222 protein-coding genes and 6 tRNA genes (2 of these 228 cut by a window edge) are annotated in these 228,073 nt (G+C 62.7%); 123 read left to right on the top strand and 105 right to left on the bottom strand.

Translation table 11 applies throughout. The features are described 5' to 3' along the window. From P7228_RS13610 to P7228_RS13595, 4 genes are all read right to left on the bottom strand, one after another. Positions 1-916: the 5' portion of an acyl-CoA dehydrogenase C-terminal domain-containing protein gene (locus P7228_RS13610; RefSeq protein WP_278015773.1), read on the bottom strand. Its footprint begins 890 nt before the window's first position; only the first 916 of its 1,806 coding nucleotides appear in the window; it begins with the start codon at positions 914-916; its stop codon lies off the left edge, out of view. Positions 917-962: 46 nt separating this feature from the next. Next, on the bottom strand, positions 963-1,418 hold the full coding sequence (locus P7228_RS13605) for a MerR family transcriptional regulator (RefSeq protein ID WP_278015772.1): 456 nt from the start codon (positions 1,416-1,418) through the stop codon (positions 963-965). A gap of 31 nt (positions 1,419-1,449) precedes the next feature. Further along, positions 1,450-1,827 (bottom strand): phosphoribosyl-AMP cyclohydrolase, encoded by a 378-nt coding sequence (gene hisI / locus P7228_RS13600; protein ID WP_278017775.1) that lies wholly within the window; start codon positions 1,825-1,827, stop codon positions 1,450-1,452. 340 nt (positions 1,828-2,167) lie between these two features. Next, the gene (locus P7228_RS13595; RefSeq protein ID WP_278015771.1) at positions 2,168-2,962 is read right to left on the bottom strand and encodes a ComF family protein; all 795 of its coding nucleotides are present in this window, start codon (positions 2,960-2,962) and stop codon (positions 2,168-2,170) included. 53 nt (positions 2,963-3,015) lie between these two features. Here P7228_RS13595 and P7228_RS13590 point away from each other — a divergent pair, with 53 nt between their 5' ends. Then, on the top strand, positions 3,016-3,765 hold the full coding sequence (locus P7228_RS13590; protein WP_278015770.1) for a methyltransferase domain-containing protein: 750 nt from the start codon (positions 3,016-3,018) through the stop codon (positions 3,763-3,765). Here the strand turns inward: P7228_RS13590 and ppdK are convergent. From ppdK to P7228_RS13575, 3 genes are read right to left on the bottom strand one after another with little or no spacing between them, the layout of a single operon-like run. Next, entirely contained in the window at positions 3,762-6,428 is a 2,667-nt protein-coding gene (gene ppdK / locus P7228_RS13585) for a pyruvate, phosphate dikinase (protein ID WP_278015769.1), read from the bottom strand. The genes P7228_RS13590 and ppdK overlap by 4 nt on opposite strands. A 59-nt stretch (positions 6,429-6,487) precedes the next feature. Further along, complete coding sequence (gene glyS, locus P7228_RS13580) at positions 6,488-8,797, bottom strand: glycine--tRNA ligase subunit beta (protein WP_278015768.1); 2,310 nt, start codon at positions 8,795-8,797, stop codon at positions 6,488-6,490. Beyond that, positions 8,794-9,708: a glycine--tRNA ligase subunit alpha gene (locus P7228_RS13575; RefSeq protein WP_278015767.1), complete on the bottom strand. Its 915-nt coding sequence runs from the start codon at positions 9,706-9,708 to the stop codon at positions 8,794-8,796. Before P7228_RS13575 ends, glyS begins: the two co-directional genes overlap by 4 nt. 290 nt (positions 9,709-9,998) lie before the next feature. On the opposite strand from P7228_RS13575, the gene P7228_RS13570 reads away from it, so the two are divergent. The 8 genes from P7228_RS13570 to P7228_RS13535 all read left to right on the top strand — a co-directional run bounded on the left by P7228_RS13570 (position 9,999) and on the right by P7228_RS13535 (position 15,470). Then, complete coding sequence (locus P7228_RS13570; RefSeq protein WP_278015766.1) at positions 9,999-10,193, top strand: helix-turn-helix transcriptional regulator; 195 nt, start codon at positions 9,999-10,001, stop codon at positions 10,191-10,193. Continuing rightward, positions 10,180-10,608 (top strand): hypothetical protein, encoded by a 429-nt coding sequence (locus P7228_RS13565; protein WP_278015765.1) that lies wholly within the window; start codon positions 10,180-10,182, stop codon positions 10,606-10,608. The genes P7228_RS13570 and P7228_RS13565 overlap by 14 nt, the downstream gene beginning before the upstream one ends. Positions 10,609-10,656: 48 nt before the next feature. After that, positions 10,657-11,571, top strand: coding sequence for a TraB/GumN family protein (locus P7228_RS13560; RefSeq protein ID WP_278015764.1), 915 nt, complete (start codon positions 10,657-10,659; stop codon positions 11,569-11,571). Further along, on the top strand, positions 11,568-12,446 hold the full coding sequence (locus P7228_RS13555; RefSeq protein WP_278015763.1) for a TraB/GumN family protein: 879 nt from the start codon (positions 11,568-11,570) through the stop codon (positions 12,444-12,446). Before P7228_RS13560 ends, P7228_RS13555 begins: the two co-directional genes overlap by 4 nt. 130 nt (positions 12,447-12,576) lie before the next feature. Then, positions 12,577-13,263: a 50S ribosomal protein L25/general stress protein Ctc gene (locus P7228_RS13550; RefSeq protein ID WP_278015762.1), complete on the top strand. Its 687-nt coding sequence runs from the start codon at positions 12,577-12,579 to the stop codon at positions 13,261-13,263. Positions 13,264-13,354: 91 nt separating this feature from the next. After that, positions 13,355-13,924, top strand: a complete 570-nt coding sequence (gene pth, locus P7228_RS13545; RefSeq protein WP_278015761.1) for an aminoacyl-tRNA hydrolase — start codon at positions 13,355-13,357, stop codon at positions 13,922-13,924. A gap of 5 nt (positions 13,925-13,929) precedes the next feature. Next, on the top strand, positions 13,930-14,436 hold the full coding sequence (locus P7228_RS13540) for an AAA family ATPase (RefSeq protein WP_278015760.1): 507 nt from the start codon (positions 13,930-13,932) through the stop codon (positions 14,434-14,436). 32 nt (positions 14,437-14,468) lie between these two features. Then, positions 14,469-15,470 carry an SDR family oxidoreductase gene (locus P7228_RS13535; RefSeq protein ID WP_278015759.1) on the top strand — a complete coding sequence of 334 codons (1,002 nt, stop codon included), beginning with the start codon at positions 14,469-14,471 and terminating at the stop codon, positions 15,468-15,470. On the opposite strand, the gene P7228_RS13530 is transcribed toward P7228_RS13535, so the two are convergent. After that, complete coding sequence (locus P7228_RS13530) at positions 15,471-17,822, bottom strand: zinc-dependent metalloprotease (protein ID WP_278015758.1); 2,352 nt, start codon at positions 17,820-17,822, stop codon at positions 15,471-15,473. 126 nt (positions 17,823-17,948) lie between these two features. Between P7228_RS13530 and ychF the strand changes: the two genes are divergently transcribed. Beyond that, positions 17,949-19,049 carry a redox-regulated ATPase YchF gene (ychF, locus tag P7228_RS13525; protein WP_278015757.1) on the top strand — a complete coding sequence of 367 codons (1,101 nt, stop codon included), beginning with the start codon at positions 17,949-17,951 and terminating at the stop codon, positions 19,047-19,049. A 61-nt stretch (positions 19,050-19,110) separates the two neighbouring features. Further along, the gene (locus P7228_RS13520; RefSeq protein WP_278015756.1) at positions 19,111-19,923 is read left to right on the top strand and encodes a DUF1206 domain-containing protein; all 813 of its coding nucleotides are present in this window, start codon (positions 19,111-19,113) and stop codon (positions 19,921-19,923) included. Here the strand turns inward: P7228_RS13520 and P7228_RS13515 are convergent, their stop codons facing one another. The 3 genes from P7228_RS13515 to mutL all read right to left on the bottom strand — a co-directional run bounded on the left by P7228_RS13515 (position 19,924) and on the right by mutL (position 22,797). Continuing rightward, positions 19,924-20,379 (bottom strand): hypothetical protein, encoded by a 456-nt coding sequence (locus P7228_RS13515; protein ID WP_278015755.1) that lies wholly within the window; start codon positions 20,377-20,379, stop codon positions 19,924-19,926. Positions 20,380-20,488: 109 nt separating this feature from the next. After that, positions 20,489-20,971, bottom strand: a complete 483-nt coding sequence (locus P7228_RS13510; protein WP_278015754.1) for a hypothetical protein — start codon at positions 20,969-20,971, stop codon at positions 20,489-20,491. Further along, positions 20,971-22,797 carry a DNA mismatch repair endonuclease MutL gene (gene mutL / locus P7228_RS13505; RefSeq protein WP_278015753.1) on the bottom strand — a complete coding sequence of 609 codons (1,827 nt, stop codon included), beginning with the start codon at positions 22,795-22,797 and terminating at the stop codon, positions 20,971-20,973. Before mutL ends, P7228_RS13510 begins: the two co-directional genes overlap by 1 nt. A gap of 184 nt (positions 22,798-22,981) precedes the next feature. On the opposite strand from mutL, the gene P7228_RS13500 reads away from it, so the two are divergent. From P7228_RS13500 to P7228_RS13455, 10 genes are all read left to right on the top strand, one after another. Then, positions 22,982-24,025, top strand: a complete 1,044-nt coding sequence (locus P7228_RS13500; protein WP_278015752.1) for a rod shape-determining protein — start codon at positions 22,982-22,984, stop codon at positions 24,023-24,025. Between the two features lie 13 nt (positions 24,026-24,038). Further along, positions 24,039-24,944, top strand: coding sequence for a rod shape-determining protein MreC (gene mreC / locus P7228_RS13495; protein WP_278015751.1), 906 nt, complete (start codon positions 24,039-24,041; stop codon positions 24,942-24,944). 8 nt (positions 24,945-24,952) lie between these two features. After that, positions 24,953-25,498, top strand: a complete 546-nt coding sequence (gene mreD / locus P7228_RS13490; RefSeq protein WP_347402844.1) for a rod shape-determining protein MreD — start codon at positions 24,953-24,955, stop codon at positions 25,496-25,498. Beyond that, the gene (mrdA, locus tag P7228_RS13485) at positions 25,498-27,630 is read left to right on the top strand and encodes a penicillin-binding protein 2 (protein ID WP_278015750.1); all 2,133 of its coding nucleotides are present in this window, start codon (positions 25,498-25,500) and stop codon (positions 27,628-27,630) included. The genes mreD and mrdA overlap by 1 nt, the downstream gene beginning before the upstream one ends. After that, on the top strand, positions 27,627-28,745 hold the full coding sequence (rodA, locus tag P7228_RS13480; RefSeq protein ID WP_278015749.1) for a rod shape-determining protein RodA: 1,119 nt from the start codon (positions 27,627-27,629) through the stop codon (positions 28,743-28,745). The genes mrdA and rodA overlap by 4 nt, the downstream gene beginning before the upstream one ends. Before the next feature lie 124 nt (positions 28,746-28,869). Further along, positions 28,870-28,945, top strand: a tRNA-Lys gene (locus P7228_RS13475). Positions 28,946-29,006: 61 nt separating this feature from the next. Then, positions 29,007-30,257 carry a 3,4-dihydroxy-2-butanone-4-phosphate synthase gene (gene ribB, locus P7228_RS13470; protein ID WP_278015748.1) on the top strand — a complete coding sequence of 417 codons (1,251 nt, stop codon included), beginning with the start codon at positions 29,007-29,009 and terminating at the stop codon, positions 30,255-30,257. 4 nt (positions 30,258-30,261) lie between these two features. Next, positions 30,262-30,684, top strand: a complete 423-nt coding sequence (ribH, locus tag P7228_RS13465) for a 6,7-dimethyl-8-ribityllumazine synthase (RefSeq protein WP_278015747.1) — start codon at positions 30,262-30,264, stop codon at positions 30,682-30,684. 149 nt (positions 30,685-30,833) lie between these two features. Then, positions 30,834-30,986, top strand: coding sequence for a hypothetical protein (locus P7228_RS13460; RefSeq protein WP_278015746.1), 153 nt, complete (start codon positions 30,834-30,836; stop codon positions 30,984-30,986). A gap of 393 nt (positions 30,987-31,379) precedes the next feature. Next, positions 31,380-31,610, top strand: coding sequence for a hypothetical protein (locus tag P7228_RS13455; protein WP_347402843.1), 231 nt, complete (start codon positions 31,380-31,382; stop codon positions 31,608-31,610). A gap of 9 nt (positions 31,611-31,619) precedes the next feature. Here the strand turns inward: P7228_RS13455 and eno are convergent, their stop codons facing one another. Beyond that, on the bottom strand, positions 31,620-32,903 hold the full coding sequence (gene eno / locus P7228_RS13450) for a phosphopyruvate hydratase (protein WP_278015745.1): 1,284 nt from the start codon (positions 32,901-32,903) through the stop codon (positions 31,620-31,622). Positions 32,904-33,077: 174 nt separating this feature from the next. Between eno and P7228_RS13445 the strand changes: the two genes are divergently transcribed. The 6 genes from P7228_RS13445 to P7228_RS13420 all read left to right on the top strand — a co-directional run bounded on the left by P7228_RS13445 (position 33,078) and on the right by P7228_RS13420 (position 35,782). Next, entirely contained in the window at positions 33,078-33,650 is a 573-nt protein-coding gene (locus tag P7228_RS13445) for a hypothetical protein (RefSeq protein ID WP_278015744.1), read from the top strand. A gap of 23 nt (positions 33,651-33,673) precedes the next feature. After that, positions 33,674-34,096 (top strand): phage holin family protein, encoded by a 423-nt coding sequence (locus P7228_RS13440; protein WP_278015743.1) that lies wholly within the window; start codon positions 33,674-33,676, stop codon positions 34,094-34,096. Then, a complete protein-coding gene (locus P7228_RS13435; RefSeq protein ID WP_278015742.1) occupies positions 34,096-34,425 on the top strand; it encodes a hypothetical protein in 330 nt (109 codons plus the stop codon). The genes P7228_RS13440 and P7228_RS13435 overlap by 1 nt, the downstream gene beginning before the upstream one ends. Before the next feature lie 33 nt (positions 34,426-34,458). Continuing rightward, positions 34,459-34,938, top strand: coding sequence for a hypothetical protein (locus tag P7228_RS13430; protein ID WP_278015741.1), 480 nt, complete (start codon positions 34,459-34,461; stop codon positions 34,936-34,938). A 104-nt stretch (positions 34,939-35,042) separates the two neighbouring features. Continuing rightward, positions 35,043-35,273, top strand: coding sequence for a DUF4170 domain-containing protein (locus P7228_RS13425; protein ID WP_278015740.1), 231 nt, complete (start codon positions 35,043-35,045; stop codon positions 35,271-35,273). Between the two features lie 8 nt (positions 35,274-35,281). Further along, positions 35,282-35,782, top strand: a complete 501-nt coding sequence (locus P7228_RS13420; protein WP_278015739.1) for a GNAT family N-acetyltransferase — start codon at positions 35,282-35,284, stop codon at positions 35,780-35,782. 18 nt (positions 35,783-35,800) lie between these two features. Here P7228_RS13420 and greA read toward each other — a convergent pair whose 3' ends face one another. The 4 genes from greA to carA all read right to left on the bottom strand — a co-directional run bounded on the left by greA (position 35,801) and on the right by carA (position 41,277). Continuing rightward, entirely contained in the window at positions 35,801-36,277 is a 477-nt protein-coding gene (greA, locus tag P7228_RS13415) for a transcription elongation factor GreA (RefSeq protein ID WP_278015738.1), read from the bottom strand. A gap of 117 nt (positions 36,278-36,394) precedes the next feature. Next, positions 36,395-39,718: a carbamoyl-phosphate synthase large subunit gene (gene carB, locus P7228_RS13410; RefSeq protein WP_278015737.1), complete on the bottom strand. Its 3,324-nt coding sequence runs from the start codon at positions 39,716-39,718 to the stop codon at positions 36,395-36,397. Next, complete coding sequence (locus P7228_RS13405) at positions 39,719-40,102, bottom strand: hypothetical protein (RefSeq protein WP_278015736.1); 384 nt, start codon at positions 40,100-40,102, stop codon at positions 39,719-39,721. Next, positions 40,099-41,277 (bottom strand): glutamine-hydrolyzing carbamoyl-phosphate synthase small subunit, encoded by a 1,179-nt coding sequence (carA, locus tag P7228_RS13400; RefSeq protein ID WP_278015735.1) that lies wholly within the window; start codon positions 41,275-41,277, stop codon positions 40,099-40,101. Before carA ends, P7228_RS13405 begins: the two co-directional genes overlap by 4 nt. A gap of 176 nt (positions 41,278-41,453) precedes the next feature. On the opposite strand from carA, the gene P7228_RS13395 reads away from it, so the two are divergent. From P7228_RS13395 to P7228_RS13335, 13 genes are all read left to right on the top strand, one after another. After that, positions 41,454-41,903: a GatB/YqeY domain-containing protein gene (locus tag P7228_RS13395; RefSeq protein WP_278015734.1), complete on the top strand. Its 450-nt coding sequence runs from the start codon at positions 41,454-41,456 to the stop codon at positions 41,901-41,903. A gap of 13 nt (positions 41,904-41,916) precedes the next feature. Beyond that, positions 41,917-42,657 (top strand): hypothetical protein, encoded by a 741-nt coding sequence (locus P7228_RS13390; RefSeq protein WP_278015733.1) that lies wholly within the window; start codon positions 41,917-41,919, stop codon positions 42,655-42,657. Between the two features lie 44 nt (positions 42,658-42,701). Next, positions 42,702-44,585 (top strand): DNA primase, encoded by a 1,884-nt coding sequence (gene dnaG / locus P7228_RS13385; protein WP_278015732.1) that lies wholly within the window; start codon positions 42,702-42,704, stop codon positions 44,583-44,585. Positions 44,586-44,593: 8 nt separating this feature from the next. Then, positions 44,594-46,636, top strand: coding sequence for an RNA polymerase sigma factor RpoD (rpoD, locus tag P7228_RS13380; RefSeq protein ID WP_278015731.1), 2,043 nt, complete (start codon positions 44,594-44,596; stop codon positions 46,634-46,636). Positions 46,637-46,709: 73 nt separating this feature from the next. Next, positions 46,710-47,174, top strand: a complete 465-nt coding sequence (rpiB, locus tag P7228_RS13375; RefSeq protein ID WP_278015730.1) for a ribose 5-phosphate isomerase B — start codon at positions 46,710-46,712, stop codon at positions 47,172-47,174. A 35-nt stretch (positions 47,175-47,209) separates the two neighbouring features. Next, complete coding sequence (gene glyA / locus P7228_RS13370) at positions 47,210-48,487, top strand: serine hydroxymethyltransferase (RefSeq protein WP_430732515.1); 1,278 nt, start codon at positions 47,210-47,212, stop codon at positions 48,485-48,487. 12 nt (positions 48,488-48,499) lie between these two features. Further along, positions 48,500-48,733 carry a hypothetical protein gene (locus P7228_RS13365; RefSeq protein ID WP_278015728.1) on the top strand — a complete coding sequence of 78 codons (234 nt, stop codon included), beginning with the start codon at positions 48,500-48,502 and terminating at the stop codon, positions 48,731-48,733. Next, on the top strand, positions 48,734-49,195 hold the full coding sequence (gene nrdR / locus P7228_RS13360) for a transcriptional regulator NrdR (RefSeq protein WP_278015727.1): 462 nt from the start codon (positions 48,734-48,736) through the stop codon (positions 49,193-49,195). Continuing rightward, complete coding sequence (locus tag P7228_RS13355) at positions 49,188-49,904, top strand: RNA methyltransferase (RefSeq protein WP_278015726.1); 717 nt, start codon at positions 49,188-49,190, stop codon at positions 49,902-49,904. Before nrdR ends, P7228_RS13355 begins: the two co-directional genes overlap by 8 nt. Before the next feature lie 77 nt (positions 49,905-49,981). Then, positions 49,982-50,329 carry a hypothetical protein gene (locus tag P7228_RS13350; RefSeq protein WP_278015725.1) on the top strand — a complete coding sequence of 116 codons (348 nt, stop codon included), beginning with the start codon at positions 49,982-49,984 and terminating at the stop codon, positions 50,327-50,329. Positions 50,330-50,454: 125 nt separating this feature from the next. Further along, a complete protein-coding gene (locus tag P7228_RS13345; protein WP_278015724.1) occupies positions 50,455-50,751 on the top strand; it encodes a hypothetical protein in 297 nt (98 codons plus the stop codon). 195 nt (positions 50,752-50,946) lie between these two features. Further along, positions 50,947-51,561 carry a 30S ribosomal protein S4 gene (rpsD, locus tag P7228_RS13340; protein WP_278015723.1) on the top strand — a complete coding sequence of 205 codons (615 nt, stop codon included), beginning with the start codon at positions 50,947-50,949 and terminating at the stop codon, positions 51,559-51,561. Positions 51,562-51,639: 78 nt separating this feature from the next. Beyond that, the gene (locus P7228_RS13335) at positions 51,640-52,296 is read left to right on the top strand and encodes an NAD(P)H-dependent oxidoreductase (RefSeq protein WP_278015722.1); all 657 of its coding nucleotides are present in this window, start codon (positions 51,640-51,642) and stop codon (positions 52,294-52,296) included. A gap of 2 nt (positions 52,297-52,298) precedes the next feature. Here the strand turns inward: P7228_RS13335 and P7228_RS13330 are convergent, their stop codons facing one another. From P7228_RS13330 to P7228_RS13285, 10 genes are all read right to left on the bottom strand, one after another. Further along, positions 52,299-52,571 carry a chorismate mutase gene (locus P7228_RS13330; RefSeq protein WP_278015721.1) on the bottom strand — a complete coding sequence of 91 codons (273 nt, stop codon included), beginning with the start codon at positions 52,569-52,571 and terminating at the stop codon, positions 52,299-52,301. Positions 52,572-52,600: 29 nt separating this feature from the next. Continuing rightward, positions 52,601-53,734, bottom strand: a complete 1,134-nt coding sequence (gene tgt, locus P7228_RS13325; protein ID WP_278015720.1) for a tRNA guanosine(34) transglycosylase Tgt — start codon at positions 53,732-53,734, stop codon at positions 52,601-52,603. A gap of 103 nt (positions 53,735-53,837) precedes the next feature. Beyond that, positions 53,838-54,380 (bottom strand): outer membrane beta-barrel protein, encoded by a 543-nt coding sequence (locus P7228_RS13320; protein ID WP_278015719.1) that lies wholly within the window; start codon positions 54,378-54,380, stop codon positions 53,838-53,840. Between the two features lie 110 nt (positions 54,381-54,490). Beyond that, positions 54,491-55,255, bottom strand: a complete 765-nt coding sequence (locus P7228_RS13315) for an ABC transporter permease (protein WP_278015718.1) — start codon at positions 55,253-55,255, stop codon at positions 54,491-54,493. Then, the gene (locus tag P7228_RS13310; protein WP_278015717.1) at positions 55,252-56,196 is read right to left on the bottom strand and encodes an ABC transporter ATP-binding protein; all 945 of its coding nucleotides are present in this window, start codon (positions 56,194-56,196) and stop codon (positions 55,252-55,254) included. Before P7228_RS13310 ends, P7228_RS13315 begins: the two co-directional genes overlap by 4 nt. A 9-nt stretch (positions 56,197-56,205) precedes the next feature. After that, positions 56,206-57,234 carry a tRNA preQ1(34) S-adenosylmethionine ribosyltransferase-isomerase QueA gene (queA, locus tag P7228_RS13305; RefSeq protein WP_278015716.1) on the bottom strand — a complete coding sequence of 343 codons (1,029 nt, stop codon included), beginning with the start codon at positions 57,232-57,234 and terminating at the stop codon, positions 56,206-56,208. A 43-nt stretch (positions 57,235-57,277) separates the two neighbouring features. Further along, a complete protein-coding gene (locus P7228_RS13300) occupies positions 57,278-57,985 on the bottom strand; it encodes a peptidylprolyl isomerase (RefSeq protein WP_278015715.1) in 708 nt (235 codons plus the stop codon). A 102-nt stretch (positions 57,986-58,087) separates the two neighbouring features. Beyond that, the gene (gene coaD, locus P7228_RS13295; RefSeq protein WP_278015714.1) at positions 58,088-58,603 is read right to left on the bottom strand and encodes a pantetheine-phosphate adenylyltransferase; all 516 of its coding nucleotides are present in this window, start codon (positions 58,601-58,603) and stop codon (positions 58,088-58,090) included. After that, the gene (locus P7228_RS13290) at positions 58,600-59,517 is read right to left on the bottom strand and encodes a polyprenyl synthetase family protein (protein ID WP_278015713.1); all 918 of its coding nucleotides are present in this window, start codon (positions 59,515-59,517) and stop codon (positions 58,600-58,602) included. The genes coaD and P7228_RS13290 overlap by 4 nt, the downstream gene beginning before the upstream one ends. Further along, a complete protein-coding gene (locus P7228_RS13285) occupies positions 59,510-59,776 on the bottom strand; it encodes an exodeoxyribonuclease VII small subunit (RefSeq protein ID WP_278015712.1) in 267 nt (88 codons plus the stop codon). Before P7228_RS13285 ends, P7228_RS13290 begins: the two co-directional genes overlap by 8 nt. Before the next feature lie 67 nt (positions 59,777-59,843). On the opposite strand from P7228_RS13285, the gene P7228_RS13280 reads away from it, so the two are divergent. Genes P7228_RS13280 through P7228_RS13265 form a run of 4 tightly spaced genes read left to right on the top strand, consistent with a single transcriptional unit; the run spans position 59,844 to position 63,544 of the window. Further along, the gene (locus P7228_RS13280) at positions 59,844-60,245 is read left to right on the top strand and encodes a DUF2177 family protein (RefSeq protein WP_278015711.1); all 402 of its coding nucleotides are present in this window, start codon (positions 59,844-59,846) and stop codon (positions 60,243-60,245) included. Between the two features lie 4 nt (positions 60,246-60,249). Then, a complete protein-coding gene (locus tag P7228_RS13275) occupies positions 60,250-60,930 on the top strand; it encodes a hypothetical protein (protein ID WP_278015710.1) in 681 nt (226 codons plus the stop codon). Between the two features lie 10 nt (positions 60,931-60,940). Continuing rightward, positions 60,941-63,199, top strand: a complete 2,259-nt coding sequence (purL, locus tag P7228_RS13270; protein ID WP_278015709.1) for a phosphoribosylformylglycinamidine synthase subunit PurL — start codon at positions 60,941-60,943, stop codon at positions 63,197-63,199. A gap of 12 nt (positions 63,200-63,211) precedes the next feature. Next, on the top strand, positions 63,212-63,544 hold the full coding sequence (locus P7228_RS13265) for a DUF6122 family protein (protein ID WP_278015708.1): 333 nt from the start codon (positions 63,212-63,214) through the stop codon (positions 63,542-63,544). Here P7228_RS13265 and P7228_RS13260 read toward each other — a convergent pair. Further along, positions 63,541-64,149, bottom strand: coding sequence for a hypothetical protein (locus tag P7228_RS13260; protein ID WP_278015707.1), 609 nt, complete (start codon positions 64,147-64,149; stop codon positions 63,541-63,543). The genes P7228_RS13265 and P7228_RS13260 overlap by 4 nt on opposite strands. Before the next feature lie 52 nt (positions 64,150-64,201). On the opposite strand from P7228_RS13260, the gene P7228_RS13255 reads away from it, so the two are divergent. Continuing rightward, a complete protein-coding gene (locus tag P7228_RS13255) occupies positions 64,202-64,744 on the top strand; it encodes a TetR/AcrR family transcriptional regulator (RefSeq protein WP_278015706.1) in 543 nt (180 codons plus the stop codon). Then, a complete protein-coding gene (locus P7228_RS13250) occupies positions 64,741-65,148 on the top strand; it encodes a DUF3052 family protein (protein ID WP_278017773.1) in 408 nt (135 codons plus the stop codon). The genes P7228_RS13255 and P7228_RS13250 overlap by 4 nt, the downstream gene beginning before the upstream one ends. A gap of 6 nt (positions 65,149-65,154) precedes the next feature. Here P7228_RS13250 and P7228_RS13245 read toward each other — a convergent pair whose 3' ends face one another. Beyond that, positions 65,155-65,949 (bottom strand): Coq4 family protein, encoded by a 795-nt coding sequence (locus P7228_RS13245; RefSeq protein WP_278015705.1) that lies wholly within the window; start codon positions 65,947-65,949, stop codon positions 65,155-65,157. 110 nt (positions 65,950-66,059) lie between these two features. Here P7228_RS13245 and P7228_RS13240 point away from each other — a divergent pair, with 110 nt between their 5' ends. Together P7228_RS13240 and P7228_RS13235 are read left to right on the top strand one after the other, a co-directional pair. Next, positions 66,060-66,731: a nitroreductase family protein gene (locus P7228_RS13240; protein WP_278015704.1), complete on the top strand. Its 672-nt coding sequence runs from the start codon at positions 66,060-66,062 to the stop codon at positions 66,729-66,731. A gap of 25 nt (positions 66,732-66,756) precedes the next feature. Then, on the top strand, positions 66,757-67,353 hold the full coding sequence (locus P7228_RS13235; RefSeq protein WP_278015703.1) for a ferric reductase-like transmembrane domain-containing protein: 597 nt from the start codon (positions 66,757-66,759) through the stop codon (positions 67,351-67,353). Here the strand turns inward: P7228_RS13235 and serB are convergent. Continuing rightward, positions 67,350-68,234 (bottom strand): phosphoserine phosphatase SerB, encoded by an 885-nt coding sequence (gene serB, locus P7228_RS13230; protein WP_278015702.1) that lies wholly within the window; start codon positions 68,232-68,234, stop codon positions 67,350-67,352. The two genes, P7228_RS13235 and serB, sit on opposite strands and share 4 nt — an antisense overlap. On the opposite strand from serB, the gene miaA reads away from it, so the two are divergent. The 6 genes from miaA (at position 68,227) to P7228_RS13200 (ending at position 74,217) form a co-directional block, all read left to right on the top strand. Continuing rightward, the gene (gene miaA / locus P7228_RS13225; RefSeq protein WP_278015701.1) at positions 68,227-69,174 is read left to right on the top strand and encodes a tRNA (adenosine(37)-N6)-dimethylallyltransferase MiaA; all 948 of its coding nucleotides are present in this window, start codon (positions 68,227-68,229) and stop codon (positions 69,172-69,174) included. The genes serB and miaA overlap by 8 nt on opposite strands. 130 nt (positions 69,175-69,304) lie before the next feature. Continuing rightward, a complete protein-coding gene (ilvB, locus tag P7228_RS13220; protein WP_278015700.1) occupies positions 69,305-71,050 on the top strand; it encodes a biosynthetic-type acetolactate synthase large subunit in 1,746 nt (581 codons plus the stop codon). Between the two features lie 10 nt (positions 71,051-71,060). Further along, on the top strand, positions 71,061-71,576 hold the full coding sequence (gene ilvN / locus P7228_RS13215) for an acetolactate synthase small subunit (RefSeq protein ID WP_278015699.1): 516 nt from the start codon (positions 71,061-71,063) through the stop codon (positions 71,574-71,576). An 18-nt stretch (positions 71,577-71,594) separates the two neighbouring features. Then, positions 71,595-72,614 (top strand): ketol-acid reductoisomerase, encoded by a 1,020-nt coding sequence (gene ilvC / locus P7228_RS13210; protein ID WP_278015698.1) that lies wholly within the window; start codon positions 71,595-71,597, stop codon positions 72,612-72,614. A 41-nt stretch (positions 72,615-72,655) separates the two neighbouring features. Then, positions 72,656-73,027: a hypothetical protein gene (locus tag P7228_RS13205; protein WP_278015697.1), complete on the top strand. Its 372-nt coding sequence runs from the start codon at positions 72,656-72,658 to the stop codon at positions 73,025-73,027. A 41-nt stretch (positions 73,028-73,068) separates the two neighbouring features. After that, positions 73,069-74,217, top strand: coding sequence for an alpha-hydroxy acid oxidase (locus P7228_RS13200; protein WP_278015696.1), 1,149 nt, complete (start codon positions 73,069-73,071; stop codon positions 74,215-74,217). Here P7228_RS13200 and P7228_RS13195 read toward each other — a convergent pair. Then, on the bottom strand, positions 74,214-75,335 hold the full coding sequence (locus P7228_RS13195) for an epoxide hydrolase family protein (RefSeq protein WP_278015695.1): 1,122 nt from the start codon (positions 75,333-75,335) through the stop codon (positions 74,214-74,216). The genes P7228_RS13200 and P7228_RS13195 overlap by 4 nt on opposite strands. Then, the gene (locus P7228_RS13190) at positions 75,332-75,763 is read right to left on the bottom strand and encodes a PaaI family thioesterase (RefSeq protein ID WP_278015694.1); all 432 of its coding nucleotides are present in this window, start codon (positions 75,761-75,763) and stop codon (positions 75,332-75,334) included. The genes P7228_RS13195 and P7228_RS13190 overlap by 4 nt, the downstream gene beginning before the upstream one ends. A gap of 243 nt (positions 75,764-76,006) precedes the next feature. Here P7228_RS13190 and leuA point away from each other — a divergent pair, with 243 nt between their 5' ends. After that, a complete protein-coding gene (gene leuA, locus P7228_RS13185; RefSeq protein ID WP_278017772.1) occupies positions 76,007-77,674 on the top strand; it encodes a 2-isopropylmalate synthase in 1,668 nt (555 codons plus the stop codon). Here the strand turns inward: leuA and P7228_RS13180 are convergent. Together P7228_RS13180 and P7228_RS13175 are read right to left on the bottom strand one after the other, a co-directional pair. Then, complete coding sequence (locus P7228_RS13180) at positions 77,671-79,311, bottom strand: vWA domain-containing protein (protein ID WP_278015693.1); 1,641 nt, start codon at positions 79,309-79,311, stop codon at positions 77,671-77,673. The two genes, leuA and P7228_RS13180, sit on opposite strands and share 4 nt — an antisense overlap. A gap of 177 nt (positions 79,312-79,488) precedes the next feature. After that, a complete protein-coding gene (locus P7228_RS13175) occupies positions 79,489-81,498 on the bottom strand; it encodes a S9 family peptidase (protein WP_278015692.1) in 2,010 nt (669 codons plus the stop codon). A 239-nt stretch (positions 81,499-81,737) separates the two neighbouring features. On the opposite strand from P7228_RS13175, the gene P7228_RS13170 reads away from it, so the two are divergent. Together P7228_RS13170 and P7228_RS13165 are read left to right on the top strand one after the other, a co-directional pair. Then, positions 81,738-82,784 carry an amidohydrolase family protein gene (locus P7228_RS13170; RefSeq protein WP_278015691.1) on the top strand — a complete coding sequence of 349 codons (1,047 nt, stop codon included), beginning with the start codon at positions 81,738-81,740 and terminating at the stop codon, positions 82,782-82,784. A 106-nt stretch (positions 82,785-82,890) separates the two neighbouring features. Further along, entirely contained in the window at positions 82,891-83,877 is a 987-nt protein-coding gene (locus P7228_RS13165; RefSeq protein ID WP_278015690.1) for an NAD(P)H-dependent flavin oxidoreductase, read from the top strand. Here the strand turns inward: P7228_RS13165 and P7228_RS13160 are convergent. The 3 genes from P7228_RS13160 to P7228_RS13150 all read right to left on the bottom strand — a co-directional run bounded on the left by P7228_RS13160 (position 83,858) and on the right by P7228_RS13150 (position 85,777). Then, on the bottom strand, positions 83,858-84,343 hold the full coding sequence (locus P7228_RS13160; protein WP_278015689.1) for an AHH domain-containing protein: 486 nt from the start codon (positions 84,341-84,343) through the stop codon (positions 83,858-83,860). The two genes, P7228_RS13165 and P7228_RS13160, sit on opposite strands and share 20 nt — an antisense overlap. Positions 84,344-84,407: 64 nt before the next feature. Beyond that, a complete protein-coding gene (locus P7228_RS13155; RefSeq protein ID WP_278015688.1) occupies positions 84,408-85,214 on the bottom strand; it encodes a hypothetical protein in 807 nt (268 codons plus the stop codon). Between the two features lie 134 nt (positions 85,215-85,348). Continuing rightward, on the bottom strand, positions 85,349-85,777 hold the full coding sequence (locus P7228_RS13150; protein ID WP_278015687.1) for a flavodoxin family protein: 429 nt from the start codon (positions 85,775-85,777) through the stop codon (positions 85,349-85,351). A 140-nt stretch (positions 85,778-85,917) separates the two neighbouring features. On the opposite strand from P7228_RS13150, the gene recJ reads away from it, so the two are divergent. The 10 genes from recJ (at position 85,918) to phoB (ending at position 96,723) form a co-directional block, all read left to right on the top strand. Beyond that, a complete protein-coding gene (gene recJ / locus P7228_RS13145) occupies positions 85,918-87,705 on the top strand; it encodes a single-stranded-DNA-specific exonuclease RecJ (protein WP_278015686.1) in 1,788 nt (595 codons plus the stop codon). A 60-nt stretch (positions 87,706-87,765) separates the two neighbouring features. Next, positions 87,766-87,840 (top strand) — tRNA-Glu (locus P7228_RS13140). A 112-nt stretch (positions 87,841-87,952) separates the two neighbouring features. Continuing rightward, positions 87,953-89,170, top strand: a complete 1,218-nt coding sequence (locus tag P7228_RS13135) for a sensor histidine kinase (RefSeq protein ID WP_278015685.1) — start codon at positions 87,953-87,955, stop codon at positions 89,168-89,170. Positions 89,171-89,311: 141 nt separating this feature from the next. Next, positions 89,312-90,688 carry an OprO/OprP family phosphate-selective porin gene (locus P7228_RS13130; RefSeq protein WP_278015684.1) on the top strand — a complete coding sequence of 459 codons (1,377 nt, stop codon included), beginning with the start codon at positions 89,312-89,314 and terminating at the stop codon, positions 90,686-90,688. Positions 90,689-90,817: 129 nt separating this feature from the next. Beyond that, on the top strand, positions 90,818-91,867 hold the full coding sequence (locus P7228_RS13125) for a substrate-binding domain-containing protein (protein ID WP_278015683.1): 1,050 nt from the start codon (positions 90,818-90,820) through the stop codon (positions 91,865-91,867). A 16-nt stretch (positions 91,868-91,883) separates the two neighbouring features. After that, positions 91,884-93,269 carry a phosphate ABC transporter permease subunit PstC gene (gene pstC, locus P7228_RS13120; RefSeq protein WP_278015682.1) on the top strand — a complete coding sequence of 462 codons (1,386 nt, stop codon included), beginning with the start codon at positions 91,884-91,886 and terminating at the stop codon, positions 93,267-93,269. Beyond that, the gene (gene pstA / locus P7228_RS13115; protein WP_278015681.1) at positions 93,262-94,512 is read left to right on the top strand and encodes a phosphate ABC transporter permease PstA; all 1,251 of its coding nucleotides are present in this window, start codon (positions 93,262-93,264) and stop codon (positions 94,510-94,512) included. Before pstC ends, pstA begins: the two co-directional genes overlap by 8 nt. Positions 94,513-94,550: 38 nt before the next feature. Then, complete coding sequence (pstB, locus tag P7228_RS13110) at positions 94,551-95,297, top strand: phosphate ABC transporter ATP-binding protein PstB (protein ID WP_278017771.1); 747 nt, start codon at positions 94,551-94,553, stop codon at positions 95,295-95,297. After that, positions 95,297-95,965 carry a phosphate signaling complex protein PhoU gene (phoU, locus tag P7228_RS13105; RefSeq protein WP_278015680.1) on the top strand — a complete coding sequence of 223 codons (669 nt, stop codon included), beginning with the start codon at positions 95,297-95,299 and terminating at the stop codon, positions 95,963-95,965. Before pstB ends, phoU begins: the two co-directional genes overlap by 1 nt. 68 nt (positions 95,966-96,033) lie before the next feature. Continuing rightward, complete coding sequence (gene phoB, locus P7228_RS13100) at positions 96,034-96,723, top strand: phosphate regulon transcriptional regulator PhoB (protein ID WP_278017770.1); 690 nt, start codon at positions 96,034-96,036, stop codon at positions 96,721-96,723. Positions 96,724-96,736: 13 nt separating this feature from the next. On the opposite strand, the gene P7228_RS13095 is transcribed toward phoB, so the two are convergent. The 4 genes from P7228_RS13095 to P7228_RS13080 are packed head-to-tail and all read right to left on the bottom strand — an operon-like array spanning position 96,737 to position 103,677. Then, a complete protein-coding gene (locus P7228_RS13095; RefSeq protein WP_278015679.1) occupies positions 96,737-97,468 on the bottom strand; it encodes an extensin-like domain-containing protein in 732 nt (243 codons plus the stop codon). 8 nt (positions 97,469-97,476) lie between these two features. Next, positions 97,477-100,983, bottom strand: a complete 3,507-nt coding sequence (locus P7228_RS13090; protein ID WP_278015678.1) for an error-prone DNA polymerase — start codon at positions 100,981-100,983, stop codon at positions 97,477-97,479. Position 100,984: 1 nt separating this feature from the next. After that, positions 100,985-102,436: a UdgX family uracil-DNA binding protein gene (locus P7228_RS13085; protein ID WP_278015677.1), complete on the bottom strand. Its 1,452-nt coding sequence runs from the start codon at positions 102,434-102,436 to the stop codon at positions 100,985-100,987. Then, positions 102,433-103,677, bottom strand: a complete 1,245-nt coding sequence (locus P7228_RS13080; RefSeq protein ID WP_278015676.1) for a putative DNA modification/repair radical SAM protein — start codon at positions 103,675-103,677, stop codon at positions 102,433-102,435. The genes P7228_RS13085 and P7228_RS13080 overlap by 4 nt, the downstream gene beginning before the upstream one ends. A gap of 255 nt (positions 103,678-103,932) precedes the next feature. Between P7228_RS13080 and P7228_RS13075 the strand changes: the two genes are divergently transcribed. Next, positions 103,933-104,658: a carbonic anhydrase gene (locus tag P7228_RS13075; protein WP_278015675.1), complete on the top strand. Its 726-nt coding sequence runs from the start codon at positions 103,933-103,935 to the stop codon at positions 104,656-104,658. Between the two features lie 50 nt (positions 104,659-104,708). Here P7228_RS13075 and P7228_RS13070 read toward each other — a convergent pair whose 3' ends face one another. The 3 genes from P7228_RS13070 to P7228_RS13060 form a co-directional block, all read right to left on the bottom strand. After that, positions 104,709-105,041 (bottom strand): PilZ domain-containing protein, encoded by a 333-nt coding sequence (locus P7228_RS13070; protein WP_278015674.1) that lies wholly within the window; start codon positions 105,039-105,041, stop codon positions 104,709-104,711. A gap of 73 nt (positions 105,042-105,114) precedes the next feature. Continuing rightward, positions 105,115-106,650: a DUF6504 family protein gene (locus tag P7228_RS13065; RefSeq protein ID WP_278015673.1), complete on the bottom strand. Its 1,536-nt coding sequence runs from the start codon at positions 106,648-106,650 to the stop codon at positions 105,115-105,117. Next, positions 106,601-107,395, bottom strand: coding sequence for a recA-like protein (locus tag P7228_RS13060; protein ID WP_278015672.1), 795 nt, complete (start codon positions 107,393-107,395; stop codon positions 106,601-106,603). The genes P7228_RS13065 and P7228_RS13060 overlap by 50 nt, the downstream gene beginning before the upstream one ends. A gap of 143 nt (positions 107,396-107,538) precedes the next feature. Between P7228_RS13060 and P7228_RS13055 the strand changes: the two genes are divergently transcribed. After that, a complete protein-coding gene (locus P7228_RS13055; protein WP_278015671.1) occupies positions 107,539-108,021 on the top strand; it encodes a pyridoxamine 5'-phosphate oxidase family protein in 483 nt (160 codons plus the stop codon). An 80-nt stretch (positions 108,022-108,101) separates the two neighbouring features. Here the strand turns inward: P7228_RS13055 and P7228_RS13050 are convergent, their stop codons facing one another. Continuing rightward, positions 108,102-109,679, bottom strand: a complete 1,578-nt coding sequence (locus P7228_RS13050) for an amino acid permease (protein WP_278015670.1) — start codon at positions 109,677-109,679, stop codon at positions 108,102-108,104. 117 nt (positions 109,680-109,796) lie between these two features. Beyond that, positions 109,797-111,197: a sodium-dependent transporter gene (locus tag P7228_RS13045; protein ID WP_278015669.1), complete on the bottom strand. Its 1,401-nt coding sequence runs from the start codon at positions 111,195-111,197 to the stop codon at positions 109,797-109,799. 128 nt (positions 111,198-111,325) lie between these two features. Here P7228_RS13045 and panB point away from each other — a divergent pair, with 128 nt between their 5' ends. Together panB and P7228_RS13035 are read left to right on the top strand one after the other, a co-directional pair. Beyond that, positions 111,326-112,198: a 3-methyl-2-oxobutanoate hydroxymethyltransferase gene (gene panB, locus P7228_RS13040; protein ID WP_278015668.1), complete on the top strand. Its 873-nt coding sequence runs from the start codon at positions 111,326-111,328 to the stop codon at positions 112,196-112,198. A gap of 8 nt (positions 112,199-112,206) precedes the next feature. Then, positions 112,207-113,280 (top strand): DUF475 domain-containing protein, encoded by a 1,074-nt coding sequence (locus P7228_RS13035; RefSeq protein ID WP_278015667.1) that lies wholly within the window; start codon positions 112,207-112,209, stop codon positions 113,278-113,280. On the opposite strand, the gene P7228_RS13030 is transcribed toward P7228_RS13035, so the two are convergent. The 7 genes from P7228_RS13030 to P7228_RS13000 all read right to left on the bottom strand — a co-directional run bounded on the left by P7228_RS13030 (position 113,252) and on the right by P7228_RS13000 (position 122,792). Then, positions 113,252-114,217, bottom strand: a complete 966-nt coding sequence (locus tag P7228_RS13030; protein WP_278015666.1) for a bile acid:sodium symporter family protein — start codon at positions 114,215-114,217, stop codon at positions 113,252-113,254. The two genes, P7228_RS13035 and P7228_RS13030, sit on opposite strands and share 29 nt — an antisense overlap. A gap of 43 nt (positions 114,218-114,260) precedes the next feature. After that, positions 114,261-116,036 (bottom strand): tetratricopeptide repeat protein, encoded by a 1,776-nt coding sequence (locus P7228_RS13025; protein WP_278015665.1) that lies wholly within the window; start codon positions 116,034-116,036, stop codon positions 114,261-114,263. Between the two features lie 25 nt (positions 116,037-116,061). Continuing rightward, a complete protein-coding gene (gene prsR, locus P7228_RS13020) occupies positions 116,062-117,426 on the bottom strand; it encodes a PEP-CTERM-box response regulator transcription factor (protein WP_278015664.1) in 1,365 nt (454 codons plus the stop codon). Beyond that, complete coding sequence (prsK, locus tag P7228_RS13015) at positions 117,426-119,546, bottom strand: XrtA/PEP-CTERM system histidine kinase PrsK (protein ID WP_278015663.1); 2,121 nt, start codon at positions 119,544-119,546, stop codon at positions 117,426-117,428. Before prsK ends, prsR begins: the two co-directional genes overlap by 1 nt. Beyond that, on the bottom strand, positions 119,543-120,928 hold the full coding sequence (locus P7228_RS13010) for a TIGR03013 family XrtA/PEP-CTERM system glycosyltransferase (RefSeq protein ID WP_278015662.1): 1,386 nt from the start codon (positions 120,926-120,928) through the stop codon (positions 119,543-119,545). Before P7228_RS13010 ends, prsK begins: the two co-directional genes overlap by 4 nt. A 124-nt stretch (positions 120,929-121,052) precedes the next feature. Further along, on the bottom strand, positions 121,053-121,337 hold the full coding sequence (locus P7228_RS13005) for a hypothetical protein (protein ID WP_278015661.1): 285 nt from the start codon (positions 121,335-121,337) through the stop codon (positions 121,053-121,055). Between the two features lie 66 nt (positions 121,338-121,403). Further along, positions 121,404-122,792, bottom strand: a complete 1,389-nt coding sequence (locus tag P7228_RS13000; protein ID WP_278015660.1) for a helix-turn-helix domain-containing protein — start codon at positions 122,790-122,792, stop codon at positions 121,404-121,406. A 171-nt stretch (positions 122,793-122,963) separates the two neighbouring features. On the opposite strand from P7228_RS13000, the gene P7228_RS12995 reads away from it, so the two are divergent. Then, positions 122,964-124,562 (top strand): isocitrate lyase, encoded by a 1,599-nt coding sequence (locus P7228_RS12995; RefSeq protein ID WP_278015659.1) that lies wholly within the window; start codon positions 122,964-122,966, stop codon positions 124,560-124,562. A gap of 13 nt (positions 124,563-124,575) precedes the next feature. Further along, positions 124,576-124,740 (top strand): hypothetical protein, encoded by a 165-nt coding sequence (locus P7228_RS12990; RefSeq protein WP_278015658.1) that lies wholly within the window; start codon positions 124,576-124,578, stop codon positions 124,738-124,740. 109 nt (positions 124,741-124,849) lie between these two features. Here P7228_RS12990 and P7228_RS12985 read toward each other — a convergent pair whose 3' ends face one another. The 3 genes from P7228_RS12985 to P7228_RS12975 form a co-directional block, all read right to left on the bottom strand. Continuing rightward, the gene (locus tag P7228_RS12985) at positions 124,850-126,190 is read right to left on the bottom strand and encodes an amidohydrolase (protein WP_278015657.1); all 1,341 of its coding nucleotides are present in this window, start codon (positions 126,188-126,190) and stop codon (positions 124,850-124,852) included. A 173-nt stretch (positions 126,191-126,363) separates the two neighbouring features. Then, positions 126,364-128,154 (bottom strand): SLC13 family permease, encoded by a 1,791-nt coding sequence (locus P7228_RS12980; protein WP_347402842.1) that lies wholly within the window; start codon positions 128,152-128,154, stop codon positions 126,364-126,366. A gap of 71 nt (positions 128,155-128,225) precedes the next feature. After that, on the bottom strand, positions 128,226-128,795 hold the full coding sequence (locus P7228_RS12975) for a helix-turn-helix domain-containing protein (protein WP_278015655.1): 570 nt from the start codon (positions 128,793-128,795) through the stop codon (positions 128,226-128,228). Positions 128,796-128,966: 171 nt separating this feature from the next. Here P7228_RS12975 and P7228_RS12970 point away from each other — a divergent pair, with 171 nt between their 5' ends. Continuing rightward, positions 128,967-130,067: an acyltransferase family protein gene (locus tag P7228_RS12970; protein WP_278015654.1), complete on the top strand. Its 1,101-nt coding sequence runs from the start codon at positions 128,967-128,969 to the stop codon at positions 130,065-130,067. Here the strand turns inward: P7228_RS12970 and P7228_RS12965 are convergent. The 4 genes from P7228_RS12965 to efp form a co-directional block, all read right to left on the bottom strand. After that, a tRNA-Leu gene (locus P7228_RS12965) sits at positions 130,030-130,114 on the bottom strand. The genes P7228_RS12970 and P7228_RS12965 overlap by 38 nt on opposite strands. Before the next feature lie 43 nt (positions 130,115-130,157). Beyond that, a complete protein-coding gene (locus P7228_RS12960; RefSeq protein ID WP_278015653.1) occupies positions 130,158-130,979 on the bottom strand; it encodes an inositol monophosphatase family protein in 822 nt (273 codons plus the stop codon). Positions 130,980-130,995: 16 nt separating this feature from the next. Beyond that, on the bottom strand, positions 130,996-131,346 hold the full coding sequence (locus P7228_RS12955) for a hypothetical protein (RefSeq protein WP_278015652.1): 351 nt from the start codon (positions 131,344-131,346) through the stop codon (positions 130,996-130,998). A 21-nt stretch (positions 131,347-131,367) separates the two neighbouring features. Beyond that, a complete protein-coding gene (gene efp, locus P7228_RS12950) occupies positions 131,368-131,931 on the bottom strand; it encodes an elongation factor P (protein WP_278015651.1) in 564 nt (187 codons plus the stop codon). A gap of 203 nt (positions 131,932-132,134) precedes the next feature. Here efp and P7228_RS12945 point away from each other — a divergent pair, with 203 nt between their 5' ends. Then, positions 132,135-132,425, top strand: coding sequence for an elongation factor P (locus P7228_RS12945; protein WP_278015650.1), 291 nt, complete (start codon positions 132,135-132,137; stop codon positions 132,423-132,425). A 6-nt stretch (positions 132,426-132,431) separates the two neighbouring features. On the opposite strand, the gene P7228_RS12940 is transcribed toward P7228_RS12945, so the two are convergent. Genes P7228_RS12940 through thiE form a run of 3 tightly spaced genes read right to left on the bottom strand, consistent with a single transcriptional unit; the run spans position 132,432 to position 135,007 of the window. Beyond that, positions 132,432-133,121 (bottom strand): M23 family metallopeptidase, encoded by a 690-nt coding sequence (locus P7228_RS12940; protein WP_278015649.1) that lies wholly within the window; start codon positions 133,119-133,121, stop codon positions 132,432-132,434. A 17-nt stretch (positions 133,122-133,138) separates the two neighbouring features. Further along, positions 133,139-134,323: a L,D-transpeptidase family protein gene (locus tag P7228_RS12935; RefSeq protein ID WP_278015648.1), complete on the bottom strand. Its 1,185-nt coding sequence runs from the start codon at positions 134,321-134,323 to the stop codon at positions 133,139-133,141. A gap of 48 nt (positions 134,324-134,371) precedes the next feature. Continuing rightward, complete coding sequence (gene thiE / locus P7228_RS12930; protein ID WP_278015647.1) at positions 134,372-135,007, bottom strand: thiamine phosphate synthase; 636 nt, start codon at positions 135,005-135,007, stop codon at positions 134,372-134,374. Between the two features lie 37 nt (positions 135,008-135,044). On the opposite strand from thiE, the gene P7228_RS12925 reads away from it, so the two are divergent. Further along, the gene (locus P7228_RS12925) at positions 135,045-135,467 is read left to right on the top strand and encodes a hypothetical protein (RefSeq protein WP_278015646.1); all 423 of its coding nucleotides are present in this window, start codon (positions 135,045-135,047) and stop codon (positions 135,465-135,467) included. A 133-nt stretch (positions 135,468-135,600) separates the two neighbouring features. After that, a complete protein-coding gene (locus P7228_RS12920) occupies positions 135,601-135,951 on the top strand; it encodes a hypothetical protein (protein ID WP_278015645.1) in 351 nt (116 codons plus the stop codon). Between the two features lie 3 nt (positions 135,952-135,954). Here the strand turns inward: P7228_RS12920 and P7228_RS12915 are convergent, their stop codons facing one another. Then, a complete protein-coding gene (locus tag P7228_RS12915; RefSeq protein WP_278015644.1) occupies positions 135,955-136,845 on the bottom strand; it encodes a fructose bisphosphate aldolase in 891 nt (296 codons plus the stop codon). Between the two features lie 142 nt (positions 136,846-136,987). On the opposite strand from P7228_RS12915, the gene P7228_RS12910 reads away from it, so the two are divergent. Then, entirely contained in the window at positions 136,988-137,743 is a 756-nt protein-coding gene (locus P7228_RS12910; RefSeq protein ID WP_278015643.1) for a flavodoxin family protein, read from the top strand. Between the two features lie 3 nt (positions 137,744-137,746). Here P7228_RS12910 and P7228_RS12905 read toward each other — a convergent pair whose 3' ends face one another. From P7228_RS12905 to tkt, 4 genes are read right to left on the bottom strand one after another with little or no spacing between them, the layout of a single operon-like run. Continuing rightward, on the bottom strand, positions 137,747-138,175 hold the full coding sequence (locus tag P7228_RS12905; RefSeq protein ID WP_278015642.1) for a nuclear transport factor 2 family protein: 429 nt from the start codon (positions 138,173-138,175) through the stop codon (positions 137,747-137,749). A gap of 2 nt (positions 138,176-138,177) precedes the next feature. Next, complete coding sequence (locus tag P7228_RS12900; protein ID WP_278015641.1) at positions 138,178-139,377, bottom strand: phosphoglycerate kinase; 1,200 nt, start codon at positions 139,375-139,377, stop codon at positions 138,178-138,180. Positions 139,378-139,387: 10 nt separating this feature from the next. Beyond that, positions 139,388-140,395 (bottom strand): type I glyceraldehyde-3-phosphate dehydrogenase, encoded by a 1,008-nt coding sequence (gene gap, locus P7228_RS12895; protein ID WP_278015640.1) that lies wholly within the window; start codon positions 140,393-140,395, stop codon positions 139,388-139,390. Positions 140,396-140,410: 15 nt separating this feature from the next. Further along, positions 140,411-142,390, bottom strand: a complete 1,980-nt coding sequence (tkt, locus tag P7228_RS12890; protein WP_278015639.1) for a transketolase — start codon at positions 142,388-142,390, stop codon at positions 140,411-140,413. Between the two features lie 247 nt (positions 142,391-142,637). Between tkt and P7228_RS12885 the strand changes: the two genes are divergently transcribed. The 4 genes from P7228_RS12885 (at position 142,638) to P7228_RS12870 (ending at position 144,337) form a co-directional block, all read left to right on the top strand. Further along, on the top strand, positions 142,638-142,817 hold the full coding sequence (locus P7228_RS12885) for a hypothetical protein (RefSeq protein WP_278015638.1): 180 nt from the start codon (positions 142,638-142,640) through the stop codon (positions 142,815-142,817). Further along, positions 142,814-143,263, top strand: coding sequence for a cell division protein ZapA (locus tag P7228_RS12880; RefSeq protein WP_278015637.1), 450 nt, complete (start codon positions 142,814-142,816; stop codon positions 143,261-143,263). Before P7228_RS12885 ends, P7228_RS12880 begins: the two co-directional genes overlap by 4 nt. A gap of 238 nt (positions 143,264-143,501) precedes the next feature. Next, positions 143,502-144,113, top strand: a complete 612-nt coding sequence (locus P7228_RS12875) for a 5-formyltetrahydrofolate cyclo-ligase (protein ID WP_347402841.1) — start codon at positions 143,502-143,504, stop codon at positions 144,111-144,113. Beyond that, the gene (locus P7228_RS12870; protein ID WP_278015636.1) at positions 144,113-144,337 is read left to right on the top strand and encodes a DUF2842 domain-containing protein; all 225 of its coding nucleotides are present in this window, start codon (positions 144,113-144,115) and stop codon (positions 144,335-144,337) included. The genes P7228_RS12875 and P7228_RS12870 overlap by 1 nt, the downstream gene beginning before the upstream one ends. Here P7228_RS12870 and P7228_RS12865 read toward each other — a convergent pair. Then, a complete protein-coding gene (locus P7228_RS12865) occupies positions 144,334-144,864 on the bottom strand; it encodes an SRPBCC family protein (RefSeq protein ID WP_278015635.1) in 531 nt (176 codons plus the stop codon). The two genes, P7228_RS12870 and P7228_RS12865, sit on opposite strands and share 4 nt — an antisense overlap. After that, positions 144,857-145,189: an ArsR/SmtB family transcription factor gene (locus tag P7228_RS12860; RefSeq protein WP_278015634.1), complete on the bottom strand. Its 333-nt coding sequence runs from the start codon at positions 145,187-145,189 to the stop codon at positions 144,857-144,859. The genes P7228_RS12865 and P7228_RS12860 overlap by 8 nt, the downstream gene beginning before the upstream one ends. A gap of 148 nt (positions 145,190-145,337) precedes the next feature. Here P7228_RS12860 and P7228_RS12855 point away from each other — a divergent pair, with 148 nt between their 5' ends. Continuing rightward, on the top strand, positions 145,338-146,402 hold the full coding sequence (locus tag P7228_RS12855; protein ID WP_278015633.1) for an MBL fold metallo-hydrolase: 1,065 nt from the start codon (positions 145,338-145,340) through the stop codon (positions 146,400-146,402). 27 nt (positions 146,403-146,429) lie between these two features. Here the strand turns inward: P7228_RS12855 and P7228_RS12850 are convergent. From P7228_RS12850 to P7228_RS12830, 5 genes are all read right to left on the bottom strand, one after another. Further along, positions 146,430-146,506, bottom strand: a tRNA-Asp gene (locus P7228_RS12850). 75 nt (positions 146,507-146,581) lie between these two features. Continuing rightward, on the bottom strand, positions 146,582-147,865 hold the full coding sequence (locus tag P7228_RS12845) for a dihydrolipoamide acetyltransferase family protein (RefSeq protein WP_278015632.1): 1,284 nt from the start codon (positions 147,863-147,865) through the stop codon (positions 146,582-146,584). A 5-nt stretch (positions 147,866-147,870) separates the two neighbouring features. Further along, positions 147,871-148,935, bottom strand: coding sequence for an alpha-ketoacid dehydrogenase subunit beta (locus P7228_RS12840; protein WP_278015631.1), 1,065 nt, complete (start codon positions 148,933-148,935; stop codon positions 147,871-147,873). Then, on the bottom strand, positions 148,932-150,236 hold the full coding sequence (locus P7228_RS12835; protein ID WP_278015630.1) for a 3-methyl-2-oxobutanoate dehydrogenase (2-methylpropanoyl-transferring) subunit alpha: 1,305 nt from the start codon (positions 150,234-150,236) through the stop codon (positions 148,932-148,934). Before P7228_RS12835 ends, P7228_RS12840 begins: the two co-directional genes overlap by 4 nt. Positions 150,237-150,344: 108 nt before the next feature. Next, positions 150,345-151,313, bottom strand: a complete 969-nt coding sequence (locus P7228_RS12830) for a thymidylate synthase (protein WP_278015629.1) — start codon at positions 151,311-151,313, stop codon at positions 150,345-150,347. A gap of 114 nt (positions 151,314-151,427) precedes the next feature. On the opposite strand from P7228_RS12830, the gene P7228_RS12825 reads away from it, so the two are divergent. From P7228_RS12825 to P7228_RS12815, 3 genes are all read left to right on the top strand, one after another. Next, positions 151,428-151,504: transfer RNA gene (locus tag P7228_RS12825), tRNA-Pro, on the top strand. Positions 151,505-151,628: 124 nt separating this feature from the next. Then, positions 151,629-152,624 carry an integrase gene (locus tag P7228_RS12820; RefSeq protein ID WP_278015628.1) on the top strand — a complete coding sequence of 332 codons (996 nt, stop codon included), beginning with the start codon at positions 151,629-151,631 and terminating at the stop codon, positions 152,622-152,624. A 231-nt stretch (positions 152,625-152,855) separates the two neighbouring features. Next, positions 152,856-154,919 (top strand): bifunctional DNA primase/polymerase, encoded by a 2,064-nt coding sequence (locus P7228_RS12815; protein ID WP_278015627.1) that lies wholly within the window; start codon positions 152,856-152,858, stop codon positions 154,917-154,919. 124 nt (positions 154,920-155,043) lie between these two features. Here P7228_RS12815 and P7228_RS12810 read toward each other — a convergent pair whose 3' ends face one another. Then, a complete protein-coding gene (locus tag P7228_RS12810) occupies positions 155,044-155,604 on the bottom strand; it encodes a hypothetical protein (protein ID WP_278015626.1) in 561 nt (186 codons plus the stop codon). A 292-nt stretch (positions 155,605-155,896) separates the two neighbouring features. On the opposite strand from P7228_RS12810, the gene P7228_RS12805 reads away from it, so the two are divergent. From P7228_RS12805 to P7228_RS12775, 7 genes are all read left to right on the top strand, one after another. Next, positions 155,897-158,410, top strand: coding sequence for a hypothetical protein (locus P7228_RS12805; RefSeq protein ID WP_278015625.1), 2,514 nt, complete (start codon positions 155,897-155,899; stop codon positions 158,408-158,410). Further along, on the top strand, positions 158,407-159,411 hold the full coding sequence (locus tag P7228_RS12800) for a hypothetical protein (RefSeq protein ID WP_278015624.1): 1,005 nt from the start codon (positions 158,407-158,409) through the stop codon (positions 159,409-159,411). The genes P7228_RS12805 and P7228_RS12800 overlap by 4 nt, the downstream gene beginning before the upstream one ends. Before the next feature lie 351 nt (positions 159,412-159,762). Next, positions 159,763-159,885: an Entericidin EcnA/B family protein gene (locus tag P7228_RS12795; protein WP_278015623.1), complete on the top strand. Its 123-nt coding sequence runs from the start codon at positions 159,763-159,765 to the stop codon at positions 159,883-159,885. 46 nt (positions 159,886-159,931) lie between these two features. Continuing rightward, positions 159,932-160,690, top strand: a complete 759-nt coding sequence (locus tag P7228_RS12790) for an SDR family NAD(P)-dependent oxidoreductase (RefSeq protein WP_278015622.1) — start codon at positions 159,932-159,934, stop codon at positions 160,688-160,690. A gap of 114 nt (positions 160,691-160,804) precedes the next feature. Next, positions 160,805-160,984 carry a YqaE/Pmp3 family membrane protein gene (locus P7228_RS12785; protein WP_430732475.1) on the top strand — a complete coding sequence of 60 codons (180 nt, stop codon included), beginning with the start codon at positions 160,805-160,807 and terminating at the stop codon, positions 160,982-160,984. A 47-nt stretch (positions 160,985-161,031) separates the two neighbouring features. After that, complete coding sequence (locus P7228_RS12780) at positions 161,032-161,523, top strand: low molecular weight protein-tyrosine-phosphatase (protein WP_278015621.1); 492 nt, start codon at positions 161,032-161,034, stop codon at positions 161,521-161,523. Positions 161,524-161,538: 15 nt separating this feature from the next. Next, positions 161,539-162,168 (top strand): LysE family translocator, encoded by a 630-nt coding sequence (locus P7228_RS12775; protein WP_278015620.1) that lies wholly within the window; start codon positions 161,539-161,541, stop codon positions 162,166-162,168. A 6-nt stretch (positions 162,169-162,174) separates the two neighbouring features. Here P7228_RS12775 and recG read toward each other — a convergent pair whose 3' ends face one another. Further along, a complete protein-coding gene (gene recG / locus P7228_RS12770; RefSeq protein ID WP_278015619.1) occupies positions 162,175-164,235 on the bottom strand; it encodes an ATP-dependent DNA helicase RecG in 2,061 nt (686 codons plus the stop codon). Positions 164,236-164,410: 175 nt separating this feature from the next. Between recG and P7228_RS12765 the strand changes: the two genes are divergently transcribed. From P7228_RS12765 to mfd, 3 genes are all read left to right on the top strand, one after another. Continuing rightward, positions 164,411-164,839, top strand: a complete 429-nt coding sequence (locus P7228_RS12765) for a hypothetical protein (protein WP_278015618.1) — start codon at positions 164,411-164,413, stop codon at positions 164,837-164,839. A 77-nt stretch (positions 164,840-164,916) separates the two neighbouring features. Beyond that, positions 164,917-165,195 carry an FAD assembly factor SdhE gene (locus P7228_RS12760; RefSeq protein WP_278015617.1) on the top strand — a complete coding sequence of 93 codons (279 nt, stop codon included), beginning with the start codon at positions 164,917-164,919 and terminating at the stop codon, positions 165,193-165,195. 51 nt (positions 165,196-165,246) lie between these two features. Beyond that, complete coding sequence (gene mfd / locus P7228_RS12755; protein ID WP_278015616.1) at positions 165,247-168,738, top strand: transcription-repair coupling factor; 3,492 nt, start codon at positions 165,247-165,249, stop codon at positions 168,736-168,738. A 6-nt stretch (positions 168,739-168,744) separates the two neighbouring features. Here mfd and P7228_RS12750 read toward each other — a convergent pair whose 3' ends face one another. Continuing rightward, positions 168,745-169,548: an EAL domain-containing protein gene (locus tag P7228_RS12750; RefSeq protein WP_278015615.1), complete on the bottom strand. Its 804-nt coding sequence runs from the start codon at positions 169,546-169,548 to the stop codon at positions 168,745-168,747. Between the two features lie 127 nt (positions 169,549-169,675). On the opposite strand from P7228_RS12750, the gene P7228_RS12745 reads away from it, so the two are divergent. From P7228_RS12745 to P7228_RS12735, 3 genes are all read left to right on the top strand, one after another. After that, entirely contained in the window at positions 169,676-170,464 is a 789-nt protein-coding gene (locus tag P7228_RS12745) for an NAD kinase (protein WP_278015614.1), read from the top strand. A gap of 76 nt (positions 170,465-170,540) precedes the next feature. After that, positions 170,541-170,615 (top strand) — tRNA-Asn (locus tag P7228_RS12740). A gap of 140 nt (positions 170,616-170,755) precedes the next feature. After that, positions 170,756-170,908 carry a hypothetical protein gene (locus P7228_RS12735; protein WP_278015613.1) on the top strand — a complete coding sequence of 51 codons (153 nt, stop codon included), beginning with the start codon at positions 170,756-170,758 and terminating at the stop codon, positions 170,906-170,908. A 4-nt stretch (positions 170,909-170,912) separates the two neighbouring features. On the opposite strand, the gene P7228_RS12730 is transcribed toward P7228_RS12735, so the two are convergent. After that, complete coding sequence (locus P7228_RS12730) at positions 170,913-171,653, bottom strand: sulfite exporter TauE/SafE family protein (protein ID WP_278015612.1); 741 nt, start codon at positions 171,651-171,653, stop codon at positions 170,913-170,915. A 70-nt stretch (positions 171,654-171,723) separates the two neighbouring features. Between P7228_RS12730 and P7228_RS12725 the strand changes: the two genes are divergently transcribed. After that, positions 171,724-172,344 carry a GNAT family N-acetyltransferase gene (locus tag P7228_RS12725; protein ID WP_278015611.1) on the top strand — a complete coding sequence of 207 codons (621 nt, stop codon included), beginning with the start codon at positions 171,724-171,726 and terminating at the stop codon, positions 172,342-172,344. Positions 172,345-172,369: 25 nt separating this feature from the next. Here P7228_RS12725 and secA read toward each other — a convergent pair whose 3' ends face one another. From secA to P7228_RS12710, 3 genes are all read right to left on the bottom strand, one after another. Next, positions 172,370-175,114, bottom strand: a complete 2,745-nt coding sequence (gene secA / locus P7228_RS12720) for a preprotein translocase subunit SecA (RefSeq protein ID WP_278015610.1) — start codon at positions 175,112-175,114, stop codon at positions 172,370-172,372. An 89-nt stretch (positions 175,115-175,203) separates the two neighbouring features. Next, positions 175,204-175,479 carry a hypothetical protein gene (locus P7228_RS12715; RefSeq protein WP_278015609.1) on the bottom strand — a complete coding sequence of 92 codons (276 nt, stop codon included), beginning with the start codon at positions 175,477-175,479 and terminating at the stop codon, positions 175,204-175,206. A gap of 58 nt (positions 175,480-175,537) precedes the next feature. Continuing rightward, the gene (locus tag P7228_RS12710) at positions 175,538-176,263 is read right to left on the bottom strand and encodes an energy transducer TonB (protein ID WP_278015608.1); all 726 of its coding nucleotides are present in this window, start codon (positions 176,261-176,263) and stop codon (positions 175,538-175,540) included. A gap of 85 nt (positions 176,264-176,348) precedes the next feature. On the opposite strand from P7228_RS12710, the gene argJ reads away from it, so the two are divergent. Next, positions 176,349-177,575, top strand: a complete 1,227-nt coding sequence (gene argJ, locus P7228_RS12705; RefSeq protein WP_278015607.1) for a bifunctional glutamate N-acetyltransferase/amino-acid acetyltransferase ArgJ — start codon at positions 176,349-176,351, stop codon at positions 177,573-177,575. A 29-nt stretch (positions 177,576-177,604) separates the two neighbouring features. Then, a complete protein-coding gene (locus P7228_RS12700; protein ID WP_278017767.1) occupies positions 177,605-178,375 on the top strand; it encodes an inositol monophosphatase family protein in 771 nt (256 codons plus the stop codon). Here the strand turns inward: P7228_RS12700 and trxA are convergent. From trxA to P7228_RS12655, 9 genes are all read right to left on the bottom strand, one after another. Next, a complete protein-coding gene (trxA, locus tag P7228_RS12695; RefSeq protein WP_278015606.1) occupies positions 178,372-178,692 on the bottom strand; it encodes a thioredoxin in 321 nt (106 codons plus the stop codon). The genes P7228_RS12700 and trxA overlap by 4 nt on opposite strands. A gap of 80 nt (positions 178,693-178,772) precedes the next feature. Further along, a complete protein-coding gene (gene addA, locus P7228_RS12690) occupies positions 178,773-182,219 on the bottom strand; it encodes a double-strand break repair helicase AddA (protein ID WP_278015605.1) in 3,447 nt (1,148 codons plus the stop codon). Continuing rightward, on the bottom strand, positions 182,216-185,242 hold the full coding sequence (locus tag P7228_RS12685) for a PD-(D/E)XK nuclease family protein (protein ID WP_278015604.1): 3,027 nt from the start codon (positions 185,240-185,242) through the stop codon (positions 182,216-182,218). Before P7228_RS12685 ends, addA begins: the two co-directional genes overlap by 4 nt. Further along, positions 185,235-185,951 carry a nucleotidyltransferase family protein gene (locus P7228_RS12680; protein ID WP_278015603.1) on the bottom strand — a complete coding sequence of 239 codons (717 nt, stop codon included), beginning with the start codon at positions 185,949-185,951 and terminating at the stop codon, positions 185,235-185,237. Before P7228_RS12680 ends, P7228_RS12685 begins: the two co-directional genes overlap by 8 nt. Further along, entirely contained in the window at positions 185,948-186,934 is a 987-nt protein-coding gene (locus P7228_RS12675) for an aminoglycoside phosphotransferase family protein (protein WP_278015602.1), read from the bottom strand. The genes P7228_RS12680 and P7228_RS12675 overlap by 4 nt, the downstream gene beginning before the upstream one ends. Beyond that, positions 186,931-187,374, bottom strand: coding sequence for a tRNA (adenosine(37)-N6)-threonylcarbamoyltransferase complex ATPase subunit type 1 TsaE (gene tsaE / locus P7228_RS12670; RefSeq protein ID WP_278015601.1), 444 nt, complete (start codon positions 187,372-187,374; stop codon positions 186,931-186,933). The genes P7228_RS12675 and tsaE overlap by 4 nt, the downstream gene beginning before the upstream one ends. Beyond that, on the bottom strand, positions 187,371-189,710 hold the full coding sequence (locus tag P7228_RS12665) for a sensor histidine kinase (RefSeq protein WP_278015600.1): 2,340 nt from the start codon (positions 189,708-189,710) through the stop codon (positions 187,371-187,373). The genes tsaE and P7228_RS12665 overlap by 4 nt, the downstream gene beginning before the upstream one ends. Positions 189,711-189,811: 101 nt before the next feature. Then, positions 189,812-191,224 carry an adenosylhomocysteinase gene (gene ahcY, locus P7228_RS12660; RefSeq protein WP_278015599.1) on the bottom strand — a complete coding sequence of 471 codons (1,413 nt, stop codon included), beginning with the start codon at positions 191,222-191,224 and terminating at the stop codon, positions 189,812-189,814. A 233-nt stretch (positions 191,225-191,457) separates the two neighbouring features. Then, on the bottom strand, positions 191,458-191,919 hold the full coding sequence (locus P7228_RS12655) for an S-adenosyl-L-homocysteine hydrolase (protein WP_278015598.1): 462 nt from the start codon (positions 191,917-191,919) through the stop codon (positions 191,458-191,460). Positions 191,920-192,096: 177 nt separating this feature from the next. Here P7228_RS12655 and P7228_RS12650 point away from each other — a divergent pair, with 177 nt between their 5' ends. Continuing rightward, on the top strand, positions 192,097-192,576 hold the full coding sequence (locus P7228_RS12650) for a peroxiredoxin (protein ID WP_278015597.1): 480 nt from the start codon (positions 192,097-192,099) through the stop codon (positions 192,574-192,576). Between the two features lie 165 nt (positions 192,577-192,741). Here P7228_RS12650 and recN read toward each other — a convergent pair whose 3' ends face one another. The 4 genes from recN to P7228_RS12630 all read right to left on the bottom strand — a co-directional run bounded on the left by recN (position 192,742) and on the right by P7228_RS12630 (position 196,991). Beyond that, a complete protein-coding gene (gene recN / locus P7228_RS12645) occupies positions 192,742-194,406 on the bottom strand; it encodes a DNA repair protein RecN (protein WP_278015596.1) in 1,665 nt (554 codons plus the stop codon). 89 nt (positions 194,407-194,495) lie between these two features. Then, positions 194,496-195,689: a Na+/H+ antiporter NhaA gene (nhaA, locus tag P7228_RS12640; protein ID WP_278015595.1), complete on the bottom strand. Its 1,194-nt coding sequence runs from the start codon at positions 195,687-195,689 to the stop codon at positions 194,496-194,498. A 99-nt stretch (positions 195,690-195,788) separates the two neighbouring features. Next, positions 195,789-195,962 carry an HP1242/YdcH family protein gene (locus P7228_RS12635; protein ID WP_278015594.1) on the bottom strand — a complete coding sequence of 58 codons (174 nt, stop codon included), beginning with the start codon at positions 195,960-195,962 and terminating at the stop codon, positions 195,789-195,791. A 225-nt stretch (positions 195,963-196,187) separates the two neighbouring features. After that, positions 196,188-196,991 carry an outer membrane protein assembly factor BamD gene (locus P7228_RS12630; RefSeq protein ID WP_430732474.1) on the bottom strand — a complete coding sequence of 268 codons (804 nt, stop codon included), beginning with the start codon at positions 196,989-196,991 and terminating at the stop codon, positions 196,188-196,190. Between the two features lie 180 nt (positions 196,992-197,171). Here P7228_RS12630 and P7228_RS12625 point away from each other — a divergent pair, with 180 nt between their 5' ends. From P7228_RS12625 to P7228_RS12590, 8 genes are all read left to right on the top strand, one after another. Beyond that, the gene (locus P7228_RS12625) at positions 197,172-197,345 is read left to right on the top strand and encodes a Flp family type IVb pilin (RefSeq protein WP_278015593.1); all 174 of its coding nucleotides are present in this window, start codon (positions 197,172-197,174) and stop codon (positions 197,343-197,345) included. Positions 197,346-197,584: 239 nt separating this feature from the next. After that, complete coding sequence (locus P7228_RS12620) at positions 197,585-198,427, top strand: hypothetical protein (protein WP_278015592.1); 843 nt, start codon at positions 197,585-197,587, stop codon at positions 198,425-198,427. A 433-nt stretch (positions 198,428-198,860) separates the two neighbouring features. Next, complete coding sequence (locus P7228_RS12615; protein WP_278015591.1) at positions 198,861-199,082, top strand: sigma factor-like helix-turn-helix DNA-binding protein; 222 nt, start codon at positions 198,861-198,863, stop codon at positions 199,080-199,082. After that, positions 199,079-199,258 (top strand): hypothetical protein, encoded by a 180-nt coding sequence (locus P7228_RS12610; RefSeq protein ID WP_278015590.1) that lies wholly within the window; start codon positions 199,079-199,081, stop codon positions 199,256-199,258. The genes P7228_RS12615 and P7228_RS12610 overlap by 4 nt, the downstream gene beginning before the upstream one ends. A gap of 3 nt (positions 199,259-199,261) precedes the next feature. Further along, on the top strand, positions 199,262-199,444 hold the full coding sequence (locus tag P7228_RS12605; protein ID WP_278015589.1) for a helix-turn-helix domain-containing protein: 183 nt from the start codon (positions 199,262-199,264) through the stop codon (positions 199,442-199,444). Positions 199,445-199,447: 3 nt separating this feature from the next. After that, positions 199,448-199,624: a hypothetical protein gene (locus P7228_RS12600; RefSeq protein ID WP_278015588.1), complete on the top strand. Its 177-nt coding sequence runs from the start codon at positions 199,448-199,450 to the stop codon at positions 199,622-199,624. Then, a complete protein-coding gene (locus P7228_RS12595) occupies positions 199,617-199,811 on the top strand; it encodes a hypothetical protein (RefSeq protein ID WP_278015587.1) in 195 nt (64 codons plus the stop codon). Before P7228_RS12600 ends, P7228_RS12595 begins: the two co-directional genes overlap by 8 nt. 2 nt (positions 199,812-199,813) lie before the next feature. Further along, positions 199,814-200,860, top strand: coding sequence for a CHAT domain-containing protein (locus P7228_RS12590; RefSeq protein ID WP_278015586.1), 1,047 nt, complete (start codon positions 199,814-199,816; stop codon positions 200,858-200,860). Between the two features lie 173 nt (positions 200,861-201,033). Here the strand turns inward: P7228_RS12590 and lepA are convergent, their stop codons facing one another. The 3 genes from lepA to P7228_RS12575 all read right to left on the bottom strand — a co-directional run bounded on the left by lepA (position 201,034) and on the right by P7228_RS12575 (position 207,337). Then, positions 201,034-202,851, bottom strand: coding sequence for a translation elongation factor 4 (gene lepA, locus P7228_RS12585; RefSeq protein WP_278015585.1), 1,818 nt, complete (start codon positions 202,849-202,851; stop codon positions 201,034-201,036). 61 nt (positions 202,852-202,912) lie between these two features. Beyond that, entirely contained in the window at positions 202,913-205,051 is a 2,139-nt protein-coding gene (locus tag P7228_RS12580) for a sensor domain-containing protein (RefSeq protein ID WP_278015584.1), read from the bottom strand. Between the two features lie 174 nt (positions 205,052-205,225). Then, positions 205,226-207,337, bottom strand: coding sequence for a putative bifunctional diguanylate cyclase/phosphodiesterase (locus P7228_RS12575; protein ID WP_278015583.1), 2,112 nt, complete (start codon positions 207,335-207,337; stop codon positions 205,226-205,228). A gap of 358 nt (positions 207,338-207,695) precedes the next feature. Between P7228_RS12575 and P7228_RS12570 the strand changes: the two genes are divergently transcribed. From P7228_RS12570 to P7228_RS12550, 5 genes are all read left to right on the top strand, one after another. Next, positions 207,696-209,390: an alpha/beta fold hydrolase gene (locus P7228_RS12570; RefSeq protein WP_278015582.1), complete on the top strand. Its 1,695-nt coding sequence runs from the start codon at positions 207,696-207,698 to the stop codon at positions 209,388-209,390. Between the two features lie 38 nt (positions 209,391-209,428). Then, the gene (locus tag P7228_RS12565) at positions 209,429-210,313 is read left to right on the top strand and encodes an alpha/beta fold hydrolase (protein WP_278015581.1); all 885 of its coding nucleotides are present in this window, start codon (positions 209,429-209,431) and stop codon (positions 210,311-210,313) included. A 33-nt stretch (positions 210,314-210,346) separates the two neighbouring features. Next, entirely contained in the window at positions 210,347-211,666 is a 1,320-nt protein-coding gene (locus P7228_RS12560; RefSeq protein WP_278015580.1) for an FAD-dependent oxidoreductase, read from the top strand. Between the two features lie 109 nt (positions 211,667-211,775). Beyond that, positions 211,776-213,527, top strand: coding sequence for an N-acyl-D-amino-acid deacylase family protein (locus tag P7228_RS12555; RefSeq protein WP_278015579.1), 1,752 nt, complete (start codon positions 211,776-211,778; stop codon positions 213,525-213,527). Between the two features lie 4 nt (positions 213,528-213,531). Next, positions 213,532-214,296 carry a crotonase/enoyl-CoA hydratase family protein gene (locus P7228_RS12550; RefSeq protein ID WP_278015578.1) on the top strand — a complete coding sequence of 255 codons (765 nt, stop codon included), beginning with the start codon at positions 213,532-213,534 and terminating at the stop codon, positions 214,294-214,296. On the opposite strand, the gene P7228_RS12545 is transcribed toward P7228_RS12550, so the two are convergent. From P7228_RS12545 to P7228_RS12520, 6 genes are all read right to left on the bottom strand, one after another. Next, positions 214,293-215,375, bottom strand: a complete 1,083-nt coding sequence (locus P7228_RS12545; RefSeq protein ID WP_278015577.1) for a DUF2855 family protein — start codon at positions 215,373-215,375, stop codon at positions 214,293-214,295. The genes P7228_RS12550 and P7228_RS12545 overlap by 4 nt on opposite strands. Before the next feature lie 30 nt (positions 215,376-215,405). Then, positions 215,406-216,035: a glutathione S-transferase family protein gene (locus P7228_RS12540; protein ID WP_278015576.1), complete on the bottom strand. Its 630-nt coding sequence runs from the start codon at positions 216,033-216,035 to the stop codon at positions 215,406-215,408. 4 nt (positions 216,036-216,039) lie between these two features. Further along, positions 216,040-217,167 carry a DNA polymerase III subunit beta gene (gene dnaN, locus P7228_RS12535; protein ID WP_278015575.1) on the bottom strand — a complete coding sequence of 376 codons (1,128 nt, stop codon included), beginning with the start codon at positions 217,165-217,167 and terminating at the stop codon, positions 216,040-216,042. 173 nt (positions 217,168-217,340) lie between these two features. Beyond that, the gene (gene fabG / locus P7228_RS12530) at positions 217,341-218,102 is read right to left on the bottom strand and encodes a 3-oxoacyl-[acyl-carrier-protein] reductase (protein WP_278015574.1); all 762 of its coding nucleotides are present in this window, start codon (positions 218,100-218,102) and stop codon (positions 217,341-217,343) included. Continuing rightward, entirely contained in the window at positions 218,102-219,040 is a 939-nt protein-coding gene (fabD, locus tag P7228_RS12525; RefSeq protein WP_278015573.1) for an ACP S-malonyltransferase, read from the bottom strand. The genes fabG and fabD overlap by 1 nt, the downstream gene beginning before the upstream one ends. A gap of 39 nt (positions 219,041-219,079) precedes the next feature. Continuing rightward, on the bottom strand, positions 219,080-219,910 hold the full coding sequence (locus P7228_RS12520; RefSeq protein WP_278015572.1) for an LD-carboxypeptidase: 831 nt from the start codon (positions 219,908-219,910) through the stop codon (positions 219,080-219,082). A gap of 53 nt (positions 219,911-219,963) precedes the next feature. Between P7228_RS12520 and P7228_RS12515 the strand changes: the two genes are divergently transcribed. Both P7228_RS12515 and P7228_RS12510 read left to right on the top strand, forming a co-directional pair. Continuing rightward, entirely contained in the window at positions 219,964-221,400 is a 1,437-nt protein-coding gene (locus P7228_RS12515) for a glutamate ligase domain-containing protein (protein WP_278015571.1), read from the top strand. A gap of 10 nt (positions 221,401-221,410) precedes the next feature. After that, on the top strand, positions 221,411-222,937 hold the full coding sequence (locus P7228_RS12510) for a class I adenylate-forming enzyme family protein (RefSeq protein WP_278015570.1): 1,527 nt from the start codon (positions 221,411-221,413) through the stop codon (positions 222,935-222,937). Here P7228_RS12510 and P7228_RS12505 read toward each other — a convergent pair. Further along, positions 222,934-223,587 carry a glutathione S-transferase family protein gene (locus P7228_RS12505; protein ID WP_278015569.1) on the bottom strand — a complete coding sequence of 218 codons (654 nt, stop codon included), beginning with the start codon at positions 223,585-223,587 and terminating at the stop codon, positions 222,934-222,936. The genes P7228_RS12510 and P7228_RS12505 overlap by 4 nt on opposite strands. Next, positions 223,588-224,544 (bottom strand): DUF808 domain-containing protein, encoded by a 957-nt coding sequence (locus tag P7228_RS12500; protein ID WP_278015568.1) that lies wholly within the window; start codon positions 224,542-224,544, stop codon positions 223,588-223,590. Positions 224,545-224,760: 216 nt separating this feature from the next. Here P7228_RS12500 and rpsF point away from each other — a divergent pair, with 216 nt between their 5' ends. From rpsF to P7228_RS12475, 5 genes are all read left to right on the top strand, one after another. Beyond that, positions 224,761-225,126: a 30S ribosomal protein S6 gene (gene rpsF / locus P7228_RS12495; RefSeq protein WP_278015567.1), complete on the top strand. Its 366-nt coding sequence runs from the start codon at positions 224,761-224,763 to the stop codon at positions 225,124-225,126. Beyond that, entirely contained in the window at positions 225,126-225,350 is a 225-nt protein-coding gene (rpsR, locus tag P7228_RS12490; RefSeq protein ID WP_278015566.1) for a 30S ribosomal protein S18, read from the top strand. The genes rpsF and rpsR overlap by 1 nt, the downstream gene beginning before the upstream one ends. Before the next feature lie 13 nt (positions 225,351-225,363). Beyond that, positions 225,364-226,002, top strand: a complete 639-nt coding sequence (gene rplI / locus P7228_RS12485; RefSeq protein WP_278015565.1) for a 50S ribosomal protein L9 — start codon at positions 225,364-225,366, stop codon at positions 226,000-226,002. A gap of 121 nt (positions 226,003-226,123) precedes the next feature. Further along, positions 226,124-227,563 (top strand): AMP nucleosidase, encoded by a 1,440-nt coding sequence (locus P7228_RS12480; RefSeq protein WP_278015564.1) that lies wholly within the window; start codon positions 226,124-226,126, stop codon positions 227,561-227,563. Continuing rightward, positions 227,560-228,073: the 5' portion of an SDR family NAD(P)-dependent oxidoreductase gene (locus tag P7228_RS12475; protein ID WP_278015563.1), read on the top strand. Its footprint extends 257 nt past the window's final position; only the first 514 of its 771 coding nucleotides appear in the window; it begins with the start codon at positions 227,560-227,562; the stop codon falls past the right edge of the window. Before P7228_RS12480 ends, P7228_RS12475 begins: the two co-directional genes overlap by 4 nt.

Here is a 228,073-nt window from a genome sequence, read left to right as displayed (position 1 = left end):
GGGCATAGCCCTGCATACCGGTGCCGAGCCGCGCCTCGTTCATCATGATGAACATGGCGGCCAGACCCTTGTTCTCTTCGCCGACCATCCATCCGGTCGCCCCGTCGTAATTGAGGACGCAAGTCGAGTTGCCGTGGATGCCCATCTTGTGCTCGATCGAACCGCACGAGACACCATTGCGCTCGCCCAGCGACCCGTCCTCGTTGACGAGGAACTTCGGCACGACGAACAACGAGATCCCCTTCGAGCTTTCCGGAGCACCCGGAGTCTTTGCCAAAACGAGGTGGATGATGTTCTCGGCCATGTCGTGTTCGCCGGCCGAGATGAAGATCTTGGTGCCAGTGATCAGATAGCTGCCGTCCGCCTGCGGATCGGCCTTGGTTCGGATCATGCCCAGGTCGGTGCCGCAATGCGGCTCGGTCAGGTTCATCGTGCCGGTCCACTGGCCGGAGACCATCTTGGGTAGGTACATTTCCTTCTGTTCGGGCGTACCCTTAGCCTTCAGCGCCTCGATCGCGCCGTTGGTCAGCCCCGGATACATTCCAAACGACTGGTTGGCCGAGGACATCATCTCCTTGAGCGCGAAGCCAATCACCTGGGGCAGGCCCTGACCACCCAGTTCCTCTGGCTGGGTCAGCGTGCCCCACCCAGCTTCACGATACTGGTTGAAGGCTTCCTTGAATCCGGTCGGGGTGGTCACCGAGCCATCCTCGTGCCGCGTACAACCTTCCTGGTCACCGATCTGGTTGAGCGGTGCGATCACTTCTGACGTGAACTTTCCGCCTTCCTCGAGAATCGAATTGATCAGGTCCTCGCTGGCGTTCTCGAAACCCGGGAGGTTTCCGTAGCTTTCGAGGTCCAGCATTTCGTTGATGATGAAACGAAAATCGCGATTGGGGGCTTTGTAGATGGGCATCTGCGTGTCCTTGCGTGAGAAATATTCGGCTTGAGATTGTGGGCGCTCAGTCGAGCTCGACCTGTTCGACCAGCTTGATGAACTCGGTAAGTTCCTTGATCGAGGAGTCGATATCGGCCCGCTGGCGTTTGAGCTTGGCCACGTGGTTCTTGCACTTTTCGACCGTCACACGGCGCTGTTCGACCCGGCCGTCATCCAGATCGTAGAGATCGATCATCTCGCGGATTTCATTGAGGCTGAAACCGACGTTCTTGGCGCGCATGATCCAGGCGAGCCGGGCGCGATCGCGCTTGGAATATACCCGGGTCAAACCGACGCGGGCTGGCGAAATCAATCCCTCGTCCTCGTAGAATCGAAGCGCGCGCGCCGTACAGTCGAATTCCGAGGTCAGATCGGAAATCGTGTATTGCTCGCGTTCGTGCTTGTCGGGGCGATCGAGATGCGCGCCGTCGTGCCTGCGTTGCGGGTCGCCAACGGAATCATTTGCGGGTGCTGTAGCCATGCACCCTATCTATCTTCCCTTTACGTTAGCGTCAAGTCTTGACCCTAACGAGAGCCTCCCCTTCAAGCCGCCGATAGAAACAGGAACGGGCGCCGGTGTGGCAAGCCGGACCAGCGGGATCGCAGCGCAGAATCAGGGCGTCCTGGTCGCAGTCGACCAGGATCTCGCGCACCCTTAGGATGTTCCCGGAGGTTTCGCCCTTCTTCCACAAGGACTGGCGTGAACGGGACCAGAAATGAGCCGCCCCCGAGGCACGGGTTGCGGCAAGCGCGTCTTCATTCATGAAGGCAACCATCAGAATTTCCGAGTTTTTCGCGTCCACCGCAATGGCGGTGAGTAAGCCGCGGTCGTCAAACTTGGGCAGGAATACAGTACCGGCTTCGCGGTCGTCCGCGGGGTCAGGCGGAATACTCACATTTGATCCTTCGGTGAAGTGGGGCAGGCTTGCGATGATTTGTTGCAGGATAACCACAGATCAGAGCGAAAATCCATTTCGAGGCAAGATGACACTTTGATGAATCCGATTTGGATGAGAGGTTTCGACTTACGGACCTTACGGTACGTCCACCGAACATGCGGTGCCAATAGAGCGCCAGGTTCAGGGGGTGGCCGGAAGCTATGCGACAGGGGGTGTCGCGGCAACCGGTTTGAACGATGAGGGATAGGACCCTGGCGGCTTCAATGGGGGATAGTCGCCTGAGCTCTGAAAGAGCGGGTTCGCGATAATTCGTCACGTGGCGCCCGGGGCTTTATGCCTCGGGCGTTTCGTTTTGGGCACCCTGTGTGCGGTGCTCCACATTATCGAGCACCCGTGCGAAGCAGGCGATTCGGACGCTGCTGGCGCCGGCTGCCAGCAAGGCCGAAACGCATGCATCCGAGGTCGAGCCACTGGTCAGTACATCATCGACCAGGATCACATCGCGTCCCTTGAGGATGGCGTTGCGGCGTGAACTGACCCGGATGGCCCCCTTGAGCGCGCGGGCGCGCGCCTTCTTGCCGAGACCTCCGAGCGACGGTGTCTGCTTGTGACGCTCGAGCAGGTCGACCACCAGCCTTCCCTTGCCCAAGCGCTCCAGTTCACGAGCGAGAACGGCAGCCTGGTTGAATCCACGCGACCACAATCTCCAGCGGTGGAGCGGCACCGGGACCAGCAGGGGTATACGATTGCCCTCGCCCTGCTCCGGCAGTCGCGCCGCAATCAGCCGAGCCAGCATCGGTGCGAGGCCAAGCTTCCCGCCGTGCTTGAACGACAGGATCAGCTTGCGCGACGCATCGTTGTACAGCGTTCCCGCACTGATCCCGGCATGTTTCGGCGGGCTTGTCAGGCACGGCGCGCACAGCAGATCATCGCCTAGGATAGCGTTATCGAACGGTCGATCACATGTCCGACATGCAGGAGGGGAAGGAACCGCCAGCCCGCTCCAGCACGCAGTGCAAAGTCCTCCGTGCCTGCCGATGGCCTCACCGCAAAGCGGACACCGCGGCGGATAGACCAGGTCGATGAGCGGAGCGAAGCCTTCATCAATTTTCGACCTGATATCCATATTTTACGTCCAGCACATCTTGCGCGGTGAATGCAAGCGGTGCACGATGAGTCATGGCCGGACAGGGGGTTCCGAACATCTTTTCTGCCAGACGGCGGGCGGCACGGATCAGTCGTGCCGAAGCGCTTGCGCGTGGAGAAGGCCCCGCTTGCTGGTTGCTCCAGCATCTGGAAAGCGAGGCGCTCGATCGCGTCGATTTCATGCGGCTCGAACCGTCACGCGCGCTCCTCATCGGGCTCGATACGAGGGAGCTGACGAGCGAGCTGGGCAGGCGCGGCTGCGAGGTGACTTCGATTGTGGCGCGCAACGAAGAGGCGCCCGTCGAAGGCGGGCCGTATGACCTCATCGTTTCGCTCGCTGGCCTCGACACCGTAAACGACCTGCCCGGAGCATTGGTCCATCTCCGCGCCGCACTGTCGGAAGGCGGCCTGTTGTTGGCTCCCATGATCGGAGCGGGAAGCCTGCCACTGCTGCGACAGGTCCTGCTGGCTGCGGATGGCGATCGGCCGGCAGCGCGGATCCACCCGCAGGTCGATAATCGCGCGGCGACGTCCCTGCTCGAACGCGCGGGTTTCTCCCGCCAGGTCGTCGACACCCATCGGCTGTCGGTTCGCTATGGCGATCTCGACCGCCTGATCGCCGATTTGCGCGACCAAGGCCTGACCAACGTGCTGGCCGATCCCCCTCCCCCGCTAACCCGCAGCGGGTGGGAGCGCGCCCGCGCCAAGTTCGCCGAGCTGACCGATCGCGAGGGCCGCGCGACCGAGACCTTCGAAATTCTCACCCTGACGGGCTGGCGCTAGCTTCCCAGCGAAGCCTGCGCCGCAGCAAGCCGCGCAATCGGAACGCGGTAGGGCGAGGCGCTGACGTAATCGAGCCCGACCTTCTCGCAGAAGTCGATCGAGGCCGGATCGCCGCCATGCTCGCCGCAAATGCCGAGTTTGATGTCGGGCCGAGTCGCCCTGCCCCGCTCGGCCGCCAGTTCGACCAGCTGGCCGACGCCATCGATATCGAGGCTGACGAAGGGGTCGCGCGGGAAAATGCCCTTGTCGACATAGGGCGCAAGGAACCGCGCGCTGTCGTCGCGGGATACGCCCAGCGTCGTCTGCGTCAGGTCGTTGGTGCCGAAGGAGAAGAACGCGCCTTCCTCGGCAATTTCGCCCGCCATCAGCGCGGCGCGCGGCAGCTCGATCATGGTGCCGACGAGATATTCGACCGACGCGCCCTGTTCCTCGAAAACCTGCTTTGCGACGCGATCGACCAAAGCCTTGAGCAGTTCGAGTTCGCGCTTGGTCGCAACCAGCGGGATCATGATCTCGGGCACCGGCGCTTCGCCGCTTTCACGGGCAACCTCGCAGGCGGCTTCGAAGATCGCGCGCGCCTGCATCTCGTAGATCTCGGGGAAAGTGATACCGAGGCGGCAGCCGCGATGGCCGAGCATCGGGTTGAATTCGTGCAATTCGCCTGCGCGGCGCTTGAGGTGGTCGATCCCCACGCCGGTCGCATTGGCGAGTTCCTCGAACTCGGCATGGCCATGCGGCAGGAACTCGTGCAGCGGAGGATCGAGCAGGCGGATCGTGCACGGCAGCCCGACCATGACCTCGAATATCTCGCGGAAGTCCTTGCGCTGCTCGGGCAGCAGCTTCTCGAGCGCAACCCGCCGCCCGCGTTCGTCATCGGCGAGGATCATCTCGCGCACCGCGCTGATGCGTCCGGCATCGAAGAACATGTGCTCGGTCCGGCACAGGCCGATACCTTCGGCTCCGAACTGGCGAGCCATCCGGCAATCGTGCGGCGTTTCGGCATTGGTCCGCACGCGCATGCGGCGGTGCTTGTCGGCCCACTCCATCAGCCGCGCGAAATCGCCGGCCAGCTCTGGTTCGATCGTCGGGACTTCGCCCGCCATGACCTGGCCATTGCCGCCATCGAGCGTGATCGTGTCGCCTTCCTTGAGTTCGCGATTGCCGATCAGCAGCGTCTTGGCCTGGCGGTCGATCGAGACCTGCGACGCGCCCGAAACGCAGGGTCGCCCCATGCCGCGTGCAACCACGGCCGCATGCGACGTCATGCCGCCACGTGCGGTAAGGATGCCCTGCGCGGCGTGCATGCCGTGAATGTCTTCGGGCGAGGTTTCGACGCGGACGAGGATCACCTTCTCGCCGCGCTGCGCCCAGTTCTCGGCAGTGTCGGCGTCGAGCACGATCTTGCCACTCGCGGCACCGGGCGAAGCAGGCAATCCGCTGGTCAGTACATCGCGCTTGGCCTCTGGATCGAGTGTCGGGTGAAGCAGCTGGTCAAGCGCCATCGGGTCGACCCGGCGGATCGCGGTTTTCTCGTCGATCAGCCCTTCGCCAACCATGTCCACCGCAAGCTTGAGCGCGGCCTTGGCCGTGCGCTTGCCGCTGCGGGTCTGGAGCATCCAGAGCTTGCCCTGCTGCACCGTGAACTCGATGTCCTGCATGTCCTTGTAGTGCTTTTCGAGCAGGTCGAAGACATGGGCGAGCTCGGCATAGGGCTCGGGCATCGCCTCTTCCATCGAGAGCGGCTTGGCGTTGGCGGCCTCGCGCGCGGCCTTGGTCAGATATTGCGGCGTGCGGATCCCCGCCACCACGTCTTCGCCCTGCGCGTTGATCAGGTATTCGCCGTAATAGGCTTTCTCGCCGGTCGCCGGATCGCGGGTGAAGGCAACGCCGGTGGCCGAAGTGTCGCCCATATTGCCGAACACCATCGCCTGGACGTTGACGGCGGTGCCCCAGTCGGCCGGAATGTCGTTGAGCCGGCGATAGACCTTGGCCCGGTCCGAATCCCAGCTGTCGAACACCGCCTTGATCGCACCCCACAGCTGCTCGTGGACGTCTTGCGGGAACGGATGGCCGAGTTCTTCTTCCGCCAGCGACTTGTATTCCGCGACCAGCGTCTTCCAATCGTCCGCCGTCATCTCGGTATCGGCGTAATAGTCGTTGTCTTCCTTGGTGATCTCGAGCGCTTCCTCGAACAGCCCGTGATCAAGCCCGAGCACCACGTCGGAATACATCTGGATGAAGCGGCGGTAGCTGTCCCAGGCGAAGCGTTCATCGCCCGAAGCGCTGGCGAGGCCCTGCACTGTCTCGTCATTGAGGCCTAGGTTGAGGACGGTGTCCATCATCCCCGGCATGGAGACGCGCGCACCCGAACGGACCGACACCAGCAGCGGATCGGAAGCATCGCCGAACTTCTTGCCGACGGTCGCCTCGATATGTTTCAGCGCCTCGGCAACCTGCCCTCGCAAATCATCGGAGAAATCCGCGCCCTCCTGCAGGTAGCGCACGCATTCCTCGGTCGTGATGGTGAAGCCGGGCGGCACCGGCAGGCCGATCCGCGCCATCTCGGCAAGGTTCGCGCCCTTCCCCCCGGTTACGGTCTTGTCCGCCTGCCGCGGGTCCGAATGATCAGCCGCACCGCCGAAAGTGTAGACCGTCTTGTTCATGCCAATCCCTGTTAGTCTGAACCGATGGAACACATGGAACACGGTTCAAATGTCAAAAATCAGCCCTCGATACGGCTGAAATCCGCGACGTTGTGCACTGCAGCACGGAACCGTGCAAGCAGGTCGAGGCGATATGCGCGTTTGTTTTCTTGGCTATCATTTACCGTGACTTCGTCGAAGAAGCTGTCGATCGGTGCGCGCAGCGATGCGAGGGCAGCCATGGCGGCTGCGAAATCCTCGGCCTCGATGGCCTTGGCCGCTTTGGGCTCGGCCGCATCGAGCGCGTCGATCAGCGCCTTTTCGGCCGGTTCGGGCGAGTAGGAAAGCTCTGCTGCATGGCGTTCGGACATCTTGGCGTCGATCACTGCCTTCATGTCGGGATCGTCGACCAGCGCCAGCGGGTCTTCCTCGCCGGTCCGGGCGATCTCGCCTTCTATGCCGTGCCAGTCTTCCTTCTTGAGGATATTGGCGGCGCGCTTGTAGCCGGCGAGAAGGTTGGCGCCGTCTTCGGTGTCCATAAAGGACTGGAGCGCATGGACGCGGGCGAGCAGGCGGACGAGGTCGTCCTCGCCGCCCAGTGCGAACACCGCGTCGATCAGATCGTGGCGAACGCCCGCTTCGCGCTGCTGGACCTTGAGACGGTCAGCGAAGAAGTCGAGGAGTTCAACCGCCTTGGCGTAGGCAGATTTTACACTGGTCGAAACCTCGTCCCAAAATTCAGAATTAGCTTCATCGGGTGCTTGTTCAATGAGCTCTGCCGGATTTTCTGAGTCAAAGACATCCCGCAATTGAAGCCCTGTTCGAGCGAACCTCGCATCCCAATCGTTGATTGCTTCGGCATCACCTTCGCCGATCCGCCACACAAGCAGACTTTCGAGATTCAATCTCAGGCCGAGCTCGTTGATTGTTCTCAATACTGCAAGCGCGGCTCTCCGAAGAGCGAATGGATCTTTCGACCCAGTAGGCTTCTCGCCAATGCGGAAAAAGCCAACAAGCGTATCCAGCTTATCCGCCAGGCTCACCGCCATAGTCACCGGCGCGGTGGGCACTTCATCGCCCTGCCCGACAGGCTTGTAGTGATCGCGAATCGCGTCGCTGACTTCCTGCGGCAAGCCTTCCTTCTCGGCGTAATATCCGCCCATCAGGCCCTGCAACTCGGGGAACTCGCCGACCATCTCGGTGACGAGGTCTGCCTTGGCGAGCCGCGCGGCCTGTTCGGTCTGGTCCGCATCGGCACCCTTGACGATGCCTTCCTCGACCAGCCAGCGCGCCAGCTTTGCGACACGCTCGACCTTGTCGGCGACCGTGCCCAGCTTCTCGTGGAAGGTGATCCGCTCGAGCTTCTTCGCATGCTCGGCAAGTGTGGTCTTCTGATCGAGTTCCCAGAAGAATCGCGCATCGGAGAGCCGTGCCGCGAGCACCTTGCGATTGCCATCGACAACCACCGCCGGATCGGCGGCGGCAATATTGGATGTGCAGACGAAGGCGTTTGCAAGCTTGCCACCCCCGTCTTGGCAGACGAAATACTTCTGGTTCACGCGTGCGGTAAGCTGGATCACCTCGGGCGGAACATCGAGATATTCTTCGTCGAAACGACCGAGCAGCGGAACCGGCCATTCGGTCAGGCCCGCGTTCTCGATCACGAGACCCTCGTCTTCGACCAGCGTCAGCCCGGCAGCCTCGGCCGCCTGCTTGGCGCCCTCACGAACCGTGTTCTGCCGCTCTTCATGGTCGACGATGACATGGCAGGCGCGCAGCTTCTCGGCGTAGTCGGCGGCTGAACCGATGGTGATTTCGCCGGGGCAATGGAAGCGGTGGCCGAGCGTCGCGTAGCCGCTCGCAATGCCGTCGACCTCGCATTCGACGAGTTCCTCACCGATGATCGCGACGATACCCGATAGCGGGCGCACCCAGCGCAGGCTCTCGGTCGACAGCGAGGCCGCACCCCAGCGCATCGACTTGGGCCAGGCAAAGTCGCGAATGACTGCCGCAATGGCGTCGGCCAGCAGGTCCTTGGTCGCCCTGCCCGGTTTCTCGATCACGGCGAACCAGGTGTTGCGGCCCTTGACGTCGCGCAGTTCGAGCTGGTCGCGGGTTACGCCGTTCTTCCGACAGAAACCGTCGATCGCCTGGTCGGGCGCGCCTTCGGGCGGACCCTTGGCTTCTTCGCTGACCGCCTCGGTTGCTTCCGGAAGGTCGCGCGCAATGAGCGCAAGGCGGCGCGGCGTCGACCACACGGTGATCTCACCCACGGCAACGCCGGCAGCCTCCATCTCGCGGCGGAACAGCTTTTCCAGTTCGGCCCGCGCACCCGCCTGCATGCGGGCGGGGATTTCTTCGCTGCGCAGTTCGAGGAGGAAGTCGCTCACAGGCTCCACTCCGGATATTTGGCCTGCCATTCGGGCGTCATCTTCTCGGCATATTTCTCGCAGGAGGAGCGCGCGAGGTCGCGCACGCGGCCCATGTAGCTGGCGCGTTCCTGCACGCTGATCACGCCGCGCGCCTGCAGCAGGTTGAACAGATGGCTCGCCTCAACCGCCTGCTCGTAAGCGGCGATCGGAACGTCAGCGCCGAGCGCGTTCTTGCACTCCGCCTCTGCCTTGTTGAACAGGTCGAACAGCGCGTCGGTATCGGCGACTTCGAAGTTCCACTTCGACATCTGCTTCTCGTTCTCGAGGAAGACGTCGCCATAGTTCACCCCGGCGGAATTGAACGCCAGGTCGTAGACGCTGTCGACACCCTGGATATACATGGCGAGGCGCTCGAGCCCGTAGGTCAGCTCGCCTGCGACCGGCTTGCAGTCGAACCCGCCCATCTGTTGGAAATAGGTGAACTGGGTCACTTCCATCCCGTCGCACCAGACCTCCCAGCCCAGCCCCCAGGCGCCGAGCGTCGGGCTTTCCCAGTCGTCCTCGACGAAACGGATATCGTGCTTGAGCGGGTCGATCCCGATCGCAGCGAGGCTCTGCAGGTAGAGTTCCTGCAGGTTCGCCGGGCTCGGCTTCATGATCACCTGGTACTGATAGTAATGCTGCAGCCGGTTGGGATTCTCGCCATAGCGCCCATCGGTCGGCCGGCGGCTCGGCTGCACGAAGGCCGCATTCCACGGCTCCGGTCCCAGCGCGCGCAGTGTCGTCGCGGTGTGGAACGTCCCTGCCCCCATCCGCATGTCATAGGGCTGCAGGATCACGCAGCCCTGCGCGCTCCAGAAGTCGTGGAGCGTCAATATCATGTCCTGGAAGGACGCCTTGGGATCGCGCTCTTGCGGTTCGAAACTCATGGGCGCGCCCATGGAGCATGCCCTGTGACGCGTCAACGCCGCAGTTCCGCGCACCTGCCGATGTCGTAAGATTGCGACATTATGTCAGGTAGTGTTGACATAGTCAGCGAATCGCGACATATAGTCAGGCATACCTGACACTACGTCAGCGTAACATGACAGGAAATTGCCCATGACCTACGATCAATCGCCCTTGCTTGTAAGAAGGCTAACCGATGCCACGCTGCTCTTCGCCGGATTTGGCCTGGGATCCATTGTCGCGAAGATCACCCTGCTGATCGGTTGACCTGATGAACAATCGCCTAAAGGTCTTGCGTGCTGAACGCGATTGGAGCCAGGCCGAACTGGCCGGACGGCTTGAGGTTTCACGACAAGCCGTGAATGCAATCGAAACCGGCAAACACGACCCCTCACTCCCGCTGGCGTTCAGGATCGCCCGGCTCTTCAACCTGCCGATCGAGGAGATTTTCGATGACGGCCTCTAAAGACGCGATGCCCAACGGGGAGAAGCTCCTCCAGACGCGTCGTCGCAAGTTCTGGCGTTACATGAGTATCAGTCTCGTCGTTTTCGGTGCTGCCGGATTTCTGAGCGGATATCTGACGGATGCCTTTCAGGCCGGCGAAGTTCCGCTCTGGCTACCGCTGGCCGTCATTGCCGTGACCATTGTTGCGCTTATCTACTCAACCCGAGACTATCTGCGCCGCATCGACGAACTCGACCTGATGGACAATCTATGGGCGCATCTGATCGGTTTCTATGGCGGGCTGATTTCCTTCGGTGCCTGGTACCTATTGGCCGAACTCGGTGTGACAACACAGCCGAATGCCGAAGCAATAATCATTGCCGCACTTGCCGTCATGCTTGCGACCTATGGCCTGAGAAAGCTTGGCTGGCGTTGAAGGTGCCCTTAATTCTTCATTCAAACTCGGACCCCAAGGAGCTGCATCATGAGAAAAACCCCGTCCAAGCGATCGGCGGCCCTTGCCGCAGCACTGATCTTCTCCTCCACATCGGCTCTGGCTGAAGATGCCGCCGCGACCGTCGAAACTATCGAAACGGCACCGACTGGCCCTGCCCTCTGGAAAGCTGCGGACGAAGACACGACGATCTACCTGTTCGGCACCGTCCACGCGCTTCCTGAAGACGTGAAATGGTTCGACGGCGAGATTGCCGAAGCGTTGGCGTCATCCGAGGCCGTCGTCACGGAGATCGAGATGGACGAGGCGATGGCCGCCTCGATGCAGCAGCTCGTCATGTCGAAAGGTATCCTGCCCGAAGACGTTACGCTTCGCTCTTTGCTCGATGAGGAGCAGAAGGCCGCTTTCGAGACCGCAATGGGCAAGATCGGAATCCCGGTTGCCGGGTTTGACCGGTTCGAACCCTGGTACGCCGGCATGATGATGTCCATGTTGCCGCTGATGCAGCAGGGCTATTCGCCCGACAGCGGTGTCGAGGCAGTCATTCTGCGCGAAGCTGGCGAACGCGAAAAGGGATCGCTGGAAACGATCGAATTCCAGATCGGCCTGTTCGATGGATTGCCGCAGGACGCCCAGATCGACTTCCTCATCGAAGCTTCGAATAATGTCGACAAGATCAAGGATCAGCTCGACGCGATGGTGGCAGAATGGGTCGAAGGCGATGCGGTCGAACTGGCCAAGCTGATGAATGAAGGCTTCACCGACGAAGCCCTGACCGAAGCCCTGCTTTACAGCCGGAATCGCAACTGGGCCGAATGGATCGATACGCGGCTCGACACGCCGGGAACGGTCTTCATGGCCGTGGGTGCAGGTCACCTTGCTGGCGAGCAGAGCGTGCAGGATGCCCTCGCCGCTCGCGGGATCGAGGTCGAGCGCGTCAGGTGAAACGCCACTTCGCCGCACTGATGGCAGCCTGCCTCCTGTTGGCGGGCTGCCAGGACAAAGCCAGCCATCCAAACGGCGGCGCCTCGCCCTTGCTGTTTGAAGTCGCGAGCGCCGACGGGGCCGTCGAAGGCTGGTTGTTCGGCACGATCCATTCGCTGCCCGACGATACCGAGTGGCGAACGCCCTTGCTCGATCAGACGATCGAGCGGGCCGACAGCCTGATAGTCGAAATCGCCGCGCTGGATGACAGCGCGGCGCTTTTCGCAACTTATCGCAAGCTGGCGATGACACCGAACCAGCCCGATATTGCGACCAAGGTACCTCCGAGCAAAATCCCAGCGCTCTACGACCTCATGGATAAGGCCGGCTATTCGCCGCGCGACTTTCATGCGCTTGAGACCTGGGCGGTCGCGCTCAGCCTGGCGCAAGTCTATGAAACGGGCGATCCCGAGAACGGCGCCGACCTGGCGATGATCAAGGCCTTTTCGGGTCGGCCGATCGAAGAATTCGAGGGGGCAGAGAGACAACTCGCGATCTTCGACACCTTGCCGGAGCGCGAGCAGTCGGACTTGCTGGTGGCGGTTATCGATGAGGCAGATCAGCGCAGTGGCGAGCCGGAGAAGTTGCAAAGAGCCTGGCTCCACGGAGACATGGTTGCACTCGAGGCGGCGACCCGCGAAGGGATGATGGCTGATCCCGAACTTCGCGAGGCGCTCCTTGCCAAGCGTAACCGCGAGTGGTCGGCCCAGCTCGACACAATCCTGGAGCGTTCCGAGCGCCCCTTGGTCGCCGTGGGAGCAGGGCATCTGGTTGGCAAGGATGGCCTCCCCACCCTGCTCGAACGGCGCGGCTACAAGGTCACCCGGATCCAGTAAGGCGCGAGAACCACGTTTAAGTTGATTTCCATCCGCGATGCCCCTAAAGGCGCGCCCTTCGGCGTCATGGTCATCCCTGGAGGCGTGGCGGACCGAATGACAAACCAAAGCAATTCGAAAGGTATGTGACATGAGCGACGCTCTGACCCTGCCGGCCGAGGCGCGCGAACGGGCAGGCAAGGGAGTCTCCCGTCAATTGCGTCGCGAAGGCCGCGTCCCCGCCGTTATTTACGGCGGCAAGGAAGAACCCACGATGATCCACGTCGAGTCGAAGGAACTGGTCCGCCAGCTTGGCACCGGTCACTTCATGAACTCGATCGTCGAGATCGAACTTGGCGGTAAGAAAATCCGCACCCTCCCGAAGGACGTGTCGCTCCACCCGGTCACCGACCGCCCCGAGCACGTCGATTTCCTGCGCATGACCAAGGGCGGGAAGATCGAGGTCTCGGTCCCCGTTGTGTTCCTCAACGAAGAAGCATCGCCCGGTCTCAAGAAAGGCGGCGTGCTCAACGTCGTTCGTCACGAGCTCGAACTTGTCTGCGAAAACGACAAGATCCCCGGCGAGATCGAGATCGACGTCACCGGCAAGGATGTCGGCGATTCGATCCACATCAGCGAAGTCACCCTGCCCGAAGGCAGCGTGAGCGCGATTACCGATCGCGACTTCACTATCGCCACGCTGGTCGCTCCGTCGGCGCTCAAGAAGGCCGAAGGCGCTGAAGCCGCTGAAGGCGAAGAAGTCGACGCCGATGAAGTCGAAGCCACCGAACAGGACGGCGACGAAGGCGAAGAAGCTGCAGAGGGCGGCGAAGAGTAATCTTCCCTTCTTTAACGCAATCACCAAGGCGCCGGGCTTCGCGAGAGGCCCGGCGTTTTGCATTTCGGGTGGCTGCCGCTAGAGGGCGCGCATGCAGCTTTGGGTAGGCCTCGGAAATCCTGGACCGCAATATGCGATGAACCGACACAACGTCGGCTTCATGGCTTGCGACGTTATTGCCGAAATGCATGGTTTCGCTCCGACGCAGAAGAAGTTCCAAGGCTGGACCCAGGAAGGCCGCATCGGATCGGAGAGAATCCTGCTGCTCAAGCCGGCGACCTTCATGAACAAGTCGGGTCAATCGATTGGCGAGGCCATGCGCTACTACAAGCTGGAACCGCAGGACGTGACCGTATTCTACGACGAACTCGATCTCGACCCTTTTCGCGTCAAGGTGAAGCGCGGCGGCGGGGCTGCCGGGCACAACGGTATCCGCTCGACAATCCAGCATATCGGCGAGGATTTCCGCCGGGTCCGTATTGGTATCGGGCACCCGGGACACAAGGATCGGGTGACAGGATATGTGCTCGGCAATTATGGCAAGAGCGAACAGGGCGATCTGGTACAGATGCTGGGGGCGATAGGTGCTGAGGCAGAATGGCTGGCGAAAGGCGACGACCCCCGTTTCATGAGCGACATAGCCCTGCGCCTGCAGGATTGAGAGCGATGCTGCGCGTCCTGGTCGTCGGCCCATGCGGAGCGGGCAAGTCTACGCTTGCTCGCGATCTCGCGGAGAAGCTCGACCTGCCTCTCATCCATATGGACCAGCTCAACTGGAAGCCTGGATGGGTTGAATCCAGCAAAGCAGAAGTCAGGGAGCGGTTGGGCAAAGTCGTCGCGAAAGAGCGCTGGGTGATCGACGGGACCTACGGCGGCACGCTCGACATCCGTACACCGCGCGCAGACACAATCGTCTATCTCGATTACCCGATAACCCTGTGCCTGCTACGCGTTCTGAAACGCATCGTCACGGGATGGGGCGAAACCCGGTTCGACATGACCGACGGATGCCCCGAGCGGCTCGACCTCTCTTTCCTTTGGTATGTCGCCCGCTGGAACGCCGGCCCTCGCATTCGCCTGCACGATCGCCTTGAAGGGCATTGGGACAAGGTTGTCCAACTCCGGTCCCCGTCAGAGGCGACAGCCTGGTTGGACTCGATACCCGCCGAATAGGCGCTATGATGCGCGGCGAGAGGAGACCCGCAGTGCCCGATGTAACCCGCCGTTCGCTCATGACAGGGATCGCAGCCACGGGCGCCCTGGCCGCGACCACTTCGCTTGCACAAGGTGACGCACTCGAGTTCATGCCCGATCTTTCGGGCAAGAGCATTCTCATCACGGGCTGTTCCTCCGGATTCGGCCGGCTCGGCGCAGAACACTATGCCAGGCTGGGGGCGAAGGTGTTTGCCACGATGCGCAACACGCCGCGCCCCGAGGCCGAAGAATTGATCGCGGTCGCCAGGAATGACGATCTCGACATCGAGGTGCTGCGACTCGACGTGAACGAGCCGTCCGAGATCGAAGATGCGGTGACTTATGTCGACCGCGCCCTCGGCGGCGGCGCGATCGATGTCCTGATCAACAATGCGGGCATCGGGATCACTTCGCCCGTCGAAATCCAGGACATGGAAGCCACGCGGTTGATATTCGAAACGAACGTGTTCGGGCCGCACCGCCTGGCGCGCGCGTTCCTGCCGGGCATGCGCGAGCGCGGATCGGGCCAGATCATCCAGATATCGAGCCAGCTGGGCCGGGTCATCGTCCCGTATTCGGGCCATTATTCGGCGACCAAGTTTGCGCTGGAATCGATGAGCGAGCAGCTCGCCTACGAACTCGTACCGCACAATATCGATGTCACGATCATCGAACCGGGCGGCTACCCGACGAAGGTTTGGGTCAATCGAAACATGTACTCCGCCGCGCTCAAGGCCCGCACACCGGATCATCATGCGGCAGGTTATCCGGCGCAATTCGATCGGATGGGCCACGAAGACGGATCGGGTCGCAGCGCCGATCCCATGGATGTGCCGCGCGCTATCGCCAAACTGATCGCCATGCCACAGGGCACCCGCCCACTGCGCCAAGCCGTCAGCGGCGGGTCCATCCCCCAACTTGCGATCAATGAGGTCTGCGCCGAAACCCAGGTGGGATGGCTCGGTCGTTCACCCGCACTCGGTCCCCTCATGCGCGCGGTGCACAAGGTCTGATCAGATCGGCATTCCCGGCGGGACGTCGGGCAACAGCTTCTTGTCCTTGACCGCTTCGGAGAGCTTCTCGCTGTCGCTGAGCAGCGCGCCCAGACCACGGCGCCAGTCGGCTTCTTCGCCCGTGCCGCTCGCCTTGCCCAAATCGTCTGCCCAGCGCGCGAGTTGCCCGTCGATCTGCAGCGCGATCGAACGCGAAAGCTGGCCTTCGCGCGCAGTCCTGGCGAGATCGAGTGCAATGACGGTTGCGATCCGGCGGCCGGTGGCTCCGCGCCGCGCCGAAGCATCGGCATGCTCCACCAGGCGGGTGACGACCGCATGCGCCGACGGCGTGCCGGCATCGCCCGAGGATTGCATCTCGAGGCGGTTGAGCCGCTGCGGATCGAGCAGGCTGTCGAGGACGTGCACCGCCCCGATCTCCGTCGCGCGCAGCGTATCGAACACGGGTCCGCCGGCTGTCGGCATGACCTCGATCATGGTCGAATAGTCGTAATCGGTCGAAGGACCATACGAGAGCAGCGGCTGAAGCCGCGCGGGAACTTCAAGCGCCTCGACCGACATGGCTGAAATCAGGGCGTCAAGCGCGGCTCGCTGGTCCGTCCCTGCAACCTTTTCGACTGCCGCTTGGTCGCCTGCCAACGCATGTGGTGCCACCACCCCGCCCAGCGCTTTGGCCGCACTCTCGACCTGGTAGCGGTGGAGCAGCCAGATCGGCACGAACGCTCGCCGCAGGCTCGCCAGATCCTGTCCTTCGGGGACAGCGTTGGCATCGAAACGCGCCAGCGCCGCCTGTCGAACCGCCATCACCCGACCGAGTTCGGCCACCGGATCGGCGAAATCATCCCACAGCGATCCGTGAGGGTTGGCGCTGTCGCTCCCGCGCGCATCGCTATCGCCCACGAAGCGCAAACCGCGCGCCTGAGCTTCCTGCACCATTGCCCGCGCCTCCGCATCGCTGCGGGCAGCGTAGAGATATTTGATCGCGAACTTGTCCCACTCGCCCACGCCCACGCCATAGGCGTCGGCAATGGTCAGCTTGCCGTCGACCAGTTCGATCCGCGGTGCCGGATAATCCATCACCGAATAGCGACCTTGCGAACTCGCCGCGAAATTGTGTGCGAGGCCGAGCGTGTGGCCGACCTCGTGCGCGCCCAATTGGCGGATGCGCGCCAGTGCCACGGCAACCGGGTCATCGGGCAGGCCGCTGTCGGTCAGGCCCGCTCCCATCAGCGCCTGGAATATCAGGATATCCTGTCGCACCCGCAGCGAACCGAGCATGACGCTGCCCTTGAGGATTTCGCCGGTGCGCGGATCGACGATGCTGGGGCCATAGGACCACCCGCGCGTGGCCCGATTGACCCAGTTGACGACATTGTACCGGATATCGAGCGGGTCGATCTCGGGCGGGAGCACATCGACCCGGAAGGCATCGATGAACCCGGCGTCCTCGAAGGCTTCGGCCCACCAGCCCACGCCGTCGATCAGCGCCTGCCGGACGGGTTCGGGCGCCGCGCCATCGACGTAATAGACGATCGGTTCCTTCACCGGCGACCGCTCAGCTGCGGGATCGACCTTCTCCAGGCGATGCCGCTCGGCCAGCTTGACCAGCATCGACCGTCCAAGCGGCGCCGAGAAATCGTATTTGTAGGTCGAGAACGCGAAGTTGTAGGGGTCAGCGCGAGGAGCAATCGGCTCATCGGGCAAAGCGATCAGCGAATGCCGCACCCACAGCGAAACATCCCCGCCAGATGGCGAGACGTTGCGCAGTTCGGGGGTCGGCTTCTTCGACGAGAAGCTCAACAACGCCGAGAATTCAACATTCTCGGGAAATGCCTTCACCTTAGCAGGGTCCGCGAGCGAGAACTTCTCGTTCAGCGCATAGCCTTCGCCCAATTGCGGAGCGAAGCCGAAATGATCCATCGCCAGAAACGGGGCGAAGTCGAAGGACACGCCCTTCCCGCCTGCCGACTGCTCGATGTCGCCGACCCACAAGGTTGCATTGGTGAAGCTGTTCGCAACCGAGGCCTGCTGTGCAGCCGACCCTGCAGGAGCAATGAAAGTGGTGTTCTCCAGCTCGGCGAGGACCTTCTTACCCATGCGGCGAAAGCGGATGATGCCGGTCCGCAACGGCGCGCCGCGATCCACACCCGTAGCTGCGGAACCGACGCCGGTTTCGATCTGCGCGACGTAAAGGTATCGCGCCATGATCCCGTCCGGGCCGGCCGCGGGCAGAGTGAGCATGATCTTGCCATCTTCCTGGCTCGCGGCGACTTCGATCAGCGCGTCCTCCGCAACTGCCGGAACGCTCAACGCCACCGCCAACGCCACCGCGCCTGCCAGTAATACCGAACGCATACTTCCTCCCCATGAAGCTTTCGGCTCCTGCTTAGCATGCGCAGGCTCGCTGTCGAGCGGCACGCTTCCCCTCGCGCCCGCAACTCGCTAAGGGGGCTGCCAACCACCCTACTTCCGGAGTTTTCGATGGGTTTCCGTTGCGGGATCGTCGGCTTGCCCAATGTCGGCAAGTCCACCCTTTTCAATGCTTTGACAGAGACGCAGGCTGCACAGGCCGCGAACTATCCCTTTTGCACGATCGAACCGAACGTCGGCCAGGTTTCCGTCCCTGACGAACGGCTCGACAAGATCGCCGCAATTGCCGGTTCGGCCAAGATCGTTCCGACGCAGCTTGCCTTCGTCGACATCGCCGGACTGGTGAAAGGCGCGAGCAAGGGCGAAGGCCTCGGCAACCAGTTCCTCGGCAACATCCGCGAAGTGGACGCGATCGTCCATGTCCTGCGCTGTTTCGAGGATGACGACATCCAGCACGTCGCCAACAAGGTCGATCCGATCGCCGATGCCGAAGTAGTCGAGACCGAGCTGATGCTCGCTGATCTGGAAAGCCTCGAAAAGCGTGTGCCCGCCGCTGCCAAGCGCGCGACCGGCGGCGACAAGGAAGCCAAAGCCATGGCCAGCGTCCTGGGACAGGCGCTGGAGCTTCTGCGCGACGGCAAGCCGGCTCGCCTCACAGAACCCAAGGATGACGAAGAAGCCCGGCTATTTGCGCAAGCTCAGCTGCTCACTGCCAAGCCGGTCCTCTATGTCTGCAATGTCGCCGAAGAGGATGCTGCCAAGGGCAATGCGCTGTCGGACGAAGTGTTCGCCAAGGCAGAGCGCGAAGGGGCGCAGGCCGTGGTAGTTTCTGCCGCGATTGAAAGCGAACTTGTCGCCATGCCGGAAGAGGACCGCAAGGAGTACCTGGCAGAACTCGGGCTCGAGGAAAGCGGGCTTAGCCGCGTAATCCGCGCAGGCTACAAGCTGCTCGGCCTCAACACCTTCTTCACCGCTGGCCCCAAGGAAGCCCGCGCCTGGACCTTCCCTGCGGGCGCCAAGGCTCCGCAGGCTGCCGGCGAAATCCACACCGATTTCGAACGGGGCTTCATCCGCGCCGAAACGATCGCCTACGACGACTACATCGCCCTGGGCGGCGAGAACGGAGCGAAGGAAGCGGGCAAGCTACGCCAGGAGGGCAAGGAGTACCTGGTTCAGGACGGCGACGTGATGCTGTTCAAGTTCAACGTGTAGGCATATTTCTCGGACCTTTTCCGGGACTTCGACCGTTGCCACCCCAAACCAAGCAGTGGGGATGACGATGGTCGACAAGTCGGAAAAGTTCAGCTTGCTCGTTCGCGTGGGCTATTTCAGCCGTGCGATCATGTATTCGGTGCTCGGCCTGATCGCGCTCACGAGCGCCGGAAAGGTCAGCGAAGGCACCGACGGCATCTTCAAGGCAATCGAGGATTTCCCGCTCGGTGAGGCTATCCTGTGGCTGATGGTCGTGGGCCTGTTCGCCTACGCCCTGTTCCGCTTCGCTTCGACCTTCTTCGACATCGAGAACCACGGTAGCGATACCGTCGGCTGGGGCACGCGGATCGGCCACGCGGGCAGCGCCATCGGCCATCTCGCACTCGCTTGGTCGGCCTACCAGTTTGCCGGCCAGAACAGCGAAGGGGCCGGTTCGGGCGGCGGCGCGCAGGAAGCGGCCGCTGGCGTTCTCTCGATACAATTTGGCGGGGTGGTACTGGCCATCCTTGGCCTCGCGTTTTTCCTCGCAGCATTCAACCAGGCCAAGAAAAGCTACACCGCCAGCTTCATGAACCGCATTGCGGCAGGCGCGCCTTCGCATACCAAGCTGCTCGGCCAGATCGGTTTCGCAGCCCGTACTGTCGTTTTCCTGGTCATCGGATGGTCGCTGATCAACGCCGGCATCCTGTCAGGCGGCAGCGATCAGGTGAAGACCCTCGGTGACGCCGTGGCGTCGCTCGCCGGCGAAGGTGTGGTATTCCAGCTCGTGGCCGCCGGGCTGCTGACGTTCGGATTGTTCAGCCTGATCCTCGCTCGTTACCGGATCATTCCGGACATGGGCGCCGAAGGAAAAATTCCTGCCTTCAGGGCCTGATCAGCTCGGCGCAGAGCCGCATTGGACCAGTCCTGCGGAATCGTAGATCGTTGAGCCGTCCCTTGCCCTGACCGAAAGCTGGGCATCGAATTCGCGCCCATTGCCCTCGCGAGGGCGTTCGGTTTCCGGATCGAGGTTCAAGCTGAAAGCATAGTCCTCCCCGGCAAACTTCAATTCGGGCGGGTCGAGCTGCTGCTCTTCGTTGATCGCCGCAAGCCTGACGATCTCGCCGCCGATCTTGATGAACCCCGCGTCCAACATGGCAATGGCGATCGCGCCGCTGCCGCCACCAGCAGGCGCGAATGCGCAGCTGGCCCCGAACAGGTCGTTCGCCTCGATGTCTTGGTAGAGGATCCGCTCAGGCGCGATCTCGACCTCTTCCGGTTCGATGACAGTCTCCTCGGTGCCGCCGCACCCGGCGAGCGCCAAGGTTACCAATGCTATCGTCCAACGCATCTGCGCCTCCCGGATGGCTTCGCGGCATTGTGCAGCGCAAATTTGGCCCAAGTGGGGCAACTGCGGAGGAAGTGGCCCCGCTAGGCTAGGGTTCGGCCGAAACTCCGGATCACGCTCCGCACTGCGCCATGCCCTCCGACAGATAGACTTCGCGGTCGGAGGCATCGCGAACGGTCAAGGTCGCCGGGTAATTGATGGTCTCATAGCCCGACTGCTTGCCCGCTTCCTGGTCGATTTCGAGTTCGAAGCTGCGCTCGAGCCCATCGTGTTTTGAGCGTGTGCCATAGGGTTGTTCGGCACTTCCTGCATCGGGCGCAAACTTCTCGATCCGGCCATCGATCTTGAGGTAGCCGCCTTCCTGCATCGCAAGCACAACGGCGCCGAGCCCGCCACCCTCGGGCGAAAATGCACAACTCGCTCCGAACAGCTCGTATTTCTCGATATCGGGATAGCCGATGACCTGAAGTTCGATCGGCACCGCGGGGCCGCGCGCATCTTCGTTCATCTGCTCGATATCGATTTCCGGCTCCTCCGCCGGCTCGGAACAGGCGGTGACAATCGCCACCAGCGCGGCAACGGCAGCAGGACGCATCAATGTCTCCCGAACAGTTTCTCGACGTCTTCCATCGAGAGTTTGACCCACGTCGGTCGCCCATGATTGCACTGTCCCGACCGGGGCGTGCGCTCCATTTCGCGTAGCAGTGCGTTCATTTCCTCGACCCGCAGCACCCGCCCTGCCCTCACAGAACCGTGGCAGGCCATGGTCGCAAGCACGTGTTCGAGTTTCTCGCCGAGCAGCAGTGCCTCGCCATGCTTGGCGATATCGTCGGCCAGATCGCGCAACAGCGATGCCGGATTGGCCTTGCCCAGCGCATGCGGCACAGCGCGCACCAGCATTGCCGATGGACCGAACCGTTCGATTGCCAGCCCGAATTGCGCGAGGCCTTTCGCCGCATCTTCGAGACGATCGCAATCGACCTCGTCCATTTCGACTACGTCGGGAACGAGCAGGGCTTGCGACCTCGCCGCGGCCTCGCCCGCCCCTGCCGCCCGGAGCCGTTCGAGCACAAGCCGTTCATGCGCCGCATGTTGGTCGACGAGCACCAATCCGTCGGCTGCTTCGGCGACGATATAGGTGTTGGCGACCTGTCCGCGCGCGACACCCAGCGGGTAGTCCGCGGCCTCGGCCTCGATTGGAGACGCCTCTTCGGCGCGGCCCATCGGAGCGGCATCCGGCGCTGTCAGGACGTCGGCTTCGACGCCACGCCACACCGCCCGCGCTTCGGCAACTTGGTCGCGAGGCCCGCCCCAATCGCGCCCTTCGAAGATGGAGCGCAATACCGGTGAGGGCTCGTTACGCATCGGCTCTTGCTGCCAGCGCGCCATCGCCCCGCGATCGGGGCCTTGGGCGCTGCGCCGGTCCCCAGTCGCCAGCGCCTGTCGCAAGCCAGAGACGATGAAGCCGCGGACGCCGCTGGCGTCACGAAAGCGTACTTCCGTCTTCGCCGGATGGACGTTCACATCGACGTCTTCCGGGGCTACCTCGAGAAACAGCGCCAGCACGGCGTGACGGTCGCGCGCCAGCATATCGGCATAGGCCCCGCGAACCGCACCGACGAGCAGCCGGTCCTTCACCGGGCGGCCATTGACGAACAGATACTGGTGATCGGCGACGCCGCGATTGTACGTCGGCAGGCCGGCAATTCCGGTCAGCCGCATGGCACCGCTTACGCCTGGACGTTCGCACTCGATCGCGACGGCATTATCCTTGAGCTCGCGCGCAACGATCCCCGCGACCCGATCGGCCAGTGGTTCCTCCGGTCGCGTCGCGATTATTCGCCGGTCGCCGTGTTCGAGAGTGAAGGCGATCTCCGGCCGGGCCATCGCCAGCCTGCGCACCACATCGAGGCAGGCGGCGTACTCGCTGCGCGCCGTGCGCAGGAACTTGCGCCGCGCGGGCAGCTTGGCAAACAGGTTCTCGACCCTGACCCGCGTTCCCGGCGGGAGAGCGACGGGCCCTTCCTCGACCAGTTCGCCATGATCGACCACCCTTCTCCACCCGCTGTCGGCCTCGCGCACTCGGCTCTCGATCGTGAAGCGCGCGACACTCGCTATCGATGGCAAGGCTTCACCGCGAAAACCGAGCGTGGCAACCTGTTCGATGGCTTCATCAGGAAGTTTCGAGGTGGCATGGCGTTCGAGCGCCAGGCCCATTTCCTCGGGCGTCATGCCGCAGCCATCATCGGTCACCTCGATCCGTCCGAGGCCCCCATCGAGCAGCTTGACCGCGATTCGCCGGGCACCTGCATCGATTGCGTTTTCGATGAGCTCCTTAAGCGCCGCTGCGGGTCGTTCGACCACCTCGCCAGCGGCGATACGGTTGACGAGACTGTCGGGAAGGCGGCGAATTTGCGGCATTCGCGCCATCCTAGCGATGGGGCGCAGCAAATTCGAGGCCAGCGGTGGAAAATCCCTGGGGCCGTCAACAATTATTTTGGCGTTTTGACGCACCTTTGGTTAGAGAGACGGCTCTTCCTGAAAAGGGATTCCGATCGCCGGGTACGCACCCGGCCACCTGAAAATTCACGGGCGTGCACATACAATGGGCTTCTTTTCCAATCTTCTGAAATTCGGTTCACAGAATATGGCCATCGACCTGGGGACGGCCAACACGCTGGTCTATGTGCAGGACCAGGGCATCATCCTCAACGAGCCGTCGGTGGTCGCGATTGAAACCATCAATGGTATCAAGCGGGTCAAGGCCGTTGGCGACGATGCCAAGATGATGATGGGCAAGACCCCGGACAGCATCGAAGCCATCCGTCCACTGCGCGACGGTGTGATCGCCGACATCGAAATTGCGGAAGAAATGATCAAGCACTTCATCCGCAAGGTGCATGGCCGACGCAGCCTGCTGCGGTTTCCCGAGATTGTGATCTGTGTGCCTTCTGGTTCAACCTCGGTCGAACGACGCGCGATCCGTGACGCGGCGTCGAATGCCGGGGCTTCGGAAGTCCATCTCATTCTCGAGCCGATGGCAGCAGCGATCGGCGCCGATATGCCGGTGACCGAACCGGTCGGCAGCATGGTGGTCGACATTGGTGGCGGCACCACCGAGGTCGCCGTGCTTTCGCTGCGTGGCCTCGCCTACACCACTTCGGTTCGAACAGGCGGGGACAAGATGGACGAAGCGATCGTCTCCTACGTCCGACGACACCACAACCTGCTGATCGGTGAAGCTACGGCCGAGCGGATCAAGAAGGATTACGGCGTTGCGGTTGCTCCCGAAGACGGGATCGGCGAGCAGATCACGCTCAAGGGTCGTGACCTCGTCAACGGCGTTCCGAAAGAGATCACGATCAACCAGGCGCACATCGCCGAGGCCTTGAACGAACCCATCGGCGCAATCGTCGAGGGCGTCCGGATTGCACTCGAGAACACGGCGCCCGAACTGGCTGCCGACATCGTCGATCAGGGTATCGTCCTTACCGGCGGCGGCGCGCTGATTCAGCGCCTCGACGAGCATCTGCGTGAAGAGACCGGCCTGCCGGTCAGCATTGCCGAAGATCCGTTGTCCTGCGTCGCGATCGGCACGGGCCGCGCGATGGAAGATCCGATCTATCGCGGCGTCCTGATGACGGCCTGAGGGAGTTCGCAAGGTGGCGCCCCCTTCATCGAGGCGCTCAGGCCATTCACGTAGAGCGCAGTACACCGTCTTCACCGGATATGTCATCGCTGCCATCGGCGCGGTGATTGGCGGCGTTCTGCTCGCGATTTCGCTGTGGAACCCCGGCGCGTTTCGCGGCTTGCGCGGAACTGCTGGCGATACAATCGAACCGGCAGGACAGGCCACCGCAGTCGCGCGCGATGGAGCGGGTGGTTTCTTCGAGAATATCGCGGCCTATTACCGGGCAGGCAGCAAGAACGCGGCGCTCAAGCAGGAGCTGGAGCTGGCCCGCATTCGCCTCGCCGAAGCCGACGCAGTCGAGCAGGAAAATCTGCGGTTGAAGCGCCTTCTGGCTCTGCGCGACAGCGAAGTTGAGCCCATCGTCACGACACGGCTGGTCGGCTCGACCTCGTCGAGCGCGCGCCGATTTGCCTATCTCGGCGCCGGTCGCTCGAGCGGGGTTCGGGTCGGCATGCCGGTGCGCAGCCCCAAGGGCGTGGTCGGGCGGATCCTCGAGGTCGGGCAAAGCAGTTCGCGGGTGCTGCTGCTTACCGATAGCGAGAGCGTGCTCCCCGTTCGCAGGGCCAAGGATGACACGGTCGCCTTTGCCGAAGGACGAGGCGACGGGCTGCTCCGCATCAGGCTGATCAATCTCGGCCTCAACCCGATCGAGAAGGGTGACCTGTTCGTCACCTCGGGCGCCGGGGGATATTACCGCCCAGGGGTCGCGGTAGCGATCGTCCATGAGGTGACGGCCGACGGCGGCGTTGCCCGCCTCGTGGCGGACCCCGCCTCGGCCGATTTCGTTTCGGTCGAGCCGATCTGGCAGCCCGAAGCGGTGGTCGGCTCGAACACTCCGATCGAGCAGGAACTCGGCGAAGAGGAAGAGGCCGAGTGATCCAGCGGATGAATCCGAGATCGCGGTCCGATCAGTACGGTCGGCGCATCAACCGTGAGCAGGTCCCCCTGCTCGTCTACACCATCCCCACCCTGTCGATCATGCTCGGCTCGATCCTGCCGACACTTCCGATTGCAGGACTGATGCCCATCCTCCCGCCGCTCGGCTTCATGGTCTTCCTCGGCTGGCGCCTCGTTCGCCCCGGCCTGTTACCCCTGTGGGCCGGACTTCCTTTCGGTGCCTTCGACGACCTCTTCAGCGGGCAGCCGTTCGGAAGCGGTATCTTGCTGTGGTCGATCGCCATGATCGCGATCGAGCTGTTCGAAGCGCGCTATCCCTGGCGCGGATTTTGGCAGGACTGGTTCACCGCCAGTTTGGTGGCTGCGGTCTATCTGATGCTGATGCTCGTTTTCTCCGGTACTTCTCCCAGCACGCACCACCTCGTCGCCGCGGGCCCGCAATTCTTGCTGTCGCTGCTGCTTTACCCCATTATCGCGCGCATGGTTGCTTGGCTCGACAGGTTGCGGCTGCTGAGATTGCGAAGGGTCGGATAATGGCGCTCAGCCAGAGGCGGCCCCTGGTCACCGCTTCGACATTGAAGCATGCCTTCGACCGCCGCAGTTTCCTGATCGGCGCGGGAATGGGCACCATCGGGGCCCTGCTGGCCGTTCGCATGGGCTATCTCGCGATTATCGAGAGCGAGAAATATCGAACCGAATCAGAGAGTAATCGTGTCAACCTGACACTTATTCCGCCGCGTCGCGGCTGGATCCTCGACCGCAACGGCGCGCCGCTTGCCTCGAACCGGGCCGACTTCCGCGTCGACGTGATTCCGGAACGGCTGAAGAATTCCGACGAGACGATCGAGCAACTGGGACAATTGCTCGAGCTCAATCCCAACCGCGTGGCAGACATCAAGCGCGAGGTGAAGGACGCGCGCGGATTTCAGCCGGTCGAGATCGCCAGCGGCCTCGCCTATGAGCAGTTTGCCGCCATCAGCGTACGCCTGCCCGACATGCAGGGCGTGGTTCCCCAGCGCGGATTCTCTCGCTTCTATCCCACAGGGCCTGCGGTCGGCCATTTGATCGGCTTCGTCGGACCTGCCTCGGCCGAGGAGTACGAAGCGGATCGCAATCCGCTGCTCATCACGCCGGGCTACAAGATCGGCAAAGATGGGCTCGAAAAGCAGTTCGAACAGACTTTGCGCGGGGTGCCGGGGGCGCGGCGGGTGGAGGTAACTGCGTCGGGACGGATCGTCCGCGATCTGGAAACGCGCGAGGACGTTCAGGGCAACCCGATCCGCCTGACCATCGACGGCCCGCTCCAGGACTATGCCGCAAGGCGACTGGGCCTCGAATCCGGCTCCGTGGTCGTGATGGACTGCGCGAGCGGCGACCTGCTCTGCATGGCGTCAATGCCCAGCTTCGATCCCAACAGCTTTTCCGACGGCATCGGCAGCGTCGAATATGCCATGCTGCGCGAGGACGAGCGGGTGCCGCTGCGCAATAAAGTGCTCAAGGGGCTCTATCCGCCCGGCTCGACTGTCAAGCCGATGGTGTCGATGGCGTTTCTCAAGGAAGGGCTCGACCCTGACGAAACGGTGTTTTGCGGTGGCGGTCTCCGCGTCGGCAATCGCGTCTTCCGCTGCTGGAAACGCGGCGGCCATGGCACGGTCAATATGGCCAAGGGCATCTACCAGAGCTGCGACGTCTATTACTACCATTTCGCCCAGCGGATCGGGATGGACCCGATCGCGGCAATGGCCCGGCGCTGCGGCATGGGGCAGGAATTTCCCCTGCCCGTTACCAGCCAGTTTTACGGCACGGTTCCCGATCCCGCGTGGAAGCTCAAGAAATACGACCGCGAATGGCAGGCCTTCGACACGGTCAATGCCACGATCGGCCAGGGCTACATGCTGGCGAGTCCGCTGCAGCTTGCCGTGATGGCATCGCGTCTGGCTACCGGCGCGCACGTCATGCCGCGCCTCACGCTCGATACTCAGCCCAAGGGTTTCAACGAGATCGACTTCCCGGCCGAGCATGTGGAATATGTCCGCCAGGCGATGAGCGATGTCGTCAATGGTCCGGGCACCGCCGGGAGAGGCCGTCTCCCCTTCGAGGATGTGCTGATGGCGGGCAAGACCGGAACAGCGCAGGTTGTCGGCCTGAACCTGTCGGACGGCAAGAGCGGCCCCTGGAAATACCGCGACCACGGTCTGTTCATCTTCTTCGCCCCCTTCGACAAACCCAAATACGCAGGCGCGGTGGTGATCGAGCACGGGGGCGGATCAGGCGCCGCCTACCCGATCGCCCGCGACGTGATGACCTTCCTGTTCGATCCGCTGAAGGGCATGGAAGCCCTTCACGCGCTCGAGAAGCAATGGGGCGGGACTGCGCAACAGCGGCTCGACGCCAAATATCGTGCCTATGCCCATGCAGCCGGGGAAATCGTCAGCGCACCCCCTCGCCGCGACGAGGAGATATTCGACCAGGTCGAGGCAGAGGCGCGGATCGCGGCTGCGCAATCGGAAAAGATTGCCGGCGACGTCATCGCTCCGCGTCCGGAGGCCGTTCCATCGGGTTCCCCCGGCGCGGCGCCAACTGGGTCAACTCCAGTGGTCGAGGCACCACCGGTCGATCCGCCTAGCCCCATCCCCTCTCCGACCAGCAGCGCGAGCCCGCGATGAACACAATCGTCCCGGCCCCCATCGCTCGCCAACCGTGGCAGATGCTGATCCCGCTGTTCATCCTCGTCGGGTTCGGCGCGCTGGTGCTCTATTCCGCCGCAGGAGGTTCTTGGCAGCCCTTCGCAGCCTCGCACCTGATAAGGTTCGGCGTGTTTCTCCTCATGGCGGCCATCATCACTTCGTTGCCGCGCGAACTGGTCACATTCCTGACCTACCCCGCCTATGTCGTGGTCCTGCTGCTGCTGATAGCGGTGGAGGCGATCGGCGCAATGGGCGGCGGCAGCCAGCGCTGGCTTAACCTAGGCCCGATCGTCCTGCAGCCGTCCGAGCTGATGAAGCCGGTAGTCGTGCTGGTCTTGGCGCGGTTCTACCACCAGCTTCCGGTCGGCCTCATCGCGACCTGGCGCGCGCTCGTACCGGCCGGCCTCCTCATCGGAGTTCCGATGGCGCTGGTGCTGCTGCAGCCGGATCTCGGTACAGCCCTGGCGATCGGCTTTGGCGGTGCAGTAGTGATGCTGCTCGCCGGGCTGCCACTGAAGTGGTTTGCCATCGGCGGCGCGGCGGGCGTCGTGATCGCCCCGCTCGCCTTCTTCTTCGGGCTGAAGGAGTACCAGCAGCGAAGAGTGACGACCTTCATGGATCCCGAGAGCGACCCGCTGGGCGCTGGTTATCACATAACCCAATCGAAGATCGCGATCGGTTCGGGCGGTATTACCGGCAAGGGCTTCAACGAGGGTTCGCAGAGCCATCTGCAATATCTCCCCGAGCCGCACACCGACTTCGTTTTCGCGACGATGGCGGAGGAATGGGGCCTCTTGGGGGGGATCGTCGTGCTGGTAATCTTCGCCATGATCCTCAGTTGGGGAATGAAGGTCGCGCGCCAATCGCACGATCGGTTCGCCCGCCTGCTCGCCGCAGGCATGACGGCGACGATCTTCTTCTACGTCTCGATCAACCTGCTGATGGTGATGGGCATGGCCCCGGTGGTCGGTATTCCGCTGCCCTTCATGAGCCATGGTGGCTCGTCGATGATGACCAACATGATCTGTATCGGTGTATTGATGATGGTGAACCGCTGGAACCGCGAAGCGCCGCGGAGAGGCTTTACCGGTTAGGTTTTTGGGCGAGCTCCGCGAATGGGGCTTTTCATCGCCGCGAGGCTCGCTATATGCAGCGCCTCCGCCGATTCGGACGCTCCTTTTGCGGAACGAAATCGGGCCGATGTGATCTTCGGCGAGTGGACGCATAGCTCAGTTGGTAGAGCAGCTGACTCTTAATCAGCGGGTCCTAGGTTCGAGCCCTAGTGCGTCCACCATCACATCCTGATGTTCCATAATGATCTTGGATATCACATCCCAATGTGATATCGCGCTCACATGAGCACATCCACCATCGATAAAGTCCGCGAACTCGTCACATCGGGCGAGATCACGCGCGCCGGTCTTGCGCGAGCAGCCGGGCTCCACGCCAACACCTTGCGCGAATGCGGCGAACCGGGCTGGAACCCGACGGCAGACACCCTCGCCAAGCTCGAGAACTTCCTCCTGCACAATGACGATCGCCCTGTGCTCGTCGGGATCGAGGAGATCATCGACGAGGCGCGCAATGGGCGCATGTACATCCTGGTCGATGACGAGGATCGCGAGAACGAAGGCGACCTTATCATCCCGGCCCAGATGGCGACCCCCAACGCGATCAACTTCATGGCGACGTATGGCCGCGGCCTGATCTGCCTCGCCCTCAGCCGCCAGCGTGTCGAGAAGCTGGGTCTCGAGCCCATGAGCCGAAACCACACCGAGGCGATGCAGACCGCCTTCACCATCTCGATCGAGGCAAAGGAAGGTGTCACCACCGGGATTTCTGCTGCCGACCGAGCTCGCACCGTTTCAGTGGCGATCGATGCCACCAAGGGCCCTGATGACATTGTTACTCCGGGGCATGTCTTTCCCCTTGCCGCGCGTGACGGCGGGGTACTGGTTCGCGCTGGCCATACCGAGGCCGCGGTCGATATTTCGCGGCTGGCCGGGCTCAACGCTTCGGGCGTGATCTGCGAGATCATGAACGATGACGGGACGATGGCCCGGCTCGACGATCTGGTGGCATTCGCCCGCAAGCACGACCTGAAGATCGGGACCATCCGCGATCTCATCGAGTATCGCCGCCGCAACGACCATCTGGTCGAGCGGATCGATGAACGCACCTTCGATTCCGACTACGGTGGGCAGTGGCGTCTGCTGACCTATCGCAACAAGATCGACAGCAGCGAGGCGTTCGTGTTGCAGAAGGGGCATGTAGTTCCCGGCGAGCCCACCCTCACCCGGGTCCACCCGATCTCGCTGTTCGACGATGTGCTGGGGAAGCCAGGTCCGCGCAAGCGCACGCTGCAGCGGGCGATGGAGGCGATCGGCGATCACGGCGCTGGCGTCATCGTCATCATCACCAACCGTCGTGCCTCGGGCAGCGGCTACAGCGAGGAGGACGAGATCCGCAACGTCGGGATCGGGTCGCAGATCCTCGCCGATCTCAAGATTCACGACATGATCCTGCTCAGCAACTCGCAACCCAATGTTGTGGCGATCGAGGCCTATGGCCTCAACATCGTCGACCACCACCCAATTCCGGAGTGACCTGATGGCCCGTTTTCTTATCGTCGAAGCGCGATTCTATGCGCATCTGAACGACATGCTCGTTGCCGGGGCACGCCAGGCACTCGAACAGGCCGGACATGATGTCGAGGTGCTAACGGTTCCAGGCGCGCTCGAGGTGCCGGGCGCCATCGCGCTCGCGGCCGAAAGCGGACAGTACGACGGCTTCGTCGCGATCGGCGTGGTCATCCGTGGTGAGACCTATCACTTCGAGATCGTCGCCGGAGAAAGTGCTCGCGCCATCATGGCGCTGACGATCGACGGCATGGCAATCGGCAATGGTATCCTGACGGTCGAGAACGAAGAACAGGCGCTGGTGCGCGCCGACCCTGCGCAAAAGGACAAGGGCGGAGAAGCCGCCAAGGCCGCTATGGCACTGCTGGCCCTGCAGGAGCGGTTCGAGGGATAACCGCCGGCTGCGCCGCGGACTTGTAGTCCCGGATCGCTCCAGAATCGATCAATCTCACCTGTTTGGTTGCGCCTCCATACGGTAATACCCCTAGGCGTCGGTCGTGGACCGGGAAGACCCCGCGGCGGCGAAACAGGAAAGAAAAGAAAATGACGTTTGGGACAGGGGAAGGTGGCGCCATCGTTGCGCCCATCATCGCTGCACTTGAAAGCCATCTAGCACAGCTGGACGAACTGGGCGCGCATATCGCTGCGGCCTATCTCGATGCCGCAATCCAGCACCTGCGAGTCACCGATGTCTGACCAGCATGTGCGGTCAATACAGGCCGGATTACGTAGTCCTGCGTAAAGCCACCCGAACGTTCCTTCCCTATATCCATGCCTAGGTTTGCAGAGGCAATTTGGGCAGCAGGGGGTACGCTTGGGCGGCGACGACGCGATGTGAATGGGCGGAATGCAGGTCGCATCCAATGCCCTGAACACGCGCCTTGCCACGATTGCCGACCAGCTGACCGACCTCGCGGGCGAGATGCGATCGGCGGCAGGAGAGGGTGAACGGCGAGAATGGCTCGCGCCAGCCACCCTACGGTCGAACGACAACCTCCTGAATCTTGCTGTCTTCATTTACGACCAGCGGCGGCGGCGCTGCGCTGTGATCGGGGGCCGGAGCTTTTCGGCGAGCCAGCCTGGGACATCTTGCTCGATCTCTACATCGCCCATGCGCGAGGCAAGAATGTATCGGTTTCGAGCGCCTGCATCGGCTCCGCAGCCCCGCCCACGACAGGGTTGCGGTGGCTGGGCATCCTGCAGGACGAGGGGCTGGTGCTGCGCGAAGCTGATCCGCGCGATCATCGCCGCGTCAACGTCCGCCTGTCGGACGAGGGAATTGCACGGATGGAGACCTACCTGCGCGACCTGCGCGCCTGACTGCCCCGCTCAGGAAAGTCGGCCGAAGGCGTTGTCGCCCGCGTAGACTGCACTGCTGCCAAGTTCTTCCTCGATCCGGATCAGCTGGTTGTATTTCGCCAGCCTGTCAGAGCGCGCCAACGAGCCGGTCTTGATCTGGCCGCAGTTGGTAGCAACCGCGAGATCGGCAATGGTCGCATCCTCGGTTTCACCCGAGCGGTGGCTCATCACCGAAGTGTATCCGGCGCGGTGTGCCATTTCGACTGCTGCGAGTGTTTCCGTGAGCGTCCCGATCTGGTTGACCTTGACCAGCAGCGAGTTAGCCAGACCCTTGCCTATGCCCATTGCAAGCCGATCAGGGTTGGTCACGAACAGGTCATCACCTACCAGTTGCACCTTGCCGCCGACCTTGTCGGTCAGCGCCTTCCAGCCCTCGAAATCGTCTTCGGCCATCCCGTCTTCGATCGAGCGGATCGGGTAGGAAGCGCACAGATCGGCGAGATAGTCTGCCATCTCTGCCGGGCTGAGAGAGGTGCCTTCGCCCGCCATATCATAGCGGCCATCAGCGTAGAATTCCGTCGAAGCGCAATCGAGCGCCAGGGCAACATCGCCGCCGGGCTGGAAACCGGCCTGTTCGATCGATGCCATGATGAAGTCGAGCGCAGCGCGGGTCGACGCGAGATCGGGTGCGAACCCACCTTCGTCGCCAACCGCTGTCGACAAGCCTTTCGCCGACAGGCCCTTCTTCAGCGTGTGGAAGATCTCCGCGCCCCAGCGCACGGCTTCGGCCAGGCTTTCGGCACCAACCGGCATGATCATGAATTCCTGGATGTCGATCGGATTGTCGGCATGCTCGCCGCCATTGATAATGTTCATCATCGGCACGGGCAGTCGGTGCGCTGCAACGCCGCCGAGATAGGAGTAGAGCGGCAGCCCGCGCGCATTGGCAGCTGCCTTGGCGACCGCGAGGCTGGTGCCGAGGATCGCATTGGCGCCGATCCGCCCCTTGTTGGGCGTCCCGTCGAGCTCGATCATGGCGAGGTCGATGTCGCGCTGGTCCTCCGCATCGAGGCCGAGAATGCGGTCTGCAATCTCGGTATTCACCGCATCCACCGCCTTGAGCACGCCCTTGCCCAGATAACGGGTCTTGTCGCCGTCGCGCAGTTCCACCGCCTCGTGTGCCCCGGTCGATGCACCCGAGGGAACCGCCGCGCGGCCGAAGCTGCCATCTTCTAGCAAGACGTCGACTTCGACCGTCGGGTTGCCCCGGCTATCGAGGATTTCGCGGCCATGGATATCGATAATCGCGGTCATTCGTCTGCTCCGGCTTCAATGCGGTGTTGTAATGTGGTAAGACACCACCATATCAGGTATCCGGCGCCCTGTATGCGTCGGAACATTCGGGCGCAAGTTGCGTTGCAACATAGAAGGCGCGATACCCCCATCGCGCCATTGGAATACGTAGCCACGGAGGGCGAAAGAGACATCATGGCAGACGCCACCACCACCACGAAAACGGCGACCACCAAGAAGACCGCCGCGAAGAAATCCACCCCCAAGAAATCGGAACCTACAGTGGTCGACAACAAGACTGAGGCCAAGAGCCGTTTCAATGCCGCACTCGAGGAAGCCAAGGCCGGCGCCGCAGCGCTGAAGGCTGAAGCCGGCGAGCGCGCGGGCGCCTATCGCGAGCAGGCCAAGACTCGCGGCACCGATCTTGTCGCCGACGCCAAGACCTATGGCGCGGATGCCAAGCTTCGCGCTGGCGAACTCGCGACCGAAGGCAAGGCGCGCGTCAGCGATGGCCTATCGTCGCTCGGCAAGGTTGTGGCCGACACCGCAACCGACATCGATGGACGGTTCGGCGAGCAGTATGGCGATTACGCGCGCAAGGCATCGCGCAGCCTGCAGGAAGCTTCGGCAAAACTCGACAACAAAAGCGTCGAGGAGCTGGGCGAGGACGCTCGCGAGTTCGTTCGCAAGAGCCCGGGTGTTGCCGTGGGTATTGCGGCTGTGGCAGGGTTCCTTCTGGCTCGCCTGTTTCGGGGCAGCCGCGACTGAGCAAAGCCTGAAAGGGGCGCGTAATGCGGGACGATGACCTGCCGGACAGCCGGCAGGACAACGTCGAGGATGAACTCGACGTTGCGATCAGGGGCGGAGATGAGCCCGATGTGTCCGGCAGTTCGCTGACCGAGGACATTGTCGCGCTCATCGACGACGGCAAGACCTATGCCGAGGCGGAATATGCCTTCCAGAAGTCTCGCGCCGCCTTTGCTGCCGAACGTGGCAAGTCAGCAGCGGTCCTCGTCTTCTTTGCGTTCTCCTTTGTTCACCTTGCACTGGTCGCGCTGGTGGTCGGTATGGTCATCGCGCTGGCACCCAGCCTGACGGCGTGGGGTGCCACAGCCCTGGTCGTAGTGGTGCTGCTGATCGCGGCGGCGATCCTGCTGATGATGATGCGCAAGCACACACGGGCGATCGGCGATGCCTTTGCGGATGATCGGTGATGGCAGACCTTAAGCGCCAGATGCAGGAAGATCGGGCACTGCGTGATGCAGCGCGGGCCCTGCTCGACGCGGATGTTGCGCATCTGCGCAACGGCCTGGCCAGCAAGAGCATCGGTGAACGGGTCCTTGATAATATCGGCGAAGGCGCCAAGGACGTGTTCGAAAGCGCCGCCGACGCCGCTGACAACCACAAGGGGGCCTTGGCCGCGCTCATCGGTGCCATCGTACTCTGGTTTGCCCGCAACCCCATCATGTCGCTCTTCTTCGATGACGAGGAGGACGACCAAGCGCGGCCAAGGGAACGAGAGCAGGACCAAGCCCGTTCGTAAGATACGCCCCCACCAAGATTTCCGGAGTTTCCAATGACCAGTGACGCGAAAAGAGAGCAATTGCGCGAGAAGATCGAAGCGGGCGAGCGCCGCAACGAGGAGCGCAGCCTGGCCGATGCGGCGAGGGAAGCTGCCGACTCCGCGACGAACTTCGTCAAGCAGCATCCCCTGGCAACGCTCGGTGGGGCAGTCGTAGTAGGCCTCGCGATCGGGGCGATGACGAAGCCCGGACGCAGGTTGACCAAGCGTGGCGGAGTGTTGGCGGGCCTGATTGCCGACGCTGCAATCGCCTACGGCATCAGCATGATCGACAAGGCCGGAGACGTCGCCCGTGACGGGCAGGATCGGCTCGAGGATTTGGGCGATGTGTTGTCAGACAAGGCACGCAGCGCACGGCGCGACGCCAATTATCTCGCCGGTTCGGCCTCTGACCGCACGCGCTCGCTGGCACGTGGTGCGTCGCGCAAAGCGAGCCGGGCCGTCCGCGACCTCAAGGGTCGCGTTTCCCCCTAAAGCTTGTCTAACATGGCACCATTGCGGCGTGACGGGTTTGCCTGTCGCGCCGCTTCGTTTATGGGGCGCGGCGAAAACTCCTCCCCGGATAGAAAGCAACGATCATGGAAGAAACAGAAACCAAGCAGAAGCTCCATCTCGTCATGGGCGGCCGGATCAAGGATCCGCGCTCGATGGAGTTCGCCGATCCCGAGAGCATTCATGTCGTCGGCGTATTCAGCGACTACGAGGCCGCGGTTGAAGCTTGGCGCGCCAATGCGCAGCGGACGGTCGACGACGCAGAAATGCGCTACGTGGTGGTTCACATCCATCGGCTGCTGACGCCCGACGCTTGAGACGCGTCGTGGCTTACAGCATTCGGCCATACAAGGACGTCGATGCCGAAGACCTGGCAGAAGTGATCCATGCCGCCATCGAGGTCGTAGGCGCGCACAAATATTCCGCCGAGCAGGTGGCAGCGTGGGCTGCCCGACATCCAGGGCCCGAGCGCTATCGCGAGCGGGTTGGGTCAGGCGATGTAATATTCGTAGCGGCAGGCCCGGACGATCGTCCCGTCGCCTATGCGCTGATCGAACTGGATAAAGATGGCAGGGCCCACCTCGACCATCTTTACTGCCATCCAGATCATACACGGAGAGGATTGGCAGTCGAGCTGCTGGCTACTGCGGAGGAACACGCCCGGGCGAGCGGTGCGACGCTGATCTACACCGAGGCAAGCGAACTGGCCCGCGCTGCCTTTGAACGAGCGGGGTACGCGGTGACCCACCGCCGCGATTTCGAGATCGCGCACGACGGCAGTCCTGTGGCCATTCACAATTACGCGATGGAGAAGGCGCTCGATTGAGCGCCCTCCCAGCCTCGATCAGATGAACTCGATCTTGTCGACGAGATAGAACTTGTCGCCCGAGGGGACGGTCACCTCGATCTCGTCACCGACTTCCTTGCCGATCAACGCCCGCGCAATCGGCGAGTTGTAGGAGATGCGGCCCTTGCCGGCGTCCGCTTCGGTTTGGCCGACAATCTGGTACTTCACCGGCTTGTCGTCCTCGTCGAGCAGCGTGACGGTCGCGCCAAAGATCACCTTGTCGCCCGACAGCGTGGTCGGGTCGATAATCTGAGCCCGGCTCACCTTGTCCTCGATCTCGGCGATCTGCGCCTCGACCTGGCCCTGGCGTTCCTTGGCAGCGTGATATTCGGCATTCTCCGAAAGGTCGCCATGCGCCCGAGCTTCCTCGATCGCGTCGACAATCTTCGGACGTTCCGCACGCAGCACCTTGAGATCGGCAGTCAGCCGCTCATAGCCCTCGGCGAGCATCGGAACCTTTTCCATCGTAGCCATCCCGTCTTCATTCCTTCAGCGCGCCCTCCCCCTCCAATCAGGGTCATTTCGACCGAAGCCGCTTCTGCCGAGGCGGCCTTAGTGCGTCGAAATGTGGGAAAGAACGCTAGGTTTGGTTCAGCTATAATAGTCCTGCATCGACCGGACTTCAAGCTGGCTTGCATTTACTGCACGAATTGCGTTGGCCGCAGCCACAGATGCGGCAGCTGTCGTGTAGTAGGGAACCTTGGCCTCAAGCGCCGATGCACGGATCGATTTGGAGTCGAGCAGCGACTGCCAGCCCTCCGTCGTGTTGAAGATCAGCGCGATCTCGCCGTCGATGATCCGGTCCACGATGTGGGGCTGGCCCTCGGCCACCTTGTTGACCCGCTCCACCTCAAGACCCTGCTCGCTGAGGAAGGACTGCGTGCCGCCCGTAGCGACGATGGTGAAGCCCTGCTCGATCAGTGTTCGCACCGCCGGGACGATATAGCCCTTGTCGGTGTTCTTGACCGACACAAACACTGTCCCCTCGGTGGGCAATTTCATCCCCGCGGCAAGCTGCGACTTGAGGAAGGCAGCCTCGAAGGACCGGTCGATCCCCATCACTTCGCCCGTCGATTTCATCTCTGGGCTGAGGATCGGGTCGCTCCCGGGGAAGCGACTGAAGGGGAAGACGGCTTCCTTGACCGCCATATAGGGCAGGTCACGCTTGAACGGCTCGAAGCTCGACAGCGGCTCGCCCGCCATCACGCGCGCGGCAATCTTGGCCACCGGCTGGCCGATGGCTTTGGCCACGAACGGCACGGTCCGGCTCGCGCGCGGATTGACCTCAATCAGGTAGACCTCGCCATCCTTGACCGCGAACTGCACGTTCATCAGCCCGACGACGTTGAGCGCCTTGGCCAGCGCCTCTGCCTGGCGCTCCATTTCCTCGATGATGTCCTGCGGCAACGAGTACGGCGGCAAGGTGCAGGCACTGTCGCCCGAGTGCACGCCGGCTTCCTCGATATGCTGCATCACACCAGCAATGCGCACTTCCTGCCCGTCGCACAGCGCATCGACGTCGCATTCGATCGCGTCGCGCAGATACTGGTCGACCAGCACCGGGCTGTCGCCCGAGACGTTGACCGCCGTCTTGATGTAGTCGTCGAGCTGGGCGACGCTGTCGACGATTTCCATCGCCCGCCCGCCAAGCACGTAGCTCGGCCGCAGCAGCACCGGATAGCCGATCCGCGCAGCGACCGCCGCTGCCTCGTCGCGGCTGTAGGCGATGCCGTTTTCGGGCTGCTTGAGCTTGAGCTTGTTGACCAGCTTGGCAAACCGCTCGCGATCTTCGGCGAGGTCGATCGCATCGGGCGAAGTGCCCAGGATCGGGATGCCATTATCCTCCAGCGCCTGCGCCAGCTTGAGCGGTGTTTGCCCGCCGAACTGGACGATCACGCCGACCAGCTCTCCCTTCGACTGCTCGACCCGCAGGATCTCAAGCACGTCCTCGGCGGTCAGCGGTTCGAAATAGAGGCGATCCGATGTGTCGTAATCGGTCGAAACCGTTTCCGGATTGCAGTTGATCATGATCGTCTCGAAACCCGCTTCGTCGAGCGCGAAGCAGGCATGGACGCAGCAATAGTCGAACTCGATCCCCTGCCCGATCCGGTTCGGGCCGCCGCCGAGGATCACGATCTTGCGCCGGTCGCTTGGGTCGGCCTCGCACTCGGGTTCACCGAAGCTCGGTGCCTCGTAGGTCGAATACATGTAGGGCGTGATCGCCTCGAACTCGGCGGCGCAGCTGTCGATCCGCTTGAACACCGGATGGACGCCGAGCTTTTCGCGCAGGTCGCGCACTTCCTGCTCGCTGGTGGCACCCGCCATGGCGCGCAAGGCATCGTGCAACAGGCCCGAGCGCCGCGCCTGTGTCTCGGCCAGACCGCCCGCGACACCCACCGAACGCACCGCCAGGGTCGCCAGACGCTTGTCCGAAAAACCCATCGCCTTCAAGCGCCGCATTTCCTGAGCATCCCGAGGCAAGCCATTGTGACCAATCATCTTTTCTTCGTAGATGATCGCTTCGATCTGGCGCAGGAACCACGGATCGTAGCCGGTGATCGGCTGGATTTCCTCGACCGTCAGCCCCTCGCGGAACGCCTGCGCGACCTTGAGCAGCCGGTCGGGCGTACGCTGCGAAAGCGCTGCGGTGATGACGTCCTTCGAAACGCCTTCCAGCTCGGGCACGCGGTTGAAGCCGTCGAGCCCGGTCTCCAGCCCACGGAGCGCCTTCTGCACGCTTTCCTGGAAGTTGCGGCCGATCGCCATCACCTCGCCGACCGATTTCATCGCGGTGGCGAGCTCTGCCTTGGCGCCCTTGAACTTCTCGAAGGCGAAGCGCGGAATCTTCGTAACCACGTAATCGATGGTAGGCTCAAATGATGCTGGTGTAGCTCCGGTGATCTCATTGGTAATTTCGTCGAGCGTGTAGCCTACCGCCAGCTTGGCCGCGACACGCGCAATCGGGAATCCGGTCGCTTTTGAAGCCAGGGCTGACGAGCGCGAGACGCGCGGGTTCATCTCGATCACGATCAGGCGGCCATCCGCCGGATTGACCGCGAACTGAACGTTCGACCCGCCGGTTTCGACGCCGATCTCTCGCAACACCTCGATCGAGGCAGTCCGCATGATCTGGTATTCCTTGTCGGTCAGCGTCAGCGCGGGCGCGACTGTGATCGAATCACCGGTGTGGACGCCCATGGGATCGACGTTCTCGATCGAGCAGATGATGATGCAGTTGTCGTTCCGGTCGCGGACGACCTCCATCTCGTATTCTTTCCACCCGAGCAGCGATTCCTCGATCAGCACCTCGTTGGTGGGCGAGGCATCGAGCCCCTCGCGCACGATGCGCTCGAACTCGGCCTTGTTGTAGGCGATGCCGCCGCCGGTCCCGCCGAGCGTGAAGCTGGGGCGGATGATCGAGGGCAGTCCGGTGGTCTCGAGCACCGCGAAGGCCTGCTCGACCGTGTGGGCGATACCGCTGCGCGCACTTTCGAGCCCGATCTTGTCCATCGCGTCGCGGAACTGCTGGCGATCTTCCGCCTTGTCGATCGCCTTGGCATCGGCGCCGATCATCTTGACGCCGTATTTCTCGAGCACGCCCATCTTGTTGAGGCTCAGCGCGCAGTTAAGCGCGGTCTGCCCGCCCATCGTCGGCAGCACCGCATCGGGCCGTTCCTTGGCGATGATCTTCTCAACGATCTCAGGCGTGATCGGCTCGATATAGGTCGCGTCGGCGAACTCGGGATCGGTCATGATCGTCGCCGGGTTCGAATTGACCAGGATAACGCGATAGCCCTCTTCCTTGAGCGCCTTAATCGCCTGTGTGCCGGAGTAATCGAACTCGCAGGCCTGGCCGATGATGATCGGGCCGGCGCCGATGACGAGGATCGAGGAGATGTCAGTGCGTTTGGGCATTTATTGGTCTACTTCCTCGCGACGCAGATTCAGCGGTCCGATTGAAAGAGCTAGCGATTTATTCAGCGAATGCAGCACCTCTTTGAGCGGCCTCGCCTCGTCACCGCTTTTCTCGAATCGGACATGCGAATTGCTTCTGATTTTCTCATCGGCAGTCTCGGAAACGAGTTGCCAGCCCATTTTATCTAGCTTCCTACTCAGCCGTTCAGTTTGATGATTTGGAACGCAAAGTTTCAACTCATTCAAATCTGGATGTTCGAAGCTCTCAATATCCCGCGCATTGCGTCGAAGGCTGAGAACGACGCCGAGTGGCATTGCGACAAAGACTAGAACGAGCAGAAAGATCACGCCCCATCCTTGAACAGCTGCGAGATCCACACTCACCCCAACATCCCCACGAATTTCTCGAACAGGTAGAAGCTGTCCTGCGGCCCCGGGCTCGCCTCGGGGTGGTACTGCACCCCGAACGCTTTCTTGCCCTTGATCGAAATGCCGCAATTGGAGCCATCGAACAGCGAGACATGCGTCTGCTCGACATGCTCAGGCAGCGTATCGGCATCGACTGCGAAGCCGTGGTTCATGCTGGTGATCTCGACGAGGCCCTCGCTTTCGCCCCACCCTGCCCCGACCCGCTGGACCGGGTGATTGGCGCCGCGGTGCCCCTGGTGCATCTTGGCGGTCTTGGCCCCCGCTGCCAATGCCAGCATCTGGTGGCCGAGACAGATGCCGAAGATCGGCACGTCGCGCTCGAGCAGCTCCTTGATGACCGGCACCGCATACTCGCCGGTCGCCGCCGGATCGCCCGGGCCGTTCGAGAGGAACACGCCATCGGGTTGCAGCGTAAGGATATCCTCGAGGCTGGTCTGCGCGGGAACCACGGTGACCTTGGCCCCCGCCCGCACGAGGTTACGGAAGATATTGTCCTTCGCGCCGAAATCCATCGCCACGACATGCGGGCGTTCGGCCTTCCCTTCAGAATAGCCGAAGCCGAGCTGCCAGTGGCCGCCGCGCCAGTCCTCGCGGTCGTCGCGGGTGACGCGCGGAGCGAGGTCGAGACCCTCCAGCCCGCTCCACTCCTGTGCCTTGGCCAGCAGCGCCTTGAGGTTGAACTTGCCGCCGGGCTGGTGCGCGATCACCGCATTGGGTGCACCGTTCAGCCGGATGCGGCGGGTCAGCGCGCGGGTATCGACGCCCGACAGGCCGATCTTGCCATGCGCAACGCACCACTGGACGAATTCCTGCTGCGCGCGGAAATTGCTGTGCGGGGTCACTTCCTGACGCACGACGCAGCCGACCGCGCCGAGGCCGCGGCTCTCCACGTCCTCCTCGTTCGCGCCGACATTGCCGATATGGGGGAAGGTGAAGGTGACGATCTGGCTGTCGTAGGAGGGATCGGTCATCACCTCCTGATACCCGGTCATGGCGGTGTTGAAGCAGACCTCGCCCACCGCCTCGCCGGTAGCGCCGAAGCCCTTGCCCCAGATCACGGTTCCATCGGCCAGAACGAGGACTCCCGTCGCTCCTTTAGGTTGCGCAGGCGAAGAGGCGGCAGAAGCCATTTGGCGCTCCGAGTCAGGGGTTTTCCAGCAATGTCGCTAAGTCTCAGCCGCTAGGGCCGCCGGTCGCCCGCGTCAACAGGCCATCGGACAAAATGTCGACTAATCCGGGCAAATGTTCCATTTTTCCGTTTTGGCCCTATCTGGCTGGCACATCCCACTTGAAGGACAACAGATTCATGCTTCGCGACGATATCAAGACCGCCACCATCACCGCCATGAAGGCCGGCGACAAGGAACGCACCGCTGCGCTCCGGCTGATCGGGGCGAAGATCAAGGATCGCGATATCGAGGCGCGGACCGGCAAGGCACCCGACAATGACGACGATCTCGTCACCGAAGTTCTGCAAAAAATGGCGAAGCAGCGGCGCGAGTCGATAACCATGTATGTTGACGGTGGGCGCGAGGAACTGGCCGATCAGGAACGCCGTGAACTGGCGGTGATCGAGGAATTCTTGCCGCAGATGATGAGCGAGGAAGATACGAAGGCCGCGATTGCCGACGTCAAGGCAAGCATTGGCGCTGATTCCATTAAGGATATGGGCCGCGTGATGGGGGAACTGAAGGCCCGCCACGGCGCTGTATTGGACATGAGCCTGGCCAGCAGACTGGTCAAGGAAAGCTTCTGAAAGAGAGCTGACAATGAAACATGTCCGTTACGCGCTCCCCCTTGCCCTGGGGGCGATCATTGCTGCCTGCGGTTCGCAAGGCGAGGAATCGACCGACCTCGAAGTGGCCACCACCGATGGCGAGGCCAAGGCCCTGGCCGAGAGCCTGCCGGCCGGCGACTTCGCCGATCTCCAACTGGGGGCGAAAATCGTCGGGCCGCAGGGTCCGGAGGTCAAGGCCCGGCTGACCAACTCCGCCGGTGCCTTTGCCGACATCACGTCCTATGTCGCCTGCCCGGCGGGGATGGACCCGTGCGATCCCAAGACCGCGCCCGCGGGCACGATCTACACCTACATCCACAAGGTTTATCCCGGGGAGGATAACCAGCAGGAAACCGGGAGCGGGACCGGAGCGGACTCGTCCGACATCGAGATCGCCACCAACTTCGTGATGACGCGCCCCGCGCACGGCTTCACCGGCACCGCCGGCTATTCCAAGGCTGAAGTCATCGCCGCGGCCGGCCCCAGGGTCGATGCGATTATCACCTGCCTCGATGGCGGACTGGCCTGGACCATCGACACCGGCGATGGCGGCAACCAGTGGGAGCAGGCCGAGCCGATCACCTTCTATTGGCAGAGCACACTGCCCCCCGCCGGACCCGCGGACGCCTATGCCATCAAGGCCAACTACGTGACCGCATCGGGCAATGGCCCCTATCCGGCCGAGAAGGCTGGCGTGGCCAATGCTTGCACAGGCTCTTCCACAGAGGGGTGAGCGAGGCGCTTGAATCGGGGGGCTGTGGCGCGCATTGAAGTGTCATGGCCCTATCCCCGCAATGGCTGGATGAATTGCGCGCGCGCGTGACGCTTTCGAGCGTCATCATGCGCACGACCAAGCTCCAGCGCGCGGGACGCGAATGGAAGGCCTGCTGCCCCTTCCATAACGAGAAGACGCCGAGCTTCACCGTCAGCGACGAGAAGGGTTTCTACCACTGCTTCGGCTGCGGCGCGCATGGCGATGTGATCCGCTGGATGACCGACCAGCGCGGCCTGCCGTTCATGGATGCGGTCAAGGAACTGGCCGAACAGGCCGGGATGGAGGTCCCTCGCCCCGATCCGCGCGAGGCGCAGCGGGCCGAGAAGCGCGCCAGCCTGGTCGACGTGATGGAGGCAGCGCAGCAGTGGTTCGTCGACAGCCTGCATGGCGCAGGCGGTGAAACTGCGCGCGAATACCTGCGCTCGCGCGGCTTCACCCGGCGGATCGTCCAGCAATTCGGTTTCGGCTACGCGCCCGACAGCAAGGTCGCGATGAAGGGCGCGCTCTCACAATTCGAAGAGCCGATGCTGGTAGAAGGCGGCCTGTTGATCTCGGTTGACGACAAGCCCCCATATGACCGCTTCCGCGACCGCTTGATGCTGCCGATCCAGGACGCGCGCGGCCGCGTGATCGCATTCGGCGGACGCATTCTGGAAAGCCGGGATGGCGTCGCGAAATATCTCAACTCGCCCGATACGCCGCTCTTCGACAAGGGGCGGACGCTTTACAACCTCCACCGCGCCGGGCCCGCCTCGCGCCAGACCGACCGGGTGGTGGTGGTCGAGGGGTATATGGACGTCATCGCGCTCGCAAATGCGGGGATCGAGGATGCCGTCGCACCGCTCGGTACTGCGCTGACCGAACACCAGCTCGAATTGCTGTGGCGCATGGTCGATGTGCCGGTGCTGTGTTTCGACGGCGACAACGCCGGTCAGCGCGCGGCGATGCGCGCCATTTCCCGGGCGCTGCCGATGCTGCGGCCGGGCAAGAGCCTGGGCATCGTGCGCCTCCCCGCCGGGCTCGATCCCGATGATCTTATCCGCCAGCGCGGCGCTGCGACCATGGAGAAGCTGCTTGCCGAGCCTGGCTCGCTGCTCGAAACGCTGTGGCAGTTCGAACGCGAAGCCGAGGAGCTGCGCACGCCCGAGGACAAGGCGGGTCTCAAGGCGCGCCTGCTCAATCACGTCGATGCGATCGAGCACGGCGATATCAAGGCGCTCTATCGCCGCGAACTGCTCGAACGCTACTCAGCCTTTGCCTTTCCGCCCCGCCCGCAGCGCGAATGGAAGAGCGGCGGTGCGCCCGCCCGGCCCGTCACCTCGCGGCTTTCCGGCGATGCCGCCGCACGTCTGCAAAAGGCGCTGTCGGGCGGTGCGCGCGACGCCCTGGCAAGCGCGGTTATCCACGGCCTGCTGCGCCATCCGGGCGAGATTGCGCGGCATACCGAAGCGCTCGGTCGGCTCGCCCGCCTTGACCCGAAAACCACCGTGCTGGTGGAATCGCTATTCGAAGTGTCGGAAACGCTTGATTCGCGCGACAATGTAGCCATATCGGTTGCGCAAGGCCTTCCTGCCCCACCGGACTTAAACCGCTACGCCTTCCTCCGAGAAGGCACCGACCCGGTAGATGCGCGCGAGGAACTGGCTGAAGCTGTGTCGCTGCTGGTTGAACGACCAGCACTCAAGGTCGCTATTGCAGCGGCCACTTCGCGTTTCGACGAGGATCCGGAGGGATCCATCGCCGAGCAGAATAGATTGCGGCAACGGCTCGCCGAACTGAATGAGCGTTTGAAGACTTTCGGACGCAAGAAGGCCGCGAATGCGGCTGATTTGGAATTCTCTCAGGAAGCGGCTGACGAGCCGGTTCCCGATTTGGAAATGGACTGACAGAGCACATGGCCTCGAAAGCAAAAGGCGCTGACAAAGACGACGCGCCGCTGATCGATCTCAACGAAGCGCAGATCAAGAAGCTTATCTCCAAGGCGAAGAAGAAGGGTTACGTCACCTATGACGAACTCAACGAAGCGCTGCCTTCGGGGGAGATGAGCCCCGATCAGATCGAGGATATCCAGACCGCGCTGAGCGAGATGGGCGTGCAGATCGTCGAAAGCGACGAGGATGCCGAGGCCGAGGCCGAGCAGGAATCCGAAGTTGATGAAATCAGCGTGGATGATGACGACGATGACGGTACCAAGAAAGCCGCCAAGAAAACCCCTGCCGCTGCGAAGAAGGCCGCGACGGGCGAACGGACCGACGACCCGGTGCGCATGTACCTGCGCGAAATGGGCGCGGTCGAACTGCTCAGCCGCGAAGGCGAAATCGCCATCGCCAAGCGGATCGAGGCCGGCCGCGACATGATGATCATGGGCCTGTGCGAAAGCCCGATCACCTTCCACGCCATCATCCAATGGTCCGAAGCGCTCAACAGCGAGGACATGCAGCTGCGCGAGATCCTCGATCTCGATGCCATGCTGTCGAAGGAACCGCCTGCCGACAAGCTGGCCGAAGGCGCCGAGGATGATGACGACGACGGCGAGATCTCCGAAGAGACCGCCGGTCCGACCATCCGCGAAGACGACGACATCGAGGAAGAAGAGGATTCGGACGACGACGAGGACGGCGAAGAAGGCAGCTCCTCGCGCCGCCGCGAAGAAGAGGACGAGGAAGACAACACCATGTCCCTTGCACAGATGGAAGCGGCGCTGAAGCCCGATGCCATCGAACGTTTTGCCCGCATCACCAAGCTCTTCAAGACCTTCGAGAAGCTCCAGGCGGAACGCGTGGACGTGCTTGGCGCGGGCGACGAATTCCCCGCTGCGAAGGAAAAGAAGTACGAATCGCTGCGTGAGGAACTCACCGCCGAGGTCGAGAGCGTGCAGTTCCACGCGACCAAGATCGAATTCCTGGTCGACAATCTTTACGCCTTCAACCGCCGCCTGACCGCGCTGGGCGGACAGATGCTGCGCCTTGCCGAACGTCACAAGGTCAAGCGGATGGACTTCCTCAAGGCCTATGTCGGCAACGAGCTGGAAGACAGCTGGCTGACCGACAACGTCAAGAAGGACAAGAAGTGGGCCGCCTTCGCCGAGAAGGAAGCCGACGCGATCGAACGCATCCGCGCCGAAATCGCGGATATTGCCAGCCAGACCGGCATGTCGCTCCCCGAATTCCGCCGCATCGTCAACATGGTGCAGAAGGGTGAGCGCGAGGCGCGCATCGCCAAGAAGGAAATGGTCGAGGCCAACCTGCGCCTGGTGATTTCGATCGCCAAGAAATACACCAACCGCGGCCTGCAATTCCTTGATCTTATTCAGGAAGGCAACATCGGCCTGATGAAGGCGGTCGACAAGTTCGAATACCGCCGCGGCTACAAGTTCTCGACCTACGCCACCTGGTGGATCAGGCAGGCGATCACCCGCTCGATCGCCGACCAGGCGCGCACGATCCGCATCCCGGTTCACATGATCGAGACGATCAACAAGCTGGTCCGGACATCGCGCCAGTTCCTTCACGAGGAAGGCCGTGAGCCGACGCCGGAAGAAATGGCCGCGCGTCTGTCGATGCCGCTCGAAAAGGTCCGCAAGGTGATGAAGATCGCCAAGGAGCCGATCAGCCTCGAAACGCCGATCGGCGATGAGGAAGATTCGCACCTCGGCGATTTCATCGAGGACAAGAACGCCGTGATCCCGGTCGACGCCGCGATCCAGGCGAACCTCAAGGAAACCGTCACCCGCGTGCTCGCCTCGCTCACGCCGCGCGAGGAACGCGTGCTGCGCATGCGCTTCGGCATCGGGATGAACACCGATCACACGCTGGAGGAGGTTGGCCAGCAGTTCTCCGTCACCCGCGAACGTATCCGTCAGATCGAGGCCAAGGCCCTGCGCAAGCTCAAGCACCCGTCACGGTCACGCAAGATGCGCTCGTTCCTCGATCAGTAATTCTAGCCATTAGCTTGGTGATTTTCGGGAAGGCTCGCTGGCAATTGGCGGGCCTTCTCTCTATGTGCCTCCCATGCGTATCGCCCTAGCTTCCGACCATGCCGCCATCGAACTCAAGTCCCAGCTGCGCGAGTGGCTGATCGAGGAAGGCTACGAGGTCGCCGACCTCGGGCCGGACACAGCCGATAGCGTCGATTATCCGGACTTCGGCTACAAGCTCGCTTCGGTCGTGGCCGACGGTACCGCCGAGCGCGGTATCGCCCTGTGCGGCAGCGGGATTGGTATCTCGATCAGCGTCAATCGCAATCCGCTGGTCCGCTGTGCACTGGTTTCCGAACCGCTTTCGGCCAGCCTCGCGCGCGAACATAACGACGCGAATTGCATTGCCATTGGCGCCCGCCTGACCGGGCTCGATATGGCCAAGGCCTGCGTCAGAGCCTTCCTTGAGACCGATTTCGCCGGCGGCCGCCATCAGCGCCGCGTCGACAAGCTTTCAAACCCGCCTTCCGATAGTGACAGGATCGAACCGCTCCAATGACCATAAATGCACTTGGCGATACGCTTGACCGCCCGATGACGCGCTTCTGGAACGACAATCTCGAGCAGGCCGACGCCGAAGTCTTCGCCGCCGTGCGCAAGGAATTGAAGCGCCAGCAGGACAAGATCGAACTGATCGCGAGCGAGAACATTGCCTCGCGTGCCGTGCTCGAAGCGGCCGGTAGCGTCTTCACCAACAAATACGCCGAGGGCTATCCGGGCAAGCGCTATTACGGCGGCTGCGACTATGCCGACGTGGTCGAAACGCTCGCAATTGAGCGCGCCAAGCAGCTGTTTGGATGCGATTTTGCCAACGTCCAGCCCAATTCGGGCTCGCAGATGAACCAGGCGGTATTCCTGGCGCTGCTCAACCCCGGCGACACCTTCATGGGGCTCGACCTGAATTCGGGCGGGCACCTGACGCACGGCTCACCCGTGAACATAAGCGGCAAGTGGTTCAAGCCCGTCCCCTATGGGGTGCGCAAGGATGACGAGCGGATCGACATGGACGATGTCATGGCGATCGCGAAAGAGTACAAGCCCAAGCTCATCATCGCCGGCGGCACCGCCTATTCGCGCGTCTGGGACTGGGAAGGCTTCCGCAAGGTCGCAGACGAGGTCGGCGCTTATCTGATGGTAGACATGAGCCACATCTCGGGCCTCGTTGCGGGCGGCGCGCACCCCTCGCCCTTCCCGCACGCCCACGTTGTCACCACCACCACGCACAAGAGCCTGCGCGGTCCGCGCTCGGGCGTGATCCTGTGGAATGACGAGGAATTGACCAAGCCGCTCAACATGGCGGTATTTCCTGGTCTGCAGGGCGGCCCGCTGATGCACATCATCGCGGCCAAGGCGGTTGCATTCGGCGAGGCGCTGCGCCCCGAGTTCAAGGACTACGCGGCCAATGTCGTCGCCAATGCCCGCGCGCTCGCGGCGAGCCTAGAGGAGAATGGCCTGCGGATCGTTTCGGGCGGGACCGACAACCATTCGATGCTCGTCGACCTGACCGCCAAGGACGTGACCGGCAAAGACGCCGAGAAGGGTCTCGATCGCGCTTGGCTCACCTGCAACAAGAATGGTATCCCCTTCGACACGCGCAGCCCCTTCGTGACGAGCGGCATACGCCTAGGAACCCCTGCGGGTACGACCCGCGGTTTCGGTACCGAGGAATTCCGCCAGGTCGGCAGATTGATCGCCGAAGTGGTCGATGGCCTGTCGAAGAACGGTGCCGAGGGCGACGCGCAGGTAGAAGAAAGCGTCCGCCGCCGGGTGAGCGAACTCTGCGCGGACTTCCCGGTCTATCCGGGCATGTAAGGAACCCGTCAGATGACCTCGCAAGACCCCAACGAACCCAAGCACCAGGATCACAGCCTGATCCCCAACGCGACCGCCGAACTCAAAGGCATTGCCAAGGAAGGAATGAAGCATCCTTCGACCAAGCCGGTGCTGACCGGTGCGGCGGTTGGCGCACTTGCCGGCGGCCTGTTGCCGGTCGTGACCTGGCCGATCGGCCTCGTCGCCGGTGCCGGTTTCATGCTCTACAAACGGATCCGCCCCTGAATGCGCTGCCCCTTCTGTGCGCATGACGACAGCCAGGTAAAAGACAGCCGCCCGACCGAGGACAACACCTCGATCCGGCGGCGTCGCCAATGTTCGAGCTGCGGTGCGCGTTTCACCACTTTCGAGCGCGTCCAGTTGCGCGAAGTTATCGTCGTGAAATCGGGCGACCGGCGCGAGGCATTCGACCGCCGGAAACTCGAGCAATCGGTGACGCTCGCTTGCCGTAAGCGCGGGGTCGACCAGGAGCGTATCGACCAGCTCGTCTCGGGGATTCAGCGCCAGGTCGAAACCGCCGGCGACGGCGAGATCGCCTCCTCGCGCATCGGCGAGATGGTGATGGACGGCCTGCGCCAGATCGACAGTGTGGCCTATATCCGCTTCGCCAGCGTCTACCGCGACTTTAGCGAAGCCAAGGATTTCGAGGAATTTGCCAGCAATGTCCGCGAAGTCGCGGATGGCTGAACAACCCGCGATTGTCCTCGTCCGGCCGCAGTTGGGCGAGAATATCGGCAAGGCCGCCCGCGCAATGCTCAACTTCGGGCTGACCGAGATGCGGCTGGTCGCGCCGCGCGACGGCTGGCCCAATCCTTCGGCCGGTCCTGCTGCCGCCGGGGCCGATGTCGTGCTCGACAATGCCAAGGTCTTCGAAACCACGGCCGAAGCGGTGGCGGACTGTACCCACGTCTACGCCACGACCGTGCGCAAGCGCGGGGTGACCAAGCCGGTCGTGGGACCGGACGAAGCCGGCCGCGCGATCCATGCCGAGCCGGGCAAGAGCGCCATCCTGTTCGGGCGCGAGGCCGCAGGGCTCGAAACCGAGGACGTGGCCCTCGCCCGCACAATCCTGACCGTGCCGATCAACCCTGAATTCGGCTCGCTCAATCTCGCGCAGGCGGTGATTCTGTGCGCCTACGAGTGGTCCAAGCAGGTCAGCCTCGTCCAGCCCACGCAGGAGGAACTGCTTCCCGCCGCAACGCAGGACGAACTCGACGGATTGATCACGCATCTCGAGGGGATGCTTGAGCCCAAGGGCTATTTCCTGCCCGAAGCGCGCGCCGACGCGACCCGCAAGACGCTACGCACCGTACTCACCAAACCGGCCTGGAACCACCTCGAGGTGCGGACGCTGAGAGGCGTGCTGTCGAGCCTCGAGAGAGACCGTCGAGAATGAGCGAGACAATTCTCTAGCTCCAAAGTAGTTGTCTTCTCGCTGGCGCGCTGCACCTGCGCCGACGACGGGAGGCCTGCATGTTGAAGTCTACTTTCTTCCTCGTGTTCATGATGCAGGCTGGCGCGCTGACCGACCAACCAACAATTGTGAGCGAAGCGGAGACCTCTTCGCCAACCGAAACGAGCGCTGAGCAACCCACTCCAGGTGAGCCGACGGAGGCCAAGGATATTGTGGTCACAGGGGAGCCGGATGACGACGACAAGCTGATTTGCCGGACCGAAAAAAAGATCGGTACCAATATCAAGAAGAAGGTCTGTCGAACGGCTCGAGAAGTGCGGTTGGAGGCCGAGGCTGCCAAGGCATTCGCCCGGGATCTCTCGACGCAACAAAACCATTCTCAAGCGGCGGCGGCGAAAAACCAGTAGCGTCGCCTCGCTTGGCAAGAAGAATTTGACTCGAAAGCGATTTCCGTAGAGTCTTGCAGCATTGCAATGAACTGCCGCATGGCCAAGGCTGTGCCGTGACAGTCTCGACATCAGGATAATAGGAAATGATCGAATTGTTGATTTCGTCCGCTCTGCTGCTGGCTGCTGCGGAAGTCGCGCCTGAAACAACGACCGCTGCCGACGGAACAGGTGGCACCACTGAACAGGTTCAGGAACTTCAGGAAGTGAAGTGTCGCTATATCCGCGAAGTCAATTCGCGCATCCCGTCCAAGATCTGCCGTACCAAGGGCGAGTGGGCACGGATTGCCAGGGAGCAGCGGGAGGCAAACGAGAACAACCGGCGCAACGGTGGCAGTTTGGCCGAATACGGCACAATCTACGGCGCTGCTGGCTCGAACTGACGGCGCTGTCGCCGGTCGCCGGAATATTCGTCCGATCGCTTGACATTTTGATGCGAGGTCGCCATGTGCGCGCCTTCGCGAATTGGCCCCGCACCCCGGTGAAGCGGTGGCCGCGTTGGAACAGGTATCCAGCGGTGCGAAGCCGGGTTGAATGGCTGCCACAGGGGCAGCTCAGCAAATTGAAGGATACGACATATGTCGAAGCGCAAGAGCGCCAAGTACAAACTCGACCGCCGGATGGGTGAAAACATCTGGGGTCGTCCGAATTCCCCGGTCAACAAGCGTTCCTACGGCCCCGGCCAACACGGCCAGCGCCGCAAGGGCAAGATGAGCGACTTCGGCCTGCAGCTGCGCGCCAAGCAGAAGCTCAAGGGCTATTACGGCGACGTTACCGAGAAGCAGTTCAAGCGCACCTACATCGAAGCGTCGCGCATGAAGGGCGACACCGGCCAGAACCTGATCGGCCTGCTCGAGCAGCGCCTCGACATGGTCGTCTATCGCGCCAAGTTCGCGCCGACCATCTTCGCCGCCCGCCAGATCGTGTCGCATGGCCACATTTATGTGAACGGCGTGAAGTGCAACATCGCTTCGCGTCGCGTCATTGTCGGTGACGTCGTCAGCCTCGGCAGCAAGGCCAAGGAAATGGCGCTCGTTATCGAAGCGCAGAGCCTGCCCGAGCGTGACATCCCCGACTATGTCGCAACCGACGGCAACGACAAGGTGACCTTCACCCGCGTGCCGAAGCTCGACGAAGTGCCCTACCCGGTCACGATGGAACCGAACCTGGTCGTCGAATTCTATTCGCGCTGATTTCTGGCAAATTTGCCAAGCAAGAGGGCGGTCCTGCGGGGCCGCCCTTTTCGTTTCGGCCTGCCGCAACTAGGAGGGGTGCGAAACCAAGATACGGAGGAAGCCATGCGGATATTGCTGCTCGACGGACATCCCGACCATGACCGCCTCTCGTCGCACCTGCTCGACCTCTACCAGGCGGCCCTTCCTGACGAGGCGCAGGTCGACCGCGTCGCTGTCCGCGACCTCAGTTTCACGCCCGTGCTTCGCCATGGCTATGCCAAACGCACCGAATGGGAGCCGGACCTGCGCGATCTGGCCGAGAAGCTCGACGCCTGCGATCACCTGGCGATTTCCTTCCCGATGTGGTGGGGCGCCGAACCGGCCGAGTTGAAGGGTCTGCTGGATCGACTGCTCCTGCCCGGCTTTGCGTTCGCCTATCATGACGACGATTCCTGGTGGGATCGCCTGATGGCAGGACGTTCGGCGGATGTAATCGTGACGATGGACACGCCGAAGCTGTTCCTCCGCTTCGCCTACGGCAATTCCATCGTAAAGCGCTGGAAGAAGCAGGTGCTCGAATTCTGCGGCTTCAAGCCTGTACGCATTCTACCCTGCGGCCCGATCAAGCACGGCGGGGTTGAGAAGGGCCTCGCCAAATGGCGGAGCGAGATCGAGCGCATGGCGCGAACGGTTGCGCCGAAGTCTCCCGAGGAGAAGCAGGCCCGGCTGCCGAGCTTTCTCAACCGCGGCTAGTGTCAGGCGCGAAGGCGGTCCCACTCGACCAGTTCATAGGCGATCGAGCCTTCGACGAGTTGCTCCCAGATGTGCTCGATCACGTCGCCCGGCAGACCGCGATTCTCGGCGTCTTCGCGCGCGGATGAAATGACGGCGGCCTTGCGCACTTCGTCGCGCACGGTGTCGCGCGTTTCCTTGATACGGGCAGCGGCGCGCATATAGCCAAAGCGCCGGTCGAGCAGCGCCATCAGCTCGCGGTCGGTCGCATCGACGCCCGCGCGCACTTCGGTCATGGTTTCACAGTCTTCGGGGAGTTTGGGCATCAATCTTGCGATCCGAGATAGTCGCGCCTGAAGGTGGCGGCAAATTGAGAGAACGTGCCAGAGCCAATGGCATCGCGCATCGCCTGCATCAACTGCTGGTAGAAACTTAGGTTATGCTCCGTCACCAGCATCGCGCCGAGGATCTCGCCCGATTTCTGCAGGTGATGCAGGTACGCGCGCGAGTAAGTGGCGCAGGTTGGGCAAATGCAGCGCTCGTCGAGCGGGCCGGTGTCTTCGGCATGCCGCGCATTGCGCAGGTTGAGCGGGCCGCTCCGGGTGAAGGCCTGGCCGTTGCGGCCTGAGCGTGTCGGCAGCACGCAATCGAACATGTCGATCCCGCGTTCGACCGCGCCGACGAGGTCATCGGGCTTGCCCACCCCCATCAGGTAGCGAGGCCTGTCCTGCGGCAGCATGTCCGGCGCAAAATCGAGCGTGGCGAACATCGCCTCCTGCCCCTCGCCCACGGCCAGCCCGCCAACCGCATAGCCATCGAAACCGATCTCGATCAGCTTTTCGGCGCTGATCCGGCGCAGTTCCTCGTCGAGCGCGCCTTGCTGAATGCCGAACAGCGCCGCGCGTTCGGCGTGTTGACCACCTGCATCAAAGCCGTCGCGGCTGCGCCTGGCCCAGCGCATCGAAAGCTCCATACTCTGGGCGATCACGTCGCGCGGCTGGTCGGCGCGCGGGCACTCGTCGAATGCCATCACGATATCGCTGCCGAGCAGGCGCTGGATCTCCATCGACCGTTCGGGCGTGAGCATGTGCTTCGACCCGTCGATATGGCTGCGGAACTCGACGCCTTCCTCGGTCAGTTTGCGCAACTCCGACAGGCTCATCACCTGGTAGCCGCCGCTGTCGGTCAGGATCGGGCGCTGCCAGTTCATGAACTGATGGAGACCGCCAAGCCGGGCGACCCGCTCGGCTCCCGGACGCAGCATGAGGTGGTAGGTGTTGCCGAGGATGATGTCGGCGCCGGTTTCGCGCACGCTCTCGGGCTTCATAGCCTTGACGGTGGCGGCGGTTCCAACCGGCATGAAGGCGGGTGTGCGGATATCCCCGCGCAGCATGTCGATGCGCCCCGTTCGCGCCTTGCCGTCGGTCGCCTCGATGGTGAACTGGAACCTGCTGGTCATGCGCAGCCCGCTAGAGCCCCTGTGGCGCGATGTCACCCGCGAAATGAGAACGGGCCGGCTCTCGGGGGATGAGAGCCGGCCCGCGATTGTGTTTCTGATCCGATCAGAACTTCAGCACATAGCCGACGGTACCGCGAATGGTGTCGAAGCTGATGGTGTCGAGGTTCACCCGGAAGGCCGAGTTGCCGATCGGGAAATCGGCACCTACGCCGACGAGGTAATCGCCATCGGTGTCGTCAATGTCGTCAGCGAGGGGGCCGAGATCGATTCCGGCAATCTCTTCCACGTCGAGGTCGACCCACTGGTAGCCGCCGCGCACGTAGTACTTGGCGCCGCCATTGGCCTGGAAACCGACACGGACCGAGGCACCGTATTCGGAATCGATCGCATCGGTGCCGAAGTGATAGTTGCCTTCAACGCCGGCGAAGGTCGACTGGCCCAGCGGGAAATCGACGCCTGCGACCACACCGATGATCGGGCTCGAATCCTCAAGCTCCACGCCGAGGTCGTCCTCATCAACGCCAAGGTCGTGGATACCGGCAGAAATGCCAACATAGGTCTCAGCTGCTGCCTCTTGCGCACTGGCGGCGGTAGGAAGCGCCACAGCACCTGCTGCAACGGCCACGAGCAGTGAAAACTTCTTCATTTGGGGGGATTCCTTTTTCTGTTTTTCCTGCCTCCCGAGACCGGGAAGCAGGTCGACGTTTGCGCCGCGTGGCTGTCACGCGGGTGAACATCGAATTCAGAAAAGGCGAATTATTCGCGCAGCCGCCACCCGGTTGAGAATATGTATGAAATTGTTGCAACGCAGACACACAGGAAAGCCAGCGTAATTCCCAGCGACACCCCGAAGCTGACGTCGGCGCTGCCATAGAAGGTCCAGCGCAGGCCGCTGACGAGATAGACGATCGGGTTCGCCAGCGCGATCTTGTCCCACGGGTCGGGCAGCATGTCGATCGAGTAGAATGTCCCGCCGAGAAAGGTCAGCGGCGTAAGGATCAGCATCGGGATAATCCCGAGCTTCTCGAAATTGTCCGCCCAAACGCCGAGAATGAAACCGAACAGGCTGAAGGCAGAAGCGACCAGCACGATGTAGACCACTGCAAGCAGCGGGTGGGCGATCGAGTAGTCGACGAATAGCCGCGCGGTCAGCAAGATGATCGCGGCTAGGATCAGGCTCTTGGTCGCTGCCGCCCCGACGAAGCCAATCAGCGTTTCGGCAACGCCTACGGGAGCGCTGAGCAGCTCGTAGATCGTGCCGGTGAAGCGCGGCATGTAGATGCCGAAACTCGAATTGCTGGTGGTTTCGCCGAGCAGGGTCAGCATCAGCAGGCCGGGGATGATGAAGGCGCCATAATCGACTCCTCCCAGATCGGGCATGCGCTCGCCGATGGCGGCACCGAAAACGATGAAATAGAGCGAGGTCGTGAGCACCGGCGCCAGAACCGACTGGAACGCCGTGCGCAGGAAGCGCACCAGCTCGCGCGTGTAGATCGACCAGGTCGAGCGCCAGGCGATCATGCCGCCGCCTCCTTTTCACCCAGCAGCGATACGAAGATATCTTCCAGGCTGCTCTCGCGCGTCTCGATCCCGGAGTAGTCGATCCCCGCCCGCGTCAACGCCTTGGTCAGTTCGGCCACTTCGGCCTTGCCCTTACCGGTCCCGTCACCTCCTCGATAACAGAGCGAGCTGCCACCATCCTCGATCTCGACCGGGAAGTGCGCAATCGCTGCTGGCAGTGCTGCGATCGGTTGGGCCAGGGCGATATGCGCCTCGGTGCGCCCCAGTTGTGCCATCATGGCCGCCTTCTCGTCGACCTTGATGATTCGGCCGTTGTTGATGATGCCCACCCGGTCGGCCATCTCCTCAGCTTCTTCGATGTAATGCGTGGTGAGGATGATTGTGACGCCCCGCGCCCGCATCTCGTCGATGATCGCCCACATGCCTTTGCGCAGTTCGACGTCGACGCCGGCGGTCGGCTCGTCGAGGAACAGCAGGTCGGGCTCGTGCGACAGTGCCTTGGCGATAAGCACCCTGCGTTTCATCCCGCCCGACAGCGCCATGATACGCTCGTCGCGCTTTTCCCACAGCGAAAGGCTCTTGAGGATCTCCTCGATCCGCGCCTTGTCGGGGGGCAGGCCAAACAGTCCGCGCGAATAGCTGACGGCGCGAATGACCGGTTCGAACATGTCGGTTGACAGTTCCTGCGGTACCAGCCCGATCCGCGCGCGTGCATGGCGCCAGTCCCTGGCCATGTCGTGCCCGAAGGCAGCAATCCGGCCCGAAGTCGGCCGGACCAGTCCGCAGACCGACCCGATCAGCGTGGTCTTGCCTGCCCCGTTCGGTCCCAGCAGCGCGAATATCTCGCCTTTGCGGATCGTCAGATCGACATTGTCGAGCGCCTTCAGTCCGCCGCGGTAGACCTTGGTTAGTCCGGAAATTTCGAGGATCGGTTCGCTCATGAAACCGAGTTAGGGAAGCAGCAGCGAGGAGTCACCATAGGAATAGAAGCGATACCCGTTTTCGATCGCATGGGCATAGGCGGCCTGCATTCTATCCAGACCCATCAACGCGCTGACCAGCATGAACAGGGTCGACTTGGGCAGGTGAAAATTGGTCATCAGCCCGTCGATCGCCTTGAAGCGGTATCCGGGTGTGATGAAGATCGCGGTATCGCCCTCGAAAGGTTCGATCGTGCCATCGTCGCGCGCGGCGCTCTCGAGCAGGCGGAGCGAGGTCGTCCCAACCGAAATGATCCGGCCTCCGGCAGCGCGTGCAGCATTGAGGCGGGCCGCTACCTCGGGCTCGATTCGGCCCCACTCGGCGTGCATGCGGTGATCCTCGGTATCGTCGGCCTTGACCGGGAGAAATGTCCCTGCCCCGACATGCAGGGTGAGCGTCTCGCGCTGCACGCCTGCTGCATCGAGCGCCGCGATCAGCTCCGGCGTGAAATGCAGCGCTGCGGTTGGGGCGGCGACTGCACCATCCTCCCGCGCGAACATGGTCTGGTAATCGAGCTTGTCCTGCTCGTCGGTCTCGCGCTTGCCCGCAATATAGGGCGGCAACGGCATCCGCCCCGCCCGCTCGAGCAGGATCTCGACCGGTTCGTCCCCGGCAAAGGCGAGCGTGAGGCTACCGTCCTCATGGCGCTCCTCGGCAATCGCGGTCACGCCACCGCCGAATGTCAGCTCGTCTCCCTCCCGGACGCGCTTGGCATTGCGGATGAATGCCTGCCAGCGACGCAAATCGATGCGCTTGTGGAGGGTGGCGCCGATCTTGGCCTCGCCGCGCCGCCCTTCGAGCTGGGCTGGAATGACGCGCGTGTCGTTGAAGACCATGACATCGCCCGCCCGCACTAGGTCAGGCAGTTCGCGAACGACGCGATCTTCGAAATCACCTTCACCCCGCACGACGAGCATGCGCGCGCTGTCGCGCGGACGCGCAGGGCGCAACGCGATCCGCTCCTGTGGGAGATCGAAATCGAACAGGTCTACCTTCATCGCGGGCCGCCTACGCGCGGCAGAAGCGAAAGGAAAGGCGCTATCAGTTGGAAATCGGTGCGTTCAAATCGTCGGCGGTGATGGTCGGCTCCGGCGTCGGAGCGACACGGGCCGGAACCGGCTTGCCATCGGCCGCGATCGAGGCCTGCAGGATGCGGGTCGGATTGGCCGGCGGCTCGCCGCGATTGATCGCGTCGACGGCGCTCATATTGGCAATCACGCGACCGAGATTGGTGTAGCGCTTGTCCAGGCTGAAGCGCGGATAGAAAACGATGAAAAACTGGCTGTTCGCGCTGTCTTCGCTGGCCGCGCGTGCCATCGATACGGTACCGCGAACATGCGGCATCGGGTTGAATTCCTCTTCGAGGTCGGGAAGCTGCGAACCGCCCTGCCCCGTGCCCGTCGGATCTCCGCCCTGCGCCATGAAACCATCGATCACGCGGTGGAAGATGACCCCGTCGTAGAAACCCTGCCGTGTCAGCGTCTTGATGCGCTCGACATGGTTGGGTGCCCACTCCGCCATCAGACGGATCGCAACCCGTTCGCCATTTGAGAGATCGAGCAGCCAAATGCTCTCCGGATCCTCGGCGGCGTTGTAGTTGATGGGCGCGAAGTTGCGTGCCTGCACGGGCGCTTGTGCAACCGCATCATCCACTACGTCTTCGGAAGCGCCCTCGTCCTGGGCCAGTGCGGCATATGGAGCGGCGACAACGGCGAGCGATGCGGCCGCGGCAAGGAAAGTCTTCAGCATGGGTGCCTTCACGAAAATCGGGTGTATCTCAGGTTGCGGTGCGGTCTAGCGGCGCGAGACTTGCACTGCAATGAATGATCTGTTGCGGGTCAACAGGGGCGTTCAGTAATCCCCAAGCTGGCCTCTTTCATTTACGCGCGCGATAACATCCTCGCACACCTGCTTGCTGACGAATGGGGTAATGTCCCCGCCGAACAGCGCAATTTCCTTCACCAGCTTGCTGGCGATCGGCTGAAGCGAAACGTCCGCCATCAGGAACACCGTCTCGATCTCGTCATCGAGCTGCTGGTTCATGCCGGCCATCTGGTATTCGTACTCGAAGTCGGCGACGGCACGCAGACCACGGATCAGCACATTGGCTCCCTGCTTTTGCGCGAACTTGACCAGCAGGGCATTGAAACCGACGACCTCGACATTGTCGATCCCGAGCGCCGCGACCTCGCGACCGACCATCGAAAGCCGCTCTTCGGTCGAAAACATCGGGTTCTTCGACGGGTTGGTCGTCACCCCGATTATCAGCTTGTCGACCAGTTTGCTGCCGCGCCGGATGATGTCGGCATGGCCGAGCGTGATCGGATCGAAAGTGCCGGGGTAGATGCCGATGCGTTCGCTGCTCACCTGTCTCTCTCCACGATAAAGCGGGCCAGGGCGCGCAGCATGCGGGCATCCTCGCCGTGGTTGGCAAGGTGGCCGATCGCCTGATCGACCAGCGCCCGCGCCTGCTCGCGCGCCTGCTCGACGCCCATCAGTGTCACGAAGGTCTGCTTGCCCTGAACCTCGTCCTTGCGCAGCGCCTTGCCGGTCTTGGATTCATCGCCTTCGACATCGAGCAGATCGTCGGCAATTTGGAAGGCCAGGCCGATGTCACGAGCATAATTCCGCAGGTGCCCGCGGCCCTCTGGCGGGACATGCCCCAGTATTGCGCCCATCTCGACCGATGCCGCCAGCAAGGCGCCCGTCTTCAGTTGCTGCAGCCGGGTGATCGAATGGAGGTCGTAATCCTCGCTGTCGGCGGCCATGTCCATCATCTGCCCGCCAGCCATGCCGTGCATTCCGCTCGCGCGCCCAAGCGTGGCGATCAGTTCGGAGCGGGTAAACGGATCGCTGCTCGTCTCTGTGCTGGCGAGAATCTCGAAAGCGAGCGCATGCAGCGAATCCCCTGCCAACACTGCCGTCGCCTCGTCGAACGCCTTGTGCAAGGTCGGCTTGCCGTGCCGCAGATCGTCATCGTCCATGCATGGCAGGTCGTCATGGATCAGCGAATAGACATGGATCGCCTCGACCGCGCACCCTGCCCTCACCGCGGCCTCGCGGCTCACGCCGTACATTTCCGCAGTGCTGGCGAGCAGCAGCGGACGTACCCGCTTGCCCCCGCCAATCGCCGCGTAGCGCATCGCCTCGAACAGGCGCGCGCGCGAATCCTGGGGAATGGGCATGAGCGCATCGAACAGCGAGTCGACCTCTTGCTGGATACGGGTGAACCCGTTGGACAGCAGCTCTTCCCCGGGGTCGGCAGTCACAATCTCAGCCATCGCTGTCGAACGGTTCGGTGCCGGTCGCCTTGCCCGACGAATCGCTGACGATTCGCTCGATCCGTTGCTGCGCTGCATCGAGGCGTGCCTGACAGTGTCGGCGAAGTTCTTCCCCTCGCTCGTACAGTGCGATCGACTTGTCGAGCGGAACCTCCCCGCTTTCCAGCTTCTGCACGATCTCCTCGAGCGCGCCGAGAGCCTGCTCGAAACTCATTTGAGGAATGTCGGGGGCTGCCCCAGCGGCCTGTGTATCACTCATGCGACCGAGCATTGACCGGCGCGGCTCACACGGTCAAGGCTGTCGGAAAAACAAGGGGGAGAATCGCATGCAATACGTGATCGCTTACGTGATCGCCGCCGTGGTCTTCGGCGTTCTCGATTCAATTTGGCTGCGCTGGGCCGGACCGAACCTCTACCGGCCCGTGATCGGCGAGATCATGGCCGACAATTTCCGGGTTGTGCCGGCGCTCGTATTCTATGCCGTCTACCTGCTGGGGATGGTCTATTTCGCAATCAGACCCGGGCTGGCGGAAGGCAATGTCGTGACGGCGCTGCTCAACGGCGCCATGCTCGGGGCACTCTGCTATGCGACCTTCGATCTCACCAGCCAGGCGGTGTTCAAGGTCTGGAGCACGCACATCAGCGTAATGGATATCGCGTGGGGGGCCGTCGCTACCGGGGTGACCGCGGCTGCTGCGACTGCAATCACGCTGCGAATAACCGGATAGAACCATGTTCATCGGACACTTCGCCCCAGCCTTTGCCGCGGCGGCCGCCAGTTCACGCGCGCCGAGGCTTTCGACACTGTTCATCGCGGCGCAACTGGTCGACTGGGCATTCTTCACCTTTGCGCTGGTGGGAATCGAGCACATGCGGGTGACTCCGGGCATCACCAAGATGAACCCGATGGACCTCTACCACATGCCCTATACCCACAGCCTGCTTGGCAGCGCAGTCTGGGCAGTGATCTTCGGCCTGCTCATGCTGGTGGCCTATCGCCAGCTCGTCGCTGCGATCCTGGGTGCCGGGGTCGTGCTATCGCACTGGGTGCTCGACCTGCTGGTCCATCGGCCCGACCTGACCCTTGCCGGTGGGAACGAGCATCTGGGCATGGGCCTGTGGAACTTCCCGCTGATCGCGATGCCGCTCGAATTGCTGATCACTATCGGGGCTTTCGTCTGGTTCATCCGGCGGACCAAGGGACCGATCGGTCCGCCGCTAATCCTGCTGACAGTATTGCTGATCTTCCAGGCGATCGATTGGTTCGGACCTCCACCCGAAGCGGCCGGCCCTATGCTCTATCTGACCGCATTGACGGGCTATGCCGTGGCCACGGTGCTGGCCTTGTGGGTGGCCAAGACTCGTTGGCATAAACGTGAGGTAGGACTGGCAGTGCCGACCATGCGCCGCTAAGGGCGGCGGCATGGCTACCATCGAGTCCCCTGGCGAGTCCCGAATCACGCCCGAAATCGTCGAACAGCACGGCCTTTCGCCGGAAGAATACGAGCGCGTCCTGCATGCGTTGGGTCGCGAGCCCAACCTGGTCGAGCTCGGCATTTTTTCGGTCATGTGGAGCGAGCATTGCTCCTACAAGAGCTCGCGCCTGCACCTGAAGAAGCTGCCGACCGAAGCACCCTGGGTCATCTGCGGCCCGGGCGAAAATGCCGGCGTCATCGATATCGGTGACGGGCAAGCGGCGATCTTCAAGATGGAGAGCCACAACCACCCGAGCTACATCGAACCCTATCAGGGTGCGGCAACCGGCGTGGGCGGCATCCTGCGCGACGTCTTCACCATGGGCGCGCGCCCGGTGGCGAATGCCAACGCGCTGCGTTTCGGTCGTCCCGACCACCCCAAGATGCAGCACCTCGTCAAGGGCGTGGTCGCGGGCATCGGCGGCTACGGCAATTGCGTCGGCGTGCCGACCGTCGCGGGTGAGACCAATTTCCATCCGGCCTACGACGGCAACATCCTCGTCAACGCGATGACGGTAGGCGTCGCCAATGCCGACAAGATTTTCTACAGCGCGGCGACAGGCGTCGGAAACCCAATCGTCTATGTCGGCTCCAAAACCGGGCGCGACGGTATCCATGGCGCGACCATGGCCAGCGCCGATTTCGAGGAAGACGCCGAGGCCAAGCGCCCCACGGTGCAGGTCGGTGATCCCTTCACCGAAAAACTCCTTATCGAGGCATGCCTCGAACTGATGGCGACCGATGCGATCGTGGCGATCCAGGACATGGGCGCTGCTGGCCTTACCTCTTCCAGCGTCGAGATGGCCACCAATGGCAAGGCGGGTATCCGCCTCGACATGAACAAGGTGCCTTGCCGCGAAGAGGGCATGACGCCCTACGAGATGATGCTCTCGGAGAGCCAGGAGCGCATGCTCATGGTGCTCAAGCCCGGCAAGGAAGCCATGGCCGAGGCAATCTTCAAGAAGTGGGAATTGGACTTCGCGGTCATCGGCGAAGTCACCGACACGCGCCACATGGTCCTCGAGTTCGATGGGGAGGTCGTCTGCGATATTCCGCTTGGGCCCCTCGCTGCCGATGCGCCCGAATACGACCGTCCCTATATTTCGAAGGACGAGTATACCCGCTGGGCAGGCATCAAGCCGATCAGCGAGCGCCCGGACACGGACGATGTCGGCGGCGATCTCCTGAAGCTGCTGGCCTCGCCCAACCTGTCCTCGCGCAAATGGATTTCCGAGCAATACGACAGCCAGGTGATGGGCGATACGCTGCAGACCGGCGGCGATGCCGGTGTCGTCCGCGTGCACGGCACCAAGAAGGCGCTGGCGATCAGCACCGATTGCACCCCGCGCTACGTTTTCGCCGACCCCTATGAAGGTGGCAAGCAGGCGATCGCCGAGGCATACCGCAACCTCTGCGCGGTCGGCGCACGTCCGCTGGCGGTGACCAATTGCCTCAATTTCGGCAACCCGCAGCGTCCCGAGATCATGAGCCAGTTCGTCCATGCATTGGAAGGCATGGGCCGCGCCTGCCGCGTACTCGACTTCCCGATCGTGAGCGGCAATGTCAGCCTCTACAACGAGAGCAAGGCGACCGGCGGTGGCTCCGCCATCCTGCCCACCCCGGCCATCGGCGGTGTCGGCCTGATCGACGATTACGATCGCATGATGACCATGCCGTTCAAGGCCGAGGGAGAGGCGATCTACCTCATCCACGCCGAGGCATGGGCGACGGCTGATCCTGAGCGCTCGCACTTGGGCAAATCGCTGTGGCTGTCGGAAATCCATGGCCGCGACGAAGGCCGCACTCCGCCGACTGATCTCACGGTCGAGAAAAACGCGGGCAAGATCGTGCTCCAGCTGATTGCCGATGGTCTCGTCAGCGCCGTGCATGACGTGTCCGACGGCGGCCTCGCCGTTGCACTGGCCGAAATGGCGATGGCAGGCAGCATCGGCGCCGATGTCGAGTGGAACGAGGAATATTCGCAGGCCGCATGGTGGTTCGGCGAGGACCAGGGCCGCTATGTCATCACCGTTCCCGACACGCACGCGCTCAACGAAGCGCTCGCCAAGGGCACGGAGAACGACGAGACCGCATCGATCGGCTTCCGCCGGATCGGCAAGACCGGCGGCAACACGCTGTTCGGCAACACTATCGACGACATGCGGGCCGCCCACCGCAGCTTCTTCGCCGACTGGATGGAGGGTTAAGGTCCGGCGCCAGTGGCGTTCGTCCAGCCTTTCCTCCACTACGGCGGACACTGGCTCGCTCCATTCCTGATCGCCTGGCTAATCTGGCGCGGAGATTGGAAGCGCGCTAGCGCGGTGATGGTCGCGGCGAACCTGATCGATCTCGACCATCTGTTCGCCGACCCGATCTTCGATCCCGAGCGGTGCAGCATCGGCTTCCACCTGCTGCACGGCTGGGAGGCAGCGCTAGCATCGCTACTCCTGCTCGCGGTACCGCGCTGGTGGGTCCGCGCCTTGGGTGTCGGCGCGCTGTGGCATCTGGCGGTCGACTACGGCGATTGCATGATGCAGCACGCCACTGGTTAGCCAGTTCGGCGCGCACCCCTTGCCAGCATGAGGCCAAGCAGGATCAGCCACGAAAGTTGGCTGATATAGGTGAACATAGCTCCATAAAACCGCATGTCGATCGCGCCCGCGATGAGCAGCGCCGCAGGAACCAGACCCGCGATGAGGCCCACCGCGCCGGTCAAACGCCAGCCAGCGCGCCACAGCGACAGGCCGAAGAACGCAATTCCAGTCCCCACGGCGACCGCGCCGTTGCGGGCGAATTGCTGATTGAGTTCCCAGGCAAGCTCAAAGGTTCCGCTTCCGATATCACTTGCTGGATAGTCCAATAGCGCGGGAACAACGAAGCCATTGATGGATCCGGCTACGAGCGCGCCACAGATCCCCAGAACGAAGAATGCCAGCCCCAATGCGACGTGAAATGACCAGCCCAGCGCGCGGGCGACCAGAATCATCACCGCCGCTTGAATGACGATCATCGCCGACAGCGCCCCGTGCACGGACCGGATCAACCCGGCACCATCACCGCCGTGCGGGTGGTGATGCATCAACACCACCGCCACCAGAGCGGCTCCTGCGAGCAGCATTCCGGGCAAGCGTAGGGATTGCAGTTTGTCGTCATCCATGAGTATCTCTCCCGTTCGACAACGTGATGCCGCGAGGGAGGCACAGCGCACAATGGACGATCTGTCGCAAAAGTCCGGTTCGAGCCGAGCGGCAACCCGTGCGCAAATCCTGTCGACCTTCAACCGGTTGCTGCTTGCAGGTGAGAAGAAGCGTCCCGCCGTCTCGGAAATCGTCACCGAGGCCGGGGTCGCGCGTTCCACCTTCTACGATCACTTCGATGGGGTTGAGGCGCTCTTCGATGAGAGCCTGTCGGGCCTGTTCCGCCGCATTGCGCACTGTCTTGTCGGTGCCGGCGAGCGCGAAGAGATGGTGTGGCTGATGGCGCATATCCTGGAGAATCGCGAGCGCGGTCGAAAGCTCCTTTCTGGCCCGGACGCGGAACGCATCGGCAATGTGCTCTCCCGCTTGCTCCACGAGGAGCTTGGCATGCGACCCGATGCACGTCTGCATGCGATCCTGATCTCAGGCACCGTGATGGCCGCGCTTGGTGCATGGATGACAGGCAAGCTCGCGACGACGCCTGAGACACTCTCGGACCGGCTGCTCTACACTTCGCGGGCGATCCTTGGCGCAGACGATGATTGGCGCTCATGACCGCCGGCTATTCAGGAACCCCGCTCGCCAAGAAGCTCAACCTGCGCGACGGGCAGCGCGTGTGGTTCGACGGCATGCCCGAGAACGTTCAGGACGAGATCGACGAATACGCCCTCGAGCTCATCTTCGTCGGCGGACCTGACGATGGTCCCGATGCAGCGCACATCTTTGTGACCGAGCGGTCCGACCTCGAGGCCAAGCTCGCCTCACTCCGCGAACACATGGCGCGCGATGGCCATGTCTGGGTGAGCTGGCCGAAAAAGGCGTCGAAGGTTCCGACCGACATCACCGAGGACACCATCCGCGAGGTCTGCCTGCCCATGGGGCTGGTCGATACCAAGGTCTGCGCGGTGGATGAGACCTGGTCCGGCCTCAAACTCGTCATCCGCAAGGAATTGCGCTGAGGGCACTCAGGCCGCAAGCGCTTCCTCAGGCAAGCGCATGTCTTCGTCGGCGAGGCCCTCGTCCATCAGTTGCCTGATGCACTGGCGATATAGCACCGGCTCGCCGATATTGAGCCGCTTGCGCGCGGCATCGATATCCTCGCGCATCAGCTGTTCGATATCCTCATGCGCAATCTTCGCAGCGGCCTTGCCCAGGCGGCGACCTTCGCGGATCGCGTCGAACAAGGGCGCCTTGGTCTGCACCTCTTTCATCCGCTGCCGCGTCCCCGCGTAGGCAATGAAGAGAATGCCGAGATTGTGGTTCTGTTCGTAGCTGAAGCCGAGCAGGCACGCTTCACCCAGTCCATCGCGGCCATAACTGGTCAGAACATGGAAAAGGTCATGCGTGTCGCGGAGCCGCTCGAAATACCATTCGGTCTGGTCCTGGTGGCGTTGCTCGGGCGGTGACCACTTGTGGCTTTCCGCGACCAGTCCTGCGGCGCTCAGCCCTTCGCGCTTCATGAAGCGCATGTAATGCTGGGCGACAGTGTTGGGGCCGCAGTCAGCCCAACGCGCGTGATCGTCGAGAATGGCGGGAATATCGACTTCCTCGCGCATCATTCGCTGGCCTTCGTCCGAACGGATGAAATCCCATCCCTGCCGGTGTCCCTTGCGGCCCTTGAGCGCCTCGATGATATGAAAAACCTGCTCGGTATCTTCCTTGTCGGCGACGAGCTTGCGGAAATGCTTCCAGACCTTGAGCGGCCGGAAACCGGACGTCTTGCGTCCGGGAGCGACAAGCGGGCGATCGATCACGGCCATGGCATATTCCTCACTCGGGCCTGCGTAGCGAATGACAACTTACAACATTGTAAATTGCCTGTCCATGTAACGGCTTGGCTTTGAGTGGCGAAACAGGGATAGGAGCGGCCATGCAAGATCACGAATCCATACCCTACTCGCTGCCGGAATATACCGCACAGGAAAGTACCGACCGCGCGCGGGCTGCGCGAGACAGGCTGAGTACCCGGAGGACCTGTCGTTTCTTCTCCGACGAGCCGGTACCGCGCGAGGTTATCGAGGCGGCCATCGAGGCGGCAGGTGGCGCACCGAACGGTGCGAACCACCAGCCCTGGCATTTCGCCGTCGTCTCTTCGCCCGAACGGAAGGTCGCGATCCGCGAGGCAGCAGAAGCCGAAGAGCGCGCCTTCTATTCCGGCAAGGCGAGCGACCAGTGGCTCGAGGCGCTGGAGCCATTCGGCACCGATGCCGAGAAGCCGTTTCTTGAAACCGCACCTTGGCTGATCGTTGTGTTTGCCCAGCGCAAGGGCGGGATCGAGGAAGACGGCAAGACGCAAAACTACTACGTCAATGAGAGTGTCGGTATCGCCTGCGGCATGCTGATCACAACCTTGCACGAAGCCGGCTGCGCGACCTTGACGCACACGCCCTCGCCGATGGGCTTTCTGCGGAAGATCTGCGAGCGGCCCGAGCACGAGAAGCCGCTGATGATCGTGGTCGTCGGCAAGCCCGCCAAGGACGCTACGGTCCCGAAGCACGCAATACGCAAGAAGCCGCTGGAGCAGATCGCCAGCTGGCTTTAGGCTGGATTCAAAGAGGGAGGGATCGATGCAACGCTGGCCGATGTGGCTTGGATTGGCGCTAGGCCTTGGCGCGCTCTACTTCGGGCTTTCCGGCCAAGAAGGCGAACTCGAACAATGGTCGGCCGCGACTCGCTACACGGCGCGAGTCGGCTTCCCCCTGTTCATGCTGGCCTATGTTGCGCGCCCGCTGGTCGACCTGACCCGCGCCGATTGGGCCAGGGCACTGCTCGCCAAGCGCAAGTGGATCGGACTCGGCTTTGCGATGAGCCACACGGTCCACCTCGTCGCGATCGTGATGCTGTTTCGCACGCTGGGCGAGGCGCCAACCGCGGCGCAACTGATCTTCGGCGGATTCGCCTATGTCATGCTCTGCGCGATGGCGCTTACTTCCAATCGAAGCGCGATGAAGGCGCTCGGGGCCAAGTGGAAGACACTGCACCGGTTTGGCATTCATTATCTCTGGCTCATTTACGCGCAGAGCTATTTCAAGCGGATTCCGGAGGGAGGCACGATGGAGGAAGGGCTCGCCGGCTCGCTGGTAGTGCTCGCCGCCGCCGCAATCCGTTTCGCTGCCTGGAGGAAGAAGCGTCAACGCCAGGCCGCGGCAACCGCGGTCGCCTAGCCGGCGACCCACTCGCTTTCGGGAATTCCCAGCAACTTGAGCAAAGCCGTCAGGTCGCCGCGATCGATCCAGCCATTCGCCGCGAGGCGCGCCTTGGGCTTGGCGCGATAGGCAACACCGTAATCCGCCGCCTCGATCATCGGGATATCGTTGGCCCCATCCCCCGTCGCGAGCGACACGGCGTTTTCGCCAAGCTGGCCAAGCTCCTGTTCGAGCGTCTCTCGTTTCACTCCGCTGTCGGTGATCCCGCCGACCAAGCCGCCGGTCAGTTCGCCATTCTCGACCTCGAGGCGATTGCCGACGACCCGCTCGAAACCGAGCATCTCCGCAACCGGATCGGCAAAGTGATGGAATCCACCGGTTACCAGCACCGGGCGGCAGCCTTTTGAACGGAGCGTTCGAACCAGGGTCCTGGCGCCCGGCATGGGTGAGATCCGTTCATCGAGGCATTGATCGATCGCGCTTTCCGCAAGTCCTGCGAGCAAACCCACGCGCTCGCGCAATGCGGCCTCGAAATCGAGCTCACCCTGCATGGCGCGTTCGGTAATCTCGGCGATCTGCGGCTTGATCCCGGCATAGTCGGCGAGTTCGTCAATGCATTCCTGCCCGATCATGGTTGAATCCATGTCCGACACGAACAGATGCGGGATCGCGATGTCGCGGCTGGAGATGAGCGCATCCGAACGCTCGAAATGCGCGTCCAGCACTTCGCGCAGGGTCGCCATATCGCCATCGGCCAACTGCAGATGCAGCACCTCGCCGCCGTGATCGAGCATTTGCGCGAGCGCGACCGGCATGCCCTTCTCGGCCAAAGCAGCGCGCGCAGCCTCAAGGCGCGTTTCCAAGGTGGCCGAGTCTGCTATCAGGCGGGCAATGAGCAAGCGGGAATCTCCAGCGAAACAATCGGTCGCGCTCATCGCAGGGCCGACCGCCAGCGGCAAGAGCGATCTCGCCGTGGAGCTGGCTCTCGCGCTGGGGAAGCGATGCCTGGACGCGGTCGTTGTCAATGCCGATAGCGCGCAGGTCTATGCCGACCTGCAGGTGCTCAGCGCACGGCCAACCGCGGACGAGATGCGTGGGATCGAGCACCGGCTGTTCGGCGCCTGGGATGGCGCGACACCGTGCTCGGCCGCCGATTGGGCCGCCGCCGCCAGGCAGGAAATCGCCCGAGCGCATGCGCAGAGGGTCGTCCCGATCCTGGTGGGTGGAACCGGCTTGTACTTGCGAACCCTGCTCGAAGGCATAGCGCCCATCCCAGAAATCGATCTGGAGGTGCGCGATGCGGTCCGCGCGCTCCCCGTCGAGGCGGCCTATGCCGCGCTCCAGTCGGAAGATCCAGAGCGCGCCGCAGTTCTTGATCCAAACGATAGTCAACGCATCGCGCGTGCGCTCGAGGTGGTGCGCGCGACCGGCAGACCGCTGAGGGATTGGCAGGCGGACAAGGAGGGAGGGATCGAGAACGACATCGATCTGCATCCCCTGATCCTGTTGCCCGATCGCGACTGGCTTTACGAGCGGTGCGACCGTCGCTTCGGACTTATGCTCGACAGCGGTGCGGTCGAGGAGGTGGAAAAGCTCCTCGACCGGGGTCTTTCACCTGAACTTCCCGTCATGCGTGCAATCGGCGTACCCGAGATTGCGGCCATGCTGAAAGGCGATCTTTCGCGCGCTCAAGCGATTGAAGCTGGCCAGCAGGCGACGCGGAATTATGCCAAGCGGCAATACACATGGTTCAGGCGGCAGCCCCCTGAGGATTGGCCCCTATTGGAGTCACAGAATTACGATATTGATACCGTATTTGCATCATTATTACGTCTTTAACGGTTGACACGATAGATTCGAACGCATAGCGACGAGTTCGATGGCCCGGTGCAACATACCCTGCACCGGGCCGCATTTATTGTTAGGAAGGGGTGCGTGGTTCGCGCACGAGCAAGGAAGGGATCGAAAAGTGGGACAGGAGCGCAGCGGCGCAGCCATCCTGGTCGAATGTCTGGTTGAGCAGGGTGTCGAATTCGTATTCGGCTACCCGGGCGGTGCTGTGCTCCCGATTTACGACGAACTCTTCGACAACAACCGCATCCGCCACGTCCTCGTCCGCCATGAGGCTGGCGCGGCACATGCCGCGGAAGGCTATGCCCGCTCGACCGGTAAGCCCGGCGTCGTGCTGGTGACTTCTGGGCCCGGCGCGACCAATGCTGTCACCGGCATCGCCGATGCTTTCCTGGATTCGATCCCGTTGGTCGTGATCACCGGACAGGTCCCCACCCCGCTGATCGGCACCGACGCATTCCAGGAAGCAGATACAGTTGGCATCACCCGCCACTGCACCAAGCACAATTACCTCGTGAAGGAGCCTGCCGACCTCAAGGCGACGATCGAGGAGGCATTCCGCATCGCCACCACCGGGCGCCCGGGCCCGGTCGTGATCGACATTCCCAAAGATGTGCAGATCGCGGTCCCATCCGAGCACGAAACCGCCGTCCCGCCGGGCTCGCATCGCTACGAGCCGCAATTGCGCGGTGCCGATGCCGATATCGCTCGGGCGGTTGAGCTTTTGGCCAAGGCCGAACGACCGATCTTCTACACCGGCGGCGGCGTCATCAACTCGGGCCCGCAGGCGAGTGAATTGCTGCGACGCCTACAGGATCTTACTGGCGCCCCGCTCACTTCGACCCTGATGGGGCTTGGCGCGTTTCCGCACGACCATCCCGACTGGCTCGGCATGCTCGGCATGCACGGCACCTATGAAGCCAATATGGCGATGAACAAGTGCGACCTGATGCTGTGCGTCGGCGCGCGGTTCGATGATCGGGTGACCGGCCGGCTCGACGCCTTTTCACCCGGCTCGACCAAGATCCACATCGATATCGATCGCAGCTCGATCAACAAGACGGTTCGCGTGGATCTGCCGATCGTCGGTGACTGCGCAGCGGTCCTCGAACAGCTTGTCTCTGCCTGGGGTGATCGCAAGCCGCGCGATCTGGGCGAATGGAAGGCACGGATCACTGGCTGGAGGGCGCGCGAGTGCCTCGCCTATCCCGAAAAGTCCGAACTGATCATGCCGCAGAAGGCTATCGAGCGGCTCTTCGCGCTGACCAAGGATCGTGATCCGATCATCTCGACTGAGGTCGGCCAGCACCAGATGTGGGCAGCGCAGTATTTCGGCTTCAAGCAGCCGAACAAGTGGCTCACCTCGGGCGGGCTTGGGACCATGGGTTACGGCATGCCGGCCGCGATCGGCGCGCAGCTCGGCAATCCGGACGATCTCGTGATCGATATCGCAGGCGAAGCCTCGATCCAGATGAATATCCAGGAACTCGGCACCGCGAGCCAGTATCGCCTGCCGATCAAGGTCTTCATCCTCAACAACGAATATATGGGCATGGTCCGCCAGTGGCAGGAACTGACCTATGAAAGCCGCTATTCGAACAGCTATTCGGACAGCCTGCCCGACTTCGTGAAGCTGTGCGAAGCTTATGGCTGGAAGGGCATTCGCGTCCACGACGAAAGCGAACTCGACGCCGGGATCGAAGCCATGCTGGCGCATGATGGTCCGGTGATGGTCGATTGCCTCGTTTCGCAGAGCGCAAACTGCTTCCCGATGATCCCATCGGGCGCGGCGCACACCGAAATGCTGCTCTACGGCGACCATGTCGAAGGCACGATGGACGACGAAGCGAAAGCGCTGGTTTGAGGACTGCACAATGAAAATCGCAACCGAAGCCGCCGAGCGGCACGTCCTCAATGTCACCGTCGATAACGAGTCCGGGATTCTCGCCAAGATCGCGGGGCTGTTCACCGCACGCGGCTACAACATCGATAGCCTCACCGTGGCCGACATTACCGAGAACCACGCGGTCAGCCGGATCACCATCGTCACCAACGGCCCGCCGCAGGTGATCGACCAGATCGAGGCCCAGCTCGAGCGCCTGGTGCCGGTGCACAAGGTGGTCGATCTCACCCAGGCCGGCCCGCATGTCGAGCGCGAGCTGGCGCTGGTGAAGGTTGCCGGCAAGGGCGACAACCGGGTCGAGGCATTGCGGATCGCGGAGCTGTTCCGCGCCAACGTGGTCGACACCACCACCGAGAGTTTCGTGTTCGAATTGACCGGCGCGCCGGACAAGATCGACAGTTTCATCACGCTCATGCGCGAACTCGGCCTCGTCGAGGTCGGGCGCAGCGGCGTGGTTGGCATGATGCGCGGCGCGGAAGGCGCCTGAGAAAAAAAAGGGAAATCGATGAAGGTTTATTACGACGCCGATGCCGATCTGGGCCTGATCAAGGACAAGAAGATCGCCGTGCTCGGTTATGGCAGCCAGGGCCACGCCCATGCGCAGAACCTGCGTGACAGCGGAGTGGGCGAAGTCGCAATCGCGCTGCGCGAGGGATCGGCGACCGCCAAGAAGGCCGAGAACGCGGGCTTCAAGGTGCTGTCGAACAGCGAAGCGGCCAAATGGGCCGATATCCTGATGATCCTCGCGCCCGACGAGCACCAGGCGGCGATCTGGGAAAACGACCTCAAGGGCAACATGAAGCCGGGCAGCGCGCTCGCCTTTGCCCACGGCCTCAACATCCACTTCGGCCTGATCGAAGCGCCCGAAGATATCGACGTGATCATGATCGCGCCGAAGGGTCCCGGCCATACCGTGCGCAGCGAATACCAGCGCGGCGGCGGCGTGCCCTGCCTCATCGCGATCCACCAGGACGCCAGCGGCGCGGCGCATGACATCGCCCTCGCCTATGCTTCGGGCGTGGGCGGCGGCCGCAGCGGCATTATCGAAACCAACTTCAAGGAAGAGTGCGAGACCGACCTGTTCGGCGAGCAGGCGGTGCTGTGCGGCGGCATCACGCACCTCATCCAGGCCGGTTTCGAAACGCTGGTCGAGGCCGGGTACGCTCCCGAAATGGCCTATTTCGAATGCCTCCACGAAACCAAGCTGATCGTTGACCTGCTGTACGAAGGCGGCATCGCCAACATGCGCTATTCGATCTCCAACACGGCTGAGTATGGCGACATCAAGACCGGTCCGCGCATCATCACCGATGAGACCAAGGCCGAGATGAAGCGCGTGCTGGCAGACATCACCAGTGGGCGGTTCGTGAAGGACTTCGTGCTCGACAACCGCGCCGGGCAGCCCGAACTCAAGGCAAGCCGCAAGGCTGCGGCTGCGCATCCGATCGAAAAGACCGGTGCAGAACTGCGCGCGATGATGCCGTGGATCAGCGCCAACAAGCTGGTCGACAAGGAAAAGAACTGATTTCCTGAGGAACCAGCCCGGATAAGAGGGGTTTTGAGGGCATGATCAGACATGCCCTCGCCCTTGCTGTCACATTGCCCATCGGCATCACCGCCTGCGGTGAATTCGTGGGACGCGAGGATGCGGAAGCAGCCAATGCGACCGCCGGCGAAGCTCCTGCAGCGAGCATGGCATCTGCCGCCAGGGCGCCGATTGACCGCACAATCGACCCCTGCCAGGCCGGAAGGGCGACGAAGTTCATCGGCGAAGAGCTGTCGCAGGAGACCCGGCAAGAGCTGGCCATGGCTGTTGCCCCGGTATCGGATATCCGCTGGATCGGTCCTGGCACCGCGACCACCGAAGATCTGCGCCCCGATCGGCTCAACGTCATGATCGACGCCGACGACAAGATCGAATCGGTCGGCTGCGGCTAAAGACGTCGACAAATCCGCGCTTCCCCGCCTAAGTCCGGGAAATGCGCCTGTCTGACTGCCACAACATCGACGATTTCCGGAAACTGGCGAAAGCTCGCCTGCCCTGGCCGGTGTTCGACTATATCGACGGCGCGGCGGACGACGAACTGACCAAGGCGCGCAACACCACCGCCTTCGACGATGCCGATCTCGTACCCGATGTGCTGGCGGGCGTGGCAGAGATCGACACCAGCTGCACGATCCTGGGTCGCAAGAGCGCCCTGCCCCTGATGCTCAGCCCCACTGCGGTTCAGCGCGCGTTTCACCACAAGGGCGAAACAGCGGTTGCCAAAGCCGCCGAGAAATTCGGCCTGTGGTTCGGCATCTCCAGCCTCGCGACGCGCAGCATCGAGGAGATCGCCGCGCTCACCAGCGGCCCCAAGCTGTTCCAGCTCTATGTCCACAAGGACAAGGGGTTGAACCAGTCGATGATCGAGCGCTGCCAGGCGGCAAAGTTCGACGCCATGGCGCTGACCGTGGACACGATCGTCTCGGGCAAGCGCGAGCGGTGCCTGCGCAGCGGCTTCACCACCCCGCCCCGCTTCACGCCGTCGGCAGTCTGGTCATATGCCACGCGCCCGCGGTGGACGCTCGACTATGTGTTCCGCGAGAAGTTTCGCCTGCCCAATCTCGACAGCCATGTCGCCGAGGGGACCGGCAAGGCGGTCAGCATCGCCGAGTATTTCAACACCATGCTCGACACCTCGATGGACTGGGACACCGCCGCGCGGATCCGGCAGGACTGGGGCGGCAAGTTCGCGCTCAAGGGCGTAATGAGCCTCAACGACGCGCGCCGCGCGGTCGAAATCGGCGCCGATGCGATCATGATCTCCAACCACGGCGGCAGGCAGCTCGATGGGAGCCGTGCGCCTTTCGACCAGCTCCGCGAGATCGTCGATTGCGTCGGTGGAGAGATCGAGATCATCGTCGATGGTGGAGTCCGCCGAGGCACGCATGTGCTGAAGAGCCTCGCCGCCGGCGCTACTGCGGCATCGGGCGGCAGGCTCTATCTTTACGCGCTCGCGGCGGCAGGTCAGCCGGGCGTCGAGCGCGCGATCGGCATCCTCAAGGACGAGATCGAGCGCGGCATGCGGCTGATGGGCGTGACGTCAGTCGATCAACTCACGCCTGAACGATTGCGCTGGCGCTAGACCATCTTTCCGAAACAGCTTTTTAGCTCGTTCACAAACGCCTCGGGCTGCTCCCACGCGGCGAAATGTCCGCCCCGCTCTAGTTCATTCCAACAGACGAGATTGGTGTAGCGGCGCTCGGCCCATTTGCGCGGCGTGGGGAGCACTTCCTTGGGAAATATGCTTCCGCCTGAAGGAATCGCGACCTTGCCGTCGCCGACCTTGGCAAAGCTCTCCCAGTAGAGCCGCGCGGCTGAAGCGCCTGTCGCGGGGAGCCAGTAGAGCATGATATTGTCGAGGATGGCGTCCATCGACAGCGCATCGAGTGGCGAACCATCGTTGTCGGTCCAGGCCCACATCTTCTCATAGATCCAGCCTGCCAGCCCTATCGGAGAATCAACCAGCGAATAGCCTATGGTCTGCGGACGGGTGCTTTGCTGCTTGGAATAGCCAGAGTCCCATTCCTGATAGTACTGCAAAGCGCCCAGAGCTTTCAGCTCTGGGGGAGACGGCTGGTTCAGATCGTCCGGCCCCGGCCTTGCGACCGGCATGTTCACATGGATGCCAAGGCAACCGTTCGGCGCTTGCTCGCCGATCGCGGTGGTCACGACCGCGCCCCAATCGCCGCCTTGCGCCACCCAGCGATCATAGCCAAGGCGCGCCATCAACTCGGCCCATGCCTGGCCGATCTTCTCGACACCCCAGCCCGTTTCGCTCGGCTTGCCGGAGAAGCCGAAACCCGGAAGCGAGGGTGCGACGACGTGAAAGGCCAACCCCTCATCGGGCTCGGTCAGGCGTGGGATGACCTCCAGGAATTCGATCACCGATCCCGGCCATCCGTGCGTAAGCACCAACGGCACAGCGTCTGCCCGCGACGAACGAACATGCAGGAAGTGAATATCCAGCCCATCGATCTCGGTCACATATTGGCCGAGCGAATTGAGCCGGGCCTCGCAGCGCCGCCAGTCGTACCCGTTGCGCCAATAGCGGCAAAGCTCCTGCAGCGCGGCTAACGGCGTGCCCTGGGTCCAGTCACCGACCGGCTCCTTCTCGGGCCAGCGCGCCATGTCGAGGCGGCGGTAGAGGTCGTCCAGCTGCTCCTGTTCGGTTGCCAGCGTGAATGGTCTGATCTCGCTCATTTGCGTGCCTCCTGCGATGCCCTTTCAACCCGTGCGCGATCGGCAAGGAGCACGGTACAGGTCCCCTTGGCCAGTACGGTGCCATTGGGTGTCTTCAGATGCCCCTCGTAGAAGCTGGTTCTTCTGCCGTGCCGCTCGACCCAGCCTTCGGCGATCACCAACCCGGGCCGCGCCGGCGCGAAGAAGCTGACCTTGAGCTCCAGCGTCATGGGTGTGATGTCTTGGCCGTTCTTGGCGATAGCCGCATGGGCCATGGCGGCATCGATCCAACCAGAAATAAATCCGCCCTGCACCACACCGCCCGAATGGCACATTTCCTCCCGCGCCTCATATTCGAGGGTCGAGCGCCCTTCAGGGTTCATATCGACGATGCGCCTCAGCCCCATGATACGGTACAGCGGGTGATCGGGCGGCGTATCGTCGGGCATGAAAATTCCTCACCTTGCGAAAGATAATTGCACGCGATGCCGCTTGTGCTTTGTCTTTACAAGCCTGTCGCCACCCATCATAGAAGGGCCATGACTATCGAGATTGGACTGCTGCTTCGACTTACACGCCCTTGGGCGTGACCTGCGGCGTGCCTTTGAGAGCGCGCCGGGCGCTCAAGGGAAGATAGCAAACTCCACTTTCCAATTTCGAAGAAGTTCAAACCAATGCACACTCCCCGCAACATGTTGCGCGATCCGTCCGCCAAGTACCGTCCGTTCCCGCAGGTCCCGCTGGAAAATCGCCAGTGGCCGAGCCGCACGATCACTGCGCCGCCGCGCTGGCTCTCGACCGATCTGCGCGACGGCAACCAGGCGATCGTAGACCCGATGGACGCGGTGAAGAAGAACCGCTTCTTCGACCTGCTGGTCGAGATCGGGATCAAGGAGATCGAGGTCGGCTTCCCCAGCGCGGGCCAGACCGAGTTCGATTTCATCTCCGGACTCGTGCGGTCGTGCCGGATACCCGACGACGTCATCGTGCAGGTGCTGACGCAAAGCCGCGAAGACCTGATCCGGACCAGTTTCGACAGCCTGAGCGGGGCGAAGCAGGCGATCATCCATCTTTACAACGCGGTCTCGCCCGCGTGGCGCGATATCGTGTTCCGCATGTCGCAGGACGAAGTGCGCGAGATCGCGGTGGCGGGTGCGAAGGTGCTGCGCGACGAGGCCGCGAAGCGACCAGATACCGATTGGCATTTCGAATATTCGCCCGAAACCTTCTCGACCGCCGAGCTCGATTTTTCGATCTCGGTCTGCGAGGCGGTGATGGAGGTGCTCCAGCCCACGCCCGAACGGCCGATCATCCTCAACCTGCCTGCGACAGTCGAGGCGGCGACACCCAATATCTACGCCGACCAGATCGAATATTTCTGCCGCAACCTGCCCAATCGCGAAAGCGCGGTCATCAGCCTGCACACGCATAATGACCGCGGCACCGGGGTCGCGGCGGCCGAACTTGGCCTGATGGCAGGCGCAGACCGCGTCGAAGGCTGCCTGTTCGGCAATGGCGAGCGCACTGGCAATTGCTGTCTCGTGACGGTCGCCCTCAACATGTACACGCAGGGCGTCGATCCAGGCCTCGATTTCTCGGACATCGACCGCGTGATCGAAACCGTCGAGTTCTGCAACGAACTGCCAGTGCACCAGCGCCACCCCTATGGCGGCGAACTGGTATTCACCGCCTTCTCGGGATCGCACCAGGATGCGATCAAGAAAGGGTTCGAGGCGCACGAACGGCAGAACGACGAGCAATGGCGCGTCCCTTACCTGCCGATCGATCCGGCCGACCTGGGCCGGAATTACGAGGCGGTGATCCGCGTAAATTCCCAGAGCGGCAAAGGCGGCTTTGCCTGGGTGCTCGAGCAGGACCAGGGCCTCAAGCTGCCCAAGCAAATGCAGGCCGATTTCTCCAAGCATGTGCAGCGCATGGCCGACGAGCTTGGCCGCGAACTCAATGCGGCGGATATCTGGGAGGCATTCAAGCAGGCCTACCAAGTGCAGACCTATCCCAAGCATTTCCAGCTGGTCGATTACGAGGAGACCAAGGCGGTCGATGGCACCCGCGTGTTCTCGGGCAAGATCGCCGTCGATGGGCAGGAACAGAGCGTCAGCGGACGTGGCAATGGCCTGATCTCATCGGTCGTCTCGACGCTGGAGGACGCCTTCGACCTCGACCTCAAGGTGCTCGACTACACCGAACACGCGCTCGGCTCTGGTCGTGATGCACGGGCGGCAGCCTATCTGATGTGCGAGACGGGCGACCGGGTCATCTGGGGTTGCGGCATCGACGAGGACATAGCCACCGCATCGGTGCGCGCGGTGCTCAGCGCTGCGAACAGCGCGGCTGCCTAGTCCGCCTTGCGCAGCTTGAGGCGTTCGTCACCCACGACGGCCTTGAGGTCGAGCCTGCGGCCCCTGCTCTTGAGTTCATAGGCAAACACCAGGTCGGTGTTGTCGATTAGCAGCTTGCCATCGCCCTGCTGGTAGGTTTGCCGAGTGGCCGTGCCGCTCTCCTCTCCGCTTTGGCGATAGATGATGAACCCGCGATCGGCGGTGAACTCGACGATATCCCCTTGCGAGGTGCCTGACAGGCCGCGCTCGGATTCCACCATCCAGCGACCGAGCAGGTCGGATGCAGGTGGGGAACCCAATGCCATGGCCATACGTGCGGCCAAGCTGGCAACCATGGCTCGCTCGCGGTCAAGAAAGGCGAGATCGCTGGCTGCCATGCGGGCGTTGAGAAATGCCGCCAGTTCCGCAGCGCGCTCTGGATCGCCTTGCGCATGCCACGCTTTCAGCGAGGCCTGCAGCACAAGGTATTCCTCGACGAGCTGCTGCGCGGCGGCAAGCCCGCCCGAGGTCGAGCCGAGCGTTACTTCGGCCGAGTGTTCGCGCGTTTCCCCGGCTTCGGTGACAGACAATCTCGTTTCGAGGAGCGTCCCAACCGATCCTCCGATTTGGCCGTCGGGCGCCAGAGTGACATACACCCCGTTGCCGCGCTGGGCGACGAATGCCGGCCCCAAGTCGAGCGCGACGGAGCCATCCTCATGTCGCTCCACCAGCTCTTCGGGCACTCCTAACACGGCCGAGATCCTGCGCCCCGCGCCCGGCTTGAGAATGACGCTCGCGCTCTCCGGGCCCGCCCCCAGCAATTGCGGCCAGGCCTGCTCGAACAGGCCCGCCACGTCGAAATGCGGCGTCATCTCGTAGAACCGTCCGCCGTTGAGCGCCGAGAGCTGAAGCGCGGTCGCATTGTCATAGCGATGATCGACGCCGACAAGGCTCAGCCCGATCCCGTCGGCCGCTGCTCCCTCGGCCAGCGCCATGAATCCCGCGGGCCGCTCGCCGTAGATGTTCGGGAGGTCGTCGGTAAACAGGACAACGCGTTCGGCGCCATGGGCGCGGGCGAGATCAAGCCCTAGCCTTAGCCCTGCTTCCATGTCGGTTTCTTCGCCCGCCTCGAGCGCATCGAGGATATCGGCGATCTGCTCGCGCACCTCCGCCACAGGAGATTCTGGCAGTTCCACCTTCGCGCTGGCGCCGAAGCTGACCATCCCGACCCGGTCGCCGTCGCGCAATCCGCCCAGCACACGGGCCAGGGAGGCCGTCACCTCCTCCAGCTTCCAGCCTTTCATGGAACCCGAGCGGTCGATCACCACCACCAGGCTGACTGACTGTTCAGGCAGCGCGTCAGGCATTGCTTGCTGGGCGAAAGAGAGGCCGACGAAGATATCATCCCCCGGCCGCATGGTCAGATCGGCGGGCATCGCTTCCGCGCCGATGCACAGCGCCGCATCGCAATCGGCAGGCGCCGGGAGCGCGAGCGAATAATCCGCGAGCAGCCCCTCGAGCGAGAGGTTATCGGGGAGCGGCACGAAAGGGCTGTGGGCGATGATGGCGCGGAAATCGGAAATCTCCGCTGCCCCTTCCACTTCAGCGGGATCGGTCGCGACGATCGCGAGCTCGGCTTCCTTAGCTACGGCCGGCAACAGTGGGCTGGCAGCGCAAGCGCCCGCCAGCACTAGACGCGATACCGCGCGGATCAATACCTGTCGTCCTCCCCATTGCATCACGCAAGGCTACCAGATCACCTCGCGCGCGAAAGCCGAACCGGCAGCAAATCAGGGCAAAAGTTCGGGAATTTACGATCCTGTGACGGCTCGCCGCTACTGGCTTGCAGGCTTCAGGCGGGCATCGAACCATTCGACCCAGCGTTCTACGTGATCCTTCACGAAGCTCGGTCGGCTGATCGTATGCGATTCGTCGGGATAGACGACCAGGCGGGTGTCGACGCCGCGACTCTTGAGCGCCTGGTACATCTGCTCGCTCGCCAACGTCGGTACGTTCACATCGGAACCGCCGACCATGAACAGCGTGGGCGTGATGATCGTCTGGTTGCGAAAGAAGGGATAGCTGATCCGCATCCAGCCTTCGAGGTTCTCCCAAGGCTTGCCGATTTCCTGCTCGTAGGCGAGCACGTAGTGGTCGGTGCCGTAGCCAGATAGAATGTTGGAGATCGAAGCTCCGCTGACCGCCGCCTTGAAACGGGTATCGCTGGCGATGGTGTAGTTGGTCAGCATGCCGCCATAGCTCCACCCGCCCACTCCGAGCCGATCGGGGTCGGCGATCCCGGCGGCGACCGCGTGATCGACCGATGCCAGCACGTCCTGCACATCGACCGAGCCCCAGGCCGCGGTGAGTGCGGCGGAAAATTCGCTGCCACGGCCGGTGCTACCCCTTGGGTTTGGCGCGATGACGGCATAGCCCGCCCCTGCAAAGACCTGCTTGAGCATGTCGAAGCTGTAGTCGTGCTGCGAATCCGGCCCGCCGTGAAGGTGCAGGATTGCCGGAAGCCTTTGTCCCTTCGAGGAATCCGCCGGATAGGTCACAAAGCCCCTGACCTCGATGCCGTCTGCACTGGTGGCCGAATACCGTTCGGTCCGCCCGAAATCGAGTTCCGCCATCAGAGCATCGTTCTGCTCGGTCAGGCTGCGGATCTTGCCACCCTCGACCGCATGCACTTCCCGCGGTCGCTCCATCGTGGATGACATCACCGCGACACGGCCCGCGGGCGAGACCGCCAGCTCCGCAATGTCGATATCGCCACCGATCAATGTCCTCACCGCGCCCCCTCCCGAAGGAACGCTGGAAAGTATCTGGCTCCCATTATCCTCGACCACCATCAGGATGCTGCGGCCGTCCGGCGACCAGGCAAATTCGAAGATGTTGCGATCGTGCTGCCCGGTCAGCACCCGTTCCTCGCCGCCAACGGAGGGTACCGCGGCGAGATGCGTGATCGCGTACCAGGGAAACGAGACCGCCGGATCCCCTCCCCGCAAATAGGCGATGGTCCTGCCGTCCGGACTCCACTCGGGCATAGAGTCTTCGCCCGGATGCGTGGTGAGTTGCCTGGGCACCCTATCCATGGCGGCCAGCTCGCCGACAAAGATATTGCTGTCGACAGTCCGGTCGGGATCGTCGACCCGCTTGGATACGAAGGCGACCGCTGTGCCAACGGGGGAAAACGCCGGTGAAGATTCATCATGATCTCCCTCGGTCAGCCGCTCAGCGGTGCGACGCGCCAAGTCGTAGATCCAGATGCGTTCGCGGCGATTGTCGAGGTACCCCTCCCCGTCGCGCTTGAACGCAAAGCGGTCGATGACGATCGGCGATGGTATCTCCTCGCCATCAGCGGACTCTCTCGCATCAGGTTCCGGGTCCTTGACCACCAGAGCAAGCTTGCGCCCATCCGGCGACCAGTCGAAGTCGGAAACGGAACCGTCCAGCCCCTCGAGTGGCCGCGCCTCCCCACTCGCCTGTGGCAGCAGCCACAGCCTTGTCGGTCCGTCGTCTTCATCGCCTCCACGCGATGACAGGAAGGCGAGCCAAGTACCATCAGGACTGAAACGCGGCGAGCTCTCGCTCTCGCCTTCACGCGACGTGAGCTGCCTGTCCCCGCTACCATCCCAGTTTACCGCCCAGATATGCGAAACGTTCTCGTCGCGCTCGACATCGGGCGTGTCCACGACAAAGGCAATCGTTGTACCATCTGGAGAGATATCGGGTGAACTGACCGTCTTGAGGCGCAGCAGATCTCCTGGCTCCGGAGGACGTGCCAACACCAATGACGATGACACCAGAACCGCTACCGCCAAGGCCGTGTTGAGAACCCGCATGCATACCCTCCAGCAAAACGCTCGGTTTAATCCGGCAAAGAACAGGGATTTGCAATCGAGCTTGTTCCATGCGCCATGCAATTTCCTACCTTGCGTCGGGCAACTATGACGATCGGCATGCTCGACTTGCCGCCAGAAAGACGTTCAAGGCTTGCCGCGCCCCATCCAATCCGCTTTCATCGCCATGGACTGTGTTCCATGTGTTCCATCCTGTAGGAACAGCCCGGGGGAAACGAGCGATGACCGAAGAAATCCTAGAGCCCGATCTGCCGATCATCGATCCGCACCACCACCTGTGGGACTTGCGACCCCTTGTGGGCGCGTTTCCCGAGCCACGGCACCCCTTCATCGCTGCCATCGCAGAGCATCCCTATTACACCTTCAACGAACTCCACGCCGATCTCACCAGCGGCCACAACATCATCGGCACCGTGTTCATGGAATGCGGCGCATTTTATCGGGCCAATGCCGACGAAGCGATGAAGGTGGTCGGCGAAGTCGAATATGTGAACGGCGTAGCCGCGCAGGGCGCGAGCGGCCTCTATGGGAATATCCGCCCTTGCGCAGCGATTGTCGGGCATGCGGATTTGCGCTCGGGCGACAGCGTGTCGCAGGTGCTGGGAGCGCTGCAAGGCGCCGCCCCGGAACGCTTCAGGGGCATAAGGCATCAGGGAGCATGGGACGCCGATCCGGAGGTACTGGGAGCACCCTTCCATGCGCCAGAAGGTCTCTATCTCGACGGCGAGTTCCGGCGGGGATTTGCGCAGCTAGGCAAGCATGGCCTTACCTTCGATGCCTGGCTGCTGGAGCCGCAACTGCCCGACCTGATCGATCTTGCCCGGGCATTCCCCGACCAACCTATCTGCCTCGACCATTGCGGTACACCGCTGGGAATGGGCAGCTACCACGGCAAGCTGCACGAACGTTTCGACGCCTGGCGGCACAATATTCGTGAGCTGGCGAAGTGCGAGAATGTGGTAGTGAAGCTCGGCGGGCTGGCCATGTCGTTCTGTGGTCTGCCCGACAAGGGGCCAGCAGCAGGGACCACTTCCGAGGATCTCGCCGCCATGTGGCGCCCCTATATCGAAACCTGCATCGATGCCTTCGGCGCCAATCGCGCGATGTTCGAAAGCAACTACCCGGTCGATTACTGGGGCGCGGATTACCCGGTCCTGTGGAACGCGTTTAAGCGGCTGACGACCGGCGCCAGCGGCAACGAAAAGCGGGCGCTCTATGCCGCCACCGCCGCCAAATTCTACAAGATCGAACATATTCTGCCCGGTTGACGCTACGGCATCGCACTCCCTTCGATCCTAGCAATTTCGCCCTCTCGACACCGCCCGGCGGGCTGCCTAATCGGCATCGCGACAAGTGACAGAATTGGAGAGTTCCATGGCCCTTCCCGCACCCTTCGACCGACTGCGCCTGCCGCTGATCGGCTCGCCGCTGTTCATCGTGTCTGGGCCGGAACTGGTCATTGCGCAGTGCAAGGCCGGGATCATCGGCAGCTTTCCTGCCCTCAATGCGCGTCCGCAGCCACTGCTCGACGAATGGCTGCACCAGATCACCGAAGAACTGGCCAAGCACAATCGCGAACACCCTGAACGCCCGGCCGCGCCCTTCGCAGTCAACCAGATCATCCACAAGTCCAACGACCGGGTCGAAGCCGATATGGCGACCTGCGAGAAGTGGCAGGTTCCGATGATCATCACCTCGCTGGGCGCGCGATCCGAGATCTTCGACGCCGTGCGCAACTGGGGCGGGATCACCATGCATGACGTGATCAACAACCGCTTTGCCAACAAGGCCATCGAGAAAGGCGCCGACGGGCTGATTCCTGTTGCTGCGGGGGCCGGTGGTCACGCCGGCACGCTCTCGCCCTTTGCGCTGATGCAAGAAATTCGCGAGTGGTTCGATGGCCTGGTCGCGCTGTCTGGCTCGATCGCCAATGGCTATTCGATTCTCGCCGCGCAGGCGATGGGGGCCGACTTCGGTTACGCCGGCAGCGCCTTCATCGCGACCGAGGAAGCCAATGCTGCGCAAGCCTACAAGGACTGCATCGTCGCCAGCAGCGCCGACGAGATCGTCTATTCGAATCTCTTCACCGGTGTTCACGGTAACTACCTGCGCCGCTCGATCGAGGCGGCCGGCATGGATCCCGAGAACCTTCCCGAAAGCGATCCGTCCAAGATGAACTTCGGCAGCGGCGGCAACACCAAGGCCAAGGCGTGGAAGGACATTTGGGGTTCTGGCCAGGGAGTCGGTTCGATCAAGTCGGTTGGCACGGTCGAGGACATGGTGGCGCGATTCGAGCGCGAGTACCATCAGGCCAAGGCCGAACTCGCGGCCAAGTCCAACTTCACGGCCTGGCAGGACTAGTCGCCACCCACAGCGTATCGGCCATCGCGTCTAGCTCGGTAAAATCGAACCCCTGACCAAGCGGATCCATGCGATTCAGCACCATCCGGTCGCGCTCGGCCAGCAGGCGGCGGCGAAGCGCGGACTGGAGGAGACGCAACCGGAACAGGGCCTCGACCAGGGCCGCCTCCGGGTCGTCGCTGCGATGGGACGCCCAGCCCGCTTCGATACTGCCGACGCGTTCGATCACCAGCGCGTTGTAGTCCCTATGCGGACCCCGGTGCAGCGGCAATCCCATGCGCTGCGCCCCGTTCTCGTTGGCCGGGAGCAGCAGGCCGTTCGCGCGGAAATCGTCGAACCCGACCCGCTCACAGCCGATGCGATCAAAGAAACTGCCAAAACAGCGCTGGGTTACCAGTTGCTGCGGCAGGAGATGATGCCGCTGCACCCCGGGAAGATAACCTGGCGCACCACGCCGATTGACCATGCGAAACGGTATCGCCTTGCGGCGACATTCTGTGCGACCCAAACGTTCCCTCCCGCGAGGTTTCTTATTCGATCCTGACCCTGACGATTCTCCCGTTCTCTATCGGCTCCATCGCCAATCGGGTGCCGTCGGGCGCAATGACCTGTTCGACGCCTTCTATTGCCCCCGCGAGAACGAGCTGGTTCACCAGCCTGACGCCCAACCTCGTCGCAGCTACTGCATCATCGGAAAGTGGCGGCTCGATCCGGATTTCCTGACCGATGAAATGCGCCAGCCCAACGCTCTGGATTGCTCCATCTTCAGCCTGATCGAACGCCGTAAGTCCGAGCGCGGGGAATGCGCCCCCATCGAGCCAGGCAGTGACAGTCGATTCGAAAAACCGCCGCCCGACGATCGAATGCGCAGGCGGCCAGACAATAGCTCTCAGGTTTTCGAAATGGTGCGCCAGGTCACGCGCTAACGCGATCATGCCGCGCACGACAGGAAGGGCTCTCTCGCCCCCGGCCAGATGCTCGCCGGGAGCAAGATGCAACGCCTCGAATGACTCGGCGCGTTCTGGAGCAGAAAAGTCAAACGCATGCTCGAAGTGAGGCGGCGGAGACGTCGCTTCTGGCGCCAGACCATCAAGATCGAACGTGAGGCCGTTGAACAGCAATTCCAGCCACCCGCCCGACGCCTCCCGACCCGAAGCACTAGCGACGTTGTTTCGATCGATAACCGCATCGCTTCCCCCGACCAGACGCAGGTGCACGTCTGCCGGATCGAAACTGAGCGAGACGTTGGCATTGGCTGCCGTGAATTCCCTGACTGCCGCCCGATCAGGACGCTTCCCCCGCTCGAACAGCAGGTAGATCCCCTTATCCTGAATCACGCGATCGCCATGACGGTCATATTTCGCTGCGATGTCCCAGCCCCCGAGCAAGTCTCTTCCCCGCGATCTTCTTGCTCAATTCGAACCGCAGGTCGAGTCTCAGTATGTCCGAAACGGCGCATGTCACGGGAATGTCAGAAAATCCCGAGCGCGATCCCTTCGCCAAGCGCGCTTCCTAGCGCCCGGCAATCGGCAAGCCTTTCTTCCGGAACGGTTTTCGCGGCCAGGATCACTTCCGGGGTTTGCGCATCCAGGTTGACGATGATGGGATCGGCGACGCGCTTCAGGCGCCAACCGGTGGCTATCCGATCGATCTGGCGCTGCGCATTCTCTCCGTCGGACCCGGCCGCGATCAGGGTTGCGTAAGCCCGCCCCTCGATGCGCCCCAATACTGGATAATAGCAGCGATCGAACATCTCCTTCATCTCGCCGCTCATCGAGGCAAGATTTTCAGGACAGACGAATAGAAAAGCCGATGCATCAAGAATGTCCTGCGGCTGGACCTCTGAAGCCCTCATTAGCCTAGCCCGACCTTCCGCCCCGCTGGCCGCGGCCCGCGCCATGGCCTCGCTGGCGCCGGTGCGGCTATGCCACGCTATCAGGAGGTTGGGACTGGTCACTAAGGGCGATCAAAGCGCCCTGCCCTGTCGATTGTCAATTGCATGCCCTGTTCGCTGGGCGTTCCTTGGGCTAGAAATCGCCCATGGCATCGCGCGCGCTATCTCCCGTATTCGACGTATCCTCCTCGCTAAACGGACAGGCCTGGCACTGGCGCGGGGCCAGCTTCGGGATCTCAGGCGGAATCGCTGGCCTTGAGGACGATATCCTCACCCAGCTGTTGCTGACGCGCGGGGTTGCGAGAGACGATATTGCGCGGCACGCGAAGCCGACCTTGCGCGACTTTCTTCCGGACCCGTCCGAATTCCGCGACATGGATGCTGCCGCTGAGCGTATTACTCAGGCCATTCTCGGCGGCGAGACGATCACGATCTACGGCGATTACGACGTCGATGGCGCGACGAGTGCCGCGCTGCTCGTCAGCCTGCTGCGCGACCTCGGTGTCGAGGCCGGCTATTACATTCCTGATCGCCTGCTCGAGGGCTATGGCCCCAGCGGCGAGGCGCTGGTCCGACTGGGCGAAGAAGGGTCGAGCCTGATCGTCACGGTCGACTGCGGCGCAATGGCGTTCGATGCGCTCAAGCAGGCGCGCGACGCCGGGGTCGATGTGATCGTGGTCGATCACCACAAGTGCGCCGCCGAACTTCCCCTCGCGGCGGCATTGGTCAATCCCAACCGGCTCGACGAGAACGACATTGCGAGCGCGCACGGACATCTGGCAGCGGTCGGTGTCGCATTTCTGCTCGCCATCGCGCTCGTTCGCACGTTGCGCGACCGCGGCTACTTCGCCGAGCGGTCTGAGCCCGACCTAATGAGCCTGCTCGATCTCGTGGCCTTGGGCACCGTCGCAGACGTCGCCGCCCTTCATGGACTCAATCGAGCCTTTGTCGCGCAAGGGTTGAAGGTCATGGCGCGCCGCGAGCGGATCGGCATGGCGGCGCTGATCGACGCCAGTCGTCTCAACCGCGCGCCGAAGTCGAGCGACCTCGGTTTCGCGCTGGGCCCGAGGATCAACGCGGGCGGGCGGGTCGGGGAATCGACGCTCGGCGTAAGGCTGCTCACGACCGAGGACCCCGATGAAGCGCGCGAGATTGCCGAGCAGCTTTCATCCCTCAATGAAGAGCGTCGCGCGATTGAGGCCGAGGTCCAGCAGGCGGCGGAAGAACAGCTTTCGAGCCAGCACAACCGCGCCGTCCAGCTCCTATCGGGCCGCGGCTGGCACCCGGGTGTAATCGGAATCGTTGCGGGCAGGATCAAGGAGAAGACCGGCAAGCCGGCGATCGTCATCGCGGTCGACGAGGCCGACGGGATCGGCAAGGGATCGGGCCGCTCCATTTCGGGCGTCGACCTGGGCGCTGCAATCATCGCTGCGCGCGAGGCCGAATTGCTGGTAGCTGGGGGTGGCCATGCAATGGCGGCTGGATTGACCATCGAAGCAAGCAAGCTCGAAGCGCTTGGCGAATTTCTCGACGAGCGGCTCGCTCGCCAGGTCACCCAGGCCCGCGACGGCCAACAGATGCAACTCGATCTTGCGCTCGCCCCCGGCGGGCTGACGCCGGACCTAGTCGAGACCCTCGAACGGGCAGGTCCCTTCGGGGTCGGATGGCCGGGACCGCGGGTCGCCATTGGCCCCGTTCGAATCGTCAAGGCCGACATCGTCGGCAAAGACCATTTGCGAATCATCGCCGCGGGGCAGGATGGCCGGTCGTTCAAGGCTATCGCATTTCGCGCCGGGGAAACGGAGATGGCACAGACGCTCCTTCATCGCTCTGCCGGGCGACTGTTCCACCTCGCAGGACGCGTCAAAATCGACGATTGGGGAACGCGGCCGCAGGCCGAAATGCATTTGGAAGACGCCGCTTTCGCGAATTGATGCAAGCAGGGGTTGACCGCATCAAATCTCGCGCGTAGAGGCGCGACCTCGCAAGCGCGTGGCCCCTTCGTCTAGCGGTTAGGACGCGGCCCTTTCACGGCTGAAACACGGGTTCGATTCCCGTAGGGGTCACCACCTTGCGCCTCCCCGAAAATTTGCTTTTCAATCCCGGTCTTGCTCCGGGCCCGAGCGATACGCGCAGGCTTAGCGCTTCCCTCACCCTCATCATCTGGTATGGGCGCGGTCGATGGACTCGCGCCAACAGAGATCGCCGGACAAGCCGGTTGCCGGAATCCTGATTGCTTTTGCCGCCGGTGCGGCAATGCTTGCATTCGGCGTCGATCCGTTCCTCACGGCAGCAGTTGTTCTTGTTTGGGCCGGAAGCCTCTTCCTGGCGACCGCCAAGCCGCCCGAAGTGCCGGCGGGCAATCGATCGAAGCCTTTGACCCGCGACAACATTGGCGAACTGATCGAGAATTCGTTCACCCCACTGCTCGTTACCGACCGCAACAAGGTCGCGATCGCCAACCGCACCGCCCGAAAGATTCTCGGCAAGCATATCGTGGGCCAGGACTTGCGTGTCGCCTTCCGCCATCCCGAAGCGATCAAGCTGCTGAGCGAGGAGCGAAACGGCACCGCAATGATCCGCGGACTGGTTCGTCGTCGCGACTTGTGGCGGATCAGTCGCCAGGCCGTGAGTGACGAACTGGGCGTGATCGAACTGATCAACCAGACAGCGGAATCGGACATCAGCCGCGCGCATACCGATTTCGTCGCCAATGCCAGCCACGAGCTGCGCACCCCCCTCGCCTCGATCATCGGCTATGCCGAAACACTTAGCGACGATCCCGGTTCGGTGGACGAAGCGACCCGAAACCGCTTCCTCGACCGCATCAAGCAGGAGGCTGCGCGAATGCAGCACCTGGTGAGCGACCTGATGTCGCTTTCGCGGGTCGAAGCCGAAAAGCATGATTTGCCGGCGGATACTTTCGATCTCTCACCTACGGTCGCCCGCGCGGCGCGCGATTCTGCAGGTGAGGAAAGATTCGGGCGGGTCGAGTTGCTTTCGGACGGTGACCTGCGGATCCGCGGCGAAGAGCGCCAGATCGAGCAATTGGTGCGTAACCTCGTCGATAATGCGCTGAAATACGGCGATCCGACGGAGAAAGTCACCGTATCGTTGGAGCGAACACCGAATGACCAGGTGCGACTGACGGTTCAGGACCGAGGCGAAGGGATCGCACCGGAGCACCTTCCCCACCTCACCCGCCGCTTCTACCGCACTGATCCGGGACGCAGCCGAGCATCGGGTGGCACAGGACTGGGCCTCGCGATCGTCAAGCATATCGTTGAGCGTCATCGCGGACGAATGGAGATCGACAGCAAGCTGGGCGAAGGGACTTCGGTCATCGTCAGGTTTCCGCTTGCTGCCAGCGGTGACAGAGCGGCTGCTCCGGGGAAATAGGCGTTAATTACGGCCTATCCACAGGGTTTCCACAGGCAGCTTCCCTCTCCTCCCAGCCTGTCACACAGCGGTAACAGACCGGTCATAGACGCGGCCTCGATCACAGGGATCGTCACGCAACCGCAAAAGGATACCGGTTCAATGTTTAGCAAACGACGCGCTACGCTGCTCGCAGCGGCGCTTTCCTGCACCATGGCGACACCGCTTGCCGCGCAGGAAACGGGAGTCACCTCCGACGATTTGGCAGCTCTGCGCGCGGAACTCGCACGCCTTGCTGCGCGGGTCGACCAGCTAGAGGGCGAGCTGGAACAGGCCGAAGCCAAGGCCGACGCTGCGACGAGCGCTGCGGCAGCCGCCAGCGAAAGCGTTGTTGCCGTGCAAGCCAAGGTCGACAAGGCACCCAGCGTCAAGTTCAAGGGCGCGCCGGTGATCGAGGCCGAAGGTGGCTGGAGCTTCAAGCCGCGCGGGCGCCTGATGTACGACGTCGGTTCAACCAATGCGCCGGATTCGACCGGCCGCGAGGACGGCTTCGGCAATGAAACCCGCCGCGCGCGCCTCGGCGTCGAAGGCGATATCCCGGGCGGGTTCGGCTACAAGTTCGAAGTCGATTTCGCCGGCAACGAGGTCGAGGCGGCAGATGCCTACCTCTCCTACTCGGATGGCCCGGTCGAATTCATCGTCGGTCACCAAAACAACTTCCAGTCTCTGGAAGAACTGACCAGCAGCCTCCACACGACCTTCATCGAACGCGCTGCCTTTACCGACGCATTCGGTTTCGAACGGCGCATCGGCGCCTCTGCGACCTACAAGCAGGGCATCGTGCTGGCCCAGGCCGGCCTGTTCACCGACAATTTCGACGACACCGCCACCAAGAACCGCGGGGCAGATGGCCGTCTCGTGATCATGCCGAAGATGGGCAATGCCCAGCTCCACCTGGGCGGTTCGATCCATTACAATGACATCGACGATCCGGCTGCGACCGTGCGCTATCGTCAACGCCCGTTGGTGCACTTCACCTCGGAGCGGTTCATCAACACCGGCAACCTCAACGCAAGCAGCGAGCTCGGTTACGGCCTCGAGGCGGCAGCCATCGCCGGACCACTCCATTTCGCGAGCGAGGGTTATTGGCAGAAGGTGAATCGCCCCGGCGCTCTCAGCGACCCGACCTTCTTCGGCGGATATGCCGAAGTCGGCTATTACCTCACCAAGGGTGATACGCGGGGATACAAGAGCGGCAAGTTCGATCGCAACAAGCCGGCCAATCCTGTCGGGAAGGGCGGTATTGGTTCGGTGCAGTTCAACCTGCGCTACGACTATCTCGATCTGACCGATGCTGGCATCGTCGGTGGGACCCAGAACGGCTACCAGGCCTCGCTGGTGTGGAAGCCGACCGATTACACGCTCTTCGCGCTCAATTACGGCAAGATGAGCTATGACGACGCGGTCTATGCTGCCGCCGGAGGCGACAGGTCTTACGACGTCGATGCCTTCGGTGTCCGCGCCCAGGTCGACTTCTGATTTGATGCCAAATTCGGACCGCGGCCGGTCGCGACAACGGGCCGCGGTCCACTCAAATTCGAAGACTGTCGCAAAACTGTCATATTTCCGCGCTTAGGCGCGCTCACCCATTCATTAGAGGGTACCAAGATGTTCAATCCTACGAAATTCGCATTTCTTGCTGCTTCGGCACTGGCACTGGCTGCTTGCGGCGACACTGGCGGCAGCGGCGGCGGGACGCGCGATTCGGTGCGCGCCGTCGGTTCCTCGACCGTGTTCCCCTTCGCCAAGGCGGTGGCCGAATCGCTCGCCCGCTCGAACCCGAACCTCAAGTCGCCGATCATCGAATCGACCGGCACCGGCGGCGGCATGAAGCTGTTCTGCTCGGGCGTCGGCGCCGACACTCCGGACATGGCCAATGCCTCGCGCCGGATGAAGGCTTCGGAGTTCGAGGACTGCCAGAAGAACGGCGTCACCGACGTCATCGAACTGCAGGTCGGCCTCGACGGGATCGCCTTTGCCTCCTCGCAAGGCGGCATCATGATGAACCTCACGCCCAAGATCGTCTACGAAGCGCTGGCCGCTGCCCCCTATGGCAAGGAACAGACCGCCAAGAACTGGTCGGACGTCGATCCCTCGCTGCCCAACAAGCCGATCCTGGTCTACGGCCCGCCCTCGACCTCGGGCACCCGCGACGCGCTCAAGGAACTGGTTCTCGAGGCCGGCTGCAAGTCGAACCCGGAGATGAAGGACCTCAAGGAAAGCGATGAGGACCGCTACGACCAGCTGTGCACCGAGGTGCGTTCGGACGGCGCCTATGTCGACCAGGGCGAGCAGGACAACCTGATCGTCCAGAAGATCGAGGGCAATGCCGATGCGGTTGGGGTTTTCGGCTATTCCTATCTTGAGGAAAACGCCAACAAGGTGCAGGGGCTGCCCATGAACGGCGTCAACCCGACCTACGAAAACATCTCGACCTTCGCCTATCCGGGCGCGCGTCCGCTGTTCGTCTACGTCAAGAAGGCGCACCTCGATGCCATCCCTGGCCTCAAGGAATACATCGCCGAATGGACCAAGAACTGGGCCAAGGACGGACCGCTGGCCAAGATCGGCCTGGTCGCCTCGCCCGATGACGTGATGGCCAAGAACATGAAGGCCGCCACCGAATACACCACCCTCACCAGCGCCGAGCTGAAGTAAGGGTTATTGCACGGATATGTCGCCAACCATCCTGCTTCTCCTGGCCCTGGGCCTCGGGCTTGCCGGTTGGTTGGCGGCTCGTGCGCGCGCATGGAGCTTCCGTGCCAGCGCGCCTGATGGGCGCCTCGCCGCCCTCCCCAGTTATCATGCCTGGTATGTCGCGCTCTGGATCGTCATCCCGGTGCTGCTGTTCATCACTGTCTGGACCCTCATCGCTCCGGGCCTGGTGACGCAATCGGTGCTCGCCGATCCCGCAGCGGCAGACCTGCCGGCGTTCGATTTCCAGCGTCAGACAATCCTCAACGAAGCACGCGCAGTAGCGACCGGCGCGGCGCCCGCGGTGTTCAACCAGGAAGCGGACGCGTTGATCGAACCGTTCCGCGAAGCAATCGCTCGATATCGCCTGATCGGAATTGCGGCGACGCTATCCATCGCGCTCCTGTTCGGCGCCTGGTCGTTCCTGAGGCTCAAGCCCGACTTCACCGCCCGAACCCGGGTGGAGCGCGCCGTCATGGGCATCCTGCTCCTGGCATCGCTGGTTGCCATCCTGACGACGCTCGGGATTTTCGTCAGCCTCGTGTTCGAGACGCTGCGGTTCTTTGGAATGGTCAATCCGATCGATTTCCTGTTCGGTACGCATTGGGCGCCCGACCCGATGGCCAACCCCGACAATCCGGACGCGAGCCGATATGGCGCCATTCCGCTTTTCTGGGGCACCATATTCATCGGTGCGATCATCGCCATGATCGTCGCCATTCCGTTGGGCCTGATGAGCGCCATCTACCTGACCCAGTACGCCAGCCCGCGCTGGCGCGCATGGCTCAAGCCCGCGCTCGAAATTCTCGCGGGCGTTCCCACGGTGGTCTACGGATATTTCGCCGCGCTGACGGTGGCACCGTTCATTCGCGATCTGGCGCTGTCGGTGGGGATTTCCAACCCGTCGAGCGAAAGCGCCTTGGCCGCCGGCCTTGTCATGGGCGTGATGATCATCCCCTTCGTCTCGTCGATGGCGGACGACAGTATCGCGGCAGTTCCGATGGCCATGAAGGACGGCAGCCTGGCGATGGGAGCAACCACTTCGGAGACAATCCGGCGCGTGCTGGTGCCCGCCGCCCTGCCCGGCATCGTCGCCGGGATCATGCTGGCCATCAGCCGCGCGATCGGCGAAACGATGATCGTTGTCATGGCGGCCTCGACCGCCGCCAATCTTAGCGCCAACCCGCTCGAGGCGATGACAACCGTCACGGTGCAGATTGTCGCCATGCTCACCGGGGAAGGCAGTTTCGACCATCCCGCCACGCTCAGCGCCTTCGCTCTCGGGTTCGTGCTTTTCCTGGTTACGCTTGGGCTGAACTTCATCGCCCTGCGCGTAGTCAAGAGGTTCCGCGAAGCCTATGAGTGAGCACATCGCCCCGACCCGCACCGAGGCATTCGAGAAGCGGCTGAACCAGCGCTACGCCGCTGAGCGTCGCTTCAAGGCACTGGGCCTTGGCGCGATCCTTTTCTCCGTCCTTGTCCTCGCCTTCCTGCTCGTGAGCATGACCATCCAGGGAGTTGGCGGCTTCCAGCGCGCCGAGCTGACGGTGCCGATCGACTTCGCCGAATCCGGCATTTCCGGCGATGCGTCGACGCTTTCTGGCAGCGATGCGATCCAGAATCTCGAGGCGCAGGGTCTACCCGCGGTCGTGGACTTCTTTGCCAGTGAAGCACTCGGCGAAGAGGGCGCCAGCGAGCTCGGCAGCCAGGCGTGGCGAGAGGTAGCGCAGGCAATCGTCGACGATCCCGCGATCCTTCGGCAGCAAGTGACCTTCAACCTGCCGGCAAGTGCCGGGCTGGCGTCGGCATATTCCGGCGAAGGTAGCGCGGAAGAGCGGCTGCTGGTCGAGAAGCTCGAGAACCAGGGCGTGCTTTCGAAGAATTTCGATCCCGGATTCCTGTCGCGCTCGGACGCGACCAATCCTCAGCAGGTGGGCATCTGGGGCGCGCTGAAGGGGTCGATCTATACGATGATCGTGACCCTGTTGCTGGCGTTTCCGATCGGCGTCCTGGCCGCGCTCTACCTGGAAGAATATGCACCCAAGAATCGCTGGACCGACCTCATCGAGGTGTCGATCAACAATCTCGCCGCGGTGCCCTCCATCATCTTCGGCCTGCTTGGCCTGGCCGTATTCCTGTGGATCTTCCCGAATTACCGCTCCGCCCCGCTGATCGGCGGGATGACGCTGGCGCTGATGACGATGCCGGTGATCGTGATTTCCGGGCGTAACGCGATCAAGGCGGTCCCTCCGTCGATCCGTGACGGTGCCTTGGCGGTGGGCGCGTCGCCGGTCCAGGTGGTGTTCCACCATGTGCTGCCGCTGGCATTGCCGGGGATTCTTACTGGGACGATCATCGGAATGGCCCGCGCCCTGGGCGAGACCGCCCCGCTGCTGATGATCGGGATGCGCGCCTTCGTGGCGACGCCTCCGGATGGATTCACTTCTCCCGCGACCGTGTTGCCGGTACAAATCTTCCTCTGGTCGGATGAAATCGACAGCGGCTTCGTCGAGCGCACCAGCGCGGCGATCATCGTCCTCTTGCTGTTCCTCCTCGTGATGAACGGTCTCGCCATCTACCTGCGCAACAAGTTCGAGAAAACCTGGTGACCGTAGTCCATCCCAATCTTGAAGTTACCGAAGCAAAGATGCGCACCAAAGGCGTATCGGTCTATTATGGTGACAAGAAAGCGATCGACGATGTGTCGATCGATATCCCTTCCGAATTCGTGACGGCCTTCATCGGCCCCTCCGGCTGCGGCAAGTCGACGTTCCTGCGCACCCTCAACCGCATGAACGACACGATCCCAAGCGCTCGCGTCGAAGGTTCTATCGAACTCGACGGTGAGGATATCTACAGTTCGGGGATGGACGTGGTGCAACTGCGCGCCCGGGTAGGCATGGTTTTCCAGAAGCCCAATCCCTTCCCGAAATCGATCTACGAGAACATCGCCTACGGCCCCAAGATCCACGGACTCGCCGAGGGCAAGACCGATCTCGACGAAATCGTCGAACGTTCGCTCAAGCGAGCAGGCCTCTGGAACGAGGTCAAGGATCGACTGACCGATTCCGGCACCGCGCTGTCGGGCGGCCAGCAGCAGCGATTGTGCATTGCGCGCGCGATCGCGGTCGACCCCGAAGTCATCTTGATGGACGAGCCTTGCTCGGCGTTGGATCCGATCGCCACCGCGAAGATCGAAGAGCTGATCGACGAGTTGAACGGTCGCTATGCCATCATCATCGTGACCCACTCGATGCAGCAGGCGGCCCGTGTGTCGCAGCGAACCGCCTTCTTCCACCTCGGAAAAATGGTAGAATACGGTCGGACCTCCGACATCTTCACCAATCCGATCGAGGAGCGGACCAAGGATTATATCACAGGGCGGTACGGTTAATGGCAGAGCATACGGTAAAAGCCTTCGACGAAGACATCACCCACCTGCGCGGCCTCATCACCGAGATGGGCGGCCTGGCGGAAGTGGCGATCCAGGAATCGCTCGATGCCCTGGTTCGGGGCGACGAGGAACTGGCGCAGAAGGTCGTCGATGGCGACAAGAAGCTCGACGCGCTGGAAATGCAGGTCGACAAGCTGGCCGTGCGGGTGATTGCCTTGCGTGCGCCGATGGCGGACGATCTGCGGGAAGTCATTGCCGCGCTCAAGATCGCCGGCGTCGTCGAACGGATCGGCGATTATTCCAAGAACATCGCCAAGCGCGTGGGAAGCATCGAGGGGCGCGAGCGGTTCGAGCCGCTGACCCTGCTCCCGGCCATGGCCGAGTTGGCCAGCGACATGGTGCATGACGTCCTCACCGCCTATGCCGCGCGTGACGCCAATCTGGCGCGCGAAGTCATCGCTGCTGACGCCAAGGTAGATGCTTTCTATAACAGCATTTTTCGCAATCTGGTCAGCCACATGGTGGAGAATCCTTCCACCATTTCGAGTGCAGCCCAGCTGCTCTTCGTGGCGCGCAATATCGAGCGGATCGGGGACCACGCAACCAATGTTGCGGAAATGGTGCACTTCGCCGCAACCGGAGTTTATCCTCCTGATGAGGACCGCTGACACAAAACTGTAGCGGGACGGTCATATCGCAAAGGCGTCACCTGATGGACAAAAAGGGATCCGACGCAATGCCTACCGCCCGCTTGCTGCTGGTCGAAGACGACCCGGCGCTGTCAGAACTGCTCGAATTTCGGTTCCAGAAAGAAGGTTACGACGTCCGCGTCACCCCTGATGGCGACGAAGCGATGGTCATGGCGCGCGAGCAACGCCCCGATCTCGTCATTCTCGACTGGATGATCGAAGGAACCAGCGGCATCGAGGTGTGCCGCCGTTTGCGCCGCGACAAGGACACTGCGCACGTCCCCATCATCATGCTGACCGCACGCGAAGCGGAAGATGACCGCATCCGCGGACTGGAGACCGGTGCCGACGATTATCTGACCAAGCCGTTCAGTCCGCGCGAGTTGCTGGCCCGAGTGGCAGCGGTCATGCGCCGCATTCGCCCCGCCCTTGCCGGCGAGACGATCCAGGTCGGTGATATCACGCTCGATCCCGTCGCGCACAAGGTGGAGCGCCAGGGACAGGTCCTCCAACTGGGCCCGACCGAGTACCGCCTGCTCAAGTTCTTCATGGAGAGCCCCGGACGTGTCTTCAGTCGCGGCCAGTTGCTCGACGGGGTGTGGGGCACCGAGAGCGACATCGAACTGCGCACGGTCGATGTTCATATCCGGCGGCTGCGCAAGGCGATCGAGATCGAGGGCGCCGATGACCCGGTGCGTACCGTGCGATCAGCCGGTTACGCGCTCGACGCCGCCTAGCCAGCTGGCAACTTCAGCGGCACACCTGGGCCCAGCGGGTTCCCTGGTCGAGATGAAAATGGTCGGCGTGCTGGGCGTTGTATTCGGGCGAGAGCACAGTGGTGAAGCTGTTGCAGGCGGTGTCGCGCGCCGCCTTGAGGAATTCCCCGCGCGCGTCATTGCCCCAGTCACCCTTCACGGTGATGCGCCGGCCATCCGCCAGGACGAATCCCGCGATGTCGATCGCATTGCCCGTGGCATGTTCGCTCCACGGACCGGTGTTGCTGCCGTTGACCCGCCTGCAGCTGTTGGTGCCGAGATGATCGATCTGCACCACATGCGAGCCCAGGTGGGTGACAGCGGCTTCCTGCACTCCGTGGTCGAGCCAGAACTTCAGCCCTGCGCCGACCGGGCACGTCATTGCAGCACCGCCCGGAGAGAGTGGCGCTGCGCTCATCACCGTACGGTCGATCAAGGCGCATGATCCCTCGCCTGTAGGGGTGAGCTGCCGGAAGGCGACTTCGCTGCGCTCGAGGGTGGCGCGGCATTCGGCCCGGTCGCGCACCAATCCCATGATCTTGAAGTTGGTTGCCACTCCCGGCGGGTCGCGCAGGTCGAGCGGGGCCAGCGGATTGTGTTCTGGATGCTTCTGCAGCCAGGTGTAACCGGCGAAAAGCAGGGTCAGGACGATGAACCAGCCAATCACCTTGCGATCTGTGGCAAGGCGTCCGGCGCGTTTCGAGAGGTCAAAGGGGAACTGTGCCATCTGCGCTCTCAATGAAAATCGCGTGAGGGTGGAAGCATGCGCGGGATGACGCGGACGTTGCGCGGATGTGTGCGGGTGTTCGGCAATTCGTCGATCAGGTCGCGCGGCCTGATCGCTTCTCGCCCGCCATGCTCCCTCTGGGTCGAGGGCAGCGGACTGTTGACGTGATCGGCGCGCGCAATCGGCGCGTTGAGCAAATCATCTGAAAGCATGTGCAAGGACGCCGTAGCGTCGGTCATGTGATGCGCGATCACGTGTATCACCTCGTCGTCATATTCCACCCGGCCGCGCACCTCCATCAGACGCGCTCCCATGACGACCCGGCGCTGCTTTTCTTTTAAGTCCGGCCAGACAACAAGATTAACCACTCCGGTCTCGTCTTCAAGTGTAATAAAACAGACACCCTTGGCAGAACCGGGCCGCTGTCGAATTAATACAACTCCGGCGACATTGACCATGCTGCGGAATTTGCGATTTCTGAGATCGCTGGCGCGAACGAATCCGCGCTCGGCAAGACTTGCCCGCAGGAAGGCCAGCGGATGCGCTTTCAGGCTGAGACGCGTGGTCTGGTAATCGGCCACGACCTCTTCGGAAAGCGGCATCTGCGGGAGCGCGGTGCGCATCTTCTCGGCCCCCTCGTCGCGTTCCGCCGCCGCCTTGAACAGCGGCAGATCGGGGGCGGAGATCAGGCTGCGCGCATCCCACAAGGCCTGCCTGCGCGGCAGGTCGAGCGAAGCAAAGCAGTCCGCACTGGCGAGCCGCTCGATATGTGCAGGAGAGAGTCCGGCACGGTCCTTGAGTTCGCCGACATCGTGATAGGGGCCGTTCTCGGCCCTCTCCGCGACCAGTGCCGCCGCAACATGCTCGGGCAGGCCATCGACCTGCCGAAGGCCAAGGCGCAGCGCAATATGGCGGTCCATCCGGCCCTGGCGGGTTTCCTGCGCCTCTCCCGTTTCCTCCAGCGTACAATCCCACAGGGAGTGGTTCACATCAGCCGGCAGCACTTCGACCCCGTGCTCGCGCGCATCGCGCACAATCTGCGCCGGGGCGTAGAAGCCCATCGGTTGCGAATTGAGCAGCGCGCAGCCGAAGGCGGCGGGGAAGTGGCACTTGAGCCAGCTTGAGACGTAGACGAGGTGCGCAAAGCTTGCCGCGTGACTTTCCGGAAAGCCGTATTCACCGAAACCGCGAATCTGGTTGAAGCACCGTTCGGCAAAATCGGGGTCGTAGCCGCGCGTCACCATCCGTCCGACCATCATGTCCTGCAATTCGTCGACCATGCCGCGGCTGCGGAAGGTCGCCATCGCCTTGCGCAGCCGGTTGGCCTCGGCCGAATTGAACTTGGCCGCGTCGAGCGCGATCTTCATCGCTTGCTCCTGGAAGATCGGGACGCCCAGCGTGCGTTCGAGGATGCTGGAGAGCTCGTCGGGTGGGCCATATTCCGGAGAAGGCGCCGGGATCACGACCTTCTCCGCACCGCGGCGGCGTTTGAGATAGGGATGCACCATATCGCCCTGGATTGGGCCAGGGCGCACGATCGCGACCTGGATCACCAGGTCGTAGAACTCGCGCGGGCGCAGGCGCGGCAGCATGTTCATCTGCGCGCGGCTTTCGACCTGGAACACGCCGAGCGAGTCGCCCTTGCGCAACATGGCATAGGTTTCCGGATCCTCGCGCGGGACACTCGCCAGCGTCAGCCTGCGATCGTGATGCTCCTCCAGCAGGTCGAGGCATTTCTTGATGCAGGTGAGCATGCCGAGCGCCAGCACATCGACCTTGAGGATGCCGAGCGCGTCGATGTCGTCCTTGTCCCACTCGATGAAACTGCGTTCGGGCATGGCGCCATTGCCGATCGGGACCGTCTCGGTCAGCGCGCTCTCGGTGAGGATGAACCCGCCGACATGCTGGCTGAGGTGGCGCGGCATGCCGATCATCTGTCTGGTTAGCGCGAGGACGCGCCTGAGATGCGGGTCGGTGACGTCCATCCCGGTCTCACCGACATGCTTTTCTCCGATCTCGCGCCCCCATCCGCCCCAGACGGTGCGCGCGAGCGCGCTGGTGACGTCCTCCGACAGGCCCATAGCCTTACCCACTTCGCGGATTGCCATGCGCGGACGGTAATGGATCACCGTCGCGCACAGGCCCGCGCGTTGTCGGCCGTAGCGGCGATAGATGTACTGGATCACCTCCTCGCGCCGCTCGTGCTCGAAATCGACGTCGATATCGGGCGGTTCCTTGCGCTCTTCGGAAATGAAGCGGTCGAACAGCAGCGCATGCTTGGCCGGGTCGACGCTGGTGATCTCGAGGCAGTAGCAGACCGCCGAATTGGCCGCACTGCCGCGCCCCTGGCACAGGATCGGCGGGTCGACGCTGCGCGCGTAGTCGACGATATCCTTGATGGTGAGGAAGTAACGCGCGAGGTCGAGCTTCTCGATCAGCGCCAGCTCGCGCTTGAGCGTCTGCCGCACGCTGTCAGGCAAGCCTTCCGGATAGCGCCTTGTAGCGCCCTTCCAGGTTTCGCTGTCGAGATATTGCTGCGGCGTCATGCCGTCAGGGTAAATCTCTTCGGGATATTCGTAGCGCAGCTCATCGAGGCTGAAATCGCAATTGTCCGCCACCTCGCGCGCCGCCTGGATCGCATGCGGCCAGCGCGCAAACAGGTGCACCATCTCCTGCGGCGGTTTGAGGTGACGCTCGGCATTGACGTGGAGCAGGTGCCCCGCCCGCGCGACCGTGGTCTTGTGCCGAATCGCGGTCATCACGTCCTGCAGCGGGCGCCGCTCGGGCGCATGGTAGTGGACATCATTGGTGGCGAGCAGCGCAAGACCGTTCGCGCTGGCCAGCGCATCGAGCCGGGTGATCCGCGCAATATCGTCACCGCGGTAGAGATAGCTTGCAGCGAGATAGCGGAAGGTGGGCAACCCCGCACTCAGCTGAGGAAGGACTTCCCCGAAGGTGCCCGTCGCATGTTCTGGATGCCCTCTCCCATCCAGCGTAACCACATTGCTTGCCCAAGCAGGCACGGTGAAACGCGCCTCCAGATCATCCGGCGGCAGCAGGATCAGCTGCACATCCTCGGCGTGGCGCGCGAGCATGGCGAGCGAGATGTGGCACTCGCCTTTCTCCTGCCATTCGCCGTCGAGCGTGCTCATCCGGCCCGTGCTGATCAGGCGACACAGGCGCCCATAGGCGGCGCGGTCGCGCGGGTAAGCGAGAAAGGCGAGCCCCTCGACCGTTTCGATCCGCGTGCCGATCACCGGCCTCAGCTTGAGCGTCTTCGCCTCGGTATGTACCCGCACGACGCCAGCCATCGAGTTCGCATCGGCAATCCCGATCGCGTCATAGCCCTGGGCACGCGCTGTCATCACCAGGTCGACCGCGTCGGAGGCGCCGCGCAGGAAGCTGAAACAGCTCACCAGCCCCAGTTCGACGAAGGGCGCGCGCTCAGGCGTGTCGATCAGCTCGGGATCGAGTTCCACCGTTCGGCGCGGAATGTGAAGGTCGTTCTCGGGCATTTCACCCCGCCACCTCCGCCAGCCGCGCCCTCACCGCCGCAAGGTCGGCGGCGAACAGGCGTTCCTGCTCTTCGCGCGCCGCACCATCGAGCCGCAGCAGGTAGGAGGGATGCGCGGTGATCCACAGCTCGCTCGCCCCCGAACCAGCATCGCCGAGCGGGATCGGAGCGCCGCGCACTTTCGAGATACTCACCGTCCTGCCGAGCAATCCGCGCGCCGCCGACGCACCCAGCGCGAGGATCACCCGCGGTTCGACGATTTTCCGCTCCGCCTCAAGCCACCAACGGCAGGTGTCGATCTCCTTCGCGGCGGGATTCTGGTGCAGCCGTCGCTTACCGCGCATGACATATTTGAAATGCTTCACCGCATTAGTGACATAGGCCGAGCGGCGGTCGATCCCCGCGCGTCCGAGATGGATGTCGAGCAATTGCCCGGCCGGGCCAACGAAGGGTCGCCCGGCAAGATCTTCCTGGTCGCCCGGCTGCTCGCCGACGATCATCAGCGCAGCGCGGTCGGGTCCCTCGCCCATCACCGCGTGATTATCGAGGCCGCCAATCGGGCACTTGCCACAACGATGGATCGCTTCCTCGATTGCAGCGAGCGTTTCCGGTCGCTCCTCGAATTCCAGCGCACCTCGTGCGACCATCTGTGCTTCGCGCGATTGCGCGCCCGCGATAAGCTCAGGGATGAGCGCCGCCTCGGGCATGTTCTTCCAGTATTTCTTCGGCATCTCCTTCAGCATCGCGCCAACCTTGAGTCGCGCCGGATTGAAGATCGAAGAGTAATATTTGCGCCAGAGATCCTCCATCGGATCGCCGCCGGGCGCATCACCGCGCTGCGCAGGCAGACCTTCTTCCAGCACCTCGCCATCCCAGTGCAGGCTGCCGCGCGGCGTCAGGATCGACCAGCGCATGTTGGCGAAGCGGCGGACGAAGAAGCCGGCATTGGCACGCAGGATGTGATGTTCGGGTTCGAACCAGGCGACGTAATGTTCGCCCACCTCCGCGTCCTCGCTCTCGACCAGACGAAAACGGACGAAGGCGTGCATCTTGTGGCTGTCGCGCCGCACCGCCTTGGCCAAATCCTCGACCCGTCGCACATCGGGATCGGCGCTGTCCTCCATCACCCTGGGCTTGGACTGGAGCCGCCACAGCAGGCGGTAAAGCAGCGTAAATCGCTCCGGTTCGGAATGGAGCAAGGCGCTTTTCGCCAGGCTGACAAAGCGCTTGCTCGCCCGCACCGCGCGCGCATCCGGCTCGGGCACCGGCATGCGCCGCTCGCCGTGCGCAAAGAGATCGCCATTGCCGCCCGGCTCGACCCAGGCGATCCGGTCGGGCGGGACATCGCACTGGACGAGGCTGCGCGCCCGCTCGCGCCAGAAATCGAAATCGTCCGGCTCGGGCATGCTCACCACGTAATAGGCGCCAAGCTTGACGTGCTGCAGCGCGGTCATGCCGCGAACAGTTCCAGCTGCTCTGCCTTGGGCGCGAGCAGGCTTCTGAGGTCGGTACGATCGGTGAGGAATGTCGGGCGCCAGTCGCAGGTGACGATGAAGGGGCGCACCTTGGCGATCGACAGCGTCAGCTTGGCCACATCGTCGAGCCGCAGGACACGGTGTCGCCGCGCGATCAGGATACGCTTTACCGCCGTCGTTCCCAGACCCGGCACGCGCAGCAATTGCTCCTTCGCCGCGCGGTTGACGTCGACCGGAAAACTGTCGCGAAACTTGAGCGCCCAGGCGAGCTTGGGATCGATGTCGAGCGGCAGGTTTCCATCGGCCTCTGCCGCCTGCACGATCTCGCCCGGCTTGAAGCCGTAGAAACGTATCAGCCAGTCGGACTGGTAGAGCCGGTGCTCGCGGATCAGCGGCGGGCGTTTCAAGGGCAGCACCGCACTGGCATCCGGGATGGGGCTGAAGGCGCTGTAATAGACCCGCCGCAAGCCAAAGCTCCGGTAAAGCCCGCTCGCCTTGCCGACGATATCGGAATCGGTCGCGCCATCGGCACCGACGATCATCTGGGTAGACTGGCCCGCCGGGGCGAAGCGCGGAGCGTGGCGAAAGCGCTTCCTGGCATCCTTCGCCGCGACGATATCCGTCTTGACCTTGTCCATCGCGCCTTCGATCTGCGCCGCGCTCTTGTCGGGCGCGAGGCGGGTCAGCCCGCTGGCAGTCGGCAATTCGACATTGATCGAAACACGATCGGCATAGAGCCCCGCCTGGTGGACCAGTTCAGCATCCGCTTCGGGAATGGTCTTGAGATGGATATAGCCACGAAAATCGTGTTCTTCCCGCAGGATACGGGCGGCTTCTACCAATTGCTCCATCGTGTGGTTCGAGCTTTTGACGATGCCCGATGAGAGGAACAGCCCCTCGATATAATTGCGCTTGTAGAAAGCGAGTGTGAGGTCGGCGACCTCCTGCGGCGTGAAGCGCGCGCGACGCACGTTCGAGCTCTTGCGATTGACGCAGTAGTGGCAGTCGAACACACAGTGATTGGTCAGCAGGATCTTCAAGAGCGAGATACACCGTCCGTCCGGTGCATAGGCATGGCAGATCCCCATCCCCTCGGTCGAGCCGATCCCCTTCCCCCCCAGTGAGTTCTTCTTCGCCGTTCCAGAGGATGCGCAGGAAGCATCGTATTTCGCCGCATCAGCGAGGATTTCGAGCTTCTGGAGAATGGTCTGCGACGACATATGTTCTTTATATGTTCTTTTCAGCCTTCCGCCAATATCAAATGACGTATCCGCGGGAACCTAACCGCTACAGGCACGTAATAAGGCCACGGACCGGGCCCCTCTGGCGAGCGCACTGCACTCGTGATGTCGGACGTACTCGAGGAGGCTGGCACCGAAATTCCCAAATTGGCCGGCCAGACGATTTTCGCGACTGTCGCGAGCGGGTATGGCCTGTGCCAACTCCTCCGGCATTTGCACGGTTTGGAGTGGATAATGAAATATCTTGCAATTCTCGCCACGGCTTCGCTCGCCGCAGCCCCGGCACTCGCCGCAGACAAGGACTGGAAATTCGGCGATGGACAAATGCCGGAGCGCTGGTCAACGGTGAACAGCGATTATGCCATCTGCGATGCGGGGCTCATGCAGTCGCCGGTCGACCTCGGTCAGGCCAAGGCACGTGGTGAGATCACCGTCTCGACCAATTATGGCGAAACCGGCGGCACGCTCGCGGTCAGCGACCAGAAGCTGCAGGTCGATTTCCCTGCCGGGATGCACATGCATTCGGGCGACAAGCACTTCAACCTGATCCAGGTTCACTTCCACACCCCGTCGGAACACGCCATCAACGGCAAGCGCTATCCGCTCGTGGCGCACTTCGTCCACGCAACGGACAAGGGTGAACTGGGCGTGCTCGGCGTGATGTTCGAGGAAGGCGACGCAAACCCTGCCCTGGGTGCGATCGGCAATGCGCTGTCGAGCGGCAACGGTTCTGCGCTCAATCTCGATGCGTCCGAGATGATCCCCGATGACCTGTCGGTATACCGCTACATGGGCTCGCTCACGACGCCGCCCTGCAGCGAAGGCGTCAACTGGCATGTCGCTGAAGAGGTGATGGAAGCAAGCGCGGAGCAGATCGCTGCCATGGCCGGATCGCTCGGTCCGACGGCGCGTTCGCTGCAGCCCCTCGGCAACCGCCTGTTGGTGGCACCGGTCGAATAACCGGGTTCGACATTCGATTTGAAGAGGGCGGCTTGCGAGCCGCCCTTTTTTTAGTCCGTGCGGCGCTGGGCCCTTTCGAGGCGTTTCTCGAGCCGCTGGCGGCACAGGTGATCGATAATCGCCTCGTGCAATTTTCCGTCGAAGGCGACTCCGGCAAATTGGCCGTCTACCCACACGACCTTGCCAAGCGGAGCGCGGATTCCATCGACCTTGAGCGAGATCACTTCGCCTTCCTGGGTGAAGCCGAACTTGCCCTTGATCTTGCAGCCACCTTCGGAAAGGTCGATCAACTCGACGCAGACGGGGCGCGAACGCATCCGCCCTTCGACAAGGATGTCGAGCGGCTTGCGGTCGGCAGCGCGATTGATTTCCGGTGCGTTCATAATCTTCGTTTGCCAGCAAGGTGTAAAATTTGCGTGATTTCGCAGCCCTTAGAAACAATTAATGTCGGGTCCGTTAACCAAAGAAGCCCTGTAGGAACCACGCCGGTAGCCCCCCACGACCATCGCCGATAATACCGCTGCGGTAGAGCCAATAGCGGCGCCCCTGCCTGTCTTCGATGCGGTAATAGTCACGCAAACGCACCGAGGATTTCTCCCGCCACCACTCGGGCGCGATCCGCTCCGGCCCCTCCACCCGCGCGACTTCGTGCACCTGTCCGCGCCAGCGGAAGGACTTGGGATAGCCGTCGGGCGACGCATAGAGCACCGCGATCGCCTCTGGTCGGTCGAGCAGTTTCAGCGGCCGAAAGTTAAAGGCCAATTCACCTTGTGTGGCTGGATCGGGATCGAGCGGGGCCTGCCAGCGCTGCGCCCTTTCGGGGATATGGCTGGCAAAGGGAACCGGATGCCGCACCGCCTGCTTGCCAAGCCTTACCGTGATGCGATCGACGAAACCGCTGAGCGAGGTACCATGCTCCTCGGCGGCGGCTTCGATATCGCCCTGTTCCAGGGCCAGCGGTTCGGCCCAGCTGGCGCGCAGGCGAACCGTCTCGATCCCGAAGCCGGCATCGACATCGTCGAGCTTCGCGCCAAACAGCCGCGTGATATGCGATGCATCGCGCGTTGCCGCCGAAAGTTCGAGTGCGCGCACCACCACTTCGCCATCGACCCGCCACAGCCCCAGTTCGAGTCGCCGTGCGCCCTTCCCCTGCCCTTCGAGCTCGCGCGCCATGTCCTGCGCAAGATCCGCCAGCACCTGGTCGAGCAGGTCGCGGTGGCGGATCGGCTCCATCAAGCGGCGCTGGACCAACGGCACCTGCTGCGGCACCACCGGCAGCAGCGGTTCGGGCAAGCGCCCCAGGATCTGGTCGAGCCGGAGCAACGGATTGGACGCGGGCGACTTGCGGTTGCGGAAGCGGCGTTGCAGCGCATCGCGCCCGACACCGTGCAAATCCTCGAGCCGTTTGAGTCCCAGCCTCCGCAACACTGCAATCACATCCTCGTCGAGCCGCAGGGCAGCGACGGGAAGCTGCGAGAGATGCGCTGCGGCATCTTCCGCTGCGCCAAGGATGGCGTGGCGCGGCCCATAATGCGCCAAGGCCCACGCCGCTCCGGCGGTGGGCGCAATGGCAAGCCGCGCAGCCAGTTTTCGGGCACCGATGGCCGCACTGGCATCCTCGAGCAGACGCCGCTCTCCCCCGAACAGATGGGCGACCGCGCTGACGTCGACGATCACCCCGTCGGGCGGGTCGAGCGCGCTCCACGGCCCCCAGCGCTGCGCCCACAGCGCCAGCTTCTCGAGGAAGGCGAGATCACCCGCCGGATCGGAAGGGGCGACCTTGAGTTCGGGGCACAGCGTCCGCGCATCGGCCAGCATCATCCCGGCCCGTGCACCGGCCTCGCGTCCGGCATCGTTGGTGGCATCGATCCGCGGGCCATGCGCGGTCTCGGTGATCAGGGCGAGCGGTTCGGCATCGGCCCCCTCGCCCCGCGCGAGATCGTTAGAGAGCCGCCATCGATCGACCGACAGCCGGGCGAACCAGACCGCCATAATGCGGCGTGGCGGTGCGCCCTTCGTTGGCTGACGAGCGGGTGGCGGTGAGGCGTCCGCCGTCATCGCTTAAGATCCATTCTCCGGGGGCATGGCGACGGGCGCGGAACAGCTCCGCTCGCCACGAGGGAATGCCCGGTGCACTGGCATCCCAGCGTCCAGGCGGCGAAACTTCGGACTTTACGGTCCAGCGCATCCGGGCCGAGGAAAGGTCGGGCCTGGCATCGAGCCGTACCAGCCACAAGGGCACGCCGTGCTTCTCGGCGGTAAGGCTGAGCCGACGCGAGGCGGTAAAGTCGAGCGCCCGCGGATTGCCTGCGATCTCGCCCACCACGAAGGCCAATTCGCGGCACCTGAGCCCCTCTTCCAGGGCGAAGAGCGCATCCTCGGGCGTCCGCGCCTCGACATGGATTAACCGGTGGCGCAATTCGCCGGGGAGCCCGTGCCAGTAAGGCCTCCCGCTGCGCTGCATGGCCGCCCGGTCCTGCACCCACAGCACCATGCGGCGATCCTCACCCTCCGCCAGCGGCCCTCGATCGAGCGCTGCCAACCCATCACGCGCCAGCAGCAGCGCCAAGGCAGCCCCGCTCCCCTCGCTCGAACTGGCAAAGACCTCGCTGTGCGAAGGAGCAGCCAGTCCCGGGCGCCAGCGCATCTCGCGTTTCTGCAAGGTGGCCAGTGTCCTGGACACGGCGAGATCGTCACCCTGTTGCAGGGCGGTAGTGGAGAGAGACGAACGACTCATATGTTCTTATTGTGTTCCAAGAAAGAGCGATTCGCAATCATTCGCTGCGATTCATCCTTCCCCAGCCTCAACCGAGCGATGGAGCCGGAACGAATACCCCCTCCAAGCCGTTGAAAAACCGAAAGCAAAGGAGATCACCCCCAATGAAATACTCTGAAGGCAAGGCCGACGAACTGAAGAAGCAATTCTGGAAATCGCTGGCCGATTCCCCCTTCCTCATGCTGCAGCGCGACGACGACCCCAAGAGCGCCGCGCCGATGACCGCCCAGATCGACAAGGATGCCAACAGCGCGATCTGGTTCTTCACCCAGAAGAACAGCACTTTTGCCAAGCTTGGCGATGTCACCGCGACCTACGAAGGCAAGGACCACGAAGTGTTCGTCCGCTTCCACGGCCGCCTGCAGGTCGAGGAAGACCAGGGGCGTTTCGAGCAGTTCTGGAACAACTTCGTGAAGGCCTGGTACGATCAGGGCAAGGACGATCCCGACCTGCTGTTCCTGCGTATGGACCTGGGCGACGCAGAAATCTGGAGCGGCGACTACAGCCTGCTCACAACCGCCAAGATGGCGCTGGGCAAGACCGTCCACGACGATGTCCAGGACAAGCACGTCGAAACCACCTTGTAACCGCCGAAGCGCGAACACAGATCAAAGAAAAGGGCCGCTCCCACTTAGGGGGCGGCCCTTTCTGGTTTGTTACGCCCGGATCAGTGTTGAGGCGGGTGGATCGGAATCATGGTCTCCTCGCCCGCGACATCGTCGACCACCTCGACGATACCCTTGCCGAGATGGCTACGGCTGCGGCTGTAGGCAAAATAGACCACTAGCCCGATGGCACTCCAGATCGGCAGCACCATCATTGCATCGGCCGGCAGATTGAGGAACAGGAAGGCGGTTCCCAGCACCGTTGCCGGTGCGACGAACCACACCCCTGCAACCTTGAAGCTGCGCGGCACATCCGGCCGTGTCTTGCGAAGCACCAGCACCGCGACCGCCACCATGAGGAAGGCGTAAAGCGTCCCTGCGTTAGCGATATCGGCCAACTGGCCGACCGGCAGCAAAGCCGCGGCGACCGCGACCACCGCACCGGTTGCGGCGGTGACAATATGCGGCGTGTGCCACTTGGGGTGGACCCGGCTCAGCACTTCGGGAAGCAGGCCGTCACGGCTCATCACGAAGAAAATGCGCGTCTGGGCGAACAGCAGCACCAGGATGACCGAGGGCAGCGCCAGGAACGCCGCAATACCCAGCATATTGCCAATGCCCGAGAAGCCGATCTCGCGGAGGACATGTGCCAGCGCTTCCTTCGAGCAGACGAGCGCACCCGCATGCTCCGGCAAGGCGCACTGGCGTGCCAGCTCCTCCGAGCCTGCCGGGAACGGAATACCGCCCGGCCCCATGATCGGCTGGCCCCCGATCGTGCCGACCGCACCGGCCGCGACCAGGATATAGAAAATGGTGCAGATCAGCAGCGAACCGATCAGGCCGATCGGAACGTTGCGCTGCGGGTTCTTGGTCTCCTCCGCAGCGGTCGAGACCGCATCGAAACCGACATAGGCGAAGAAGATCGTCGCCGCTGCGCCAACCGCCCCGACCCCAGATCCGAAGCCGCCGAACATGCCCGCCGGCAGGAATGGATTGAACTGGTCAGGATCGAAATAGGCACTGGTCAGGGTCAGCGCGATGAACGCCGTCAGCGCAGTCACCTTGATCGCCACCAGCACGGCATTGACCATTGCGCTCTCGCTCGTGCCGATCATCAACAGGCCCGTGATCAACAGGGCGATAATCAGTGCCGGAAGGTTGATCAGCCCGCCTTCCGCGCCGCCAAGGAATAGCGGCCCGGCGCTGAGCCAGGCCGGCAAATGTATCCCCATGAATTCATTCAGGATCGTCCCGACGAAATATCCGGACCAGCCAACCGATACCGCGCTGGCAGCGATGGCGTATTCGAGCACCAGCGCCCAACCCACGGTCCAGGCCAGCAACTCGCCCATCGTCGCGTAGGTGTAGGTGTAGGCGGAACCAGACACCGGGATCGTCGAGGCGATCTCGGCATAGCACAGCGCCGCAACCACGCAGACAGCACCGGCAATGACGAAGGCCAGCATCAGGCCAGGCCCGGCCTTCTGCGCACCGGCGGCGGTCAGCACGAAAATGCCGGTGCCAATGATACAGCCGACGCCAAACAGCATCAGCTGGATTGCGCCAAGCGAGCGCTTGAGCGACTTCTTTTCCGCCGCAGCAAGAATTGCGTCGAGCGGTTTGATCCGATCTAGGAGCATCGTGGGATATCCAGTGACCCGAGACGAGCCTCTCCCGCCCCGCCGGTCACGCGCGATTTAGCCGCGTTTTCTCGCAAACGGTAATGTTTTGACCCAACAATCCCGGGATAATTGCGTCTAGGACATCAGCCCCGTCACCATGATCACCCCAAGCACAATGGGGCATAGGAAACGCACCAGGAAGCGCCAGAACTGGTGCAAGGCGCCGTCGAGCCCGTTCTCCTCGTCGATCAGCCTCGCATCGGCGATCCAGCCGACGAAGATGCAGACCAGGATTGCGCCCAGCGGCATCATGATCTTCGCTGTCACCCCATCGAGCGCATCGAAGAAATTCGATTCGGCAAAGATCGGGATGAACGCCAGCGGCCGGAAATCGGCCAACTCGTTGAAGGAAAGTGCCGCGAGGGTACCCAGCACACCGGCGACTCCGCAAAGAATCAGCGTGGTCGCGAGCCGGTTCAGCCCGGTCAATTGCTTGAGCCAGGCCGTAGATGGCTCGAGCAGGCTCACCGAACTCGTCAGGGCAGCGAAAGCCACCATGATGAAGAAGGCGAAACCGATCAGCGAGCCGAACGGCATTGCCTGGAATGCCACCGGGAGCGACTGGAACATGAGCCCGGGCCCGGCGCTCACCGACAGGCCGGCGGCAAAGACGATCGGGAAGATGCACAAACCGCCGATCAAGGCCACCATCGTATCGGCACCGCCGATGATGCCGGATGTCTGCGCCAGGTTCACGTCACGCCCAACGTAGGCGCCGTAGGTGATCATGCTCGCCATGCCGAGCGAGAGCGAAAAGAATGCCTGCCCCACCGCCGCCAGCATCACCTCGGGCGTCAGCTTGGAAAAGTCGAAGGTGAAGAGAAAGCTGATCGCTTCGGAAGCAGCGCCCGTCGCCAAGCCATAGATGGTGATGAGCACCAGCAGGACGAAGAAGGCTGGCATGAGCCATGACGCCACCCACTCGATCCCGCTCGATACGCCGCGCGCGACGAAGAAAGCGGTGATGGCGAGGAACGCCAGGCCGCAGCCCACCATCAGCCGGGCATCGCCGAACAGATTGGGAAGCAGTCCCTCGATATCGGCCGCAGGGCGGCCCTGGAAGGCGCCGCCGGCAAGGCCGGTCTGGATCATGTCGCCGAGAAAGACCCAGATGTAATAGAGGACCCAGCCGCCGACCACGCAGTAGAAGCTCAATATCAGCAGCGACCCGATGACCCCGAGCGTGGCGATCAGGCCCCAGTGCTTCGACGCGTTCGATTCTGCCGCCAGCTTGCGTACGCTTTCCGGCGCGGAGGATTGGCCATGGCGGCCGATCAACGTTTCCGCCAACAGCACTGGCAAGCCGATCAGGATCACGCAGAAGATATAGAACAGAACGAAAGCGCTACCGCCGTTAGTCCCGGCTTCCGTCGAGAATCGCCACAGGTTTCCGAGGCCGACCGCTGAACCGATCGCAGCGAGCAAAAAGGCCCTGCGCGAAGTCCAACCATCGCGCGGCGCGTCTGCAACTGCCATTATCTTATCCTTCCCTGCCCCTGTGCGGGGCCTCCTTCATTGCTACCGAGGCTAGCGGTCCCCGGGGGCAATTCAAGGCACAATATGCGGACTTTCCCCGCATAGCGGCAGCGTCTAGAAGGCCTGCCATGTCCACGACGTTCCAGATCGACACCTCGACCAGCCGCGCCAATCCGACGCCGGCGCCGATGAAACGGCTTACCGTCCCGCGCATTCGGTCGCGCAAGCAGGACGGGAAGGTCGAAGAGCCGATCGTCATGCTGACCGCCTACACGGCTAGGCAGGCGCAGCTGCTCGACGCCCATTGCGATATCCTGCTGGTAGGAGATTCGCTCGGGCAAGTTATCTACGGCCTCCCCTCTACCGTCCCGGTCACAATGGAGATGATGTCGAACCATGGCGCTGCCGTGGTGCGCGGCAGCTACAATTCGGTGGTGGTCGTCGACATGCCTTTCGGCAGCTACGAAGGTTCGCCGCAGCAGGCATTCGACAGCGCGGCGCGGCTTATCAAGGAAACAGGCGCCGCCGCGGTGAAGCTCGAAGGCGGCAAGGCCATGGCCGAAACCATCGCCTTCATCACCCAGCGCGGTATTCCGGTGATGGGCCATGTCGGCCTGACGCCACAGGCTGTGAATGTGCTGGGCGGCTATGCCGCTCGCGGCCGGACAGACGCCGAGGCCGAGACGATCCTCAACGACGCCATTGCGCTCGATGACGCCGGCGCTTTCGCGATCGTTGTCGAGGGCGTGGTCGAACCGATCGCGATCGAAGTGACCAGGGCCGTGTCCTGCCCGACGATCGGCATCGGCGGTTCGGCGCAATGCGACGGCCAGGTTCTCGTTACCGAGGACATGCTGGGCATGTTCGAACGCGTGCCCCGCTTCGTTAAGAAATTCGAGAACATCGCCGGGACCATCCAGCAGGCGGCGGCGGCATATGCTGCCGAGGTGCGGGCGCGGACTTTTCCGGGCGAGGAACAAACTTACCAACCCAAGGATTGAGCCGCGCGATGAACACAATCATGCGCTTTTACGGGTTTTCGCTCGTCTTCACTGCTATCTGCCTGGGACTTGGCGGATGGTACGGCTGGTATGCTACCGGCACCCTCCTGGGCATGGCCGAGGTGCTGTGGATCGTCACGATCCTGTCGATCCTCGAGATCTCGCTCAGTTTCGACAACGCCGTCGTCAATGCCTCGGTCCTCAAGGAGATGGACGAGGTCTGGCAGCGGCGCTTCCTCACCTGGGGTATCGCCTTTGCCGTCTTCGGCATGCGGGTGGTCTTTCCGCTCGCCATCGTGGCGATTGCCGCAGGGCTCGGGCCGGTGGAGACGATCAACCTGTCACTCAACCAGCCGCAGGAATACGAACGGATCGTCAGCTCCGCGCATGTCGGCATCGCCGGGTTTGGCGGCGCGTTCCTGGCAATGGTCGGGCTGAAGTTCTTTTTCGATCTCGACAAGGATGTGCACTGGATCCGGGCCCTGGAAGAGTGGCTGTCGCGCTTCGCGGCGTTACCCGCCATCGAGATCGCTGTGCTGTTACTGGCCCTGTGGGGCATCTCCACCCTGCTCGAGCCGGAGGAAGCGCTGACCTTCCTCGTTGCCGGAATCCTCGGCCTTGTCACCTTCATTGCTGTCGAGGGCATCAACGCTATCCTCGAGCTGAAGGAAGAGGCAGCGAAGCTGCAGGGCGCCGTGGTGCGCAGCGGGCTCGGCGGTTTCCTCTATCTGAACGTACTCGATGCCAGCTTCAGCTTCGACGGAGTTATCGGCGCCTTCGCCCTGTCCAACAACATGGTGATCATCGCGCTGGGCCTTTCGATCGGGGCGATGTTCGTGCGCTCGATGACCATCCACCTCGTCCGAAAGGGTACGCTCGCACAGTACCGGTTCCTAGAGCACGGCGCTTTTTGGGCGATCATCGTGCTCGGCGGGATCATGCTGATATCGGCCAAGGTTCACATCCCCGAGACGATCACCGGGCTGATCGGGGCTATCCTGATCGGGCTGAGCTTCTGGTGGTCGGTGCGGCACAACCGCCGCGAGAATCCGGTCAATCCGATGCCCGTGCAAGCCGATTAGCGACAGGCGCAGCCAGCACCAGCTGGAACAAGTGATAGAGCAATAGCGGTGCGATGACGAAGCCGCCGACTTCGGGCGCGAAAAGGATCGCCGCCAGAGGGGCTCCAATTGCGACGCTTTTCTGTGCGCCGGCGAAGAGGAAGGCGATCCGATCCTCGCGGGCAAAGCGCATGGCTCCGCTGGCAAGCCATGCGCCGATGTTGGCGAGCAGAAGCATTCCCGTGACGAGCGCGATCAGCACAGCCCAACCCTGCGCGTCGAACATTTCGCCAAGTCCCTGCTCCACCGCTCCGGAAAACGCGACATAGACCGCGATCCCGATCACGATCCGGTCAAGCCAGACGACTTGCGACTTGTGCGCCACGATCCAGTCGCGCGTCCAACCCTGGAACAGTTGGCCCAGCACGAAGGGTAACAGCAGGATCAGGCCGATCCTGACGATTGCCTCGTTGCCCAACTCCCCAACTTCGCCTCCGCCGAGCACGGCGAACAGCGGAGCGGTGACGAACACACCTGCGATATTGATCAACGCCGCGCCGACGACCGAAAGCGCGATATTGCCTCCTGCAAGGCTGGTATAGGAGGTAGCGGATTGGATCGTTGACGGCAGGGTACCGAGGTAGAGGAACCCCAGTGCGACAAGCGGTGGCAAGATGCCCTCTGCCAAGCGCGATACCGCGAGGCCGCCAAGCGGCATCACGAGGAACACGAACAGAAACAGCGGGAGGAAGAACCGCCAGTTCGCAAAGCCGCGCAGGATCTCTCCGCGCGCGATGCGTATCCCGTTGACGAGGAACAGCGCAAAAATGCCGATGTTCGAGATATCGCGTGCGACTTCGCGCGCCTCGCCGACCGCGGGAAAGGCGATCGCGCCCAGCGTGGCAATCGCCAGCACCGTGATCATCGGATCGGCAAACATCGACAGAGTTCTGCGCATTATTGGCAGCCCTGCCCTGCGCGATCGCGATTGTCGAGTGTGACTAGCGGCGCGCCCGCGCCTGCAGTTTCCTTGCTTTTTCCTCGAGCGCCTTGGCTGCGGCGGGTCGGCTAGCGTCGTGAGCCAATGACGAAGCATAGATCTGGGTGGCGCGGGCATTCATGGGCGAAATCGAATGAGCCTCGGCGGAGTATCGTCTGGCCTCGGCATCATTTCCCAGGTTTGCTGCGGCTTCGGAACGCAATGCCAACAAATTTACGTCGCGGGCCGCGCCGTGCGCGAAGGCATGATCGATGAGGAGCGCAGCGCGTTTCCAGTCCGACTTGGTGGCGCGCATCACTGCCAGCATCGCCGCTGCTTCCCCATTGCTTGGTTCGCCTCGTAGCTGCGCCGCCACCATTTGCTCAGCGGCCTCCCGATTACCGCGAGCCTTGTGTGCAGCCGCCATGCGCTTGGCCAGTGACCAGTCGCGCCGGATTTGCGCTGCCTTTGCATATCGCTCCAGGGCCCTGTCGGCGTTACCTGCGGCCAGATGCGCATCGCCTGCAAGGTTCAGGACATCGGCTGAACCCGAGTGACGCTCGACCAGGTTTTCAGCCCTGCGCACGGCCTCAGCGGCCTGTCCCGAGACGACCAAAGTACGAACCGTCGAGAAAGCTGCGTCGCCCTCCTGAGCGGTACTCTCGTCAGTCATGGTCAATGCCGCCGCTTGCAGGGCAAGCAGCCTGCCGTCTCGCGCCTTCGATGCGCGATCGAGGTACCAGGCGGCCTTGTCACGCTGGCCCAGCGCCTCATGCGAACGCGCAACGAGCAGGACGAGATAGGGTGATGCGCTAGGACGGCGCGCCAAATCCTCGAACCGATAGATCAGTTCCTTGTCACTGCCGCCGAGCGACAAGGCACGCGCGAAGAGCAATTGAGCCAGCCGATTTTGCGGTTGCAAGTCCGCGAGCCGCTCCAGCGTTTGGGCCGCACTGGCGAAATTCCCGCTCTCAAGATCGATGATGGCAGACAGCAGCATGGCCGAGGGCGCTTCGCGCTGAAGTTCGCCGCTACGCAGGAGCAAGGTCCGTGCAACATCGTATTTCCCGCCCCGAACCGCGAGCACGGCCTGGAGGTTGTCGCTGCGCCGATCGTCAGGCGCAACGCGTGCGAAATGCCGTATGCTCCTGAGCATGTCCTTCCCGGCGCCGGCATCGCCAAGGCTCGCCGCCTGCTCTGCCAGCAGCGCGCGATCTTCGGGCGCCATTTCAAGCCCCGCAGCGAACCACGGCAATGCTGCAGCGAAACCGTGGGCATCGCGGACCAATTGTCCCTTGAAGTTCAGCGCCGCTGGGTTGCGCCGATCGTGCGCGAGAGCTTTGTCCGCCGCCTCGATTGCTTGCAGTTGCTCGCCGCCACGATAGCGCAACCGGCCCACATCAACCCACAACTCCGAACTTGCTCCGCCTACGAGATATGCACGGTCGAACGCAGCACCTGCAGCGGCGAGATTTCCTTCCGCCAGCTCGAGCCGTCCGAGCATGTGATAGCCATGCGCGCGGCTCGCTTCGGCAAACTCGCCCGGCCCCAGCCACTGGCGCGCGCCCTTAAGATCGCCCTGCAACAGATCGGCCTCGCCCAGATAGGCGGCAAGATCGAGGCGGGAAGCTGCCTCCCCCTCAAGGGCATCAAGCAGAACGGTTTCGGCCCCCAGGCCGTTGCCAGCGGCCAGTTCCTGGCGCGCCTTCTCGAGCGGTGAAACGACCTCCGGGTTCTCGGTACAAGCCGCCAATAGACAGGCGAGCGCAAGGCCAAGCGTCCGCAAGGCTCCAGCCATCGAGATCGCAGACCGAAGTGAGGTTTCAGCCCTGCAAGTCATACTGTTTGAGCAGGTCGTACAGCGTCGGCCTGCTGATCCCGAGCATCTTGGCCGTGTTCGAGATATTGCCTTCGCTGCGCGCCAGAGCATGGCGGATCAGGCGGCGGTCCGACTGTTCGCGGGCGCTCTTCAGGTTGAGCGCGCAGGGCTGGTCTTCTTCCTCGACCTCAAAGTCGAGATCGACAGCCGAGACCATCTTCCCTTCCGACATGATCACGGCCCGCTTGACCCGGTTTTCCAGTTCGCGGACGTTGCCCGGCCAGTTCCAGCCATCGATCGCCGACAGGGCGTCGGGCGCAAACCCCTTGATCTGTGGGTTGAACTCACCGGCAAAGCGCTTGAGGAAGGCCTTCGCGAGCAGGACCGCATCGCCGGGCCGCTCCGCCAAAGTCGGAATGCGGACAACGATTTCGGCGAGGCGATAGAACAGGTCTTCGCGGAACGTACCTTCGCCAATCATGGCTTCGAGGTCCTGGTGCGTGGCGCAGACGATGCGCGTGTCGACTGCAATTTCCTTGCGCCCCCCGATCCGCTCGATCTTGCGCTCCTGCAGGAAGCGCAGCAGCTTGACCTGCAGGGGGAGCGGGATGTCGCCGACCTCGTCGAGAAACAGTGTGCCGCCGTGCGCACTCTCGATCTTGCCCTCTGTGGTCTTGACCGCGCCAGTAAAGGCGCCCTTCTCATGGCCGAACAACTCGCTCTCGAGCAGGTTTTCCGGGATCGCGGCGCAATTGATCGCGATGAATGGGCCGTCGCGGCGTTCGCTTGCATCATGGACGCCGCGTGCCAGCAGTTCCTTGCCGGTGCCGCTTGCACCCAGGAGCATCACCGAAACATTGGTGTTGGCAACGCGCTCGATCGTCCGCGCGACCTTCGCCATCTCAGGAGCGGCGGTGATCAGATTGCCGAGGACGGTCTTCTCTTCACCAACCTTTTCGGTCAGCCGGCGGTTTTCTTCCTCGATCTGGTGGAGGTTGAACGCTCGCCGGACGATCAGGCCCAGCGCCTCGATGTCGACCGGCTTCTGGTAGAAATCGTAGGCACCTCGCGCGATGGCGTCGAGCGCGCTTTCACGCGCGCCATGACCGGAGGCAACGATCACCTTGGTGTCGGGCTTCAGCTCCATGATCGCGTCTAGCACCGCGAAGCCCTCACTCGTTCCGTCCGGGTCGGGCGGCAACCCAAGGTCCAGCGTGACCACGGCCGGCTCGTGCGCGCGCAACGCGGCGATCGCGCTTTCGCGATCCAGCGCCGGTACGACCTCGAAATCGTCATAGGCCCATTTGAGCTGCGCCTGCAGGCCCTCGTCATCCTCGACCACCAACAGGACGGGTTTCTTGTCAGCCATCACGCTACCTCACTGTCATTGTTTGTGCCGCTCGCCTGAATCTGTGCCGCTGCCTCGAGCGGCAGGCACGCCATGAACCGGGTGCCGATGCCTTCGCGCGACTCCACCTTGAGCCGCCCTCCCATTGCCCTGATCAGTTCGCGCGCTTCGAATGCGCCGATGCCGAAACCTCCGTCTTTCGAGGATACGAACGGCTTGAACAGGCCATTACGGATAAACTGCGGCGACATCCCGCCGCCGGAATCGATGATCTCAAGGCAACCTAGCGTTCCGTCGCTGACCACGTTGACGTAGATCGGCGCGCCGTCGGCACTCGCATCGATCGCATTCTGCAACAGGTGCGTCAGCGACTGGTCGAGCGCTTCGCGATTGGCGAGGACGAGGACCGGGTTGGCCTGGGCAACCGTCACCGAATGCTGGCGGGCGTATTTGGCGACGAGGTCGCGGGCGAACGCATCGAGTGCCAGCGGCTCGCGGGCATCGACCTGCCCCGCCCCATAGCGCCCGAGCCGCTTGAGCAGTGCATTGAGCTTGTCACCGCTGTTGCGCAGCGTGACCAGCATGTCGGCGCGGAACTCTGGGTTGTCGGCGTGCTTCTCGGCATTGCGCGCCAGCAAGGTGACCTGGCTGGCAAGGTTCTTGATGTCATGCATCACGAAGGCGATGCGGCGATTGAACTCGTCGAAGCGGCTTGCCTCCATCAGCGCCTGTTGCCCGGCGCGCTCGGCGAGATAGCTCGCCAATTGGCGACCGACGACGCGCAGGAGGTCAAAGTCCTCCCAATCGAGGCTGCGATGGGCCGCAGGACGCGCCAGGACGATCGCGCCCACGAGGCGTTCGAAGTGAAGCAGAGGAACGACTGCCCAGGCGCGCGGCTCGTCCAGCATCCAGGCGGGGACGAACGGGATCTGGTCTTCTTCGCCAAGCCGTGCGCGGGCTTCGTCGAGGTCGAGGATGAACTCTTGTTCCTCGAGCATGGACGACAGGGCTGCACAGGCAGCCACGGCGGGCACCTCGAGCGAGGGCCATTTCCAGTGTTCCACCAGCTCAAGCTCGACCTCTTCATTGGGTGCGAGCAGCAAACCTGCCGGGCTGTCGGTGATATCCGCAATCGCCCTGATCGCACGTTCCTCGAAGCTTTCGCCGTTCGCTCCGCCGCGCCCGATGGTGGCATTGAACCGCAGCCATTCCTGCCGGTAGTCGTAGCGATGCTGGAACAGGTGCTTGGTAGCCGTAACTTTCAGCCAACCGCGCAGACGCGGCGATGGCAACCACAGGATGGTGGCGATGGTGGCGGCAACGACGAACCCGACCTGCGTAAAGCGCGCAAAGTCGCCGCCCAGCATGGCGATCGAGCGCGTCATCAGCATCATCAGCAGGAGATAGGCGCCGATCAACAGCAGCGAGAGCGTCTGGAAAGCGACCGCCCGCGACGGTCGGAATTGCAGGCCGGCGGCGGTCGCGCTGCTGCCCAATGCCAGCGGAAGAATCAGTACTGCGGCGGCAAGCCCCCTGATCGCCTCGAGCAGGGCCGGATGCTGACCACCCAGATAGCCCACGGTGAAGAAGTTGAGGTCGAACGCCCAGAAGCCGCCTACCGCGATAGTGCTCCACCGCAGCAGTTCGCGCGATGGCTTGGCTGCGCCCGCGTAGAGGTTGTGGAGCAGCATCAGCCCGCCGATCGCCACCAGCATTCGCAGCGCGGCGGAAATCTGATTGGTCAGGGCATCGATCTGCGGGGTGATCGCAAACCTGTGTTCGACCAGCAGCAGCACGGGCTGCAGGCATTCGACGAACAGCAGAGCGACGACCACGGGGCGAACCTGTCGCACGCTCTCGTCGCGCCCGTCGTTGCCGAAAAGGCGGAACAGCAGGAAGATCCAGGCGAGATTGCGCGCAATTTCCGCTACCTCGGCGATTATTGCGTCAGGCCCGAAGGCAGCGCTGAGCAGGCACCAGATTCCGGTGGTGAGGCCTGCCGCAATGGTTGCCGTGCGGTCGTGTCGGTTGCGGTCGCCGTGCGTCGCGATCCACCAGACCCCGATCGTACAGGCGATGGCCCCGGCCAGATGGCCAAGAAACCCGATGAAAGGGAGAAAAGGCCAGTTAGCGAGGTTCATCGCGCACCCTCAGGCCAAAGGATCACGCGAACTGTCTGGAGCAGCACCACGAGGTCGAGGAACGGCGTGTAGTTCTTGGCGTAGTAGAGATCGTATTCGAGCTTCTTGCGCGAATCCTCGATCGAAGCCCCGTAGGGATAGTTGATCTGCGCCCAACCGGTAATGCCCGGCTTCACCATGTGGCGTTCGGCGTAATAGGGCAGCTTGTCTTCGAGATCGGCAACGAAGCTGGGAACCTCCGGCCGCGGCCCGACGAAACTCATTTCTCCCTTGAGCACGCTCCAGGTCTGCGGAAGCTCGTCGATCCGGACCTTGCGGATGAGGCGCCCGACCCTGGTGATGCGCGGATCATTCTCCTGCGCCCACTGCGCGCCGTTCTTCTCTGCATCGGTGCGCATTGAGCGCAGCTTGATGAGATTGAAGGTTTGACCGTAGAGCCCGATCCGTTCCTGCCGGAAGAATGCCGGGCCCTTGCTGTCCAGTTTGACGATGATCGCGAACAGCACGATCACGGGGAGTGTCAGGACAAGCAGCAATAGGCTCGCCACGATGTCGAATACGCGCTTGGCCGCACTCGACAATATGCGGCTGGATGAGAAGCCGTCGGAGAAGATCAGCCAGCTTGGGTTGACCGTATCGAGGTCGACCCGCCCCGTTTCGCGCTCGAGAAAACTCGAAAAGTCGTTCACGTGGACGCCCTTGGTCTTCATCCGCAGGAGATCCTTGAGCGGCAGCGAGTTGCGGCGTTCCTGCAGGGCCAGAACCACCTCGCTTACACCCAGATTTTCGACGAAACGGCCGAGATCGTGAATCGCATCGCGCGCAATTGCCTCCTCGACCACCTTGTCGGTGTCGCTCAGCGAGATGAATGAGACGATTGCAAAGCCGCTCTCAGGACGATCCCCGAGTTCGCGCAGGCGCCGGGCTCTTTCGCCCGAACCGAGGACCATGACCCGGCGGCGGAATGCCGAAGATCCGAGGAAATTGGTGAGGAACAACCGGTCCGCGACCATGAAGGCGATGGTCAGGAACATGGTGTAGAACAGCGTCGAGCGCCAGAAGGTCTGCTGGGCAAGGACGAACTCGACAAATGCGAGCAGGATGATCGCCAGGCTGATCGCCACCAGCAGGCGCGCGCCCGCATAACGCAAGGATCGCAGCGAATGCGGGCCGTAGACTCCGACCGATATCATCGCCAGCCAAACGACCAGCGCAGATGCCGTCACCGCGACCCAGCGCTCGGTGAATTGCCCCGCATCCATCCCGATCTGGTCGGCGCGAATCTGCCACGCCAACTCGCCCGCCAGGACGAGCAGTCCCAGGTCGAGCAAGCCCAGCAGTACCACCGCATGCGGGATATAATGTTTGAACAGACGGATCATTCGTCCTTGTCTCGCCGAAATCGCTATTCCGGCTGGGTCTAAGGACGAGAAATGAAATGTCGGTAAATTTTACAGCGTGCTCGCGAGCCGCCGGATTCAGCGGCTCGCGAGGCTTAACGGATGGTTATTGGCCGTCGGTGACTTCGCTTGCGACGTCCTCGACCGCATCGCCGGCCTGCTGGGCGGCATCGCCGACCTGATTGGCGGCTTCCGCAACAGCGTTATCCTTGGCAATCTCGGCCCCGCTCGTCTGGCTGAAGAACCAGACGCCGACCGCGACCAATACGAGCAGAACGAGCACCAACAGCATGGTGCCGCCGCCCTTGCTGCTTTCGCCAGTGTTCACGGTGCGAGTAGTCGTGGTCGAGCCATCGGCATTCTCGGTGGTGGTGATACGTTCTTCGGTCATGATGTTCCTCCGTAATGCGGGAAGAAACGCCACAATCTCGCCGCAGTTCCCCGATTACCGGGCACCTCAGAGGGGCTGAAACTCGAACGGAGTGAGCCCGCGAACGATTCGATCGATGTGCAAAGGCAGGCCCCGGGGTGGCAGCGAGCGCTGCCGACAGCCTAGGATCTGGCATCTCGCGCAGCCCATCCCGATCGGCTGCGCGCCGGCCTCGTCGAGCCGTTCGCCCTTGGTAGCGGCAAGGTCCCCCGCGAGCCTCGCCTCGACCCCGAGGATGATCGCAAAGCGCGCCTCCCCCGTGGCGCCAGAGGCCTCCACGGTGCGCGCCATCGTAAACCAGTGGGCCGGCCCCGCGTCGGCGCCGTCGACCATAACCGCCTGGACGCATAGTTCCCCGCGGCGTTCGAACGCCTCATGCGCGATCCACAAGGGGCAGCTGGCTTCGCTTTCGAGGATCGTGGCCCCGCTCGCACCCGAGAAACGCTTCGAGAACTGTCCGGCCCGGTCGACCCTCGCCATGAAGAAGGGCAACCCCCGTTGTCCGACCCGCTGGAGCGTAGTGAGGCGATGTGCGACCTGCTCGAAACTGGTTCCGAAGCGACGTTGCAGGACAGTGAGGTCATACCCCGTCTGGTCGCAAGCGCGCAGGAAGCGGCCATAGGGCATGAGCAGGGCCGCCGCGACGTAGCCCGTCAAATGCCGCTCGAACAATTGCCGGGCTGATGCATCGGTCAGTTGCGCACCCGCAACGAGATTATCAATCGCCTCGCGCTGTTCGAGTTGTGCGATTTGCAGGGCAATCTGGAAATTGCGCGAAGAACGGTCGAGCATCTCGGAAAGCTGGAGCTGGCGGGCATGAAGATCGAGCCGCCGGATCGCGCCGGGCATGACGTCGAGCGGCAGGATGCGCACCGACAGCTGGTGCTTCTCCCGCAATCGCTCGGTGAGAGCGGCATCGATATCGCTGCGCGACAGGCGCATTTCGTCCGCTAACTGCTCGGCGGCATGGTCCAGATCGGCAAAATGGTTGCGCCAGCGCTCGATTTCCCGGCGCGAGGCCGACAGGGCGTCGTCGCCGCCTGCTGCGGTGCTGCCGGGGGCTGCATTGTCGTAAAGCCGCGCAAATGCGGCGGCGGCCTGCGGTGTGGTCGCCAGGAACTCGCTGACCTCGTCACGGTCGATGCCGAGGTCGGAAAATCGCTCGTCTGCCAGGCGCCGTGCCAGCCCCTCGACTCCGCCGATCGCCTCTTCTTCGCGCAAGTTACGTGGGTCGAAATCGAATTGCTCGATCACTTGCACGAGAACACGCGCCGAAAGTGGCCGCTGGTTACGCTCGATCAGGTTGAGGTAACTCGGCGATATTCCGAGCGTTGCGGCCATGCCGGCTTGCGTCATGCCCTCGCGCTTGCGAAGTCGGCGCAGCGCTGGTCCAGCAAAGATCGAACCATCGACCACAGGCATCTCCTCGATAAGCTCGTTTGTAAATATATTTACATATTCACACGTGTAAAGTGGAATTGAGCCTCATATAGACAACAAAGTTTGTAATTTTCTCTATCGAGAATCGATCCGCGCCCGCATTCTCCAAGGGCAAGGGGCACCTCCCCGCCCAGTAGGAGAATTCAAGTGACGTACCAGGCCACCATCAACCAGTTCCGCCAAACGATCGAAGGCAATGGCGCTTCGTGGAAAGCGGTCGATCCGGAAAGCGCGGCTCGCATGGCGATCCAGAACCGCTTCCCCACTGGCCTCGACATCGCGAAATACACCGCGAAGATCATGCGCGCCGACATGGAGGCCTATGATCGCGACCCGGCCAACTACACGCAGTCGCTGGGGTGCTGGCATGGTTTCATCGCGCAGCAGAAGATGATCTCCATCAAGAAGCATTTCGGCAGCACCAAACAGCGTTACCTCTACCTCTCGGGGTGGATGATTGCCGCGCTGCGGAGCGAATTCGGCCCCCTGCCGGACCAGTCGATGCACGAGAAGACCAGCGTTCCGGCGCTGATCGAGGAGCTCTACACCTTCCTGCGCCAGGCCGACGCGCGCGAACTCGGCATGATGTTCCGCGACCTCGACCAGGCTCGGGGACGCGGCGACGAAGTCGAAGCCAAGCGGATCGAACAGGCGATCGACAACTATGAAACGCATGTCGTTCCGATCATTGCCGATATCGACGCCGGTTTCGGCAATGCCGAAGCGACCTACCTGCTCGCCAAGAAAATGGTCGAGGCGGGTGCCTGTGCCATCCAGATCGAAAACCAGGTGTCGGACGAAAAGCAGTGCGGCCACCAGGACGGCAAGGTCACTGTTCCGCACGAGGACTTCCTGCAGAAGATCCGCGCGATCCGCCATGCCTTCCTCGAACTGGGTGTCGAAGACGGCATCATCGTCGCACGCACCGACTCGCTGGGGGCCGGGCTGACCAAGCAGATCGCATTCTCGCAGGAGCCGGGCGACCTGGGCGACCAGTACAACGCCTTCCTCGATGCCGATCCGGTCGATCCGGCGAACATTTCGAACGGCCAGGTCTTCATCAGCCGCGACGGCCAGTTGCTGGCACCGAAGCGCCTGCCGTCCAACCTCTACCAGTTCCGCCCGGGCACCGGGGAGGATCGCTGCGTGCTCGATTGCATCACTTCGCTCCAGAACGGCGCGGACCTGCTGTGGATCGAAACCGAGAAGCCGCACATCGATCAGATCGCGGGCATGGTTGACCGCATCCGCGAGGTGATCCCCAACGCCAAGCTCGTCTACAACAACTCGCCCAGCTTCAACTGGACCCTCAACTTCCGCCAGCAAGTCTATGATGCATGGGCAGAAGCTGGTCAGGACGTCTCCGCCTACGAGCGCGACAAGCTGATGAGTGTCGACTATGACGGGACCGAGCTTGCCGCCGAAGCTGACGAGAAGATCCGCACCTTCCAGCGCGATGCTGCGAAGCGCGCCGGCATCTTCCACCACCTGATCACGCTGCCGACCTATCACACGGCCGCGCTGAGCACCGACAATCTCGCCAAGGAATATTTCGGCGAGCAAGCGATGCTCGGTTACGTCAAGAACGTGCAGCGCCAGGAAATCCGCCAGGGTATCGCCTGCGTGAAGCACCAGAACATGGCCGGATCGGACATCGGCGACGATCACAAGGAATACTTTGCCGGGGAAGCTGCCCTGAAGGCCGGCGGCAAGGACAACACCATGAACCAGTTCGAAGCAGCGTAAGGAGAGAGACGCCATGCCTACCGACGCCAAGGAACCAGGCCGCGCCCGCGCCCTGCTCTCCACCGCCGACTTCAAACTGCTGCGCCGCGCGCTCGAAAGCCATGCCAAGGCAACCGAGGATCGTGACGAACTCGCCAAGATCAACGCGCTGCACCACCGGCTCGGCACCTACACCTGAGCGCCTGAGCCACCCAATTACCGGTCTCCTGGGGAGGAGAGTACGGCCGTCGGAGCACCCCCAATGCTCCGGCGGCCGTCAATTTTTCCGAGCCGGAAATTTGGTGTGTTCAGCCTCCGCTGCGCGGCATCAATTCGAGCGCTGCACCGGCAAGCGCTTCGGCCCCGGTCGCTATCACCTTCTCCGCATCGGGCGCCCAGAAGGGCGAATGGAGCGATGGCAACGGCTTGCCCTCCTCCTTGAGCGCAGTGAGCATCTCGTCGGGCGTCCCGCTGATCCAGAAGATCATCGACTTCACGTCGTCGGGCGCAGCGCGCCGGAACTGGCTGAAGTCCTCGCCGCCCATCACTGCCGGCCATTGGATGACCCGGTCCTCTCCGAAGCGTGCCCTGAAGGCGGCGGCGCGTTCCTCGCTGAAGCCGGGATCGTTATAGGTCGAGGGCGTATAGGGTTCCTCGACCGTCACCTCGGGCATGAGCTCTTCTGGCAGGCCCGCCGTGATCGCCTCGCCCCGCGCCACCCGGCGGATACCGTCGAGCAACAGCTGGCGGCTCTCGTCCGAATAGCTGCGTACGGTCAGCTGCAGCTTCGCCTCGTCCGAGATGATGTTGTGCTTCGCCCCTGCATGGAAGCTGCCCACGGTGATCACCGCCGGATCGAGCGGCGAGGAGTTGCGGCTCACCACCGTCTGCAGTTTCATCACGATCGAGCTGGCGAGTACCACGGGGTCAACCGTGGTGTGCGGATAAGCACCATGCCCGCCGATCCCCTTCACATGGATGTCCACGCTGTCGACATTGGCCAGCGCATAGCCCGGCGTGTAGCCGATCGTTCCCGCCGGAGCGGGCGCGGCTGCATCGTGGAAGGCGAGGACGTATTCGGGCTTGGGGAAACGGGTGTAGAGACCGTCTTCGAGCATGGCGATGGCGCCAAGGCCCAGTTCCTCGGCCGGCTGCAGGATCATCACCAGCGTCCCCTGCCATTCATCCTTGCGCTCGGCCAGCAGTCGTGCCGCCCCGATGAAACCGGTCATATGGGTATCGTGGCCGCAGGCGTGCATAACACCGGTGGTGACCCCGCTGGCGGGCGTCGCCATGACCTTGCTCGCAAAAGGCAGGCCCGTCTGTTCGATCACCGGCAAGCCATCCATGTCGGCGCGCAGCATGACCACCGGACCATCGCCGTTGCGCATGACCGAGACGACCCCGGTTTGTCCGACGCCTTCGGTCACCTCGAAGCCCAGTTCGCGCATGATCTTGGCCAGCTTGGCCGCGGTCTTGTGCTCTTCGAAGCTGAGTTCGGGATTGGCATGGAGATCGCGATAGAGCTCCATCAGGGCAGGCATGTCTGCGGCCAGATCTTCACGCAGATCGCCTGCTTGCGCGGGGACGGATGCGGCCAGCGCCAATCCCAATGCTGCCAGCGATGTCGTGATTTGCCTTGCGCTCATCGTCTATCTCTCCTCGGTAATTCCTACAGGATGGAACACATGGAACACGGTCCATGTCTTGAAAATCTGCCGGGCGACAAGCGCGATAAAGCGCCGCACCCCGCCGCCGATCTTGGCCTCAAACTCATCGGGCGAATTTGCCAGCCGCCGGTGGAGTAGGAAAGCCCACCCCCTCACATCCCATAGTTCACGGCGAGCAGGAACGAGAGGCTCACCACCATGATCAGGACCAGGGGCACGCCGGTGCGGATATAGTCCTTAAACTGATATCCCCCCTCCCCCATGATCAGCATGTTCGTCTGGTAGGCGATCGGGGTCGCGTAGCAGAGGTTGCAGCCGAACAGCACGGCCAGAACCAGCGGTTCTGCCGGCAGGCCGAGCTGCTTGGCGATGCTGAAGGCGATTGGCGTCCCGACCGTTGCGGCGGTCGCATTCGAGGCGAAATTGGTCAGCACGGTCACGAACAACATGACGGCCGCCACCACCGCTGCGGGTGGCAGGAATTGCAGGCCATAGCCCATCATCTGCCCCAGCCATGCCGCCGCCCCGCTATCGTCGATAATCCGCCCGATCGCGATACTCGCAGCCACCAGCACGATGACCTGGCCGGACAGGGCCCGGCCCACCCGGTCGAATTTCACGCAGCCGGTCAGGAACATCAGGATCGCGCCGGCCAGCGCCGAAATCGCAATCGGGAAGATGCCGACCGAGGCGGTGAACACCGCCACCCCCATGATGACAGCGGACAGCAGGGCCTTGGACTTGCGCGGTAGCTCACGCGCACCTTCGAGCATCAGCAGGCTGTCGCTGCGGGCGAAGACCTGCACATCCTCCGGCAAGCCCATCACCAGCAAAACGTCGCCTTCCGCGATGCGCAGGTCGCCGCCTTCGCTGTACTGGTCGCGCTCCCCGATAAGCCGTTCGGGGCGATGGATGCCGAGCACGGCAACGCCGTGCAGATCGGCGATTCCGGAGGTGGGAAGCGTGCGATTGATCAGCCGCGAATCTGCCGTGACGGTCATTTCGACCACCAGGATATCGAGCGACCGGGCCGAGGATTCGCGCCGGATTCGGTCGAGCACCCAGCTCGGCGCAAGCTCGCCCTTGAGCACACGCACTGCATCCTCGAGCGCTTCATGCGTTCCCGAGATATGGATGCGCTGCTGTGGCTGGATCGGACCGGCCAGTTCGTCATGGAACCTGATATCGGTCGGCAGGCGCGGCAGGATCGCCGATACTTCCTCGCCGATCATGCTGCTGTCGCCGGCAACCCTCAGCCGGGTATGAAACCGGCGCCGCTCGGACGCATCCGCGACGCTGTTGTCCGGCAGCATGCGCGGCATCACCAACCAGAGATAGGGCAATGCTACGAGAGAGGCCATCAGCACTATCGGTGTGAAATGGAACACGCCCATTTCGGGCATTCCCAGATCCACCGCTATCGAAACCACCAGGATGTTGGTCGATGTGCCGATTGTCGTTGCAAGACCTCCCAGCAATGATGCGGCATTCAACGGTATGAGAGTCTTGGAAACAGGCATTGCGCCACGCTGCGCCAGTGCGACGAAAATCGGGATCATCAACACAAGTACTGGCGTGTTGTTCACGAACATAGAGAAGACGAATGCGATCAGGAGCGAGACCAACAGGCCAAGCTGCAGATTCATCTTGAATACACGCTCGAGGAAATGAGCTGCCGGTTCGAGCGCGCCCGTCACGACCAGCCCCCTGCCCATCACCATCAGCGCGCAGATCGTGATCAGCGCCGGGTGTCCGAATCCGCCGAAGGCCAGTTCCAGGCCATCGACTTCCTTGGTGCCTTCGAGTGGGAAGAAATAGAGACCGACCGCGATGACCGCGATCGTCAGCAGCGAGATGATCTCGATCGACATCCGTCCGCGGACGAAGCCAACGAACATGGCGATGGTGACCACCATCGCTGCGATCGCGTGGAAGGATGGCATCTCCAGCATCTACGCGGCAGACTTAGACCATCTCTCGGGAAAGTCTGCAAGAATTCGACATCGCGCGGCGATCAGTTGCCCGGCGCCATAATCCAGGTGAGGACCATGCTTTCGGCCTCGGCGTCGTTCTCTTCCCACATCAGTTCGGCAATCGCCTCGAGGTGGCGGTTGATCTCCTCCAGCCGACCGGCATCGGGCTTGGCAACGAGCCTGAAGAAGCCCAAATTGCGATGCTCCCCATCCGCCCTGGCCGTGGGAATTGCCTGGCCCCGGGAGAAATCGCGATCGGCCTGGCGGCTGAGCGAGGCCACTATCTGCCCCATCAGGTCGGCGTGCTCCCCGCTCTCCAATGCTTTCCGCAAGCGCATCCTGCGCGAAGGCGTGCGGTAGAGCTTTTCCTTCTTGCGATTGACCACCCGGGCACCCGATTCGACCACCAGGCCGACATCCAGCAACTGCTCGAGGTGATGGTAGAGCGCGGACGGCTGCTTGCCGATCGCTTCCGCCAGTTCCTTGATCGACATCTCGCCGCGCCCGGCAAGGTGATCGACGATATCGGTGCGAACCGCCGAAACGAGCGCGCGCAGCTGGTCGGCCCGCAGGATCCATTCGTCTTCGGCCTCTCGGTGGTTGTCGGCCATTCCTTTGACTTCATCCTTCCCGCCTGTGAGGGCGATTGAGGTACGCGCCTTGGCCCGCATTGGGCAACCCATTCGCCGGGCTTCGGGTTTCTTATTTAATTTTGACTCTATATCTGAATAAGAATACATCCGGCAAGAATCGAAACCACAACAGAATGGGAAAGCCTCGCCATGGGTCTCGTCCGATTTCTCCTCGCCATGGCGGTGCTCCTCGCCCACCTCCCCACCGCGACCGTGCAGTTCATCCACGGCGGCACGGCCGTACAAGCGTTCTTCGTCGTGTCCGGGTTCTATATGGCGCTGATCCTCGACGGGAAATATGACGACCGGCGCCTGTTCTACAGCAACCGGCTGCTGCGCCTCGCACCGGCCTATTTCGCCATGCTGCTGATCGCGCTGGTGGTGGTGCTCGCTTTCGAGATGACCGCCACTGCGACGATGGACAACCACCGCGACCTCTACGCGAACCCGCTCTCCGCCATCGTGCTGGTGTTCGAAAATATCTTCGTGGTCGGCCAGCACCTGCTCTACTGGTTCATGGTCGACGAGAACGGCGGGCTCTATCTCGATCCCTATGGCGGGCTGCCGACCGAAACGACTGCGGTGGGGTGGCAGGGCCTGCTGGTTCCCCAGAGCTGGAGCCTGTCGATCGAGCTGCTGTTCTACGCCGTGGCGCCGTGGATCGCAGGGCGGAAGGCCTGGGTGATCATGCTCATCGCGCTGGCCAGCATCGGGGTGCGGATGGCCGGGATGCTGCTGCCGGTCGAATTTGCGCTGTGGCAGGGGCGTCTGTTCATCACAGCGCTGTTCATGTTCATGTTCGGCATGCTCGCCTATCGGGCATTGCCCAGAGTCACCACGCTGCCCCGGTGGAGCCACTTCGCGGTGCTCGCAGCGATGATCGCGATGATCTGCTTCCTGCCGCGGACCGGGTGGTCGCCCTCCGTCCAAAGCTGGACCATCTATCTCGGTATGGCGGTCGGCACACCCTTCGCCTTTGCCGCGACGCGCAGCTTCAAGCTCGATCGCTGGATCGGGGAATTGAGCTATCCGATCTACCTGACCCATCTCGTGGTCGTTGCCGGCGTGCTGATCTACGAACTGCCCTACCCCTCGTGGAGCGCCATCGCGATCACGCTGCTGCTATCCGCCGCGATCCTGCAGTTCATCGAGCGTCCGGTCGACAGGTGGCGGCAGGCCCGGGTGGCCAGCAGCAAGCGAGAGCGGGAAGAGATGGTACCCCTGGCCGGACTCGAACCGGCACTTCGTTAGAAACTCGATTTTGAGTCGAGCGCGTCTACCAATTCCGCCACAGGGGCACTGATGCGGGAGCGCGGCGGATAGCCGCGCCGCTCACTCGCTTCAAGCCTTTAACGCACCGGCGAGCAGCTTGTGCAGCTTCGAATGCAGCGCATCATTCGCGGCCAGCACTTGCTCGGCATGAATCGGCTGCGAGCGGCCACGATAGTCGCTGACGAATCCGCCCGCTTCGCGCACCAGCAGGCACCCGGCGGCGGTATCCCACGGCTGCAAGCCGCTTTCCCAGAAGCCGTCGAAGCGGCCCTGCGCCACCCAGGCGAGGTCGAGCGAGGCAGCGCCGAAGCGGCGGATTCCTGCGACTTCTGGGCCGATCGCGGCGTAAATCTTGGCCCATTCGGCGGGATTGCCCGCACCCTGGAAGGGAATGCCGGTAGCGATCAGCGCATCCGAGGTCCGCGAACGCGAGGACACGCGCAGGCGTCCGTCGTGCAGCCACGCCCCGCGCGATTTCTCGGCCCAATAGGTCTCGTCATTGATCGGGTGATAGATGCAGGCCGCAGTGACGTCGCCCCAGCCCGACCCGTCGAGCTTGGGTTCCTGCACCGCGATCGAGATCGCGAAATGCGGGATGCCGTGGAGGAAGTTGCTGGTGCCGTCGAGCGGATCGACAATCCAGCGCGGCTTGGTCGGGTCGCCTTCGATCGTACCCGCTTCTTCCATGACGAAGCCCCAGTCGGGCCGGGCGTTGAGCAATTCATCATAGATCGTGCGCTCGGCGCGCATGTCGGCTTTCGACACGAAGTCAGCCGGACCCTTGCGGCTGACCTGAAGGTGTTCGACCTCGCCAAAGTCGCGACGCAGGCGACTGCCTGCCTTGCGCGCGGCGCGTTCCATCACGCGAATGAGGCCCGAATACATGGACATTACAATGTCTTTCTCGTCAATCGACCGCGATCTGGATCGATTGCGCGGTCAGTTCAATTTCGCCCCAGCCGCTCGAAATGAAGGCGTAGTCGCCCTCGATCGTGGCCGAGTAGATGTCGCTGTAGTCGACTTCCTGCCCGTCTTCGACTTTGGTCTTGCGCAGGCGCAGGTCATCGAAGTCGGCGAAGCGGATGAAGCCCTTGCGATAGCAACCCTCGTCGCTGTCAGGCTGTTCAAACCGTGGATGTCCTTCCAGCAAGTGGAAATCCATCTCCAGCGTGAGCGATTCATCGTCGTAGATGACGCCCATGATAAAGCTCTTGTCGAGGTCAATCGCTTCGAGCTTGGGATGCGAACCGCCCGTCATGACTGCCTCCGTCGGTTGACCTCAGCCGGCCTTGCCGACGTAGGTCTGCTCGTACACGTCGACCACGATGCGCGTGCCGCTCTCGATGTGCGGCGGCACCATGATCCGCACGCCATTGTCGAGCACCGCAGGCTTGTAGCTGGAAGAAGCCGTCTGCCCCTTAACCACGGCGTCGGCTTCGACGATATCGGCTTCGACCTGGGACGGCAGCTGAACGCTGATCGGCTTTTCTTCCCACAGCTCGAGCTGGACCGGCATTCCGTCCTGCAAGAAGGGGCGTGCATCGCCCAGCAGGTCGGCCGGCAGGCTGATCTGTTCGTAGGTCTCGTTGTCCATGAAGATCAGCATATCGCCGTCTTCGTAAAGGAACTGGAACTCCTTCGTGTCGAGCCGCACGCGCTCGACCGTGTCGGCGCTGCGGAAACGCACGTTGGTCTTGCGGCCGTCCTGCAGGTTCTTCATCTCGACCTGCATGTAGGCACCGCCCTTGCCGGGCTGGGTGTGCTGGATCTTGGCAACCTTCCAGATGCCGCCTTCATATTCGAGGATGTTGCCGGGGCGGATATCGACGCCGCTGATCTTCATCGGAAAAAGCCTTCTTGTGGGGAGCGCGGGCGGCCTGCCCGCAAATCTGCGCCGCGCCCTTAGCTCACGTCGCTGCTCTGGGCAAGGCGGGTGGAACATCTGGGAGGCTCGTGATAGGGCGTGGAGCTATGTTTCGCCGAATTATCCTTGCTGCTTCTGTGGTTGCGATACCTGCAACGCCTGTACTCGCGCTTCAGGGCGGAATGCTTAAGACGATGCCGCATGGCCGCTACGAATGCGCGCTGCCGGGGGACGCCACGGGCGCCGCCTGGCTACCGGTCCCCGAAGTCAGCTTCAAGCTGAGCAGCGCCTCGCGCTACAGCTCAGACCAGGGCATTGGGACCTATATCATGAAGGGCAAGGATTTCACCTTCACCCGCGGCCCGCTGAGAGGCACGCGTTACCGTCGCACCGGCGATAACGAACTGCAGATAGTGGAGGCCGACGGCTCGCTCGGCCGGATGATCTGCGTGCGCCAGTCGCGCGGCGGATAACGACTCCTATTTCGTCAGCAGCAGGTAGGGATTGAGCGCGTTCGCGGGCTCCCACCATTCGGCATCGGCGGTCGTGCGCAAGATGGCAAAGTGCAGGTGCGGAGCTTCCGGCGAAGCATTGCCGGTGCTCCCGACCGTCCCGAGCCGCTGGCCACGGCGAACCCTCTGCCCTTCCTTCAGGCCTTCGGCATATTCGGCGAGATGGGCGTAATAGTGGATCGTCCGCCGGTCCTGCGAACGAATATAGATCGTGTTCCCACCGGCCTCGGAGACGAACAGCTTTTCGACCGTGCCGGGAGCCGCCGCGACGACGCTGGTCCCCTCGGGCGCCATGATGTCGATCGCTTCGTGCAAACGCCCTCCCCCGCCGCGTTCGTCCATGAAGGTATCGGTGAGGTCGGACGCTCGCACGTTGAGCACGGGCACCCTAAGCCCCGCATCACCCGATTCCCCTGTCGTGCTCCCGTCGGTGTGGAGCGCATCGGCGAGGACGGTCTCCGAGCCATCTCCGTTGGGCGGCACGTCTGCGGTACCGTCGGTGGGTGACGGGCTCGGGGCCGCTTCGGCCGGCCGCATCGAATCCTCGCCCTTCTTGTCGCTGGCCAATTCGATCAGGCTGCCACCGGCCACGATCCAGACTGCGGAAGTGAGCGTGGCGGTGATGACGATGGTGAGGATGCGGTCGATAATTCCCATGCCCAGTCCCTAACCGATCAAGCTTCGAAAATCACCTGTGTCGATTGCGAGACCATTCCAGCAAGGCGTGCTGCATCCCAGTTCGTCAGTCGCACGCAACCGCTGCTCTGGGCGCGACCGATCGTTTCGGGGTCGGGCGTCCCGTGGATGCCGTAATGCTCCTTGCTGAGATCGATCCACACCACGCCGACAGGCGAGTTCGGCCCGGGCGGCAGCTGGTGTGTTTCGCCATCCGCCTGGTCCTTGCCCAGAACCTCGGGATCATAGGCGTAAGGCGGATTATAGGCTTCGCCGAGGATCTTCCATTCGCCCAGCGGTAGCGGGAATTCGCTCGAACCCGAGCTGACGGTGAACAGCGCCACCAGCTTGTCGCCCTGATAGGCCTTGAGCGTCTTTGCCGCCTTGCTGACGACGATGCGGTCAACCTCGGGCTGGTCGCTGCCGACGCCCAGCGATGTGAGCGTGGCGCGCCAATCGTCCTGCTCCACCGTTCCCTTGGCAATCTTGTCAGCGCCGATATTGGGCACGCGAATCAACTGGCCGGCCTGAAAATAGCTTGGCTCTTCACCGTCTGGCCGGGCGATATCGGGCGTCGGGCTCGGCTGGGGATTGGGCCCCTTGCCTTTCTCGGCACCGGCGGGCTGGTTATCGGGATTGAGCTGCCTGAGAACCTCGACCGTCGTGTGAAAGCGCTCGGCGAGCTTTTCGTCGAGCGAGATGTAGCCGAGCTGCTTCATCTTGGCCTGTTCGGCGGGCTCCTCGGGAATCTCCTCGAACGTCAGCTCGTTCCAATCGTCGGGAATGCGCACGACGCGGGTGGCGGGGATGCCGTCCCATTGGGCCAGCGCCTGTTTGGTCGCCTCGTCATGCTTTCCAGTAACCTCAAGGCCGTTGGCTTCCTGGAAGCCCTTGAGCGCGTTTTCTGTGCTCATGCCCATCTTGCCGTCGATCACGCCCGGCCCGAAGCCGCGCCGGTCGAGCACGACCTGCAGCTGCATGATCGGGCGTTCCTCGCTGTCGGCAATATCAAGGGCGGGATCGACCCTCTCGCCATCGTCATCCGACGCCATCGAATCCGCGAGGTTCTGGGTCGTGGCGTTTACCATGCGGTCGGCTTCGGTAGCCGCGCTATCGCCGGTTGAATCGGGAGAGCCGCAGGCAACGAGGGCAAGCAAGGCTGCAGAGGCAAGTAGGTGACGCATGGATAACTCCCAAATTCGTGGCCGGGACGGCCCGTTTGGGTGTTCAACTCACGCGGCGGCGATTTTATCCGAAAAAGCATTGATTGCCGACACTTCGTCGCCGTTCCAGACGCCCCCCGACACCGCGAGGAAGTCCGCTCCGGCCGCGATCAGTGGATCGCAATTCTCCGGCGTGATGCCACCAATCGCTACGCACGGGATCTCGAAAAGCGTGCTCCACCATTCGAGGATGTCCGGCGCGGGGCGATGTTCGCTCGCCTTCGTCTCGGAAGCGAAGAACGCGCCAAAGGCGACATAATCCGCCCCCGCTTCGCCCGCCTCCATCGCGAGGTGCTTCGACGCATGGCAGGTGACGCCGATCTGCGCCTCGCGGCCCAGCTCCGCCCGCGCATCCTTGGGATCACTGTCGCCCTGCCCCAGATGGACCCCATCGGCCTTGAGTCGCTTCGCCAGGGCAATGCTGTCATTGACGATAAAGGCGACGTCGTGCGCGGCACAGATCGCCTGCAGGGGCTCGGCCAATCGCGCTGCCTCGTGCTGGTCGACGCCCTTCACGCGAAACTGGAACGCGGTGACAATGCCCGCACCCGCCGCCAATGCGCGCTCGAGCCGTTGCGGGAAATCCCCGCCAACCTCGAGCGGCGAAATCAGGTAGAGTTGCGTAGCATGCATCTGGTCGTTCATGCTGCGCTCAATAGCGCCAAGCGAAAGGAGCGCAATGTTGTCTCGAATTATCGCGGCTACCCTCGTGACGGTCAGCACCGCAGCCTGTGCCACGAAGTCGGAAGAAGTCGCGGTCCCGGGCTGCACCGAGATGGCCTGCGTTGCGATCGGCGAGGCGGCCACCCTCAACGAGCTGCTCGTCGCCACACCGCTCGAAGTGCTGGAGGACAGCCGCTGCCCGGCCGAAGCCGACTGCATCTGGGAAGGCCGCGTGCTGCTCAAGACCCGGCTCGATCTCGGTCACGAGACGATCACGGTCCAGCTCGACAGCGGTGAGCCGCTGCGCATCAACGGCGGCTATTTGCGCCTGGCCGAAGTGGCACCCTATGCGTCGACCCAATGGTCGCCGATTGCCCCCGGCCATTACCGTTTCGGCTTCGCCTTCACGCCCGACGGGCCAACCACGGCCCCACCTGGCTAATTTACCTGGTTAATTCGGGTGCTGTCTGTGTCCAAACAGGACAGTGCAAAAGCGTGCAATTCGCCGTGGGCCGATGCGTGGTATTGCAGGTGAATGGGAGCCTTAATCGCGCTCCTCGACCGGAGTGAATACCATGTTCGCCACCCTGCTGCTTGCCGCCCTGCCAAGCTACATCGCCGATACGGCTATCTTCGAGCGGGTCGAGGTGGCCGATGAGCTGGTGGTCACGACCTTTGGCGTGATCGAGGATTCGCGCTGCAACAGCCCGCGGCTCTGCTTCGACGACGATCGGCTGATCGTCGCCGCCATCGTGCGCTATCAGGGGCGCGAACGCGAATATGCGATCGAACTGGGCGCGCCGATCTACCTGGACGACGGCGTCTTGCTGTTGGCCGGGACCGCCACCCCACCGAGGGAGGGTGGCGCGATCCACCTCAAGGATTACCGGCTCGACTGGGCGTTCGAACCCTACGCGGAAGAATAGTCGTCAGCCCGCGACCGAGGCCGCCGCGATCTGGTCGATCGCCCTGCCCAGCGCACCGTCGAATTCCTCGTCCGACAGATCCTTGCGCAAATCCTGCAGCAGGCCGCGGCTGAAGCTCGCGATCATGCCGGGATTCCGGGCGAGGTGCGCGCACGCCTCGTCGGTCGAATAGCCGCCCGATAGCGCCACCACCCGCAGCACATTGGGATGCGCGATCGCCGGGTTGTAGAGCCCCGCAGCCACCGGGATCGCCAGCTTGAGCATGACCTGGCGCCCTTCGGGAAGCGCATCGAGGCCCTTCATGATCTCGGCCAGGAGCACCTCTTCACCTTCGCCGCGGTCGGCAGCGGTAATGTCGTACTCCGGTTCGAGGATCGGCACGAGGCCGGCGTCGGCGATCTGGTTGCCCACTGCGAACTGCTGTTCGACTACATTGGCGATGCCGGTGGCGTTGGCTGACTTGATGACCGAGCGCATCTTGGTGCCGAACATTCCGGCGGCAACCGATTTCTCGAGCAGCGCGGGCAGCTTGTCGAGCGGCTTCATCATCTGCGCGCCGCTGTCCTCGTCGGCGAGACCCTGGTCGACCTTGATGAAAGGCACCACCCCGCGCGCCTTCAGCGCGTCGGCGGTGGTCATGCCGTCAACCATGCCGTCCATGGTCTTTTCGAAGAGGATGGCGCCGATGACCTTGCCGCCGCCGAAGCAGGGCGAAGTGATGACCCGGCTGCGCATTTCGTGGATGCGGGCGAACATCTCGTCATCACCGCTCCATTCGTCGTCTGACACGCCATAGCCGCGCAGCGCCTTGGGGGTCGATCCGCCCGACTGGTCGAGTGCCGCGATAAAACCTTCGCCGGTTGCGATCTTGGCCTTCATCTCTTCGAAATTCATGGAAGTCCCTGCCCTGTAGAATAGGTTGTGCATACGAATGCCTTGGCGCGCCAATAGCCAGAGGCGTCCCGCCTCGCAACCGGCGTTTCGTAACCTTTCCGCGGCTCATTCGTATTGTTTGTAGGAGCAACGGGAGAAGGTGATGCTGGACGCGACGCAAGAACGACTGTGCGATGAGAACACAACCGATTTCGGCGACCTCAAGGCGCTCTTCATCAACTGTACGCTCAAATACTCGCCTGAGCCCTCGCATACCGACACGCTGATGGACATGGCCGAGGCGATTATGACCCGGAACGGCGTGAGCGTGGAGCGCATTCGCGCCACCGACTACGACCTTGCCTATGGCGTCTACCCTGACATGACCGAGCACGGCGCCAAGCGCGACGATTGGCCGCAGGTCTGGCCCAAGGTCGAGGCCGCCGATATCGTCGTTCTCGGAACGCCGATCTGGCTGGGCGAGAAGAGCTCGGTCTGCCAGCTCATCATCGAGAAACTCTATGCCCACTCGGGCCAGACCAATGCCAAGGGCCAGTACATCTTCTACGGCAAGGTCGGCGGATGCCTCGTCACTGGGAACGAGGACGGGATCAAGCACGTCGCCATGGGCACGCTCTATGCCATGCAGCATGTCGGCTTCACCATCCCGCCGCAGGCCGATGCCGGCTGGATCGGCGAGGCCGGACCCGGCGCCTCCTATGGCGACGAGCTGGATGATGGCACGCGGGCGGGGTTCGACAATGACTTTACCCGCCGCAACACCACATTCATGACCTGGAACCTGATGCACTATGCCCGCATGCTGAAGGACGCCGGAGGTGTCCCGGCGCATGGCAATTCGCGCGAGCTGTGGAACGAGGGCTGTCGCTTCGACGCGCCCAACCCGGAGTATCGTTGACCCTCAGTGCCAGAGCTGAAGCTGGCGGAGCGAGCCAGGCAGTTGCTCATCGCCATCGGTCCGTGCGAGGCTGCGCTCGACCATTTTCCAGCCGCGCTTGACGCGGCCCTTCAGCCATAGATCGCTGACCCAGAAATTGCCGGTCCAGTCGCGGCGATCGATCCGCAGTTCCAGCTCCGCGCGCGCGGTGAACCACGCCGCACGGCCATGCTTGCGCACGCAGACTTCGTGAAACCTGAAACCAGTGCAGGAGAGAGGCCCCGCCATGGCTTCGACGAAGCTGGGGCGATCGAGCAACTGGGCCGGTTCCGAAGCGACAATCAGCATGAAGTCACGCGCTGCCAGCTTGCGGATTTCGCCTGCCTCACGTCGCATCCATGCGCGCATGAAGCGATGCTCGAGAGTCTCGATCTCTGCCGCAATGTTGCTCATGATCAGGCGCCCAGCGCAGCCACGCCCGGGAGTTCCTTGCCTTCCATCCATTCGAGGAAGGCTCCGCCAGCGGTTGAAATATAGGTCACATCGTCGGTTACGCCGGCATGCGCGAGGGCCGCAATCGTATCGCCACCACCGGCGACCGAAACCAGCGAACCTTCCTGCGTCAGCGCAGCAGCGGTCCGGGCGAGTGCCACGGTAGCCGCATCGAACGGCTCGGTCTCGAACGCGCCCAGCGGCCCGTTCCACACCAGCGTGCGACAGGTCTTGAGCACATCGCCCAGGGCCTCGACCGCGAGCGGGCCGACATCGAGGATCATCTCGTCCTCGGCGACTTCGTGGACGTTGCAGGTGCGCAGCGACGGGGGATTGGGCGCGAATTCCTTCGCCACCACAACGTCATACGGCAGATGGACGGTGCAGCCCGCGCGGTCGGCTTCCTCCATGATCTGGGTCGCGGTGCCGGTCAGGTCGTGTTCGCACAGCGACTTGCCGACGTCGACGCCCTTGGCGGCGAGGAAGGTATTGGCCATTCCGCCGCCGATGATGAGGTGCTGCACCTTGCCGACGAGGTTCTTGAGCACGTCGAGCTTGGTCGAAACCTTGGCCCCGCCTACCACGGCGGCAACCGGCGCTTCGGGATTGCCGAGCGCGGCATCGAGCGCCGTCAGCTCCTTTTCCATCGCGCGGCCCGCATAGGCCGGCAACAGATGCGCCAGCCCTTGGGTCGTCGCATGCGCGCGGTGCGCAGCGGAGAAGGCATCGTTGACGTAGAAATCGCCATTCGCCGCGATCGCCTTGGCAAACTCGGGATCGTTGGCTTCCTCACCGGGCCAGAAGCGGACATTGTCCATCAGCCCGATGTCGCCCGCTCGCAGGATGCCGAGCGATTGCACGACGACAGGTCCCGAAACCTCGGGAATGAACATGATTTCCTTGTCGAGCACACGCTCGACATCGCCCTGCACCATGCTGGTCGAAAGCACCGAGCTGCGCTGGCCCTTGGGCCGTCCGAAATGAGCGAGCAGGATCACCTTCGCACCCTTCTCGCTCAGTTCGAGAATGGTGGGCTTCACCGCCTCGACGCGGGTCAGGTCGCTCGCGCGCCCTTCCTGCATCGGGAGGTTGAGATCGACCCGGACGAGCGCAACCTTTCCCGTTACGTCGCCCAGATCGTCAAGCGTCTTTAAGCCCGCCATTATCAGTTCCTCAGATCAGTCCGGCCATCACGCCGGCGGTGTCGATCATCCGGTTGGAGAAGCCCCACTCGTTATCATACCAGCTGACCACGCGGCAGAGCTTGCCTTCCATCACCGAGGTTTCGAGGCTGTCGATGGTCGAACTGGCCGGGTGGTGGTTGAAGTCCGAGCTGACGAGCGGCTGGTCGGTATAGTCGAGCACGCCCTTCATCTTGCCCTCGGCAGCCGCCTTGAGCGCGGCATTAAGTTCTTCGGCACTGGTGTCGCGGCTCGGCGTGAACACCAGGTCGACAAGGCTGACATTGGGGGTCGGAACGCGAACCGACGAACCGTCGAGCTTGCCCTTGAGCTCGGGCAGCACCAGGCCGACGGCGCGTGCGGCGCCGGTGGTGGTCGGGATCATGTTCTGCGCACCGCCGCGCGCACGGCGCATGTCGCTGTGCATCTGATCAAGCATGCGCTGATCGTTGGTGTAGCTGTGGATCGTGGTCATGAAGCCACGCTCGATGCCGACGGTATCGTGCAGCACCTTGGCCATCGGCGAGAGGCAGTTGGTGGTGCAGCTGGCGTTGGAGACGATCACATCGTCCGCGGTCAACGTCTCGTGGTTCACGCCGTAGACAATCGTCGCCGATACGCCCGAGGCCGGGGCCGAGATCAGAACGCGCTTGGCGCCTGCCTTCAGATGCGGTTCGGCAGCATCATGGCTCTGGAAGAAGCCGGTGCATTCAAGCGCAATGTCGACGCCCTGTTCGGCATGCGGCAGGTTGCCCGGATCGCGCTCGCTGGTGACGGCGATCTTCTTGCCGTTGACCGAGATGAAGCCATCGCCGACCTCGACGGTGCCAGGGAAACGGCCATGCGTGCTGTCATACTGGAACAGCAGCGCGTTCGACTTGGTATCCGCCAGATCGTTGATCGAAACCAGCTCCAGATCGTGGTCGTCTCGTTCAAGAATCGCGCGCGCGACAAGCCGCCCGATACGTCCGAAGCCGTTGATCGCAACCTTGGTCGCCATGAAATAAACTCCTGATTAGCCGTTCAATTTGTTCATGATTTGCGGGACAATCTGATCCGCGGTGAAGCCGAATTTCTCGAACAGGACCTCTGCCGGGGCCGACGCGCCGAAGCGGTCGATCCCGATGCGCAGCCCAGCGATCCCGGTGTAGCGTTCCCATCCGAAGGTGGTGCCGGCCTCGATCGAGACGCGCAGCGCGTCGCTACCGATGATTTCGCGGCGATAGTCATCGCCCTGCTCGTCGAACAGTTCGGAGCAAACCATCGACACGACATCGACGCCGATCCCCTGCCCTTCGAGCTGCTCGGCGCATTCTAGCGCGAGGTGCACTTCCGAACCGGTGGCCATGATCACGACCTTCCGGTCGGCTCCGGCCGATTTGAGCTTGTAGGCGCCGCGAGCCGACAGGTTCTCGCCCGCATCCTCGAGCCGCACCTGCGGCAGGTTCTGGCGGCTGAGCGCGAGCACCGAAGGGCGGTCGCTCTGCTTGAGCGCGATTTCCCAGCATTCGGCGGTTTCGACGACGTCTGCCGGTCGCATCACCAGCAGGTTGGGCATGGCTCGCAGTGAAGCGAGGTGCTCGACCGGTTGGTGCGTCGGGCCATCCTCGCCGAGGCCGATGCTGTCATGGGTCATGACGTAGATCGCGCGCACCTGCTGCAGCGCCGACAGACGGATCGCGCCGCGCGCATAGTCGGTGAAGACCAGGAAGGTACCGCCGTATGGGATCACGCCGCCGTGCAGCGCCATGCCGTTCATGGCAGCGGCCATGCCGAATTCGCGGATGCCCCAATAAACGTAGCGGCCGCCGTAATTGTCGGCGGTGAAGGCGTCGATACCGCCGGCCTTGGTGTTGTTCGACCCGGTCAGGTCGGCGCTGCCGCCGATCGTGTCGGGCAGGCGCGGGTTGATCTCGGCCAGCGCCATCTCGCTCGCCTTGCGGGTCGCGACCTTCTTGGGTTCGGCGATCAGCGAAGCGACGTAGTTCTTCATCGCATCGCCGTGCGGCAGTTCACCCGCCATCCGGCGTTCGAATTCGGCCTTCTGGTCGGAGGAGGCGATGCGACCGGCCCATTCGGCCGCAGCATTCCGGCCGCGCTCGCCAGTAGCGCGCCAGTCGGCGAGGATCTCATCCGGCACGACGAAGGGTTCGTGTTCCCATCCCAGCTCCGCGCGCGCCGCGGCGATTTCCTCGGCGCCGAGCGGTGCACCATGGGTGGCGCTGGTGCCCTGCTTGTTCGGAGCGCCCTTGCCGATCACGGTCTTGCAGGCGACGAGCGAGGGGCGATCATCGGCCACCGCTTCGGCCAGCGCACAGTCGATATCGGCGAAGTCATGCCCGTCGCAGCTCACTACGTGCCATCCGGTCGCCGCGTAGCGGGCCTTGATGTCCTCGCTGGTCGACAGGTCGGTGGCGCCGTCGATGGTGATGTTGTTGTCATCCCACAGCACGACCATCCGGCCGAGCTTGAGGTGACCGGCAAGGCCGATCGCCTCGTGGTTGATGCCTTCCATCAGGCAGCCGTCGCCCGCGACCACCCAGGTGCGATGGTCGACGAGGTCGTCGCCAAACACCGCGTTGAGATGCCGTTCGGCCATCGCCATGCCGACTGCCATCGCCAGGCCCTGGCCGAGCGGGCCGGTGGTGCATTCGACACCTTCGAGCAGGAAGTTCTCCGGGTGACCCGCGCACGGACTGCCGAGCTGGCGGAAATTGCGGATGTCGTCCATCGTCGGCGCCGCGTAGCCGGACAGGTGGAGCAGGCTATAGATCAGCATCGAGCCATGGCCCGCGCTCAGCACGAAGCGATCGCGGTCGGCCCATTTGGGTTGGGACGGATCGAACTTCAGATAGTTCGACCACAGCACGCTTGCGACATCGGCCATCCCCATCGGCATGCCGGGATGCCCCGAATTCGCTGCCTGGACCGCATCCATCGACAGGGCGCGGATGGCATTCGCCATGTTCTGCAGGCGGGCGGTGTCGAGACTCATGCGAAAATGGCTCCTGCTGGTAGTCGCAGACCCGCTGGAAACGCCGCTGGCCCGCGTGTCGATTCGGCGCGGGGCGACCCTTCGCGGAGGCAGCGAGCGAGGTCAAGCAAGTCGCGCTTTGCGTCCCCATTTGTCGGGTATCGGGGCCGGACTCACAGCACTTATCAACAGCGTGACTCAAACCTTTGCCTTTGCTGGCCATTCTTGATAATTTCCCCCGATGGAGGGGGACCGTAGCCTGGCTGCGATGGCGCGTATCGAGGCCGCTTTGGCCCGGATCGATGCTGCGAGCGCGAAAATTTCTGCCAATCCCGCTGCGGCCAGCCCCAACGTCATGAGCCTCGTCAACAAGCACGAGGCGCTGCGCGAGGAGGTCGCCGGGACCATCCGCGACCTCGACAAGCTGATCGCGGAGCTCGAGGCGTGAGCCAGGTTTCCGTCACCATCGCGGGCAAGAACTACAGCCTTGCGTGTGCCGATGGAGAGGAATCCCAGGTCCGCAAGCTCGCCTCGCTGATTGATGGCAAGCTGGCCAATTTTGGCGACAACCTCAGCCCGTCACCCGCGCAGAACCTGCTGTTTGCGGCCCTGCTCCTGGCCGACGAGTTGGAAGAGGCGAAGAGCAGGCAAGGCACTGCCCAGTCGGCCTCGCCGACAAACGGGGACTCCAATGCACTCGACGAGCTTCGGCTCGAACTCCATGCCATGAAGGCGGAGCGCGACGCGCTGGCCAAGGAATTGGGCCGTTTGCGCGATGCCGCGCCCATTGCAGCGCAGGCTGGGCGCGACGAAGCGGCCGAAACACTCGAAGATCTCGCCGATTGGCTCGAGAAACATGCGGAAGTGCTTGAGGGTAAGGCCGCGGCCTCCTAAATAGCGCGCGGCGGGACTGCCCGGCACGAGCCGTTTGAATATCCCTGAGGCTATAAGCAATCCTAGGGAGCTGTCCCTGCCTTGGTCCACTGGTTCGTCCGGGGGGTCGGGGTAAACGGCGCCCACCTGACGTTTAGGCGTCAGAGGATTTCTCGGGCAAACGACCCATGGTGGTTCCGCCACTCTATTCAGGAGGCTCCGTTCGCAGCGAGCGTAGTCGGGATGCAACCGCCCACTCGTGTCTCGACTGGGCTCGACACGGACGGTGTTTGCGACGGTGGAAGACAAGGCAACTCTGCGCAAAAGACTGCGCGCCGCACGCAAGGAACACGCGGCATCGCTGCCCGAATCGATGCGCGGCCTGGTCTTTCGCCATCCGCCCGCAGCGCTGATCGAGATGATTCCCGCCGATGCGGTGATCGGGCTCTATCGCGCCATGCCGGGCGAGGCACCCGCCACGGCCTATACCCAGTTCTTCTACGAGCGCGGCCACACGGTCGCCCTGCCCCGCATCGGACGCCTGGACGAACCGATGCAGTTCCATCTCCACACCGACCCACTGGGTGAAAGCGATCTGGTCGAAGGGACAATGCGGATCCTGCAGCCCGCTGACGACGCGCCCAAAATCGCGCCCGATGTGCTGCTGATGCCGCTAGTCGGCTTTACCGAGCGCGGTGAGCGCCTGGGCCAGGGCGGCGGGTTCTACGATCGCTGGCTGGCGGACCATCCCGCCACCATCGCCATCGGCATGGCGTGGGACTGCCAGTTGGTCGAAGCGCTTCCGATCGAGGACCATGATCAACCGCTAAGCGCCGTAGTCACGCCCACACGCTTCTACGGACCGTTCTGATGCGCGAGCAACCGACCTGGCGAATTCCCGTCGGCATCCTGAGCTTGCTCGCCGGACTGATCGTCTACGCGATATTGATCGCGCGTTACGTCGGTGACTGGATCGTGGGCTGGCCGTCGTGGGCCCAGCTGGTGGTCTACGTCGTCCTTGGCCTGATCTGGCTGCTGCCCCTCAAACGGTTCCTGATCTGGATGGAGACGGGGCGCTGGAGCCCGCCAGGCTAGTCGATCCGTTCGGAATACTCAGCTTCCAGTTGTTGATCACGGACCCAGAAATCGGTCTGGCGCCCGCCTGCGAGCACTTCCGCCATGAGATCGAAATGGCCGTGCCATCCGGCAAAGACGCTAACGATGATTTCGCGGCCCGTGAGATCGCTGTGGACCAGTTCGAGCAGTGCCCTTCCCGTGCCAATCTCCTGCAAGGTTATCACTACCTCGCTAGTCTCTGAGGTCGAGCTTTCGCCCCAGCTGAATGCCAATCGGTTGGGAGGAGAATATTCGAGGATGGTGCACTGGTGGGTGACAACCTCTTCGTCGGCATATTTTTCCGGCGGAGGACTTTCCGACAGTCGGCGGTGATCGAATTCCAGAACCATCTTGCCGCCGACATGGTCGTCGGTCGAACCGCCGCAAAACCACAGCTTGCGTTTCTCGGGATCGACGAGGAATTGCCAGACCTTCTCGATGTCCGCATCGAACTCGCGGCGGAACTCGAGCTTCCCGGGACCGAGCAGCTTGCCGTAATCAGTCATCGCCATCCTCCTTCAATGCTGCGTCGAGAGCGTCGAGACGAGTCTTCCAGAAGGCGCTGTAGTGTTCGACCCAATCGCGCACTTGCAGCAATCCCGCCGGGTCCAGCGAACAGAGCTTTTCGCGCCCGCGCTTCGACTGGCGGACCAGTCCGGCATCGACGAGGACGCCGATATGCTTGGACGCGCCTGCAAGCGTCATTTGCAGCGGATCCGCAAGTTCGCCCACCGTCATGTCGCCCCCTGCCAAGCGCTCCAGCAATTGTCGCCGAGTAGGATCGGCCAGGGCTCGGAAGACCGAATCGGTGTGATCGCTATTCTCAACCATTTGGTTAAGTAATCACAGCCACGCCAAACAATCAACCTGATGGTTGAATAAAATCGGTCCGACGCGGGGTCACGCCTACCGCTATCGCTGGTGGATTCCCTTCGGATCGCGGTCTAGATCAGATGTTGCAAGGTGGGGGGGATACGCGATGTCGCTGAAGAAAATCGTCCTGGGGTTGCTTGGAGCGACGCTCCTGGCTGTGGTTGCAATCGCCCTGTTCGGCCAGCGCTGGATCGGAGAGCGCGTGTACAACGCTGCGGTCGAACGGCAGGTCGGAATCGATCGCTCGGCCACCCTGCCCGACGGTCTGCATGTCTATGTCTGTGGCAGCGGTTCGCCCATGCCCGATGCCGAGCGCGCGGGCCCGTGCCTCGCCGTGCTGGCTGGCCGCAAGGGCTACATCTTCGATGCTGGCTCAGGATCGATCCGCAAGCTTGGCCGGATGGGCTTTCCGATGGCGTCGCTCGACGCAGCATTTCTGACCCATCTTCATTCCGACCATCTCGACGGGCTGGGCGAGCTGATGCTGCAGGCATGGATGGCCGGTGGGCGCGCTAGCCCCCTCCCCATTTATGGCCCCGAGGGCACCGAACGTGTCGTTGCCGGCTTTATCGAGGCTTATGACATCGACCGCGGGTTTCGGATCGCCCACCACGGGCCCGAAGTGGCACGCCCCGGCGGTTTCGGCGGAGAAGCCAAGATCGTCGACGACGGATTCGCCCTGAGCGACGACACGGTCTCGATCCGCGCGCTGCGCATCGATCATGCGCCGGTCGACCATGCCTTCGCCTTCAGGATCGAATACGGCGGGCGCACCGTGGTCATCAGCGGCGACGGGAAATACTCAGGCGAGCTGGCAGAGTTCTCCAAGGGGGCCGACGTCATGTTCCACGAGGCGCTCAACCCGCAGATGGTCGGCAAGATCGGAGCGACGCTGCAGAAGCGTGGCCAGCCCGATGGCGCCAAGATCATGGCCGACATTCCCGACTATCACACCTCGCCCGAAGATGCCGCGCGTGTGGCGCAGCAGGCCGGGGCCAAGACGCTGGTGCTCTACCATCTCGTGCCCGCCCCGCCCGCGCGGCTGGTCGAGCGCTTCTTCATGGGCGAAGCGCCGGAGTTGTTCGATGGCGACCTCAGGATGGCCAAGGATGGGATGCTGGTAAGCCTGCCAGCAAAGGATCAGTCGATCGAAATCGACCAGCTTCTCTAGGAAGTTCTTTTGGAGAAATGTCCCAAGTGGCGCGAGTGACGGGACTCGAACCCGCGACCTTCGGCGTGACAGGCCGACACTCTAACCAACTGAGCTACACCCGCGCAGCCACTTGGGAGCCGCGCAAATAGGGCCGGTCGCACATAGTGTCAACGGCCCTTCGCGCGAAAAATCGAACTTTATTCGACCAGCAAAAGCGCCGGCGTTTCGACCAGTTTCTTGAGCTCCTGGATGAAGCTCGCGGCGTCATAGCCATCGACCACGCGGTGGTCGCAACTGATCGAGATATTCATCAGCTTGCGCTTCTCGATTCGCTCGCCGCCCATGCCGTCAGGCACGAACATTGGGCGTTCGATGATGCGGTTGGGACCGATGATCGCCACCTCGGGCCGATTGATCACCGGCGTGGTCGCGACGCCGCCGAGCGGCCCGAGCGAAGTCACCGTCAGGGTCGATCCCGACAGCTCGTCCGACTTGGCCGAGCCATCGCGCGCCGCATTGGCAAGGCGGCCGATATCGTTGGCGAGCTGCCACAGGTTCTTGGCCTGGGCATCGCGGATCACCGGGACCATCAGGCCGTTGTCGGTCTGCGTCGCCATGCCGAGATGGACGGCGCCGTGGCGCGTCACCACGCCCCCCTCGTCGTCGTAACGCGCGTTGATCATCGGGAATTGCGGAATGAGCTTGCAGATCGCGGTGATCAGCAGCGGCAGCATGGTCAGCTTGGGCTTCCTCCCACGACCCTCGTTGAGCTGTGCGCGCATGCGCTCGAGCTCGGTAACGTCCATCTCCTCGACATAGGAGAAATGCGGGATGTGGCGCTTCGCAGCGGCCATGTTCTGCGCAATGCGCTTGCGCAGGCCGATGACCTTGATCGGCTCGTCGTCGCGCGTGCGGCCGGCCGGTGCGAAACCGCCGGCCGAATTGTAGGCGAGGAACTGGTCGAGATCGCCGTGGCGGATGCGGCCGTCCTCGGCGGGCTTGATCTCCGCCAAATCGATGCCGAGGTCCTTGGCGCGCTTGCGCACCGCCGGTGTGGCGAGAACCTTCGCATGGGCGGTCGGCTCGGGAGCCGGCGTGGGTGCGGGCAGCGGTTCCGGTTCGGGATCGGCTGCAATCGCGTCATCGGCATCGGAGGCATCCGAGGTCTCGACCTCGATCCGCTCTTCGACGACCTCGGCCTTGGGCGCGGGTGCCGGTTCGGGTGCGTCCTCGACCTCGCCTTCGACCTCGATCACCAGCAGCATGGCTCCGACCGAAATCGTGTCGCCGGGCTCACCCGCCACCTCGATCACCTTGCCTTCGACCGGGCTTTCGATGTCGATCGTCGCCTTGTCGGTCATCACGTCGACCAGGTGCTGGTCCTCGGCCACCGTGTCGCCGACCTTGACGTGCCATTCGACGATCTCCGCCTCGGCCACGCCTTCGCCCACGTCGGGCATGTTGAAAGTGAATTTCGCCATCGCGGTTACTCGCTCAAGATCTTGTCGATTGCCTCGCCGATGCGAACCGGGCCCGGGAAGTAGGCCCATTCGAGGCTGTGCGGATAGGGGGTGTCGAAGCCGGTCACACGTTCGACCGGGGCTTCGAGATGGTAGAAGCAACGCTCGGTGACGAGCGCGGACAGTTCTGCCCCGAAGCCGGAAGTACGAGTCGCTTCATGGACGATCAGGCAACGCCCGGTCTTCTCGACCGACGCCTCGATCGCCTCGATGTCGAGCGGCACCAGCGTGCGCAGGTCGAGGATGTCGGCATCGACGCCCTTGTCGCGGCAGACCGCCTCGGCGACATGCACCATCGTGCCATAGGCCAGCACGGTCAGCTGTTCGCCTTCGGTCACGTGGCGCGCCTTGCCGAGCGGGATCTTGTAGTAACCTTCAGGCACCACGCTGTCCTTGTGCCGCTTCCACGGCTCGACCGGCCGGTCGTAATAGCCCGAGAACGGGCCATTATAGATGCGCTTGGGTTCGAAGAAGATCACCGGATCATTGTCTTCGATCGCGCTGATCAGCAGGCCCTTGGCGTCGTAGGGTGTCGAGGGAATCACGGTCTTGAGACCCGACACATGGGTAAAGATCGCTTCCGGGCTCTGGCTGTGCGTCTGGCCGCCGAAGATACCGCCGCCGAAGGGCGAGCGAACCGTCAGCGGCGCGATATATTCGCAGGCCGAACGATAGCGCAGGCGTGCCGCCTCGCTGATGAGCTGGTCGAGCCCGGGATAGATGTAGTCGGCGAACTGGATTTCGGGCACGGGGCGCAGGCCATAGGCCCCCATCCCCACTGCCACGCCGATGATGCCGCATTCGCTGATCGGCGTGTCGAACACGCGCGTCTTGCCATGCTTTTCCTGCAGGCCCGCGGTGCACCGGAACACGCCGCCGAAATAGCCGACGTCCTCGCCCATCACGATCACGTCCGGGTCGCGCGCGAGCATGATGTCGAGCGCGTCATTGATCGCGTCGATCATGTTGATGCGACGCTCGGCGGCTTCACCCGACACGGCTGCGTCCTGCTCCTTCACATCCGCGCTCATTGCTCGGGCCTCCCTTCGGGCCACTTGATCTTGCGTTCGCGGGTCGCCTGCGCGGCCTGCTCCTCAAGATGCCAGGGCAGTTCCTCGAACACGTCCTCGAACATGGTGTGAAACGGATGGTGCAGGCCGTGGCCGAGGATGCCGTTCTTCTCGGCCTCCTTGGTCGCCGCCTTGACGCGCTCGGCGCAGTCGAGGTCCATCTTCTCCTGCCGCTCCTCGTCCCACTCGCCGATCGCGATGAGGTGCTTCTTGAGCCGGTTGATCGGGTCGCCGAGCGGCCATTCCTCGCGCTCGTGTGCGCTGCGATAGCCACTGGGATCGTCCGAGGTCGAATGCCCCTCGGCGCGATAGGTGAAGTATTCGATCAGCGTCGGCCCGCCATTGGCGCGGGCGCGGTTGGCGGCCCAGCGCTGCGCCGCAAAGACCGCCAGCGCGTCGTTGCCGTCGACCCTCAGGCCCGCGAGGCCATAGCCCAGCGCGCGCGCGGCAAAGGTCGTGCGTTCAGCCCCGGCAAAGCCCGAGAAGCTCGAAATCGCCCACTGGTTGTTGATCACGTTGAAGATGACCGGCGCGTTGTAGACCGTGGCGAAGGTGCAGGCAGAGTGGAAATCGCCTTCCGCCGTCGAGCCCTCGCCCACCCAGGTCGCAGCAATCCGGCTGTCGTTCTTGACCGCGCTTGCCATCGCCCAGCCCACCGCTTGCGGCAACTGGGTGGCGAGATTGCCCGAGATCGAGAAGAAGCTGTGCTCGCGGCTCGAATACATGATCGGGAGCTGGCGGCCCTTCAGCTTGTCCGCCTTGTTCGAATAGATCTGGTTGATCATGTCGACGATCGGATAGCCGCGGACGATCAGCACGCCCTGCTGGCGGTAGCTGGGAAACACCATGTCGTCGCTCGCGAGAGCCATCGCGGCCGCGACGCTGGTCGCCTCTTCGCCGGTGCACTTCATATAGAAGCTGGTCTTGCCCTGCCGCTGGCCGCGGAACATACGTTCGTCGAAGGCGCGGACCATGGCCATGTGGCCCAACATCGTGCGCAAGGTTTCGGGATCAAGCTTGGGATCCCACGGGCCGTGTGCCTTGTCGTCGTCACCCAGCACACGCACCAGATCGTAGGCGAGCCCGCTCATTTCCCTGGGCTCGCAGGTCTCGTCCGGGCGCGCCTGCGCACCGGCATCCGGAATGTTCAGATGGCTGAAATCGACCGTGTCTCCGGGTCGATACTTGGGTTCGGGCACGTGGAGCGAAAGCGCGGGCTTGTTGTGCCCAGCATCGCCAGTGCCATTCGGCCTATCGGCCATAAACTGCTCTCCCTCGCGGAAAGACTGCCGCCGCGAGAGGCTATAGCAATCTTTTAACTGCGCGACATTTTATTTCACGCGGGTGCCGAGGTCAAGCTCGACCGGAGGTCACACCGCGACAGGCGCCTTGATGGGCCCGTGCGGCGTGTAGTCCCGAACCTCGAAATCCTCAATCCGGTAGTCGAAGATCGACGCCGGGCGCCGCATTATCTCAAGCCGCGGAAGCCCTTGCGGTTCCCGGGTGAGCTGCTCGGTGATCAGGTGTTCGTGGTTGAGATAGAGATGGACGTCCCCGCCCATCCACACCAGTTCGCCCGGTTCCATCTCGACCTGCTGCGCGATCATCCTCGTGAGCAGCGCCGCCGACCACAGGTTGAACGGCAGGCCCAACGCGACATCGCAACTGCGCTGGTAGAGCAGGCAATTGAGCCTGGCCTCGCTGCCCTCGCCCGAAACGTGGAACTGATAGGTCTTGTGACACGGCGGCAGCGCCATCCGTTCGAGCTCGGCGACATTCCACCCTTCGATTATGTGGCGGCGACTGCCCGGATTGGTGCGCAGGCTCTCGACCACTTGCGCAACCTGGTTGATCCCCGGACCCTTCTCGTACAGCCCATCCTTGCGATAGCGGTAGGTGGGCCAATCGACCCATTGCTTGCCATAGACCGGGCCGAGATCGCCCCAGCGCGCGGCGAAATCCTCGTCAGCGGCGATCCGTTGCACGAAGTCCTCGAGCGCAATGTCATCGCCGCTTTCGCGCACGTATTTGGCGTGGGGCCACTCGTTCCAGATCTTCACCCCTTGCAACACCAACGGGCGAATGTTGGTCTCGCCGGTCAGGAACCACAGCATCTCGCGCGTCGCCGTCTTCCAATAGACGCGCTTGGTGGTGAGCAGCGGCATTGAGCCGTCGGCAAGGTCGAATCGCAGCATGGCGCCGGCGATCGACCGGGTGCCGATACCGGTGCGATCGACCCGTTCGCTGCCCTGCGCCCAGATCTGGCGCATGAGGTCGAGATATTGCCATTCGGGGTGGCCTGGACCGACTAGTTCGGACGGAATCGAGATGCTCGCCATCGGGCAACCCTAAACCCGCAATTGCCCGCTTGCCACCCCGGCTAACCCTGCCTATAGGGCGCGCCTTGCCTCGGTCCACAGCTCTTTGGCAGCTATCTATGGGACCGACACGGTCGGGGAGTAGCTCAGCCTGGTAGAGCACTGTCTTCGGGAGGCAGGGGCCGGAGGTTCGAATCCTCTCTCCCCGACCAACGACACAGCCTAGATTTCCAGCGTAACTTCAGCGTCTTACCTGCGATTGCAGGTGAAGCGTTGGTTCGCACGACAAGCCTTCTGGTTCGCTGCTGACACACTGGTGACACAGCGAGGCAAAGAATGGCTACAATTTCGAAGCGGAAAGACAGTTGGTTTGTGCAAGTTAGACGCAAAGGATTCACCCCTCGCTACCGTAGCTTTGCCAGCAAATCCGAAGCTGAAACATGGGCGAGAGAGCAGGAAACGAAAATCGACACACGGCAAGCGTCTCGCGTGAGGCCAGAGGTGTTACAGTCCACCCTAGGAGAGCTGATTGAGAGATATAAGACCTCTGTGACACCAAAGAAGCGGAGCTACGAGAGCGAGCATCTGCGACTAACCAAGATGCAACGTCATCCAATTTGCTCGCTATCCATTGGGCAGGTCTCCCAAGCCGCAGTGTCGGCATATCGTGACGACCGCCTGCAAGAGGCTAAACCCGGCACAGTGCGGCGAGAGCTTTCGCTTCTGCACCATGTATTCGATACCGCACAGAAGCAGTGGGGAATCTATCTTGGAGGCAATCCCACCGAGGATGTCATCCAACCAAAAGTTAGAGATCAAAGGAGCCGACGCTTATCTCCAGCCGAGCAAGTGCGATTGGAGCAAGCCCTATCAACATGTCGAAACGCTCAGGTGAAATTGGTCGTTCAGTTCGCACTTGAGACCGCCATGAGGAGGGGCGAAATTCTCTCGCTGCGCTGGGAGAATATCAATCTTGAGCAACGCTCCGCGCACATTGCACAAACCAAAACGGACACGCCCCGCACAATTCCCTTGTCTGCAAAGGCAACAGCAATTTTACAGGAGGTGGACCGCTACGACGATTGCGTATTCACCTTGACGGTGGATGCTCTCAAGGCAGCATGGAAACGAGCGAAGCGCAGGGCAGACATACATGATTTGCGGTTCCACGATCTTAGACATGAGGCCATCTCTCGATTGTTCGAACTTGGCCTAAACATACCAGAAGTGGCGTTGATTTCGGGCCATAAAGACCCGCGAATGCTGTTCCGATATACCCACCTCTCTCCTGACGTGGTTAGAAGGAGAATGGACCAGTTGCTTGCAAATTAGATGAACGCCAGATTAACGCAAAATGAATCGCAGGTTAATCAAATTCTCAGGCCCGATTCAGATTGGCACGTCTATATAACGCAGCAACAAGTGGGACTCTGTCTTGTCCATCGCTTGTTCAATCTAAGCTCTGATCTCCCATCAAAATCTCCACTCGCGATCTCTCATCTTAAGAGCCGCAGGGTTGTGCGTGTCCATTCGGATCAAACCCAAACCTACAGGAGAAATTGCATGGGAAATCCGAATACAACAACTACTCAAAGCCTGCCCGACTTTCGGGCGCTTCACGACCTAGGATTCTCGGTGTTCATCTTGCCAAGAGGCAAGAAAATTCCGAGCATGTCGTGGAAAGCGTTTCAGTCTGAACGACCGACCGAGCGGCAAATCGACGATTGGCAAGGCGCAGAAGCCAATGTCGCCATCGTAACAGGAGCGGTCAGCAACCTATTTGTCCTAGATGTCGATAGCCAAGAGGCGCAGGCATTGGTGGACGGATTAGACCTACCCAGCACACCGACGGTCCGAACTGCCAAGGGTCGCCACTACCTGTTCCGAAATCCGCCATTTGAGCTACGCAACAAGGTCGGCTTGCAGGGCGTAGAATTAGATGTGCGTGGCGAAGGCGGCTACATTGTCGGCCCCGGATCGCTTCATCCCAATGGCTGCCTTTATGAATGGGAAGTTTCGCCAGCCGATTGTGACTTTGCCGAGCTTCCAGCCGAGGTGCTCGACCTCTGGAGGCAGGAATCGTCATCAACGGAGGTTGCTAAGCAATCAGGCCGCGCAAAGTATCTAGAAGCCGAAAAATTCAGCTACTGGTTAAATCGCCAGATTACCGATGGGGTTGCCATGCTTCGAGAGGCGAAGGAAGGCGAACGCAACGATACCCTGTTTCGTGTCGCTGTAGTACTTGCCAACCATGTTGCCGCCCTTGAACTGGAATGGGCGATGGTCGCCGAAACACTCCGACCGGAGGCTTTGGCAATAGGACTGAGCGGGAGCGAGATTGAAGCGACGCTAGAAAGCGCATGGGATCGCGGCAGTTTGGCTCCTACGGATTGGCTGACGGTCGCTCGCCAATGGCTTTATGTCGCTACACCAGACCGCTTTCGGTCCCCCAGGACCAATCAGGAACTGAAGCCGGAAGCCTTCTCCCGCCAGTTCGCGGACGTGAAACCGAACGACAAAGGCACATTCGCCAGCTTCCTCACAAGCGCCGGTCTGATCGACAAGGTTTTGGACTTCCGGTTTGAGCCAAGCCAACCGATGGGAATTATCTCCTACAACGGGGAGAGCTTCTTCAACACATATCGTGCGCCAGCGATTGAAGCGGTCGAAGGCGATTGGACCCCGCTTACCGAGTTTCTCGAATACCTTGTTCCAGATAAGTTCGAGCGGGACCACCTTGTCCAAATGATTGCGTGGACGATTGCCAATCCCGGCCAGAAGCTGAGCTATGCATTGCTGCTCCAGTCGAAGGAGCACGGTGTCGGCAAGAGCACGCTGGTCGACATCTGGCGTAAACTCCTAGGTTTTGAGAACACTCGTCTGACCAATTCCGAGGAGATGGACAGCGCGTTTCAATCATATCTCGAAAACACCCTTCTAGTGGTGTTGGAGGAGTTGAACCTTGGCAGCGGGATAAACGTCTACAATCGCTTGAAGGCACTTATCACCTGCGAAACTGCAGTGATTAACATCAAGCACAGGGCGCAAAGGGAAGTCCCAAACTACGCCAACTTCGTTTTCCTTTCGAACTTGGATGCACCGATTTTCATTGAGAAAGCGGACCGCCGCTTCTTCGTGATCGACACTCCAGCCGAGAAACGGGAACCGGCATATTGGACCGAGTTCTACGCATGGTGGCAAGCCAATCTTGGCATCGTCAAAGCCTACTTTGAGTTCATCTACGTTGGCGACTTTAACCCCAAGGCTCATCCACCCATGACACCCGCCAAAGAACGCCTCATGGAGCATAGCGAGACACCATTGGTGCAAAGTCTGCGGGAACTGCTGGAAGACATGCCCTACCCGCTAAAGGAAGTTTGCACCTTGGACGATGTTCGTAAGGCTCTACGAAACAAGGGGGTGCGATCAGACTCTCCTAGGAGACTTTCGACGGCGTTGCAGTCGCTAGACTGCCAGCCGTTGGGGCAATCTCGGCTCTCTGCTGGCAAAGCCAGTCTATGGGCATTGCACAGGGCGGACTATTGGCAATCCGCTTCGCACGAGAAGCGGAGGGAGGCTTACGAGGGTTTGATAGCCGATCCTCCAGAGGTTGAGGAGGCTGCATGATTTCTGTGCCTGTCTGTCTAGGCTCCCAAGAGAAAGCCATCTCTCATGCCGTCAGTCATTGATTGGTTTTTCCTATTATTTTTAGAAAGTTACTAGACAGACAGACAAAACGAACAGAATATTTCTAATAATCGAGCGTCCCGCAGGCTTCGACCGCCTCCACCACCTTGGACAAGCCGTCTAGGTCCAGCACACCCTTTTCATGTGCGCCGCCAACCAAAGAATGCGGATATTCATAGCTGGAAATTGCAACTTCAATCCTCTCCCCCGCCATTGGCGACAGGTCGAGAGAATGCTTCCAATCTGTCCAAAAGCGATCACCTACTTTGCGAAACTGCGTCTTTTGCCCCTTGCCGTGAACGCCTTGGAGCCGGAAGCGCCAAATTCGCCCTAGTGAGCCGAACTGGTGTCCCTTTGAAACCACCAAATAGGGTGTCCCGCGCCAGAAATGATCTGCCACGCCAATTGGCTCTGGATGGGGCTTGCCCTCTGCTGATTTGACTGCCGAGCAACGGATTCCCTCCCTCGTTTCGATCTGCCAGACGCGCCAGCCACTCTCGGAAGATAACAGGGTGAGGTAGTAGCCCTCGTCCACTTCGCGCTCATCGCCAACCTTCCAAGGTTGGGCGAAAGCTCCGGTAGCGAAGAACGTAGCGAACAGAGCAAGCAGAACGGAAATTCTCAAAACAGCCTCCAACTTCAATTCAGAGGCAACCCGTCAAGCCGGGTGTTCGTAACCTAGGCTTCCGCAAAGGCGCTGCCGCCTTTGGGCAGAACCTTGGACATGCGCGACAGCCACCCGGCCAGAATAAATCTGACCGGCCGGAAGCTCAGAGGTTACGACGCCTCACAGGCGGGACATACCGCGCTGCCAAATGACCCTAGCCACCGCGACTGAAAGGATCAATTTTGTTGTGTGATCTTCAGGCTCTCGTGCAACACTGGGTTGTCAGGCAGTCACGAAAGTACGACGTTGCGTGCGTATGGAGTTCTTCAGACAAATTTTTGGTGCAACTGGCAGCCTAGCAATTGCACGCGCACAAATGCACACCGTTTTCTGGAAAGCACGGAGTCTGTTTTCTAGACTTGCGTTTCGAGTTGATCGGTTCTCAAGCACAGTCAAAAAAGACGTTGAGACTCTTTCATACACTCGTTCCATCTATCGTGAACTTCTCTCAATCAGTCTTAAAGGCATAATTGCGGCATGTGTCTTCGTTATAATTGTCGAAACCGTCGAGCATTTCGCGGCTCCGGCAATTGCCGAGATCACACCTAACTGGATTGTGCTGTCTCCTGAGAACTCGGAATTTCTGAGCATTGTTGGGCAGATCGGAGCGGTCTTTCTTGGTATCTACTTCGCCACCTTCGGAATAATCCTCAGCTCAAGCTACAGCCAAATCCGAAGCGATGTTGTCGACCTAATTCTCCGTGAGAAGGTCAACAACGTTTACTCATCGTATCTGATCAATCTCACAATTCTTTGTCTAATCTCCATTGGTCTCAGCTACCTCGGATATGAAACCGGATACACGATCTTCTTCACCGTCTTGCTAGGCGGTCTGGTCGCGATCTTATGCATCTTCGAGTTGGGTAAGCGGCTGTTTCTTTTCTTCGATGTTTCAAGATTGGTAGACGCGGAAATCCTACCCGAAGTGACTCGGCTTATCGGCGAGGTCTCCAATTCAGGGCGGCGCTCCATCCACCTTGATGCACATCGACAAAAGGTTGTTGAACAGCGTCTTTCTACTCTCCGATACCTCAGCTTCAATTCGTCCAACGCTCTTGGTCAATCTTCCAAACCAAATCGCAAAGTGGACCGTGCGTTCGCTGGCCTGTTGATCTATTATGCCGAGGAGCGCCCGAAGATCCCTGCTGAAAGCTATTGGTTCAAGAGGACGCCCAAACACCCAGAGTGGTTCTTTGAAAGCGATTCCAGCACTAGCATGGCGCTGGAAACGGACATGCATCTGTTCCCCAAAGAGGAGATTGATGAACGCTGGTTCGAGGATGCGTTGCTTGATGGATTGTTGGCATCATTTCGACAGAGTTTGGAGCTGGAGGACTATTCAGCAGCCTACAGCACGTTGCAATATGCACAGTCTGCCAACGAGGCGATTGCCACCTTGCTTCTCGCCGATGAAGGTATTTCCTTTCTCAAGCGATTCTCTGACCTCACTAGCAATCATGAAATTGCGCCGGAGCTACCTCTTGACGGAAAAAAGGGTAAGCCGGACATTCAGGAGATATCTTTGCACTTGGGCCTCACCCAAGCTTCGTACATGTTCGCGTATGAATATCTGAGATCGGCGATCCTATTTGCCGAGAAATTGCAGAATCTTTCCAATGGCATCAATTGGGCAAAGCCTGATTTTTCTGGTTTCCCTGCACCGGTATTGGTCAGGCTCCAAAACACGAAAGCAAGGATAGCGTTTGAGCGACTGGTGGAAGGTCGCCCTCTTATGCCCGTTGGGTATATCACCCAACTGATCGCCAAGGAGTTCACCACTGCGTTAAAGGACGGTCTGGAAGCCGTGATACAAGAGATGCGGCGAACCACAACAGAAGCGGTTAGAAGCCGGATTTCGGATAAGCGCGAGCATCTTGCGACGCCGATTCTTCTAAGCTCATTTCGATCCGCCACTCAGTTTGCCGGTTTCATGGATCACCTAGGGTCCGCTCTTGAAAGCGCTTATGCTCTAGAGGTCTACCCAGAATATGAGATCACAAAGATCGACACGACCGCGATGCGCGAAGAGTTTTTGACATTGCGCTCTGATCTCCTTGACCAGCTTTGTTCGATGCCGATCATAGGGTTCTTGGCCAGTGATCTTGGGAAAGCAGAAGAACTGCCGGACTATTTCGGCCAAAGCTACTTCTTGCTTGCAGAAGAATGCTACAGAGCATGTCGAGAGAATGATCCACGCCGGTTCAAGAAGCTTTTTCTAGCTTTCGGGATTCTCGCTCAAATCGCCTTTTCTCGCTTTGAGGATAAGAAGGGCAAGGTGAGCGATGAATACTTTCTATCGCTTCTCGGAACTATCGCGGAGGATATGCTCGCATTGACTGGATATGCGATAGCGTTTGGCGAGCTTCATGAAAGCGACGACTTTAAGTCAGAGGCTGACAAGGTATGGGAAAGCCTACTCGCGAATGCGAAGGATCGCCAAGGCTATCTAAGATGGATTATCGCCATTTCCTCTGCATTGCGAGAGTCGTTCTACGCTGGGCCGAGAAACATAATCAGGACTCGATGGAGTATGGGCTTGAACCATGTCCTCCGAGATCAAGGGTTCGATGATGGTATGAGTTATGACTACGGGGCAAAGCAGCACCCAAGTGCAGTTATTCGATGCATTGCCGGAATTGGTATGAGCCGACCGAGCGAAGCGGCAATCTTTCTTTTGCTACTAGAGAAAGTCGAAGGAGATTTTGAACTTCCGCGAGCAGTCGCTGACTTCAAAGCCAGCTTCGAGAGAGAGGCAGAAAGATGATGAAGCTAACTCGGGGTAAGCAGCCTGAGTGGTTTCCACCAGTTAAACCTTCAGGCTTTGAGCGACTGATATTGAGCGAGCCGATTGACGACTTTCGCAGTCATTATGTCCATATGTTCTTGCAGGACTTGGAGCACTTGGTCCCGCTCGGTTCAAGAAGAGAACGAGACGCCTATTTCGATCTTGAGACGAATGACAAACCACTTGCTGAGCTGGTTCTGGCCTCACTCGACCGGCAATACAACTCCCGCCATATTGCCGATGCCCTGAGGCACTTCTTGTCGTCCACGGCGATGGAGTTGTTCTATTCTGGCCATAGCGTGATTCAGATCACCGCAAAATTTGAGAACAACAAATGGGATGTTCGCTCATTACACCCTAACTCCAGCCGTATCCTTGCGATTGGCTCAACGCTAATACAAGTTCTGCCGGAGCGAGAATCACGGCGGTTGGGCCTTGAAAGAGAAATCTTACCTCAAGAGATTCGAGTCCTAGATCGCAGCCGCCTTCTAAGGATTGAGCTTCCCGCCGACCTTCGGCGCAAGCGCAAGCGCCTTATGAAGCGGCTGAGTCTACTGAGCAGAATATCGTACCCAGACACAGAAAAGCTCTTTCCAAGAACTACGCTCGAAAACCCAAACCCCAAGAACAATCTATGGGATTTCTCGGCCTTTAGAAGAAACTGGGAGATTGCTCTATTCCAAGCGATAAGGGACACCGGCTGGAATGCTAGAGACTACTACGGCGAGGAAAAGTCTGATTTCTTTACGTCGGTCTGGCGATTGCGGTTTCGAAAGTTCCAAGCTGCATTGCGCATCGAGATCATCCGGCAACTCAATGAGCAGATTCCGCCCATTATAAGGAAGGTCAATCCTGACTTCACTATGACGATTAGGGAGCAAGGAATGCTTTCACCTGCGGAGCTGACGGAAATGGAGCGACAACTTTACGCGGGCGAAATATCGTTCAAGGAGGTGATAGACTCCACGTTTAATCGTTGAAGACAGTTGCATTGATTGGATCACCTATCGGCAGATTGGCTCGAAAGGTCTTAGCTTCAGTTTCAGATTTTCGGAAAATTATCCCAGGTCGCTCTGACCCCCTCTCTGAGGTGGGGAAAATGCACCAATCAAGAGGGGGTCCTACCCTTCCCTTCTGACACATCAGCGACACAATCCGCTTCACATTCAGAGCTGTTGCTGTAGATTCGCATGAGCAGCGCCTCAGTTGGAATGGGGGTCTAGGACATGCTTGCCCTGTAGAGCACTGTCTTCGGGAGGCAGGGGCCGGAGGTTCGAATCCTCTCTCCCCGACCAGATTCTTTTTGGGGGCACCAAGGGATCAAAACGAAAATGCGCAAATCCTCGCTTGTCATCATCCTGATCGCATCGCTCGCCCTGTCGGCGTGCAACACCGTTCGCGGTCTGGGCCAGGACCTCGAATCGGTCGCCAACGCGGGCGACGAGGTCATCTGATCCGCATCGCTTGCTAGCGGGCTCCAATTGCGCCACGCTGGCGGCGATGAACCTGTTCGATCTCAGCGGCAAGGTGGCCGTCGTCACCGGCGGTAATGGCGGCCTGGGCCTGGCGATGGCGCGCGGGCTCGTGAAGGCCGGCGCCGATGTCGCGATCTGGGGCCGCAACGCGGACAAGAACCGCGCCGCCTGCGAAGAGCTGGGCGCGCTCGGCGGAGGCCAGGCGGCGGCATTTTCCTGCGATGTGTTGGAAGATAGCCAGATCGCCGCAGCGCTGGCCGCGACGCTCGACCGGTTCGGCAAGGTCGATGTCTGTTTCGCCAATGCGGGCGTCGGTGGCGGCCGTGCCCTCCCCGAAATGACCCCGCAGGCGTGGGACGATGTCATGGCGATCAACGCGCGCGGCGTCGCCCTTACCTATCGCCATGTCACCGCGCACATGATCGAGCGCGGCGAAGGGGGGAAGCTGCTCGCGACCTCATCCGGCCAGTCGATCATGGGGGTCAATCGCAGTTCCAACTACGCGGCGTCGAAGGCCGCGGTGAACGGGCTGACCCGCGGAGCAGCGTTTGAGCTGGCGCGCCACGGGATCACTGCCAATGCCTTCCTGTTCGGTTTCTATGAGACCGACATGACCGAATCGGCCGACCCGCGCTTTGCCGAGTGGATGACCAAGCGCATACCCTTGCGCCGCTTCGGCGATCACGAGGGGCTGGAAGGCCTTGCGGTGTTCTTCGCTTCGCCGCACAGCGACTACATCACCGGCCAATGCCTGCCCATCGATGGGGGCCTCTCAATCAGTTAGGAAGTGTTTGGTTCCCGGGTATTTTTCGGAACCCGCCCCCTGTTGAAACCGTTGAAAAGTCAAAGGCTGGCGCAATGGCGCGCCGCCCGCTGACTATTCAAAGGAACGACCATCATGATGGCCATCATCACCCTGATCGCAACGATCCTCCTGCCGCCGCTGGGCGTGGCACTGAAGCACGGACTCGACCGCGACTTCTGGATCAACCTGATCCTCACGTTGCTGTTCTTCATCCCCGGCGTCATTCACGGTCTCTACGTGAACTTCGTGCGTAGCGGGAATGCACTCGCCTAACCTGTAGAATACTTGAAACATCGCGCGCGGGGCGGCATCGGTTGGGCATGAACAGTCCAAACCGGGGCCGCCCCGCCGTTCTTTTCGTCTGTCTCGGCAACATTTGCCGATCGCCATTGGCCGAGGCGGCGTTTCGTGCCGCTGCCGAGGAAGCCGGGCTGGATGTCCAAGCCGACAGCGCGGGGACCGCCGCCTACCATGTCGATGCGCCGCCCGATCCGCGCAGCATCGATACTGCCGCCCGTGCCGGGATCGACATCCGCCACTATCGCGGGCGACAATTGGTGCGCGAGGATTTTACGCGTTTCACGCATATCTTTGCGATGGATCACCAGAACCTGCGCAATATCAGGGCGCTTGAGCCCGAAGGCGGCATCGCGCAGGTCGCGCTATTGATGGACATGGTCAGAGGGCGCGAAGGTGCCGCGATCGCCGACCCCTATTACGACGGCGAAGAGAATTTCCGCGATACGTGGGAGGACGTCAGTCTGGCAGCACAGGCGCTGGTCGAAATGCTTGCGGGCCGATTGGACAATTAAGGAGAAACCTTCGCGATGTTGCCTCCAACCGAATACCTGCTGGCATTCTCTATTGCAGCGCTGCTCCTCACCATCACGCCCGGACTGGATACGGCGCTGGTGCTTAGGACGGCTGCTGTCGAAGGCGGGCGGCGGGCCTTGCAAGCAGGTCTGGGGATTGCCGCAGGTTGTCTCGGCTGGGGCCTGATCGCTGCAGCCGGATTGGGCGCGCTGTTGGCGGCTTCGGAAGCGGCTTATAATGTCTTGCGCTGGATCGGTGCGCTCTACCTGTTCTATCTCGGGTTCAAGCTCTTGAGAGCACCGGCGCGGGAATTTGCCAGCGATCTGCCGCGTCAGGGTGACAGTTCGCAGGGCTGGTTCTGGCGCGGATTTCTCACCAACATGCTCAATCCCAAGGTTGGCGTGTTTTACGTATCGTTCCTGCCGCAATTCATCCCTTTGGGCACCAACGTCTTTGCGAGCAGCACCGTGCTGGCACTCATTCACGCAGTGCTTGGCATCGGCTGGTTCGTCGCGCTGATCCTTGCGACCAGGCCGATATCCAGGGTGTTGAGACGGCCCACCGTGACCCAGTGGCTTGACAGGATCACAGGGCTCGTCTTCGTCGGTTTCGGCGTCAGACTGCTGGCAAGCCACCGCCACTAAGCAGGCTCAACCACCACGCAGCAACTGCACACCCCAGTCGCGCTCGAACAAATACAACAGGATACGTGCCGCAGCGCCGCGCTCGCTCGACAAGCCGCCGTCGCGTTCCATCAGCAGCCGCGCGTCGTCGTGCGCCGCCGGCAGCAGCCGCGTGATCTGCTCGAGATTGGCCACGCGGAACGGCGTGTCGCCCGATTGCCGCGTACCCAGCAACTCACCCCCGCCGCGCAGTTCGAGGTCCTCCTCGGCAATACGGAAGCCGTCCTGCGTCTCGCGCATCAAGGCGAGCCGCTTGCGCCCCGTTTCGCTGAGCGCGCCGCCGCGCAGCAGCAGGCACACGCTTTTCTCGCTGCCGCGCCCCACCCGGCCGCGCAACTGGTGGAGCTGTGCCAATCCAAATCGTTCGGCCTGCTCGATCACCATCAGCGTCGCGGCGGGCACATCGACCCCGACCTCGATAACCGTGGTGGCAACCAGCAGCTTGGCCTCGCCGCTGGCGAAGCGCTCCATCGCCGCGTCTTTCTCTTCAGGCCGTTGTTGCCCGTGGACGAGGACGACGTCGTTTCCGAACCGCTCATTGAGCTGGGCATAGCGCGCCTCGGCGGCGGCGATATCGTCGACCTCGCTTTCACGCACCATCGGGCAGACCCAATAGGCCTGCTGTCCGCTGCCGATATGTCGCGAAACCCCGGCGATCACGTCTTCGAGCCGATCCTGCGACACCACCACTGTGTCGATCGGCTGGCGACCGGGAGGCATTTCGTCGAGCTTGCTGACGTCCATCTCGCCATATTGCGCAAGCGTCAGCGTGCGCGGGATCGGCGTGGCGGTCATCGCAAGTGTGTGCGGGGTCGCACGCCCCTTGCTCGCCAGTTGCAGCCGCTGCGCCACGCCGAAACGGTGCTGCTCGTCGATCACCACCAGCGCCAGGTCCTTGTAGGCGACGCTGTCCTGAAAGATCGCATGCGTGCCGACGACGATGTCGATCGACCCGTCGAGCAGGCCCATCAGGATGCTCTCGCGCGCCTTGCCCTTGTCGCGCCCGGTCAGCAGCGCGACCTCGACCCCGGTGGAGGCCGCCATACTGCGCAGCGTCTCGAAATGTTGCCGGGCAAGGATCTCGGTAGGTGCCAGCAGCGCCGCCTGCTTGCCTGCCTCGTTGGCGATCAGCATCGCCTCGAGCGCGACCACGGTCTTGCCCGCGCCCACGTCGCCTTGCAGCAAGCGGAGCATGGGCGCCTCCTGCGCCAGGTCGCCCTCGATCTCGCCGATCGAGCGTTTCTGTGCGCCGGTCAGCGGGAACCGCAGGTCGAGCTTGTCGCGCAGGTGCCCGTCGCCCTGCAGCGGCTGCCCGCGTCGGCGGCGGTTGTCCGCCCGCACCAGCATCAGCGCAAGCGAGTTGGCGAGCAGCTCGTCATAGGCCAGCCGATCGCGCGCGGCGGCATGCTCCCCCTTGTGCGCGAGGTGGAGCGCGTCGCGCCACGCGGGCCAGCCGGCCTTCTCGAACTGCGTGGGCTCGATCCATTCAGGAAGTTGGGGTAGCCGGGCGAGCGCCTGCTCCACCAACCCCGCAACGCGCGGCTGGGTAAGCCCCTCCGACAGCGAATAGACCGGCTCATTGAGCCGGGCGAGGCTTTCGCCGCTGTCCTTCTCGACGTGGTCGGGGTGGACGATCTGGAGCATGTCACCGTAGCGATCGAGCCGACCCGACACCCAGCGCTTCTCGCCTACCGGCAGCAGTTTCTTGGCGGTGAAGGAGGCGCGACCGAAATAGGTCAGTGCGCAGATGTTGCCCACCGCATCCTGGGCCAGCACGCGGTATGGGCCGCGATTGTTGCGTGCTGCGCGGTGTTCGGTCGGCGTCAGAGCGATGACGATCTGCTCGCCCTCGCCCGCCTCGTCGAGATTCTCGACCGGCCGCCGCGTCACGAACCTCTCGGGCAGGTGATAGGCGATATCGCGGAGGCGGGTGAGCCCGAGCTTCTCCAGCGGCTTGCGCAGTTTGGGCCCCACGCCTTCGAGCGCGTCGGTCTCGACGAACAGCGGATTGAGGACCTCGGGACGCATCGCAACTGCTCTAGCGAGAATGACCGCGCCTGCGAAGTTCCCTTGGAAAACTTGCAATTGTGAACGTTTTACATTCTAACCTCGCGCAAGGCGGCGTTCCCTTGGGACTTACATGCGGGAACGACACAGCCAAGCACCTCGGGTCGCGGAACCAAAGCACTTGGGGGAAGACAATATGATCACTAGAATTGCTTTTGGCATCGCTGCCGCGAGCCTGGCTTTCACTGCCACGCCTGCTTTCGCTCAGGATGAACCGGAAGAGCCACGGACGACCTATCGGATCGAATTTCTCAAGCTCAAGCCAGGCGCGGGTGAGCGCTGGACCGAGATGGGCGAGAAGTATTGGGGACCGGCGACGGAGAAGGCCGGACTGCCGCAGCCGGAGGTTCACTGGCTGATGTCAGGACCGTGGGATATCATGATGGTGTTCAAGATGCCGCGCGGCCTGGCAATGCTCGACTCGCACAACCCGCCCGAGCGCGTCGCCTTCCGCAAGGCCTTCGCCGAAGTTGCCGGTGGGGAAGACGAGGCCAAGAAGCTCATCGCGGAGGACAACGAAATCGTTGCGAACTCGATGGTCACCTACAGCCATACGCATCCGTGATCGCATCACGCCCTTGATTGCAGGGGCATGATCGGACAGAGGGGCGCCATTCCATCAGTGATTGGCGCCCCTTTTCCATGCCCGAAGCCCTCACCTTTCCCGCCCGCCTTGCCCGCGCCAAGTTTCGCGCCTGGCATCGCGGCACGCGCGAGGCGGACTATATCTTCGGCGGTTTCTTCGATCGCTATTCGGCGGGCTGGGAAGCGGCCGAGCTGGCATGGTTCGAGGCGCTGCTCGACGAGGACGATGTCGACGTCATGGCCTGGGCGATGCAAACCCAACCGGTACCGCCGAAGTTCCAGGGCAAGCAGATCGAGCTGATGCAGCGGCTCGACTATGTCGATATCCCGCGCTAGGCGCTTGCAGCCTCGCGGGAACATGCCCCGCATCCGACCTTTGACCTGACAATGCCCGATCTCTCCCGCATCCTCTCGGCCAAGGCGCCGCTCACGCTCTCGTCGGTAGCGCGCGGTGCGCAGCCGCTAGTGATGAGCGATCTCGCGCGCGCAGCCAGGGACCGCGCGGTCTTCATTGCGCCCGACGAGGCGGCGATGCGATCGGTTGCGGAAGCGGCGCAATTCTTCGCGCCCGAGCTCGAAGTGATCGAATTCCCGGCGTGGGATTGCCTCCCCTACGACCGCGCCAGCCCCGCCCTCTCGGTCAGCGCCAAGCGGCTCTCGGCGCTGTTCCGGCTGCAGACCGGTAAGTCTGGGTCGCAGCTGCTGGTCACGACTGTCAACGCGCTGACCCAGCGCGTGCTCACCCCCTTCCGCATCCGCGAGAGCGTGCGCGAGTTCAAGCAGGGCACGACGATCGGCCACCAGAGCCTCGCCGCCCTGCTGCAACGCCAGGGCTATTCGCGGACCGATACCGTCGTCGACCATGGCGAATACGCGCTGCGCGGATCGATCGTCGACATCTTCCCGTCGAGCCTCGACGAGGGCCTGCGGCTCGATTTCTTCGGCGACGAGCTCGAAAGCTTGCGGCTGTTCGACCCGACGACGCAGATGTCGACCGGGAAGCTCAAATCCCACCTGCTGCTGCCGGCTTCGGAAGCGCTCATCGACGAGGAATCGATCAAGCGATTCCGGCTGCGGTATCGCGAGATGTTCGGCGCGCATGCGACGCAGGATCCGCTTTACGAGGCGGTGAGCGAGGGTCGCCGGCTGGCGGGCATGGAACACTGGCTGCCGCTGTTCGAAGAGCGAATGGCCACGCTGTTCGACTACCTCGGCTCCGATGATGTCGTGGTCATCGACAGCGGCGCGCAATCAGCTGCCGAAGAACGCTTCAAGGACATTGCCGACTATCACCAGTCGCGCAGCAAGACGGCGGGACAGGCGGCGGGCAGCTATCGTCCCTTGAGCGAGGATGCGCTCTATCTCGCGCCCGAAGAACTGGCCGGGCTGCTCGAAGCGCAGAAGGTCCATCGCAGCGTGATCTTCGCTGAGCCCGAAGGCGACCGCGTGGTCGACTTCGGCTTCTCCTCGGCGCGCGATTTCGCCCCCGAGCGCGCGCGCGGCGACAATGTCTACGAAGCCGCCGCCATGCATCTCCAGTCGCTCAGCAAAGCGGGCAAGAAGCCGCTGCTGGCCGCCTATTCCAAGGGCAGTAGGGCGCGCATCGCCTCGATCCTGTCTGAAGCCGGCGCATCGACCAAGCTTGCCGAGAGCTGGCAGGAAGCGCTCGGGCTTTCTGCCAAGGGCCAGCCCGTCGCAATGGTGCTGCCGCTCGAGACCGGCTTCGCCAACGACCAGCTCGAGCTGCTGACCGAACAGGACCTGCTCGGCGATCGGCTTGTGCGTCGCAAGAAGCGCCGCAAGGATTCGGATGCCTTCCTCGCCGAACTGCAGGCGCTCGCCCGCGGCGACCTGGTGGTCCATGTCGAGCACGGCATCGGCAAGTACCTTGGGCTGGAACCTGTCCCGGTCGGCAAGAGCAAGCACGATTGCGTGATGCTCGAATACAAGGGCGGCGACAAACTCTACATCCCGGTCGAGAACATCGACGTCCTGACGCGTTACGGCTCCTCCGAGGACGCGGTCATGCTCGACCGGCTCGGCGGCGAGGCCTGGCAGAAGCGCCGCGCCCGGCTGAAAGAGCGCATCCGCGAGATCGCAGGCGAGCTGATGCAGGTCGCTGCGCAGCGCGCGCTCAAGAAGGCGCCCGTGCTGAGCGCCGAGGACGGCCCCTACAACCAGTTCGTCGAGAAGTTTCCGTGGGAGGAAACCGACGATCAGGACCGCGCCATCGAGGACGTGCTGCGCGACCTCGAAAGCGGTCGTCCGATGGATAGGCTGGTGTGCGGCGATGTAGGCTTCGGCAAGACTGAAGTAGCCCTGCGCGCAGCCTTTGTAGCCGCCATGAACGGCCAGCAGGTCGCGGTAGTCGCTCCAACCACCCTGCTCGCCCGACAGCATTACCAGAACTTCACCGAGCGCTTTGCCGGCTTCCCGCTCAAGGTCGGGCGGCTATCGCGACTGGTCCCGGCCAAGGAAATGGCCGAAACGCGCGAGGGCTTGGAAAAGGGCGATGTGGATATCGTCATCGGCACCCATGCGATCCTGTCGAAGAACACAAAATTCCGCGACCTCGGCCTGGTGATCGTCGACGAGGAACAGCGTTTCGGCGTGACCCACAAGGAGAAGCTCAAGCAACTCCGCGCCGACGTCCACGTGCTGACCCTCACCGCCACCCCGATCCCGCGCACGCTGCAGATGGCGATGAGCGGGCTGCGCGAGCTCTCGACCATCCAGACCCCGCCGGTCGACCGGCTCGCGGTGCGTACCTACGTGATGGAGTGGGACGACATGGTGATGCGCGAGGCGCTGCTGCGCGAGCATCATCGCGGCGGACAGAGCTTTATCGTCGTTCCGCGCATCTCCGACATGGCCGAGGTCGAGGACTGGCTGCACGAGCATGTGCCAGAAGTGAAATCGATCTCCGCCCACGGGCAGATGGGCGCGAGCGAGGTCGAGGAGCGCATGAGCGCCTTCTACGACCGCAAGTATGACGTGCTGCTCTCGACCACGATCGTCGAATCCGGCTTGGACATTCCCAGCGCCAACACGATCATCATCCACCGCGCCGACCGCTTCGGCCTCGCCCAGCTCTACCAGCTCCGCGGGCGGGTGGGTCGCGCCAAGCTGCGCGCCTATGCCTACCTCACCTATCGCAAGGACGTGCAGCTATCCGAGGTGGCCGAGAAGCGGCTCAAGGTGCTGGGCGATCTCGACAGCCTCGGCGCAGGCTTCCAGCTGGCCAGCCACGACCTCGACATTCGCGGCGCCGGCAATTTGCTCGGCGACGAGCAGTCGGGCCATATCCGCGAGGTCGGCTTCGAGCTTTACCAATCGATGCTCGAGGATGCGATCCTGGCCGCCAAGGCGGGCGAGCTAGGCCTGGAGGCCAAGCCGGAAACGGTCAGCCCGCAGATCACGGTCGATGCGCCGATCATGATCCCGGAGGATTACGTCCCCGATCTCGCCGTGCGCATGGCGCTCTATCGCCGCCTCAACGATGCGAAGGACAAGGCCGAGATCGAATCGCTTGCCGCCGAGATGATCGACCGTTTCGGTCCCCTGCCCGACGCGACGCAGAACCTCGTCCGCCTGATTGAGATCAAGCACCAGGCGATCGCCGCCAATATCGCCAAGATCGACGTTGGAGCGCGCGGCACGCTCGTCACCTTCCACAACGACGATTTCCCCGACGGCCCGGGCCTGATCGCCTATGTCGACAGGTTGCAGGGCACGGCCAAGCTGCGGCCCGACATGAAGCTGGTGATCAACCGCGCGTGGAACGACCCGCACAGCCGGCTCAACGGCCTGTTCCAGCTGACCAAGGGTCTGTCGAGCATCGCCAGGAAGGCGAAGAAGCGCGAGAAGGCGCTCGCCTGAGCGAGATCAGCCGCGCGCCATCCGCAGCATGTCGTCATTGCGCATCGGCGCCGCGCGCAGGAAGCCCTGCCAGTAGGAGCAGCCCTCGGCGATCACCGCATCGCGTTGTGCCTCGGTCTCGATCCCTTCCGCCACCACTTCCAGCCCCATCGCATGCGCCAGGCCCACGATCGCGCGCAGCACCGCGAGATCCCGCTCGTCACGGCAGATCCCGACCACCATGCTGCGGTCGAGCTTGATCGCGTCGAGCGGAAGTTCCTTGAGGTAGCGAAAATTGCAGAAACCCGCGCCGAAGTCGTCGAGTGCAACGCGCAGGCCAATATGTCGCAGCGCAGCCAGCGCCTCGGCCGCGAGGTCGAGATCGCGCAGCAGCACGTCTTCGGTGATTTCCAGCGTCAGCCGCGAAGGCGCAATGTTGGAGCGCCCGATCCCGCTGGCGAAATCCTGCGCAAAGCTCCGCTCGGCCAATTCTTCGGGAGTGATGTTGAGGGCCAGCCCGAGGTGTTCCGGCCATTGCGATGCCTGCTGCATCGCCTGCGCCACCACCTGGCGCGACAGCGGTGCGACCAGGTGCGCCTTTTCGGCAATGTGAAACAGGTCGCGCGCACCGATCTCGCCCAAGGTCGGATGCTGCCAGCGGGCGAGCGCCTCTGCCCCCACCATTCGGCCATCGGCGCAGGAGAATTGCGGCTGGAACAGCACTTCGATCTCGCCCCGCCCCAGCGCAGTCACCAGATCGCCCTCTAGCGCGCGCGAAAGCCCTGCCGGCAGTTCGCCACTGCGCAGTGTCCGTCGCGGGATATCGCCCATCGTCATGATGCAAATGTAACGGACATCTAAGGAAAATTCTTCTGCCTAATGTGGTTGCGTTGAAAAATGGCACAGTGCGTCATAGGGATGGTGAACGGCAAGCCAGCGCGCGGAAGGGGCGTCCAAGGTGACAAGCAGCCAGGAATTCGAACGCGTGGCCCTGCTCGCCTCCGATGTCGAGCGTGCGCAGGAGGCCTATGCGGAGCTTTCGCGCGAGCATGACTGGGCGCCGATCGAAGAGGCCGATGCCGTCGTGGTGCTGGGCGGTGACGGTTTCATGCTCCAGACGCTGCACACCATGCTCGATTCGCACCGGGTCATTCCGGCTTACGGGCTCAATCTCGGCACCGTCGGCTTCCTGATGAATCGCTTTCGCAGTGGCAGCAACCCGATGCGACGCATGGCCAAGGCGCGCTCGATCGCGGTCGCGCCCTTGCTGATGGAGGCGCGAACGCAGGACGGGAATTCGCACAGCTTCTTCGCCATCAACGAAGTCTCGCTGCTGCGCGAAACGCGTCAGACCGCCAAGATCGAGGTTTCGGTGGACGATCGGGTGCGCATTCCCGAACTGGTGTGCGACGGCGTGCTGCTGTCAACGCCCGCGGGCTCGACCGCCTACAACCTCTCGGCCAACGGGCCGATCCTGCCGCTCGATTCCGAACTGATGGCGCTGACTCCGATCAGCCCCTTCCGCCCTCGGCGCTGGCGCGGTGCCATCCTGCCCGATCGCAGCCGGGTCACTTTCAAGGTGCTGGAACCCCACAAGCGCCCGGTTTCGGCGGTCGCCGACCAGAAGGAAGTGCGCGATATCGCGGAGGTTTCGCTGGCCGTCGCGCGCGATTCGGAGCTGACTTTGCTGTTCGATCCGGGCCATGCCCTCGACGAGCGGATCGTCGCCGAACAATTCGTGGTTTGACCCGCGCAAACCCGCGAAAACGGGGTTGCAAAGCTGGCGCGGCGACCATATAGGCTCGCCTCCGCCGTAAGGCTGCTCCCCGATAGCTCAGCGGTAGAGTAGGTGACTGTTAATCACTTGGTCGTTGGTTCGAATCCAACTCGGGGAGCCACTTCTTCACCCACATCGCCGGCTCGCAAGCCCGTTAACTTTTGACTTGTCCCCAATCCCATTGGTGGACACGGCAGGTTAACGCGATGGAGTATTCGGCCGCGACGCGCATGAGCAGGGTCTCGAATTAGGAGATTTGCCATGTCGCAATTCAGCTTTCGATCGAGCCAGCCGGACCGCTGGAGCGCACCGCGCCCCTATAGCGACCCGACCCTGCGCCGGATGCACTATGGCCCGATCCGCCCAATGCACGAGCCGCGCGGTTTCCTCTCGCGCCTGCTTGGCCGCGCCTGACGGCTTAAAGGCCTAGCAGCAGCCGCCCACCTACCCAGATCACCAGCGCGGCTGTCAGCCAGCGAATCGCGCGCTGCGGCAGGAAGCGGATCGCCAGCAGGCTGCCGATCTGTCCCCCGATCGCCACCGCGATGAGCAGCGGCAAGGCACCCGAAATCGCCTGTCCGAACGCGTGCGGACCATGCTTGAGCATCTGCCCGGCGAGGCCGAACAGCGAATTGATCAGGATGAACAGGCTCGCGGTCGCCGCGATTGCGCGCGCATCGCGCCAGCGCGTCAGGTGCAATAGCGGCGCCAGGAAGATCCCGCCCCCAATGCCGACCAATCCCGCGAGGTAGCCGAGCGGCGCAGCGATGATGGGCATGTAGCGCGCGATCCGTCCGGGTTCCGCCACGGCGTTCTCGCGAACGGGAATGAGCATGGTCAATCCGGTGAGCAGCAGGCTTGCGCCGAGCAGGACCATGAAGGCGTCGCGCGCGATCGGGGTCAGGCCGCCGAGGAAGGCGGCGGGGGCCGCCAGCGCCGTCACCAGCAGCGCGTCGCGCCACGGCGTGACCTTCGCCCGGGCAAACCTGATTGTTCCGCCCGCCACGACCACGATGTTGCAAGCCAGCGCGATCAGCGGCAGCAGGCGATAGTCCACGCCCCACAGTGCCAGCAGCGCGGCATAGGTCGATCCGCCGCCGAAGCCGACCGCGGCATAGAGCAAGGCGGTGACGAAGAATGCAGCAGCGAGGAACGGCATGATGGCTCTCTATCCGCGCCGATACCTCAGTGCTAGAGCGCTTGTGGGTCGATTGGAGGGAGCAATTGCCATGCAGGCGCAGGATATCGAGCTTGGACCGGAACTGACCCGTGCCGGGCCTGCGGACGCCGGGCTGATCGGTGACATCACCGCCGAAGCATTTCGCAACGATCCCTTCAACCTGTGGATGTTCGGGAATTTTGCCGGGATCCGCTCGCTCTTCCGGTTCCAGGCGAAACGCATCTACGCGCCGCGCGGCTATTGCTATCGCATGGGCGATGAAGGCGCGTGCATGTGGATGATGCCCGGAGAATACGGTGATTTCACCCGGATGGACTACGCGATTTTTGCCATGAACACGCTGTTCACGTCAGGCATGACAGCGATCAAGCGCGGCATCCGGACCGGCGAGGCCATGGCGGATCGCCATCCGAAATTCGAACACGCCTATCTCTTCAGCATTGGATTGCGCCCCAGCGCGCAGGGCAAAGGTCTGGGACGCAAGCTCATCCAGCCCGTCCTCGATACTTGCGACGCCAAGGGCATGCCGGCCTATCTCGAGAATTCGAACCCGGCCAATACTGGCTTCTACAACTCCTGCGGGTTCGAGCAGATGGGCGAGCCGATCCATCCCGAACCCGGCAGCCCGCCGCTCGTGCCGATGGTCCGCGAGCCGCGCTCACCGCTCTGATCGAGCGAGCGCGGCTGGCTGGTCCTTACGCTGCGCCGTGGCAGTGTTTGTACTTGTTGCCCGAACCGCACGGGCACGGCGCGTTGCGGCTGACGTCCATGTCGGCATAGGGGTTGCGGGCATCGGCCCCGCCCGGGCCTGACGCAGCGCGCGGCGAACCGGCGAGCGATCCGAACAGCTCTGGCCGTTCGAACGAGCCGTCGCCATCGTCGGAATTGTCGAAGCCCGTCAGCGGATCGATGTGCCCGGTGAGGAAGTCGGGCAGGTCCGGCAGGTCGCGCATCGGCGCCGGTTCGGCCCTGATCTCCGACTTGAGCAGGATCCGGGTCACGTCTTCGCGCAGCGTGTCGAGCAAGCGCTCGAACAGGCCGAATGCTTCCTGCTTGTATTCGTTGATCGGCTGCTTCTGCGCATAGGCGCGCAGGTTCACCACCTGGCGCAGCGCGTCGAGCGTCGCGAGGTGTTCCTTCCAGTGGTGGTCTAGCCGTTCGAGCAGGATGCTCTTTTCGACCTGGCGCCAGATCCCCTCGTCGGCATTGGCGAACTTGCGCTCCATCACCGCGTCGGCTTCTGCAGCGAGACGCTCCTCGAGCAATTCGGGCTCGACATGGTCTTCCTCGAGCCAGGCATCGATCGGCGGATTGAGGCCGAGCACGTCCTCGACCCGCTCCTTGAGCCCATCGATATCCCATTGTTCGGGATACGATCCCGGCGGGCAGGCATCGGCCACCAGCGCGTTGATCGTGTCATTGCGCATGTCGACTACTACGTCATCGACGCGGTCGGCCTCCATGATCTCGCCGCGCTGTTCGTAGATGACCTTGCGCTGGTCGTTCATCACGTCGTCGAACTGCACGACGTGCTTGCGGACGTCGTAGTTGCGCGCCTCGACCTTCTTCTGGGCAGTTTCGATGGCCTTGGAGAGCCACTTCGAACCGATCGCCTCGCCATCGGCGAGATTCGAATTCATCATCTTGGCGAACAGCGTGTCCGGGCCAAAGATGCGCAGCAGGTCGTCCTCGAGACAGAGGTAGAAGCGCGACAGGCCGGGGTCGCCCTGGCGGCCCGAGCGACCGCGCAGCTGGTTGTCGATGCGGCGGCTCTCGTGACGCTCGGTACCGAGCACAAACAACCCGCCCGCCTCGAGCACCTTGGCCTTTTCGGCCGCGACTTCGTCCTTGATCTTCTGGATCGCCGCGTCGCGCTCGGGACCTTCGGGCGTCTCGGACAGCTCGTCCTCGATCCGGAACTCGATGTTACCGCCAAGCTGGATGTCGGTCCCGCGGCCCGCCATGTTGGTGGCGATGGTCACCGCGCCCAGGCGCCCGGCCTGCGCCACGATATGCGCTTCCTGCTCGTGGAAGCGGGCATTGAGGACGGCATGCTCGACGCCCTCCTTCTCGAGGAACTGGCTCAGCAATTCGGACTTCTCGATTGAGACGGTACCCACCAGTACCGGCTGGCCGATCTCGTTCTTTTCCTTGATCGCCTTGGCGATGGCGGCAAACTTGTCGAGCGTGTTCTTGTAGAACTCGTCTTCCTCGTCGATGCGCTGGACCGGGACGTTGGTCGGAATCTCGACCACGTTCATCTTGTAGATGTCCCAGAATTCCGCTGCTTCCGTGGCCGCGGTACCGGTCATGCCCGAAAGCTTGGGATACATGCGGAAGTAGTTCTGGAAAGTGATCGAGGCGAGCGTCTGGTTCTCGGGCTCGATCTTGACGCCTTCCTTGGCCTCGACCGCCTGGTGCAGGCCGTTCGACCAGCGGCGGCCGTCCATCATGCGGCCGGTAAATTCGTCGATGATGACGACCTTGTCGTCCTTCACGATGTAGTCGGTGTCACGCTTGAACATGTGCACCGCCTTGAGCGCCTGGTCGAGGTGATGGACGACCTGGGTGTTTTCGACGTCGTAGAGGTTGGTCGAGGCCAGCAGGCCCTTCTCGATCAGCAGCTTCTCGACTTCCTCGGTGCCGTCTTCGGTCAGCTGGATGCTCTTGGACTTCTCGTCCTTCTCGTACCAATCCTCGGGAATGGTCTTCACCACCTCGTCGATCGAGATGTAGAGGTCCTGCTTGTCCTCGGTCGGGCCCGAGATGATCAATGGCGTACGCGCCTCGTCGATCAGGATCGAATCGACCTCGTCGACGATGGCGAAATTGAAGGGGCGCTGCACCATCTGGCGGCGCTCGTGCTTCATGTTGTCGCGCAGGTAGTCGAACCCGTATTCGTTGTTGGTGCCGTAGGTGATGTCGGCATTGTAGGCGTCGCGCTTCTCGAACTCGTTCATGTTCGGCACGACAACGCCTACGGTCAGGCCAAGCCAGCTGTAGAGCTGCCCCATCCATTCGGCGTCGCGGCGGGCAAGGTAGTCGTTGACGGTAACGACGTGGACGCCCTTGCCCTCGATCGCGTTGAGATAGGTGGCGAGCGTCGCCACCAGCGTCTTGCCCTCGCCCGTACGCATCTCGGCGATTTCGCCGCGGTGAAGAACCACGCCGCCGACGAGCTGCACATCGAAATGCCGCATGCCGAGCACGCGGACTGAGGCTTCGCGGACCGTGGCGAAGGCTTCGGGCAGGATATCGTCGAGCGATGCCCCATCGTCGAGCTGGCGACGGAACTTGTCGGTCTGCGCCTTCAGTTCGTCATCGGATAGCGCCTGGATCTGCGGTTCGAGAGCATTGATTTGATTGACGATCTTGCCGATCGACTTGACGTAGCGGTCGTTGGACGAGCCGAAAACAGACTTGAGAACGGTGTTGAGCATGGATGGTCCTGTCGGGACTGAAATGTAGAGAGGCGCAGCCGCGCATGAACTGCCGGCTGCCGGGAAATCAGGCGGATTGTAGCCCTAGGCTATTCGTACGCGCGATCGGCGCCGAATTGCACGGTCGGGATGTAGATGCGGATGGTCTTGCGCGGAGCGGGATTGCGATCCGCGCATTTCTCCGAATCCGGTCCGGTTGCGGTGCGCGAGTCGCAGACACATTTCTGTCCGCTTTCCGCTTGCGCGGCGACGACGCTCTGCCCGACCTGGCCTGTCAGCGCCTCGGCCATGGCGGGGCTGACCGGGGAGCCGATGGCGGCAAGTCCGGTAAGCAGCGCGAGGCAGGCGAGAAGACGGCGTAACATTGCGCGGCAAGATAGTTATTTTCGCGCCAAAAGTCCACGTTCGGGCATGCGAATTTCTCTAATTCCCATCTGTCGCGGGCAAATCGACTACATCTTGCGCGTAACTGGTCGTCACACGCTTGCGCACGGGGTTGCCCTGGGCATCGCGGAACGGCTCGAATTTGCGGACGCGGGTACAGGGATTCCGCTCGAGCAAGCCCTTGGGAACCGTCCCGATCATTCCGTTGACTTCGCAATCCACGACGGAACCGTCCTCGGTCACGGTGAAGGCGAAGGCAGCGCCGTAAACCTCCGGTGTCGGAAATGCTCTGAGGGTCCAGCGAACAGCCTCGTTGTACTTGCCTGGAACGGGATTCCCATCAGCGTCGAAGGCCGGACGAAAGCGCGCCCGCGCCCGCACGAGCCGGCATGTCGCTGAATCGAGTTCGGAATTTCCACTCGTTTCGGTAACGAGGCAGGAATAGACGCGGCCGTGTTGGTTGATCGCAAGCTCGAACGCCGTCCGCCCCTCGGTTCCGGCCCGCTTCGCCCGCAGCGGATAGTCATTGGCCGTGATCCAGGCATCCTTGTCCCCCAACGGTTCAGGATCGGCGGGCAATTCCTCAGGGGGATCGAATTTCTGCGGCGGAGGGGGTGAGGGAATGACCCTGATCGGCGGTGGCGTCGTCGCGGCCTTCTTCGCTGCATCTGCCTGAACAGGGGCCGATGGCACGGGTTCCTGGGCCATCAGGTTTCCCGCAGCGATCACGCCGATCACACCAACAAATGCGCGAATTCCCAGCATAAACAGCCTCCACCACGCGAGTTGGCCAATTCGATTGATCAATGCAAGCTTGTTAGCTGCATCGCGCTGCCCTAACTCGCGGCCGATGGACCTGGAACGCTCTCCCCTCGCCCTGCCCTTTCCCGATATGCCCGCGATCGACGGGGTCACGCTGCGCGTATCGAATGCGCGCTACAAGAACTGGGACCGCGCGGACCTGACCTTTGCCGAATTGGCGGAAGGCACTGCTGTGGCGGGCGTCTTCACGCAAAGCGCCTGCGCCTCGTCCGAGGTCGAAATGGGGCGTGAGCAGGTCAGATCCGGCCGTGCGCGTGCCCTGATCGTCAACGCCGGCAATTCGAACGCGTTCACCGGCTATCGCGGACGCGAGGCGGTCGAGCAGATCATGGCGCAGGTGGCCGAGGGGATCGGCTGCGCGCCCGGGGAGGTGTTCGTGTCCTCGACCGGCGTGATCGGCGTGCCGCTGCCCAAGGACAAGGCGCGCGACGGCGTCGCCAAGGCTCTCGCCGCAGAACCTTGCGGGTGGGAAGATGCAGCGCGAGCGATTGGTACAACCGACACCTTTACCAAGGGCGCAACATCGAGCGCGGTCGTCGGCGGCAAGACCGTGACGCTGTGCGGCATCATCAAGGGCAGCGGCATGATCGCGCCCGATATGGCGACCATGCTCGGCTACATCTTCACCGATGCGGCGGTTGATCCCGCCTTCCTGCAGCAGCTGCTGTCCACCGCGAACCGGCAGACCTTTTCCTGCATCACCGTCGATGGTGATACCTCGACCAGCGACACTGTGCTGGCCTTTGCGACTGGCCGGGCAGGCAATGCGCCGCTCGCAAGCTTTGACGACGCGGGGGCCGACGCCTTTGCCGCCGCACTGACGGATGTCTGCCGCCAGCTGGCGCAACTCGTGGTGCGCGACGGTGAAGGCGCGAGCAAGTTCATCACCATCCGCATGTCCGGCGCCGCCTCCGATGAGAGCGCGCACCGCGTGGGCCTCTCGATCGCCAACTCGCCGCTGGTCAAGACCGCCATCGCGGGCGAAGACGCCAATTGGGGCCGCGTCGTCATGGCCGTGGGCAAGGCCGGCGAACCGGCAGATCGCGACAAACTCTCGATCGCCTTCGGCGGCATCTGGGCCGCGCGAAACGGCCTCCCGGTCGAGGACTATGACGAGGCACCCGTCGCCGCGCATCTCAAGGGTTCGGACATCGACATCGCGGTCGACCTCGGTGTGGGCGAAGGCCGCGCAACCGTGTGGACCTGCGATCTTACCCACGGCTACATCTCGATCAACGCCGACTACCGGTCGTGACCGGCCTCGACGCATCGATCCTGGCGCTGATGCGCGAGGTAACCCAGCGCGCCATCTTGCCGCGGTTTCGCAACCTGTCAGATGGCGACGTTATCGAGAAGGCCAGCGACGACCTCGTGACGATTGCCGATCGCGAAGCCGAGGACATGCTGGCAGAAGGTCTGGCGGCATTGGACCCCTCGCTTGCCATCGTCGGCGAAGAGGCGGCGCATGCCGACCCGGCGGTGCTCGGCGCGCTGGGCGGCGACTGCTGGATCGTCGACCCGATCGACGGGACGCATAATTTCGCGCATGGCAAGCCGCCCTTCGGCATCATCCTCGCGCAGGCCAGCGGCGGGCTGTGCCATTCCGGCTGGATCTACGATTGCCTGTCGGACCGCTTCTGCCACGTGCATCGCGGCGCCGGCGCCTTTGTCGATGGGGAGCGCATTGCCTCGCGCACCACCGGCGAAGCGCCACCGGTCGCGGCGATCGCGCGCATTTTCCTGACCGAGGAACAGCGCGCGCTGGTCGATGCGCGCCTCGCCCCGCACTACCGGCTGGTCGATATCCCGCGCTGCGCAGCCGAGCAATACCCGCGCCTCGCTCTGGGCGAGAATGACGTTTCCAGCTTCAAGCGCACCCTGCCCTGGGATCACGGCGCAGGCGTGCTTTGGCTCAACGAGGCGGGTGGCAAGGCGGCGCGGCTCGACGGCAGCGAATACCGCGTCGACGAACATGAAAAGCCGGGGCTGATCGGTGCATCAACCCCGGCCATATGGGACGAATTTGCGAAGCGCGCGCTGGCGCCGCGGGATTAGAGCTCGCCTTCGAGCCACGCCTTGAGCTGGCTCTTGGGCCGGGCGCCGGTAAGTTCGGCCACCTTCTCGCCGCCCTTGTAGAGCGCGAGGAAGGGAATGCCCTGCACACCCAGGCTGCCGGGCGTATCGGGATTCTCCATGATATCCATCTTGGCGATGGTCACCTGGTCGGCCAGCTCGTCGCTGATTTCTTCGAGCGCGGGCGCGATCATCTTGCACGGGCCGCACCAATCGGCCCAGAAATCGACCAGCACGGGCTTGTCGGACTGGAGCACATCGCTCTGGAAGCTGGCGTCGGTGACGTTGACGGTTGCCATTGGGGAATCTCCTGAATTTTCGTTGCCACCAATCTAGGCGGCTTTGCCGTGGGGACAACGGTTGGGTGTGGAAAGCTTTCCTAGCTTTTCTGGAAGGCGTTTTTGAACGTCCAGACCTGGGCATCGGAAAGGGCAAATATCTCAGGTGTTTGCGTGTAAAGCACCGCTGCGCGCACCGCACGGCCGGGATAGATCGCCTCGAGCGCGGCGACATAGGCCGCCATCTGCTTGAGCACGGATTCGGGGATCGCCGCGGCGGAAGTCGGCGGTCGCCGTGCGGTCTTGAAATCGACCACGGTGACGCGGTCCCTGGTCACTAGCAGCCGGTCGGCAGTGCCCGCGATCACCTCGCCCCCGACGATCGCAGCAAGCGGCACCTCGGCCAGCGCTGCGGGTGAGAAGACCTCAGCGAAGTCGGGATGGTCGAGCACCTGCAACGCGCGAGCGAGGATATCCGCTCGCGCATTCTCGGAGAGGTCGTGCGCCTGCCTGGCGAGCCAGGCCTCCGCGGCCGCGCGCCTCTGGTCACGCTCGAGTTCGGGCAGGCGTTCGAGCAGCCGGTGGATCAGCACCCCGCGCCGCGCGGCTTCGCGCACCTCACCAGCCGGAAGCGGCGGATCGGCGCCCTGCTCCTCGCCTGCGCGAGACGGCGCCAGCGGACGCGGCGGCCGCGGCTCGGGCCCGATCGGCGTACGGGCCCAGTCCGGCAATGTCCCGTGCTCCGCTGGAGGTGTGCCCGCTTCTTCCCGCACGGGCGGAGAGCGCTCGCCCCATTCGCTGCGGGCGCCCCACAGATCGTCCTCCAGCGCATCCTCGCCGAACAGCGGCGCGAGACGCGCATACCAGCTATCGGGATGCGGGCCCTTGGCATCGCGCGGCCCCAGCGACCCGCCGATGAACAGCGCTTCCTCCGCGCGCGTCATCGCGACATAGAGCAACCGCCAGTGCTCCTGCAGTTCGGCAGCCACTGCCGCCTGCTTGCGCGCATCGAGCGGGCCGGCGATCTCCTCCTTGCGTAAAGCCGGAACCGGAACCTCGCGGCCCTGTCCGATCGCCTCGTCCTCGCGCAGCGATAGCTCCCCGTCCTCGCTCGGCCGACCGGCGGCATCGGCGAGGATCACGATCGGCGCCTGTAGGCCCTTGGAACCATGCACCGTCATTACGCGGACGAGGTCGCTGCTCTCCCCGGCATCGCGCTTGAGTTCGCTGTCCCCGGCCTCGAACCACTGAATGAAACCTGCCAGCGAAGGAGTATGCACCGCTTCATAGGCGAAGGCGGCATTGACCAGTTCGTCGATCGGATCGTTTGCCTCGCGCCCGAGCCGCGCGATGAGCTTCTGGCGCCCCTGCCACGGCCCCACCAGCATCCAGTGAAGCAACGCCTCGGGCGTCTCGAAATCGGCCCCCGCGAGGAGATCGCGCAGCTTGGCGACGGTGTGCGCAACCTGCGGTTCGTCGCTCTCGCGCAAGTGATGCCATAACCGTCGCTTCTCCCCCCGCGGGACGAAAGCGAGCAGTTCCTCCTGGCTCCACCCGACCAAGGGTGAAGCCAGCAGATTGGCCAGGTTCAGGTCGTCGAGCGGCTGCGCGGCGAACTTGAGCGCCGCCACCAGATCCTTCACCGCCAGCGGCGCGCCGAGGCGCAGGCGATCGACGCCCGCCACCGGCACGCCCTTGGCATGGAGCCGCGCGACGATCAGCGCGGCGAGTTCGCGCCGCTTGCGCACCAGCACCATGATGTCGCCCGCGCTGGCATTGCGCTTCCGGCCCTTCTCGAGCGCGAAGGGCTCGCCTCCCTTGACCCAGCGCTGCACCTGCGTCGCGATCTTCTCGGCCAGCATGCGGTCGTGGCGCGCCAGCCAGTCCTGCGCCTCGCTGTCTGCATCATTGCCGCGGGCATCGCGCACCGGCTCCCACAGCGTGACGAGGCCAGGTCGCTCCTCACCGATATGCAGCGACGGTTCGTCCTTGAGGCCGAAGGCACCCGGTCCGATCGCCGCAATCGCACCGTCGACGAAGGTCAGCACGCTCCTGGCAGTGCGGAACGACTGGCCGAGGTCGAGATCCCCGAACTGCGGCGTCAAGCCGCTGCGGCGCACCTCGTCGCTCGCCGCGGCGTTGCCGATCCCCGCCTTGACGCGCAACTTGGCGGCCTCGAAATTTTCCGGGCTGGTGCCCTGGAAACCGAAGATGGCCTGCTTGTAATCGCCGACTGCAAAGATGGTCCGCAACCTGCCCGCCGCCGCACCCTCGCCCGAGAAGAAGTCGTCGATCAGCCCGTCGAGGATGATGTTCCACTGCGCCTCATTGGTGTCCTGCGCCTCGTCGACGAGGATGTGATCGAACTGCCGGTCGAGCTTGTAGCGGATCCAGTCCGCATCGGCCTTTTCGGTCAGTAGTTGTGCGGCGCGCTCGATCAGGTCGTCGAAATCGAGCAGGCCCTCGCGGGTCTTGGCCTCGTCCCACAAGAGCGCGAATTTCCGCCCCAGTTCCAGCGCCGGCGCGAGGAAATCGGCGAGGTCGAGCAGCGTCTGCCGCTCGGCGACCAGTGCCACCGCTTCGACGACCTCCTGCTGGCGCGCGACGAAGTGCGGGTCCTCGTCGCTTGGCTTCTTCATCGTGCGCGGCGTCCCGTCCTTCTTGAGCACGGTGTCGTAGAAACCGCCCAGGGCATCCATGCGGGCGCCCGTCTCGAGCGTGAGCCAATGCTCGATGAAACTCGCGCTTTCCTGGCCGGTCTTCGCATTCCATCCGGCGAGCACCGGCAGCATAGCGCGAAGCTGGTGGTCGGGAAATATCTCGGGCGAGAGCGCGTCTGCCATCCACAGCGCATCCGCATCGCTCGGCAGTCCCAGCAATTGCAGCACCTGCCCACGCATCGGCGGTTGCCATGCGGTCCGTCCGAACCACAGGCGATGTTGCCGGGCACAGCGCATCAGCCAGCTACGCAGCGCGTCGGGATCCTTGCGTGTCGTGAATTCGGCCACTGCGTCGAGCGTCGCGCTGTCGTGGATACGCTCTGCCTCGGTCAGCATCTCGCCCAGCACTTCGCGGCTGAGCAGCTCGCGCTCGCGATCCTCCATCGGTCGCGAGCCGGGAATTAGTTCAGCCTCGTTGGGGAAATTGGCGAGCAACCATTGCGAGAAAGCATGGATCGTGTCGATGCGCAGGCCCCCGCCAGGGCAATCGAGTACGCTGGCAAACAGGGTGCGGGCCCGCTCGCGGCTCTCGGGTCCGGTATCGGCACCGAGATGACCCAGTTCCTTCGCCAGTTCGGTGTCCTTGAGCCGCACCCAGCGCGCCAACACGGAATTGATCCGCACCGCCATTTCCGCCGCACCTGCCTTGGTGAAGGTGAGGCACAGGATCTGCGATGGATCGACGCCTTCGCGCAGCAGCAGCCGCAGCACGCGCGCCGAGAGCACCTGCGTCTTGCCAGTCCCAGCCGAGGCGGAGAGCCAGACGTTTAGCCGCGGGTCGACCGCCTCGCGCTGGTTGCCCTGGAGGGGATAGACCGCCCCGCTCATGCCGGGGGCCCTCCCGGCCCGGCGCCGTCATCGGTGTCGATTACGCGGATCTGCCATTCCTCGAGCCGCATCAGCTGGTCGTAATCGGTGTAGCCGGGATAGTCGGGATTTTCCTTGGCGGTGAAGGGATCGCGACCGAGGATGAAGCGCGCGATAGCCCGCTCGAGAAAGTCCTCGTGCCGCGGCAGGAATTCCTCGGGCAGCAAGCCGCTCGTCTTGCGCCCGACCTTCATCGGTACATCGACATAGCCGAACTCGCCGTCCTTCTTGGCGAGCGACCAGTATTCGAAGGTCGAGGCCGCACCCGACAGGCCATCGAAATCGCCTTCGCGCGCGATCAGGCCAAGCAGGCCGAGTTGCAATGCATAGCCCGCTTCGACCTGCGCCGCCGATGGCGGGCTGCCGGTCTTGTAATCGACGATCGCCAGCGTTCCATCGGGCAGACGATCGATCCGGTCGGCGCGCCCATGAATACGCACGCCATCGGCCAGCATCTCGCCCTTGCGCTCGACGCCGATCACTTCGCGCCCCTCGCTCTGCTGCGCAGCAATCTGCGCCTCGACCCATTCGAGCGCCTTGAACAGTCGCGGCTTCCACAGCGCCTTGATCGAGGGATGGAGGCTGCTGTCGCGGAGGATTTCCTCGGCAATCGGGATCAATCCAGCACTCGCATCCGCCTTGCGCGCCTTGTGCCACCGCTCAAGCACCTCATGCGCCAGCGTGCCCTGCAGCGCGGGTGTCGCCTCGGCATCGAGCGGGTCGAGCACACGCAGCCCGAGAATTTCCTGCGCGTAGAATTGGTAGGGATCGCCCAGCAGGCGATCGAGCGCGGTCACCTTGATCGTGACCTTGCGCAGTTCCGCCGAAGGATCGGGGCGTGGTCGCGGATAGACCTCGGCAGCGGGCGCAAGGCGATCGAGATGCTGCGCCAGCTGCGGAATCTCCGCTTCGCGGTGCGCCTCGGCATTCTCGCTCAACAGCGCCTCGATCCTGAGCAGGAAGCGCGAGGGGATGGTCGGCCCGTCCATGTCGCGTTCGGCCCGGCTGAGCACCACTTCGGGGGCGCCGAGCGCCCCGGCGAGGTCATGCGCGGACAGGCCGATGCGGAAGTCAGCCCCCGGCACGCCGAGGGCGCGCAGGATCGGCGGCGCGAGCAACGCGTCGCTCCCCGGAACGCCCGGCCAAGTGCCTTCGTTGAGCCCGCCGCAGATTACCAGGTCGGCGCGGGTCATGCGGCTTTCGAGCAGGCCATAGATCGCGACGCGCGGATGTCCGCCATAGGGTGGCCGAACCGCCACCTGCTCCATCGCATCGCGCAAAGCGGAGTGGATGTCCGAGACTGCGACCAGCGTTCCCGTCTCGCGCGCTTGCAACCGCAATTCCTCGACGAAGCGCGACAAGGCCCGCCCGTCCTCTTGCGCCCACAGATCTTCGCCTGCCAGGGCCTCACCCGCCCCGATCAGCAGGTCGAGCAATTCGGCCAGCGGGAGCCGTTCCCCGGATAGCGCCAGCGGCGCGAGCACGGGCGCGACCTCGTCGCTCCACCAATCCTCGACCCCGGCCTTGCGCGCGATCTCGCCCAGCACCTCCAGTCCCTGCGATGGCCGCGGGCCGCGCAGCCGCCGTTCGAAGGCGCGCAGGTTTTCGAGCCATGCGCGGCGGTCGCCGTCCCTCCGCACCAGCGGGTGCGCCAGCGCCGCGATCAGGGGGACCGGGGCGAATCCTTCGGTCACGCATTCGGTGAGCTGGAGGAAAAACCGGCCCGCCGCGGTCAGGTTGAGCGGTGTACCGGCGGTATCGTCGGCAGCGATGTTCCAGCGCTCGAGATGGCGCACGACCCGCCGCGCCAGCCCGCGGTCAGGAGTGACGACCGCCACGCGCTTCTCCGGAGCTTCCAACGCCTGTCGCACCAGCAGGGCGATCGCCTGCGCTTCCTCCTCACTGGTCGGCCGCGTCATCAGCCGCACGCCCGAGAGCCGCCGCTTGCGCGCGTCAAGATCGACCCAGGCCTTGCTCGCTTCGGGGGGCAGGAACAGCGAGGAAATCGCATGCGTCCGCTCGGGCGATGCCGCGCCCAGCCCCTTGCGGTGCCACTGGTCGACCTCCGCGCGGTTCAGCCCCATGCGGCCAAGCAGCAGCTTGAGGTGATATTGCGGATGAGTCAGCGAATCGCTCCGGGCAAACACCGGACCGCCCGGTTCCTTCGATTGCCCCGCCAGACCGAGTTCCTCCCACGCGGCATCGTCCATCGCGAGGTCGACATCGGGCAGGATCACAGCACCCTCGGGAAGATGGGCAATCGCGCGCAGCATGCGGGCGAGCGCGGGCGCCGCGCTGGTCACCCCGGCGGCGACTATGGGAGATTCCGGTGGCTCCTCGCGCCAGCGCCGCGCGGCCCGATCGAACAGCAGGTTGCGGCGCGTTGCCGCATCGACTTCGCCGCGTTCCTCGAGACGGGCCCGCCAGCGCGCCTGGACGCGTGCAAAGATGCGAATGCTGTCCTGCCAGTGACGCGAGACATTGCCTGCGAGCAGATCGAGCACCCGTTCGCTCATCAGGTCGTCGGGCGCCACCTCCTCGACCAGCAGCCGGTCCATGGTCGCCGCGGTCTCGCGCGCCAGCCGCAGCAGCCCGGCGCTGCCCGGGACCACGCGCCCCGCCTCCTCCAATTCAACCCGCAGCAGCTCCGCCAGTTCGAGCCAGCGCCGCGTCGGGTCGACCGCCGGGGGGATCTCGCTCGCGCCCAGCGGGTCGAGCAGTGCGCTCAGCGTCTCGTCGAGGTCGAGGTCGCCGACCATCGCCATGCGCGGCATCAGCAGGCCCTGCATGCCCTGCTCGCCGGTCAGCCGGATGAAGGCCTCGCTCACCGTGCGCGCGGCGCGGCTCGACGGCAGCAGCAGGGTCAGCCGCGACAGGCCGAGCTCGGGATCGAAATATCGCGGGAGCAGGCCCGCCACCAGCGCATCGGCGAAACCGCGGTGCGCGGCGATCGAGTAAACCTTGGGGCCGCCGCGCTCAGCCACGCGCCAGCGCGTCTTCGGTCGGCTTGATCGCTTGGGGGCTGCCGACTTCGAACCACTGTCCGGTAAAACTGGTGCCGAACAGGCGGCCTTCCTCGATCGCGCGATTCCACAGGACATTGGTCGAGAAGCGGCCGTCGGGCGCATCGCGCAGCAGGCGATGCGAAACGAGCTGGATGCCGGTGTAGATGAAGGGCGCAATCCGCCCGGGCTTGCGTCGCGAAAGCCGTCCGAGCGCATCCATATGGAAATCGCCCTGCCCGCTGAAGTTGATCGCGCGCGAATGCGGGACAACCAGCAGCAGCGCGTCCATCTTGTCCGGATTCCAATGCTGCGACAGGTCGTGGAAGCCGCTGCGCGGCCCATCGAGCCAGATATTGTCGGCGTTGAGGCAGAAGAACGGGTCGGGCAGGTGCGGCAGCGCCTTGATCATCCCGCCGCCGGTTTCGAGCAGTTCCGCCCGCTCGTCGGACACGGTAATCGCCGGCAATTCACGCTCGGTCACATGCGCTTCGAGCGCATCGGCAAGATAATGGACGTTGACCACCGCCTTGGTCACGCCGGCATCGGCGAGCCGGTCGAGCGCATGGTCGATCAGCGGCTTGCCTGCGACCCGCACCATCGGCTTGGGCTGCGAGGCGGTGAGCGGGCGCATCCGCTTGCCGAGGCCCGCCGCCATGACCATCGCGGTATCGGACGCAAGCTGCCTCATTCAGGCCTGCCGCCCTTCTGGTCGCGCAATTCCGGCGGGATGTTGGCGTCGAACCAGCGCGCCACCGGGGCAAGCGCCGGATGCGCCAGGTCGCGCTCCATCGCTTCCCACACGCGCGGGATCAGGTCGAGATAGCGCGGCTTGCCATCGCGCTTGTAGAGCCGGGTGAAGATGCCGACGATCTTCGCATTCCGCTGTGCGCCGAGCCGCGCATAGTCGGCCTCGAACTCCGCATCGGCATCGGTCGCAGCGATATAGCGATCGAGCATCGCGCGCTCGAGCTCCAGCGAAACATCGCGCCGGGCGTCCTGCAGCAGGCTGACGAGGTCATAGGCCTTGTGACCCACCAGCGCGTCCTGGAAGTCGATCAACCCCTGCTCGGCCCCCTGACGCGGATCACCCAGCAGCATGATGTTCTCGGCGTGATAGTCGCGCAGCACCGTGACGCCGGGGTTCTGGCGCGTCAGCATGGGCGCGAGCGCCTCGTCCCAGGCGGCGAAATACCCCGCCTCGTCGGCGTCAAGCCGCATCGCCGGGCAATACCACTCGGTCATGAAGCCGGCCTCGCGGTGATACATCGCTATGTCGTAAGGATCGAAGGGCCCGGCTGGCTTCGTGTGAAGCTCGATCAGCGCGTCGATCGCGCCTTCATAGGCCGCCTGTTCGCCATCGGGATTGGCATCGAGCCAGTCGCGCATCCGGTCGTTGCCGAAATCTTCCAGCAGGACCCAGCCCTCGCGCGGCTGCGCGGCATAGACGCGCGGCGCGCGCAGGCCGAATTCGGTCAGCCAGTTCCCGACCGTCAGGAACGGTTGCGGATCCTCATGCGGCGGCGGCGCATGCATCAGCATCGCCTGGTCGTCACCGCGACGGATGCGGAAGTAACGCCGGAACGAGGCATCGCCCGGGATCGGGTCGATCTCCGCCCCGCCCCAATCCGCATTTTCGAGAAATTCTTCGATCCCAGCCGGAAGTTCGCTCATGGCATCCGCCCTAGCCAATCCTCACCACCTTCGACAATTGCGATCCGCCCCTCATCCGCAAATTCGAGACAAATGGAGAGGCATTGTGACTCCTGTGCGAAACCGCCCGCCTTGTCAGGCCATTCGGCGATCAGCGCCGCGCCTTCGCGATAGTCGTCGAGGCCGATCTCCGCGGCCTCTTCCGGCCGTTCGAGCCGGTAGAAATCGGCATGGACTGCGGGCAGGCGCAGCGGCGGCGCGTCGTATGTTTCGATGATGGTGAAGGTCGGCGACGGCACTTCGCCCTCATGCCCCAGCGCCAGCAGGATCGCCCGGGCGAGCGTTGTCTTTCCCGCGCCGAGATTTCCGGTCAGCGCGATCACGTCGCCTGCACGCAGCCGCGCGGCGATACGTTCACCGAAAACCTCGACCGAGGCGAGATCGGGGAGTTCCTGCTTCACGGGATAAGAATGGTGGCCGTCGTGCCGGCGCCCGGCTCACTGAGCAGCGACAGCGTGCCGCCATGTGCCTCGACCAATTGGCGCGCAAGCGGGAGACCCAGCCCCTGCCGCCGTTCGAGCGAGCCATCGGGCGAACGCCGCAATCCGTCGAGCGCCCGCGAAAGCTCGTCATCGCTCATGCCGCGCCCGTTGTCGGACACCACGATCCGGGCGCCTTCGCGGGTCTTGCCGATATCGACCAGGATCTTGCCGCCCGCCGGGGTCGCAGCAATCGCATTGTCGACCAGATTGCCGATCACCCTGCCGAGCTGGCGCTTGTCGGCCTCGACCAGTCCGCCCGAATTGCCGCGCAGGTCGAGCGACAGATTGCCCTCCACGATCGGACCCTCGCGACTCCGCACGACTTCGGTCACGAAGGGCAGCAGCTCGAATCTCTCCTTGCTTAGCGGCAGCAGGCCCGCCTCGCTCTGCGACAGGTCGAGGACGTTTTCGACCTGTTCGGTCAGGCGCGCGACCGATTCGAGAATCGCCGATGTGTACTCTGCCATCTGCTCGGAAACCGGCCCGGCTGCGCCGCTCTGGATCAGTTCCGCGAAGCCGCCGATCGATGTCAGCGGCGTGCGGAATTCGTAGGACATATTGGCGAGGAAGCGCGCCTTCACCGCATCGGCCTCTTCCAGCGCGATGTTGCGTTCGCGCAGGGCATTCTCTGCCTTCTGCGAATCGGTGATGTCGAGCACGGTCAGCAGCCCGTTGCCATCCGGCAGCGGCACGCCGGCGAATTCGAGCGTGCGCCCATCGGCCAGTTCGATCCTCCCGCCCTTCTCCTTACGATCGAGCGTGGCCGCACGAATGATCTCGCCGATCGCCTTGGCCTTGGCCGGACGCGCGAGATTGGGGGCAACCAGCTCCAGCAGGCGGTCCGCGCTCGGGTGCGAATCGAGCTGGTCCTCGGCAAGACCCCAGGTGCCGGCAAAGCTGCGGTTCCACAGCTGGAGCGATCCGTCGGGCGCGAACACCGCGAGCGCTTCGAACAGGCTGTCGAGCGTGGCGGTGCGGGTACGCAGCAGCGTGTCACGGGTTGCGGAGAGCGCCAGTTGCTCGGTCCGGTCTTCGGCGATCAGCACCAGCCCGCCGTCGGGCATCGGCTGCGCAACGGTCCGCAGGTGGACGCCGCCGGGAAGCGGCCAATGCTCTTCGAACGATTCGCTGAGCGAGAACCAGTCGACGTGCTCGCGCCGCCAGGTCGGAAAGTCGCGCACCTCGGGCGTGCGCTTGTTCTCGCGTGCGGTCGAGAGGAATCGGTCGAATGCCAGCCCCTCGCGCACTGCGTCGGGCGACAGGGCAAACTGGCGCAGGAACGGCTGGTTGGCGAAAACCAGCTTCTGCTCCTCGTCGAATTGCGCAACCCCGATCGAGAGCTGGTCGAGCATTGCCCGCTGCGCCTTGCGGAAAGCGTTGAACGCACGTTTCTGCGCCTCGAGATCCTCGATATCGACCGCATAGCCCGCGACGCCTTCGGTGCCGAGCGGGAGATCGCTGACGCGGAAGCTGTGCCGCTTGCCATCGATCGTGGCCGGGACGATACGTTCGACCGCCATTTCCTGCCGCGCCGCCTGCTGCGCGATCTGGGCCGGGGTGAGCCCGTCGACCGGCTCGATCAGTTCGACCTGGCGCGACACGACCTCGTCGGCGCCCTGGGCTCCTACCGCGGCGACATAGGCCTTGTTGACCAGCCGCAGGCGTCCGTCGCCACCGCGAAACCACATCGGCATCGGCGCCGCCTCGATCAGGCCTACCAGCGCCGCGAAATCGCCCTTGGCGCGCGCCGCTTCCTCGCGCAGCCCGGCAAGTTCGTGTTCGCTTTCTGAAAAATCGAACACCCACACCAGCGCCGCACCGCCGGGGGAAATCTGCGGATCGGACAGGGTTCCGCGCAGCGCCAGCGCCTTGTTCGAGCCCGGCGGGGTAATTGCCATGCGAAACGGGGCGGCGGTCTTCTGCGTCTTGCGGACAGCGGCCGATAGCTCGTCGAGCTGCTGTGCCGACAGGCCCGAACCGTCGCCGCCGTCGAGTTCGCTGAGATATTGCGGCATCTTCTCGAGGCCGAGCCAGCGCGCCAGCCGCTCGGGCGCCTCGATCTTGCCATCCGCGCGGACCAGCAGGGGGACTGCGGGCGCTTCGTCGAGCATCTGGCTCATGCGCCGCATGCTCTTCTTGATCGCATCGTGGCGCTCGACGCGCTTCGATGCCCTGACCATCATCACCGCGGCGCCGACCGTCCAGGCGGCCAGCAGCAGCCCCATCAGGGCGAGCGCGGTGAGCGAAAGTTCCATGGTGCCCCAGCTATGCGCCGCATGCCCGCGATGCAATGGCCCAGAAAGCGAAAAGCCCCCGCAATCGCAGGGGCTTTCCTGATTTGTCGATGAAGCGCCGCTTAGTAGCGGTAATGCTCGGGCTTGAACGGCCCTTCCACCGGCACGCCGATATAGTCGGCCTGCTTCTGGTTGAGCTTGGTCAGCTTGACGCCGAGCTTGTCGAGGTGGAGCGCCGCGACCTTCTCGTCGAGGTGCTTGGGCAGGACGTAGACGTCATTCTTGTAGTCGCCGGCGTTCTTCCACAGCTCGATCTGGGCGAGCGTCTGGTTGGTGAAGCTGAAGCTCATCACGAAGCTCGGGTGCCCGGTCGCGCAGGCGAGGTTCACCAGGCGGCCCTGGCCGAGGACGATGATTTCCTTGCCGTCGGGGAACTTCACCAGGTCGGTGCCCGGCTTGAGCTCGTTCCACTCGTAATTGTTGAGCGCCGAAATCTGGATTTCGCTGTCGAAGTGGCCGATGTTGCAGACGATCGCCTTGTCCTTCATCGCCTCCATGTGGTCGGCGGTGATGACATGCTCGTTGCCGGTCGCGGTGACGAAGATGTCGGCAACCTTGACCGCGTCTTCCATGGTCACGACCTCAAACCCGTCCATCGCTGCCTGCAGCGCGCAGATCGGGTCGATCTCGGTCACCAGCACGCGCGCGCCGCCATTGCGGAGCGACTGGGCCGAGCCCTTGCCGACGTCGCCGAAGCCGGCCACGCAGGCGACCTTGCCCGACAGCATGACATCGGTCGCGCGGCGGATTGCGTCGACCAGCGATTCGCGGCAACCGTAGAGGTTGTCGAACTTCGACTTGGTGACGCTGTCGTTCACGTTGATCGCCGGGAACGGCAGCTTGCCGCCCTTGGCGATGTGGTAGAGGCGGTGGACGCCGGTGGTCGTCTCTTCCGACACGCCCTTGATGTTCTTGACCGAGGCGGTGAGGTAGCCCGGCTTCTTGGCGAGAAATTCCTTCAGCGCGCGCTGGAATTCGATTTCCTCGGCATTGGTCGGCTCAGGCAGTTCGTCGCCGGCCTCGACGCGGGCGCCCCACAGCGCGAACATGGTTGCATCGCCACCGTCGTCGAGGATCATGTTGGCGGTGCAGTCGGGATCCTCATCGCTCGACCAGTCGAAGATGCGGCCCACGTAGTCCCAGTATTCGGCCAGGCTCTCGCCCTTGATCGCGAAGACCGGGATGCCCTGGGCCGCGATGGCAGCGGCGGCGTGGTCCTGGGTGGAAAAGATGTTGCAGGTGGCCCAGCGCACTTCGGCGCCGAGCGCGACCAGCGTCTCGATCAGCACCGCGGTCTGGATCGTCATATGCAGCGAACCGGTGATGCGCGCGCCCTTGAGCGGCTGTTCAGCGCCATATTCCGAGCGCAGCGCCATCAGGCCGGGCATTTCGGTTTCGGCAATGGCGATTTCCGCACGGCCGTAATCGGCGAGCGAGAGGTCCTTCACGATGTAGTCTTGGCTGGCTTCGGCCACGGTCTTCTCCTGGTATCGGCAGAGGGCTTCGCGCGAATGGCGAAGCTGCAATTCGTGCGGCGCCTCTAGCGACTCAAACCCGGCGAAGCAAATATAAAGCGATCTTTATATCGTTATTCCGCGTCGGATAGTCCGGACGAAAAAGGGCGGCGCCAGGAGTTGGCACCGCCCTCGTCCCATTGGCTGGATTGCTCTTGTGGCGACCCGTTCCAGCCCGAGGTTCCGAAGATCGTCTAGAGCGCCGCCCAGCGCGTCGTCGGGCGATGGTCGAGCAGCTCGGTGGCAGCGGTCGAAAAGCGGCCAACGTCGCGTTCAGCAGTCAGGTCGCGGGTCACCTTCTTGAGCGCCGCGCATTCGAGCCACGGATGCCCGGTGCCGTACTGGTTGGCCATGGTCACGCTGATCCGGTCGAGCGCCCGCTTCGCTCCCTTGGCCCCGTGGCGACGCGAGAGATCTCCCTGCAACTGGGCTGCGGCGCGGTTGAGCGTCGAGAGGTGCGTGCGCGAGAATGTCTGGTAGTCGGCCTGGAAATTGTGCGGCCCGGTGCGGCAGCGCAGCGATGTCACCATCAGCATGATGTCGAGTTTGCGAATGTTCTCGGCATTGCTGGTCACCGCGTCGGCCGAAGCGACCCCCGGCCAGGCGAGCGTGGAAACGGCAGCCAATCCCAGCGCGGCCTTCTTCAGTATCGTCATGTCTGGTCCCCTCTTCGGCAAGCCTCCCATGCTTGCCCCACAGCCACTGTGCGCCCGGGCATTTACCCGGCGCTAAACACTGAAGGTGAAGCGATCTTAACCAGCGAAAGCGGTTGCAGGATCGCGGGCAATCACTAAGTCGGGGGCGAAGGACGGGATCAGGAAAGGATTTTCACGATGGCAATTTCGGTTGGGGACAAGCTTCCCGAAGTGACGCTGGTCAAGGCGACCGAGAACGGTCCGGAGCAGGTCAGCTCGAGCGAGTATTTTGCAGGCAAGAAGGTGGCGCTGTTCTCGGTGCCCGGTGCCTTCACGCCGACCTGCTCGGCGCGCCACTTGCCCGGCTATGTCGAAAAGGCCGAGGAACTGAAGGCCAAGGGTATCGACGAGATTGCCGCCACGGCGGTGAACGACGCCTTCGTCATGGGCGCATGGAAGAGCGCGGCCGGCAGCGACGACATCACCATGCTGGCGGATGGCAATGGCGATTTCGCCGAAGCCGTCGGCCTGACGATGGACGGTTCGGGCTTCGGCCTGGGCAAGCGCGGCCAGCGCTGGTCTGCGATCGTCGAGGACGGCGTGGTCAAGGAACTCAATGTCGAGGCGCCGGGCGATTTCTCGGTCTCGAGCGCGGAGCACATGCTCGGCCAGCTCTGAGCTCGCCAAAATCGGAATAGTGGAAAGGGTGCCCGCTGCGGCGCCCTTTTCGTTTGGCTGGATGTGGGTGGAAGTCCTGGTCGACAATGCACCACCGCTCTCAGGACAACCGGAGTGTGTGCAAGGCCCCTTGCCCACGAAAAAGCCGTCAGCCGCAGCGACCGACTAGACCCCCTCCAGCAGCCGGTCCGCCTGGGCCCGCGCCTCGGGCGTTACTTCGGCGCCTGACAGCATCCGCGCGATTTCCTCCTGCCGCCCGGCCGCATCGAGCAGCGTCACGCTGGTCTTGGTCACCGTGCCTTCGGAGCTCTTGGCGATCAGGTAGTGCGTCTGCCCGCGCGCGGCGACCTGCGGGCTGTGCGTCACCGCGAGCAATTGCCCGTCCTGCGCCAGCCGCGCGAGCCGTTCACCGATGGCGGAGGCGACCGCCCCGCCCACGCCGCGGTCGATCTCGTCGAAGATCACCGTCGCCGCCCCGCCCTGTTCGGCCAGCGCGACCTTGAGCGCGAGGATGAAGCGCGACAATTCGCCGCCGCTGGCGATCTTGGCGAGCGGCGCGAAATCGGCCCCGGGATTGGTCGCGATCAGGAATTCGACGCTGTCGATCCCGTTGGCGCCCCATTTCTCCTGCGGCAGCTTGCCGACCGCCGTGAGGAAGCTCGCCGCATCGAGCTTGAGCGGCGCCAGCTCGGCCGCCACCGCCTTGTCGAGCGCCTTGGCCGCGCGCAGCCGCGCCTGATGGATCGCTTCCGCCTTGGCGAGATAGCGCTCGCTCGCATCCTTCGCCGCCGCTTCGAGCGCATCGAGTTCGGCCTCGCCCCCCTCGATCTTGTCGAGCTGGCCGCGCATTTCGCGCATCTTCTCGGGCAGTTCGTCGACTTCGCAGCGATGCTTGCGCGCGATGGCGCGCAATTCGAACAGCCGCGTCTCGGCCGCTTCGAGCGCCATCGGATCGTGTTCGAGCGCCTCGGCGGCAGCCTGCAGCTTGTCCTCCGCCTCGCCCGCCTCGATCACCGCGCGGTCGAGTGCAGCCAGCGCGTCGGCCAGCAGTGGATGCTCTTCGGCGATCCGGTCGAGCCGGCGGGCCGCGACCCGCAGGTGGGCCAGCGGCGATTCCGAGCCCTCCCAGATATGCCGCAACTCATCGAGGTCGCCCGACAGCCGCTCGCCTTTCTGCATCGAAGCGCGGGTTTCGGCGAGGCGCGCCTCCTCCCCCGCCTGCGGTTCGATCGCGGTCAGTTCTGCAAGATGCGCCAGCAGCAGGTCCTGGTCGGCCTTGGCCTGTTCGACCGCATCGCGCGCTTCCGCCAGCCGGTCTTCCGCCGCGCGCCACGCCTGCCAGTTCTTCGCCAGCCCCTCGGCGTCGCTCTCGGCATAGCGATCGAGCAGCGCGCGATGGCCGCGCGGATTGACCAGCCCGCGGTCGTCATGCTGTCCGTGCAGCTCGACCAGCGCCGGTGCGATCTCGCGCAGCAGCGCAACCCCGACCGGCTGGTCATTGATGAATGCCTTGCTTCCCCCGTCGGCCTTGATCTGGCGGCGAATGATCAGCGGCTCGCCCTGTTCGATCTCGATATCCGCATCGGCGAGCGCCGCGGCGACCGCATCGGGGAGATTGGCAAATTCGAAGCTGGCGCTGACGCTGGCCTTGTCCGCACCGCCGCGCACCAGCGCGGTTTCCGCCCGGTCGCCAAGGACCAGTCCGAGCGCATCGAGCAGGATCGACTTGCCCGCCCCCGTCTCGCCGGTCAGCACGCCGAGCCCGCGCCCGAAATCGAGGTCGAGCGCCTCGATCAACACGATGTTACGGATGGAGAGACGGGTCAGCATTGCAGACCCGAATCTCTAGCCCATGCGCAGGCGCTCGTCACGAGCCGCGCGCACGCTTGCGAACAACAAGTTGCGCGCGTCGGGCCGACCTAGGCCAATTCGGGCTGGGGCTCCGGTTCCTGCGACAGGGTCGCGCGCAGCAGCAGGTATCCGGCGATCGCCGCGATCGTACTGCCCGCGAGCACGCCCAGCTTGACCGCATCGATCAATACCGGGTCGGCAAATGCGAGGTTGCCGATGAACAGGCTCATGGTGAAGCCGATGGCCGCGAGCAGCGACACGGCATGGACCTGGCGCCAGTTCACATCCTCCGGCAGTTTGGCCATGCCGGTCTTCACCGCGGCATAGGCAAAGCCGAAGATGCCGATCTGCTTGCCGACGAGCAGGCCGAGCGCGATGCCGAGCGGGAGCGGCTCGAACAGCGCCGAGGGCTCGAGCCCGATCAGCGAGACGCCGGCATTGGCGAAGCCGAAGATCGGGATGATGAGGAAGGCCACCCAGGGGTGGAGCGCATGCTCCATCCGCTCGAGCGGGCGCTCACCGTCGCGCGCGACCATCGGGACGCACATGGCCGCAGCCACGCCCGCCAGCGTCGCATGGACGCCCGACTTGAGCACGAAGGCCCACATCAGGATGCCCAGCAGCACGTAGGGGATGCTCGAACCGATGCGGAAGCGCCCGACCATGCCGAGCACCAGCAGGACGATCGCGCCGCTGCCGAGCATCGTCATGTCGATATTGCCCGAATAGAACAGGGCGATAATGGCAATGGCGCCGATGTCGTCGATCACCGCGATCGCGAGCAGCAGCGCCTTGAGCGCCACCGGCACACGCGGGCCGAGGAGCGAAAGAATACCGAGCGCAAAGGCGATGTCGGTCGCGGCCGGAATGGCCCATCCGGCCTGCGTCTCGGGCGAGCCGGAATTGAGCATCAGGAAGATGGCGGCCGGGATCGCCATCCCGCCGACCGCGGCGATCAGGGGAAGCGAGGCCTTGTCCCAGCTCGACAGCTGGCCATCGAGCACTTCGCGCTTCACCTCGAGCCCGACGAGGAAGAAAAACAGCGCCATCAGCCCGTCGTTGATCCACAGCAACAGCGGCTTGTCGATCAGGAAGGAGCCGATCCCCGCCACCACCTGGATGCCGAGGAATTCGGTGTAGGACGCTGCCAGCGGGCTATTGGCAACCAGCAGCGCCAGGGCTGCCGCAAAGATCAACGTGATTCCGCCGGCGCTTTCTTTTTGCAGGAACTCGCGCAGCATCGGCGCAATCGTGGTGACCATGGAAATACTCGTTGGGCAGCTTCAGGGAAAAATCGGGTATGGCGGCCGGGATCGCTGGGTGCGGTGGGGGAGGACGCACGATCCCGGCCACCCCGGCTATCAGGCCGGTTTGCGGTGTTGGGACAAACGGTAGAGCGCGTCCTTGGCGCGCAGCTTCATGCGCTTGAGCCGCGTGAGCTCCATCCAGTCAGGGCGCAGCTTGCGCATTTCGAGCCGGATACGCTCGTCGATCCGCTGGTGGATCTGGGTCAGTTTGAACATTCGGGCCGTCATCAATCACTCCTAGATCGAGAGTTAATCGATCGGAGAACCGATGGTGCGGAGGGCATGGAGAGAGTTGGGAGGGCCCGCCAGCAACGCATCGGTCATCCGATACGGTCCGACATCACGAGCGTTCTTTCAAACGCCCGCCAGAGGGGCCCGGTCCGCATCTACTAAATGCGACCAAATCGATCTGGTTTCAAGGATTCGGAAATATTTTTCCGCGTCCGGTGCCGGTCAGGTCGCGGTGACGCCCTGCGCGTGCTTCTGGATCAGGTCATAGGCCTTGTCGTACCACTCGCTGCCCGGATAGTTCGCGCCCAGGACCGAGGCGAACTTCACTGCCTCTTCCTTCAGGCCGAGCGAGAGGCTGCTTTCGGTCAGGCGATAGAGCGCCTCGGGCGCGTGGCTGGTGGTCTGGAAGTTCTCGACCACGTTCTGGAAGCGCAGCTGCGCGGCGAGCCACTTGCCCGACTTCTGGTAATAGCGCCCGATCTCCATCTCCTTGCCGGCGAGATGATCGTTGACCAGGTCGAGCTTGAGCCGTGCGTCGGCGGCATATTCGCTGTTGGGGAAGCGGCGCGACACTTCGCGCAGTGCGGTGCGGGCCTGTTCGGTCACCTTCTGGTCGCGCTGCACGTCGCTGATCTGCTCGTAATAGCTGAGCGCGATCAGGTAGTAGGCATAGGGCGCGTCCTTGTTGCCCGGGTGGATCGAGAGGAAGCGCTGCGCGCTCTGGATCGATTTGTTGTAATCCTGCGCAACGTAATAGCTGAAGGCGCTCATCAGCTGGGCGCGGCGGGCCCAGGGCGAATAGGGATGCTGGCGCTCGACCTCGTCGAACAGCGCGGCGGCCAGCTTGGTCCGCCCGCGGCTGAGCTGGGTCTTCGCCTCGGTGTAAAGCGTTTCGACGTCGCGCGCGACGTAGGCGACATCCTCGTCGCCCCCTCCACGGCCGGCGCAACCGGCCAGGAATACGGTCGAGGCGGCCATCACGGCGGCCAGTACGGGCTTGGCGGAAATGCGCGGGAGTGTCGTCATGGCCCGAGCCTATAGCCAGCACGCGAATGAACGCCAAGTGAAGTTCTGAACGCAATCCGCAGGATCATATTTAATTCGGGATTAACCGTGTTTCGCGAAGCGGGCTTAACACCGCCGGGGCTAGGGCACGGGGGAGAACAGGCCAACAACGGCCATGCTTGGACAACAGAGGGATCCGTTATGCTGCGTAATCTGCTGCAGGACGAAAGCGGCGCAACCGCCATCGAATACGGGCTCCTAGCAGCCCTGATCGCGGTCGCCGCCATCACGGCGCTGCAATCGGTGGGCAACGAGTTGTCGACCACGTTCAGCACCGTCTCCACGACGCTGAACGACAGCAACACCGTTTCGTGATCCTGACCGGGGGCTGAGCCCCCGCGACGGAGCCGGACGCCCCGTGCCCACCTGGCGCGGGGTGTCTTGGCGTGTCCGTGTGGCAGGTGGCGCTGCGCGAGAATTTCCTACTTCCGAGTTTTCTGCTTGATCCTGATCGGTTCGCGCCAGCGAACCGCAAGGCCGACCGGCCGCCCGCAGCGGCGCAAGCCGCGAGGATATCGCGAGCGCGGACGCGCTTGCGGAAAACAAGGAATCCCATGACCCGCCGCAAAGACCCCCGCGAAACCCGGCTCCCCGTTACCGCTGGCGAGCTGCCCGACTTCACCCCCGTCCCCCGCCAGTGCCAGCGCGACGACGGCTGGACCGACGCGCGCCAGCGCGCCTTTATCGAGGCGCTGGCCGACACCGGCAGCGTCAGGGCCGCCGCGGCCGCCGTCAACATGAGCAGCGAGGGCGCCTACCACCTGCGCCGCCAGCAGGGCGCGCAAAGCTTCCGCAAGGCGTGGGAGACCGCGCTACAACTGGGCGTGCAGCGGATCGAGGACGTCGCGATGGACCGCGCGCTCAACGGCGTCGACGTGCCGGTCTATTCCTATGGCAAGCTGGTGGGCCTGAGGAAAAGCTACAACGACCGGCTGCTGATGTTCATGCTCAGGAACCGCGCGCCCGATCGCTTCGCAGAAGGGCGGGCCAAGGGGATGAGCGGCATGGACCTCACCACGCTGGAGCGGGAGAAGAAGAAGTGGCGGCGCGAGTGGGAGCTGGAGCAGCAGGCCAACCGGCCCCAGGTCTCGGCGGCCGAGGTGCGCGCGAGCATCGATCGCAAGATCGAGGCGCTGCGGCGGCAGGTCGAGGCCGAGCGCCAGCGCGAGTGGGACGCGCTGAGCGAGGAAACCCGCGAGGCGTGGGAGCGGTTTGAGGCGCTCAAGGCGCGGGATCTCAACTCACAACACCTGCTGGAAAGCGGTGATCGGTCCGCAGGACCGCAAGGCCGACTGGCCGCCCGCAGCGCTAGCGAGGATATCGCGCCCGCGGAGTCGGGTGCGGAAAACAAAGACTCTTCGAAGGTGAGAAGGTTGAAGGATGAGGGGTGGGATTAGCATTGCCTCAAAATCTATGAGGCTGAAGTAACCCTATATTTCCCTGTGGGAATATCGGCGGCGCGCCTTACAGTCGCCCGGAATTTAGAGTAGGCTTGCCTGTTCTTTATTGACGGGGGCCTATGTCTAAAGATGAAATCTATTTGCGGGCAATACTCGCAACTGTCGCTCGACAGACGTTTTCTGTCGAGGACATACTCGCGCACGTAGCACCGAGAACCGATAGCCTAAAATACGTATTGGCCTACAATCTATGTGACGGCAGCCGATCTCAGACAGAAGTTGCGAATGAAGCGAAGCTTGACAGGAGCAATTTTCGTAAGTCGCTAAATCGATGGGTCGATGCTGGGATCATGATCCGTGTCGAGGACGGACAAGAAGTGCGGCCTGTGCACGTTTATCCCATTCCAGACACGGAGGCCAAGAAATTCACATGACCGAAGATCAGTTCACGGAAATAACTTCGAAGATTGATACGTTGATCAAAATTCAGGCGCTATCTGCAGTTGCGCATCTACCGACGAAGTCTGAAAAGGTTCTGTTTCTCAATGATGCCGGGCTCACACCAAAAGAGATCGCTGCAGTCGTCGGGGGAAGTTCAGGCGCCGTGAGTCAAACTATTTACGCGGCGAAGAAAAAGGCGGAGAAACAATGAGTGAAAGAAAATCGGAGCTTGAAGAACTCGAGATGATCCGCAAGCTCATGATCGTTGGACTTATCCGACTTGGTTTAACACAGGACGAGCTTGGGTCGGCGCTAGGCATACATGGCACCACGATCGGTCGCATGTTTCCGAAAGGGTTGCTCAAGGACATTGCAAAGAAGGGCTAGTCAATGAGTAAGTCTGAAGATGCGCTGCTCTCCGAAATGCGGGATATGAAGCGCCTGCTGATCCTGCAGCTTCTGGAGGGTGGAACGCCCCAAAATAGGATCGCCTCGATGCTTGAAATCAGTCCGGCTACTATGAGTCGATTGCTGCCGAAGGGGCTTTCAAAAAGTATGAAGAGCGGAGACTGATCAATGGCCAGTTTGGATGACCAAATTCTTAAAGAGTTGCAAATGCTGAGAAAACTCAAAATGATGGAACTTTCGGATGCCGGCTGTTCGCAAAGCAAGATGGCCAACGCACTTGGGGTTAGCCAGCAGACTGTAAGCAATTTGATGGCGAGCCCGAAGAAAGGCACAAAGGATGGCTGATAAGGTATTGGAGACGATTGCTGCTGACGTCGATTTCATCAAGAAGGCGATGATAATCGATTTGGTGTCGCGTGGATTTTCCCAGGAGGATGTGGGGAGCTTACTGGGCGTTAGCCAGAAGACTGTCAGTGTAATGTTCCCCAAAGGTATTTTAAATAAGGCAAAAAATTTGGATAAGGCTGACTGACGATGCCCAACCCGACGGCCATCGTGAATCCAGCAGGCGACAATCCCGAGACGATCTTACATTACGCGAAGAAGCTTGGTCGTGAGGTCGTGCGAAGGCAGATATTCAATAACATCTACGGTCGCGCCCGAAAACCGCGCTCCAAGAAACAAATCATGAATGCTGCGGGAATTCCAAAAGACAAGTCTCAGCAAGCTCAGAACGCCTTGGACCACCTGGCGAAGCACCATCTAATCTCGAAGTCGGAAAACGACGGCAGCGTAAAGGACGGTAGCAGAATTCTTTATGGTAAGCTCGAGACGATTAGGGCCCACAAAGATGAGATTCTGAAATTTGCCGACGACAGCAAGGCCGCTGCAAGTGTTGCAACCAAACGAAGCATGGGTGTGAAAGGCGCGCCTAGCTTCGTCAAGATAAGGTCCGGAAGAAGATCGATGCAGAAAGTGAGGGGGAAGCAACTTCGGATTGCATATCTTGTTACCAATCCTGATCCAAGCGCTGCACTTAATACCCTCCAAGAAGCAAAGCAGGTAACGAAGGCCATAAGAGAGGTCGCGCTGTCACATAAGATTGATCTTCGCCCGTTCTTGGCGCCGAGTTTCGATGATCTGATAGATGCGCTAAATGAATTCCGTCCTCACGTAGTTCATTTTTCAGGGCACGGGGGCGACGAGACGCTTCTGTTCGACAACGAGCGGATAGGCGATGTTGGTGGTACTGCGCTCGACTTTGATACAATTGTCGAGTTGCTTGATGCAGTGGAATTCAAGCCGGATGGCCTTATTCTCATGGCATGTGACACCGTTGAAGGTGCAAAGAAGTTTCTCGATCACACCTCATTTGTCGTAGCGATGGCAGACTCTATCGGTGATGATGCTGCTTCCGACTTTTCGGTCAGGTTTTACAGGTCACTCGGCTCAGGTGTCGCGCTGGAGAATGCCGTCAAGCAAGGTAAAGTGAGTATCAAAGGAAAAGGCTATCCTGACGCTGAATTGCCTACTTTGCTCACGAGAAATGAGGCAAAGGCTAAGAAGCCACTTGTGTCCTAAAAGCGCCACGCGCCGTTCCGCGATTGCTGGCGCAATCGCTCCATGCGCCGCCTGACGTCAGACGGGTTCCCCCTTCGACAAGCTCAGGAGGACCCGCTGGCCGGGGTTACAGCCTCTCGCTTCTAGGCTTCCGGTCGCTGCGCGATCCTCAGCCTAGGCGCGGGGCTTCACCCCTACTCCTCACCCATCCTAAGCGCCGCAATAAAGGCTTCCTGCGGGATACTCACATTCCCGTATTCGCGCATCCGGGCCTTGCCCTTCTTCTGCTTCTCAAGCAGCTTCTTCTTGCGGGTGATGTCGCCGCCATAGCACTTGGCGGTCACGTCCTTGCGCAGCGCGGCGATGGTCTCGCGCGCGATGATCTTGCCGCCGATCGCGGCCTGGATCGGGATCTTGAACAGGTGGCGCGGGATGAGGTCCTTCAGCCGCTCGCACATGCCGCGGCCGCGCTCCTCCGCCACAGAGCGGTGGACGATCAGCGACAGCGCGTCGACCGGCTCGTTATTGACGAGGATGTTCATCTTGACGAGGTCGCCTTCGCGCAGGCCGATCTGCTCGTAGTCGAAGCTGGCGTAGCCGCGGCTGATGCTCTTCAACCGGTCGTAGAAGTCGAACACCACTTCGTTGAGCGGCAGTTCGTAGCTCACCTGCGCGCGCCCGCCGACATAGGTCAGGTCGGTCTGCACGCCGCGCCGGTCCTGGCACAGCTTGAGGATGGCGCCGAGATATTCGTCGGGCGTGTAGATCGTGGCCTTGATCCACGGTTCCTCGATCACCTCGATCCGGTTGGTGTCGGGCCAGTCGGCCGGGTTGTGGAGCATCATCTCGCGCGCGTCCTCGGTCCGCGAATTGCCGAGCTGCAGGCGGTAGACGACGCTGGGCGCGGTGGTGATGAGGTCGAGGTCGTATTCGCGGGCGAGCCGTTCCTGGATAATCTCGAGGTGCAGCAGGCCCAAGAAGCCGCAGCGGAAGCCGAAGCCGAGCGCGGCGGAGCTCTCCATCTCGTAGCTGAAGCTGGCGTCGTTGAGGCGCAGCTTGCCGATGCTCTCGCGCAGTTTCTCGAAATCCGCGGCGTCGACCGGGAACAAGCCGCAGAACACCACCGGCTGCACTTCCTTGTAGCCGGCGAGCGGCGTGTCCGCCCCGCCCTTAACCGTGGTGATGGTGTCGCCGACGCGGGCCTGCTCGACCTCCTTGATCTGCGCGGTGATGAAGCCGATTTCGCCCGGGCCGATTTCGGGCAGGTCGGTGCGCTTGGGGGTGAAGCAGCCGACGCGGTCGATGAGGTGCTGGGTGCCGCCCTGCATGAAGCGGACGTTGAGGCCCTTTTTGATAACGCCGTCGATGACGCGGACGAGGATGACCACGCCGAGATAGGGGTCGTACCAGGAGTCGACGAGGCTGGCCTTGAGCGGGGCGTCGCGATCGCCCTTGGGCGGGGGGATTTTCGCGACGACGGCTTCGAGCACGTCCTCGATCCCGATGCCCGACTTGGCGGAGGTGAGCACGGCTTCGGATGCGTCAAGGCCGATGATGTCTTCTATTTCGGCGCGGACCTTGTCGGGCTCGGCCGCGGGCAGATCGATCTTGTTGATGACGGGGACGATCTCGTGGTCGTGCTCGATCGACTGGTAGACATTGGCGAGCGTCTGCGCCTCGACCCCCTGCGCGGCGTCGACCACCAGCAGCGCGCCCTCGCAGGCGGCGAGGCTGCGCGAGACTTCATAGGCGAAGTCGACGTGGCCGGGGGTGTCCATCAGGTTGAGCTCGTAGGTCTCGCCGTCCTTGGCGGTGTAGTTCAGCCGGACGGTCTGGGCCTTGATGGTGATGCCGCGTTCGCGCTCAATGTCCATGTTATCAAGGACTTGCTCGCTCATCTCGCGCTCGGTCAGCCCGCCGCAGGCCTGGATCAGCCGGTCGGCGAGCGTCGACTTGCCATGGTCGATATGCGCGATAATGGAGAAATTGCGGATCTTGGAAAGGTCGGTCATTGCGCCGCGCAATTAGCGGCACTGCATCGCCCTGTCAGCCACTATTGTGAAGGCAAAAGCTCTATGCCGCGTCCAATGCTGCCGGATTGGCATACATGAACTTGGGAATACTCTTCGTCGGATCGAGCATTCCGCCCTGCATCGCCTTGTAGTCGCCGGTCGAGAGTGCTGCCAGGGGCGCGCCTGCTGCGGCCAGTTCATACGGTGATACGCGGTGACGGGTGCACAGCCCGCCTGCCCCGTCGTCGACCAGCGGCAGTTCGAATTCCAGACCCTGAGTGTCGGCATTGCTGCGAATGACCGTCGCAACAGCAAGCTGACCACCGCCAAGATCGACGACGAACTGCGTGTCGATCGGTACATCGACCAGACCTTCGATCAGCGCCCCGGACTTGGAGAGATTGCGCAGGGTGACTTCGTACGAATGGTCGTCGTGGATTACCTGAATCTTGCGATAGACGGTGCGACGCTTGGCGCGCTTGGTGCGCTTGCCCGGTTCGAGTTCCCAGTGGCCTGCCGCGAGTTCATCCATGACGTCCTGCCCGCTTACCGGGTCCGAATAGATTCCACCCTGAAGGCAGGTCACCCCGGCACCTTGCAGTTGCTCCACCAACTGCACTGTCTCGATTCCGGTAGCGGTGGTTTCCATGCCAAGGGCCATGGCCAGCGCAACGATCGCCTTGATCAAACCGATCTCGCGGCTGCCGCGATCCATCGAGCCGGCGAAGAATTTCTGCCCGATCTTGATGTTGTTGAACGGCGCGCGGCGCAGGTAGCTGAGCGATGAGTAGCCGGTTCCAAATTCGTCGAGCGTCAGGCGGGCACCCAGCTTGAAGAGGCTCGCCAAGGTCTTGTCGACGACATTCGTGTCTCCGAGGAAGGCCGATTCCTTGACTTCGAGTTCAAGCCGCGAGGGATCGAGCTCGGTCTCCTGCAAAGCGTTGCCGACGGATTCGACAAATCCCTCTGCGGTAAACTGGTTGGTCGGCACGTTGACCGAAACGCGCAGGGCTTCCGGCCACTTGCTCGCTTCGCGGCAGGCCTGCCGAATGGTCCACTCACCGACATCGACCTGGAGGCTGCTGCCTTCGACAATCGACTGGAATTCTTCTTCGTCGATCTCGCCCCGCTGTGGATGGTTCCAACAGACCAGGGCTTCGAGCGCGACCACCTTGCCGGTCACCGTCGAGACGACCGGCTGATACTTCAGGAACAGCTGTTCCTCGCGGATCGCTTCGAGCAGATCGCCTTCCAGACGCCGGCGGAAGATGCTCTCGTTCTCGAGATCGCCTGTGTAGAACCGGAACTGCCCGCGCCCGCCGTTCTTTGCTGCATAGAGCGCAAGGTCGGCCGAACGCACAACTTCCTCGCGCGTGACACCGTCGTGGGGAGCAATCGCGATACCGACGGATGCGCCGATGACGCAGCGCCCTTCCTCCAGCGAATAAGGCTGCGTCAGCATGGCGATGATCTTGGCCGCGACTTCGCCCAGTTCCCCGCGGTCATCCATGTCCGGCAGCATGATCTGGAACTCGTCGCCGCCCAGCCGGCCTATCTCGCAATCGCGTTCGACAGCACGCTGCAGTCGCGCGGAAACCTGCTTCAAGAGCTCGTCCCCGGCGGCGTGGCCAAGCGTGTCGTTGACCTGCTTGAAGCGGTCGAGGTCCATCATCATGATCGCGCAATTACGCTTCGCGCTACGGAACGCGGTCAGGGTATTGTCGATGATCTGCGCCATGCGATGGCGGTTCGACAGGCCGGTCAGCGAGTCGTACTTTGCCAGACGCTGGGTCTCTTCTTCGCGGTGATGCTGCTCGGTAATATCGGCACCGGTGCCGCGAAAGCCCTCGAATGCTCCGGTTTCCCCGAACACAGGGCGACCGGACAGGTTTATGACCACGTCGCTGGCCCCGCTTGCGAGGCTAACGGGAAATGCCGAGAAGCTCTTACGTGCGCCGAGCTTGAGCGCTAGCGACTTGGTGCGACCTTCGCCATCGCAAGACGCGAATACGGCCGGCAGCGCTTGCCCGATCATCTGGTCCATCGGGACCTGCAAACGCTCGGCAATCGCGCCGCTCAGATAGGTGAGATTTCCTTCGAGATCGGTCGCCCAGAACCAGCCCAGCCCGGAACGCTCCAGCTCGTCGAGCATGGCCAGCTTCTCATCGCTCGACATCGCGAAGCCGGCGCCGGCGCCCACGTCCTCGCGAGCGGCCCTGGAACCACTCGATTTTACGGCTGAAAAGAGGCCCTTAAGCGGCACTCCGCTAAACTCCCACGCTTGATCCGGTAATGATCCTTCCGGTCCTTGGTCAGGAGTAAATCCGGTTGGTTACTTTTAGCCTAACGGGGGGTGTAAATTTGGCGTTACGAATCAGGCCGCTTTCGAGCGTCCAGGCCCGATCTCAACCTCGCGAAACGCCTTTGGCCTTTCGACCTGCTGACCAGCCATGAGCATGGCGTATGGGTCCGATGAAAGGGCACGCAAGGGTCGGCCTGCAGCCTCGATCTGATACGGCGATACACGATGACGCGTACACAGTCCGTCCGCACCGTCGCTGATCAAGGGTGTCTCAAACTCGAGACCCTGGCTGATGCCATGCGACCTTCGCACCGTAGCAACCGCCAATTGCCCTCCCCCGAGATCGAGCACGACATCAACCCCGACAGGAACGTCGAGCAAACCTTCGACCAGAGCACCCGTCTTGGAAAGGTTACGCAAAACAACGCTATAGCGATGGTCGTCGTGAACCAGTCCAATCCGACGATACTCGGTTCGACGGTCCGCACGATAGCGATCGGGACCGCACGGCTCGTAGGTGAATTCGTGATTGGCAATTCGCTTCAGGAGCTCTTCGTGGCTGATCGCAAACGAGAAGATGCGCCCCTGCAAGTGGCTGGCGCCTTTTTCGGTGACAAGTTTCAGTTCGTCCTGGGTTTCAACACCTTCGGCAACGGTCTCCATGTTCAGCGCTGCTGCAAGGCTGATGATCGAGCTGATGATCGCGGAGTTGTTGTTGTCAGCCTCGGTCGCCCCGCGCACGAAACTCTGGTCGATCTTGATCTTGTCGAATGGCGCGTGGCGCAGATAGCTCAGCGAGCTGTAGCCCGTCCCAAAATCGTCAAGCGCAAGACGGACTCCCAATGCCTTGAGTTCCCTGAACTTTCTCTGGGTCTGGCTGTGATCGCCCATGAACACGCTCTCGGTGATCTCGAGCTCAAGCCGGTCGGGCTTCAGTCCGGATTGACGCAAGGCGCGTTCGACAACCTGCGGAAATCCTTCGTCCATGAACTGGATCGCCGAGACGTTCACTGCGACGCGCAGTTCCCCGGGCCATTCGACTGCCTGGACGCAGGCATGCTCAAGTGCCCAGTCGCCCATTTGTTTGATCAGGCCGATATCCTCGGCAATCGGGATGAAGACCCCGGGCGAAATCATACCCCGCTCGGGATGCTCCCAGCGCATCAGGGCTTCCAGGCACTTCAGGTCGTGGGTCGAAGCGTCGACAATCGGCTGGTAATGCAGCACCAATTGCTTGCTCGCTATGGCGTCCCGCAAGTCCTCCTCAATCTGCCGCCGGCGCTTCACACCGTCGGCCAGTTCGGTGGAATAGAAGCGGTAGCGGCCACGCCCGTGCGCCTTGGCATCACTCAACGCGAGGTCAGCCGCCTTGAGAAGCTCGTCGGTGTCTACCCCGTCGTAGGGTGCAGTCGCGAAGCCAACTGATGTGCCGATGATCGCGCGCGAGCCGTTAATGGAATAGGGCTGCGATATGAGCTGGATGATCCGGTTGCCGAACTCGCCCAGTTCGCCACGGTCATCGATGTCCGGCAGCATGATGGCAAATTCGTCGCTGCCGAGGCGTGCCACCTCGCCGTGCCCCTTGAAAATGCGGAGCAGTCGCGCGGCAACTTGTTCGAGGAGTTCGTCACCGGCCTTGTGACCGAGCGTGTCATTGATGTGCTTGAAGCGATCGAGCCCGACAACAATCAGTGAACAACTGCGCTTGGCGTTGCGGTACTTCGTCAGAACCTGCCCGAGCATGGTACGCAAGCGATTGCGGTTCGGAAGCTTGGTCAGCGGGTCGAAGCGCGTCAGCCGAGCGGCCTGGCGCTCGCTGCTGATACGCGCAGTAACGTCGCGTGCGCTGCCACGATAGCCGACAAACTCTCCCCGGCGATCGAAATGCGGGTTACCGGCGAGCTCCCACCATATCTCAGGATCCGATCCGGCGACCTGAACGATCAGTTGGCTTATCGCGTTTCGCGAACCGAGGAGGAACGATAGCGGGCGCACTTCTCGTTTCCCGTCGATTTCCACGTCGCCTTCGTCGGGAATGACGAGGTCACTGAGCGGATGGCCAAAGACGCCATCGCGATTCCACTCCATTTCCTCGATACAGCTTGTCGAGAGGTAGGTGATGCGCCCCTTGGCGTCGGTCGACCAGAACCAGCCTAGCCCCGCAGATTCAAAGCTTTCCAGCATTTCTGCCTTACGGCGCAACCCACTGCGTCGAAGCGAGAACAGCCCATCACCCGACGTTCCGCCTCGCGCGGATGCCGATGGAGCATTGCGGCTGAAAATTCCGGACATTAACCTTGTTCTCTGGCCTATTCTCTTCTTTGCTTCCCTTCCGAACCCAGTTCGGCTCTGCTGACTTAACTACGAACCATTTCCAATTGGATAATTTTACATTCGTGCCGGAAAGGCCCGCTTTCCGAATGTGTCCGCCCATTGGCATGGACCTTTGGCGCCTGAACGCGTTAGGTGTTGAGAAGCTTGCCAATGCCCGGGCTGCGGGCCATGAGCTTGGCGGGCAGATGGGATGATGAGAGGAGAGCCAATGGCGAAGGGAACAACGCTCGAGAACGAAGCCGCTCAATCGACGACCGCGCTCGGTCCACTGATCGGTATTGCGCGCGAGGATTTTATCGGCGCCGTCGCCCTCCTCCTGCGTGAAACCGCTTCCGATCCGCAACGCATGATGAAGCATGCGCAGACCTTTGGCGAAGACATGGTCAAGATCATGACCGGCAAGTCGGACCTTGCGCCCGATCCGAAGGACAAGCGCTTCATGGATCCGGCCTGGCAATACAATCCGTTCTTCCGTGCAGGCGCGCAGTATTACCTCGCCGTGCAGAAGGGCATGCACAACTGGCTGCAGGAGCTCGAGCTCGACGACCTCGAGCGAGACCGGGCAAACTTCATCTCGAACATCATCATCGACGCCTTGGCTCCCACCAACACGCTCGTCGGCAATCCGACGGCGCAGAAGCGCCTGATCGACAGTGGCGGTCTGTCGCTGATCAAGGGATTGCAGAACGCCTACAAGGACATGATCCATAACAAGGGCATGGTCAGTCAGGTCGACAAGCGACCGTTCAAGCTGGGCGAGAACATCGCAACCTCGAAAGGTTCGGTTGTTTATCGGACGGAGATGTTCGAGCTGGTGCACTATGCGCCGACGACCGACGAGGTCTATGCGATCCCGCAGCTGACGATCCCGCCGCAGATCAACAAGATGTACATCAACGATCTGTCGCCGGAAAAATCGGTCATCAAGTTCCTGGTCGACAGCGGTATCCAGACCTTCGTCATCTCATGGCGCAACCCGTCGAAGGAACAGGGCGTCTGGGGGATGGACGACTATGTCGATTCCTGCGTCGAGGCGATGGAGGCGGTGAAGGCCATCACCGGTTCCGACAAGGTCAATGTCAACGCCGGTTGTTCGGGCGGCCAGACTGCCAGCATCGTCGCTTCCAAGCTTGCCGCCGACAAGAACGATATCCTTGGTGCGCTCACGCTGATGGTGTGCGTCCTGCACCCCAAGCAGCTCGACATCGAGGCAGGCTCGCTCGTTTCCGAGAACGGCATGAAGCTCGCCCGGCGGCGGGCCGAGAAGGCCGGGATTATCAAGGCAGACGACCTCGCCCGCGGGTTCGCGTGGCTCAGGCCCAACGACCTGATCTGGAACTACGTCATCAACAACTACCTGTTGGGGGCCGATCCGCCCGCTTTCGACGTCTTGTATTGGAATGCCGACGCTACCAACCTGTCCGGCACGCTGATGGGCGACTTCCTGACCCTGTTCGAGACCCTCGCCTTCACCAAGAAGGGCGAGGTCGAGATGGCGGATCACAAGATCGATCTCAGCAAGGTCGATTCCGACCTGTTCATCCTGGGCGGGGTGACCGACCATATCACGCCTTGGAAGGCGACCTATCGTTCGACCCAGCTCTTCGGCTCCAAGGACATCACTTACGTCCTGAGCCAATCGGGTCACATGCAGGCGATCCTCAATCCGCCTGGCAACCCCAAGGCGAAATACTACACCCAGAAGAAGAAGGGCAAGCTGCCCGACACGGCCGAGAAGTGGCTTGAGGGCACTGAAGAGGTCAAGGGCAGCTGGTGGCCGTTCTGGATGGAATGGGTCCAGAAACGCTCGGGCAAGAAGGTGGCCGCCCCCAAAGAACTGGGGAATGACGAGTACCAGCCACTGGACCCGGCCCCCGGACTCTACGTAGTCGAGGAAAGATAACAGGGTTCCGGCTAGGGAATCGCAGGAAGGAACTGGGCTTGGGCGATAAGCGCGAAGAGGTGCTCGATGCAGCCCTCGACGAAGCGATGCGGGACGCTCGCATCACCATGGAATCGGTCGGTGGCCGGACGCTGCGGGTTGCCACCTGGCGTCTCGATCAGCCCAGCGACCACCTCCCAATCCTGTTTTTCAACGGAATCGGGGCGAATATCGAGGCGGTTGCGCCGCTGGCGGAGGCCTTGCCCGATCGCGGTTTCGTGATGTTCGACATGCCCGGTGTCGGAGGCTCACCCGATCCGGTCGTGCCTTACAACACCGTCACCATGGCGTGGACCACGACCCAGTTGCTCGACAAGCTGGGGGTCGACCAGGTAGACGTCATGGGTGTCAGTTGGGGCGGCGCGATGGCGCAACACTTCGCCATCCAGCATCCCGGACGCGTGCGTCGCCTGATCCTGGCCGCGACCAGTGCGGGAATGCTGATGGTGCCCGGCAACCCGTCATCGCTGAGCAAGATGGCCGATCCGCGCCGCTATATCGATGCCGCCTTCATGGCCGAACACTTCCAGACGCTATACGGCGGCGCGCTCGGCAAGAGCGTCAACAAGATGGAACATATCCATCGCCTCAAACCGCCCTCCCCGCGCGGCTATTTCTACCAGTTGCTGGCGATGCTGGGCTGGACCAGCGCGCCGATGTTGCCCTTCATGCGCAAGAAGACGCTGATCATGATGGGCGATGAAGACCACATCGTCCCGCTCGCGAATGGGTGGTTCCTCGACAAGCTCATCCCCGAAAGCGAAATGCTGGTGTTGAGGGGCGGTGGGCATCTTTTCCTGCTGAGCCATAGCGACGAATGCGTCGCGGCGATGAACCGCTTCCTTGACGAACCGGAAGCCGTACAGAGGCCAAAGGCCGCCTAGGGCACAGGGCGGATCGCGACGGGAGGGACAGGAATGCGGCATATCGCGATCATCGGTTCCGGCCCCGCCGGTTACTACACGGCTGAAGCAGCCCAGAAACATTGGGGCGATGACGCCCGGGTCGACGTCTTCGACATGCTGCCAGTCCCCTACGGCCTGATCCGCACCGGCGTCGCGCCAGACCACCAGTCGATCAAGGGCGTTTCGCGCCGCTACGAGAAGGTCGCACTTTCGGATAACGTCCGGTTCGTCGGTAATGTCAAAGTCGGCGAAGACGTCACCATCCCAGAGCTTCTTGAGCTTTACGATGCGGTGGTTCTGGCAACCGGCGCGCCGCACGACCGCTCGCTCGGGCTGGATGGCGAGGATTGCGGCAACATTTTCGGCAGTGCGGCCTTTGTCGGTTGGTACAACGGCCACCCTCAATTTGCCGATCTGGACCCCGACCTTGCGGGCGGCCACGCCGTCGTGATCGGCATGGGCAATGTCGCACTCGACGTCGCACGGATCCTCTCGAAGACCGAAGCCGAGTTTGAAGGCGCCGACATCGTCGCGCACGCGCTCGATGCGCTCAAGGGCAGCAAGATCAAGAAGATCACCGTGCTGGGCAGGCGCGGCCCGCACCAGATCATGATGACGCCCAAGGAACTCGGCGAACTGGCCGAGCTCCAACGCGCCAGCCCGCGGGTGGACAAGGCCGACCTGCCCGACGAAGCGGAAGACGCACTGCTCGAACCGGGCCTGCGGAAATCGGTCACGCATTTGCGCAGCTTTGCCGCGATCCCAGAGGCGATCCATGCGGACAAGCCCATCGAGGTCGAATTCGATTTCTTTGCCAACCCGGTCGCGTTCGAAGGCGACGACGGCGGTGTACGCAAGGTGAAGGTTGAAAGCACTGAAGTCAGCGCAGGCCGTGCGACCGGCAGCGGCGAGTTCTACGATGTTCCTGCGGACCTGGTCGTGACCTGCATCGGCTATCGCACATCTCCCATACCCGACGTGCCGTTCGACGAGCGCGCGGGCCGATTTGCCAATGATGAAGGGCGCATCCTGCCGGGAATCTATTGCGTCGGCTGGGCGCGGCGAGGCCCTAGCGGCACGATCGGCACCAACCGTCCCGATGGTTACGGCGTCGTTGAGAAGATTGGCGAGGACATGGACTCGGGCGTCCTGGGCCGAGCCGCCAAGCGCGGACGCGAAGGCTTCGATGCGCTCGCCGCAGAACGCGGGCTCGACGTGGTTACCTTCCGCGATTGGAAGAAGATCGAGGAAGCCGAAGAGCAGGCCGCTCGCGAGGGCGCGCCGCGCGAGAAGTTCGTCGATATCGAGGCCATGATCCGCGCCAGGGACTAGTGCTCGATCGGGCTCGCTTTCAGCCCGACTACGCCAAGGCAGGGCCTCTCAACCGGCTGGACTCACAGGTTGCATTGTGAGACCTTCTTCGCCGGAAGAGGAGTTCACAATGCCAGCATTCGATCTGATCATTCGCGGCGGTACCATCGTCGATGGGACCGGCGAGCAGCGGTTCACCGGCGACATTGCAGTGAAGGACGGGCTGATCGCGCAGGTCGGTGAAGTCGCGGGCGATGCCGCCGAGGAAATCGATGCCAGCGATCTGGTCGTCACTCCGGGCTTCGTCGATGTGCACACGCATTACGACGGGCAGGCAACCTGGGACCAGGAAATGGCTCCTTCGAGCTGGCACGGCGTCACAACGGTCGTGATGGGCAATTGCGGCGTTGGTTTTGCCCCGGCCAAGCCCGACAAGCACGAGTGGTTGATCGGCCTGATGGAAGGCGTGGAGGATATTCCCGGCACGGCGCTGGCCGAAGGAATGAATTGGGACTGGGAAACATTTCCCGAATATCTCGACGCGCTCGAGAAGCTGCCGCGGACCGTCGACGTCGGCACCCATGTGCCGCATGGCGCGGTGCGCGCCTACGTCCTCGGCGATCGCGAGCGGCCCGGCGCCATACCGACCGAGGATGATATCGCCGCGATGGGGCGCATCGTCGAAGAAGGCGTGCGCGCGGGAGCGTTGGGTTTCTCGACCTCGCGCACCGTGCTCCACCGCGACATCGATGGCGAAGTGGTGCCGGGCACCACGGCCACCGCGGAAGAGCTGGTCGAGATCGGACGCGCGATGGGCCGCGCAGGCCACGGCGTGTTCGAAATGGCGAGCGACATGCGGCGCGAGTGGGACGAATTCGGCTGGATGGGCAAGATGAGCCGCGAGACCGGCCTCCCCGTCACCTTCGCCGCGCTCCAGTCGATTGCCAAGGAATTGCCGCTCGAAGAACAGATTTCCTCGATGCGCGCGGAGAACGACAATGGTGCCAACATCGTTGCGCAGATCGCGCTGCGCGGCAACGGGATCGTCATGGCGTGGCAAGGAACGGTGCATCCCTTCCGGCTCAAACCCGCGTGGAAGGAGATCGAGGAACTCACTTGGGAAGAGCAGAAAACGAAGCTCCTTGATCCCGAGTTCAAGGCGCGAATGCTGGCCGAGCAGCACGATTTCTCCGAGGTCAACCAGGACATCATGGGCCTTGTGATGGTCGTCTGCGGCGGCTGGAACATGCAGTACGAAATGGACCCCGACTTCAACTACGAACCGACCGCAGAGGAGAGCATTCTCGCGCGCGCGGCGGCGGTTGGCATGTCGGGCGATGAATATGCCTATGACCTGCTGTGCCGCGACGATTGCAAGGGGTTCATCTACCTCCCGATCCTCAATTACGCGGACGGTAATCTCGACTTCCTGATGGATCTCCAGCAGTCGGACGACACGGTGAATTCGCTGTCCGACGGCGGCGCACACTGCGGCACGATCTGCGACGCCGCCTCGCCCACGTTCATGCTCCAGCACTGGGTCCGCGACCGTACGCGCGGTACCATAAGCCTCGAGAACGCGATCAAGCGCCAGTGCAACGATACGGCGCGGCTTTATGGTCTGGAGGATCGCGGGATCATCGCCCCGGGCTATCTCGCCGACCTCAATGTCATCGACATGGATGCGATCAAGCTGGGCAAGCCCTGGCTTGCCTTCGATCTCCCAGCGGGCGGCAAGCGACTGTTGCAGAAGGCAGACGGCTACGTCGCAACCATCAAGAATGGCACCGTGACCTTCCGCCAAGGCGAGTGGACCGGTGCAACTCCTGGCGGCCTGATCCGCGGGCCACAGCGCGTCGAAATGGCCGAGGCGGCGGAGTAGCCTGGTGACAGTCAGCTATCGTCGCGACGGTCCGGTCGCGATCGTCACGATCGAACGGCCGGAGCGGCGTAACGCGGTGGACCGCAATACTGCCGAGGCGCTGTTCGACGCATTCGAGCGGTTCGATGCCGAGGAGGATGCATCGGTAGCGATCCTCACCGGCGCCGGCGGCGCGTTCTGCGCCGGGGCGGACCTCAAGGCGATCTCCGAAGGCGACGGCAATGGGGTTTCCGAAACCGGCCGCGCGCCCATGGGGCCAAGCCGGATGCGGCTAACGAAGCCCGTGATTGCAGCAATCGAAGGTCATGCCGTCGCCGGCGGAATGGAACTTGCGCTGTGGTGCGACCTGCGCGTCATGGCCGAAGATGCGATCATGGGCATTTTCTGCCGCCGCTTCGGCGTCCCGCTGGTCGACATGGGGACGATCCGCTTGCCACGGCTGATCGGTCATTCGCGCGCCATGGACTTGATGCTGACCGGTCGTCCGGTGGATGCAGAAGAAGCGCTCGCCATTGGACTCGCCAATCGCCTCGCCCCGCCGGGTCTGGCGCTCGACCATGCCATTGCGCTTGCCAAGGAAATCGCCGCATTCCCCCAAACCTGCCTACGGGGTGATCTTCGTTCGGCGCGCGAGCAATGGTCGCTCACCGAGGAAGAGGCGATCGTCAACGAGATCCGGATCGGCCAGCAGACCATCGCCAGCGGCGAAACCCGCACCGGCGCCACGCGCTTTCGCGATGGCACCGGGCGTCACGGAGCGTTCTCTTAAGGTTCGATCACGATCCCTCGCGCCGGATCGACCGTCCCGCCGACCATCTCGACGAACACGTCGCGCGCAGCCTCGAGACCCGCGTTCCGCTCGATCTGGACCGAACCTTCGACCGTGCGCAGGAAGTCCTGCCACGCCGATGCCATCATCTCGGCTGCTTTCTGCGGGCCGTACTCCTTGAAGAATGCAACGATGTGGTCGGGCGCGAAAAACAGGGTCGGAGTCGGTCCGGGCAAGTCCTGCGCCGAGCCGGCAGGTCCGCGGCGATCGTCGATATGGGTCACCCCGACCAGGCAGGAATATTTCAGACTGTCGCCGAGGTGCTGGTGGATCTGCGCCAGCAGCCCGCCATTGCCGGAAAAATCGACCGAGACGCTGGGTAGCCGGTCGAGGCTTTCGACGTCGCCATAGGCCAGGACGTCGTCGTAGAGGCCGGTGCCCTTCACGAATTCGACATTCCCCGCGGAGGTGAGCCCGATGCGCCTGACCTCGGGTGAGTTCTGCCTCGCCGAACTCGCCAGACCCATCGCGGTTTTCGATGATGCGCTGGTCAGGATCACACGTTCAGCCCCGAACCAGTCGTTCGAGCGCATGAAATAGTCGATCATGTAACCGGTCTTGAACAGCGGGCCGTAGATCATGCGCTCGGCCTCGCGCGCCGGATCGTGTTCGGGATCGGCAGCGAGGCGCGAATACTGGTTGTAGATCGGGGGCAGCGGCTGGCGATGCGCAGTCATGTCGACAAAGCCGTGCGTCGAAACCTTGCCCGGGACCACATCGAGGTGGCTCGCCATCGGCAAGTAGCCATAGACGCGTTCGCCCACCTCGATGTCAGGGCAGTTGCTCTCGATCACCTTGGCATGGCCCCACATGGGCACGATGCCCTGGCCTTCCGGCGCGGGGAAGAAGTTCCAATAGCCGACCATTTCGCCGACCACAGCGTAAGTGACGTTGTTCGAGGTGACGGAGAAACTTTCGACCGCGAGCCTCACCGCGCCATCTGCCAGGGGCCCGGCATCGACCTCCGCGAGTTCAGCCTGATCGAGCTGGTTTCGGGCGACGTGAACTTGAGTGGTCATGGGCGGGTCTCCTTTTGAAACCTGCCTAGCCTATTGCGGCTCGCTTTCCCAGCGCGTCGCTCGAATGCTGCCTCGCTGCTCGGTTATTGCCATCCATGCCGAAAGTTGCGGACATTGCGCGATCCCTGCCCCGCCCTGCGGCGTCAGCTGAACGCCGCGCAGGACGCAGTAGAGAAAGACATCGGCGAGGTCGAACGCACCAGTCGTCCATGCTCCGTCAACCGCGATCTCGGCATCGCAAAAGGCGAGCGCCCGCGAGATATTGGGCAGCGCACGGTCGATCCGCTCCCGGTCGATCGGCATTCCCGCGAAACGATGCATGATCCACGGCATTACCAGCCCGTGTTCGAACAGCGGGAAGAGATAGTTGTTCGCGATCGCAACCCAGCGATCCATCGCCGCTCTTCTACCGGGGTCGTCCGGCTGGAGCGCACCGCGATTGTGCGCATTGTCGAGATACTGGACGATGCTGACGCTCTCGTAGAGCTCAAGACCGTCAACCTCCACCACCGGCACCTTGCCGAATGGATGACGGTTCTCCGGAGAGGGGGCAGCGGTAGCGATGGTCTCATGGCTGAGACCCGCCTCCTCGCAGGTGATCTGAACGATCCGCGTATAGGTCGAAATGACCGTGCCGAAGATGCGAACTTCGGCCGACACGCGATCAGACGCGCATCGGCATCAGCACATAGAGCGCCGGGCTCTTGTCGTCCTTGCGGATCAGCGTCGGCGCACCGGCATCGGCCAGATGCAGTTCGACCGTGTCGCTATCGATCTGGCTGAGGATGTCCTTGAGATAATTGGCATTGAAGCCAATCTCGAACGCATCGGCGCCATAATCGGCTGCGATTTCCTCGGCTGCCGTGCCATTGTCTGGCGACGTGACCGACAGCGTGACCTTGTCCGCCTCGAGCCCCATCTTGACCGCGCGGGTCTTCTCCGTGGCGATGGTCGCGACGCGATCGACGCCCTCGTAGAAGCTTTTCGGGTCAAGCTTGAGCAGCTTGTCGTTTCCGGTCGGGATAACGCGGCTGTAGTCCGGGAAAGTCCCGTCGATCAGCTTGCTTGTAAGCACCACCCCACCCTCGCCGCCGAGCGTGAAGCGAATCTTGCTTGCCGACAGGTCGACCTGGACATTGCCGTCGAGCGATTCTTCCAGCAGCTTGCGCAGCTCGGCCACGGCCTTCCGCGGCACGATGACATCGGGCATGCCTTCGGCACCCTCGGGACGCTTGAGCGTGAAGCGCGCGAGACGGTGGCCGTCGGTCGCCGCAGCCTTGAGCACCGGCTCGTCGTCATCGGTGACATGCAGGAAGATGCCGTTGAGGTAGTACCGAGTTTCCTCGGTCGAGATCGCGAACCGCGTCCGGTCGATCATCTCGGCCAGCGTCTTGGCCGGGACTTCGAAGCTCGTCGGGAGGTCGCCCTCGACGATCACCGGGAAATCGTCACGCGGCAGCGTCGGGAGCGAGAAGCGGCTGCGCCCGGCCTTCACCGCCATGCGGTTGTCAGCGGTCTCAAGGCTCACCTGGCTGCCTTCGGGCAGCTTGCGCGCAATGTCGAACAGGAGGTGTGCCGACACGGTAATCGCACCCGGGCTTTCGACCGAAGCGGCCGCCATGTTCTCGACCACCTGCAGATCGAGGTCGGTCGCCATGACCTTGAGCGTTCCGCCATCGCTGGCGTCGATCAGCACGTTGGAGAGAATCGGGATGGTGTTGCGGCGCTCCACCACCGATTGAACGTGAGAGAGACAACGCAGCAGCGTCGCGCGTTCGATTGTGGCCTTCATCTCTACCTTCTCATGCCTGTTTGGCTTCTGTCCCACCGGACGCCGCGTGGCCGGAATCGCCCCTCAGCGCCGGATATCTGTCAACAGACCTTAGCGTGGCTGGCTATCGCAGCAAGTTCACTCGGCGCAGGAGCCGGATTCCTTGGGGAAAAAGAGCGAAAATTCGCTCTTTGTCAGCCGAGCATAGCCATCCCGCCATTCACGTGCATGGTTTCGCCGGTGATGTAGCCCGCTTCGCGGCTCGCCAGGAAGGCAACGGCAGCGCCGATATCCTCACCCTCGCCCATCCGGCCCATCGGGATGCGGCTGTTGAGCGCTTCCTTCTGTGCGTCGGGTAACTGGTCGGTCATCGCCGTGCGAATGAAGCCGGGCGCGACGCAATTGGCAGTAATGCCGCGGCTGGCGACTTCCTGCGCGAAGCTCTTGGTCATGCCGACGAGCCCGGCCTTGGCCGCCGCATAGTTCATCTGGCCGGGATTGCCGGTCGCACCAACGACGCTGGTGATGGTGATGATCCGGCCGAAACGGTTCTTCATCATCGGGCGCGCCGAAGCGCGCATGAGGCGGAAGGCTGCCTCCAGGTTGATGCGGATCACATCGTCCCATTCCTCGTCCTTCATCCGCATGGCGAGGTTGTCGCGGGTGATGCCGGCATTGTTGACGAGGATGTCGATCCCGCCAAGCGTATCGACGGTCGCCGGGATCAGCTCCTCGACCTGCGTTGTGTCGGACAGGTTGCAGGTGATCTCGACGTGGCCGCCTTCATCGTGCTTGTAGTTGTCGTTCAGCTCCTCGCGGAATGCGCGCAGCTTGGCAGCGTTCGAGCCCGAGATTGCGAGGCGTGCGCCCTGCGAAGCGAGCGCATGACAGATGGCCGAACCGATCCCACCGCTCGCGCCGGTGACCAGCGCGTTCATTCCCTTGAGGCTAAACATCAGCCGATCTCCTTGGCGAAAGCTTCGATTTCTTCGATCGTGATGAGGCTGGCAGTTGCCGCCTCCTTATCGATGCGGCCGACCATCGGACCGAGCACCTTGCCCCCCAGTTCGACGAACTGCTCAACGCCATCGTTGCGCATCGCCAGCACGCTCTCGCGCCAGCGAACGCGGCCCGTGACCTGTTCGACCAGCAGCTGCTGTTCCTCGGCAGGGTCGATGACCCTTGCGGCCGTGACATTGGCATAGACCGGGAGCGCGAACTGGCCCGGAGCGGTCGCCGCCAGCGCTTCGGCCATGCGATCGGCGGCGGGCTGCATCAGCGAGCAGTGGAACGGCGCCGACACCGGCAGCAGGATGCCGCGCTTGATGCCGTGATCCTTGACCAGTTCGACCGCACGTTCGATCGCTGCCCGGTGGCCCGAAATGACGACCTGGGTTGGATCATTGTCGTTGGCGACCTCGCACACATCGCCCTGCGCGGCGGCTTCAGCCAGTGCCTGCGCCTTGTCGATATCCGCGCCGAGCAGCGCCGCCATCGCGCCCTCGCCGACCGGGACTGCGGCCTGCATCGCCTGCCCGCGCAGCTTAAGAAGCCGCGCAGTGTCGGCGAGCGAGAACGCGCTGACCGCACACAGCGCCGAATATTCGCCGAGCGAGTGCCCCGCAACACAACCGCCCTTGTCTGCCAGCGAAACGCCGAAATCCTTTTCCAGCACGCGCAAGGTCGCAATGGCATTGGCCATGATCGCCGGCTGGGCATTCTCGGTCAGCGTGAGCTGGTCTTCCGGACCGTCGCGCATGATCGCGGACAGCTTCTGCGACAGCGCCTCGTCTACTTCTTCGAAAACTTCACGCGCAGCAGCGCTCGCATCGGCCAGTTCGGCGCCCATGCCGACCTTCTGGCTGCCCTGCCCCGGAAAAATGAAAGCTCGCATCAATGTCTCCTCGATTGGCCTGGGCCAATTGGGGCGCGGTTAGCCAGCGGTCGAAGGGCTGGCAAGGCCGAAGGGTACGATCCTGTTGGCAGCGGTATGCCCGATTTCGGCGCGACCGAGATAGGGAAATCCGGCTCGGTTGCACCAGAACTTGGCGATCGCTTCGACCGATTGGCCGAACTCGCGATCGTTCTCTGGTACATCGGTCACCGATCCCAGCCGCAGCCCGGCAATCCGGGGAAGCGTATTGGCGAGATGGAAGAACAGCCGGTCGACCGAATAGTCATGCTCGCTGACCTCCTCGACCATCACGATATGCCCCGAGAGGTCGGGCATCAGCGGCGTGTTGGTGATCATCGCCAGCGTGATGAGGTTGAAGGCCACAGCCGGGGTCTTGCCATCGAGGCTCGGTTCCAATCCGCTGCCATCGCCCGAGAACCAGCGCAGCACCCGGCGCACCGCCTCGCGCCCGCGTTCGCTGCGCGCGCTCACGGGCATCGATCCGTGGACCGGCTGGCCGATCCCGTTGCGATAGAGCGCCGCAAGCAGATAACCCATGTCGGAAAAGCCGACATAGGTCTTGGCCCGCGCCGCCGCGTTCATGCGCGAGATTGCCGCCTCGGCGATCCGGTTCGAGCCATAGCCGCCCTTGGCGAACCATACGGCGTCATAATCGGGGTTGTTGGCCAGCTCGACCAGCGCTTCGAGCCGCTGGAGATCGGTACCGGCAAAATGGCCCGCGCTCCTGAAACACTGATCGTGGAAAAAGATCGTATGCTCGGGAAATTCGTCCGCCACCAATCGCTCGGCAGCTTCGGCATGCTCGCGCGTAATCGGCGTCGCGGGGGCGCATACGGCAATCCGTGTCATATGTGCTCACTAGCCGCCTTGCGCGCCACAGCACAACTCAATACCGAGCGCGCATGAGTGAATTCCCCACCTATGACGAATTGCTAACCCGACCGTTCTTCTTTTGCGGGATCGGCGGTTCGGGCATGTTGCCGCTGGCGCAGATCCTCAAGGGTCGCGGCGTCGAGATTTCGGGATCGGATCGCAGCTTCGACCAGGGCCGCACGCCCGAGAAATTCACCTCGCTGGAACGGCAGGGTTATGTGCTGCACCCGCAGGATGGCAGCGGCATCGCCTCGCAGGAGCAGATCCTGGTTGCCTCCGCCGCGGTGGAGGACACCGTGCCCGAGATGGTGCGCGCCAAGGAACTGGGCAATCTCAAGCTCACGCGCGCCGAACTCAATTCGATCCTTTTCAACACCAGCGGCGCGGGCCTCGCGGTCGCCGGGACGAGCGGCAAGTCCACCGTCACCGCCATGCTCGGTTGGATCATGCATTATGCCGGACGCGAACCGACGATAATGAACGGCGCGGTGATGAAGAACTTCGTCACGCCGGAGCGGCCTTATGCCAGCGCAGTCGTGGGCGGCCGCAGCATCTATGTCAGCGAAGTCGATGAAAGCGACGGCTCGATCGCGCTCTACCGTCCTGCGGTCGGCGTGCTGCTCAACGTCAGCCTCGATCACAAGAGCATGGAAGAACTACGCGTGCTGTTCGGCGACTATCTCAAGCGCAGCCGCATTGCCGCAATCAACGCCGACGACGGCGAGGCGCTCGCGCTGCTGCCGCGCGCCAAGGAGGTCGTGACCTTCGGCATCGAACAGGAAAAGGCCCAGATCGGGATCGTCGCGGGCAGCATCGCCAATGGGCCGATCCGCCAGGCCGCAGCCGTGATCGATCGCCACGATGGCAGTGAACACGCGCTGGTGCTCGGCATGCCGGGGCGCCACAATCTATCGAATGCGCTGGCTGCGATCTCTGGGGCAGCCAGCGCCGGCGTGCCGGTGGCGCTGGCCGTCGAGGCGCTCGCGAGTTTTGCGGGCCTCGCGCGCCGTTTCGATATCATCGGCACTTCGCCCGATGGCGTGACCGTGATCGACGATTTCGGCCACAATCCCGAGAAATGCGCCGCGACCCTGCGCACGCTCAAGAGTACGCCAGGGCGCGTGATCGCGTTCTTCCAGCCACATGGCTACGGCCCGCTCAAGCAGATGGGGCACGAACTGGCCGAGACCTTCGCGCGCGAACTCGATGCCGACGATATCACGGTGATGTGCGACCCGGTCTACTTCGGCGGAACGGTCGATCGCAGCGAAGGCACCGAACGGATCATCGCGATGATCGAGGAGCATGGCGGCAAGGCCGAGCATATCCCGGCGCGCGAGGATTGCGGCGCGCGTATGGTCGAAGTGGCGCAGCCCGGCGACCGGATCGTGGTGATGGGCGCCCGCGACGACACGCTGACCGCCTTCGCAAAATCGATATTGGAGCAAATCTCCGCACGCGGCTAAGCCGTGATCCATGCACTCACGCGATTTCTCCCTCGACACCATGCTGCGCGCCAATGCGCTGCGGCTGGCTGAGCGAGAAGCGAGCGTGGATGGCGCCCAGCGCCTGACATGGGGCGAACTCGATGCGCGCGTCGAAAACCTCGCGCGCTGGCTGCTCACCAAAGGCATCGCACCCGGTGACCGGGTCGCGCTGCTGCTCACCGACGGCGCGCCCTTCGTCACCACTCTGCTTGCATGCGGGCGCATCGGCGCGATTGCGGTGCTGCTCAACTGGCGCCTCGCGCCCGGCGAAATCGGCTGGATCATGGGCAATGCCGAGCCGAGACTGACCTTTGCCAACCCCCGCTTCGAAGCGCTGCTCGGCGAAAGCGAGCCCGGCGAAACAGTGCTGGTCGATGAGGGGCACGATCCTGAAGGCGCGTTCGAGGCGATTGTTTTGGTCGCCCAGCCGCCGCAAGACGCCCCAAAGCTCGCTCCCGAGCGCCCGCTCTACATGATGTACACCAGCGGCACGACCGGGCGGCCCAAGGGGTGCCTGCAGGCGGGCAGCGCGGTTGCGACCTCGGCACTGGGCATGTGTACGCGGCGCGGGTGGACGCAACGGGAACGCCTGCTCTCGGTCAATCCGCTGTTCCATGTGGTGGGCATGCAGCAAATCGCCGCGATGGTGGCATGCGGCGGCACGATGATATTTGCAGGTCGCGATGATGACGCGGCAGCCATGCTCGACCTGCTCCACCGCGAACAATGCACCACTACCAGCGCGTTCCCGCAGATCCTGCTGCCCTGGCGCGCATTGGAGCCGGTGCGCGAGGGCGTCATGCCGCTCACCGATTACACCGGCGGCGCCGGACCGGGGTTTGTACCCTTGTACGAGTTCATCGAGCAGGAGTGGGATGCGCGTGTCGTTGGCGGATACGGGCAGACCGAGATCTGCGGTTTCGCGACGGCGATCGATTACCCCGACATGTGCGCGCACCCGCGCTCGATCGGCTGGGCGATGCCGCATGTCGAATTCGCCATTCTCGATCCCGAAGGAAACCGGCTTGCCCCCGGTGAGGAAGGCGAAATCTGCATGCGCGGCCCCACGGTCATGCTCGGTTACTGGCGCAATGAGGAAGCGACCGAAGCGGCTTTAGGGCACGGCTGGCTGCGCAGCGGCGACCTCGGCACCATGGACGAGAAGGGTCTGGTCTACCTGCTCGGCCGCGCCAAGGAGCTGATCAAGACCGGCGGCGAGAATGTCTATCCGGCCGAGGTCGACGCAGTGTTCGCGCAGATGCCCGAAGTGGCCGATGCCGGATGCTGCGGAGTTCGCGACGCGCAATGGGGCGAAGCGGTGAAGGCCTTCGTGGTGCTCAAACCGGGGATGGAGCTGACCCGCGAGGAAATCACCGCGCGCTTCAAGAGCCAGATCGCCGGGTACAAGCGGCCCCGCTACATCGAATTTGTCGACCAGCTTCCGCGCGACATGCTCGGCAAGTTGCAGCGACTGGAATTGTCGCAACGCCCGGTCACGCCCGACCAGGCAGCCTAACGACCAGCTTCCTCCAGCGCCTTTAGCCCGGCTTCTTCGCGCGCTACCGCGCGTTTGAAGGCGTCGCGCCCCTTGAGCCGCTCGCGATAGACCTTGAGGCTATCTGGCACGCCTTCATCCAGCCCGACATTTTCGGACAGCACCAATGCATAGCCGCAGCAGATGTCCGCCACGGTAAAGCGGTCGGCGCACAGAAATTCGCGAGTCTCGAGCCGCTGCTCGAGCTTCACCAGGCGTTTCCAGAACCACTTGGCATAGGCATGCCCGGCTTCCTCGAGCCCCTTGTCCTTTTCAAACAGCACGAACCGCATGAACACGGTCTGCGGAAAGGTGATGGTGGCGTCGGCGTGATAGGTAAAGTCGCAATAGGCGGCGTAATCCGGCTCGCCCGGGGCGACAACCAAAGGGGACGGCCCGTCCTTGGACGCCAGGTAGTGCGCGATCGCGCAGCTCTCGGTCATCCTGGCTTCGCCATCGATTAGCATGGGTATCGTCCCGAGCGGATTGATCTCCTTGTACTCGGGCACGAGATAACGCGGCGGGAACGGCAGAACCTTCAGATCGATGTTGACGCCCGCTTCTTCGGCCGCCCAGGTCGCACGCAGACCGCGCGAGCGCGCGCAGGTGTAGAGGACCGGCGTGGCGGTCACTCAGTGCGCCTCGGCATGCGGGTCGAACTTGAAGACATGGTGCAGCACGAAGACGATGATCGCGCCCAGCACCAGGCCGAATATGGCTGAAAGCCCAGCATAGGTGAGCCAGCCGAGGATGCCCGACAGCGCGCCGGTCGCTTCCTCAACTGCATGCTGGAGGCCGTGCGCCAGTTCGGCCGGCGCATGCAGCCCCAGTTCTTCGAGACCGTGGAGAATGATGCCTCCGCCGACCCACAGCATGGCAATGGTCCCGATGAACGACAGCGCCACCAGCAGGCGCGGCATCAGGTGAAGCAGGAAGGCGCCGAACTTCTTGGCGAAACCGTTTTCCCGCTCGGCGAGGTGGAGCCCCACGTCATCCATCTTCACGATCAACGCCACGGCGCCATAGACGATCACAGTGATGGCAATGCCGACGGCGGCCAGCGCGGCGGCGCGAACCCAGAAGCTGTCGGTTATCGTCGCGATTTCGTTGAGCGAAATCGCCATGATCTCGGCCGACAGGATGAGGTCGGTGCGGATCGCGCCGTTGACGCGCTGCTGCTCGAACTTCGCCGGGTCCTCGATCACATCGCCCAGCGTCTTGCCGTGCTTGGGCTCGCCCAGCTTCTCCATCACCTTTTCCGCCCCTTCGTAGGAGAGGTAGGCACCGCCCAGCATCAGCAGGAAAATGATCGCCTGTGGCAGGAACCAGCTAAGCGCGAGCGCGCCCGGTAGCAGGATCAGAAGCTTGTTCTTCAGGCTGCCCTTGGTGATTTTCCAGATGATCGGCAGTTCGCGCGAGGGATCGAGGCCGGTCACATAGCTCGGCGTCACCGCCGCATCGTCGATCACCACCCCCGCTGCCTTGGTTCCCGCCTTGCCCGCGGCGACGCTCACATCGTCGATCGAGGCCGCGGCGACCCGCGCAATCATGGAAATATCATCGAGCAGTGCAACCAATCCACCGGGCAAGCTTCTTCTCCTGTTGGGCTTTGTCTGCCAACGAACCCCTGCCCGCACCGTTCCGGCGAAACAAGCCCAAGAGTCGCCTTGCATTCCGCGGCAAAACCGCTATGTGCGCGCCTTCCCTGCGGCGGAACCGCTGCCACGGGGGTGTGAAGAAAGCCGGAGGGGCCCCTGCACGCTGCAGGATCAGCCAACGATCGGCCCGAAGTGAAAGGAAGCGAGATGGCTCTTTACGAGCATGTCTTTCTCGCGCGTCAGGATCTGAGCCAAGCTCAGGTCGATGCGCTGGCGGCTACGGCCACCGAAATCGTCGAAGCTAACAATGGCAAGGTTACCAAGACCGAGACCTGGGGTCTCAAGTCGCTTGCCTACAAGATCGACCGCAACCGCAAGGCGCATTTCGTGATGCTCAACATCGACGCCCCCGGCGCGGTGGTCGAGGAACTCGAACGCCAGACCCGCATCAACGAAGATGTTATCCGCTACATGACCATCCGCGTGGATGAGCATGAAGAAGGCCCTTCGGTGATGATGCGCAAGAACGAACGCGACCGTAAGCGTCGCTCTGACCGTGAGGAGCGCGACTGATGGCCCGCCCGTTTTTCCGCCGCCGCAAGTCCTGCCCGTTCGCTGGCAAGAATGCGCCCAAGATCGATTACAAAGACGTCCGTCTGCTGCAGGGATTCATGTCCGAGCGTGGCAAGATCGTGCCGTCGCGTATCACCGCAGTTTCCGCAAAGAAGCAGCGCGAGCTGGCCAAGGCCATCAAGCGTGCCCGCCAGATCGGCCTGCTTCCCTACGTCGTGAAGTAAGGGGAGAGTAGACATGGATATCATTCTCCTCGAACGCATCGAGAAGCTCGGCACCATTGGTGACGTCGTTACCGTCAAGGACGGCTACGCTCGCAACTTCCTCCTTCCGCAGAAGAAGGCCCTGCGCGCCAACGAAGCCAACAAGAAGGTTTTCGAAGCCAACCGCGACCGCCTCGAAAAGGAAAACGCCGAACGTCGTGGCGAAGCCGAAAAGCTCGGCGAAAAGGTTGCCGGTGCAGAGATCGTCCTGATCCGCGCTTCGTCGAACGCCGGCCAGCTCTACGGCTCGGTCAACGTTCGCGATATCGTCGCCGGTCTCAATGACCAGGGCCACGCTATCGACAAGAAGCAGATCGTGATGGGCCACCCCATCAAGACCATCGGCATGCACGACGTGACCGTTGCCCTCCACCCCGAGGTGCACGTAACCGTCAAGGCCAACGTCGCCCGTTCGGACGACGAAGCTGAATTGCAGAGCCAGGGTGTCGACGTTCTCGCGCAGATGTTCGAAGACGAGCAGAAGGAAATCGAGGAACAGGCCGAAGCCAACCGCATCGCGCCGAACCTCGAGCCGGGTGAAATCCCCGCCGAACTGCTTGAAGAGCGCGCCGAAGACGCTGCTGCCGACGAGGCGAGCGACGACGACGCCTGATCGGCCATTGCCGAACGGAAATTAGGAAGGGGCGCGGCCATGGCGGTCGCGCCCTTTTTCTTTGTGCCGACTCCCTCGCTCGCGAGGTTGAAATGTCATGAAAAGGCGTTAGACGCCGGTCATGCAGACCTTTTCCGAAATCTTCGACGAAATAACCCGAGTATACGACCTCGCCGTAGCGACCCTGCGCGAGGATATCATGGCCTACGCCAAAGACGGAACCATCCCTCCGCAGCGCAAGCGCACCGATGGCAGCTACGCCTATCCCGAACTGAGGCTTCATTTCGAAGGCGAAGGCAATCCTTCAGACCGTAGCCGCGCATTCGGCCGGCTCGAGCAGCAGGGGACCTACTCGACCACCATCACCCGTCCATCACTGTTCTCCGGCTATCTCGAGGAACAGATCGAGCTGATCATGCAGGATTACGACGTACGGCTGGAAGTCGTGCCTTCGCGCCAGGAAATCCCCTTCCCCTATGTGCTGGACGGCGAAGCAGGCGCTGCCATGGTCGGTATCGCGCCTCAGGAACTGGCCAAGCACTTTCCCTCGACCGACCTCGCCCTGATCGGAGACGAACTGGCAGACGGTGCCGAGGTCGAGGAGCCCGATCACGAATTGCCGCTGTCGCTCTTCGATGGACTGCGCACCGACTATTCGCTGGCTCGCCTCGCGCACTACACCGGCACCCAGACCGAAGACTTCCAACACTTCATCCTGTTCACGAACTATCACCGCTATGTCGATGAATTCGTTGATTGGGCGGCGCAGCAGATCGGCAGCGATGGCTATACCGGTCTGACCGGAGCGGGCGGTTTGGATATCCGCGCTACTACCGGAAATGCGCGCGACCAGCTCTCCGACACGGCATGGCGCAAGCACCAGATGCCCGCCTATCACCTCATGCGCAACGACAAGAGCGGCATCACGCTGGTCAACATCGGCGTCGGTCCCTCCAACGCCAAGACGATCTGCGATCATCTGGCGGTGCTGCGCCCCCATAGCTGGCTGATGATCGGACATTGCGGCGGCTTGCGATCGAGCCAGCGGATCGGCGATTTCGTGCTCGCTCACGCCTATCTGCGCGACGACCACGTGCTCGACAGCGTGCTTCCGCCCGAAATTCCCATTCCTCCGATCGCGGAAGTCCAGCAGGCGCTGGCCGGCGCGGCCGAGGCGGTCTCGGGCACGCAGGGCGCGAACCTCAAGCAACGCATGCGTACCGGCACGGTTGTCACCACTGACGACCGCAACTGGGAATTGCTCTACTCGAACAGCGCCAAGCGCTTCTCGCAGAGCCGCGCCATCGCCATCGAGATGGAGAGCGCGACCATCGCCGCGCAGGGATATCGCTTCCGTGTTCCCTATGGCACGCTGCTCTGCGTCAGCGACAAGCCGCTCCATGGCGAGATCAAGCTGCCGGGCCAGGCCAACCAGTTCTATGAGGAGGCCATCGCGGCCCACCTCCAGATGGGGATCGTGGCCTGCAAGAAGCTGCGCGACGAAGGCGATCGGCTCCATTCACGCAAGCTGCGCGCATTCAATGAGCCGCCGTTCCGGTGAGTGGCGCGCCCAACCGCTCGCGCTCGATCGCTGGCCGCGTGGCCATCGTCACCGGAGCTGCAAGCGGAATGGGGCGAGCAACCGCGAAGCTATTCGCCGCCGAAGGCGCAAAGGTCGCCGTGACCGATCTCGATCAGGCGGCCTGCGAGGCGGTGGCGGCCGAATGCGGCGATGGCGCGCGTGCCTACGCGCTCGACGTATCGGACCATGATGCGATCAAGCGCGTGGTTGCGCGGATCGCCGAGGATTTCGGCGGGATCGACATTCTCGTGAACAACGCTGGCGTTTCGAGCTTCTGGTCGTTGGATGACGACGGATATGATGAGGTGTGGGATCGAGCGCTTTCCGTCATGCTGACCGCGCAGCAACGGATGGTGCGCGCTGCCCTGCCCCATCTGCGCAAGAGCGATGCCGCCCGCATCGTCAATATCGCCTCGACCGAGGGGCTCGGCGCGACACCAGGCGATACGCCCTATGTGGCCGCCAAGACCGGTGTGACCGGGCTGACCC

This window comes from Altererythrobacter sp. CAU 1644 (assembly GCF_029623755.1).
Classification (GTDB): domain Bacteria; phylum Pseudomonadota; class Alphaproteobacteria; order Sphingomonadales; family Sphingomonadaceae; genus Erythrobacter; species Erythrobacter arenosus.
Note: the sequence above shows the minus strand (reverse complement) of the source record. Positions and strands in the feature narration are given on the sequence as shown.

Coding starts and splice junctions, on each gene's coding strand:
- P7228_RS13605 (WP_278015772.1), bottom strand. CDS start 1,418: ATGGCTACAGCACCCGCAAATGATTCCGTTGGCGACCCGCAACGCAGG.
- P7228_RS13595 (WP_278015771.1), bottom strand. CDS start 2,962: ATGGATATCAGGTCGAAAATTGATGAAGGCTTCGCTCCGCTCATCGAC.
- P7228_RS13590 (WP_278015770.1), top strand. CDS start 3,016: ATGGCCGGACAGGGGGTTCCGAACATCTTTTCTGCCAGACGGCGGGCG.
- ppdK (WP_278015769.1), bottom strand. CDS start 6,428: ATGAACAAGACGGTCTACACTTTCGGCGGTGCGGCTGATCATTCGGAC.
- P7228_RS13575 (WP_278015767.1), bottom strand. CDS start 9,708: ATGAGTTTCGAACCGCAAGAGCGCGATCCCAAGGCGTCCTTCCAGGAC.
- P7228_RS13570 (WP_278015766.1), top strand. CDS start 9,999: ATGAACAATCGCCTAAAGGTCTTGCGTGCTGAACGCGATTGGAGCCAG.
- P7228_RS13565 (WP_278015765.1), top strand. CDS start 10,180: ATGACGGCCTCTAAAGACGCGATGCCCAACGGGGAGAAGCTCCTCCAG.
- P7228_RS13560 (WP_278015764.1), top strand. CDS start 10,657: ATGAGAAAAACCCCGTCCAAGCGATCGGCGGCCCTTGCCGCAGCACTG.
- P7228_RS13550 (WP_278015762.1), top strand. CDS start 12,577: ATGAGCGACGCTCTGACCCTGCCGGCCGAGGCGCGCGAACGGGCAGGC.
- pth (WP_278015761.1), top strand. CDS start 13,355: ATGCAGCTTTGGGTAGGCCTCGGAAATCCTGGACCGCAATATGCGATG.
- P7228_RS13540 (WP_278015760.1), top strand. CDS start 13,930: ATGCTGCGCGTCCTGGTCGTCGGCCCATGCGGAGCGGGCAAGTCTACG.
- P7228_RS13530 (WP_278015758.1), bottom strand. CDS start 17,822: ATGCGTTCGGTATTACTGGCAGGCGCGGTGGCGTTGGCGGTGGCGTTG.
- ychF (WP_278015757.1), top strand. CDS start 17,949: ATGGGTTTCCGTTGCGGGATCGTCGGCTTGCCCAATGTCGGCAAGTCC.
- P7228_RS13520 (WP_278015756.1), top strand. CDS start 19,111: ATGACGATGGTCGACAAGTCGGAAAAGTTCAGCTTGCTCGTTCGCGTG.
- P7228_RS13515 (WP_278015755.1), bottom strand. CDS start 20,379: ATGCGTTGGACGATAGCATTGGTAACCTTGGCGCTCGCCGGGTGCGGC.
- P7228_RS13510 (WP_278015754.1), bottom strand. CDS start 20,971: ATGCGTCCTGCTGCCGTTGCCGCGCTGGTGGCGATTGTCACCGCCTGT.
- mutL (WP_278015753.1), bottom strand. CDS start 22,797: ATGCCGCAAATTCGCCGCCTTCCCGACAGTCTCGTCAACCGTATCGCC.
- P7228_RS13500 (WP_278015752.1), top strand. CDS start 22,982: ATGGGCTTCTTTTCCAATCTTCTGAAATTCGGTTCACAGAATATGGCC.
- mreD (WP_347402844.1), top strand. CDS start 24,953: ATGAATCCGAGATCGCGGTCCGATCAGTACGGTCGGCGCATCAACCGT.
- mrdA (WP_278015750.1), top strand. CDS start 25,498: ATGGCGCTCAGCCAGAGGCGGCCCCTGGTCACCGCTTCGACATTGAAG.
- rodA (WP_278015749.1), top strand. CDS start 27,627: ATGAACACAATCGTCCCGGCCCCCATCGCTCGCCAACCGTGGCAGATG.
- ribB (WP_278015748.1), top strand. CDS start 29,007: ATGAGCACATCCACCATCGATAAAGTCCGCGAACTCGTCACATCGGGC.
- ribH (WP_278015747.1), top strand. CDS start 30,262: ATGGCCCGTTTTCTTATCGTCGAAGCGCGATTCTATGCGCATCTGAAC.
- P7228_RS13460 (WP_278015746.1), top strand. CDS start 30,834: ATGACGTTTGGGACAGGGGAAGGTGGCGCCATCGTTGCGCCCATCATC.
- eno (WP_278015745.1), bottom strand. CDS start 32,903: ATGACCGCGATTATCGATATCCATGGCCGCGAAATCCTCGATAGCCGG.
- P7228_RS13445 (WP_278015744.1), top strand. CDS start 33,078: ATGGCAGACGCCACCACCACCACGAAAACGGCGACCACCAAGAAGACC.
- P7228_RS13440 (WP_278015743.1), top strand. CDS start 33,674: ATGCGGGACGATGACCTGCCGGACAGCCGGCAGGACAACGTCGAGGAT.
- P7228_RS13435 (WP_278015742.1), top strand. CDS start 34,096: ATGGCAGACCTTAAGCGCCAGATGCAGGAAGATCGGGCACTGCGTGAT.
- P7228_RS13430 (WP_278015741.1), top strand. CDS start 34,459: ATGACCAGTGACGCGAAAAGAGAGCAATTGCGCGAGAAGATCGAAGCG.
- P7228_RS13425 (WP_278015740.1), top strand. CDS start 35,043: ATGGAAGAAACAGAAACCAAGCAGAAGCTCCATCTCGTCATGGGCGGC.
- greA (WP_278015738.1), bottom strand. CDS start 36,277: ATGGCTACGATGGAAAAGGTTCCGATGCTCGCCGAGGGCTATGAGCGG.
- carB (WP_278015737.1), bottom strand. CDS start 39,718: ATGCCCAAACGCACTGACATCTCCTCGATCCTCGTCATCGGCGCCGGC.
- carA (WP_278015735.1), bottom strand. CDS start 41,277: ATGGCTTCTGCCGCCTCTTCGCCTGCGCAACCTAAAGGAGCGACGGGA.
- P7228_RS13395 (WP_278015734.1), top strand. CDS start 41,454: ATGCTTCGCGACGATATCAAGACCGCCACCATCACCGCCATGAAGGCC.
- P7228_RS13390 (WP_278015733.1), top strand. CDS start 41,917: ATGAAACATGTCCGTTACGCGCTCCCCCTTGCCCTGGGGGCGATCATT.
- dnaG (WP_278015732.1), top strand. CDS start 42,702: ATGGCCCTATCCCCGCAATGGCTGGATGAATTGCGCGCGCGCGTGACG.
- rpoD (WP_278015731.1), top strand. CDS start 44,594: ATGGCCTCGAAAGCAAAAGGCGCTGACAAAGACGACGCGCCGCTGATC.
- rpiB (WP_278015730.1), top strand. CDS start 46,710: ATGCGTATCGCCCTAGCTTCCGACCATGCCGCCATCGAACTCAAGTCC.
- glyA (WP_430732515.1), top strand. CDS start 47,210: ATGACGCGCTTCTGGAACGACAATCTCGAGCAGGCCGACGCCGAAGTC.
- P7228_RS13365 (WP_278015728.1), top strand. CDS start 48,500: ATGACCTCGCAAGACCCCAACGAACCCAAGCACCAGGATCACAGCCTG.
- nrdR (WP_278015727.1), top strand. CDS start 48,734: ATGCGCTGCCCCTTCTGTGCGCATGACGACAGCCAGGTAAAAGACAGC.
- P7228_RS13355 (WP_278015726.1), top strand. CDS start 49,188: ATGGCTGAACAACCCGCGATTGTCCTCGTCCGGCCGCAGTTGGGCGAG.
- P7228_RS13350 (WP_278015725.1), top strand. CDS start 49,982: ATGTTGAAGTCTACTTTCTTCCTCGTGTTCATGATGCAGGCTGGCGCG.
- P7228_RS13345 (WP_278015724.1), top strand. CDS start 50,455: ATGATCGAATTGTTGATTTCGTCCGCTCTGCTGCTGGCTGCTGCGGAA.
- rpsD (WP_278015723.1), top strand. CDS start 50,947: ATGTCGAAGCGCAAGAGCGCCAAGTACAAACTCGACCGCCGGATGGGT.
- P7228_RS13330 (WP_278015721.1), bottom strand. CDS start 52,571: ATGACCGAAGTGCGCGCGGGCGTCGATGCGACCGACCGCGAGCTGATG.
- tgt (WP_278015720.1), bottom strand. CDS start 53,734: ATGACCAGCAGGTTCCAGTTCACCATCGAGGCGACCGACGGCAAGGCG.
- P7228_RS13320 (WP_278015719.1), bottom strand. CDS start 54,380: ATGAAGAAGTTTTCACTGCTCGTGGCCGTTGCAGCAGGTGCTGTGGCG.
- P7228_RS13315 (WP_278015718.1), bottom strand. CDS start 55,255: ATGATCGCCTGGCGCTCGACCTGGTCGATCTACACGCGCGAGCTGGTG.
- P7228_RS13310 (WP_278015717.1), bottom strand. CDS start 56,196: ATGAGCGAACCGATCCTCGAAATTTCCGGACTAACCAAGGTCTACCGC.
- queA (WP_278015716.1), bottom strand. CDS start 57,234: ATGAAGGTAGACCTGTTCGATTTCGATCTCCCACAGGAGCGGATCGCG.
- P7228_RS13300 (WP_278015715.1), bottom strand. CDS start 57,985: ATGCTGAAGACTTTCCTTGCCGCGGCCGCATCGCTCGCCGTTGTCGCC.
- P7228_RS13290 (WP_278015713.1), bottom strand. CDS start 59,517: ATGGCTGAGATTGTGACTGCCGACCCCGGGGAAGAGCTGCTGTCCAAC.
- P7228_RS13285 (WP_278015712.1), bottom strand. CDS start 59,776: ATGAGTGATACACAGGCCGCTGGGGCAGCCCCCGACATTCCTCAAATG.
- P7228_RS13280 (WP_278015711.1), top strand. CDS start 59,844: ATGCAATACGTGATCGCTTACGTGATCGCCGCCGTGGTCTTCGGCGTT.
- P7228_RS13275 (WP_278015710.1), top strand. CDS start 60,250: ATGTTCATCGGACACTTCGCCCCAGCCTTTGCCGCGGCGGCCGCCAGT.
- purL (WP_278015709.1), top strand. CDS start 60,941: ATGGCTACCATCGAGTCCCCTGGCGAGTCCCGAATCACGCCCGAAATC.
- P7228_RS13260 (WP_278015707.1), bottom strand. CDS start 64,149: ATGGATGACGACAAACTGCAATCCCTACGCTTGCCCGGAATGCTGCTC.
- P7228_RS13255 (WP_278015706.1), top strand. CDS start 64,202: ATGGACGATCTGTCGCAAAAGTCCGGTTCGAGCCGAGCGGCAACCCGT.
- P7228_RS13250 (WP_278017773.1), top strand. CDS start 64,741: ATGACCGCCGGCTATTCAGGAACCCCGCTCGCCAAGAAGCTCAACCTG.
- P7228_RS13245 (WP_278015705.1), bottom strand. CDS start 65,949: ATGGCCGTGATCGATCGCCCGCTTGTCGCTCCCGGACGCAAGACGTCC.
- P7228_RS13240 (WP_278015704.1), top strand. CDS start 66,060: ATGCAAGATCACGAATCCATACCCTACTCGCTGCCGGAATATACCGCA.
- P7228_RS13235 (WP_278015703.1), top strand. CDS start 66,757: ATGCAACGCTGGCCGATGTGGCTTGGATTGGCGCTAGGCCTTGGCGCG.
- miaA (WP_278015701.1), top strand. CDS start 68,227: ATGAGCAAGCGGGAATCTCCAGCGAAACAATCGGTCGCGCTCATCGCA.
- ilvN (WP_278015699.1), top strand. CDS start 71,061: ATGAAAATCGCAACCGAAGCCGCCGAGCGGCACGTCCTCAATGTCACC.
- ilvC (WP_278015698.1), top strand. CDS start 71,595: ATGAAGGTTTATTACGACGCCGATGCCGATCTGGGCCTGATCAAGGAC.
- P7228_RS13205 (WP_278015697.1), top strand. CDS start 72,656: ATGATCAGACATGCCCTCGCCCTTGCTGTCACATTGCCCATCGGCATC.
- P7228_RS13200 (WP_278015696.1), top strand. CDS start 73,069: ATGCGCCTGTCTGACTGCCACAACATCGACGATTTCCGGAAACTGGCG.
- P7228_RS13195 (WP_278015695.1), bottom strand. CDS start 75,335: ATGAGCGAGATCAGACCATTCACGCTGGCAACCGAACAGGAGCAGCTG.
- P7228_RS13190 (WP_278015694.1), bottom strand. CDS start 75,763: ATGCCCGACGATACGCCGCCCGATCACCCGCTGTACCGTATCATGGGG.
- leuA (WP_278017772.1), top strand. CDS start 76,007: ATGTTGCGCGATCCGTCCGCCAAGTACCGTCCGTTCCCGCAGGTCCCG.
- P7228_RS13175 (WP_278015692.1), bottom strand. CDS start 81,498: ATGCGGGTTCTCAACACGGCCTTGGCGGTAGCGGTTCTGGTGTCATCG.
- P7228_RS13170 (WP_278015691.1), top strand. CDS start 81,738: ATGACCGAAGAAATCCTAGAGCCCGATCTGCCGATCATCGATCCGCAC.
- P7228_RS13165 (WP_278015690.1), top strand. CDS start 82,891: ATGGCCCTTCCCGCACCCTTCGACCGACTGCGCCTGCCGCTGATCGGC.
- P7228_RS13160 (WP_278015689.1), bottom strand. CDS start 84,343: ATGGTCAATCGGCGTGGTGCGCCAGGTTATCTTCCCGGGGTGCAGCGG.
- P7228_RS13150 (WP_278015687.1), bottom strand. CDS start 85,777: ATGGCGCGGGCCGCGGCCAGCGGGGCGGAAGGTCGGGCTAGGCTAATG.
- recJ (WP_278015686.1), top strand. CDS start 85,918: ATGGCATCGCGCGCGCTATCTCCCGTATTCGACGTATCCTCCTCGCTA.
- P7228_RS13135 (WP_278015685.1), top strand. CDS start 87,953: ATGGACTCGCGCCAACAGAGATCGCCGGACAAGCCGGTTGCCGGAATC.
- P7228_RS13130 (WP_278015684.1), top strand. CDS start 89,312: ATGTTTAGCAAACGACGCGCTACGCTGCTCGCAGCGGCGCTTTCCTGC.
- P7228_RS13125 (WP_278015683.1), top strand. CDS start 90,818: ATGTTCAATCCTACGAAATTCGCATTTCTTGCTGCTTCGGCACTGGCA.
- pstC (WP_278015682.1), top strand. CDS start 91,884: ATGTCGCCAACCATCCTGCTTCTCCTGGCCCTGGGCCTCGGGCTTGCC.
- pstA (WP_278015681.1), top strand. CDS start 93,262: ATGAGTGAGCACATCGCCCCGACCCGCACCGAGGCATTCGAGAAGCGG.
- pstB (WP_278017771.1), top strand. CDS start 94,551: ATGCGCACCAAAGGCGTATCGGTCTATTATGGTGACAAGAAAGCGATC.
- phoU (WP_278015680.1), top strand. CDS start 95,297: ATGGCAGAGCATACGGTAAAAGCCTTCGACGAAGACATCACCCACCTG.
- phoB (WP_278017770.1), top strand. CDS start 96,034: ATGCCTACCGCCCGCTTGCTGCTGGTCGAAGACGACCCGGCGCTGTCA.
- P7228_RS13095 (WP_278015679.1), bottom strand. CDS start 97,468: ATGGCACAGTTCCCCTTTGACCTCTCGAAACGCGCCGGACGCCTTGCC.
- P7228_RS13090 (WP_278015678.1), bottom strand. CDS start 100,983: ATGCCCGAGAACGACCTTCACATTCCGCGCCGAACGGTGGAACTCGAT.
- P7228_RS13085 (WP_278015677.1), bottom strand. CDS start 102,436: ATGACCGCGCTGCAGCACGTCAAGCTTGGCGCCTATTACGTGGTGAGC.
- P7228_RS13080 (WP_278015676.1), bottom strand. CDS start 103,677: ATGTCGTCGCAGACCATTCTCCAGAAGCTCGAAATCCTCGCTGATGCG.
- P7228_RS13075 (WP_278015675.1), top strand. CDS start 103,933: ATGAAATATCTTGCAATTCTCGCCACGGCTTCGCTCGCCGCAGCCCCG.
- P7228_RS13070 (WP_278015674.1), bottom strand. CDS start 105,041: ATGAACGCACCGGAAATCAATCGCGCTGCCGACCGCAAGCCGCTCGAC.
- P7228_RS13065 (WP_278015673.1), bottom strand. CDS start 106,650: ATGGCGGTCTGGTTCGCCCGGCTGTCGGTCGATCGATGGCGGCTCTCT.
- P7228_RS13060 (WP_278015672.1), bottom strand. CDS start 107,395: ATGAGTCGTTCGTCTCTCTCCACTACCGCCCTGCAACAGGGTGACGAT.
- P7228_RS13055 (WP_278015671.1), top strand. CDS start 107,539: ATGAAATACTCTGAAGGCAAGGCCGACGAACTGAAGAAGCAATTCTGG.
- P7228_RS13050 (WP_278015670.1), bottom strand. CDS start 109,679: ATGCTCCTAGATCGGATCAAACCGCTCGACGCAATTCTTGCTGCGGCG.
- P7228_RS13045 (WP_278015669.1), bottom strand. CDS start 111,197: ATGGCAGTTGCAGACGCGCCGCGCGATGGTTGGACTTCGCGCAGGGCC.
- panB (WP_278015668.1), top strand. CDS start 111,326: ATGTCCACGACGTTCCAGATCGACACCTCGACCAGCCGCGCCAATCCG.
- P7228_RS13035 (WP_278015667.1), top strand. CDS start 112,207: ATGAACACAATCATGCGCTTTTACGGGTTTTCGCTCGTCTTCACTGCT.
- P7228_RS13030 (WP_278015666.1), bottom strand. CDS start 114,217: ATGCGCAGAACTCTGTCGATGTTTGCCGATCCGATGATCACGGTGCTG.
- P7228_RS13025 (WP_278015665.1), bottom strand. CDS start 116,036: ATGGCTGGAGCCTTGCGGACGCTTGGCCTTGCGCTCGCCTGTCTATTG.
- prsR (WP_278015664.1), bottom strand. CDS start 117,426: ATGGCTGACAAGAAACCCGTCCTGTTGGTGGTCGAGGATGACGAGGGC.
- prsK (WP_278015663.1), bottom strand. CDS start 119,546: ATGAACCTCGCTAACTGGCCTTTTCTCCCTTTCATCGGGTTTCTTGGC.
- P7228_RS13010 (WP_278015662.1), bottom strand. CDS start 120,928: ATGATCCGTCTGTTCAAACATTATATCCCGCATGCGGTGGTACTGCTG.
- P7228_RS13005 (WP_278015661.1), bottom strand. CDS start 121,337: ATGACCGAAGAACGTATCACCACCACCGAGAATGCCGATGGCTCGACC.
- P7228_RS12990 (WP_278015658.1), top strand. CDS start 124,576: ATGCCTACCGACGCCAAGGAACCAGGCCGCGCCCGCGCCCTGCTCTCC.
- P7228_RS12985 (WP_278015657.1), bottom strand. CDS start 126,190: ATGAGCGCAAGGCAAATCACGACATCGCTGGCAGCATTGGGATTGGCG.
- P7228_RS12980 (WP_347402842.1), bottom strand. CDS start 128,154: ATGCCATCCTTCCACGCGATCGCAGCGATGGTGGTCACCATCGCCATG.
- P7228_RS12975 (WP_278015655.1), bottom strand. CDS start 128,795: ATGGCCGACAACCACCGAGAGGCCGAAGACGAATGGATCCTGCGGGCC.
- P7228_RS12970 (WP_278015654.1), top strand. CDS start 128,967: ATGGGTCTCGTCCGATTTCTCCTCGCCATGGCGGTGCTCCTCGCCCAC.
- P7228_RS12960 (WP_278015653.1), bottom strand. CDS start 130,979: ATGTCCATGTATTCGGGCCTCATTCGCGTGATGGAACGCGCCGCGCGC.
- P7228_RS12955 (WP_278015652.1), bottom strand. CDS start 131,346: ATGACGGGCGGTTCGCATCCCAAGCTCGAAGCGATTGACCTCGACAAG.
- efp (WP_278015651.1), bottom strand. CDS start 131,931: ATGAAGATCAGCGGCGTCGATATCCGCCCCGGCAACATCCTCGAATAT.
- P7228_RS12945 (WP_278015650.1), top strand. CDS start 132,135: ATGCTTAAGACGATGCCGCATGGCCGCTACGAATGCGCGCTGCCGGGG.
- P7228_RS12940 (WP_278015649.1), bottom strand. CDS start 133,121: ATGGGAATTATCGACCGCATCCTCACCATCGTCATCACCGCCACGCTC.
- P7228_RS12935 (WP_278015648.1), bottom strand. CDS start 134,323: ATGCGTCACCTACTTGCCTCTGCAGCCTTGCTTGCCCTCGTTGCCTGC.
- thiE (WP_278015647.1), bottom strand. CDS start 135,007: ATGAACGACCAGATGCATGCTACGCAACTCTACCTGATTTCGCCGCTC.
- P7228_RS12920 (WP_278015645.1), top strand. CDS start 135,601: ATGTTCGCCACCCTGCTGCTTGCCGCCCTGCCAAGCTACATCGCCGAT.
- P7228_RS12915 (WP_278015644.1), bottom strand. CDS start 136,845: ATGAATTTCGAAGAGATGAAGGCCAAGATCGCAACCGGCGAAGGTTTT.
- P7228_RS12910 (WP_278015643.1), top strand. CDS start 136,988: ATGCTGGACGCGACGCAAGAACGACTGTGCGATGAGAACACAACCGAT.
- P7228_RS12905 (WP_278015642.1), bottom strand. CDS start 138,175: ATGAGCAACATTGCGGCAGAGATCGAGACTCTCGAGCATCGCTTCATG.
- P7228_RS12900 (WP_278015641.1), bottom strand. CDS start 139,377: ATGGCGGGCTTAAAGACGCTTGACGATCTGGGCGACGTAACGGGAAAG.
- gap (WP_278015640.1), bottom strand. CDS start 140,395: ATGGCGACCAAGGTTGCGATCAACGGCTTCGGACGTATCGGGCGGCTT.
- tkt (WP_278015639.1), bottom strand. CDS start 142,390: ATGAGTCTCGACACCGCCCGCCTGCAGAACATGGCGAATGCCATCCGC.
- P7228_RS12885 (WP_278015638.1), top strand. CDS start 142,638: ATGGCGCGTATCGAGGCCGCTTTGGCCCGGATCGATGCTGCGAGCGCG.
- P7228_RS12870 (WP_278015636.1), top strand. CDS start 144,113: ATGCGCGAGCAACCGACCTGGCGAATTCCCGTCGGCATCCTGAGCTTG.
- P7228_RS12865 (WP_278015635.1), bottom strand. CDS start 144,864: ATGACTGATTACGGCAAGCTGCTCGGTCCCGGGAAGCTCGAGTTCCGC.
- P7228_RS12860 (WP_278015634.1), bottom strand. CDS start 145,189: ATGGTTGAGAATAGCGATCACACCGATTCGGTCTTCCGAGCCCTGGCC.
- P7228_RS12855 (WP_278015633.1), top strand. CDS start 145,338: ATGTCGCTGAAGAAAATCGTCCTGGGGTTGCTTGGAGCGACGCTCCTG.
- P7228_RS12845 (WP_278015632.1), bottom strand. CDS start 147,865: ATGGCGAAATTCACTTTCAACATGCCCGACGTGGGCGAAGGCGTGGCC.
- P7228_RS12840 (WP_278015631.1), bottom strand. CDS start 148,935: ATGAGCGCGGATGTGAAGGAGCAGGACGCAGCCGTGTCGGGTGAAGCC.
- P7228_RS12835 (WP_278015630.1), bottom strand. CDS start 150,236: ATGGCCGATAGGCCGAATGGCACTGGCGATGCTGGGCACAACAAGCCC.
- P7228_RS12830 (WP_278015629.1), bottom strand. CDS start 151,313: ATGGCGAGCATCTCGATTCCGTCCGAACTAGTCGGTCCAGGCCACCCC.
- P7228_RS12820 (WP_278015628.1), top strand. CDS start 151,629: ATGGCTACAATTTCGAAGCGGAAAGACAGTTGGTTTGTGCAAGTTAGA.
- P7228_RS12815 (WP_278015627.1), top strand. CDS start 152,856: ATGGGAAATCCGAATACAACAACTACTCAAAGCCTGCCCGACTTTCGG.
- P7228_RS12800 (WP_278015624.1), top strand. CDS start 158,407: ATGATGAAGCTAACTCGGGGTAAGCAGCCTGAGTGGTTTCCACCAGTT.
- P7228_RS12795 (WP_278015623.1), top strand. CDS start 159,763: ATGCGCAAATCCTCGCTTGTCATCATCCTGATCGCATCGCTCGCCCTG.
- P7228_RS12790 (WP_278015622.1), top strand. CDS start 159,932: ATGAACCTGTTCGATCTCAGCGGCAAGGTGGCCGTCGTCACCGGCGGT.
- P7228_RS12785 (WP_430732475.1), top strand. CDS start 160,805: ATGATGGCCATCATCACCCTGATCGCAACGATCCTCCTGCCGCCGCTG.
- P7228_RS12780 (WP_278015621.1), top strand. CDS start 161,032: ATGAACAGTCCAAACCGGGGCCGCCCCGCCGTTCTTTTCGTCTGTCTC.
- P7228_RS12775 (WP_278015620.1), top strand. CDS start 161,539: ATGTTGCCTCCAACCGAATACCTGCTGGCATTCTCTATTGCAGCGCTG.
- recG (WP_278015619.1), bottom strand. CDS start 164,235: ATGCGTCCCGAGGTCCTCAATCCGCTGTTCGTCGAGACCGACGCGCTC.
- P7228_RS12765 (WP_278015618.1), top strand. CDS start 164,411: ATGATCACTAGAATTGCTTTTGGCATCGCTGCCGCGAGCCTGGCTTTC.
- P7228_RS12760 (WP_278015617.1), top strand. CDS start 164,917: ATGCCCGAAGCCCTCACCTTTCCCGCCCGCCTTGCCCGCGCCAAGTTT.
- mfd (WP_278015616.1), top strand. CDS start 165,247: ATGCCCGATCTCTCCCGCATCCTCTCGGCCAAGGCGCCGCTCACGCTC.
- P7228_RS12750 (WP_278015615.1), bottom strand. CDS start 169,548: ATGGGCGATATCCCGCGACGGACACTGCGCAGTGGCGAACTGCCGGCA.
- P7228_RS12735 (WP_278015613.1), top strand. CDS start 170,756: ATGTCGCAATTCAGCTTTCGATCGAGCCAGCCGGACCGCTGGAGCGCA.
- P7228_RS12730 (WP_278015612.1), bottom strand. CDS start 171,653: ATGCCGTTCCTCGCTGCTGCATTCTTCGTCACCGCCTTGCTCTATGCC.
- P7228_RS12725 (WP_278015611.1), top strand. CDS start 171,724: ATGCAGGCGCAGGATATCGAGCTTGGACCGGAACTGACCCGTGCCGGG.
- secA (WP_278015610.1), bottom strand. CDS start 175,114: ATGCTCAACACCGTTCTCAAGTCTGTTTTCGGCTCGTCCAACGACCGC.
- P7228_RS12715 (WP_278015609.1), bottom strand. CDS start 175,479: ATGTTACGCCGTCTTCTCGCCTGCCTCGCGCTGCTTACCGGACTTGCC.
- P7228_RS12710 (WP_278015608.1), bottom strand. CDS start 176,263: ATGCTGGGAATTCGCGCATTTGTTGGTGTGATCGGCGTGATCGCTGCG.
- argJ (WP_278015607.1), top strand. CDS start 176,349: ATGGACCTGGAACGCTCTCCCCTCGCCCTGCCCTTTCCCGATATGCCC.
- P7228_RS12700 (WP_278017767.1), top strand. CDS start 177,605: ATGCGCGAGGTAACCCAGCGCGCCATCTTGCCGCGGTTTCGCAACCTG.
- trxA (WP_278015606.1), bottom strand. CDS start 178,692: ATGGCAACCGTCAACGTCACCGACGCCAGCTTCCAGAGCGATGTGCTC.
- addA (WP_278015605.1), bottom strand. CDS start 182,219: ATGAGCGGGGCGGTCTATCCCCTCCAGGGCAACCAGCGCGAGGCGGTC.
- P7228_RS12680 (WP_278015603.1), bottom strand. CDS start 185,951: ATGAGGCAGCTTGCGTCCGATACCGCGATGGTCATGGCGGCGGGCCTC.
- P7228_RS12675 (WP_278015602.1), bottom strand. CDS start 186,934: ATGAGCGAACTTCCGGCTGGGATCGAAGAATTTCTCGAAAATGCGGAT.
- P7228_RS12665 (WP_278015600.1), bottom strand. CDS start 189,710: ATGGAACTTTCGCTCACCGCGCTCGCCCTGATGGGGCTGCTGCTGGCC.
- P7228_RS12655 (WP_278015598.1), bottom strand. CDS start 191,919: ATGACGATACTGAAGAAGGCCGCGCTGGGATTGGCTGCCGTTTCCACG.
- P7228_RS12650 (WP_278015597.1), top strand. CDS start 192,097: ATGGCAATTTCGGTTGGGGACAAGCTTCCCGAAGTGACGCTGGTCAAG.
- recN (WP_278015596.1), bottom strand. CDS start 194,406: ATGCTGACCCGTCTCTCCATCCGTAACATCGTGTTGATCGAGGCGCTC.
- nhaA (WP_278015595.1), bottom strand. CDS start 195,689: ATGGTCACCACGATTGCGCCGATGCTGCGCGAGTTCCTGCAAAAAGAA.
- P7228_RS12635 (WP_278015594.1), bottom strand. CDS start 195,962: ATGACGGCCCGAATGTTCAAACTGACCCAGATCCACCAGCGGATCGAC.
- P7228_RS12630 (WP_430732474.1), bottom strand. CDS start 196,991: ATGACGACACTCCCGCGCATTTCCGCCAAGCCCGTACTGGCCGCCGTG.
- P7228_RS12625 (WP_278015593.1), top strand. CDS start 197,172: ATGCTGCGTAATCTGCTGCAGGACGAAAGCGGCGCAACCGCCATCGAA.
- P7228_RS12620 (WP_278015592.1), top strand. CDS start 197,585: ATGACCCGCCGCAAAGACCCCCGCGAAACCCGGCTCCCCGTTACCGCT.
- P7228_RS12615 (WP_278015591.1), top strand. CDS start 198,861: ATGACCGAAGATCAGTTCACGGAAATAACTTCGAAGATTGATACGTTG.
- P7228_RS12610 (WP_278015590.1), top strand. CDS start 199,079: ATGAGTGAAAGAAAATCGGAGCTTGAAGAACTCGAGATGATCCGCAAG.
- P7228_RS12605 (WP_278015589.1), top strand. CDS start 199,262: ATGAGTAAGTCTGAAGATGCGCTGCTCTCCGAAATGCGGGATATGAAG.
- P7228_RS12600 (WP_278015588.1), top strand. CDS start 199,448: ATGGCCAGTTTGGATGACCAAATTCTTAAAGAGTTGCAAATGCTGAGA.
- P7228_RS12595 (WP_278015587.1), top strand. CDS start 199,617: ATGGCTGATAAGGTATTGGAGACGATTGCTGCTGACGTCGATTTCATC.
- P7228_RS12590 (WP_278015586.1), top strand. CDS start 199,814: ATGCCCAACCCGACGGCCATCGTGAATCCAGCAGGCGACAATCCCGAG.
- lepA (WP_278015585.1), bottom strand. CDS start 202,851: ATGACCGACCTTTCCAAGATCCGCAATTTCTCCATTATCGCGCATATC.
- P7228_RS12575 (WP_278015583.1), bottom strand. CDS start 207,337: ATGCTGGAAAGCTTTGAATCTGCGGGGCTAGGCTGGTTCTGGTCGACC.
- P7228_RS12570 (WP_278015582.1), top strand. CDS start 207,696: ATGGCGAAGGGAACAACGCTCGAGAACGAAGCCGCTCAATCGACGACC.
- P7228_RS12560 (WP_278015580.1), top strand. CDS start 210,347: ATGCGGCATATCGCGATCATCGGTTCCGGCCCCGCCGGTTACTACACG.
- P7228_RS12555 (WP_278015579.1), top strand. CDS start 211,776: ATGCCAGCATTCGATCTGATCATTCGCGGCGGTACCATCGTCGATGGG.
- P7228_RS12545 (WP_278015577.1), bottom strand. CDS start 215,375: ATGACCACTCAAGTTCACGTCGCCCGAAACCAGCTCGATCAGGCTGAA.
- dnaN (WP_278015575.1), bottom strand. CDS start 217,167: ATGAAGGCCACAATCGAACGCGCGACGCTGCTGCGTTGTCTCTCTCAC.
- fabG (WP_278015574.1), bottom strand. CDS start 218,102: ATGTTTAGCCTCAAGGGAATGAACGCGCTGGTCACCGGCGCGAGCGGT.
- fabD (WP_278015573.1), bottom strand. CDS start 219,040: ATGCGAGCTTTCATTTTTCCGGGGCAGGGCAGCCAGAAGGTCGGCATG.
- P7228_RS12520 (WP_278015572.1), bottom strand. CDS start 219,910: ATGACACGGATTGCCGTATGCGCCCCCGCGACGCCGATTACGCGCGAG.
- P7228_RS12515 (WP_278015571.1), top strand. CDS start 219,964: ATGAGTGAATTCCCCACCTATGACGAATTGCTAACCCGACCGTTCTTC.
- P7228_RS12510 (WP_278015570.1), top strand. CDS start 221,411: ATGCACTCACGCGATTTCTCCCTCGACACCATGCTGCGCGCCAATGCG.
- rpsF (WP_278015567.1), top strand. CDS start 224,761: ATGGCTCTTTACGAGCATGTCTTTCTCGCGCGTCAGGATCTGAGCCAA.
- rpsR (WP_278015566.1), top strand. CDS start 225,126: ATGGCCCGCCCGTTTTTCCGCCGCCGCAAGTCCTGCCCGTTCGCTGGC.
- rplI (WP_278015565.1), top strand. CDS start 225,364: ATGGATATCATTCTCCTCGAACGCATCGAGAAGCTCGGCACCATTGGT.
- P7228_RS12480 (WP_278015564.1), top strand. CDS start 226,124: ATGCAGACCTTTTCCGAAATCTTCGACGAAATAACCCGAGTATACGAC.